Source organism: Amycolatopsis xylanica (assembly GCF_900107045.1).
GTDB lineage: Bacteria > Actinomycetota > Actinomycetes > Mycobacteriales > Pseudonocardiaceae > Amycolatopsis > Amycolatopsis xylanica.
The window spans coordinates 170,511-401,196 of the sequence record NZ_FNON01000007.1 but is presented as its reverse complement, the minus strand read 5'-3'; the positions used below and the strand labels follow the sequence as shown (position 1 = coordinate 401,196).

Annotated in this window: 147 protein-coding genes, 1 tRNA gene, 2 pseudogenes and 1 riboswitch (2 of these 151 only partly in view); of the genes and pseudogenes, 86 read left to right on the top strand and 64 right to left on the bottom strand. The window is 68.9% G+C overall.

What is annotated here, in order from left to right:
- Window positions 1-140, top strand: the 3' portion of a protein-coding gene (locus BLV57_RS30990) for an aminotransferase class V-fold PLP-dependent enzyme (protein WP_091294780.1). The gene continues 1,573 nt to the left of window position 1, outside the view; the window shows 140 of its 1,713 coding nt (coding positions 1,574-1,713); the start codon falls outside the window, past its left edge; it ends in the stop codon at window positions 138-140.
- 69 nt (window positions 141-209) lie between these two features.
- Here the strand turns inward: BLV57_RS30990 and BLV57_RS30985 are convergent, their stop codons facing one another.
- Window positions 210-1,154, bottom strand: a complete 945-nt coding sequence (locus tag BLV57_RS30985) for a hypothetical protein (protein ID WP_245757588.1) — start codon at window positions 1,152-1,154, stop codon at window positions 210-212.
- A gap of 123 nt (window positions 1,155-1,277) precedes the next feature.
- On the opposite strand from BLV57_RS30985, the gene BLV57_RS30980 reads away from it, so the two are divergent.
- The 7 genes and pseudogenes from BLV57_RS30980 to BLV57_RS30950 form a co-directional block, all read left to right on the top strand.
- Window positions 1,278-1,865, top strand: coding sequence for a TetR/AcrR family transcriptional regulator (locus tag BLV57_RS30980; RefSeq protein ID WP_091294778.1), 588 nt, complete (start codon window positions 1,278-1,280; stop codon window positions 1,863-1,865).
- A 238-nt stretch (window positions 1,866-2,103) separates the two neighbouring features.
- Entirely contained in the window at window positions 2,104-3,267 is a 1,164-nt protein-coding gene (locus tag BLV57_RS30975; RefSeq protein ID WP_091294777.1) for a dihydrodipicolinate synthase family protein, read from the top strand.
- A 1-nt stretch (window position 3,268) separates the two neighbouring features.
- On the top strand, window positions 3,269-4,675 hold the full coding sequence (locus BLV57_RS30970; RefSeq protein ID WP_091294775.1) for an FAD-dependent monooxygenase: 1,407 nt from the start codon (window positions 3,269-3,271) through the stop codon (window positions 4,673-4,675).
- A 248-nt stretch (window positions 4,676-4,923) separates the two neighbouring features.
- Entirely contained in the window at window positions 4,924-14,766 is a 9,843-nt protein-coding gene (locus BLV57_RS44060; RefSeq protein WP_245757587.1) for a type I polyketide synthase, read from the top strand.
- Window positions 14,767-14,787: 21 nt separating this feature from the next.
- Window positions 14,788-19,545 (top strand): annotated as a pseudogene (locus tag BLV57_RS30960) (type I polyketide synthase); the annotation flags it as partial.
- A 269-nt stretch (window positions 19,546-19,814) separates the two neighbouring features.
- The gene (locus BLV57_RS44055) at window positions 19,815-35,102 is read left to right on the top strand and encodes a type I polyketide synthase (RefSeq protein ID WP_091294770.1); all 15,288 of its coding nucleotides are present in this window, start codon (window positions 19,815-19,817) and stop codon (window positions 35,100-35,102) included.
- A gap of 45 nt (window positions 35,103-35,147) precedes the next feature.
- Window positions 35,148-41,024, top strand: a pseudogene (locus BLV57_RS30950) (SDR family NAD(P)-dependent oxidoreductase); the annotation flags it as partial.
- Window positions 41,025-41,572: 548 nt separating this feature from the next.
- Here the strand turns inward: BLV57_RS30950 and BLV57_RS30945 are convergent.
- Complete coding sequence (locus BLV57_RS30945) at window positions 41,573-42,469, bottom strand: TIGR03560 family F420-dependent LLM class oxidoreductase (RefSeq protein WP_091294767.1); 897 nt, start codon at window positions 42,467-42,469, stop codon at window positions 41,573-41,575.
- A gap of 271 nt (window positions 42,470-42,740) precedes the next feature.
- Here BLV57_RS30945 and BLV57_RS30940 point away from each other — a divergent pair, with 271 nt between their 5' ends.
- Window positions 42,741-43,640, top strand: a complete 900-nt coding sequence (locus tag BLV57_RS30940) for a proline iminopeptidase-family hydrolase (RefSeq protein ID WP_091294765.1) — start codon at window positions 42,741-42,743, stop codon at window positions 43,638-43,640.
- 164 nt (window positions 43,641-43,804) lie between these two features.
- Window positions 43,805-44,707 (top strand): ACP S-malonyltransferase, encoded by a 903-nt coding sequence (locus tag BLV57_RS30935; RefSeq protein WP_245757586.1) that lies wholly within the window; start codon window positions 43,805-43,807, stop codon window positions 44,705-44,707.
- Between the two features lie 100 nt (window positions 44,708-44,807).
- On the opposite strand, the gene BLV57_RS30930 is transcribed toward BLV57_RS30935, so the two are convergent.
- Window positions 44,808-45,050 carry a phosphopantetheine-binding protein gene (locus BLV57_RS30930; RefSeq protein WP_091294762.1) on the bottom strand — a complete coding sequence of 81 codons (243 nt, stop codon included), beginning with the start codon at window positions 45,048-45,050 and terminating at the stop codon, window positions 44,808-44,810.
- A gap of 192 nt (window positions 45,051-45,242) precedes the next feature.
- Between BLV57_RS30930 and BLV57_RS30925 the strand changes: the two genes are divergently transcribed.
- The 12 genes from BLV57_RS30925 to BLV57_RS30870 all read left to right on the top strand — a co-directional run bounded on the left by BLV57_RS30925 (window position 45,243) and on the right by BLV57_RS30870 (window position 81,572).
- Window positions 45,243-46,790: an AMP-binding protein gene (locus tag BLV57_RS30925; protein ID WP_091294760.1), complete on the top strand. Its 1,548-nt coding sequence runs from the start codon at window positions 45,243-45,245 to the stop codon at window positions 46,788-46,790.
- Between the two features lie 177 nt (window positions 46,791-46,967).
- Complete coding sequence (locus BLV57_RS30920; protein ID WP_245757585.1) at window positions 46,968-48,512, top strand: AMP-binding protein; 1,545 nt, start codon at window positions 46,968-46,970, stop codon at window positions 48,510-48,512.
- Window positions 48,509-49,744 (top strand): type III PLP-dependent enzyme domain-containing protein, encoded by a 1,236-nt coding sequence (locus BLV57_RS30915; RefSeq protein WP_091294758.1) that lies wholly within the window; start codon window positions 48,509-48,511, stop codon window positions 49,742-49,744. The genes BLV57_RS30920 and BLV57_RS30915 overlap by 4 nt, the downstream gene beginning before the upstream one ends.
- 97 nt (window positions 49,745-49,841) lie before the next feature.
- Window positions 49,842-50,372, top strand: a complete 531-nt coding sequence (locus BLV57_RS30910) for a cobalamin B12-binding domain-containing protein (RefSeq protein ID WP_245757584.1) — start codon at window positions 49,842-49,844, stop codon at window positions 50,370-50,372.
- Window positions 50,369-51,703 (top strand): methylaspartate mutase, encoded by a 1,335-nt coding sequence (locus BLV57_RS30905; protein ID WP_091294756.1) that lies wholly within the window; start codon window positions 50,369-50,371, stop codon window positions 51,701-51,703. Before BLV57_RS30910 ends, BLV57_RS30905 begins: the two co-directional genes overlap by 4 nt.
- Before the next feature lie 497 nt (window positions 51,704-52,200).
- Window positions 52,201-69,006, top strand: a complete 16,806-nt coding sequence (locus tag BLV57_RS30900; protein ID WP_091294754.1) for a type I polyketide synthase — start codon at window positions 52,201-52,203, stop codon at window positions 69,004-69,006.
- Between the two features lie 13 nt (window positions 69,007-69,019).
- Window positions 69,020-74,251: a type I polyketide synthase gene (locus BLV57_RS30895; protein WP_218134905.1), complete on the top strand. Its 5,232-nt coding sequence runs from the start codon at window positions 69,020-69,022 to the stop codon at window positions 74,249-74,251.
- Window positions 74,252-74,917: 666 nt separating this feature from the next.
- Window positions 74,918-76,513, top strand: coding sequence for an acyl-CoA carboxylase subunit beta (locus BLV57_RS30890; RefSeq protein WP_091294753.1), 1,596 nt, complete (start codon window positions 74,918-74,920; stop codon window positions 76,511-76,513).
- On the top strand, window positions 76,510-76,743 hold the full coding sequence (locus BLV57_RS30885; RefSeq protein WP_091294751.1) for an acyl-CoA carboxylase epsilon subunit: 234 nt from the start codon (window positions 76,510-76,512) through the stop codon (window positions 76,741-76,743). Before BLV57_RS30890 ends, BLV57_RS30885 begins: the two co-directional genes overlap by 4 nt.
- Before the next feature lie 34 nt (window positions 76,744-76,777).
- The gene (locus BLV57_RS30880) at window positions 76,778-77,521 is read left to right on the top strand and encodes a thioesterase II family protein (protein ID WP_091294749.1); all 744 of its coding nucleotides are present in this window, start codon (window positions 76,778-76,780) and stop codon (window positions 77,519-77,521) included.
- Window positions 77,522-77,959: 438 nt separating this feature from the next.
- Complete coding sequence (locus tag BLV57_RS30875; protein ID WP_091294748.1) at window positions 77,960-78,229, top strand: PqqD family protein; 270 nt, start codon at window positions 77,960-77,962, stop codon at window positions 78,227-78,229.
- Window positions 78,230-78,947: 718 nt separating this feature from the next.
- Window positions 78,948-81,572: an AAA family ATPase gene (locus tag BLV57_RS30870; protein ID WP_176968883.1), complete on the top strand. Its 2,625-nt coding sequence runs from the start codon at window positions 78,948-78,950 to the stop codon at window positions 81,570-81,572.
- A 393-nt stretch (window positions 81,573-81,965) separates the two neighbouring features.
- On the opposite strand, the gene BLV57_RS30865 is transcribed toward BLV57_RS30870, so the two are convergent.
- Window positions 81,966-82,568 (bottom strand): TetR/AcrR family transcriptional regulator, encoded by a 603-nt coding sequence (locus BLV57_RS30865; protein WP_091294744.1) that lies wholly within the window; start codon window positions 82,566-82,568, stop codon window positions 81,966-81,968.
- Between the two features lie 379 nt (window positions 82,569-82,947).
- Between BLV57_RS30865 and BLV57_RS30860 the strand changes: the two genes are divergently transcribed.
- Entirely contained in the window at window positions 82,948-83,376 is a 429-nt protein-coding gene (locus BLV57_RS30860) for a VOC family protein (protein WP_143047184.1), read from the top strand.
- Window positions 83,377-83,454: 78 nt separating this feature from the next.
- Here BLV57_RS30860 and BLV57_RS30855 read toward each other — a convergent pair whose 3' ends face one another.
- The 4 genes from BLV57_RS30855 to BLV57_RS30840 form a co-directional block, all read right to left on the bottom strand.
- Window positions 83,455-83,661 (bottom strand): ferredoxin, encoded by a 207-nt coding sequence (locus BLV57_RS30855; RefSeq protein WP_342741226.1) that lies wholly within the window; start codon window positions 83,659-83,661, stop codon window positions 83,455-83,457.
- On the bottom strand, window positions 83,658-84,893 hold the full coding sequence (locus BLV57_RS30850; RefSeq protein ID WP_176968882.1) for a cytochrome P450: 1,236 nt from the start codon (window positions 84,891-84,893) through the stop codon (window positions 83,658-83,660). The genes BLV57_RS30855 and BLV57_RS30850 overlap by 4 nt, the downstream gene beginning before the upstream one ends.
- Before the next feature lie 152 nt (window positions 84,894-85,045).
- Window positions 85,046-86,212: a macrolide family glycosyltransferase gene (locus tag BLV57_RS30845; RefSeq protein ID WP_091294742.1), complete on the bottom strand. Its 1,167-nt coding sequence runs from the start codon at window positions 86,210-86,212 to the stop codon at window positions 85,046-85,048.
- A gap of 181 nt (window positions 86,213-86,393) precedes the next feature.
- Window positions 86,394-86,936, bottom strand: a complete 543-nt coding sequence (locus BLV57_RS30840; RefSeq protein WP_091294740.1) for an HdeD family acid-resistance protein — start codon at window positions 86,934-86,936, stop codon at window positions 86,394-86,396.
- Window positions 86,937-87,012: 76 nt separating this feature from the next.
- Between BLV57_RS30840 and BLV57_RS30835 the strand changes: the two genes are divergently transcribed.
- Window positions 87,013-87,375: an STAS domain-containing protein gene (locus BLV57_RS30835; protein ID WP_091294738.1), complete on the top strand. Its 363-nt coding sequence runs from the start codon at window positions 87,013-87,015 to the stop codon at window positions 87,373-87,375.
- Here the strand turns inward: BLV57_RS30835 and BLV57_RS30830 are convergent.
- The gene (locus BLV57_RS30830; RefSeq protein WP_176968881.1) at window positions 87,359-88,351 is read right to left on the bottom strand and encodes an AraC family transcriptional regulator; all 993 of its coding nucleotides are present in this window, start codon (window positions 88,349-88,351) and stop codon (window positions 87,359-87,361) included. The genes BLV57_RS30835 and BLV57_RS30830 overlap by 17 nt on opposite strands.
- A 163-nt stretch (window positions 88,352-88,514) precedes the next feature.
- On the opposite strand from BLV57_RS30830, the gene BLV57_RS30825 reads away from it, so the two are divergent.
- The 3 genes from BLV57_RS30825 (at window position 88,515) to BLV57_RS30815 (ending at window position 95,609) form a co-directional block, all read left to right on the top strand.
- On the top strand, window positions 88,515-90,089 hold the full coding sequence (locus BLV57_RS30825; RefSeq protein ID WP_245757582.1) for an alpha/beta hydrolase: 1,575 nt from the start codon (window positions 88,515-88,517) through the stop codon (window positions 90,087-90,089).
- A gap of 786 nt (window positions 90,090-90,875) precedes the next feature.
- Window positions 90,876-93,725: an AAA family ATPase gene (locus tag BLV57_RS30820; protein ID WP_091294736.1), complete on the top strand. Its 2,850-nt coding sequence runs from the start codon at window positions 90,876-90,878 to the stop codon at window positions 93,723-93,725.
- A gap of 1,023 nt (window positions 93,726-94,748) precedes the next feature.
- A complete protein-coding gene (locus tag BLV57_RS30815; protein WP_091294734.1) occupies window positions 94,749-95,609 on the top strand; it encodes a helix-turn-helix domain-containing protein in 861 nt (286 codons plus the stop codon).
- Between the two features lie 4 nt (window positions 95,610-95,613).
- Here BLV57_RS30815 and BLV57_RS30810 read toward each other — a convergent pair whose 3' ends face one another.
- Together BLV57_RS30810 and BLV57_RS30805 are read right to left on the bottom strand one after the other, a co-directional pair.
- Window positions 95,614-95,883 carry a PqqD family peptide modification chaperone gene (locus BLV57_RS30810; RefSeq protein ID WP_091294733.1) on the bottom strand — a complete coding sequence of 90 codons (270 nt, stop codon included), beginning with the start codon at window positions 95,881-95,883 and terminating at the stop codon, window positions 95,614-95,616.
- A 148-nt stretch (window positions 95,884-96,031) separates the two neighbouring features.
- Window positions 96,032-97,615 (bottom strand): MFS transporter, encoded by a 1,584-nt coding sequence (locus BLV57_RS30805; RefSeq protein ID WP_218134904.1) that lies wholly within the window; start codon window positions 97,613-97,615, stop codon window positions 96,032-96,034.
- Window positions 97,616-97,820: 205 nt separating this feature from the next.
- Between BLV57_RS30805 and BLV57_RS30800 the strand changes: the two genes are divergently transcribed.
- From BLV57_RS30800 to BLV57_RS30780, 5 genes are all read left to right on the top strand, one after another.
- Window positions 97,821-98,594: a thioesterase II family protein gene (locus tag BLV57_RS30800; RefSeq protein WP_091294730.1), complete on the top strand. Its 774-nt coding sequence runs from the start codon at window positions 97,821-97,823 to the stop codon at window positions 98,592-98,594.
- Complete coding sequence (locus tag BLV57_RS30795; RefSeq protein WP_091294728.1) at window positions 98,563-99,402, top strand: metallophosphoesterase family protein; 840 nt, start codon at window positions 98,563-98,565, stop codon at window positions 99,400-99,402. The genes BLV57_RS30800 and BLV57_RS30795 overlap by 32 nt, the downstream gene beginning before the upstream one ends.
- A complete protein-coding gene (locus tag BLV57_RS30790) occupies window positions 99,402-100,034 on the top strand; it encodes a 4'-phosphopantetheinyl transferase family protein (RefSeq protein ID WP_091295114.1) in 633 nt (210 codons plus the stop codon). Before BLV57_RS30795 ends, BLV57_RS30790 begins: the two co-directional genes overlap by 1 nt.
- Before the next feature lie 295 nt (window positions 100,035-100,329).
- Window positions 100,330-101,652 carry a DNA polymerase IV gene (locus BLV57_RS30785; RefSeq protein ID WP_091294727.1) on the top strand — a complete coding sequence of 441 codons (1,323 nt, stop codon included), beginning with the start codon at window positions 100,330-100,332 and terminating at the stop codon, window positions 101,650-101,652.
- 10 nt (window positions 101,653-101,662) lie between these two features.
- Entirely contained in the window at window positions 101,663-102,058 is a 396-nt protein-coding gene (locus tag BLV57_RS30780) for a RidA family protein (protein WP_091294726.1), read from the top strand.
- Between the two features lie 236 nt (window positions 102,059-102,294).
- Here BLV57_RS30780 and BLV57_RS30775 read toward each other — a convergent pair whose 3' ends face one another.
- From BLV57_RS30775 to BLV57_RS30750, 6 genes are all read right to left on the bottom strand, one after another.
- Window positions 102,295-102,948 (bottom strand): HAD family hydrolase, encoded by a 654-nt coding sequence (locus tag BLV57_RS30775; protein ID WP_091294724.1) that lies wholly within the window; start codon window positions 102,946-102,948, stop codon window positions 102,295-102,297.
- A gap of 9 nt (window positions 102,949-102,957) precedes the next feature.
- A complete protein-coding gene (locus tag BLV57_RS30770; RefSeq protein ID WP_091294722.1) occupies window positions 102,958-104,070 on the bottom strand; it encodes a glycoside hydrolase family 88 protein in 1,113 nt (370 codons plus the stop codon).
- Window positions 104,071-104,181: 111 nt separating this feature from the next.
- Complete coding sequence (locus BLV57_RS30765) at window positions 104,182-104,901, bottom strand: FadR/GntR family transcriptional regulator (RefSeq protein ID WP_091294721.1); 720 nt, start codon at window positions 104,899-104,901, stop codon at window positions 104,182-104,184.
- Between the two features lie 2 nt (window positions 104,902-104,903).
- Window positions 104,904-105,944, bottom strand: coding sequence for an ABC transporter permease (locus BLV57_RS30760; protein WP_091294719.1), 1,041 nt, complete (start codon window positions 105,942-105,944; stop codon window positions 104,904-104,906).
- Window positions 105,941-107,464 carry a sugar ABC transporter ATP-binding protein gene (locus BLV57_RS30755; protein WP_091294718.1) on the bottom strand — a complete coding sequence of 508 codons (1,524 nt, stop codon included), beginning with the start codon at window positions 107,462-107,464 and terminating at the stop codon, window positions 105,941-105,943. Before BLV57_RS30755 ends, BLV57_RS30760 begins: the two co-directional genes overlap by 4 nt.
- Before the next feature lie 75 nt (window positions 107,465-107,539).
- Window positions 107,540-108,514 carry a substrate-binding domain-containing protein gene (locus BLV57_RS30750; RefSeq protein ID WP_091294716.1) on the bottom strand — a complete coding sequence of 325 codons (975 nt, stop codon included), beginning with the start codon at window positions 108,512-108,514 and terminating at the stop codon, window positions 107,540-107,542.
- 318 nt (window positions 108,515-108,832) lie between these two features.
- Here BLV57_RS30750 and BLV57_RS30745 point away from each other — a divergent pair, with 318 nt between their 5' ends.
- Window positions 108,833-109,711 carry an SMP-30/gluconolactonase/LRE family protein gene (locus BLV57_RS30745; RefSeq protein WP_091294714.1) on the top strand — a complete coding sequence of 293 codons (879 nt, stop codon included), beginning with the start codon at window positions 108,833-108,835 and terminating at the stop codon, window positions 109,709-109,711.
- Window positions 109,712-109,756: 45 nt separating this feature from the next.
- Here the strand turns inward: BLV57_RS30745 and BLV57_RS30740 are convergent.
- Both BLV57_RS30740 and BLV57_RS30735 read right to left on the bottom strand, forming a co-directional pair.
- Window positions 109,757-109,827, bottom strand: a tRNA-Cys gene (locus BLV57_RS30740).
- A 65-nt stretch (window positions 109,828-109,892) separates the two neighbouring features.
- Entirely contained in the window at window positions 109,893-110,888 is a 996-nt protein-coding gene (locus tag BLV57_RS30735; protein WP_091294713.1) for a P1 family peptidase, read from the bottom strand.
- Window positions 110,889-111,001: 113 nt separating this feature from the next.
- Here BLV57_RS30735 and BLV57_RS30730 point away from each other — a divergent pair, with 113 nt between their 5' ends.
- Both BLV57_RS30730 and BLV57_RS30725 read left to right on the top strand, forming a co-directional pair.
- The gene (locus BLV57_RS30730) at window positions 111,002-112,123 is read left to right on the top strand and encodes a CapA family protein (protein ID WP_091294711.1); all 1,122 of its coding nucleotides are present in this window, start codon (window positions 111,002-111,004) and stop codon (window positions 112,121-112,123) included.
- A gap of 634 nt (window positions 112,124-112,757) precedes the next feature.
- The gene (locus tag BLV57_RS30725) at window positions 112,758-113,810 is read left to right on the top strand and encodes a chitinase (protein ID WP_091294710.1); all 1,053 of its coding nucleotides are present in this window, start codon (window positions 112,758-112,760) and stop codon (window positions 113,808-113,810) included.
- Window positions 113,811-113,835: 25 nt separating this feature from the next.
- On the opposite strand, the gene ispH is transcribed toward BLV57_RS30725, so the two are convergent.
- From ispH to BLV57_RS30705, 4 genes are all read right to left on the bottom strand, one after another.
- Window positions 113,836-114,771, bottom strand: coding sequence for a 4-hydroxy-3-methylbut-2-enyl diphosphate reductase (gene ispH, locus BLV57_RS30720; RefSeq protein ID WP_091294708.1), 936 nt, complete (start codon window positions 114,769-114,771; stop codon window positions 113,836-113,838).
- Window positions 114,761-115,789, bottom strand: coding sequence for a family 2 encapsulin nanocompartment cargo protein polyprenyl transferase (locus tag BLV57_RS30715; protein WP_091294707.1), 1,029 nt, complete (start codon window positions 115,787-115,789; stop codon window positions 114,761-114,763). The genes ispH and BLV57_RS30715 overlap by 11 nt, the downstream gene beginning before the upstream one ends.
- 14 nt (window positions 115,790-115,803) lie before the next feature.
- Window positions 115,804-117,186 carry a family 2B encapsulin nanocompartment shell protein gene (locus BLV57_RS30710; protein ID WP_091294705.1) on the bottom strand — a complete coding sequence of 461 codons (1,383 nt, stop codon included), beginning with the start codon at window positions 117,184-117,186 and terminating at the stop codon, window positions 115,804-115,806.
- A 91-nt stretch (window positions 117,187-117,277) separates the two neighbouring features.
- Window positions 117,278-118,690 carry a family 2B encapsulin nanocompartment shell protein gene (locus tag BLV57_RS30705; protein ID WP_091294703.1) on the bottom strand — a complete coding sequence of 471 codons (1,413 nt, stop codon included), beginning with the start codon at window positions 118,688-118,690 and terminating at the stop codon, window positions 117,278-117,280.
- A gap of 465 nt (window positions 118,691-119,155) precedes the next feature.
- Here BLV57_RS30705 and BLV57_RS30700 point away from each other — a divergent pair, with 465 nt between their 5' ends.
- From BLV57_RS30700 to BLV57_RS30690, 3 genes are all read left to right on the top strand, one after another.
- Window positions 119,156-119,917, top strand: coding sequence for a bestrophin-like domain (locus BLV57_RS30700; protein ID WP_091294702.1), 762 nt, complete (start codon window positions 119,156-119,158; stop codon window positions 119,915-119,917).
- 9 nt (window positions 119,918-119,926) lie between these two features.
- Window positions 119,927-121,153 (top strand): DUF6923 family protein, encoded by a 1,227-nt coding sequence (locus BLV57_RS30695; protein ID WP_091294700.1) that lies wholly within the window; start codon window positions 119,927-119,929, stop codon window positions 121,151-121,153.
- Between the two features lie 65 nt (window positions 121,154-121,218).
- The gene (locus BLV57_RS30690) at window positions 121,219-122,496 is read left to right on the top strand and encodes an esterase-like activity of phytase family protein (protein WP_091294698.1); all 1,278 of its coding nucleotides are present in this window, start codon (window positions 121,219-121,221) and stop codon (window positions 122,494-122,496) included.
- Between the two features lie 69 nt (window positions 122,497-122,565).
- Here BLV57_RS30690 and BLV57_RS30685 read toward each other — a convergent pair whose 3' ends face one another.
- Window positions 122,566-123,591: an autoinducer 2 ABC transporter substrate-binding protein gene (locus tag BLV57_RS30685; RefSeq protein WP_091295112.1), complete on the bottom strand. Its 1,026-nt coding sequence runs from the start codon at window positions 123,589-123,591 to the stop codon at window positions 122,566-122,568.
- A gap of 156 nt (window positions 123,592-123,747) precedes the next feature.
- Here BLV57_RS30685 and BLV57_RS30680 point away from each other — a divergent pair, with 156 nt between their 5' ends.
- Window positions 123,748-124,128: a hypothetical protein gene (locus BLV57_RS30680; RefSeq protein WP_143047182.1), complete on the top strand. Its 381-nt coding sequence runs from the start codon at window positions 123,748-123,750 to the stop codon at window positions 124,126-124,128.
- Between the two features lie 66 nt (window positions 124,129-124,194).
- Window positions 124,195-124,656: a DUF305 domain-containing protein gene (locus BLV57_RS30675; RefSeq protein ID WP_091295110.1), complete on the top strand. Its 462-nt coding sequence runs from the start codon at window positions 124,195-124,197 to the stop codon at window positions 124,654-124,656.
- 72 nt (window positions 124,657-124,728) lie between these two features.
- Here the strand turns inward: BLV57_RS30675 and BLV57_RS30670 are convergent, their stop codons facing one another.
- Window positions 124,729-124,935 carry a heavy-metal-associated domain-containing protein gene (locus BLV57_RS30670; protein ID WP_091294648.1) on the bottom strand — a complete coding sequence of 69 codons (207 nt, stop codon included), beginning with the start codon at window positions 124,933-124,935 and terminating at the stop codon, window positions 124,729-124,731.
- 54 nt (window positions 124,936-124,989) lie between these two features.
- Between BLV57_RS30670 and BLV57_RS30665 the strand changes: the two genes are divergently transcribed.
- Window positions 124,990-125,439, top strand: a complete 450-nt coding sequence (locus BLV57_RS30665; RefSeq protein ID WP_091294646.1) for a DUF4396 domain-containing protein — start codon at window positions 124,990-124,992, stop codon at window positions 125,437-125,439.
- On the opposite strand, the gene BLV57_RS30660 is transcribed toward BLV57_RS30665, so the two are convergent.
- The 6 genes from BLV57_RS30660 to BLV57_RS30635 form a co-directional block, all read right to left on the bottom strand.
- Window positions 125,436-125,717, bottom strand: coding sequence for a metal-sensitive transcriptional regulator (locus tag BLV57_RS30660; protein ID WP_091294644.1), 282 nt, complete (start codon window positions 125,715-125,717; stop codon window positions 125,436-125,438). The genes BLV57_RS30665 and BLV57_RS30660 overlap by 4 nt on opposite strands.
- A gap of 270 nt (window positions 125,718-125,987) precedes the next feature.
- Entirely contained in the window at window positions 125,988-127,196 is a 1,209-nt protein-coding gene (locus tag BLV57_RS30655) for a glycoside hydrolase family 88 protein (protein ID WP_091294642.1), read from the bottom strand.
- Window positions 127,197-127,316: 120 nt separating this feature from the next.
- Window positions 127,317-128,714: an FAD-binding oxidoreductase gene (locus tag BLV57_RS30650; protein ID WP_091294641.1), complete on the bottom strand. Its 1,398-nt coding sequence runs from the start codon at window positions 128,712-128,714 to the stop codon at window positions 127,317-127,319.
- A 128-nt stretch (window positions 128,715-128,842) separates the two neighbouring features.
- Window positions 128,843-129,337, bottom strand: coding sequence for an RICIN domain-containing protein (locus BLV57_RS30645; RefSeq protein WP_091294639.1), 495 nt, complete (start codon window positions 129,335-129,337; stop codon window positions 128,843-128,845).
- Window positions 129,328-130,515, bottom strand: a complete 1,188-nt coding sequence (locus BLV57_RS30640) for a hypothetical protein (protein WP_091294637.1) — start codon at window positions 130,513-130,515, stop codon at window positions 129,328-129,330. Before BLV57_RS30640 ends, BLV57_RS30645 begins: the two co-directional genes overlap by 10 nt.
- Before the next feature lie 140 nt (window positions 130,516-130,655).
- The gene (locus tag BLV57_RS30635) at window positions 130,656-133,586 is read right to left on the bottom strand and encodes an AfsR/SARP family transcriptional regulator (protein WP_281244444.1); all 2,931 of its coding nucleotides are present in this window, start codon (window positions 133,584-133,586) and stop codon (window positions 130,656-130,658) included.
- A 176-nt stretch (window positions 133,587-133,762) separates the two neighbouring features.
- Here BLV57_RS30635 and BLV57_RS30630 point away from each other — a divergent pair, with 176 nt between their 5' ends.
- The 4 genes from BLV57_RS30630 to BLV57_RS30615 all read left to right on the top strand — a co-directional run bounded on the left by BLV57_RS30630 (window position 133,763) and on the right by BLV57_RS30615 (window position 138,299).
- The gene (locus tag BLV57_RS30630) at window positions 133,763-134,431 is read left to right on the top strand and encodes a hypothetical protein (protein ID WP_091294634.1); all 669 of its coding nucleotides are present in this window, start codon (window positions 133,763-133,765) and stop codon (window positions 134,429-134,431) included.
- Between the two features lie 44 nt (window positions 134,432-134,475).
- Complete coding sequence (locus BLV57_RS30625; protein ID WP_091294632.1) at window positions 134,476-136,044, top strand: alkaline phosphatase D family protein; 1,569 nt, start codon at window positions 134,476-134,478, stop codon at window positions 136,042-136,044.
- Window positions 136,045-136,088: 44 nt separating this feature from the next.
- On the top strand, window positions 136,089-136,721 hold the full coding sequence (locus tag BLV57_RS30620; protein WP_091294630.1) for a TetR/AcrR family transcriptional regulator: 633 nt from the start codon (window positions 136,089-136,091) through the stop codon (window positions 136,719-136,721).
- Between the two features lie 87 nt (window positions 136,722-136,808).
- Complete coding sequence (locus BLV57_RS30615; protein ID WP_245757580.1) at window positions 136,809-138,299, top strand: glycoside hydrolase family 28 protein; 1,491 nt, start codon at window positions 136,809-136,811, stop codon at window positions 138,297-138,299.
- 500 nt (window positions 138,300-138,799) lie between these two features.
- Here BLV57_RS30615 and BLV57_RS30610 read toward each other — a convergent pair whose 3' ends face one another.
- Window positions 138,800-139,993 carry a glycoside hydrolase family 88/105 protein gene (locus BLV57_RS30610; protein WP_091294629.1) on the bottom strand — a complete coding sequence of 398 codons (1,194 nt, stop codon included), beginning with the start codon at window positions 139,991-139,993 and terminating at the stop codon, window positions 138,800-138,802.
- A gap of 361 nt (window positions 139,994-140,354) precedes the next feature.
- On the opposite strand from BLV57_RS30610, the gene BLV57_RS30605 reads away from it, so the two are divergent.
- From BLV57_RS30605 to BLV57_RS30595, 3 genes are read left to right on the top strand one after another with little or no spacing between them, the layout of a single operon-like run.
- On the top strand, window positions 140,355-142,145 hold the full coding sequence (locus BLV57_RS30605; RefSeq protein WP_091294627.1) for a discoidin domain-containing protein: 1,791 nt from the start codon (window positions 140,355-140,357) through the stop codon (window positions 142,143-142,145).
- Complete coding sequence (locus BLV57_RS30600; RefSeq protein ID WP_091294625.1) at window positions 142,142-143,902, top strand: alpha-L-fucosidase; 1,761 nt, start codon at window positions 142,142-142,144, stop codon at window positions 143,900-143,902. Before BLV57_RS30605 ends, BLV57_RS30600 begins: the two co-directional genes overlap by 4 nt.
- 50 nt (window positions 143,903-143,952) lie before the next feature.
- Window positions 143,953-145,113 carry an ROK family transcriptional regulator gene (locus BLV57_RS30595; protein ID WP_091294623.1) on the top strand — a complete coding sequence of 387 codons (1,161 nt, stop codon included), beginning with the start codon at window positions 143,953-143,955 and terminating at the stop codon, window positions 145,111-145,113.
- 168 nt (window positions 145,114-145,281) lie between these two features.
- On the opposite strand, the gene BLV57_RS30590 is transcribed toward BLV57_RS30595, so the two are convergent.
- A complete protein-coding gene (locus tag BLV57_RS30590; RefSeq protein WP_176968878.1) occupies window positions 145,282-145,818 on the bottom strand; it encodes a GNAT family N-acetyltransferase in 537 nt (178 codons plus the stop codon).
- Between the two features lie 292 nt (window positions 145,819-146,110).
- On the opposite strand from BLV57_RS30590, the gene BLV57_RS30585 reads away from it, so the two are divergent.
- Both BLV57_RS30585 and folP read left to right on the top strand, forming a co-directional pair.
- Window positions 146,111-148,060, top strand: a complete 1,950-nt coding sequence (locus tag BLV57_RS30585; protein ID WP_091294620.1) for a S53 family peptidase — start codon at window positions 146,111-146,113, stop codon at window positions 148,058-148,060.
- Between the two features lie 28 nt (window positions 148,061-148,088).
- On the top strand, window positions 148,089-148,955 hold the full coding sequence (gene folP / locus BLV57_RS30580; protein ID WP_218134902.1) for a dihydropteroate synthase: 867 nt from the start codon (window positions 148,089-148,091) through the stop codon (window positions 148,953-148,955).
- Here the strand turns inward: folP and BLV57_RS30575 are convergent.
- On the bottom strand, window positions 148,952-150,550 hold the full coding sequence (locus BLV57_RS30575) for a sensor histidine kinase (protein ID WP_342741225.1): 1,599 nt from the start codon (window positions 150,548-150,550) through the stop codon (window positions 148,952-148,954). The two genes, folP and BLV57_RS30575, sit on opposite strands and share 4 nt — an antisense overlap.
- A gap of 98 nt (window positions 150,551-150,648) precedes the next feature.
- On the opposite strand from BLV57_RS30575, the gene BLV57_RS30570 reads away from it, so the two are divergent.
- The 6 genes from BLV57_RS30570 to BLV57_RS30545 all read left to right on the top strand — a co-directional run bounded on the left by BLV57_RS30570 (window position 150,649) and on the right by BLV57_RS30545 (window position 156,158).
- A complete protein-coding gene (locus BLV57_RS30570; RefSeq protein ID WP_091294619.1) occupies window positions 150,649-151,311 on the top strand; it encodes an SDR family NAD(P)-dependent oxidoreductase in 663 nt (220 codons plus the stop codon).
- Window positions 151,308-152,291, top strand: a complete 984-nt coding sequence (locus tag BLV57_RS30565; protein WP_091294617.1) for an S-adenosylmethionine:tRNA ribosyltransferase-isomerase — start codon at window positions 151,308-151,310, stop codon at window positions 152,289-152,291. The genes BLV57_RS30570 and BLV57_RS30565 overlap by 4 nt, the downstream gene beginning before the upstream one ends.
- Before the next feature lie 90 nt (window positions 152,292-152,381).
- A complete protein-coding gene (locus tag BLV57_RS30560; RefSeq protein WP_425426055.1) occupies window positions 152,382-153,440 on the top strand; it encodes an ABC transporter substrate-binding protein in 1,059 nt (352 codons plus the stop codon).
- 13 nt (window positions 153,441-153,453) lie between these two features.
- Window positions 153,454-154,236 carry an ABC transporter ATP-binding protein gene (locus BLV57_RS30555; protein ID WP_091294614.1) on the top strand — a complete coding sequence of 261 codons (783 nt, stop codon included), beginning with the start codon at window positions 153,454-153,456 and terminating at the stop codon, window positions 154,234-154,236.
- Complete coding sequence (locus BLV57_RS30550; RefSeq protein WP_091294612.1) at window positions 154,223-155,098, top strand: ABC transporter permease; 876 nt, start codon at window positions 154,223-154,225, stop codon at window positions 155,096-155,098. The genes BLV57_RS30555 and BLV57_RS30550 overlap by 14 nt, the downstream gene beginning before the upstream one ends.
- Window positions 155,099-155,225: 127 nt before the next feature.
- Complete coding sequence (locus BLV57_RS30545) at window positions 155,226-156,158, top strand: acyl-ACP desaturase (RefSeq protein WP_091294610.1); 933 nt, start codon at window positions 155,226-155,228, stop codon at window positions 156,156-156,158.
- A 336-nt stretch (window positions 156,159-156,494) separates the two neighbouring features.
- On the opposite strand, the gene BLV57_RS30540 is transcribed toward BLV57_RS30545, so the two are convergent.
- Both BLV57_RS30540 and BLV57_RS30535 read right to left on the bottom strand, forming a co-directional pair.
- Window positions 156,495-157,688 carry a cytochrome P450 gene (locus tag BLV57_RS30540; RefSeq protein ID WP_143047181.1) on the bottom strand — a complete coding sequence of 398 codons (1,194 nt, stop codon included), beginning with the start codon at window positions 157,686-157,688 and terminating at the stop codon, window positions 156,495-156,497.
- 130 nt (window positions 157,689-157,818) lie between these two features.
- Window positions 157,819-159,402, bottom strand: a complete 1,584-nt coding sequence (locus BLV57_RS30535) for a DEAD/DEAH box helicase (protein ID WP_091294607.1) — start codon at window positions 159,400-159,402, stop codon at window positions 157,819-157,821.
- A 241-nt stretch (window positions 159,403-159,643) separates the two neighbouring features.
- Between BLV57_RS30535 and BLV57_RS30530 the strand changes: the two genes are divergently transcribed.
- Together BLV57_RS30530 and BLV57_RS30525 are read left to right on the top strand one after the other, a co-directional pair.
- Complete coding sequence (locus BLV57_RS30530) at window positions 159,644-161,353, top strand: acyl-CoA dehydrogenase family protein (RefSeq protein ID WP_091294605.1); 1,710 nt, start codon at window positions 159,644-159,646, stop codon at window positions 161,351-161,353.
- Window positions 161,354-161,417: 64 nt separating this feature from the next.
- On the top strand, window positions 161,418-162,188 hold the full coding sequence (locus BLV57_RS30525; protein ID WP_091294603.1) for a 2-keto-4-pentenoate hydratase: 771 nt from the start codon (window positions 161,418-161,420) through the stop codon (window positions 162,186-162,188).
- Window positions 162,189-162,258: 70 nt separating this feature from the next.
- Here BLV57_RS30525 and BLV57_RS30520 read toward each other — a convergent pair whose 3' ends face one another.
- The gene (locus tag BLV57_RS30520; protein ID WP_091294602.1) at window positions 162,259-164,637 is read right to left on the bottom strand and encodes a Tex family protein; all 2,379 of its coding nucleotides are present in this window, start codon (window positions 164,635-164,637) and stop codon (window positions 162,259-162,261) included.
- 142 nt (window positions 164,638-164,779) lie between these two features.
- On the opposite strand from BLV57_RS30520, the gene BLV57_RS30515 reads away from it, so the two are divergent.
- Window positions 164,780-166,276: a chitinase gene (locus tag BLV57_RS30515; protein WP_091295099.1), complete on the top strand. Its 1,497-nt coding sequence runs from the start codon at window positions 164,780-164,782 to the stop codon at window positions 166,274-166,276.
- Window positions 166,277-166,331: 55 nt separating this feature from the next.
- On the opposite strand, the gene BLV57_RS30510 is transcribed toward BLV57_RS30515, so the two are convergent.
- The 3 genes from BLV57_RS30510 to BLV57_RS30500 all read right to left on the bottom strand — a co-directional run bounded on the left by BLV57_RS30510 (window position 166,332) and on the right by BLV57_RS30500 (window position 170,553).
- On the bottom strand, window positions 166,332-167,783 hold the full coding sequence (locus tag BLV57_RS30510; RefSeq protein WP_091294600.1) for a flavin-containing monooxygenase: 1,452 nt from the start codon (window positions 167,781-167,783) through the stop codon (window positions 166,332-166,334).
- Between the two features lie 559 nt (window positions 167,784-168,342).
- On the bottom strand, window positions 168,343-169,431 hold the full coding sequence (locus BLV57_RS30505; protein WP_245757579.1) for a winged helix DNA-binding domain-containing protein: 1,089 nt from the start codon (window positions 169,429-169,431) through the stop codon (window positions 168,343-168,345).
- Window positions 169,432-169,443: 12 nt separating this feature from the next.
- Entirely contained in the window at window positions 169,444-170,553 is a 1,110-nt protein-coding gene (locus BLV57_RS30500) for an epoxide hydrolase family protein (protein ID WP_091295094.1), read from the bottom strand.
- 68 nt (window positions 170,554-170,621) lie between these two features.
- Between BLV57_RS30500 and BLV57_RS30495 the strand changes: the two genes are divergently transcribed.
- Window positions 170,622-171,677, top strand: a complete 1,056-nt coding sequence (locus tag BLV57_RS30495; protein ID WP_091294598.1) for an AraC family transcriptional regulator — start codon at window positions 170,622-170,624, stop codon at window positions 171,675-171,677.
- Here the strand turns inward: BLV57_RS30495 and BLV57_RS30490 are convergent.
- Complete coding sequence (locus BLV57_RS30490) at window positions 171,622-172,263, bottom strand: TetR/AcrR family transcriptional regulator (protein ID WP_091294596.1); 642 nt, start codon at window positions 172,261-172,263, stop codon at window positions 171,622-171,624. The genes BLV57_RS30495 and BLV57_RS30490 overlap by 56 nt on opposite strands.
- 103 nt (window positions 172,264-172,366) lie before the next feature.
- Here BLV57_RS30490 and BLV57_RS30485 point away from each other — a divergent pair, with 103 nt between their 5' ends.
- From BLV57_RS30485 to BLV57_RS30475, 3 genes are all read left to right on the top strand, one after another.
- Complete coding sequence (locus tag BLV57_RS30485; protein WP_091294594.1) at window positions 172,367-173,203, top strand: oxygenase MpaB family protein; 837 nt, start codon at window positions 172,367-172,369, stop codon at window positions 173,201-173,203.
- Complete coding sequence (locus BLV57_RS30480; RefSeq protein WP_218134901.1) at window positions 173,200-173,820, top strand: TetR/AcrR family transcriptional regulator; 621 nt, start codon at window positions 173,200-173,202, stop codon at window positions 173,818-173,820. Before BLV57_RS30485 ends, BLV57_RS30480 begins: the two co-directional genes overlap by 4 nt.
- 86 nt (window positions 173,821-173,906) lie before the next feature.
- On the top strand, window positions 173,907-174,179 hold the full coding sequence (locus BLV57_RS30475; protein WP_091294592.1) for a hypothetical protein: 273 nt from the start codon (window positions 173,907-173,909) through the stop codon (window positions 174,177-174,179).
- Here the strand turns inward: BLV57_RS30475 and BLV57_RS30470 are convergent.
- From BLV57_RS30470 to paaI, 3 genes are read right to left on the bottom strand one after another with little or no spacing between them, the layout of a single operon-like run.
- The gene (locus tag BLV57_RS30470; protein WP_091294590.1) at window positions 174,161-174,784 is read right to left on the bottom strand and encodes a TetR/AcrR family transcriptional regulator; all 624 of its coding nucleotides are present in this window, start codon (window positions 174,782-174,784) and stop codon (window positions 174,161-174,163) included. The two genes, BLV57_RS30475 and BLV57_RS30470, sit on opposite strands and share 19 nt — an antisense overlap.
- On the bottom strand, window positions 174,781-176,064 hold the full coding sequence (gene paaK, locus BLV57_RS30465; protein ID WP_091294588.1) for a phenylacetate--CoA ligase PaaK: 1,284 nt from the start codon (window positions 176,062-176,064) through the stop codon (window positions 174,781-174,783). The genes BLV57_RS30470 and paaK overlap by 4 nt, the downstream gene beginning before the upstream one ends.
- A complete protein-coding gene (gene paaI / locus BLV57_RS30460) occupies window positions 176,061-176,468 on the bottom strand; it encodes a hydroxyphenylacetyl-CoA thioesterase PaaI (protein WP_245757578.1) in 408 nt (135 codons plus the stop codon). Before paaI ends, paaK begins: the two co-directional genes overlap by 4 nt.
- Before the next feature lie 56 nt (window positions 176,469-176,524).
- Between paaI and BLV57_RS30455 the strand changes: the two genes are divergently transcribed.
- The 13 genes from BLV57_RS30455 to BLV57_RS30395 all read left to right on the top strand — a co-directional run bounded on the left by BLV57_RS30455 (window position 176,525) and on the right by BLV57_RS30395 (window position 196,145).
- Window positions 176,525-177,802 carry a cytochrome P450 gene (locus BLV57_RS30455; protein WP_091294586.1) on the top strand — a complete coding sequence of 426 codons (1,278 nt, stop codon included), beginning with the start codon at window positions 176,525-176,527 and terminating at the stop codon, window positions 177,800-177,802.
- A 52-nt stretch (window positions 177,803-177,854) separates the two neighbouring features.
- A complete protein-coding gene (gene paaZ, locus BLV57_RS30450) occupies window positions 177,855-179,885 on the top strand; it encodes a phenylacetic acid degradation bifunctional protein PaaZ (RefSeq protein ID WP_091294584.1) in 2,031 nt (676 codons plus the stop codon).
- On the top strand, window positions 179,882-180,817 hold the full coding sequence (gene paaA, locus BLV57_RS30445) for a 1,2-phenylacetyl-CoA epoxidase subunit PaaA (RefSeq protein ID WP_091294582.1): 936 nt from the start codon (window positions 179,882-179,884) through the stop codon (window positions 180,815-180,817). Before paaZ ends, paaA begins: the two co-directional genes overlap by 4 nt.
- On the top strand, window positions 180,814-181,098 hold the full coding sequence (paaB, locus tag BLV57_RS30440) for a 1,2-phenylacetyl-CoA epoxidase subunit PaaB (RefSeq protein ID WP_091294580.1): 285 nt from the start codon (window positions 180,814-180,816) through the stop codon (window positions 181,096-181,098). The genes paaA and paaB overlap by 4 nt, the downstream gene beginning before the upstream one ends.
- Window positions 181,095-181,952, top strand: coding sequence for a 1,2-phenylacetyl-CoA epoxidase subunit PaaC (paaC, locus tag BLV57_RS30435; RefSeq protein ID WP_091294579.1), 858 nt, complete (start codon window positions 181,095-181,097; stop codon window positions 181,950-181,952). Before paaB ends, paaC begins: the two co-directional genes overlap by 4 nt.
- Window positions 181,949-182,443: a 1,2-phenylacetyl-CoA epoxidase subunit PaaD gene (gene paaD / locus BLV57_RS30430; RefSeq protein WP_281244443.1), complete on the top strand. Its 495-nt coding sequence runs from the start codon at window positions 181,949-181,951 to the stop codon at window positions 182,441-182,443. The genes paaC and paaD overlap by 4 nt, the downstream gene beginning before the upstream one ends.
- Window positions 182,444-183,499: a 1,2-phenylacetyl-CoA epoxidase subunit PaaE gene (gene paaE, locus BLV57_RS30425; protein WP_091294577.1), complete on the top strand. Its 1,056-nt coding sequence runs from the start codon at window positions 182,444-182,446 to the stop codon at window positions 183,497-183,499.
- Window positions 183,500-183,539: 40 nt separating this feature from the next.
- A complete protein-coding gene (locus tag BLV57_RS30420; protein ID WP_143047180.1) occupies window positions 183,540-184,481 on the top strand; it encodes a hypothetical protein in 942 nt (313 codons plus the stop codon).
- A 60-nt stretch (window positions 184,482-184,541) separates the two neighbouring features.
- Window positions 184,542-185,267, top strand: coding sequence for a nucleotidyl cyclase domain-containing protein (locus BLV57_RS30415; protein WP_245757577.1), 726 nt, complete (start codon window positions 184,542-184,544; stop codon window positions 185,265-185,267).
- Between the two features lie 3 nt (window positions 185,268-185,270).
- Window positions 185,271-189,065 carry an nSTAND1 domain-containing NTPase gene (locus BLV57_RS44050; protein WP_091294574.1) on the top strand — a complete coding sequence of 1,265 codons (3,795 nt, stop codon included), beginning with the start codon at window positions 185,271-185,273 and terminating at the stop codon, window positions 189,063-189,065.
- 523 nt (window positions 189,066-189,588) lie between these two features.
- Window positions 189,589-191,841: a hypothetical protein gene (locus tag BLV57_RS30405; protein ID WP_091294572.1), complete on the top strand. Its 2,253-nt coding sequence runs from the start codon at window positions 189,589-189,591 to the stop codon at window positions 191,839-191,841.
- Window positions 191,838-194,630, top strand: coding sequence for a hypothetical protein (locus BLV57_RS30400; protein ID WP_091294571.1), 2,793 nt, complete (start codon window positions 191,838-191,840; stop codon window positions 194,628-194,630). Before BLV57_RS30405 ends, BLV57_RS30400 begins: the two co-directional genes overlap by 4 nt.
- 9 nt (window positions 194,631-194,639) lie before the next feature.
- On the top strand, window positions 194,640-196,145 hold the full coding sequence (locus BLV57_RS30395) for a DUF6345 domain-containing protein (protein ID WP_091294569.1): 1,506 nt from the start codon (window positions 194,640-194,642) through the stop codon (window positions 196,143-196,145).
- Between the two features lie 53 nt (window positions 196,146-196,198).
- On the opposite strand, the gene BLV57_RS30390 is transcribed toward BLV57_RS30395, so the two are convergent.
- From BLV57_RS30390 to BLV57_RS30380, 3 genes are all read right to left on the bottom strand, one after another.
- Complete coding sequence (locus BLV57_RS30390; protein ID WP_091294568.1) at window positions 196,199-197,404, bottom strand: chitinase; 1,206 nt, start codon at window positions 197,402-197,404, stop codon at window positions 196,199-196,201.
- A 107-nt stretch (window positions 197,405-197,511) separates the two neighbouring features.
- Window positions 197,512-201,090: a cobaltochelatase subunit CobN gene (cobN, locus tag BLV57_RS30385; protein WP_091294566.1), complete on the bottom strand. Its 3,579-nt coding sequence runs from the start codon at window positions 201,088-201,090 to the stop codon at window positions 197,512-197,514.
- A 55-nt stretch (window positions 201,091-201,145) separates the two neighbouring features.
- Window positions 201,146-201,215, bottom strand: a riboswitch (cobalamin riboswitch).
- 65 nt (window positions 201,216-201,280) lie between these two features.
- Window positions 201,281-202,114 (bottom strand): hypothetical protein, encoded by an 834-nt coding sequence (locus BLV57_RS30380; protein WP_245757576.1) that lies wholly within the window; start codon window positions 202,112-202,114, stop codon window positions 201,281-201,283.
- A 130-nt stretch (window positions 202,115-202,244) separates the two neighbouring features.
- On the opposite strand from BLV57_RS30380, the gene BLV57_RS30375 reads away from it, so the two are divergent.
- From BLV57_RS30375 to BLV57_RS30365, 3 genes are read left to right on the top strand one after another with little or no spacing between them, the layout of a single operon-like run.
- Complete coding sequence (locus BLV57_RS30375) at window positions 202,245-203,321, top strand: precorrin-3B synthase (protein ID WP_091294564.1); 1,077 nt, start codon at window positions 202,245-202,247, stop codon at window positions 203,319-203,321.
- Window positions 203,318-203,941, top strand: coding sequence for a precorrin-8X methylmutase (locus BLV57_RS30370; RefSeq protein ID WP_091294563.1), 624 nt, complete (start codon window positions 203,318-203,320; stop codon window positions 203,939-203,941). Before BLV57_RS30375 ends, BLV57_RS30370 begins: the two co-directional genes overlap by 4 nt.
- Window positions 203,938-205,464, top strand: coding sequence for a precorrin-2 C(20)-methyltransferase (locus BLV57_RS30365; RefSeq protein WP_091294561.1), 1,527 nt, complete (start codon window positions 203,938-203,940; stop codon window positions 205,462-205,464). The genes BLV57_RS30370 and BLV57_RS30365 overlap by 4 nt, the downstream gene beginning before the upstream one ends.
- A gap of 68 nt (window positions 205,465-205,532) precedes the next feature.
- Here BLV57_RS30365 and BLV57_RS30360 read toward each other — a convergent pair whose 3' ends face one another.
- The 5 genes from BLV57_RS30360 to cbiE are packed head-to-tail and all read right to left on the bottom strand — an operon-like array spanning window position 205,533 to window position 212,303.
- The gene (locus tag BLV57_RS30360; protein ID WP_091294560.1) at window positions 205,533-208,616 is read right to left on the bottom strand and encodes an arabinosyltransferase domain-containing protein; all 3,084 of its coding nucleotides are present in this window, start codon (window positions 208,614-208,616) and stop codon (window positions 205,533-205,535) included.
- 51 nt (window positions 208,617-208,667) lie between these two features.
- Complete coding sequence (locus tag BLV57_RS30355) at window positions 208,668-209,390, bottom strand: cobalt-precorrin-6A reductase (protein WP_091294558.1); 723 nt, start codon at window positions 209,388-209,390, stop codon at window positions 208,668-208,670.
- The gene (locus tag BLV57_RS30350) at window positions 209,387-210,391 is read right to left on the bottom strand and encodes a Gfo/Idh/MocA family protein (RefSeq protein ID WP_091294557.1); all 1,005 of its coding nucleotides are present in this window, start codon (window positions 210,389-210,391) and stop codon (window positions 209,387-209,389) included. Before BLV57_RS30350 ends, BLV57_RS30355 begins: the two co-directional genes overlap by 4 nt.
- Entirely contained in the window at window positions 210,388-211,140 is a 753-nt protein-coding gene (gene cobM / locus BLV57_RS30345) for a precorrin-4 C(11)-methyltransferase (protein WP_091294555.1), read from the bottom strand. The genes BLV57_RS30350 and cobM overlap by 4 nt, the downstream gene beginning before the upstream one ends.
- Window positions 211,137-212,303, bottom strand: a complete 1,167-nt coding sequence (gene cbiE, locus BLV57_RS30340; protein ID WP_091294553.1) for a precorrin-6y C5,15-methyltransferase (decarboxylating) subunit CbiE — start codon at window positions 212,301-212,303, stop codon at window positions 211,137-211,139. The genes cobM and cbiE overlap by 4 nt, the downstream gene beginning before the upstream one ends.
- Before the next feature lie 65 nt (window positions 212,304-212,368).
- Between cbiE and BLV57_RS30335 the strand changes: the two genes are divergently transcribed.
- Genes BLV57_RS30335 through BLV57_RS30320 form a run of 4 tightly spaced genes read left to right on the top strand, consistent with a single transcriptional unit; the run spans window position 212,369 to window position 218,084 of the window.
- Window positions 212,369-214,321 carry a putative cobaltochelatase gene (locus BLV57_RS30335; protein ID WP_091294551.1) on the top strand — a complete coding sequence of 651 codons (1,953 nt, stop codon included), beginning with the start codon at window positions 212,369-212,371 and terminating at the stop codon, window positions 214,319-214,321.
- Window positions 214,321-214,935: a cob(I)yrinic acid a,c-diamide adenosyltransferase gene (cobO, locus tag BLV57_RS30330; protein WP_091294550.1), complete on the top strand. Its 615-nt coding sequence runs from the start codon at window positions 214,321-214,323 to the stop codon at window positions 214,933-214,935. The genes BLV57_RS30335 and cobO overlap by 1 nt, the downstream gene beginning before the upstream one ends.
- Window positions 214,929-215,975 carry an Rv2231c family histidinol phosphate aminotransferase CobC gene (gene cobC, locus BLV57_RS30325; protein ID WP_091294548.1) on the top strand — a complete coding sequence of 349 codons (1,047 nt, stop codon included), beginning with the start codon at window positions 214,929-214,931 and terminating at the stop codon, window positions 215,973-215,975. The genes cobO and cobC overlap by 7 nt, the downstream gene beginning before the upstream one ends.
- 27 nt (window positions 215,976-216,002) lie before the next feature.
- Window positions 216,003-218,084: a glucan 1,4-alpha-glucosidase gene (locus BLV57_RS30320; protein WP_091294546.1), complete on the top strand. Its 2,082-nt coding sequence runs from the start codon at window positions 216,003-216,005 to the stop codon at window positions 218,082-218,084.
- On the opposite strand, the gene BLV57_RS30315 is transcribed toward BLV57_RS30320, so the two are convergent.
- Genes BLV57_RS30315 through BLV57_RS30305 form a run of 3 tightly spaced genes read right to left on the bottom strand, consistent with a single transcriptional unit; the run spans window position 218,085 to window position 220,474 of the window.
- The gene (locus BLV57_RS30315) at window positions 218,085-218,816 is read right to left on the bottom strand and encodes an adenosylcobinamide-GDP ribazoletransferase (protein ID WP_091294545.1); all 732 of its coding nucleotides are present in this window, start codon (window positions 218,814-218,816) and stop codon (window positions 218,085-218,087) included.
- Between the two features lie 21 nt (window positions 218,817-218,837).
- Complete coding sequence (gene cobT, locus BLV57_RS30310) at window positions 218,838-219,860, bottom strand: nicotinate-nucleotide--dimethylbenzimidazole phosphoribosyltransferase (RefSeq protein ID WP_091294543.1); 1,023 nt, start codon at window positions 219,858-219,860, stop codon at window positions 218,838-218,840.
- Between the two features lie 8 nt (window positions 219,861-219,868).
- Window positions 219,869-220,474 carry a bifunctional adenosylcobinamide kinase/adenosylcobinamide-phosphate guanylyltransferase gene (locus BLV57_RS30305; protein WP_091294541.1) on the bottom strand — a complete coding sequence of 202 codons (606 nt, stop codon included), beginning with the start codon at window positions 220,472-220,474 and terminating at the stop codon, window positions 219,869-219,871.
- A 141-nt stretch (window positions 220,475-220,615) separates the two neighbouring features.
- Between BLV57_RS30305 and BLV57_RS30300 the strand changes: the two genes are divergently transcribed.
- The gene (locus BLV57_RS30300; protein WP_091294539.1) at window positions 220,616-222,079 is read left to right on the top strand and encodes a cobyric acid synthase; all 1,464 of its coding nucleotides are present in this window, start codon (window positions 220,616-220,618) and stop codon (window positions 222,077-222,079) included.
- Between the two features lie 281 nt (window positions 222,080-222,360).
- Window positions 222,361-223,623 carry an HNH endonuclease signature motif containing protein gene (locus tag BLV57_RS30295; protein ID WP_091294537.1) on the top strand — a complete coding sequence of 421 codons (1,263 nt, stop codon included), beginning with the start codon at window positions 222,361-222,363 and terminating at the stop codon, window positions 223,621-223,623.
- A 656-nt stretch (window positions 223,624-224,279) separates the two neighbouring features.
- Here BLV57_RS30295 and BLV57_RS30285 read toward each other — a convergent pair.
- From BLV57_RS30285 to BLV57_RS30265, 6 genes are read right to left on the bottom strand one after another with little or no spacing between them, the layout of a single operon-like run.
- Window positions 224,280-224,645 carry an SRPBCC family protein gene (locus BLV57_RS30285; RefSeq protein ID WP_091294534.1) on the bottom strand — a complete coding sequence of 122 codons (366 nt, stop codon included), beginning with the start codon at window positions 224,643-224,645 and terminating at the stop codon, window positions 224,280-224,282.
- The gene (locus BLV57_RS30280; RefSeq protein WP_245757575.1) at window positions 224,642-225,292 is read right to left on the bottom strand and encodes an SRPBCC family protein; all 651 of its coding nucleotides are present in this window, start codon (window positions 225,290-225,292) and stop codon (window positions 224,642-224,644) included. Before BLV57_RS30280 ends, BLV57_RS30285 begins: the two co-directional genes overlap by 4 nt.
- Window positions 225,289-225,651 carry an ArsR/SmtB family transcription factor gene (locus tag BLV57_RS30275; RefSeq protein WP_091294532.1) on the bottom strand — a complete coding sequence of 121 codons (363 nt, stop codon included), beginning with the start codon at window positions 225,649-225,651 and terminating at the stop codon, window positions 225,289-225,291. The genes BLV57_RS30280 and BLV57_RS30275 overlap by 4 nt, the downstream gene beginning before the upstream one ends.
- A 53-nt stretch (window positions 225,652-225,704) precedes the next feature.
- Entirely contained in the window at window positions 225,705-226,397 is a 693-nt protein-coding gene (locus tag BLV57_RS30270; RefSeq protein WP_281244447.1) for a septum formation family protein, read from the bottom strand.
- Window positions 226,394-226,630, bottom strand: a complete 237-nt coding sequence (locus BLV57_RS44045) for a hypothetical protein (RefSeq protein ID WP_245757573.1) — start codon at window positions 226,628-226,630, stop codon at window positions 226,394-226,396. The genes BLV57_RS30270 and BLV57_RS44045 overlap by 4 nt, the downstream gene beginning before the upstream one ends.
- Before the next feature lie 45 nt (window positions 226,631-226,675).
- The gene (locus BLV57_RS30265; protein WP_091294529.1) at window positions 226,676-227,269 is read right to left on the bottom strand and encodes a TetR/AcrR family transcriptional regulator; all 594 of its coding nucleotides are present in this window, start codon (window positions 227,267-227,269) and stop codon (window positions 226,676-226,678) included.
- A gap of 63 nt (window positions 227,270-227,332) precedes the next feature.
- Between BLV57_RS30265 and BLV57_RS30260 the strand changes: the two genes are divergently transcribed.
- A complete protein-coding gene (locus tag BLV57_RS30260) occupies window positions 227,333-228,142 on the top strand; it encodes an SDR family NAD(P)-dependent oxidoreductase (protein ID WP_091294528.1) in 810 nt (269 codons plus the stop codon).
- Here the strand turns inward: BLV57_RS30260 and BLV57_RS30255 are convergent.
- The 3 genes from BLV57_RS30255 to BLV57_RS30245 form a co-directional block, all read right to left on the bottom strand.
- Window positions 228,123-229,547, bottom strand: a complete 1,425-nt coding sequence (locus BLV57_RS30255; RefSeq protein WP_091294526.1) for a Dyp-type peroxidase — start codon at window positions 229,545-229,547, stop codon at window positions 228,123-228,125. The genes BLV57_RS30260 and BLV57_RS30255 overlap by 20 nt on opposite strands.
- Before the next feature lie 138 nt (window positions 229,548-229,685).
- Window positions 229,686-230,459 (bottom strand): CbtA family protein, encoded by a 774-nt coding sequence (locus tag BLV57_RS30250; protein ID WP_091294524.1) that lies wholly within the window; start codon window positions 230,457-230,459, stop codon window positions 229,686-229,688.
- A 23-nt stretch (window positions 230,460-230,482) separates the two neighbouring features.
- Window positions 230,483-230,686, bottom strand: the 3' portion of a protein-coding gene (locus BLV57_RS30245) for a CbtB domain-containing protein (RefSeq protein ID WP_091294523.1). It continues 12 nt past the right edge of the window; 204 of the gene's 216 nt are visible here — the last part of the coding sequence; its start codon lies beyond the right edge, outside the window — the gene reads right to left on this strand; it ends in the stop codon at window positions 230,483-230,485.

The following is a 230,686-nucleotide window of genomic DNA, read 5'->3' as shown; positions in this document are numbered from 1 at the left end:
AGGTGCACAAGGCCGCGGTGGTCCGGGAGCTGGACGAGGCGGGTTTCTTCCTGATCAAAGACTCCGTGGACAGCCTGGCGGCGCATTTGGACGTCACGCGCTACACGATCTACAACTACCTGAACGAGACGCGGGCTTAGTCCTGGGCTGGGCCAGCTTGGGTTGCGCAGGGTTTTCGGCCACTCAATGGCCGAAAACCCTGCACAACATCATGACCCTTGCGTGCGGGTGTTCGGGCAGGGGCGGCGCTCGGCCGCTTCGTAGGCGGCGCGGAGTTGGGCGATGACCTTGTCCGGCTCGGACCTGATCCAGGCGGGGAGGGTTTGCAGCACCACGATTCCCGCCGCCGCGTAGCGGGCGTTGCGGGCGACGGTGTTCGCGAAGTCGTCGTCTTCTGAGTGGTGGTCGCGTGAGTCGATCTCCCAGGCGAAACCGACTTTGCGGCACCAGGCGTCGGGCTTGGCGATGAAGTTGCCGTGCTCGTCGAAGATCTTGACGTTCCATTGGCAGGCCGGGAGCCCTGAGCGCTGCCAAAGTTCCCAGGCATCGGCCTCGGCGACCGAATGAACACCGTCGAGTAGCGGGATGAGTGCCTTCCGTGCCAAGGAGGAGCCCACCTTGGGGCCGTCGGCCAGCTCCTGCGCCAAAGCGGCGACGGTGCAGTCACGCCGTTGGATCGCCTCGGCCATCATGGCTTGAACGGCACGAGGATTCGACAGGCGCCGGGCGGCGTCGATGAGCGCCCGCGGTATCGGCGCGACCGGAACGTCCATCCGGATGCGAGACCGAGGAAGGCGGGTTGTCGCCTCGATGACGACGAAATCCCGGCTGGTCACCGCACCCCTCGGCGCCAGCAGATGGACTCGGTTCGGCGCGGGAGCCTGGCGTAGTCCATAGCGGCGCAGTGCCGAAAGCCCGGTGACAATCGCGTTCTCACCCGCGTAGATCAGGGCGGCGGCAATGCGTTGGTCTTCGGTGGGCACGGCCCGGCTGAGCAGGATCGCCCTGGGCAGGAGCTTCTGCCAGGTGCCACCGGGCTCGCACCTGCGCGTGATCGTGCGGCCCGGCACCCCCAGCTCACGCAGCCACGCAGTGCTCACCACAGCTCGGCTCGCGACGAGGACGGGGTGCTTGGCCCAGTTCCCAATTCGCATCTTTCAACCATGCCCGCGGCCACCGACAGTCTCCGCCGAAGCGAAGCTATACAAGCGTCATGTACATGTGTATAGTACGAGTGGTTAGGACGGACGTGTGAAGCGCTGAGGAAGGTGACCCCGATGGGACACAGGGAAGACTTGCTGGTCGGAGCGAAACGGTGCTTGATCGAGAAGGGGTACGCGCGGACCACCGCTCGGGACATCGTGGCCGCTTCCGGGACGAATCTGGCGTCGATCGGCTACCACTTCGGGTCGAAGGAGGCGCTGCTCAACGAGGCGCTGATGCAGGCGACCGATGAGTGGGGCGCCGAGCTGACCAACGCGATGACCACCGATGAGCAGGAGACCGACACGATCGAGCGGTTTGAGAACATCTGGACGCGGATCGTGGACCTGTTCACCACGCACCGGCAGCTGTGGGCGGCGAACTTCGAGATCCTGGCGCAGATCGAGCACATCCCCGAGGTGCGGCACGTGCTGGCCAGCGCGGGGGAGCAGGCGCGGCCGGGCCTGGCGATGCAGTTCCAGCAGATCGACGCCGATGTGGACGAAAAGTCGGCCAAGGTGGTCGGCAGTTTCCACCAGGCTCTGCTGACCGGAGTGATGGCGCAGTGGCTGATCGACCCCGACAACGCGCCCAGCGGGCATGACCTCGCGCAGGCGCTGCGGATCATCCTGACCGAATCCAAGGAGCACACCGCCGCGTAGGAACCACCGTCCTGACACCCGTGCCCCGTCCGACCCGGACGGGGCACGTCCGCGTTGATAGGGGCTCCATCCACGCCTTTAGGGGGCGGTTTCTCTGGCGGTCGGCGTTCGATCCTGGCTTCAATGAAACGCGGTTCGGCCGCACAGCCCAGCGTCGGCCGAGCCGGTTTCTCTCCCGCGGAGAGACCGGTTTCCCCCTCTCATGCCACGGTAGATCGACGCCCCGGAGCTGACCCTTATGATCAAACTCCCCGACGCGGACGGTGAGTTGACGGCGTACGAGCCGTCGACGACGCCGTCGGTGTTCGTACCCGGTGGACCGGCTGTCACCAGCCGGACCTTCTTCGCTGCCCCCCACGTCATCGTCGACCCCACCGCGGGCAACGAGCCGTACACGCCACCGGTGCTCGACTGGGAAGCGACGCTCAAGTACCGGCACCACATCTGGTCGCACGGCCTCGCCGTGTCCGAGGCGCTCGACACCGCGCACCGGGGCATGGGACTGGGCTGGCTCGAATCCTCCGAGCTGATCAAGCGCTCCGCCGCCGAGGCGCACGCCGTCGGCGGCAAGATCGCCGGCACCGCGTGGACCGATCAGCTGGCGCCCGGCGAGCACACCCTCGAACAGGTCATCCGCGCCTACGAGGAGCAGATCGAGGTCATCGAGGGCGCTGGCGCCCAGGTGATCCTGATGGCCAGCCGGGAACTCGCCGCGGTCGCGCGCGGGCCGGAGGAGTACGCCGACGTCTACAAGAGGCTGCTCAGCCAGCTGAGCCAGCCCGCGATCGTGCACTGGGTGACCGCCGAATGGGACCCGAGCCTCACCGGTTACTGGGGCAGCACGGACATCGACGAAGAGATCAAGACCTTCGTCTCGGTGATCACCGACAACAAGGACAAGGTCGACGGCATCAAGGTCGCGCCGCTGCCCGGCGCGCGCGAGATCGAGCTGCGCCGCGCCGTGCCGGAGGGCATCAAGACCTACACCGGTGACGACACGAACTACCCCGAGGTCATCGCCGGTGACGACCGCGGCCACAGCCACGCGATGATGGGCGTGTTCGACCCGCTCGCGCCGATCGTCGCGGCCGCCGGGCGCAAGCTCGACGCCGGTGACGTGCAGGGCTTCCGCGACCTGATCGAGCCGACCGCCGAGCTCTCGATGCACCTGTTCGAGGGCCCCGGGATGAACATCCGCTTCTACAAGACCGGATTCACGTTCCTGTCCTGGCTTTCCGGGACGCAGGACCACTTCCGGATGGTGTGGGGCGAGCAGGCCGCTCGCTCGGTCTCGCACCTCGCCAAGGCGTACCGGCTCGCGGACGGCCTCGGCCTGTTCCCGGACCCGGAGCTCGCCGCCCACCGCCTGTCCGCGTTCCTGGTCACCAACGGGGTGGAATGACATGAGCAAGGCCGTAGTCATCGGCGGCGGCCTGGCGGGCATGCTCGCTTCCGCCGCACTCGCCAAGCACGTCGACGAGGTCGTCGTGATCGAAAGCGACCAGCTGCCCACCGAGCCGCGGCCCCGGCGCGGCCTGCCCCAGGGTCACCACAGCCACATGCTGATGGGTGGCGGCGCGATCGCGATGGACGCGCTCGCGCCCGGCACCACCGACGCGTTGTTCGCCGCCGGCGCGCACCGCCGCGGCCTGCCGACCGACGCGCTGACGCTGACCTCCACGGGCTGGTACCCGCGGGTGGAGAGCCCGGCGTTCGTGATCACCTGCTCGCGCGACCTGATCGACCATGTCCTGCGCACGCAGGTCTTGAAGGACACCAGGATCAGCGTGTGGGAGTCGACCAAGGCGGTCGGCCTGGTCGGCGATGCCACCAAGGTCACCGGTGTGCGCATCGAGCGTGACGGCGGCGAGGAAGAGGTCGTCTCCGCGGACTTCGTCGTCGACGCCGCCGGGCGCCGGTCGAAGGCGCCGCAGTGGCTGGTCGAACTCGGCCTGCCGCAGGTGGAAGAGGAGCTCGTCGACTCGGGACTCGCTTACGCCGGACGGATTTTCACCGCACCCGAAGGCGCCGGCGACGACATGCCGGTGGTCATCATCCAGCCGCAGCCCGGCACCGGCCAGCCAGGCCGGGGCGCGACGCTGCTGCCGATCGAAGGCGGCCGCTGGATCGTCACGATGACCGGCACCCGTGGCGGCCAGCCGTCCACCGCGGATGACGAGTTCATCAAGTTCGCCAGGTCGATGCGGCACCCGATCGTCGCGAACCTGGTCGAAAAGGCCGTGCCCACCGGGGAAGTCCGGCCGTACCGGGGCACCGGGAACTGGCGCCGGTTCTACGACCGGCTGCCCGTGCCCGAGTGCTTCGTCGCGATCGGCGACTCGGCCGCGGCGCTGAACCCCGTGTACGCGCACGGGATGTCCGTTTCGGCGCAGGGTGCGCTGGCACTGCGTGGCGAGCTCGACCGGATCGGGCTCAAGCCGGGTCTCGCCGAGGCCGCGCAGAACGCCATCGCGCAGTGCGCGGACTGGCCGTGGGCGATGGCCGCCGGTCAGGACCGGGCCTTCCCCGACGTGAAGTCGAACGTCGAGGTCGAGTTCAGCGAAGAGGAAGCCGCGTTCGGCATGGCGCTGGCGCAGCAGTCGATCATCGACCCCGAGGTCTGCAAGACGACGCTCGAGGTCTACACGCTGATGGCGTCACCGGCGAAGATGGCCGAACTGGCCGCGAAGCTGTTCGCTCCGGACCGCCCCACCGGGCCGGTGCTGAGCGAAGACGAAGCCATCGCTCAGTTCCCTGAGCTTCGTGACCTGCATCTGCCCCACTCGGCGGCCTCCCCCTCTGCCGACTAAGGCCGAACCCCGCGTAGGTCACCCCATGAGAGCAGTGGCCGCCAGGCGATGACCTCGCCTGGCGGCCATTGTCAATTGGGGTGTACCTGGGCATCTAGGGGCGGCTGGGGGCCTTGTAGGGGTTGGCGGGGTGTGGGGGCGTAAGTACTTTGGAACTCGCGGGATGACGCTCTGACCTGGCCTTATTCAGTGATTTGTATAGCTGAGCAGATTGGGTTTCTCCACCGATTTCAGTAGGGATGGCCTTGGTGAGCAACGAAGAGAAGCTTCTTGATTACCTCAAGCGAGCGACTGCTGATCTTCGGGAAGCCCGCAAGCGTATTGCCGACAACGAACGGCAGGAGTCCGAACCGATCGCCATCGTCTCGATGGCCTGTCGCTTCCCCGGCGGCGTGCGCACGCCGGAAGACCTGTGGCAGCTGGTGAGTACGGGCACCGACGCGATCTCGGACTTCCCCGTGGACCGGGGCTGGGACACCGAGGGAATTTACGACCCGACGCCCGGTGTGCCCGGCAAAACGTATTCGCGTGAGGGTGGCTTTCTGCACAATGCCGCCGAGTTCGACGCCGACTTCTTCAAAATCAGCCCGAAGGAAGCCGTCGAGACCGATCCCCAGCAGCGCTTATTGCTCGAAGTGGCTTGGGAGGCTCTCGAGCGCGGCGGTATTGACCCGGTTTCGCTCAAGGGGAGTTCGACCGGTGTTTTCGCCGGGGTGATGTATCACGATTACGGTATCGCGGGCAGTTCCGGTTCCATTGTTTCCGGCCGCGTTTCCTACACGCTCGGACTCGAAGGCCCGGCGGTCACCGTCGACACCGCGTGTTCCAGCTCTTTGGTCGCGCTGCACTGGGCCATCCAGTCGCTGCGGCGCGGCGAATGCCAGCTCGCGCTCGCCGGCGGCGTGACCGTGATGGCCACCCCCGAGACCTTCGTCGGCTTCAGCGAGCAACGCGGGCTCGCCGCCGACGGCCGCTGCAAGTCCTTCGCGGCCGCCGCCGACGGCACCGGCTGGGGCGAGGGCGCCGCGATCCTGTTGGTGGAACGGCTTTCCGACGCGCGCGCGAACGGTCACCCGGTGCTCGCGGTGATCAAGGGCAGCGCGGTCAACCAGGACGGCGCGTCCAGCGGGCTCACCGCCCCGAACGGCCCGTCGCAGCAGCGGGTGATCCAGAAGGCGCTGGCCAACGCCAAGCTCACCGCCGCGGACGTCGACGTGGTCGAGGCGCACGGCACCGGCACCAAGCTCGGCGACCCGATCGAGGCGCAGGCGCTGCTCGCCACCTACGGCCAGGACCGCGAGCGCCCGCTGTGGCTCGGCTCGCTGAAGTCCAACATGGGCCACACCCAGGCAGCAGCCGGTGTCGCCGGGATCATGAAGATGGTCCTGTCGATCCAGCACGGCCTGATCCCGCAGACGCTGCACGTCGACGAGCCGAACACCCAGGTCGACTGGGAAGCGGGCAACGTCAAGCTGCTCACCGAGGCGCAGCCGTGGCCGGACCACGGCCAGCCGCGCCGCGCCGGTGTCTCGTCGTTCGGCATCAGCGGGACCAACTCGCACGTCATCGTCGAGCAGGCGCCGGAACCCGAGGAAGAGCCCGAACCAGAACCGGTCACGGTGACTGGGAAGGTCGTTCCGTGGCTGGTGTCCGGCAAAACCGCTGCCGCGCTGCACGATCAGGCCGCGCGTTTGTCCACTGTGGATGCTGACCCGCTGGACGTCGCGTACTCGCTCGCGACCACCCGCACCTTCCTGGAGTTCCGGGCGGCCGCACTCGGCGGTGACCTGCCGAAAGCGACTTTCGGGCAGGTCAAGGGCGGCAAGCTCGCCTTCCTCTTCACCGGTCAGGGTGCCCAGCGCATCGGCATGGGCCGCGAGCTGGCCGAGCTGTTCCCGGTGTTCCGTGACGCGTTCGACGCCGCCGTCACCGAGATCGACAAGCACCTCGGCTGGCCGCTCAAGGACGCGGTCTGGGGCGACGACCAGGCGAAACTCAACCGCACCGGCTACACGCAGCCCGCGCTCTTCGCCGTCGAGGTCGCGCTGTTCCGGCTGCTGGAGTCCTGGGGCGTCAAGCCCGACTTCCTCGCCGGGCACTCGATCGGCGAGCTGGCCGCGGCGCACGTCTCCGGCGTCTTCTCACTCGAAGACGCCGCGAAACTCGTTGTGGCGCGCGGAAAACTGATGAACGCGCTGCCCGAGGGCGGCGCCATGATCGCCATCCAGGCCAGCGAAGAGGAAGTGCTCCCGCACCTGACCGACGAGGTCGGCTTCGGCGGCATCAACGGCCCGCGCTCGGTCGTCGTGTCCGGCTCCGAAGCGGCCGCGACGAAGATCGCCGAGCAGTTCAGCGACCGCAAGACCAAGCGCCTCGCCGTCTCGCACGCGTTCCACTCGCCGCTGATGGAGCCGATGCTCGCCGACTTCCGCAAGGTCGCGGCCACGATCACCTTCGGCAAGCCCAGGATCCCGATCATCTCGACGCTCACCGGCCAGCCCGCGACGGCCGAGGAGCTCAGCTCGCCCGACTACTGGACCAAGCATGTCCGCCAGCCGGTCCGCTTCCTCGACGCCATCCGCACGCTCGAAGGCAAGAACGTCACCAGCTTCCTCGAGCTGGGCCCGGACGCGGCGCTGACCGCGATGGGCCCCGAGTGCCTCGAAGGGGATATAGCAGGCTTTATCCCGACCCTGCGCCGCGAGCGGTCCGAAGAGGCCGAGCTGGTCGGCGCGCTCGGGACCGCGTTCACCCGCGGTGTCACCGTGAACTGGGCGAACTTCTTCGCCGGGCGCGGCGCGAAGCGGGTCGATCTGCCGACGTACGCCTTCCAGCATAAGCACTTCTGGATCGACACCACCGCGGTCACCCAGGACGTGGCCGGGGTCGGGCAGATCGCGGCCGAGCACCCGCTGCTGGGCGCGGTCGTGCCGTCGCCGGAGTCCGGTGGCGTGGTGCTGACCGGCCGGCTGTCCTTCGAGACGCACCCGTGGCTGGCCGATCACGACGTGCTCGGCTCGGTTCTCGTGCCGGGCACCGCGTTCGTCGAACTCGCCGTCCGCGCCGGTGACCAGGTCGGGACCGGCCGGATCGAAGAACTCATCCTCGAGGCGCCGCTGATCCTGCCGCCGCGTGGTGGCGTTTCCTTGCAGGCGGTCGTGGGGGCCGATGACTCCGGCTCCCGCAGCATCGGGATCTACTCCGGTGGCCAGGACGAGCCGTGGACCAGGCACGCGACCGGCACCTTGGTCGAGAGCAGCGACACGGCCGGGTTCGATCTCGCCGAGTGGCCGCCCGCCGGCGCGACCCCGATCGACGTCGAAGGCGTTTACGAGAAGCTGGTCGGCCGTGGTTACGGCTACGGGCGGACGTTCCAGGGCCTCAAGTCGGCTTGGCGGCGCGGCGACGAGCTGTTCGCCGAGGTCGCGCTCCCGGAGGGCTCCGGTGCTGAGCGCTTCGGCCTGCACCCGGCGTTGCTGGACGCGGCCATGCACGTCGAGCTGCTGTCCGACAGCGACGAGACGCTGCTTCCGTTCTCCTGGAACGGGGTTTCGCTCTACGCGGTCGGCGCGTCAGCCGCCCGTGTGCGGCTGTCGAACGGCCGCATCGAACTCGCCGACCTCTCCGGCAACCCGGTGCTGTCGGTCGACAACCTGGCCGCGCGGGCGATCTCCGCCGACCAGCTCGCCACCACGAACGACTCGCTCTTCCAGGTCTCCTGGGTGCCGGTCCGCACCCCGGAGACGGCCCCATCTGTCGACACGTGGCAGGCGGCCAGCAGCGACGATGTCCTCATCGGGATGCGCGAGAACGCCTACGCGCTGCTGGAAAAGCTCCAGGCTTCGGAGGAACCCCTCGTCGTCGTCACCGAGCGCGCGATGGCGGTCGGAGCGGACGACGACGTCGACCTCACCCAGGCGCCGCTTTGGGGCCTCGTCCGCGCCGCGCAGGCCGAGGAGCCCGGCCGGATCGTGCTGGTCGACACCGACGGCTCGCTCGACGTCGCGGTCGCCGCGGCCGCGGGCGAAGCCGAAGTCGCCATCCGCGGCGGAAAGCTCCTGGCCCCGCGTCTCACCAGGGCCGAGAAGTCCGATGTGGACATCGAGTGGGACGAGCACGACACCGTCCTGATCACCGGCGGCACCGGCGGTCTCGGCGCCCTGTTCGCCAAGCACCTCACCACGCGCGGCGTGCGGCACCTGGTGCTGACCAGCCGCCGCGGCATCGACGCGCCGGGTGCGCTGGAGCTTCAGCACGAGCTGGAAGACCTCGGCGCGACCGTCACCATCGCCGCCTGCGACGTCTCCGACCGGAGCGCGCTGGCCACGCTCATCGCCGCGCACCCGCTGACCGGCGTGGTGCACGCGGCGGGCATCCTCGACGACGCCACCCTCGCGTCGCAGAGCGCCGAGCGCTTCGACAAGGTGTTGCGCCCCAAGGCCGACGCCGCCTTCTACCTGCACGAACTCACCGCCGAGGCCGGGCTCAAGGCCTTCGTGCTCTTCTCGTCGGCCGCGGGCACGCTCGGCGGCTCGGGGCAGGCGAACTACGCCACCGCGAACGTTTTCCTCGACTCGCTCGCCCAGCACCGCCGTGCCGCCGGGCTGCCCGCCGTCTCGTTGCCGTGGGGCCCGTGGGCGGAGGTCGGCGGCATGGCCGACCAGCTGTCCGACGCCGACCTCGACCGGCTGGCCCGCGCCGGAACCCCGGCGATCGTCCCGGCCGAAGGCGTCGCGCTGTTCGACGCGGCACTGCGCACGGACGCCGCGCTGGTGCTGCCGATCCGGCTCGACCTCGGCGCGCTGCGCAACCAGGGCAGCCTGATTCCGGCCATCCTCACCGGCCTGGTGCGGGTCCCGAACCGCCAAGCCGCCAAGGCGGGCAGCATCACGGCTGGTGGCCTTGAGACCCGGCTCGCCGGGCTCGACGAGGCGGGCCGCGACCGGCTGCTGCTGGAGCTGGTCACCAAGCACGTCGCAGGCGTCCTCGGGCACTCCTCGGCCGACGCGATCGAGCCGGACAAGGCGTTCTCCGACCTCGGCTTCGACTCGCTCGCCGCCCTCGAACTACGCAACCACCTGCACGCCGACACCGGCCTGCGTCTCCCCGCGACGCTGGTCTTCGACTACCCGAGTTCGCGCGCGGTCGTCGGCTACCTCAAGCAGGCCCTCGGCGGCGCGGCCAAGGCCGTCACGGTCACCACGACGGCCGTCGCCGACGACGAGCCGATCGCGATCGTGTCGATGGCCTGCCGGTTCCCCGAGATCAAGAACCCCGAGGAACTCTGGCAGTTCCTCATGGCGGGCAACGACTCCGTGTCGAGCTTCCCGCTGGACCGCGGCTGGGACATCGAGAACCTGTACGACCCCGAGCCGGGCAAGCCGGGCAAGACGTACAGCAAGTTCGGCGGGTACATGCACGAGGCGGGCGAGTTCGACGCCGCGTTCTTCGACATCTCGCCGCGCGAGGCGATGGAGATGGACCCGCAGCAGCGGATCCTGCTCGAAACCGCCTGGGAGACCTTGGAGCGCGCGGGCATCGACCCGACTTCGCTGCGCGGCAGCTCGACCGGCGTGTTCGCGGGCGTCATGTACCACGACTACCTGGGCTCCAGCCCCGGCAGTGTCGTCTCCGGGCGCGTGTCCTACACGCTGGGTCTCGAGGGCCCGGCGGTCACTGTGGACACTGCCTGCTCGTCGAGCCTGGTCGCTTTGCATTGGGCCACCCAGTCTTTGCGGCGCGGTGAATGCTCGCTGGCACTCGTCGGCGGTGTCACCGTTATGTCCTCTTTGGACACTTCGGTGGAGTTCAGCCGTCAGCGCGGCCTTTCGGTCGACGGCAGGTGCAAGTCCTTCGCGGCCGCCGCCGACGGCACCGGCTGGGGCGAGGGCGCCGGGCTTCTGCTGGTCGAGCGGCTTTCGGACGCACGCAAGAACGGTCACCCGGTGCTGGCGATCGTCAAGTCGACCGCGGTCAACCAGGACGGCGCGTCCAACGGCCTGACCGCGCCGAACGGCCCCTCCCAGCAGCGGGTCATCATGCAGGCGCTGGCCAACGCGGGCCTGAAGACCGCCGATGTCGACGCGGTCGAGGCGCATGGCACCGGCACCATGCTCGGTGACCCGATCGAGGCGCAGGCGCTGCTCGCGACCTACGGCCAGGAGCGCTCGAACCCGTTGTGGCTGGGCTCGATCAAGTCGAACCTGGGGCACACGCAGGCCGCCGCCGGTGTCGCCGGGATCATCAAGATGGTCCTCGCGATGCACAACGGCGTGCTGCCCAAGACGTTGTTCGTCGACGAGCCGTCGCCGAAGGTCGACTGGACCGAGGGCGCGGTCGAGCTGCTGACCGAGCCGGTCGAGTGGCCCGAGACCGGACGGCCGCGCCGCGCGGGCGTGTCGTCGTTCGGCATCAGCGGCACCAACGCGCACGTGATCATCGAGCACGTCGAGCCCGAAGAGGCCGTGGCCAGCGAGGATTCGCTGGTCCCGGTGGTCATCACGGCCAAGGACGAGGTCGCGCTGGCCGAGCAGGCCCAGCGTCTGCTGTCCTCTGTGGACACCAGCCTGACCGACCTGGCCTACTCGCTCGCGACCTCGCGAGCCGCCCTGGAACACCGATCGGTTTTTGTGGTGGGCAACCGGGATGAGCTGCGCGAAGGCCTGACCGCGCTGGTCACCGGGGAGGTCAAGGGCACCACCAAGGTCACCGGCTCGACGGCCTTCCTCTTCACTGGCCAGGGGGCCCAGCGTCTCGGCACGGGGCGGGATTTAGCGGGCTTTATCCCGGTCTTCGCCGAAGCCTTCGATGCCGTGGTCGCGGAGCTGGACAAGCACCTCGACCGGCCGCTGAAGGAGGTCGTCTGGGGCGAGGACGCGGACCTGCTGAGCCAGACCGTCTACACCCAGAGCAGCCTCTTCGCCATCGAGGTCGCGTTGTTCCGGACCGTCGAGGCGTGGGGTGTGACCCCGGACTTCCTGGCCGGGCACTCCATCGGTGAGCTGGCCGCCGCGCACGTCGCCGGGGTGCTCAGCCTCGAGGACGCGGCCAAGCTGGTCGCGGCTCGGGGCCGGCTGATGAACGCGCTGCCGACCGGCGGGGCCATGGTCGCGATCCAGGCGACCGAGGACGAGGTCAGGCCGCTGCTGACCGAGGCCGTGAGCATCGCGGCGATCAACGGGCCGCGCTCGATCGTCGTCTCCGGCGACGAGTCGGCCGCGCTCGCGATTAAGGCGCACTTCGAGGCCGACCGCAAGACGACGCGGCTCAAGGTGTCGCACGCGTTCCACTCGCCGCTGATGGAGCCGATGCTCGCCGAGTTCCGCGAGGTCGCCTCAACCCTGACGTACCACGCGCCGAAGATCCCGATCGTCTCGAACGTCACCGGCGAGCTGGGTGACGTGACCAACGCCGAGTACTGGGTCACGCACGTCCGCGAGGCGGTCCGGTTCGCGGACGCCATCACCTACCTCGAGTCGCGCAACGTCAGCACGTTCATCGAGCTGGGCCCGGACGCCGTGCTCACCGCGATGGGCCAGGAGAGCGCGGATAAAGCGGGCTTCATCCCGGTCCTGCGGCGCAACCGGCCCGAGGAGCGCGAGCTGCTTTCCGCGCTGGGACAGGCTTTCGAGCGCGGGATCAAGGTTGACTGGGAAGCGTTCTTCGGCGGCAAGGCACACCGTGTCGACTTGCCGACTTACGCGTTCACGCACCAGCGCTTCTGGATGAGCAACGCCGCCGGCGCGGGCGACGTCGCCAGCCTCGGCCAGAACCCGGCCGAGCACCCGCTGCTCAGCGCGGCCGTCGAACTGCCGGACAGCCTGGTGCTGACCGGCCGCCTGTCGACGGAGGCACAGCCGTGGCTCGCCGATCACGACGTGCTCGGCTCGGTCGTCTTCCCCGGCGCGGGACTCGCCGAGCTGGCGCTCGCGGCCGGAGCGCACGTCGGCGCCTCCACCCTCGCCGAGCTGACCGCCGAAAAGCCGTTGGTGCTCAACGAAAACCGGGCGCTGAGGGTCGTCGTCGGCGCGCCGGACGAAGAGGGCGGCCGTGAGGTCACCATCCACTCGCGGGGTGACGACGAGGCGTGGACCCGGCACGCGGTCGGCACGCTGATCACCGCCTCGGTGACGTCGTCCGACGACCTCACCCAGTGGCCGCCCGCCGGGGCGACCGCGATCGACGACCTGTACGAGAACCTCCTCGCCCAGGGCTACGCCTACGGACCGGCTTTCCAGGGTCTCAAGGCCGCCTGGCGCAAGGGTGACGATCTTTTCGCCGAGGTCGCCGTCGAAGACGCCGGGACGTTCGGCCTGCACCCCGCGTTGTTCGACGCCGCGTTGCAGGTCAGCAGGCTCGACGGCGGCACGAGACTGCCGTCCGTGTGGACCGGGGTTTCCCTCCACACGGCCGGCGTAGCGGCGCTGCGGGTGCGCGTCTCACCCGCAGCGCCGGGCCAGCTTTCCGTGTTCGCCGCCGACGAGGAGGGCCGCCCGGTCCTCAGCGTCGAGTCGCTGGTCACGGAACCCGTTACGGCGGACCAGTTCGCCACCGGACGGCTCGACGCGCTGCACCGCATCGACTGGATCCCGGTGCGCACGATCCCCGCGGAGATCGAGGCCGAGTACGTCGACAGCTGGCAGTCCGGCTCGGACGTGCTCGCCGCCGCGCAGGCCAACGCGGCGACGGCGCTGGCGAGGATCCAGCAGCCCGGCGAGGCCGTGTTCGTGATCGACGGCAGCCTGGCGCAGGCCCCGGTGCGCGGCCTGGTCCGGGTCGCGCAGGAAGAGCACCCCGGGCGGTTCGTGCTCGTCGAGACCGACGGCTCGGGCGACCTGGCCGCCGCGGTCGCCTCGGGTGAGCCGGAGCTGCGGATCAGCGGTGGCGTCACGCGGGTGCCCAGGCTCGCCAAGGTGTCCACAGTGGACGCACCGGTGACCTGGCCGGGAACCGTGCTGGTCACCGGCGGAACGCACGGCGAGGACATCGCCCGGCATCTGGGCGCCGAGCACCTGGTCTTCTTCGACGGTGACCCCGCCGACGCGGACGCGCTCGCCAAGGTGCTCAACGACATCTCCGAGGAGCACCCGCTCAGCGCGGTGATCCACGCCCCCGCGCCCGCCGCGACGGCGCTGGTCGACTCGCTCACCCCGGAGCAGCTCGCGGAGGCCTTGCGGCACAAGGCGGCCGCCGCCTACAACCTGCACGAACAGACCCGCGATCTCGCGAACTTCGTCGTGCTCGCCTCGGCGACCTCCTGGCTCTACGGAACGGGACAGGCCGCGTCGGCCGCGGGCGACTGCTTCGTCGAAGCCCTCACCCAGCTGCGGCAGGCGGAAGGCCTGCCCGCGACGACGCTCGCCTTCGGCGCCTGGGGCGAGCCCAACGAGACGTTCACCGCGCTCGGACTGCCCGAACTGTCCACAGAGGACGGGCTCGCGGCGTTCGACGCGGCGTTGTCCGCGCCGGAAGCGCTGGTCGTGCCGATCCGGCTGGACCACGCGACCCTGCGTGCCCGGGCCGGTGAGCTGCCCGCACTGCTGTCCGGCCTGGTCAAGGTGCCTGCCAAGCAGGCCGGGGACAGCGGCGCCGAGCTGCGCAAGAAGCTCGCCGGGCTGCCGGACGACGAGGTCGACCGCGTGCTGCTCGACGTGGTCCGCACGCATGTCGCGGCCGTGCTCGGGCATGCCGGGCCGGAGTCGATCGAGCCGGGCCGCGCGTTCAAGGAACTCGGCTTCGACTCGCTCGCGGCGGTCGAGTTGCGCAAGCAGCTGACCGCGGCGACCGGGCTCTCACTGCCCGCGACCCTGGTCTTCGACTACCCGACCTCGCTGGAGGCGGCCGCGTTCCTGCGTGCCGGGATCGCGCCGAACGCTGACCCGACCGCGCCGGTGCTGGAGGAGGTCGAGCGGCTGGAACAGCTGCTGGCCTTGGTCCCGGCCGACGGCACCGCACGCATCACCGCACGCTTGGAAGCGTTGCTGCGTAAGTGGAATGACGCGCAGACCGCTGTCGAAACGACTGAGACCGACTACGAAGACGCCACTGACGACGAACTGTTCAACATGCTTGACAACGAGCTCGGCCTCTAGGCGAACGAGGGATCAATGAGCAGCAGCAACGATGACAAGCTCCGGGACTATCTCAAGCGAGCCATGGCCGACCTGCAGTCGACCAAGAAACGCCTGCGTGAGGTAGAGGCCAAGGACCACGAGCCGATTGCCATCGTTTCGATGAGTTGCCGCTTCCCCGGCGGGATCTCTTCGCCGGAAGCGTTGTGGGACCTCGTGAACGAGGGCCGGGACGGGATCTCGACGTTCCCGGAGAACCGCGGCTGGGACACCGAAGGCCTGTACGACCCCGAGCCGGGCAAGCCGGGTAAGACGTACTCGCGCGAGGGCGGCTTCCTGCACAACGCGGACGAGTTCGACGCGGACTTCTTCAAGATCAGCCCGAAGGAAGCGGTCGAGACCGACGCGCAGCAGCGGCTGCTGCTGGAGACGTCATGGGAGGCGTTCGAACGCGCGGGCATCGACCCGCATTCGCTGAAGGGCACCAAGACCGGGGTCTTCGCCGGGCTCGTTTACCACGACTACGGCCTCGGCGGCGGCATCGGCGTGCTCGGCGCGGTCGCGTCCGGGCGCATCGCCTACTGCCTCGGGCTCGAAGGCCCGGCGGTCACGGTCGACACCGCGTGCTCGTCGAGTTTGGTCGCGCTGCACTGGGCCATCCAGTCGCTGCGGCGCGGGGACTGCTCGCTGGCGCTCGCCGGTGGGGTGACCGTCATGGCCACGCCCGCCGCGTTCGTCGGCTTCAGCGAGCAAGGCGGCCTGGCGCTCAACGGGCGTTGCAAGGCGTTCGCGGCGGCGGCCGACGGCACCGGCTGGGGTGAAGGCGTCGGGCTCCTGCTGCTGGAGCGGCTTTCCGACGCTCGCAAGAACGGTCACCCCGTGCTCGCGCTGGTGCGCGGTTCCGCGGTCAACCAGGACGGCGCGTCCAACGGCATCACCGCGCCGAACGGGCCTTCGCAGCAGCGGGTCATCCGCGACGCGCTGGCCAACGCGCAGATCGCCGTCGAGCAGGTCGAACTGGTCGAGGCGCATGGCACCGGCACCAAGCTCGGCGACCCGATCGAGGCGCAGGCGCTGCTCGCCACCTATGGCCAGCGCCCCGCCGACAAGCCGCTCTACCTGGGCTCGATCAAGTCCAACATCGGCCACGCGCAGGCGGCTGCGGGGGCCTCCGGGATCATCAAGATGGTCCAGGCGATGAAGCACGACAAGATGCCGCAGACGCTGCACGTCGACGCGCCGACCCCGCAGGTCGACTGGTCCGCGGGCAACATCTCGCTGCTCACCGAGCCGCGGCCGTGGCCTGCCGGTGAGGAACCGCGGCGCGCGGGCATCTCGTCGTTCGGGCTGTCCGGCACCAACGCGCACGTGATCATCGAAGAGGCTCCCGCCTTCGAGGAGCCGGAAGCCGAAGCGCCGACGGTGACCAGCAGCGTGCTGCCGCTCGTCGTCTCGGGTAAGGGCGCCGCCGCGCTGACCGCGCAGGCTCAGCGTCTGCTCGACAATCTCGGCGAGACTTCCTTGCTGGACCTGGGTTTCTCGCTCGCCACCACACGGTCCGCTTTGGACAATCGCGCGGTCGTGATCGCCGAGGGCCGCGACGAGTTCGTGCGCGGCCTGACTGCGCTGGCCGCGGGGGAGACCCCGGCCGGAGTCGTCCAGGGCGTCACACGCTCGGACGGGCTGACCGCGTTCTTGTTCACCGGCCAGGGCGCCCAGCGCATTGGCATGGGACGGGATTTAGCAGGCTTTATCCCGTTCTCGGAAGCCTTTGACGCGGCCGTCGCTGAGCTGGACAAGCACCTCGACCGGCCTTTGAAAGACGTCGTCTGGGGTTCCGACGCGGACTTGCTGAGCCAGACCGTCTACACGCAGTCGGGGTTGTTCGCGATCGAGGTCGCGCTGTACCGGCTCATCGAGTCGTGGGGTGGGAAGGCCGACTTCCTGGCCGGGCACTCGATCGGTGAACTCGCCGCCGCGCACGTCGCGGGGGTGCTCTCGCTGGAGGACGCCGCCGCGCTGGTCGCGGCTCGCGGGAAGCTGATGAACGCGCTGCCTTCCGGTGGCGCGATGGTCGCGATCCAGGCGTCCGAGGACGAGGTCACGCCGTTCCTGACCGAGGGCGTCGGCATCGGTGTGATCAACGGGCCGAACGCCGTGGTCGTGTCCGGCGAGGAGGAGGCCGCGCTCGGCGTGGCCGCCGCGTTCGAGGCGCGGGGCCGCAAGACCAAGCGGCTCAAGGTGTCGCACGCGTTCCACTCGCCGCTGATGGAGCCAATGCTCGCCGACTTCCGCAAGGTCGCCGAGGGGCTCACCTTCCACCCGCCGAAGATCGCCATCATCTCGACGCTCACCGGGCAGCTCGCGACCGCCGAGGAACTGACCTCGCCGGACTACTGGGTGCGCCACGTCCGCGAGGCCGTCCGGTTCTCCGACGCGGTCCGCAGCCTGGAAGCCCGCAACGTCACCACGTTCGTCGAACTCGGCCCCGACTCGGCGCTCGCCGCGATGGGCCCGGACTCGCTGGTCACCGACGAGGACATCGCGTTCGTGCCGGTGCTGCGGCGCGACCGGCCCGAGGAGCGGGAGCTGGTCACCGCGCTCGCGCAGGCGTGGGCACGCGGCGTCAAGCTCGACTGGTCGGCGTTCTACGCCGGGCGCGGCGCGCGGCGCGTCGACTTGCCGACGTATGCCTTCCAGCACAAGAACTTCTGGTGGGACACCAGCAAGGCGCATCAGGCGGCCAGCGCCGACCCGGTCGACTCGGCGTTCTGGGACGCGGTCGCGGGCCAGGACTTCGGCGAGCTGGCCGAGCGGCTGAACGTCGAGGCGTCCGCGCTCGGTGAGGTGCTGCCCGCGGTGTCGACCTGGCGCGACAAGTTCCGCGAGCAGTCCCTTGTGGACACTTGGCGGTACAAGATCGCCTGGAAGCCGGTCACTCCGGAGTCCAGCCCGGCCATCGGCAACTGGCTGGTCGCCATCCCGGCAGGGCAGAAGGACCACCCACTGATCACCAAGATCTTGGGCGCGCTCGGTGAGACCACCACCGTGGTGCCGCTCGAAGTGTCCAACGAGGACCGAGAGACCCTCGCCAAGGGGCTGCGGCCGCACGCGCCGGACGGCATCCTTTCCTTGCTGGCGTTGGACGACACGATCGACAGCACGGTCACCTTCATCCAGGCGATCGGCGACGCCGGGCTCGACGCGCCGATCTGGGCGGTCACCTCCGACGCGGTCGCGGTCGACCGGCCCGACGAGGTCCGCAACGCCGTCCAGGCGTCGGCATGGGGCCTCGGCACTGTGCTTTCGCTCGACCTCGGCACATCCTGGGGCGGCATGGTCGACGTCCCGTCCGACGCCGACGACGCGACCATCGCGCGGCTCGCCGGGCTGCTCGGCGGGGTCGAAGACGACGCGCTCGCCGTGCGCGGCACCGGGATCTACGCCCGCCGCATGGTCCGCGCCTCGGTCGGCACGGCAGCCCCGGCGCGGGAGTGGAAGCCGAACGGCACCACGCTGATCACCGGCGGCACCGGCGGGCTCGGCGCGCACCTCGCGCGCTGGCTCGCGGGCAAGGGTGCCGAACACCTCGTCCTCACCAGCCGTCGCGGCCGCGACGCGAATGGCGCTGCCGAACTCGAAGCCGAGCTGACCGTGCTGGGCACCAAGGTCACCATCGCGGCCTGCGACGTCGCCGACCGGGACTCACTCAAGTCGATGCTCGACGGGCTCGACGACCTGCGCTCGGTGGTCCACGCGGCCGGGGTCTCGCAGCGCATCGCGCCGCTGTCCGACCTGCCGCTGGACGAGTTCCTGGAGGTCGGGCACGCCAAGATCGCCGGCGCGGCCAACCTCGACGAGCTGCTGGGCGACCGCGAACTCGACGCGTTCGTGCTGTTCTCGTCCGGCGCGGCGGTCTGGGGCAGCTCGCACCAGAGCGCGTACGCCACCGGCAACGCCTACCTCGACGCACTGGCGCACCAGCGCAAGGCCCGCGGGCTCGCTGCGACCTCGGTCGCGTGGAGTTCGTGGGCGGGCGGCATGGTCGACGAGGAACTCGCCGCCATGATGCGCCGCATCGGCGCGCCCGCGATGGAGCCGCGGCTCGCGCTCGCCGCGTTGCAGCAGGCCTTGGACCACAACGACAGCCACATCGTGGTCGCCGAGATCGACTGGTCGGCGTTCGCGCCGACGTACACGATGGCCCGCCCGAGGCCGTTGCTCGACGCCTTGCCCGAGGTCAAGGCGATCCTCGACGGCGCGGACGAGCCTGCTGACCAAGGCCAGAACGAGCTGATCGCCAAGCTCGGCGGGATGTCCGAAGCCGAGCAGGCGCGGGCGCTGCTGGAGTTGGTCCGCAAGAACGTCGCGGCCGTGCTCGGCTACGACGACCCGTCCGGCGTCGAGCCGACGCGGGCGTTCAAGGACCTCGGGTTCGACTCGGTGTCCGCGGTCGACCTGCGCAACCGGCTCGCGTCGGTGGTCGGCAAGAAGCTGCCGACCACCATGGTGTTCGACCACGCGAACCCCAAGGCGCTGGCCGAGTTCATGCGCGGCGAGGTCGCGCCGAAGGCAGGCGCGTCCGGCGGGATCACCGCCGAGCTGGACAAGCTCGAAGCGACCGTGGCCGCGCTGGGCGCCGACGAACTCGAGCAGGCCAGGGTCACCGCGCGGCTGCAGGCACTGCTCGCGAAGGCGAACGAAGCACTCGGTTCCGGCGAGGACGTCGGCGGAAACCTGGAGGACGCGTCCGCCGACGACGTCTTCGACTTCATCGACAAAGAACTCGGCCTGGCCTGAGAGGCGGACGTCATGCGTACCCAGACGGACGACACCCGTGCACAGCTGGACGACACGCGTGCACAGACGGACGACACGCCCGGCACGCGGGTGACCGCGCGCGCAGTTCGAGGACACAGCGTGCGGGGGCATGGGGAGAAGGGGGAGCCGGTGTGCTGGCTGCCTGCGCAGGGGTGCTGGCCAGGCAGGACGGTGAGCTGGTTGCCCGTCCAGGTGAGCCCGCACGCGTCGATCGACCATTCGTGACTAGATAAGGACTGGGACTGAAGATGGCGAACGACGAAAAGCTCCTCGGCTACCTCAAGAAGGTCACGGCGGATCTGGCGCAGACGCGCCGCCGCCTGCAGGAGGTGGAGACGCAGGAGCAGGACCCGATCGCGATCGTGTCGATCGGGTGCCGGTTCCCCGGCGGGGTCAACTCCGCCGAGGACCTCTGGGACCTCGTCGCGGAGGGCCGTGACGCGATCTCGGAGTTCCCCGAGGACCGCGGCTGGAACGTCGATGAGCTGTACCATCCCGACCCCGACCACCCCGGCACGTCGTACGTGCGCGAGGGTGGTTTCCTCGACGCGGCGGGGGATTTCGACCCGGAGTTCTTCGGGATCTCGCCGCGTGAAGCGCTCGCCATGGACCCGCAACAGCGGATCATGCTGGAACTGGCGTGGGAAGCACTCGAAAAGGCCGGTATCGCACCCGAATCCCAGCGGGGCGCGCCGGTCGGTGTCTTCGTCGGTTCCGGTTTCCGTGACTACGAGGGCCTGCTGATCAACGCGCCCGAGGTCGCCGAGGCCTACATGGGCACCGCGGTCGCCGCGTCCGTCCTTTCCGGACGCATCTCCTACGCGCTCGGGCTCGAAGGCCCGACGATCACCGTCGACACCGCGTGTTCGTCGAGCCTGGTCGCGATGCACCTGGCCGCGCAGGCGCTGCGCAAGAAGGAATGCTCGCTCGCGCTGGCCGGTGGTATCGCCGTCATGGCCACGCCGGACGGGTTTGTCGCGTTCAGCCGCCAGCGCGGCCTGGCGAAGAACGGGCGCTGCAAGCCGTTCTCCGAGTCCGCCGATGGCACCGCCTGGGGTGAAGGCGCCGGGTTCCTCTTGCTGGAGCGGCTTTCCGACGCTCGCAAGAACGGTCACCCGGTGCTCGCCGTGCTGCGCGGCAGCGCGGTCAACTCCGACGGCGCGTCCAACGGCCTCACCGCGCCGAACGGGCCGTCGCAGCAGCGTGTCATCCGGCAGGCGCTGAACGACGCCCGCCTGTCGCCGTCCAATGTGGACGCGGTCGAGGCACACGGCACCGGTACCACGCTCGGTGACCCGATCGAGGCGCAGGCCGTGCTCGCGACCTACGGGCAGGGGCGGGAGCGGCCGCTGTACCTGGGTTCGATCAAGTCGAACATCGCGCACGCGCAGGCCGCGTCCGGTGTCGGTGGCGTGATCAAGATGATCATGGCGATCCAGCACGGGTTGCTGCCGAAGACACTGCACTTCACCGAGCCTTCGTCCCATGTGGACTGGAGCGCGGGCAATGTCGAGCTGCTCGCCGAGGCCACGCCGTGGCCCGAGACCGGCGAACCTCGCCGCGCGGGCGTCTCGTCGTTCGGTGTCAGTGGCACGAACTCGCACGTCATCATCGAGCAGGCCCCCGAAGCGGAAGTCGTCGAGGCCGTCGCGCCGAATTGGCCCGCCGACACTCCGGTCCCGCTGCTGCTGTCGGGTCGCAGCGCGGACGCGCTGAAGGCTCAGGCTCGCAACCTGCTCGACGTGGACCACGACCTGCTCGACACCGCGTTTTCGCTGGCCACCACCCGGTCGCCGCTGACTTACCGCGCGGTCGTGCTCGCCGAGGACACCGACTCCGCGCGCACTGGCTACGACGCCGTCGCCGCTGGTGAGAAGCGCGCAGGCGTGTTCTCCGGCTTCGCCTCCGAGGGGTTGACCGCGTTCCAGTTCACCGGCCAGGGCGCCCAGCGCCTGGGTATGGGGCGGGATTTAGCAGGCTTTATCCCGGTCTTCGCGGAGGCGCTGGACGCCGTGCTCGCGGAGCTGGACAAGCACCTCGACCGGCCGCTCAAAGAGGTCATGTGGGGCGACGACGCCGACCTGCTGAGCCAGACCGTCTACACCCAGACCAGCCTGTTCGCGATCGAGGTCGCGCTGTACCGGCTGGTCGAGTCGTGGGGTGTCAAGCCGGACTTCCTGGCCGGACACTCGATCGGTGAACTGGCCGCCGCGCACGTCGCGGGCGTGCTGAGCCTTGAGGCCGCCGCCAAACTTGTCGCGGCTCGGGGCCGGTTGATGAACGCGCTGCCCACCGGCGGCGCGATGGTCGCGGTACAGGCGACCGAAGACGAGGTCCTGCCGTTGCTGACCGACGCGGTGAGCATCGGCGCGATCAACGGGCCGCAGTCCGTCGTCGTCTCCGGTGACGAGACGGCCGCGCTGGCCATCAAGGCGCACTTCGAGGAGCTGGGCCGCAAGACCACGCGGCTCAAGGTCAGCCACGCGTTCCACTCGCCGCTGATGGAGCCGATGCTCGACGAGTTCCGCAAGGTCGCGCAAAGCCTCGAATACAGCGCCGCGCAGATCCCGGTCGTGTCCAACGTGACCGGCCAGGTCGCCGACGCGCTGGGCGACCCCGAGTACTGGGTGCGCCACGTCCGCGGCGCGGTCCGCTTCGCCGACGGTGTCCGCACGCTGGCTTCCGAAGGCGTGACCAAGTTCTTCGAGCTGGGTCCGGACGGCGTGCTGTCGGGCATGGCGCAGCAGAGCGTGGAGGGCGAGTTCGTCGCCGCGCTGCGCAAGGACCGGCACGAGCCGACCGCGATCCTCACGGCGCTGGGTCAGCTGCACGCCACCGGTGTGCCCGTCGACTGGGCCAAGGTTTTCGAGGGCCGCGGCGCCCAGCGCGTCGAACTGCCCACGTATGCGTTCCAGCGTCAGCGTTTCTGGGTCGAGGCGAAGGCCGCGGCGAGCGACGTCTCGTCGGCGGGGCTGACCTCGACCGACCACCCGCTGCTCGGCGCGGCCGTGCTGCTCGCCGAGTCCGACGGTGTGGTCCTGACCGGACGGTTGTCCGCGAGCACCAACGCCTGGCTGGCCGATCACGTGGTCGGCGGCTCGATCCTGTTCCCGGGCACCGGCTTTGTCGAGTTGTCGACACGAGCCGGTGACCAGGTCGGCTGCGGCCGCATCGAAGAACTCAACCTGCAGGCCCCGCTGGTGCTGCCCGAGAAGGGCGGCGTTCAGGTCCAGGTGGTCGTGGGTGCCCGCGACGCCAACGGATCCCGCTCGATCAGTGTCTACTCGCGACCCGAGGACGCCGGTGACCTGCCGTGGACCCAGCACGCCGACGGTGTGCTCGGCGCGGGCTCGGCCGCCCCGGACTTCGACCTGAAGGCGTGGCCGCCCAAGGCTGAGCCCGTTGACCTGGAAGGCATCTACGAGGGCCTGGCCGAGGCCGGATTGCAGTACGGCCCGGTGTTCCAGGGCCTCAAGGCGGCCTGGAAGTCCGGCGACGAGGTCTACGCCGAGGTCGAGCTGCCCGAGAAGGCACACGGCGACGCCGCGAACTTCGGCCTGCACCCGGCCGCGCTCGACTCCGCGCTGCACGCCGTCGCGCTGACCGGCGTCACCGGCGACCGCGCCGCGCTCCCGTTCTCGTGGTCCACTGTGGACCTTCACGCCACCGGGGCGTCCAGCCTGCGCGTGCGGTTGACGCCGCTGCGCGACGGCGTGGTCAAGGTCCGGCTGGCCGACGCGGGTGGCAACCCGGTCGCCACGGTCGACTCGCTGACCCTGCGCTCGATCACGGCCGAGCAGATCGCCGCGGCCCGGTCGAGCTTCCACGACTCGCTGTTCCACCTTCAGTGGGCGCCGGTCCCGGACGTCGCCAACGTGGCGGCCCAGGAAGCCGAATCTTACGTCGTCGGTCACGGCACGACCGCCGCCGAAGTGCGTGAGGTCACCAATGCCGCGCTCGCCAAGCTGCAGGAATTCCTTGCGGTGGAAGGCGAAACCAAGCTCGTCGTGCTGACCAAGGACGCGATCGGCGGCGAGAACCTCGCCGGTGCGGCCGTCTGGGGCCTGGTCCGGTCGGCCCAGAACGAGAACCCCGAGCGGATCATCCTGGCCGACGGCACCGACGACGTGCAGGCCGTCCTCGCGACCGGCCAATCGCAGGTCATCGTCCGTGAGGGCGTCACCTACGCCGCCAAGCTCGCCCGCGTGCCGAGCGAGGACGCCGAGCCCGCGAGCACCTTCACGGCCGAGGGCACCACGCTGGTCACCGGCGCGTTCGGCACGCTCGGCCGCCTGTTCTCCCGGCACCTGGTCACGAACCACGGCGTCAAGAACCTGCTGCTCGCCAGCCGCCGAGGCGCGGCCGGAGCCGAGGACTTCGTCGCCGAGCTGACCGAGCTGGGCGCGAACGTCGAGGTCGCCGCGGTCGACGCCGCTGACCGTGCAGCTCTCGAAGAAGCATTGCGGGGCAAGGACATCACCGCGGTCGTGCACATCGCGGGTGTCATCGACGACGGCGTCATCGCCTCGCTCACCCCCGAGCGCGTCGACACCGTCTTCCGTCCCAAGGTCGACGCCGCGCTCAACCTGCACGAACTCACCGGCGACCTGACCGCGTTCGTCGTGTTCTCCAGCGCCTCCGGTGTGCTCGGCGCGCCGGGCCAGGGCAACTACGCCGCCGCCAACCACTTCCTCGACGCGCTCGCCGAACACCGGCGCGCCCAGGGCAAGCCCGCGCAGTCACTCGCTTGGGGCCTGTGGGCCGGTGGCATGGGCGGCACGCTCGACGACGCCGACAAGTCCCGCATCTCGCGCGGCGGCATGTTCCCGCTGTCGCCGGAGGACGGCACCGCGATGTTCGACGCGGCACTGTCCACAGGGGAGTCCGCGCTCGTCCCGGTCAAGCTCGACCTCGCGGGCCTGCGTGCCCAGGGCGACGGTCTGCACGAGTTCTTCCGCGGTCTCGTCCCGGCTCAGCGCCGGTCCGCTGCCGGTGTCAAGGCCGACTCCGACTCGCTGCGCCGCCAGCTCGCCGGGCTGCCCGAGGACGAATGGGAAGCGGCGCTGCTGACCATGGTCCGCACGCAGGCCGCCGCCGTGCTCGGCTACTCCGGCCCCGAGGCCATCGGCTCGGACCGGGCGTTCAACGAACTCGGCTTCGACTCGCTCACCGCCGTCGAACTCCGCAACGGCCTCACCGAGGCGACCGGCCTCAAGCTGCCCGCGACCCTGGTCTTCGACTACCCGTCGCCGATCGTGCTCGCGCAGTACCTGCTCGAAGAGGTCTCCGGCAGCGTCGGCGACGTCCCCGCGACGACCGCCGCCGCGATCGCGGACGACGACCCGATCGCCATCGTGTCGATGGCCTGCCGCTACCCCGGCGGCGTCAACTCGCCGGAAGACCTGTGGAAGATGGTCTTCGACGGCCGCGACGTCGTGTCGACGTTCCCCGAGAACCGCGGCTGGGACATCGACAACGTCTACGACCCCGACGAGACCCGCCCCGACACCAGTTATGTCAACGAGGGCGCTTTTCTTTACGAGGCCGACGAATTCGACCCTTCGTTCTTTGGTATCAGCCCCAACGAAGCACTCCTCATGGACCCGCAGCAGCGCCTGCTGCTCGAAGCGTCCTGGGAGACCTTGGAGCGCGCGGGCATCGACCCGGCCACGCTCAAGGGCAGCTCGACCGGTGTCTTCGCCGGGATGATGTACCACGACTACACCTACAACAGCTCCACCGGCGCGATCGCGTCCGGCCGGGTGTCCTATGTGCTCGGTCTGGAAGGTCCGGCGCTGACCATCGACACCGCGTGTTCCAGCTCCCTGGTCGCGCTGCACCTGGCGATCCAGGCACTGCGGTCGGGGGAGTGCTCGCTCGCGCTCGCCGGTGGTGTCGCGATCATGGCGACGCCCGAGATCTTCATCGAGTTCAGCCGCCAGCACGGGCTCGCCAAGAACGGCCGCTGCAAGTCGTTCTCGGCCGACACCGACGGCACCGGCTGGGGTGAAGGCGTCGGCATGCTGCTGGTCGAACGCCTCTCCGACGCACGCAAGAACGGTCACCCGGTGCTGGCGATCGTCAAGGGCACCGCGCTGAACCAGGACGGCGCGTCCAACGGCCTCACCGCGCCGAACGGCCCGTCGCAGCGCCGGGTCATCCGGCAGGCGCTGGCCAACGCGGGCCTGACCACCGCCGACGTCGACATGGTCGACGCGCACGGCACCGGCACCACCCTCGGTGACCCGATCGAGGCGCAGGCGCTGCTCGCCACCTATGGCCAGGGACGGCCGGAGGACCAGCCGCTCTACCTCGGCTCGATCAAGTCGAACATGGGCCACACCCAGGCGGCGGCCGGCGCGGCGAGCATCATCAAGATCGTCCACGCCATCCAGAACGGCATCATGCCGAAGACGCTGCACCTCTCCGAGCCGACGCCGGTGGTGGACTGGGACTCGGGCGCGGTCGAGCTGCTCGCCGAGCGCCGCGCCTGGCCGGAGCACGGCCGCCCGCGCCGCGCGGCGGTGTCGTCGTTCGGCATCAGCGGCACCAACGCGCACGTCATCATCGAAGAGGCGCCGCCCGTCCCGGCCGAGCCGGAGCGCGAGATCGAGCACCGGACCGTCCCGCTGGTGCTCAGCGCCCGCGGCACGGATGCCTTGAAGGCACAGGCTTCCCGCCTCGCGGACCTGCTGCGGGGCGAGGTCGACCCGTACGACGTCGGCTACTCGCTGACCCACACCCGCGCGATCTTCAACCAGCGCGCGGCGGTCATCGGGTCGACCCGTGAAGAGCTGATCGAGGGACTGAACGTCTTCGCGAGCGGCGAGAAGGCCGCGAACGTGGTCAGCGGCTCGACCAGCCAGGAAGCCAAGGTCGTCTTCTGCTTCCCCGGCCAGGGTTCGCACTGGCGCGGCATGGCGATCGAGCTGTACGACGCCGTCCCGGCCTTCGCCGCTAAGCTCGACGAGTGCGCTGCGGCGCTGCGCACGCAGACCGACTGGGATCTTCTTGCCGTGCTGCGGCAGGAAGAAGGCACGCCCGACTTCGAGCGCGTCGACGTCGTCCAGTCCGCGATCTGGGCGATCCTGATCTCGCTGTCCGCCGCGTGGCGGTCCTTCGGTGTCGAGCCGTCGGCGTTCGTCGGCCACTCGCAGGGTGAGCTGGCCGCGGCCTGCGCCGCGGGCGCACTGTCCCTTGAGGACGGTGCCAAGGTGGTCACCGCACGCGGCTTGATCTTGAACGAGGCGCTTTCGGGGCACGGTGGCATGATGTCGGTCGCGCTCAGTCAGGACGTCACGCGCGAGCGGATCGCGCGGTTCGGCGGCCGGGTGCAGATCTCGGTGGTCAACAGCCCGACGTCCACTGTGGTCAGTGGCCCGCCGGAGCTGCTCAAGGCGTTCTACGACGAGGTCAAGGCCGAAGGCGGCCGTGCCAGGATCATCCCGGTCGACTACGCGTCGCACTCCGATTACGTCGAGCCGGTGCGTGAGCAGCTGCTCGAGGCGCTCGCCGGGCTGACCCCGCGCTCGACCGAGATCCCGTTCTACTCCACGGTCGAGGCCGCGCCGATCGACACGGCGACCATGACCGACGAGTACTGGTACGGCAACCTGCGCAACCCGGTCCGCTTCGAGGAGACCACGCGCAAGCTGCTCGACGACGGGTTCACCCTGTTCATCGAGTGCAGCCCGCACCCGGGCCTGCTTGTGGCGGTCAATGAGACCTCCGAGGACGCGGGCGCGCACGCCGGCACGGTCAGCTCGCTGCGCCGGGAAGAAGGCGGGCTCCAGCGCTTCTACACCTCGCTGGCCGAGGCGTTCAACCACGGCGCGAAGGTGGACTGGGGCAAGGTGTTCCTTGGCGGCCGCCGCGTCGATTTGCCGACGTATGCCTTCCAGCGTCAGCGTTTCTGGATCCCGACACCGAACAACGGCGGCGACGTCACCACGGTCGGCCTGTCGGCGACCGAGCACGCGCTGCTGCCCGCGGCCGTGCCGCTGGCCGACTCCGACGGCATGGTGTTCTCCGGCCGCCTCGCGCTCGGCATCCAGACCTGGCTCGGTGACCACGCGGTCGGTGACACGGTTCTGTTGCCGGGCACCGGTTTCGTCGAACTCGCCATCCGCGCGGGTGACCAGGTCGGCTGCGGCAAGCTCGAAGAACTCATGCTTCAGGCGCCGCTCGTGCTTCCCGCCCGCGGTGGCATCCAGCTGCAGGCCGTGGTCGGCGCGCCGGACGCCTCCGGCTCGCGCCCGATCAGCATCTACTCGCGGGACGAGAACGCGGCGGCCGACCTGCCGTGGACCCAGCACGCGGTCGGTGTGCTCGGCCAGAACACGGGCGCGCCGTCGTTCGACCTGACGGCTTGGCCGCCGCAGGACGGCGAGAGCGTCGACCTGACCACGCTGTACGACGACCTCGCCGACGCCGGGCTCAACTACGGCACGATCTTCCAGGGCCTCAAGGCCGCCTGGAAGGTCGGTGAAGACGTCTACGCCGAGGTCTCGCTGCCCGACGGCATCAAGGGCGACGGGTTCGGCCTGCACCCGGCGATCCTCGACTCCTCGCTGCACGCGGTCGGCCTGACCAGCGCGATCGGGCAGGAGGCCTCGCTGCCGTTCCTGTTCTCGCGCGTCGAACTGTTCGCGTCCGGCGCGACCTCGCTGCGGGTGAAGGTCACCCCGATCCGCGAAGGCGAGGTCTCGCTCGAGATCGCCGACCCGGCCGGTCACCCGGTCGCGCTGATCGAATCGCTGGTGCTGCGCGCGATCGCGGTCGACCAGATCAACGCCGCCCGGTCGATCGTGGGCGAGTCGCTGTTCCGTATCGAGTGGCCGGAGATCCCGGCGACCGACGACTCGGTGTCCTATGTGCACTGGGACTCTGTCGGCGACGATGTGCCCGCTGTGGCCATTGTGGACAGTGTCGGCGGCAATGACGCCGAGTCCGTCCGCACGGCGACCCACCGCGTGCTGGCCGCGCTGCAGAAGTTCCTGGGCGACGACAAGTACGACGAGACCAAGCTCGTGATCCTCACCCAGGGCGCGGTTTCCGCGACCGGCGAGGACGTCACCGACCTGGCAGGTGCCGCCGTGTGGGGCCTCTGCCGGTCCGCGCAGTCGGAGAACCCGGAACGCATCATCCTGGCCGACGCTTACGAGTCCGAGCTGCCGCTGGTGCTCTCCAGCGGCGAGGACCAGGTCGCCGTGCGCGACGGCAAGGTCCACGTCGCCCGCCTCGCCCGCGTGGCGGTCGAACCGGCCGAGCACCCGGCGTTCGTGCCCGAGGGAACGGTGCTGGTCACCGGCGCCACCGGCACGCTCGGCGCGCTGGTCGCCCGGCACCTGGTGACCGAACGCGGGGTCCGGCACCTGGTGCTGACCGGCCGCCGCGGCATGTCGGCCGCCGGGATGCCCGAGCTGGTCGAGGAGCTGACCGGGCTCGGCGCCGAGGTCGAGGTCGCCGCGTGCGACGTCTCGAAGCGCTGCGAGGTCGCGGAGCTGCTCGCACTCATCCCGATGGCGCACCCGCTGACCGGCATCGTGCACGCGGCCGGTGTGCTCGACGACGGTGTCATCGCGTCGCTCACCCCCGAGCGCATGGACTTCGTGCTGAAGCCGAAGGTCGACGCCGCGCTCAACCTGCACGAGCTCACCCAGGAACTGGACATCAAGGCGTTCGTGCTCTTCTCGTCGGCCGGCGGTGTGCTCGGCGCGCCGGGTCAGGGCAACTACGCGGCCGCCAACGCCTTCCTGGACGCGCTCGCCGCGCACCGGGTCGCGAACGGGCTGCCCGCGTCCGCGCTGGCCTGGGGTTTCTGGGACCAGGCCTCCGACATGACCGGCGAACTCGGCGAGGCCGACCGGTCGCGCATGTCGCGCGGCGGTGTGCTGCCGCTGTCCTCTGTGGACGGACTGGAGCTGTTCGACGTCGGCAGCGGCCTGGCCGACCCGGCCGTGGTCCCGATCAGGCTCGACTTCAAGGCGATGAGCCTGGGCGAAGGCGTGCCGCCGATCCTGCGCGGACTCATCCGCGTCAGCTCGCGCCGTGCGGTCGAGGCCACGTCGGCCGCTCCGGGCGGGCTCAAGGAGAAGCTGGCCAGGCTGGCTCCGGCTCAGCAGGAGGACTTCCTGCTGGAGCTGGTGCGCACGCAAGCCGCTTCGGTACTCGGGCACTCCAGCGCCGACGCCGTCGAGCCCGAGCGCGCGTTCCGCGACCTCGGCTTCGACTCGCTGGCCGCCGTCGAGTTCCGCAACCGGTTCACCGAGGTCACCGGGCTCAAGCTGCCCGCGACGCTGGTCTTCGACTACCCGACCCCGGTCGTGCTCGCCCGCTACCTCGCCGGTGAGCTGGCCGGTTCGGGCGAGGAAGCAGCGGCCATAGCGGTCACCAAGGTCAACGACTCGGACCCGATCGCCATCGTCGGCATGAGCTGCCGCTTCCCCGGCGGCATCAACTCGCCCGCCGACCTCTGGAAGGTGCTCGAAGAGGGCCGCGACGTCGTCGGCGACTTCCCGGCCAACCGTGGCTGGGACATGGCCAAGCTGTACGACCCCGAGTCGACCCGCGAGGGCACGAGCTACGTCGACCAGGGTGGTTTCCTCTACGACGCGGCCGACTTCGACGCCTCGTTCTTCGGGATCAGCCCGAACGAGGCGCTGATCATGGACCCGCAGCAGCGGCTCCTGCTCGAATCCTCCTGGGAGGCCTTGGAAAGCGCGGGCATCGACCCCGGTTCGCTGGCGGGCAGCCCGACCGGTGTGTTCGCGGGCATGATGTTCCACGACTACGCCTACAACAACGCGACCGGCTCGATCGCGTCCGGCCGGATCTCGTACTCGCTCGGCCTCGAAGGCCCGGCGGTGACGGTCGACACCGCGTGTTCTTCGAGCTTGGTGGCCCTGCATTGGGCGATCCAGGCGCTGCGGTCCGGTGAGTGCAACCTCGCGCTGGCCGGCGGTGTCGCGGTGATGGCGACCCCGGCGATGTTCGTCGAGTTCAGCCGCCAGCGCGGGCTCGCGAAGAACGGCCGCTGCAAGTCGTTCTCGGCCGACACCGACGGCACCGGCTGGGCCGAGGGCGTCGGCATGCTGCTGGTCGAGCGGCTCTCCGACGCGCGCCGCAACGGGCACCCGGTGCTGGCGATCGTCAAGGGCAGCGCGGTCAACCAGGACGGCGCGTCCAACGGCCTCACCGCCCCGAACGGCCCCGCGCAGCGGCGGGTCATCCGCCAGGCGCTGGCCAGCGCCGGTCTCAAGGTGTCCGATGTGGACGCCGTCGAGGCACACGGCACGGGCACCACGCTCGGCGACCCGATCGAGGCGCAGGCGCTGCTCGCGACCTACGGCCAGGACCGCGAAGAGCCGCTGTGGCTGGGCTCGATGAAGTCGAACATGGGCCACGCGCAGGCGGCGGCCGGTGTCGGCGCGGTCATCAAGATGGTCGAGGCGCTGCGGCACGGCGTACTGCCGAAGACGCTGCACGTCACCGAGCCGACCCCGGTGGTCGACTGGGCGTCGGGCAAGATCGAGCTGATCACCGAGACCCGGCCGTGGCCGGAGACCGGGCGGCCGCGCCGCGCGGGCATCTCGTCGTTCGGCATCAGCGGCACCAACACGCACGTGATCCTCGAGCAGGCGCCAGCGGTCAAGGAACAACCGCGCCCGCAGGGTGTCGAACTGCCCGCGCTGCCGTTCGTGGTCTCCGGCAAGACACCGGAAGCACTGCGCTCGCAGGCCGCCAACCTCGTGTCCTTTGAGGACGGTGAGCTGACCGACGTCGCGTTCTCGCTCGCGACCCAGCGTGCCGCGTTCGAGCACCGGGCCGTGATCACCGCCGAAAGCCGGGAAGAGCTGGTCCGCGGGCTGAGCGCGCTGGCCAACGGCGAGGCTTCGGCCGGGCTGAGCGTCGGGCAGGCGCGCACGGGCAAGCTCGCGGCGCTGTTCACCGGGCAGGGTTCGCAGCGGATCGGGATGGGCAAGGAGCTGTACGACGCCTTCCCGGTGTTCCGCGGGTCGGTCGACGCGGCCGTCGCCGAGCTGGACAAGCACCTCGACCGGCCGTTGCTCGAGGTCATGTGGGGCGACGACCAGGAGCTGCTGAACCAGACCGTCTACACGCAGGCGGCGCTGTTCACCTTCGAGATGTCGATGTTCCGGCTGATGGAGTCGTTCGGCATCCGGCCGGACTTCCTCGCCGGGCACTCGATCGGCGAGCTGGTCGCGGCCCGCGCGGCCGGGGTCTTCTCGGTCGCCGACATCGCGAAGCTGGTCGCGGCGCGTGGTCGTCTCATGCAGGCTCTCCCGACCGGTGGCGCGATGGTTGCCGTGCAGGCGACCGAAGAAGAAGTCCTGCCGCACCTCAGCACTTCCGTGAGCATCGCGGCGATCAACTCGCCTTCGTCCGTGGTGGTCTCCGGCGACGCCGACGCTGTCTTGGCGATCAAGGCGCACTTCGAAGAGCTGGGCCGCAAGACCACACAGCTGCAGGTCTCGCACGCGTTCCACTCGCCGCTGATGGAGCCGATGCTCGCCGAGTTCCGCGAGATCGCGGCCTCGCTGAGCTACAGCGCGCCGGAGATCCCTGTCGTCTCGAACGTCACCGGTCAGCTGGCGACCGCCGAAGAACTCGGTGACCCCGAGTACTGGGTGCGCCACGTCCGCGACGCCGTCCGCTTCGCCGATGGGGTCAAGACGCTCGAAGCCCAAGGCGTCACGCGATTCCTGGAGGTCGGCCCCGACGGCGTGCTCTCCGGGATGGCACAGCAGACCGTCGAAGGCGACTTCACCGCGGCCGTGCGCAAGAACCGGCCCGAGGTGCCGACGCTGGTCGCGGCACTCGGTCAGCTGTTCGTGAGCGGGGTTTCCGTCGACTGGGCGGCCTTGTTCGCCGGTCGCGGCGCACGCCGCGTCGATCTGCCGACCTATGCGTTCCAGCGGCAGACGTTCTGGCTGGCCGAAGAGGTCGGCAAGGGCGGCGACGCGGCCTCGTTCGGCCTCGGCAGCGCGGATCACCCGCTGCTCGGCGCGGCTGTGCAGCTCGCGGACACCGACGGGGTGCTGTTCACCGGGCGGCTTTCGACGCAGACGCAGCCGTGGCTGGCCGATCACGCGGTCGGCGGGGTCGTGCTGTTCCCCGGCACCGGGTTCGTGGAACTCGCGGTCCGCGCCGGTGACCAGGTCGGCTTCGGTGTCCTGGAAGACCTGACGCTGGAAGCGCCGCTGGTGCTGCCGGACGCCGGGGTCGCGATTCAGGTCAGCGTCGGCGCGCCCGACGAGTCCGGGGTGCGGCCGGTGTCGATCCACTCGCATCAGGACGACGAATGGGTCCGGCACGCGACCGGTGGCCTGTCCGACAACGAGATCGAGTCCTTTGACCTGTACTCGTGGCCGCCCGCCGGCGCCGAGCCGATCGATCTCGACGGTCTTTACGACGGTCTCGCCGAAGCGGGGTTGGTGTACGGCCCGGCGTTCAGTGGCCTGCGGGCGGCTTGGCGTTCCGGCGAGGACGTCTACGCCGAGGTCTCGCTGCCGGAGGAGGTCGAAGGCGCCAGCTACGGCATTCACCCGGCGCTGCTCGACGCTTCGCTGCACGCGGTCTCGCTGACTTCCGCCGCCGGTGACGAGCCCGCACTGCCGTTCGCCTGGTCACGTGTGGCACTGCACGCGGCGGGCGCTTCTTCGCTGCGCGTGAAGGTCAGCTCGGCCAAGCAGGGCGAGGCGACACTGCAGGTCGCGGACGCGGCGGGCAACCCCGTGGTTTCCGTGGGCGCCTTGACGTTGCGTGCTTTCTCGGCCGACGCGATCGCCTCGAAGCCGTTCCACGAGTCGCTGTTCCAGCTCGACTGGCCGGTGGTTCCGGCTTCCGTCAACGGGCACGTGCCGGATGTTGTTGTCCTGCGGACGTCGCCGGGTACGGGCGTCGAGTCCGTGCACGCGGCGGCTCACCAGGCGCTGGCCGAGATCCAGGCCTTCCTGGCCTCGGACTCGACGGCCAAGCTGGTGGTTTTGACGCAGGGCGCGGTCGCGCTGCCGGGTGAGGACGTCACGGACCTCGCGGGTGCGGCGGTCTGGGGCCTGACCCGGTCGGCGCAGGCCGAGAACCCGGACCGGATCGTCCTCGCGGACGCCACGTCCGACGACATCGCGCTGATCATGGCCTCGGGCGAGCCGCAGGTGGTCGTGCGCGGCGGGATCGTGCACGCGGCCAGGCTGGCGCGAGTGGCTCGCTCTGCTGAGGTGGTCGAGCCGGTCACGTCGTTCCCGGCCGATGGCACGGTCCTGGTCACCGGCGCGACCGGCACGCTCGGCAAGCTGTTCGCCAAGCACCTGGTCACCGAGCGCGGGGTCGGCAAGGTGATCTTGACCAGCCGTCGCGGAGCCGCGGCCGCCGGTGTTCCGGAGCTGGTCAGCGAGCTGCGGACGTTGGGTGCGCAGGTGGAGGTCGCCGCATGCGACGCCGCCGACCGCGCGGCGGTTTCCTCGCTGCTGCAAAGCATTCCGGACCTCACGGGCGTGGTGCACGTCGCCGGTGTGCTCGACGACGGCGTGGTCACCTCGCTGACGCCGGAGCGGATCTCGAACGTCTTCCGCCCCAAGGTCGACGCGGCGCTGAACCTGCACGAACTCACGCGCGAGCTGAAACTGTCGGCCTTCGTGGTGTTCTCCTCGGCGGCCGGTGTGGTCGGCAACGCCGGGCAGGGCAACTACGCGGCGGCCAACGTCTTCCTCGACGCGCTCGCCACGCACCGCCGCGCGCAGGGCCTGCCTGGCCAGTCGCTCGCGTGGGGCATGTGGGCGTCGGAAGGCATGGCGGACACGCTGACCGAGGCCGAGCGCGAGCGCCTGATGACTGAGGGACTGTCCAATGAGGAGGGTCTCGCGCTCTTCGACACGGCGGGTGCTTTGGACCGGCCAGCGGTGGCGGTCATGCACCTGGACGTCAAGGCGCTGGCCAAGACCGAAGGCCTGCCCGAGCTGTTCCGCGGGCTGGTGCGCGCCGCGCCGAAACGTGCGGCGGCGTCTTCGGCCGGGCTCAAGCAGAAACTGGCCGGGCTCGACGCGGCCGAGCGCGGGGTCGTGCTGCTGGACCTGGTGCGCTCGCAGGCCGCGGCGATCCTCGGCCACGCCGGGCCGGAGGCGGTCGAGCCGGACCGGGCGTTCAACGAACTCGGGTTCGACTCGCTGACCGCGGTCGAGTTCCGCAACCAGGTCAACGCTTCCACGGGCCTGCGGCTGCCGCCGACCCTGGTCTTCGACTACCCGAACGCCCAGTCGCTCGCCGAGTACCTCGACGAGGAGCTGGCGCCTTCAGAGGAGGCCTCCAGCGAGGAACGGATCCGCCGCATCCTCACCTCGATCCCGTTCGCCCAGCTCCAGGCGTCGGGCTTGATGGACACCCTGCTCGAACTGGCAGGCGAGAAGCCCGCCCCAGCCGTCACCGAGGACGACGAGGGCGCCGACATCGACGACATGGACACCGACGCACTGATCAACATGGCCCTCTCCGACCTAGACCTCGAAACCTCCGACTGAGATCCCAGCACCTCGATATGACCCAGGAAGCGTGAGATGGCGAACTCTGACCAGAAACTTGTCGACGCGCTCCGGGCCTCGCTGAAGGAGACCGAACGTCTCCGCGCGCAGAACCGGAAGCTGTCGGCGACCTTGCGGGAGCCGATCGCGATCGTGTCGATGAGCTGCCGGTATCCGGGTGGCATCTCGTCGCCCGAGGACCTGTGGCGGGTGGTTTCCGACGGGGTCGACGCGGTGTCCGCCTTCCCCGAGGACCGCGGCTGGGATGTCGAGCGGATCTTCGACCCGGAGATGATCCGGCCGAACACCACCTACACCAACCAGGGTGGCTTCCTGCACGACGCGGCGCTGTTCGACCCCGCGTTCTTCGGGATCTCACCGCGGGAGGCGCTGGTCATCGACCCGCAGCAGCGGCTGCTGCTGGAGGCCTCGTGGGAGGCGCTGGAGCGCGCGGGCATCGACCCCGCGACGCTCAAGGGCAGCTCGACGGGCGTGTTCGCCGGGATGATGTATCACGACTACGCGGCCAACGCGAACACCGGATCCATTGCGTCGGGCCGGGTTTCGTACACGCTGGGCCTCGAAGGCCCGTCCGTCACCGTCGACACCGCGTGCTCCAGCTCTTTGGTCGCGCTGCACTGGGCGATCCAGGCGCTGCGGACGGGCGAGTGCGGGCTCGCGCTCGTCGGCGGCGTCGCGGTGATGGGCACGCCGGAGACGTTCGTCGAGTTCAGCAAGCAGCGCGGGCTGGCGAAGGACGGGCGCTGCAAGTCGTTCGCGGGCGCCACCGACGGCACCGGCTGGGGTGAAGGCGTCGGCATGCTGGTCATCGAGCGGCTGTCCGACGCGCGCGCCAACGGGCACCCGGTGCTCGCCGTGGTCAAGGGATCCGCGATCAACCAGGACGGCGCGTCCAACGGCCTGACCGCGCCGAACGGGCCGTCGCAGCGCCGCGTGATCAAGGCGGCGCTGGCCAACGCGCAGCTCACGCCCGAGCAGGTCGACCTCGTCGAGGCGCACGGCACCGGCACGACCTTGGGTGACCCGATCGAGGCGCAGGCGCTGCTCGCGACGTACGGCCAGGGGCGGGAAAAGCCGCTGTGGCTGGGCTCGATCAAGTCGAACATGGGCCACACACAGGCGGCCGCCGGGGTCAGCGGGATCATCAAGATGGTCATGGCGTTGCAGCACGAGACCATGCCGATGACCCTGCACGTCGACGAGCCGACGCCGAAGGTGGACTGGTCGGCTGGCAACGTCAAGCTGCTGACGGAATCGCGGGCGTGGCCTTCGACCGGGCAGCCGCGCCGGGCCGGGGTTTCGTCGTTCGGCATCAGCGGGACCAACGCGCACATCATCATCGAAGAGGCGCCCACTGCCGAAGCTGTCGAAGAAGAGGTCAAGCCACTTCCGGCGGTGCCTTTGGTGCTCTCGGCCAAGAGCCCGGAAGCTCTGCCCGCACAGGCCGCGCGCCTGCGTGAGTACCTGGTCGCGAATCCCTCAGTGTCCCTTTTGGACGTCGCGTCTTCGCTGGTGACCACTCGCGCCACCTGGGCACACCGCGCGGTCGTCGTCGGCGCCGACCGTGACGAACTCCTGCGCGGCCTCGCCGAGGTCGGCCCCGCGACCAAGATCAGCGGCTCGACCGCGTTCCTGTTCACCGGCCAGGGCGCCCAGCGCCTGGGGATGGGGCGGGATTTAGCGGGCTTTATCCCGGTCTTCGCGGAGGCGCTGGACGCCGTGCTCGCGGAGCTGGACAAGCACCTCGACCGGCCGTTGCGTGACGTCATCTGGGGTTCCGACGAGGACTTGCTCGCCCAGACCGTCTACACGCAGACGGGCCTGTTCGCGATCGAGGTCGCGCTGTACCGGCTCGTCGAGTCGCTCGGGCTCAAGCCGGACTACCTCGCCGGGCACTCGATCGGCGAGCTGGCCGCGGCGCATGTCGCCGGGGTCTTGTCCTTGGAGGATGCCGCGAAGCTCGTCGCGGCGCGTGGCCGTCTCATGCAGGCGCTGCCGACCGGCGGCGCGATGATCGCCATCCAGGCCACCGAAGAAGAGATCAAGCCGCTGCTGAACGAGGCCGTGAGCATCGCGGCGATCAACGGCCCGCGCTCGGTCGTCGTGTCCGGCGACGAGAAGGCCGCCATCGAGATCCAGGACGACTTCGCCGGGCGCAAGAGCACGCGGCTCAAGGTGTCGCACGCGTTCCACTCGCCGCTGATGGAGCCGATACTCGACGAGTTCCGCAAGATCGCTTCCAGTCTGACGTACCACGCGCCCAAGATCCCCGTGGTGTCCAATGTGACCGGTGAGGTGGCGCAGTTCTCCGCTGACTACTGGGTCCGCCATGTCCGCGACGCCGTGCGCTTCGCCGACGGGATCAAGTTCCTGTCCGGCAAGGGGGTCACGCGGTTCTTCGAACTCGGCCCGGACGGGGTGCTCACCGGCATGGCCCAGCAGTCGGTCGACGACGCCGTGCTCGTACCCGCGCTGCGCAAGAACCGCGACGAGGTCGCGACCCTCCTCAATGGACTCGGTCAGCTCCATGTGTCGGGTCTTTCGCCGCAGTGGAAGACGCTGTTCGATGGCCGCGGCGCCAAACGCGTCGACCTGCCGACTTATGCGTTCCAAAGGCAGCGTTTCTGGCTGGACTACAAGGACTACCTTGGCGACTCGTGGATCAGCACTGGGGGAGGGGACGTCTCGTCCGCCGGGCTCGACTCGGCCGGGCACCCGCTGCTCGGCGCGGTCGTGCCGTCGCCGGATTCCGAGGCCGTGGTGTTCACCGGGCGGCTGTCGGTGCAGACGCATCCGTGGCTGGCCGATCACGTCGTTGGCGGCTCGATCTTCTTGCCGGGCACCGGTTTCGTCGAACTCGCCATCGCGGCGGGTGACCAGGTCGGCTGCTCGGTGCTCGCGGACCTCACGTTGCAGGCGCCGTTGATCCTGCCCGAGAGGGGCGGCGTCTCGCTGCAGGTCGTCGTCGGCGCGCCCGGCGATGACGGCGCGCGGTCCGTCGATATCTACTCGCGCGGCGACGACCCCGACCTCCCCTGGACCGCGCACGGCACCGGCACGCTCTCGCCGGATGCCGCCGCGCCTGGGTTCGACTTGACCTCGTGGCCGCCCGCAGGCGCCGAGATCGAGGTCGAGGAGCTTTACGACGGCCTGGCCGACGCCGGTCTCGTCTACGGCCCGGTCTTCCAGGGACTGCGTGCCGCTTGGAAGTCCGGCGACGAGATCTTCGCCGAAGTGCAGCTGCCCGAGGACGTCGACACGTCCGGGTTCGGCCTGCACCCGGCGGTGCTCGATGCCTGCCTGCACGCCGTCGCGCTCGCCGGAGTCACCGGCGACCAGGCGGCGCTCCCGTTCTCGTGGACCCGTGTGGCCTTGCACGCTGCCGGGGCGTCAAGCCTGCGGGTCCACGTCAAACCCAGTGGTGACAGCGCGGTCACGCTGACCGTCGCGGACGCCACCGGCGCACCGGTGGCCTCGGTGGATTCCCTGGTGCTGCGGGCGATCCCCGCGGGCGCCGGGCCCGCCGGGTTCCACGACTCGCTGTTCGGCGTCGCCTGGACGCCGTTCACCGGGCTCGGTGAGCAGCCGGACGTCCACGTCCTGCGCACCGAGCGCGGCACCACGGCCGAGTCCGTGCACGCCGCCGCGCACCACGCGCTCGAAGCGGTGCGGTTCTGGCTGGCCGATCCCGGGTCCGCGCAGAGCACGCTGCTGGTGGTCACCCAGGGCGCGGTCGCGCTGCCCGGCGAAAACCTCTGCGACTTGGCGGGCGCGGCGGTGTGGGGCCTGGTGAAGGCGGCCCAGTCCGAGAACCCGGACCGGATCGTGCTCGCCGACGTCGAGGCGACCGTGACCGAGACCGACCTCGTGGCCATCGCGGGCTCCGGCGAGCCGCAGGTGGTGCTGCGCGGCGGGATCATGCACGCGGCCCGCCTGGTCAAGGTGCCGGTGGCCGAGGACGCCACGCCGGCGACGGTGTTCGGCGGGACGACGCTCATCACGGGTGCGGCGGGCACCCTCGGGCGGCTGGTCGCCAAGCACCTCGTCACCGAGCATGGCGTCAAGCACCTGGTGCTCACCAGCCGTCGCGGCGCGGCGGCTTCGGGTATCCCGGAGCTGGTTTCGGAGCTTACGGAATTGGGCGCCCAGGTGGACGTCGCCGCCTGCGACGCTGCCGACCGTGACGCGGTTTCCGCGCTGTTGCAAGGTATTCCGGACCTCAAGGGCGTGGTGCACGTCGCGGGCGTGCTCGACGACGGTGTGCTGTCGTCGCTGACGCCCGAGCGCGTCTCGAAGGTGTTCCGGCCGAAGGTCGACGCGGCGCTGACGTTGCACGAGCTGACCCGCGACCTCGACCTGTCGGCGTTCGTGCTGTTCTCGTCGGCCGCCGGCGTGTTCGGCAACGCGGGCCAGGGCAACTACGCGGCGGCGAACAGCTTCCTCGACGCGCTCGCCGAGCACCGGCGCGCGCAGGGCCTGGCCGCGCAGTCGCTCGCGTGGGGCCTGTGGGCCGAGGAAGACGCGAGCGGCATGGCGAGCGAGCTGAGCGAAGCCGACGTCGCGCGCATCACGCGCACGGGCGCCTCCGGCATCACGCCGGCGGAAGGCCTCGCGCTGCTGGACACCGCGTCCACTGTGGACCTCGGGGTGATCGTCCCGATGAAGCTGGACGTCAAGGCGCTGCAGGGCGTCGACGTCCCGCATCTCCTGCGCGGGCTCGTGCGCGCGCCGTCCCGTCGCGCGGCCAAGACGGACTCGGGCGCCGTTCGCCGTCGTCTGGCCTCTTTGGACAGTGGTGAGCAGGAGAGTGCCGTGCGCGAGCTGGTCCTCACGCACGCCGCGGCCGTGCTCGGCCACACCGACGCGGCGGCGGTCGACCCGGAACGCGACTTCCTCGAGTCCGGCTTCGACTCGCTCACCGCGATGGAGTTGCGCAACAGCCTCAACTCCGCGATCGGCCTGTCGCTGCCGGCGATGGTCGTGTTCGACAACAAGAACCCGGCCGAACTGGCCCGCTACGTGATCGCCCAATTAGGACAGTCGGAAACTCCGGCGGCCGAGGAATCCACCGAGACGCTGGGCGACCTGTTCCGCCAGGCGACGTTGACCGGAGCGATGCAGAAGGGTCTCACCCTGATGCGCGCGGCGGCCGACATCCGCCCGTCGTTCGCCTCCGCCGCGGATCTCGAAGCCCTGCCGTCACCGGTGCGGCTCGCAGAAGGACCTGCTCGTCCTCGCCTGATCTGCCTGGCGACGCCGATGGTCACCGGCGGCACGCACCAGCACTCCAGGCTCGTCCAGAACTTCAACGGCGAGCTGCACGTGAGCGCGCTGCCGACCCCCGGCTTCGCCAAGGGCGACCCGTTGCCGTCCACCTGCGACGCCGTCGGCGAGGTGCTCGCGAAGAGCGTCCTCGCGGCAGCCGAGGGTGACCCGTTCGTCCTGCTGGGCTACTCCTCGGGCGGCCTGCTGGCCTCGATCACGGCCTCGTACCTGGAAAAGCTGGGCACCCCGGCCGCGGGCGTCGTGCTGATCGACACCTACACGGTCAGCGAGGAGGGCGGCGGCGAACAGTCCGGCTTCTTCGAGCAGCTCGCGATCGGCCTGCTGGACAAGGAATCCTCGTTCGGCCAGTTCGACGCGGCCCGGTTGACGGGAATGAGCCGCTACATGGACCTCATCCCGAACTTCCACCTCGGCAAGCTCGAGTCCCCGGCCCTGTTCGTCCGCGCCCGCGACTCGTTCCTCCCCGACCCGGACTCCGACGAGTGGCGCGCCATGCCCTGGGACCCCTCGCACACCGACGTCACCACGGCGGGCACCCACTTCACCATCGTCGAGGACGACGCCGCCACCACGGCCGCCGTCATCCGCGACTGGTGGACCGCCACCTTCGACTGACGCCCTGGGCCTCGTGAGTGTTCCGGCCGGTTAGAACCGGCCGCAACACTCACGACCCCGACCTCTCGGGGCAGTGGCCATGGGCGAGGGGTTCCCCTGCTGCACCCAACGCAGCAGGGGAACCCCTCGCCCACGGCACGAAAGGCCAGCGCGAGTGGTAACTCTGCTCCGTTAGATGCAGCAGAGTTACCACTCGCACGCGCACCACCACCCAAGTCTGATCGCGCAGCGAGGGTGCCCCCGAGTGCTTACTACGCACCCAACGGCCCCCTCACTTCACCGCGAACGCGCACACCAGCCAGCCCAGAACACGCTATGGCTGGCTTGCCCCAGTTCGCGTTGATGAGGGGAGCCTTCATCCAGCTATGCGGGATGAAGGCTCCCCTCATCAACCCGCCCCTGTATGAAGGCTCCCCTCATACAGGGGCGAGTGCCCTTTGCGCCGCCCAACGCAGCAAAGGGCGCTCACCGCTCCGAACGACCGGGGTCGTGAGTGTTGCGGCCGGTTAGAACCGGCCGTACCACTCACGATACGGTCGGCGCCCGCGTCAGAGGCGGGCGGCTTGGGGGATGACGTCTGTGCCGAAGCGGGCGAGGATGGCGGGGTCGGGGAGGCCAGGGACGGCGCCGATGACGGCGTCGACGCCGAGGCCCGCCAGGCGCTCCAGTTCGGCGAGCAGGAGGTCGGTCTTCGCGCCGTTGTCGCCTATGTCCAGTATGTGATAGACGGTCTTGGTGATCTCGCCGTAGTCGCGGCCGAGGTCGTCGCAGTGCGCCCGGAGCACGGTCAGCTTGCGCTCCAGCTCGGGCGTGTTGAACAAATTGCACGCCTGGCCGTATTTCGCCACGAGGCGTAATGTCTTCCGCTCGCCGCTGCCGCCGACCATGATCGCCGGATGCGGGCGGCTCAGCACCTGCGGCGCGTTGAACAAGCGGTCCGCGGTGACGTGTTTTCCGGTGAATCCACCATTGTCGTCGGACCACATTTGCAAGACGAAGCGCAGGACCTCCTCGAGTAGTTCGAACCTTTCCGCTTGGGACGGGAAGGTGAATCCGAGCCCGCTGGCTTCCTCTTCGTTCCAGCCGGTGCCGATGCCGAGTACCGCGCGCCCTCCGGAAAGCACGTCGAGGGTCGTCACGATCTTCGCCAGCAGGCCGGGTGGGCGGTAGAGCGCGCCGGTCATCATGGCCATCAGCTTGGCGCGTTTCGTATGCGCGGCAAGGAAACCGAGCGTGGTGTACGACTCGAGCATGTCGTCGGCGCCCGGCGGGACGACCGGGTTGCGGTGGTAGGAGTCTTCCGGGATCTGGAAGAAATGATCCATCACCGCGATGTATTCGAAGTGCGCGTCATCCGCCGCGGCGACCACGGCGGCGAGGTCCGCGCCCAGTGCGGTGGGTCCGTTCGGCCAGGTGTACCAGGGAATTTGCAGCCCAAGTTCCATGTCTTGACCATAAACGAGCGTTTACTCACCCTCCGAACAGCGGAAAGAAGACTTCGTCAGAATCTTTCAAAAAGTGCAATCAATGCGCGATTCGTTGACATTTTCAGGAATCGGCTCCCGCTGAACGGGGCCCGCACGGGCTGTGACGACGGGAAAACGGACGTGTGATCGGACTGTCCGGGATAGGGGCGCATAGGGGGTTTCACGCGACGCTGTTTCCATTAGCGTCGGACCCAGCGGCGAAGGTCAGTACGCGTGAGGTGGGTGGCAGATGACTCTGGCTCCGAGTGTCAAGGGGACCGTGCCCTTCGGTGAGTACGAGACCTGGTACCGGGTCACCGGGGACCTGGGTTCCGGCAAGCCCGCGCTCGTCTTCGTGCACGGCGGGCCCGGCAGCACGCACGACTATCTCCTCAACGCCACGGAGCTTTCCGAACTCGGCAACCCGGTCGTGCACTACGACCAGCTCGGCAACGGCGGGTCGACCCACCTGCCGGACAAGGGCGCCGACTTCTGGACCGTCGACCTGTTCGCCCAGGAGCTCGACAACCTCCTGCGCCAGCTGGGCATCCAGGACAACTACGTGCTGTACGGCCAATCCTGGGGCGGACTGCTCGTGGCCGACCACGCCGCGAAGCAGCCGCAGGGGCTCAAAGGCCTCGTGATCGCGAACGCGCCGGCGTCGTACCCGTTGTGGCTGCAGGAGATGAAGGTGCTGCGCGACCAGCTTCCGCCCGGCAACAACGAGATCCTGCTCAAGCACGAGGCCGAAGGCACCACCACGAGTGACGCCTACTTCGAGGCGATGCAGCCCTTCTACGAGAAGCACGTCTGCCGTCTCAAGCCGTGGCCCCGCGACTTCATGGCGTCGTTCTACGAGATGTACAACGACCCCACCGTTTACTACTCGATGAACGGCCCGAGCGAGTTCCATGTCGTCGGCACGTTGAAGGATTGGGGCGTGATCGAAGGCCTGGCCGCCATCGAGGTTCCGACCCTGCTGATCTCTGGCCGCCACGACGAAGCCACCCCGGTGACCGTGCAGCCGTACGCCGACCTGATCCCGGATGTCAGCTGGGAGATCTTCGAGGAGTCGAGCCACATGCCACACCTTGAGGAACCCGAGCTGTTCATCCAGGTCATGAGCACTTACCTGAAGAGCCTCGGCTGATTCGCCGGCACCCCAGAGGTGTCGGCTAGGGGTTCTCGCGGGCAGGGCTCGGACCGCAGACTGAACCTGTTTTTCCAGCAGGGGAACCGAGCGCCACTCGCGAAGGGGTTAGCAGGACTATGGGAACCGAGGTCGGTACCGGCAGCGCGATAGTTTTCCCGGGCATGGGCCCGTCGCGTTTCGAGGACGTCGCCAAGTTCATGGTGATCAACCCCTTCGCGCGGAAACTCGTCGCGCTGGCCGATGAGCGGCTCGGCTACTCACTGGTCGATCGGTACCGCGAAACGGAAGGCGACTACTCGGAGTACGCCCAGGTCGCGTTTTTGGTCAACTGCCTGGCTTTGGCGCAGTGGTCGGAGGCGACGCTGGGCCTGAAACCCGACGTCTGCGTCGGCCCGAGCTTCGGCGGCAAGGCCGCGGCGGTGTACTCCGGCGCGCTTTCGTTCACCGACGGCGTCTGGATGACCCAGCAGATCGCCCGGTGCCTCGACGACTTCTTCGCCAAGGAACTCACCGACATCGTCACGCTGTCCTTCGCTCGCACGCCCGAGGACAAGCTCAAGGAAGTCTTGGCGGAGCTGGAAAGCCGGGGCTACTGGCACGAGATCTCGTGCACGGTCGACCACGACTTCCAGATGCTGTGCATCAGCGAGCACAAGATCGACGAGCTCAAGGATCTCATCCGGGCCGCGGGCGGCATGCCGATGTATCTGATGCGCCCGCCCATGCACTCCACCGCTTTCGGCGCGCTGCGCGAAAAAGCGGAGGCCGAGATCATCTCGAAGCTCGAGTTCGGTGAGCTCGTCGTCCCGGTGATCGCCGACCAGGACGGCACGCTGCTCACCAGTGGCGAGCAGGTCAAGAAGATGCTGCTCGACGGCTTCGACACCCCGGTCAACTGGCTGGACGTGGTCTCCGCGCTGCAGGCGCGTGACATCAAGAAGCTGTACGTGTCCGGCCAGGACGGGTTGTTCGGCCGGGTCGCGGTCACCACCAAGAACTTCGACGTCGTCGCGGTCAATCCGCGGCTGGCCATGCAGCCCCGCCGCCGGGGCACGGCCGCGTAGCCATCGTGGCCGCTCCCGCTCGCCTAGCCACGGCTGGCCCCAACGCAAAACGGCCCTTCCGGATCTCCGCGATCCGGAAGGGCGAGTTGGATTATGGGCGTTACGCCGGCTGCATCTTCTTCACGGTGCTCCAGAGCACCGAGGGCGAAGTGAAGGTCTCCATGCTCAGCGCGTCGTCGACGAACCGGACGTCGTACAGCGCCTCCAGCTGTGCGAGCAGTTCGACGGTGCCGAGCGAGTCGAGGCCGAAGTCACGCAGGGCGAGGTCGGCGTCGAGTGCTTCCTCTGGCGGGAGAAACGGCAGGTATCGGCGAAGAAGCTCTTCGAACTGCTCGTCCCACATGGCTGCTCCAGTCTTTCAGATCCGCGGGTTTTCACTGCTTAGGATGGCGACGCTATTGCACCCGCGCAGGTGAGAACAACCCGTACCAACCCCTGTTCGTCACGCCGACGGCGCTGAGAATGTATCTCTCCGACGCCCCGTTGTTCCTCTTCTGAAGGGGGCTCGCGGGTGTTGCCCGAGTAGGAGGAAAAAATGACACAGGCCCTCTACGAAAGGTTCCTGCGCGGGCTCGCGGTGTCACCCGACGCGCCCGCGCTGCGCCTCGCGACGGAGACGGTCACGTACGCGCGCGCACACGAGACCGCCTTGCTGTGGGCGGGATCCCTGCTCGCCGCCGACCAGACGCCGCGCGTGATCGGTGTGCTGGCAGGAAAAGGCTTCGAGTCGTACGTCGGGATTCTCGCCGGGCTGTACACCGGCGCGACCGTCGTCCCGCTGCACCCCGACTTCCCGGTGGTGCGCACGCGCCGCATGTTAGACCTGTCCGGCGTCGCCGCGATCATCGTCGACGCCAAGGGTTTGGCGTCGCTGCCCGACATCTACGGCGACGAACTCGACATCCCGGTCTTCGCGCCGGGCGCCGACATCGATGGCAGGTTCACGGCCATCGAGGCGAACCCGGCGCACGCGCTGACCGAGCCGAAGCCGGTTCAGCCGAGCGACACCGCGTACATGCTTTTCACCTCCGGTTCCACCGGGCGGCCGAAAGGCGTGCCGATCAGTCACGGCAGCACGCATCACTATTTCGAACTTCTCGACCGGCGGTACGACTTCGCCGCGTCCGACGTATTCTCGCAGACTTTCGATTTGAACTTCGACTGCGCGATGTTCGATCTTTTCTGCGCGTGGGGCGCCGGCGCGAGCGTGCAGTACATCCCGCCTGCCGCCTACCGGGACATCCCGGCCTTCCTCGCGGAACACGACGTCACCGTGTGGTTCTCGACGCCCAGCGCCATAGGCCTTATCCGAAAGATGGGCGGACTTGACAAAGATTCCATGCCAGGACTGCGCTGGAGCTTCTTCGCGGGTGAAGCCTTGCGGATGACCGACACGGCGGACTGGCAGCAGGCGGCCAGCGCGTCGACGGTCGAGAACCTGTACGGGCCAACGGAACTGACCGTCACCGTCACCGGCCACCGCTGGGACCCCGCGACCTCGCCGTCGCAGGGCATCAACGGGCTGGTGCCGATCGGGGAGATCCACGAAGGCCACGAATACGTCCTCGTCACACCCGACGACGGTTTCTCCGACGTGGAAGGAGAACTCTGCATCACCGGCCCGCAGATGACCGCGGGCTACCTCGACCCGGAGGACAACAAGGGGCGCTTTCTCGAACATGACGGAAAAACCTGGTACCGCACGGGTGACCGGGTTAGGAAGCTCGACGGCGGGGTACTGGTCTACCTGGGCAGGCTGGACGCCCAGGTGCAAGTACAAGGCTGGCGAGTGGAATTGGCCGAAATCGAGCACGCGCTCCGTGAATGCGCCGGAGTCGAGGACGCCGTCACGGTGACACGTTCCGCTGACGGCACGACCGAATTGGTCGTCTTCTACACGGGTGAGGTGACCTCTCCGGTGGTACTGGCGAAGCAGCTGCGGACCATTCTTCCGGTCGGCATGCTGCCGAGGCAGTACCAGCACGTCGGGGAGTTCCCGCTCAACTCGAATCGCAAAGTGGACCGCCCAACCCTCGCGACCAGGGCAAACGACATGCTCGCCGTCGCGGGTAGCAAGGGGTGACGCACAGCGCGTGACAATTCACGCGCTGAGCGGCGCCCTCGGGGGGACCCCTGTTAGGGGAGCCTAGGGGTATGACGAACGTATGTATCTAGGTAGCCTCTTTTCAGGGCCGAGAACCCGGTAGCTGTTTCACAACACCGATGGCCTGGATTTCTTCCTCGAACATGGAGAGCGGCTGTGGATACGTACGCTAACGACATCAACGGTCTTTCCGAGCTGCTGCCGAACGGTGGCGAGCTCATTCACAACCTGTTGGACGAGGCCGTAGCCGAGTACCCGACCTCGAGCGCCGTCCGTGACGCGAAAGGCGTCTGGACCTACACCGAACTGGACGAGGTCAGCAAGGCGTTCTCCGCCTGGTTGCAGGAGCGTGGCGTCAAGCCCGGCGACCGCGTCATGGCGCAGCTGCCGAGCGAGCGCGAACTGGCCGCCTACTTCATCGGCGCCTCCCGCGCCGGCGCCATCTTCGTGCCGCTGCACCCGAACATGAAGACCTACCACATCAAGTCGGTGCTGCAGAACTCCGAGCCGGTGCTGGCGATCACCGTCGGCGCGCAGGTCGGCAAGATCGCCGAGCTGACCTCGATCCCGGTGCTCGACATCACCGAGGTCTTCCCCGAGGTGCTCGACCTGGTCGGCAAGCCGGAGATGACCCCGGAGCGGGAGATCAGCCCCGAAGACGTCGCCGTGCTCATCTACACCTCGGGTTCGACCGCGGCTCCGAAGGCGGTAATCCTTCCGCACCGCCAGGTTTGCTTCGCCTCGCGCTCGCTGCAGGCCGACCTGGGCTACAGCCACGACGATGTCGTCTTCTGCCGCTTCCCGCTCTCGTGGGACTACGGCCTGTACAAGGTGCTGCTGGCGATCCTCGGCCGCTCCGAGATCGTGCTGGCGGGCGAAGAGTCGGATCTGGTGCTGCTGAAGAGAATGCGCGAAGTCGGTGCGACCATCGTGCCGATCGTGCCCTCGCTGGCCACCATGATCGCCACGCTCGCCCAGCGCGACCACGAGAACCTGCCGCCGATCCGCATCTTCTCCAACACCGGCGCCGCGCTGCCCGCGCCGACGATCGCCGCGCTGCGCGAGGCGTTCCCCGGTGTCAAGGTGGTCCGCCAGTTCGGCCAGACCGAGTGCAAGCGCATCTCGATCATGCCGCCGAGCGAGGACGGCCAGCGCCTCGATTCGGTCGGGCGTCCGTTGCGGGGCACCAAGGTCTTCATCATGGACGAGGACGGCAACAAGCTTCCGGTCGGCGAGGTCGGCGAGATCGTCGCCGAGGGGCCGCACGTCATGCCCGGCTACTGGAACAACCCGGAGCAGACCGCGCGCGCCTTCCGCACCGACCCCGACGGCGTCACCCGGCTGCACACCGGCGACTACGGCAGCATGGACGCCGACGGCTACCTCTACTTCGAGGGCCGCCGCGACGACATGTTCAAGCGCAAGGGCGTCCGGATGTCGACCATCGAGATCGAGGCCGCCGCGATGGACATCCCCGGTGTCCGCGTCGCCGCCGCGATCCCGCCCGCGGCAGGCCGCGACCTGACCATCTTCGTGGAGAGCGAGCTCGGCTCGCACGTCGTGCTCCGCGAGCTGGCCCAGCGTCTCGAGCCGGCCAAGGTCCCCGCCGTCTGCAAGGTCGTCGCGGACTTCCCGCTGACGCTGCACGGCAAGAACTCGCGCCAGACACTGGTCGAGCTGCTGGAAGGGACCGCGAAGTGACCCGATTCCATGAGCTGGCCGAGAAGTTCGGCACGCCGACCTACGTCTACGACCTCAACGAGGTCCAAGCCGCACGCGACGAACTGCTCGCCGCGCTGCCTGAAGAGTTCAAACTGTTCTACGCGTTGAAGGCGAACCCGCACCCGGAACTCGTCCGGGCGCTGCGGGAGGGCTCGGGGGGCAGGCTCCACCCCGAGATCAGCTCAACCGGTGAACTGGCCGCCGGTCTCGCCGCCGGATACTCCGGAGAGGACTTCCTCTACACCGGACCGGCGAAGACCTACGGTGAGCTTCACGAAGCCATCAGCAAGGGTGTCCGCAAGTTCTCGACCGACTCGGTCACCGACGTCCAGCGCGTCGCGGCCGTCGCGAAGGAACTGGGCGCTGTCGCCGAGATCCTGTTGCGGGTCAACAGTTCCACGGCGAGCGCGTCGACGGGCATCCGCATGACCGGCACCCCCTCGCAGTTCGGTTTCGACGCCGAGGTGCTGCCGGAGGTCATGCCTGAGCTGCGGGCGATCGAGGACGTCGAGCTCACGGGGTTCCACTTCTTCCCGCTGAGCAACGCGAAGGACGAGGAAAGCCTGATCGCCGAGTTCCAGGGCACCATCGCTCTGGCGGCGCAGTTGCAGGCGGACCTCGGTCTGGAGCTCAAGTTCCTCGACATCGGGGGCGGCTTCACCAGCCCCTACGGCGTTCCGGGCGTGCGGGGGCATTACCCCAAGCTCCGGGACGAACTGGCCAACGCGCTCGACACGCATTTCCCGAACTGGCGGACGAACGGTCCCCAGCTCGCCTGTGAGTCGGGCCGGTTCCTGATCGGCGCCAGCGGCACGCTGCTGGCGAGCGTCAGCAACGTCAAGGTCAGCCGCGGCCGCAAGTTCGTCATTCTCGACACCGGGATCAACGCCTTCGGTGGCATGTCGGGGCTCGGCAGGTTGCTGCCGGTCGCGGTCGCCGTCGAAACCGGAGAGAAGACCGAACGCGCGAGCCTGGCCGGACCGCTGTGCACCCCGGGCGACCTGCTCGGCCGAGAGATCGAGGTCCCGATCTACGAGCCGGGCGACACGGTCGTCATCCCGAACGTCGGTGCCTACGGTCCCACCGCCAGCCTGTTGATGTTCCTCGGACGGCCCGCCCCGACCGAGGTCATCGTCCGCGGAGACGAAGTGGTTTCCGTATCCCGTATTGAGCACGAACGTTCGTACCAGGTGGGTTCCGCGGCGCAATAACCATTTATGGATATTGCGCCAGGAAATTCACAGCCTGGGTGAATCGTGCCGTGTAGTCGAGCTTATCCCGCCTGAGTGAGAGTATTCGGAGCACACCATGACCAGCATGCTGAACAAGAACTCGACGGTGACCTACCTGCCGGGCTGCAGCCCATTCGACGCCCCGCAGGTCGCAGAGAAGGAAACCGTCGTGGTGACCAGTGTCGCGTCGGATTCGCACACCTGGAACCTGGTTTACCTGCAGTTGCTGATCGAGGAGCTCGGCTATGAGGTCGTGAACCTGGGTCCGTGCGTGCCGGACGAGCTGATGGTTTCGGAATGCCGCGACATCGACCCGGCGATGGTCGTCATCTCCAGTGTCAACGGCCACGGCTACCAGGACGGCATGCGCGTGGTCGGCCAGCTCCGCGAGGCGCTGGGCGACACCCCGATGGTCATCGGTGGCAAGCTGGGCATCGCCGCGGGCGGTGACACGAGCTTCCTCGACGAGCTGCTCGAAGCCGGCTTCGACGACGTGTTCGAAGACGGTGTCCGCGGTGTCGAGGAGTTCAAGGCGTTCGTCGCGTCGATCCCGGCACGCACGGCTCGCCGCACCGCCACCGTCACCCCGCTGCGGAGGGTTGCATGATCACGGTCGTCCCGGACGAGGGCTCCGAACTGGCGGAGACGCCGGTCGATTTCGGAGCCTTCGTCCGCAAGATGGGCGGGGCCGCCTCCGGCGGCCTCGTCGTCCAGCCGCGCATGGGCATCAGCGCCCCGGAAGAGATGCGCGCCGGACTCATGGCCACCAAGGCGGCCAACGCCACCACGGTGGGCACCATCACGCTCGACAGCTACACCCGGGTCGGCAACCTCAAGGCCGCCGACACGGCGCTCCGTGAAGGGATCGGGCTCAACGGCTACCCGATCGTCAACCATCCCCGCAAGGTCACGCGGCACGTGCTCGCCGGCACGTGGGGCCAGGATTTCCCGGTGCAGATCCGGCACGGATCGGCGACCCCGCGCGACATCTTCTCGGCGATGATGGCGCTGCGCTTGAACGCGACCGAGGGCGGTCCGGTGTCGTACTGCCTGCCGTACGGGCGCACCCCGCTGGCCGACTCGATGCGCAACTGGGAGGAGTGCAGCGACCTGTTCGCGCAGCTACGCGAGATCGGCGTGGAGCCGCATCTGGAGTCGTTCGGCGGCTGCATGATGGGCCAGCTGTGCCCACCGAGCCAGCTCATCGCGATGGCCGTGCTCGAGGCGATGTTCTTTTATCAGCATGGTCTGCGGTCCATTTCCGTGAGCTACGCGCAGCAGACCAACATGGTGCAGGACATCGAAGGTGTTTTCGCCTTGCGCCGGCTTTGCCACGAGCTGGTCCCCACCGAAAATGTCCATGTGGTGATTTATGCCTACATGGGAGTATATCCGACAACGGAGGACGGTGCCTACCGTCTATTGGGACAAGCAGCTGAACTCGGGGTAACGTGCGGCGCCGAGCGCATCATCGTGAAAACGAAAGCCGAGTCGAAGCGCATTCCCGTGGTCGCCGAAAACGTCGAGGCACTCGAATACGCGAGCGGCGTCGCCGCCCGCACCAAATCACCCGCGGTCGGCTATTACGGCGAGGACACCGAGACCTACCTCGAGGCCAAGGCCATCGTCGACGCGGTGCTGAACTTGGACGCCGACGTCGGCCACGCGCTGCTCCTCGCGTTCAAGTACGGCTACATGGACATCCCGTACTGCGTGCACCCGGACAACATGGGCCGCACCCGCAGCTACATCGACGAGCGCGGCTGGCTCCGGTGGTCGGAGATCGGCTCGCTGCCACTCGGGAAGCTGGTGTCACGCCGGATCTCCAAGAAGGCCACCTCCACCGACCTCCTGCGCGACCTGCAGTACGTGCGCGGCGAATTCGACTGCGCCTCGTGGGCGCCCGGGGAGCTCTGGGCGGACCGCGTGGGCGGCTAGCCCGGATTTCGGTTTCGCGCCGGGCTGCTCGGGGTGGCCCGGCTGGGTTTTGTCTTGGCTGCTTTGTCTTGGCTGACTTTGGCTTCGTCAACGCTGGAGATCACGGAAAGGAGGCGGGACGTCCCGCTGACCGGCTTCGCCCGGTCTGGCTTCTCCAGGCGGTAGTCCATGGGGTCGTGCGCGTTGCGGGCGGTTAGAACCGCCCGCAACGCGCACGACCCCGCTTGGCTTGCGCATCCGGGGTCGTGAGTGGCACGGCCGGTTAGAACCGGCCGCGGCACTCACGACCCCCGTAAGCCCCAGAGTCGCTAGACGTTTGTACGTACAGGAAGCATGATCCGGCGCCCGCTGTTCGCCCCGCTGGTCCGCCCTGGTTTTTGGGTGGTCGCTTAGGGGGCGGTAGGGGTGTGGCTGGGTTCTTTTTCGGCCGTACGGTGCCGTTACTGGCGAAGGCTGATTCCTGTCCGCAAGAACGGTTTCTAGCGTGGAGTGCGTAGATGAGCGAGCCCGGCAACGTGGTTTCTGACACCGTAGAACAGCCGGACAAGCAGGCGTTGGTACGCCGTTTGGAGGCGCTGCCGACCTCGGAGCAGCTCCGGTTGCTGACCGAGCTGGTGGTCAAGCAGGCCACCGATGCCCTGCGGAAGATCCGGCCGGACAGCAAGACCATCGTCGACGCCGAGCGCGCGTTCCGGGACATCGGGCTGGACTCGCTCGCGCTGGTCGACCTGCACCAGCGGCTCAACACCGCCACCGGGCTGGCGTTGCCGCCGACCGTCGTCTTCGACTACACGACCGCGGCCGCGCTCGCCGCCTACGTGCGGACCGAGGTGCTGGGGCTCGCGCCAGAGGATGCCGTCGCCACGCAGCAGATCGCCTCGTACGCGGACGACGAGCCGATCGCCATTGTCGGCATCTCGTGCAAGTTCCCCGGCGGGGTGCTCAACGCCGACGACCTGTGGCGGCTGGTCGACGAGGGCCGCGAGGTGCTGGGCGAGTTCCCGGACAACCGCGGCTGGGCGCTCGACACGATGTTCGACGAGAACCCGGAGGAACCGGGCAAGAGCTATGTCACCAAGGGTGGCTTCCTGCCCGACGCTCCCGACTTCGACGCGGACTTCTTCGGCATCAGCCCGAAGGAAGCCGTCGCCATGGACCCCCAGCAGCGCGTGACGCTCGAAGCTGCTTGGGAAGCCTTGGAACACGCCGGCATCGACCCGACGACTCTCAAGGGCACTCAGGCCTCCGTCTACGTCGGCGCCGAAGTCCACGAGTACGGGGTAAGGGTTCACGAAGCCCCTGAGGGCCTTGACGCGTACCTGATGACCGGTACCGCCCCCAGCGTCACCTCCGGCCGCGTCGCGTACGTCTTCGGCTTCGAGGGCCCCGCGGTCACCGTCGACACCGCGTGCTCCGGCGCGATCGTGAGTCTCCACCTCGCGAGCCAGGCGCTGCGCCGTGGCGAGACGCAGCTCGCGCTCGTCGGTGGCGTCTGCGTCATGGGCAGCCCCGGCATCTTCACCAGCTTCAGCCGTCAGCGCGGCCTAGCGCCCGACGGGCATGTCAAGGCCTTCGCGGCCGCGGCCGATGGCACCGGGTTCTCCGAGGGCATCGGCCTTCTCGTTGTCGAGCGGCTCTCGGACGCCGTCGCCAACGGGCACAACGTGCTCGCCATCGTGCGCTCCACCGCGGTCAACCAGGACGGCGCGTCCAACGGTCTCACCGCGCCCAGTGGCACCTCGCAGCAGCGCCTGATCCGCCAGGCGCTCGCGGTCGCCGGGTACACCTCCGACGACGTCGACGTGGTCGACGCGCACGGCACCGGCACCAAGCTCGGTGACCCGATCGAGGCGCAGGCCATCCTCGCCACCTACGGCAAGGGCCGCTCCGAGGGACACCCCCTCTGGCTCGGTTCGAGCAAGCCCAACCTCGGCCACACCCAGGCCGCGGGCGGTGTCGCCAGCATGATCAAGATGATCATGGCGATGAAGCACGGCCGGATGCCGAAGTCGCTGAACATCGACGCGCCGACGCCGAACGTCGACTGGTCGGCCGGTGACGTCAAGCTGCTCACCGAGCCGGTCGCCTGGGAGCCCAACGGCCGTCCGCGTCGCGCGGGCATCTCGTCGTTCGGCATCAGCGGCACCAACGCGCACGCGATCCTCGAAGAGCCGCCCGCGGTCGAAGAGGCCGAGCACACCGAGGCGCCCGCGGTGCTCACCCCGCTGGTCGTCTCCGGCAAGACCGAGCAGGCGCTGCGCGCGCAGGCCGAACGTCTCGTGTCCTTTGTGGACGAAAACCCGCGCGCCACTATCGCCGACTACGCGTACTCGCTCACGCACACCCGTGCGACGCTGACCAACCGCGCGGTCATCCTCGCCGAGTCCACAGAGGACTTTGTCAAGGGCCTGCGTGCCGTCGCCGATGGCCAGAAGAAGGCGCCCGGCGTGCACGTCGGCGCCGCGATCGGCGGGCGCACCGCGTTCTTGTTCACCGGCCAGGGCTCGCAGCGTCTGGCGATGGGCAAGGAGCTCATCGACAAGTACCCGGTCTTCGCCAAGGCCTTCGAGAACGCCGTCGGCTACCTCGACCTCCAGCTCGAAGTTTCCCTGTGGGACGTCGTCTTCGCCGAAGAGGACCTGCCAGAGGGCGAGCTGATCAACCAGACCATGTACGCGCAGTCGGCGCTGTTCGCGATCGAGGTCGCGCTCTACCGCCTGCTCGAATCCTGGGGCGTCAAGCCGGACTACCTCGCCGGGCACTCGATCGGCGAGCTGGCCGCCGCGCACGTCGCGGGTGTGCTCAGCCTCGACGACGCCGCGACGCTGGTCGCCGCGCGCGGACGGCTCATGCAGGAACTGCCGACCGGCGGTGCGATGGTCGCGCTGCAGGCGTCGGAGGAAGAGGTCCTCCCGTGGCTCAACGGCCACGAGGACAAGGTCAGCATCGCCGCGATCAACGGCCCGAACTCGGTTGTCATCTCCGGTGACCACCACACGGTCATGGAGATCACCGGCCGCTTCCAGGCGGACGGCCGCAAGACCAAGCAGCTGCGGGTCAGCCACGCGTTCCACTCGCCGCTGATGGAGCCGATGCTCGCCGAGTTCCACAAGGTCGCGCGGATCCTCAAGTACAACGCCCCGAAGATCCCGGTCGTGTCCAATGTGACCGGACGCCTCGCCACCGCCGAAGAGCTCTGCTCGCCGGATTACTGGGTCCAGCACGTGCGCGGCGCCGTCCGCTTCCGCGACGGCATCGCCTGGCTCGAAGAACAGGGCACCACCACGTTCGTCGAGCTCGGCCCGGACGCCGTGCTCGCCGCGATGGGCCAGGAATGCGTCAGCGACAGCGCCATCAAGTTCGTCGCGACCCTGCGCCGCAACCGCGAGGAGAACCCCGAACTCCTCGGTGCGCTCGCCCAGGTCCACGCCAACGGCGTCAAGGTCGACTGGGCCGCGTTCCTCAAGAACCACGGCGGCCGCAAGATAACGCTGCCCACCTATGCTTTCCAGCGCAAGCGTTTCTGGCTGGAGAAGCCGGAATCCGGCGGCGACGCGTCGAGCCTGGGCCTGCTGGCCGCGCAGCACCCGCTGCTCGGCGCGGTCGTCGGGCTCGCGGGCAACGACGGCGTCGTGCTCACCGGCCGCGTCTCGCTGCGCGCCCAGCCGTGGCTCGGCGACCACGTCATCTCCGGCGTCCCGCTGCTGCCGGGCACCGCGTACGTCGAACTCGCCGTCCGCGCCGGTGACCACGTCGGCTGCGACCTCCTCGAGGAGCTGACCCTCGAAGCCCCGATGGTCCTGCCGGACAACGGGGGACTGGCACTGCAGGTCGTCGTCGGGGACGCCGACTCGACCAACCGCCGCAGCGTCGACTTCTACTCGCGCGGCGAGGACGCCCCGCTCGACGCGCCTTGGGTGCGTCACGCCAGCGGTGTGCTCACCAGTGGCGCCCCCGCGCCGACGTTCGGTCTCGCCGAGTGGCCGCCCGCCGGCGGCGAAAAGATCGACATCTCGACTCTCTACGCCGACATCACCAACCAGGGCTACGGCTACGGCGCGACCTTCCAGGGTCTCAAGGCCGCATGGAAGGCCGACGGCGTCGTCTACGCCGAGGTCGCGCTGCCAGAGTCGGTCAAGAACGACGCGGCCAACTTCGGCCTGCACCCGGCACTGCTCGACGCGGTGCTGCACGCGACCGATTTCGCTTCCCCCGAGCCGGTTTCCGACGAGACCCGGCTCCCGTTCGCGTGGAACGGCGTCGCGTTGCACTCGGTCGGCGCGGCCTCGCTGCGTGTCCGTATCGAGCACACCGGCAAGGACGCGGTGTCGCTGCACATCGCCGACGCCACAGGCGCGCCCGTCGCGACGATCGAGCGCTTCCTGCTCCGCGAGGTCTCGGCCGAGCAGCTCGCCGCCGCCCAGGCCGGGAACAAGGACTCGCTCTACCAGGTCCAGTGGACCCCGCTCGCCCTCGGCGAGCCGACCGAGGAGCCGACCCCGTTCGAGGCACTCGGTGACGACGTCCCCGAGTACGTCCTCGCCAAGGTCGAGCCCGCCGAGGGCGACACCCCGGCAGCGGTCCGCACGGTTGTCAACAAGGTCGTCGGCCTTCTCCAGACCTGGCTGTCCGATGACCGCTTCGCCAACTCGAAGCTCGTCGTCGCCACCGACGGCGGTGTGTCGACAGATGGCACGCCCGCCGAGCTGACCCAGGCTCCCGTGTGGGGCCTCGTCCGCGCCGCGCAGGCCGAGAACCCGGACCGCTTCGTGCTGGTCGACGGCCCCGGCCCGTACAGCGCCGCACTCGCCACCGGTGAGCCGGAATTGGCGCTGCGTAACGGAGAACTGTTCGTCCCGCGCCTGACGGCCATCCCCACCCCGGATGCCGGTCAGCCGTGGGCGGGTGCCGGTACCGTGCTCGTCACGGGCGGCACCGGCGGGCTCGGCGCGCTGCTGGCCCGTCATCTCGTCACCGAGCACGGGGTCACCCACCTCCTGCTCACCAGTCGCCGCGGCGCCGATGCACCCGGTGCCACGGAGTTGAAGGCCGAGCTCGGCGAGCTGGGCGCCGAGGTCACGATCGCCGCGTGCGACGTGGCCGACCGCGCCGCGCTCACCGGGCTGCTGGCCTCGGTCCCGGCCGACCACCCGCTCACCGGCGTGGTCCACACCGCGGGCACGCTGGCCGACTGCCTGGTCGGCTCGCTGACCGAAGAACGCGTCGACCACGTGCTGCGGCCCAAGGTCGACGCCGCCTGGCACCTGCACGAACTCACCAAGGACCGGGCGCTGGAGGTCTTCGCGCTCTACTCCTCGACCGCCGGCATCCTCGACGGAGCCGGACAGGGCAACTACGCGGCGGCCAACGTCTTCATGGACGCGCTCGTGCGGCACCGCCGTGCGGCGGGACTGCCGGGCACCGCGCTCGCGTGGGGTCTGTGGGCCGGTGACGCCGGAATGGGCGCGGACCTCGACGAGGCCGCGATCGGGCGCATCCGCCGTCTCGGGCTCGACCCGCTGTACCCGGCCGAAAGCCTGGCACTCTTCGACCGCGCGCTGACCGGCGAAGAGGCCAACGTGGTGCCGGTGCGCGTCGACGCGAAGGCGTTGGCCGCGCGCAAGGACTTGCCCGCACTGCTCCGCGGGCTCGTCAGGACACCGGTCCGCCGTGCCGCAGCCTCCGCGGGCAGCGGACCGGTGTCTGTCGAGGTTTCGTTGGCCGCGCAGCTTTCCGGACTGTCCGATGCGGACCGCGAGGGCGCGATCCTCGAGCTGGTCACCGCGCAGGTCGCCGGGACGCTCGGCCACGACAGCGCCGACGCGATCGACGCCAACCGCGCGTTCACCGACATCGGCTTCGACTCGCTCGCCGCCGTCGAACTGCGCAACCGCCTCAACTCGGCGACCGGTCTCCGGCTCACCGCCACCCTGATCTTCGACTACCCGACCCCGCGCGCCTTGGCCAAGCACATCGGCTCCAAGGTGTCCACAGTGGAATCGGCGCCCAAGTCCAAGAAGCCGAAGGTCGCCGTCGTCACCGACGAACCCATCGCGATCGTCGGCATGGCCTGCCGCTACCCGGGTGACATCACCTCGCCCGAGCAGCTGTGGGACCTGGTCGCGGCGGGCGCCGACGGCGTCAACCTGTTCCCGAACGACCGTGGCTGGGACGTCGAGTCCCTGTACGACCCCGAGCCGGGCAAGGGCGGCAAGTCCAGCACCCGCGAGGGCGGTTTCCTGTACGACGCCGCGGAATTCGACCCTGAGTTCTGGGGCATCAGCCCGCGTGAGGCCCAGGCGATGGACCCGCAGCAGCGCCTGCTGCTGGAAACCTCGTGGGAGGCCTTCGAGCGGGCCGGTATCGACCCGCAGTCGATGCGCGGCAGCAACACCGGTGTCTTCGCCGGTGTCATGTACCACGACTGGGGCACCCGCCTCGGCGAGGTCTCCGAGGAGATCGCGGGCTATCTCGGCAACGGCTCGCTCGCCAGCGTGGTGTCCGGCCGAGTGTCCTATGTGCTCGGGCTGGAAGGTCCGGCGGTCACCGTCGACACCGCCTGCTCGTCGAGTCTCGTCGCGCTGCACTGGGCGATTCAGGCGCTGCGGCAAGGAGAATGCGGTCTGGCACTCGCCGGTGGTGTCACCGTTATGTCCACTCCGGACACCTTCATCGACATGAACCGCCAGGGTGGCCTCGCCTCGGACGGCCGCTGCAAGTCGTTCGCCGCGGCCGCCGACGGCACCGGCTGGGGTGAGGGTTCCGGCATGCTCGTGCTGGAGCGTCTCTCCGACGCGAAGAAGAACGGCCGCAAGATCCTCGCGGTGGTGCGGGGTTCGGCGGTCAACCAGGACGGCGCGTCCAACGGCCTCACCGCCCCGAACGGCCCGTCGCAGCAGCGCGTCATCGAGAAGGCCCTGGCCAGCGCGGGACTTTCGGCCGCCGACATCGACACGGTCGAGGCGCACGGCACCGGCACCACGCTCGGCGACCCGATCGAGGCGCAGGCCCTGATCAACACCTACGGTCAGGAACGCCCGGCCAGCGGAACCCCGCTGCTGCTGGGCTCGATCAAGTCGAACCTCGGCCACACCCAGGCCGCCGCCGGTGTCGCGGGCATCATCAAGATGGTCAAGGCCATGGAACACGGCGTGCTGCCGAAGACGCTGCACGTCGACGCCCCTTCGCCCAATGTGGACTGGGAAGCGGGCGCGGTCGAGCTGCTCACCGAGGCGGTCGACTGGCCGGACAACGGGCACGCGCGCCGCGCGGGTGTCTCCTCGTTCGGCATCAGCGGGACCAACGCGCACGTGATCATCGAACAGGCCCCGGACGCTCCGGCTCCGGCGAACCCCGAGCCGAACGCGGGCTTGGTGCCGTGGGTGATCTCGGGTAAGACCGCCCAGGCCTTGCAGGGCCAGGCTTCCCGGCTGAAGTCTTTTGTGGAGGATTCTGGCGACGTCACCGCCATCGGCCGCTCGCTGGCCACCACACGTGCGTCGCTCGACCACCGCGCGGTCGTCGTCGGCGCGGACCGCGACGAGCTTCTTCGCGGTCTCGAAGCCATCGCCGACGGCACGGGCGGCATCGTCGACTCGGTCCGCGACGGCAAGCTCGCGTTCCTCTTCACCGGCCAGGGTGCCCAGCGCCTCGGCATGGGCCGGGATTTAGCAGGCTTTACTCCGCGGGATAAAGCGGGCTTTATCCCGTTCTCGGAGGCCTTGGATGCTGTTGTCGCGGAGCTGGACAAGCACCTGGACCGGCCGCTCAAGGAGGTCATGTGGGGTGAGGACGCGGATCTGCTGAGCCAGACCGCGTACACGCAGACCAGCCTGTTCGCGATCGAGGTCGCGCTTTACCGCCTCGTCGAGTCGTGGGGCGTCAAGCCCGACTTCGTCGCCGGGCACTCGATCGGTGAGCTGGCCGCCGCGCATGTCGCGGGTGTTCTGTCCCTTGAGGACGCGGCCAAGCTGGTCGCGGCCCGCGGCCGTCTCATGGGCGCGCTGCCGACCGGCGGTGCGATGGTCGCCTTGCAGGCCACCGAAGACGAGGTCACGCCGTTCCTCACCGACGCGATCGGCATCGCGGCCATCAACGGCCCGCGCTCGGTCGTCATCTCCGGTGACGAGGGCGTCGCGCTCGAGCTGAAGGCCCGCTTCGAGGCCGACGGTCGCAAGACCACGCGCCTCAAGGTCAGCCACGCGTTCCACTCGGCGCTGATGGACCCGATGCTCGACGAGTTCCGCGAGATCGCGTCCAGCCTGACCTACAACGCTCCCAAGATTCCGGTCGTCTCCAACGTCACCGGCGAACTCGGCGATGTCACCAATGCCGAGTACTGGGTCACCCACGTCCGGAACGCGGTCCGCTTCGCCGACGGCGTCAAGTACCTGGCGGGCCGCAACGTCACCACGTTCGTCGAACTCGGCCCCGACGCGGTCCTCACCGCGATGGGCCAGGACAGCGCCGAGAACGCGGGCTTCATCCCGGTACTGCGCCGCGACCGCGACGAGGACCGCGAACTCCTGTCCGCGCTGGGCAAGGCCTACGCCCGGGGCATCGAGGTCGACTGGACCAAGTTCTTCGGCGCTGGCAACGGTTTCGTCGAGCTGCCCACCTACGCCTTCCAGCGCAGGCGCTACTGGCTCGACGCCGCCGCGGGTTCGGGCGACGTCACTTCGGCCGGTCTCGAGACCGTCGACCACCCGCTGCTGTCGGCGGCGGTCGTCTCGCCCGAGGACGGGGGAGTCGTGCTCACCGGGCGCGTCTCCATCGGCACCCAGGCCTGGATCGCCGACCACGACGTCCTCGGCAATCTTCTGCTCCCGGGCACCGGTTTCGTCGAACTCGCCATCCGCGCGGCCGACCAGGTCGGCTGCGGCAAGGTCGACGAGATCGCCCTCGAAGCCCCGCTGATCCTGCCTCCTGGCACGGCCTTGGCCCTGCAGGTCGTCGTGGGTGCGGCCGACGCGTCCGGCACCCGCCCGATCGCGTTCTACACCCGCGCCGAGAACAGCGAGGGTTCCTGGACCAGGCATGCCACGGGTTCGGTTTCCCCGAACGCGGACGCGCCCGGCTTCGACCTCACCGAATGGCCGCCGCGTGGCGCCACTCCGGTCCTGCTCGAAGACCCGTACGCACGCTTGGTCGGCCGCGGTTACGGCTACGGCCCGGTCTTCCAGAACCTGAAGGCGGCCTGGCGTCGCGGCGAGGACGTCTTCGCCGAGGTCGTCCTGCCCGAGGGCTCCTGGGCCGAGGCCGCCCGCTTCGGCCTGCACCCGGCGCTGCTCGACTCCGCGATGCACGCCGACCTCTTCGACGCGCAGGGCGGCCTCACCTCCGAGGAGACACTGCTTCCCTTCGTGTGGAACGGAATCTCGCTCCACGCGGCGGGCGCGTCCAGCCTGCGTGTCCACTTGCGACGCGTGCGCGGCGACGAGGTGTCGAGCATCTTCGTGGCCGACTCGTCCGGCCAGCCGGTCGCGACGGTCGAGTCGCTCGTGTCCCGCCCGGTCTCGGCCGAGCAGCTGGACACGGCTCGCAGTGGTGACCAGTCGCTCTACCGGATCGTCTGGAACCCGGTCGCCAAGCCCGCGTCCAGCGGCTTCCCTGACCTGGTCTCGCTCAACGAGGTAGTCGACGCGTCGGCCGAAGTGCCCGCGCTGGTGCTGTTCTCGACGGCTTCGGCGGCGGGCGATCTGCCCACCGGCGCCCGCTCGGTGACCCGCAGCGTCCTCGACGTCGTGCAGAAGTGGCTGGCCGACGACCGGTTCGCCAACTCGAAGCTCGTCATCGTCACGCACGGCGCGGTCGCCGTCGACGGCACCGCGTCCGACCTCAGCCAGGCTCCGGTGTGGGGCCTGGTGCGGGCCGCGCAGGCGGAGAACCCGGACCGCTTCGTGCTGGTCGACGCCGACGACTCGGCCGCGTCCCACCAGGCTCTCGCTGCTGCCGCCACCAGTGGCGAGCCCGAACTCGCCTTGCGTGACGGCGAGATGCTGGTGCCACGCCTGACCAAGGTCTCCCCATCCACTGTGGACGAGGAGCCGTGGAGCAGTGAAGGCACGGTCCTGATCACCGGTGGCACCAGCGGTCTCGGCGCGATCGTCGCCAGGCACCTGGTCACCACCCAGGGCGTCCAGAACCTCGTGCTCACCAGCCGTCGCGGCCTCGAAGCCCCAGCGGCTCAGGGCCTCAAGGACGAGCTGACCGAACTCGGCGCCAGCGTCGACGTCGTAGCCGCGGACGTCACCGACAAGGCCGCGCTTTCGACCGTCCTCAGTGGAATCGAAGACCTGCGCGGCGTCGTGCACGCGGCCGGGGTCGCGGACAACGGCCTGATCGGCACGCTCACCCCCGAGCGCGTCGACAGCGTCCTGCTCCCGAAGGTCGACGCCGCTTGGTACCTGCACGAGCTGACCAAGGACCTGCCGCTCACCGCGTTCGTGTTGTTCTCCTCCGCCGGCGGCCTGGTGCTGCCGTCCGGCCAGGCCAACTACGCCGCGGCGAACGTCTTCCTCGACGCGCTGGCCGCGAACCGCCAGGCCGCCGGGCTTCCGGCGTCGGCGCTCGCGTTCGGCATGTGGGCGGTCAACACCGGCCTCGGCGACATCCAGGCGTCCGATTTGGACCGCATGAACCGCCTCGGCCTGCCCGCGCTGACCGTCGACGAAGGCCTCGCGCTCTTCGACGCGGCGCTCGCTGCCGACGAGGCCTGCCTCGTCCCCATCCGTGTCGACGGCGCGGCGCTCAAGGCCCGCACCGACGAGATCCCGGCCCTGCTGCGCGGACTCGTGCGCGGTGGGACCACTCGCCGCGCGGCCGCGCAGGCCGGATCCGGTAATACCAACGCACTCGCGCAGCGCCTCGCCGGGCTGTCCGAAGCGGAGGCCGACAAGGTGCTGCTCGACCTGGTCCGCACGCACGTCTCCGCGGTGCTCGGGCACTCCGGCGCCGAGGCCGTCGCGCCGGACAAGGCGTTCAAGGAACTCGGCTTCGACTCGCTCGCGGCCGTCGAACTCCGCAACGCCCTCAACGGCGCGACCGGGCTCAAGCTCCCGGCCACGCTCGTCTTCGACTACCCGACGTCCAAGATCGTCGCCGAGTTCGTCAAGGAAAAGCTCGGCGGCGCCCAGGCTTCGATCCCGAAGACCATCACGACCGCGGCGGTCTCCGACGACGAGCCGATCGCGATCGTCGGCATCAGCTGCCGGTTCCCCGGCGGCGTCCAGTCGGCCGAGGACCTCTGGAACCTGGTCGCCGAGGGCCGCGACGCGGTCACCCCGTTCCCGGCCGGTCGTGGCTGGGACGCGCAGGCGATCTACGACCCCGAGCCCGGCACACCGGGCAAGACCTACGCCATCGAAGGCTGCTTCCTGCACGACGCCACGGAATTCGACCCCGAGTTCTTCGGCATCATGCCGCGTGAGGCGCTCGCCATGGACCCGCAGCAGCGCCTGCTGCTGCAGTCCGCGTGGGAGGCGTTCGAGCGCGCGGGCATCGACCCGACGACCATGCGGGGCAGCCAGACCGGCGTCTACGCGGGCGTCATGTACCACGACTACGGCAGCCGTCCCGGCCAGGTCCCCGAGGATCTGCAGGCCTACCTCGGCAACGGCAGCGCGGGCAGCATCGCGTCCGGCCGCGTCGCGTACAGCCTCGGCCTCGAAGGCCCGGCGGTCACTGTGGACACTGCGTGCTCGAGTTCCCTGGTGGCACTGCACATGGCGGTCCAGGCGCTGCGGTCCGGCGAGGTCGGAATGGCGCTCGCCGGTGGTGTGACGGTCATGCCGACCCCGGAGATCTTCGTCGACTTCTCGCAGCAGCGCGGCCTCGCCGCCGACGGCCGCTGTAAGGCGTTCGCCGGCGCCGCCGACGGCACCGGCTGGTCCGAAGGTGTCGGCCTGCTGCTCATCGAGCGGCTGTCCGACGCGCAGGCCAACGGGCATCCGGTGCTCGCGGTGATCCGCTCGTCCGCGATCAACCAGGACGGCGCGTCCAACGGGCTCACCGCCCCGAACGGGCCCTCGCAGCAGCGGGTCATCCAGCGGGCGCTCGCCCAGGCCGGACTGTCCTATGCGGACGTCGACATGGTCGAAGGCCACGGCACCGGCACCCGGCTCGGCGACCCGATCGAGGCGCAGGCTCTCCTTGCCACGTATGGACAAGGCCGCCCCGAGGACCGTCCACTGTGGCTCGGTTCGATCAAGTCGAACATCGGCCACGCGCAGGCCGCGGCCGGTGTCTCGGGCGTGATCAAGATGATCATGGCCATCCGTCACGGGATGATGCCGAAGACACTGCACGTCGACCAGCCGTCGCCGAACGTCGACTGGACCGCCGGCGCGGTCAAGCTGCTCACGGAAGCCCGTGAGTGGAAGGAGAACGGCCACCCGCGTCGCGGCGCGGTGTCGTCGTTCGGCCTCTCCGGCACGAACGCGCACATCATCCTGGAGCAGGCTCCGGCGTTCAGCGAGCCGGAGCGGCCCGAGGTGGTCGCCCCGACGCCGATCGTCCCGCTGGTGGTCTCGGCCAAGACGGCCAAGCAGCTGCCGGAGCAGGCCACGGCGCTCAGGGCGTTCATCGAGAGCACCGAAGCCGACCTCACCGATGTCGCCTTCTCACTGGCCACGTCCCGCGCAGCGCTGGAACACCGCGCGGTTGTGCTGGCCGGGGACAGGGAAGCCGCGCTGAGCGGCCTCGACGCGCTCGCGATCCGAGGCGCGGCCGACAGCGCGGGCCTCACCGCCTTCCTCTTCACCGGACAGGGCGCGCAGCGTCTCGGCATGGGGCGGGATTTAGCAGGCTTTATCCCGGTCTTCGCGGAAGCGCTGGACGCGGTGGTCGCGGAGCTGGACAAGCACCTCGACCGACCGCTGAAGGAGGTCATGTGGGGCGACGACGCGGACCTGCTGAGCCAGACCGCGTACACCCAGACCAGCCTCTTCGCGATCGAGGTCGCGCTGTTCCGGACCCTGGAGTCCTGGGGCATCCGGCCGGACGTCCTGGTCGGCCACTCCATCGGTGAACTCGCCGCCGCGCACGTGGCGGGTGTGCTGAACCTGGCGGACGCCGCCAAGCTGGTCGCCGCGCGTGGCCGTCTGATGCAGGCCCTGCCCACGGGTGGCGCGATGGTCGCCATCCAGGCGACGGAAGACCAGGTCACCCCGCACCTCATCGACGGCGTCAGCATCGCCGCCATCAACGGCCCGACCTCGGTGGTCGTGTCCGGTGACGAGGCCGCGGCGGTCGCGATCGGCGAGCACTTCAAGGCCGAAGGCCGCAAGGTCACCCGGCTCAAGGTGTCGCACGCCTTCCACTCGCCGCTGATGGAGCCGATGCTCGCCGAGTTCCGTACGGTCGCGGAGAGCCTCACCTACGGCACCCCGAAGATCAGCATCGTCTCCAACGTGACCGGCGCCGCGGCCAAGGACGAGCACCTGGCGTCCGCGGACTACTGGGTCGGTCACGTGCGCGAAGCGGTCCGCTTCGCCGAGGGCATCGCCACCCTGGAAGCCCAGGGCGTCACCCGGTTCGTCGAGCTGGGTCCCGACGGCGTGCTCACCGCGATGGCCCAGGGTGCGCTGGAGACCAGCGAGCTGCTCTCTGTGCCGACCCTGCGCAAGGGCCGCGATGAAGTCGAGACGCTGCTGACCGCGGTGGCGAAGCTGCACGCGGCCGGGATCACCCCCGACTGGCAGCAGTTCTTCAAGGGCAGCAACGCCCGCCGCATCGAACTGCCGACGTACGTCTTCGAGAAGCGCACCTTCTGGCTGGACATCCAGCCGGAGGCCGGCGGCGACATCGGCAGCCTCGGCCTGCAGTCCGCGCAGCACCCGCTGCTGTCGGCGGTCGTGGCTTCGCCGGAGGGCGACAGCGTGACCTTGACGGGCCGGTTGTCGATCGAGACGCACTCCTGGATCGCCGACCACGACGTGCTCGGCACGGTCCTCCTGCCGGGTACGGGTTACGTCGAGCTGGCCCTGCGTGCCGCCGAAGAGGTCGGCTGCGAGGTCGTCGAAGAGCTGATCATCGAGGCTCTCATGCCGTTGCCGCAGGTCGGCGGCGTGCAGATCCAGGTCACCGTTGGCCCGCTCGACGAGACGGACCGCCGCGAGATCGCCATCTACTCGCGGTTCGAGGACGCGCCCTCGCACGTCCAGTGGACTCGCCACGTGTCCGGCAACCTGCTGCGCACCGGCAAGCCCGCGGTCGCCAACCTCGGCGAATGGCCGCCCGCAGGCTCCGAGGTCGTCGACATCAGCGACGTCTACGAGTACCTGACCAGCCAGGGCTACCACTACGGCCCGATGTTCCGCGGCCTGCGCGCGATCTGGGCCAAGGGCAAAGAGATCTACGCCGAAGTCGCGCTGCCGGACGACGCCCGCGACCATGCCGCGCAGTTCCGCGTGCACCCGTCGATGCTGGACGCCGCCCTGTCGGCGACCGACTTCCTCGGTGGCCGCAAGCCGCAGGACATCGGCGCCTCGCAGCTGCCGTTCTCCTGGTCCGGCGTCGGGCTCTACGACGGTGGCAAGGCGAAGCTGCGCTGCCGCATCAACTGGGTCAGCTCCGACTCCAATGTGGGCTCCGACGCAGTGAAGATGGAACTGTTCGACACCAGCGGAAACCCGGTCCTGCAGGTCGAATCGCTGGTCGTCCGCGCGGTCACGCCCGACCGGGTCGCGGCGGCAGCGGCGGCCTCGACCGGCAGCCGCGAGCGCGAGTCGATGTACCGCGTGGGCTGGAGCCAGCTCCCGCTCGGCGGCGCGCTGATGCAGACCAGCTCCGACGGCTGGGCGGTCATCGGTGACGTGCCCGCCGGGCTCGGTGACGGCGCGGTGTCCTATGTGGACTTCGCGGCGCTCGTCAAGGCCGATGCAGTTCCGCCGGTGGTCGTCTACCCAGTTCCTCAAGCAGGAGGCGATGTTCCGGCCGCGGTGCGGTCCAATGTGCTCGGCACGCTGAAGCTGATCCAGGACTTCCTGGCCGAGCCGAAGCTGTCCGACTCCAGGCTGATCGTGCTCACCGAGGGCGCCGTCTCGATCGACGGGTCCGATGTGGACATCGCGCAGTCCCCGGTCTGGGGCCTGGTGCGGGCCGCGCAGGCGGAGAACCCCGACCGGTTCCTGCTGGTCGACTACGACGCCGCCGAAAGCTCGGCCCGTTCGCTGCCCGCGGTGGCGGCGCAGGACGAGCCGGAGTCGGCCGTGCGGATCGTGGTCTCGGCCAAGGGTTCCGAGATGAAGATCCCGCGTCTGGGCAACGTGTCCGCGACCGAGGCCGAGTCCGGCCCGCCATGGACCGCCAACGGCACGATCCTCATCACCGGCGGCACCAGCGGCCTCGGCGCGCTGCTCGCCAAGCACCTGGTGACCGTGCACGGCGCGCGGAAGCTCCTGCTCACCAGCCGTCGCGGGCTCGACGCGCCCGGCGCGAAGGAGCTTCGTGACGAACTCGCCGCGCTCGGCGTGGACGTGACGGTGGCCGCGGCGGACGTGGCCGACCGCGACCAGGTGGCCAAGCTGGTCGCCGAACACCCGATCGACGCCGTGATCCACGCGGCAGGTGTGCTCGACGACTCGGTGATCTCCAAGATGACCCCCGAACAGGTCGAGAAGGTGTTGCGCCCCAAGGTGGACGCGGCGTGGAACCTGCACGAGCTGACCAAGGACCTCAAGGCGTTCGTGCTGTTCTCCTCGACGGCCGGGCTCACGGACAGCGCCGGCCAGGGCAACTACGCGGCGGCCAACGCGTTCCTCGACGGCCTCGCCCAGCACCGCAAGGCGGCCGGGCTCCCGGCCAGCTCGCTGGTCTGGAACCTGTGGTCGTCGGCGGGCGGCATGGTCGACAAGCTCACCCCGGCGGTGCTGGCCCGCTTGGCCCGCAACGGTGTCCCAGCGCTCTCGTCGGCCGAGGGCCTGGTGCTCTTCGACGAGGCGGTCAGCCTCGCCGACGCGGTGCTGGTCCCGATCCGGCTCGACACCGCGGCGCTCGCCGAGGTCGTCGACGAGGTGTCCGCGTTGTTCCGCACCGTCGCGAAGTCGACGGTCAAGCGGGTCTCCACGGCCGCCCCGCAGCAGGCGGCGGCTCCGGCCGCGGCCCCGGCGGGCTCGCTCGAACAGCGGCTCGCGGCGCTCGGCGACGAGGAACGCGAACGCGCCATCGTCGACCTGGTCCGCACGCACGTCGCGGCCGTCCGGCACGACGAACCAGACAACATCGACACCTCGAAGGGCTTCACCGAGCTGGGTCTCGACTCACTGGCCGCCATCGAGCTGCGCAACCGGCTCCAGACGGCCACGGGTCTCCGGCTCCCGGCGACGCTGATGTTCGACTACCCGAAGCCGGTCAGCCTGGCCAAGTTCCTCCTGGAGGAGCTGACCCCGGGCATCGCGGCGAGCACTCCGGTGCCCGTGGCGGCGGCCCCGGCTCCGGCTGTCACGCTCCCGGCAGGTGGGTCGCTGGTCCAGCGGCTCGCCGGGCTCAGCGAGGACGAACGGGAACGCGCGGTCGTGGACCTGGTTCGCACGCACGTCGCGGCGGTCCGCCACGACGAGCCCGAGAACATCGACACGTCCAAGGGCTTCACGGAACTCGGCCTGGACTCGCTGGCCGCTATCGAACTCCGTAACAAGCTTCAGGCGGCGACGAAGCTGCGGCTTCCGGCGACGTTGATGTTCGACTACCCGAAGCCGGTCAGCCTGGCGAAGTTCCTGCTCGAGGAGCTGAGCCCGGGGATCGCCGCCAGCGCGCCGATCCCGGTCACCGCGGCTCCGGCCCCGGTCGCCGCACCGGTCGTCATCCCGGCCGGTGGGACCTTGGTCCAGCGCCTCGCGGTGCTGGCGGCCGCCGAGCGGGAACGGGCCGTGCTCGACCTGGTCCGCACGCATGTCGCGGCGGTCCGGCACGACGAGCCGGAGAACATCGACACGTCGAAGGGCTTCACGGAGCTGGGTCTCGACTCGCTGGCCGCGATCGAGCTGCGTAACAAGCTTCAGACGGCGACGAAGCTGCGGCTTCCGGCGACGTTGATGTTCGACTACCCGAAGCCCGCGGTCCTGGCGAAGTTCCTCCTGGAGGAGCTGACCCCCGGCATCTCCGCGGTGCCGGTGCAGGCCGCGCCCGACCCCGAGGAGGCGAGCATCCGCCAGACGCTCGCCGCCATCCCGGTGGCCAAGCTCAAGGAATCCGGCCTGCTCGAATCCTTGATGGAACTCGCCAACGGCAAGCAAGACCCGGGCGCCGCGATCGCGGACATGGGCATCGACGACCTCGTGAAGGCCGCCCTCGCGGGCGAGTGAGAAGGGTTAGAACGTGGCAGACGTCGAGCAGATCGTCGCAGCGCTCCGCAAGACCATGGCCGAGAACGAGCGGCTCAAAGAGGCGAACAAACAGCTCGCCGAAGCCGGTCCGGCGGATCACGAGCCGATCGCGATCGTCGGTATGGGCTGCAGGTTCCCCGGCGGCATCACCAGCGCCGAGCAGCTGTGGGAGATGATCGCGGCAGGCCGGGACGGGATCACCCAGTTCCCGGTCGACCGCGGCTGGGACACCCAGGGCCTCTACGACCCGGAGCCGGGCAAAGAGGGCAAGACGATCTCGATCGACGGCGCGTTCCTGCACGAGGCGGGGGAGTTCGACCCCGACCTGTTCGGCATCTCGCCCCGCGAGGCCGCGGAAATGGACCCGCAGCAACGCATTCTGCTGGAAACGGCATGGGAGACCTTTGAGGACGCGGGGATCGATCCGCGTTCGCTGGAGGGTGAGCGCGTCGGTGTCTTCGCCGGCGTGATGTATCACGACTACGAAGGAGCCGCGGCGGGCGGCTCCCTCGTGACCGGGCGGGTGTCGTTCACGCTGGGCCTGGAAGGGCCGTCGGTCAGCGTCGACACCGCGTGCTCGTCCTCCCTGATCGCGCTGCACTGGGCGATCCAGGCGATTCGTGCCGGCGAGGTGCCGATGGCGCTCGTCGGGGGCGTCACTGTCATGTGCACGCCGGACACGTTCCTGTATTTCTCCAAGCAGCGCGGGCTGTCCGTCGACGGCCGCTGCAAGTCCTTCGCGGCCGCGGCGGACGGCACCGGCTGGGGCGAGGGCTCCGGCCTGCTGCTGATCGAAAAGCTCTCCGACGCGCGTGCCAAGGGGCACAACGTCCTAGCGATCGTACGTGCCTCGGCGATCAACCAGGACGGCGCGTCGTCCGGCATCACCACGCCGAACGGTCCTTCGCAGCAGCGCGTCATCAAAGCCGCCTTGAAAGAGGGCGGCCTGCAACCGTCCGATGTGGACGCCATCGAAGCGCACGGCACGGGCACCCGGCTCGGCGATCCGATCGAGGCGCAGGCGCTGTTGGCCACCTACGGCCGTAATCGCCCGGACGACGAGCCGTTGTGGCTCGGCTCGGTCAAGTCGAACCTGGGCCACACCCAGGCGGCGGCCGGTGTTTCCGGCATCATCAAGATGGTCGAGGCCATGCGGCGGGGGATCCTGCCGAAGACCCTGCACGTCGACGAGCCGACCCCGCAGGTCGACTGGTCGGCGGGCAACGTCAAGCTGCTGACCGAGGCCATACCCTGGCCGGATCGTGGCCGCCCGAAGCGGGCCGGCATCTCGTCGTTCGGCATCAGCGGGACCAACGCACACGTCATCATCGAAGAAGCCCCGGCCTACGAGGAACCGCCGCGTCCCTCGCCCACGGTCAAGTCGGACGTGGTGCCGTGGGTGCTCTCGGCCAAGAGTCCCGAAGCCCTGCGTGGCCAGGCCGCGAAGCTGGCCGCTTCCGTCGGCGATCTTTCGTTGGTGGACATCGGTTTCTCGCTGGCCACCACTCGGTCCTCTTTGGAGCGTCGCGCCACGGTCGTCGGCTCCACGCGCGAAGAACTGCTTGCCGGAGTGCGCTCGCTGGCTGCCGGTGATGGCACTGGCATTCCGCAAGGTGTCGCCAAGGGCGGGCTGACCGCGTTCCTGTTCACCGGCCAGGGCGCCCAGCGCCTCGGCATGGGCCGCGAGCTGCACGCGGCGTTCCCGGTGTTCGCCGCCGCCTTCGACGAGGCGATCGCCGAACTCGACAAGCACCTCGAGCAGCCGTTGCGCCCGGTCATCTGGGGCGACGACGCCGATCTGCTCGCGCAGACGCAGTTCACCCAGAGCGGCCTGTTCGCGATCGAGGTCGCGTTGTTCCGCCTGCTGGAGTCGTGGGGCGTCCGGCCGGAGTACCTGGCAGGACACTCGATCGGCGAGCTGTCCGCCGCGCACGTCTCCGGCGTGCTCTCGCTGCCGGACGCGGCCAAGCTGGTCGCCTACCGGGGCCGCTTGATGCAGTCGCTGCCCGCCGGTGGGGCGATGGTGGCGATCCAGGCGTCCGAGGAAGAGGTCAAGCCGCACCTGACCGAGACGGTGAGCATCGCCGCGGTCAACGCGCCGAACTCCGTCGTCGTGTCCGGCGAGGAGAAGTTCGCGCTGGCCATCGCCGACCACTTCAAGGCCGAAGGCCGCAAGACCAAGCAGCTCAAGGTGTCGCACGCGTTCCACTCGCCGCTGATGGAGCCGATGCTCGCCGGGTTCCGCGCGATCGCGTCGAGCCTCACCTACGGCTCACCGAAGATCCCGATCATCTCGACGGTCACCGGCGACGTCGCCAAGGACCTCGGCTCGCCCGAATACTGGGTCACCCACGTCCGCGAGGCGGTCCGGTTCTCCGACGCCGTCCGCAAGCTGGAGTCCAAGCGGGTCACCACGTTCCTGGAGCTCGGCCCCGACGCGGCGCTGACCGCGATCGGCGAGGAGTCGGTGACCGGCGACGCCGCGTTCGCCGCCGTGCTGCGCCGCGACCGCGGCGAGGAGCAGGAGCTGATCTCCGCGCTCGGCCTCGCGCACGCCCGCGGCACCCGCATCGACTGGGTCAAGTTCTTCGACGGCCGCGCGGCCCGCCGCGTCAAGCTGCCGACCTACGCCTTCCAGCACCAGAAGTACTGGGCTGGCGCGCCCGCCTCGTCGGGTGACGCTTCGAGCATCGGCCTGCTCCCGGCCGAGCACCCGCTGCTGAGCGCGGTCGTCGCTTCGCCGGACTCCGACGGCGTGGTGCTCACCGGCCGACTCGGCGTCGACAAGCAGCCGTGGCTCGCGGACCACTCGGTGATGGGCTCGATCCTGGTGCCCGGCACGGCTTTCGTGGAACTCGCGGTCCGCGCGGGGGAGCAGGCGGGTACTCCGTTCATCGACGAGCTGACCCTTGAGGCGCCCTTGGTCCTGCCGGAAGACGGCGGCCTCGCGGTGCAGGTCGTGGTCGGCTCGGCCGGTTCCGACGGCGAGCGTTCGGTCGCGGTGTACTCCAGCGACGGGGACACGTGGACCCGGCACGCGGAAGGCCAGCTCAAGCCCGGTGGCGCCGCGCCGTCCTTCGACCTCAGCGAGTGGCCGCCCGCGGGCGCGACCCCGTTGCCGGTCGAGGGCGCTTACGAGCGCCTGATCACCCGAGGCTACGAATACGGACCGGTTTTCCAGGGCCTGCAAGCGGCCTGGAAGCACGGCGAGGACGTCTACGCCGAGGTCGCGCTGCCGGACGGCACGTCCGCCGACGGTTTCGGCCTGCACCCGGCCCTGCTCGACGCCTCGATGCACGCTGACCTGCTGGCCGAGGGCGACGGCGACACGCTGCTGCCGTTCGCCTGGCGTGGTGTCTCGCTGCACGCCTCGGGGGCTTCGGGCCTGCGCGTCCGGATGTCACCGTCCGGAAAGGACAGTGTGTCCTTCGCGGTGGCCGACGCTTCCGGCGCGCCGGTGCTGAGTGTGGAGTCGCTCGTGTCCCGCGCGGTCTCGCCCGAGCAGCTCTCGCGCGGCGGCCGCACGGAGTCGCTCTACCGTCTGGAATGGACACCACTGGCCGCTGTGGCGGGCTCGGCTCCCGAGCATGTCGTGTTCACGGTGGAGTCCGGTTCGGACGTTCTGGAGTTCTTGCACGCCAACACGAACACGATCTTGGCCAAGGTGCAGGACTGGATCGCCGAAGACCAGGCCGCCCAGCTGGTCTTCGTCACCCAGGGCGCCGTCCCCGTCGGCGACACCGAGATCGACCTGACCCAGGCCCCGGTCTGGGGCCTGGTCCGCGCGGCACAGGAAGAGAACCCGGGCCGGTTCGTGCTCGTCGACACCGACGATCCGTCCACTGTGGAGCAGGCGCTCGCCACGGGCGAGCCCGAGATCGCGGTGCGCGGGGGAGCGTTCTACGTCCCGCGCCTGGCCAAGGTCGCCGACTCCGAGGTGACCGGCGAGTCGCCCTGGACCGGGACGGTCCTGGTCACCGGTGGCACCGGCGGTCTCGGCGCGCTGGTAGCCCGCCACCTCGCTTCGAGCGGCGTGACCTCGTTGCTGCTCACCAGCCGTCGCGGCGCGGACGCCCCCGGCGCGGCCGAGTTGAAGGCCTCGCTGGAGGAACTCGGCGCCACGGTCACGATCGCGGCCTGCGACGTCTCCGACCGCGACTCGGTGTCCGGGCTGCTGGAGGCGCACCCGGTCAACGGGATCGTGCACACGGCAGGCGTGCTCGACGACGGCATCGTCACCTCGCTCAACCCGGACCGCCTGTCGAAGGTCATCCGGCCCAAGGCCGACGCCGCCTGGCACCTGCACGAACTCGCGGGTGACCTGTCGGCCTTCGTCCTGTTCTCCTCGGTCTCGGGTGTCACCGGCACCGCGGGCCAGGCGAACTACGGCGCCGCCAACACCTTCGTCGACGCGCTCGCTGTCCACCGCCGCTCCCGCGGCCTCCCGGCGCACTCGCTCGCCTGGGGCCTGTGGCAGCAGAAGAGCGAGATGACCGACCACCTGGCCGAAGCCGACGTCGCCCGCTCGGGCGTCGCGGGCCTCCCGTCCGACGAAGGCCTCGCGCTCCTCGACACCGCACTCGGCATCGACAGCCCCGTGCTGGTCCCGGTCAAGCTCGACCTCAAGGCCCTGCGCGCACTCGACCCGATCCCGACCGCCTTCCGCGGCCTCGTCAAAGCCCCACCCCGCGCGGCGGCCGCCACGGCTTCCGGCGGCTCGGCCTTGAAGCAGAAACTGGCCGGTCTCACCGGCGAAGAACGCGACCAGGCGATCCTCGACGTCCTGCGCGGCCACATCGCCGCGGTGCTCGGCCACGACAACCCCGACGCCATCGAAACCGACCGCGGCTTCCTCGACATGGGCTTCGACTCCCTCACGGCCCTCGAGCTCCGCAACCGGCTCGGCACGGTGACCGGCAAGCGCATCCCGGCCACCCTGATCTTCGACTACCCCGACGCCGCCTCGGTCGCCTCCTACCTCGCCACCCAGCTCATCGACGACACCGCCTCCACCCCCCTCGAGTCCGACCTCGCCAAACTCGAATCGGCCCTCGCCTCGACCACCCCCACCTCCGAAGAACACCACGCCCAAATCACGGCCCGCCTCAAAGCCCTGGCCGCCAAGTGGGCCGAGTCCCTCCCCACCCCCCAAGAACCCGCGGCCGACATAACCGAAGCCAGCGCCGACGACCTCTTCGCCATCCTCGACTCCGAACTCGCCTAACCCACCATGTCCCACCCCGAAGGCCACGCCCCGCGCCCACCCCGCGCAGGCGTGGCCTTCGCCCACTCCCCACCCCCCGCATGCCCCACCCCCCACCCGCGCAACACGCGGTGCCCGAGCGCGCAACACGCGCTACCCGGGCGTGGAACACGGCCCACCCGAGTGTGGAACACGTGGTGCCCGGCTGCGCAACACGAGGTGCCCGAGTGTGGGACACGCGGTACCCGGGTGTGGGACACGCCCCACCCGCCGTGTCCCACACTCCGGCACCTCGTGTCCCGCGCTCGGGTACGTCGTGTCGAACACTCGGGTATCCCGTGTCCCGCACTCGCGCTCACCCACCCCCGTACCCAGACGGACGACACGCGTGCACAGCCGGACGACACGCGTGCACAGCCGGACGACACGCGTGCACAGACGGACGACACGATCACGGGTCAGGTTTGGCGCCCCGGGCGTGTCGTCCATCCAGGTACGCGTGTCGTCCGTTCATGGACGCGTGTCGTCCGTCTGTGCACGGGTGTCGTCCAGCTGCGTACGCCTCCCGGGCTGGTCAGGGCGGTGGGGTGGGAAGGCAGGGGGCGGGTAGGGGTTCCGGAAAGGAAGATTTAGACAGACGATCGTTTTAGACAGGGCTGGAGCCGAGGACGTGAGTGGGAGAGCGAGATGTCCGTTGTTGAGGAGTTCGGCGTCGAGGTGAAGACTCCCCGGCCGGATCTGCGGTCACGCGTGGTCGAGCTCGAGCTGACCCGCGAGGCGGCGCAGGCCGGTCCGTCGAACAAGGCGACGGAAGCCCAGCACGCCAAGGGAAAGCTCACCGTCCGCGAACGCCTCGACCTGCTCTTCGACAAGAACACCTTCCGCGAGATCGAGGGCTTCCGCAGGCATCGGGCCACCGGGTTCGGCCTGGAGGACAAGAAGCCGCACGGCGACGGCGTCGTCACCGGCTGGGGATTGGTCAACGGCCGCACCGTCTTCGTCTACGCACACGACTTCCGCGTCTTCGGCGGCTCGCTGGGTGAGGCGCACGCCGAGAAGATCCACAAGGTCATGGACCTCGCCGAATCGGCGGGCGCGCCCATCGTCTCGCTCAGCGACGGCGCGGGCGCCCGCATCCAAGAGGGCGTCACCGCGCTCGCCGGCTACGGCGGCATCTTCCGGCGCAACGTCCGGTGTTCCGGCGTGATCCCGCAGATCTCCGTCATGCTCGGCCCGTGCGCGGGCGGCGCGACGTACTCGCCCGCGTTGACCGACTTCGTGTTCATGGTCCGCGGCTCCGCGCAGATGTACATCACCGGCCCGGACGTGGTCCGCAGCGTCACCGGCGAGGAGATCACCCACGAGCAACTCGGCGGCGCGGAGGTCCACGCGGGTGTCTCCGGCGCCGCCGGGTTCATGTACGACTCCGAGGAAGAGTGCCTCGAAGAGGTCAGGCACCTGCTTTCCCTGCTGCCCCAGAACAACCGCGAACTCCCGCCCGCGGTCCAGCCCGACGACCCGGCCTACCGGCGCAGCGAGTCGCTGCTGGACATCGTCCCGGCCGATCCCAACCAGGCCTACGACATGCGCGCGGTCATCGAGGAGATCATCGACGACGGCGACCTGTTCGAGGTCCACGCCTCCTGGGCCACCAACATCATCTGCGGCCTCGCCCGGCTCGACGGCCACGTCGTCGGCATCGTCGCCAACCAGCCCGCCTCGTACGCGGGCGTGTTGGACATACACGCCTCTGAGAAGGCCGCTCGCTTCGTTTCGCTGTGCGACTCGTTCAGCATCCCGCTGATCACCATGGTCGACGTACCGGGCTTCCTGCCGGGCAAAGACCAGGAACACGGCGGCATCATCCGCCACGGCGCCAAGCTGCTCTACGCCTACTGCAACGCCACCGTCCCGCGCATCCAGCTCATCGTGCGCAAGGCCTACGGCGGCGCGTACATCGTCATGGACTCCCGCTCGATCGGCGCGGACCTCTCCTTCGCCTGGCCCACCAACGAAATCGCCGTCATGGGCGCCGAGGGCGCGGCCAACGTCGTCTTCCGCCGCGAGATCGCCGCCGCGGAAGACCCCGAGGCCGCACGCAAGGACCGGATCCAGGAGTACCAGGACGAGCTGATGCACCCGTTCTACGCCGCCGAGCGCGGACTGGTCGACGACGTGATCGACCCGTCGGTCACCCGCCAGACCCTGGTCGACGCGCTCGCCATGCTCCGCACGAAGCACTCGCGGCTCCCGTCGCGCAAGCACGGGAACCCGCCGGCATGAGCGCGCCGCTGCTGGTCGTCACCAAGGGAAACCCGGACGACCACGAGATCGCCGCCGCCACGGTCGCCGTGCTCGCGCTGCTCCAGTCCACCCGGGATAAAGCCCGCTTTACTCCGCGGGATAAAGCGGGCTTTATCCCGGGCCGCACCACGCCCGAGCCGGGCCGCGCGCCCGGCTGGGTGCGCGACCCCGGCTACACCCCGCCCGGGTTCTGGGCCACCAGCCGTTGACGAACCAAACGCAGCAACCGAGAAAGGGACCCTCATGACCGGCAGTGCCTGGATCCGCAACTTCCACCCGGCGCCGGACGCCGCCACGCGTCTGGTCTGCTTCCCCCACGCGGGTGGTTCCGCGCCGTTCTACTTCCCGGTGTCGCGCACCCTCTCGCCGGAGATCGACGTGCTCGCCATCCAGTACCCCGGCAGGCAGGACCGCCGCACCGAGCCGCTGATCGACGACGTCCGCCTGCTCGCGGACGCGATCGTCGCGGAGCTCGAGAACGGCTGGCTGGACAAGCCCGTGACGTTGTTCGGGCACAGCCTGGGCGCCAACATCGCCTTCGAGGTCGCGCTGCGCCTCGAAGCTCGCGGCATCGTGCCGCTCGGGCTGTTCGCCTCCGGCCGCCGCGCGCCGTCGATGCACCGTGAGAACGAGGTCGTGCACAAGTCCAGCGACGACGGGCTCATCAACACGCTCAAGAAGATGAGCGGCACGGACGCGGCGATCCTCGGCGACGAGGAGGTGCTCCGGATGAGCATCCCGGCGATCCGCAGCGACTACAAGGCGGCCGAGACCTACCGCTACGCCGAAGGGCCCAAGCTCAAGACCCCGATCCTGGTGCTCACCGGCAACACCGACCCGGAGGTCACCCTCGACGAGGCGCGCGGCTGGGCCAACCACACGCGCGGCGAGTTCAGTTTGCAGGTCTTCACCGGCGGGCACTTCTACCTCAACGAGCACGCGCCGGCGGTGATGGCGGAGATCTCGAAGCACGTCCAGGAGGCATGACCCAGCACGTGTCACCGGCCGGCGGGCACCCATGGTCTTGACGACCGCGGGTGCCCGCCGTCTTTCGTCCGGCCAAGTCAAAAGTGTCTGCAAATGAATACAAGAGAACCGTTTGACGATCCGTTCGCAGATATTCGCCAAATCTGTACTCGGTACTAGATTCACCTCTCACTGGATGCGAAAGTCCTGGTCAGACCGGGTGGAAAAGCACTTGAAATGTCGAAAACCGACACGTTCGGGCGACTGCGCGCCGAACTTCACCGACTAGGGGTACTGGTGTACGGAGAGCGTGAACACCAATACTGACGGCCAGTCCCAAGCTGGCCGGACAAGTGCGCCCAAATTCCCATACGGTCGTACTAGTTCCAAGTGTAAGACGTATGTATGATCAGAGCTGAACGGACCGCCTGAGGTCCCCGCGCCCCGAGAGGGGGGAAGATGCCAGTGCGACCCGAGCCGGGCCTGATGGCCACCGTCATGGCGGACGGACAGCTGGAGCTCTTCTCCGAGCAGAGTGGTGCCCGGTTCCGCTGCAGCCGGGTGGGCACCGCGATGTGGATCGCGCTGCGGCAGCACGACGGCAATCTCGACGCCGCCGCGCGCATGCTCGCGACCCTGTGGGATCGCCATCCTGATCATATGAAGGCCGACATGGACCTCTGGGTCGGCGAGCTGCGTGACGCCGGTCTCATGCGCAACGAGGTCTGACCCCTACTGTCCCGCGAATCACGAAGCGCACGGCGAACCCGCCGTGCGCTTCGTCGCGTCCGGGGTGCGTTCTCCTTGACCCGTAAGGGTTTGTTCCGCTCGCCGGTGCGTCCCCCATTCTTCCCTTAGCGCGAATGGGTGGCCGATGACCGCCGCCTGGCCGTGGTGTGTTCACTGGTGACGATCATGGCCTGCCGCGGATGTGGGCCCTGACCTGCGGTTCGCTCGGCGTCCCCGCCGCGGCCCGCGCGATCGCCTGACCGAAATCCATTATTGATAAATCTGTATAAGGTTAGCGCGCGCCTATTTAAAGAATTGCCAGAGCGCATGTTTAGACGCTTGTCATAAGCGTTTGTGATCCGTTGCGCACGGTTTGCGAGACATGACATAGACCGACGTCTTAGACGGTCATCTAGTCTGATATGTCTACTATGTCTGGTTATGGTGACCCCTGGTAGGGGGTGGTTTTGATCTGACCGCGCCGTTGATCTGGGCTTCAAGCTGCGAATTCGGCGCGAAGTCGGCGTCGGAGACGGTGTCCTGTGCGGCTGTCGGACAGCGCGGACCGTCACGGGCGTCCTCACGATTTGTGGTCGCGCACAACGCAACGTGTTTTCTGTGTAAGACGCTTGTATATTGGTTTCGGATGGCGTTTAATGGTTCCAGAACGGCAGCCCGGAGCGCAGGTTTTCCAGGGCGCAAGCGGAGGAGACTTGAGATGCGACTGGCAGAACGCGGCAGTGAGTGGGAGACCCTGAACTCCGCCTACGGTCAGGCCGCGCGGCGTCAGGGCCGGGTCGTCGCGGTCGGCGGCCCGGGCGGCACCGGCAAGTCCGCGCTGCTGCGTGCCTTCGCCGCCCACGCCGCCGCCGAGGGCGCCGTCGTGTTCAGCGCCGCCGGGTCCGCCTCGGACCACCGCCTGCCGCTGGGCCTGGCGATGGAGCTCTTCCGCTCCGCCGCGCTGCCCGCCGGCCTCGCGAGCCGCGTCGAGGCCGCGCTCAAGCCCGAGTCCTTCACCGAGCACGCCGCCGAGCTGTGCGCCGCCATCCTCGAGCTGGCGCAGCACACCACGGTCGTGCTGACGGTCGACGACCTGCAGTACGCCGACGTCGAGAGCCTGCGCGTGCTGCTGTACCTGCAGCGCCGCATCGCCTCCGCCCGCGTCCTGATCGTGCTGAGCGAGTGGCAGCAGCCGCGCTCGGTGCACTCCATGGTCTACGCCGAGCTCATGCGCTCCCGCGAGATCATCCGCGTCACGGTCGCCCCGCTGTCGCTCAAGGCGGTCACCGAGGTGCTCAAGAGCGAGCTGGACCAGCTGACGGTCGCCCGGCTGGCGACCTCGTTCCACGCCGTCTGCGGCGGCAACCCGTTCCTGCTGCGCGCGCTGATCGAGGACCACCTGGCCCGCGCCGAGGCGGGCCCGCACCTGATCGTCGGCCGCCACGCCACGCACGCGCTGCTCACCTGCCTGACCCGCTGGGAGCCGCGCCTGCTGGAGGTCGCCCGCGGTGTCGCCGTGCTGGGCGAGTACTCCTCGGCAGCCGCGCTGGCGCAGCTGCTGGAGATCGAGCCCGCCGCGGTGGCGCAGGCGCTGACCGCGCTGAACGCGACCGGCATGCTCGACGACTGCCGCTTCCGTCACCCCGAGTTCCGCGCGGCCGTGCTGGCCGAGATGGATGACGAGGGCGAGTCCGCGCTGTTCGTCCGCGCCGCCACCGTGCTCTACCACGAGGGCGCCACCGCCTCGCACATCGCCGACCACCTGCTCTCGGCCGGTCCGGTCGAGCAGGACTGGGTCGTCGAGGTGCTGCAGGAGGCCGCCACCCACGCCATCGCCGAGGACGACGTGCTGCGCGCCGTCGACTGCCTCGAGCTCGCCCAGCAGGTCTGCGACGACGAGCGCCGCCGCGCCGGCCTCACCGCCATGCTCGCCAGGGTCCAGGGCCTGACCAACCCGGCGGCCAACGTCCGGCTGCTCGCGCCGCTGCGCTCGCCCGCCGCCCAGGCCGAGGTCCGCCGCCGCCTGCTGGGCGACGGCGAGTCCGCCGAGGACACCGCCCGCGTCGCGGCCGAGCTGGAGCTGACCGCCAAGTGGGTCCGCTTCGCGCACCCGCCGGTGCTGACCGTCCTGGAAGGCGGCGCCACCGGCGAGCACCACGAGCCCGTCCCCGCGACCGAGCTGGACGCCGACAACCTCACCACCTTCATCGGACCGGACGCCGTCGTCTCGGCCGAGCAGGTACTGCAGAGCGCCCGCGTCGGCGACACCACGCTCGAAGCGGTCCTTTCGGCCCTATTCACCCTGATCTACACCGGCTCGGCCGCGAAGGCGGGCCAGTGGTGCGAGACGCTCGGCGCGCAGGCACGGGCCCAGCGCGCCAAGGCGTGGACCGCGGCGCTGGCCGACGTCCGTTCGCACATCGCGCTGCGCGACGGCGATGTCGCCGCCGCCGAGCGCCACGCCGCGCAGGCGCTCACCGAGATGTCTGCCAAGAGCTGGGGTGTCGCCGTCGGCTCACCGCTGGCGCACCGCCTGTACGCGCTGACCGCGATGAACAAGCTCGAAGCCGCCGAAGAGCTGCTCGAGTTCCCGCTCCCGGACGGCATCACCGAGACCCGCTACTGGCCGCTGTTCCTCCACGCCCGCGGCCGCTTCCACCTGGCGACCGGCAGGCTGCACGCCGCGCTGGCCGATTTCCGCACCTGCGGCGCGCTGCTGGAGGACTGGGGCCTCGACTTCCCGGCCTTCCTCCCGTGGCGCGGCGACCTCGCCCGCGTGTACGTCCGCCTCGGCCGCACCCAGACCGCCCGCGACCTGATCACCGCCCAGCTCCGCCTCCCGACCGGCGACGTCACCCGCGTCCGCGGCACCTCGCTGCGCGCGCTGGCCGCCGCCAGCGAACCCCACGAGCGCGTCGAGATCCTCACCGAGGCGGTCCCAGCGCTGCAGGAGTGCGGCGACCTCGTCGAGCTCGCCCACGCGCTCGGCGAACTCGGCCGCACCCACCACCTCCTCGGCGACTACGGCAAGGCCCGCCTCCTGGTCCGCCGCGCCTCGGAGATCGCGGCAGGCTGCCAGGTCGAGCTGACCGCCGACGAGACGCTCGACTCGCTCCCGTCCGTCGTCCACAACGAAACCCTGTCCCTGCTGAGCGAAGCCGAGCGCCGGGTCGCTTCGCTCGCCGCGCAGGGCCACACGAACCGGGAGATCAGCCGTCAGCTGTTCATCACCATGAGCACGGTCGAGCAGCATCTGACCCGGATCTACCGCAAGCTCAACGTCACCACCCGTTCCGCACTCGCCGCCGAACTGCCGATGGCACTCGCCACGACGGCGTCCTAGAGCCCGCTCCCCGGGAAACACGGAAGCCCCCTTTGGAATCCCGGCGATTCCGAAGGGGGCTTCCGTACGAGGGTCGTGAGCGTTGCGGGCGGTTAGAACCGCCCGCAACGCTCACGACCCACCTGCGTGGTCAGGCCGAGGGCTTCCCCGCCGACCCGATTTCAAACACTGTTTTCGCGATCCCCGTTACGTTCGCACCGAAAAGCGGGGACGATTTTGTCCACGCAACAACGACACTTGTGCCCGGAGAGACATCAAGTGTGCCTAAAGGGTCACCCGGTGAACCGAGTGGGCTTTATCTGTCGCGTTGATGAACGGTGAAAGAAAAAAGGCCCGCCCGGCGGTGCGGGCGAGCCTGTGAACGGACCGCGGAAAAGGGCGGGTTTGTCAGGTTTAGGGGGTCGCCGCCGACTTCGGCTCGAGCGAGGTGCCCGCCATGATCGTGCGCATGGCCTCGGCCAGGTCGTGCCCGGTCGGCGCCGTCTCGGGGTCGACCAGCCACTGGGCCATCACGCCGGTCAGCAGCGCCTGGTGGAAGCAGCCGAGCACCCAGGCGCCCTTGGGGTCCTCGTCCTCGTCGATGCCCTGGAACATGGCGGCCAGGCCGGGACGGGCCTGCTTGTTCGCCTCGGTCAGCGCGGTGCGGACCTCGGGCACGTGCTCGATCTGCGCCAGGATCTCGAAGTTGGCGGACCAGAGCTGCCGGTGCGTGCCGAACAGCTCGACCACCTGCACCCAGATGGCCTCGAACCGCTCCAGCGGGGTCGCGTCGGGGTGGGTGTCGACGGCCATCGCGCGGCCGAGCTCCATGCCCCATTCCTCGGTGGCCTGCATGAGGGCCTCGTTCAGCAGTGCTTCCTTGGATCCGAAGTGGTAGCCGATCGAAGCGAGGTTGGTGCCGGAAGCCGCCACGATGTCCCTGGCGGTGGTTCGCGCGTACCCCTTCTCGATCAGGCAGCGCTTGGCTCCTACGAGCAGATCCTCACGATGTCCCATCCGCTTACCCTACCTCAAGTACCACACACACGTCCGAACGAACTTGACCGGCGCGACCGCCCGGGACGCCGGCTTTACGAATAGGCCATTCGGTTCAACCGGAAATCGTTGTCCGACCTCATTTTAAAGAGTTGGTAAAGGGATTCGCCGGTCAGTGTGAGCGGAGTGGAAAAAGCGCCGCGAAGACGTGCATGGCTAGGGGATATTAGGGGTGTGGCCAGCGAGTTCGCCCGGTTAGCCTTGGCGCACAGTTGACACATTCCGGGAACTCATCGATTTGACCGAATAGTGAAAGCGGTCCGTCGGAACGTAACCAACTAAGTATTCTATCCGGTATCGAGATCACCGGTTACCCGGCTGAAGTCTTGAAGGAGTGTGGATGACCACGCGACCCCCCAACCTGGTGGACACAGTGCACGTCCGGCTGCTCGTCGACAACTTCGCGGCCTGCTTCCGGTTCTACAACGCGGTTCTGCCGAAGCTGGCCGGATCGACACTCGCGAAGGGCGTGGAGGACGGCCCGTACGCACGCTGGGACATCAACACGGCCACCCCGCAGCTGGCGCTGCTCGACCGCGGCATCATGGCGGCCATGCTCGGGCAGGAGAACGCCGGCACGGTCGGCGACCCGTCGCTGCTGTGCCTGCGGACCGCCGACGTCGACGGCGCGCAGCGCCTGTGCGAGGAGCACGGCGCGACCGTCCTCAGCCCAGCCCGTGACCGGCCGGAATGGGCGCCGGACACCCGGATCGCCTACCTGCGCGACCCCGGCGGGAACCTGCTGGAACTGCAGTGCTCGCCTGACTGATCGCAAGCTTTCGGGTCGTGGCTCGGCTGGGGCGAACGGCGAACGGCCGGTGCGCGGGAAACCGCGCACCGGCCGTTTTCAGTCCTTGGCCAGTTCTATGGCAGCGACCGGGCAGACCGCGATCGCGTCCAGCACGCCCTGGCGATAGTCCTCATCGGGGTTCTCGTCGAGGACGACGAGCCTGCCGTCGTCCTCGTCCTGGTCGAAGACGGCGGGCTCGGCGAAGACGCACGAGCCCGTGCCGACACAGCGTTCACGGTCATAGAGGATGCGCAAGACACTCACCACGTCACCGGTAGTTCGTACATGCCGAAAATCAAGGCGTCATGCTTGTACGCGGAGTCCGGCACCTCGCCGTGCAGGCGCAGGCCGGGGATCCGCGAGAACAGCGCGTTGAAGATGATCTCCAGCTCCACCTTGACCAGGCTGGCGCCGGGACACTGGTGGATGCCGTGCCCGAACGACGCGTGCCCCTTGGTGTCGCGGCAGACGTCGAGCATGTCCGGGTTCTCCCAACGCTCCTCGTCGCGGTTCGCGGAGCCGTTGAGCGCGATGATCCCGTCGCCCGCCGGGATGGTCACGCCGGAGACGGTGATGTCGTGCGGCAGCACGCGCGCGGTGGCGTGGTCGGAGATGCTGGCGAAGCGCAGCAGCTCGCCGACCGCGTTCGCGGTGAGCGTCGGGTCGTCCTTGAGTTTCTGCAGCTGGTCGGGGTTCTGCAGCAGCGCGACCGTGCCGAGCGACACGACGTTGGCGATCGTGTCGAACCCGCCGAACAGCAGCACCCGCGCGAGCGCGACGACGTCGGAGTGTGCGAGGTTGCCCTCTTCGTTGTTGCGGGCGACGAGCCTGGTCAGCAGATCGTCCTTGGGGTTGACGCCGCGGTCGGTGACCAGCTTGTCGAGGTAGGCCTCCATCTCCTGCTGCGCCATACCGATCTCCATCGGCGTGACCTCGCGGTTGGTGGTCAGCTCGGCGTAGTTGCGGAAGAAGGCGGTCTCGCTGGCCGGCACACCCAGCAGCTCGCAGAAGACCAGTGAGGGCACCGGAACGGCCAGCTCCTCGACGAGGTCGACCGGGCCGCCCTTGGCGAGCATCGCGTCGATGTGCTCGTGCACGATCTTCTCGATCTTCGGCCGCAGCGCCTGCATCCGCTTGGCGGTGAACTCGGGGATCAGCATCCGGCGGCGCACGGTGTGCTGGGGCGGGTCCATCGCGACCAGCGGCAGCTCCATCGCCTGCAGGATGTCGTCGGGCACGGCGACCGGCAGCGGGTAGCCGGGTTCCTTCCAGTTGGAGCTCAGCGTCGAGTCGGTGAGCACCTTCCTGACGTCGTCGGCCTTGGTGATGATCCACACCTGTTTGCCGGACACCCGCAACGTCACCTTGGAAACCGGCTCCTCCGCGCGCAGGCGCGCGTACTCCTCCGGCATCTTGAACGGGCAGGGGCGCTTCATCGGGAAGAGCGGAGGCTGCTCGGTCCCGGTGGCTTCGGACTGGGTGACGACCTCGGTCATGGGACGAAGACCTTCCCGGATCAGGGCAAGAAAGGTGGTTACGCTGTGACGCTAAGGCCACCGGCAGGGGGTGGCACACCCCTAGCCGCCCCTAACCTCGCCCGGCCGGACCCGGCCGACGGCCCTGGGCAAGCCGCCGACCGGGTGAGCACTCACCGCAGGTGCGCTTCCACGGCGTCCGCGGCCCTGGTCACCCCGCCGTTCGCCCGCACCTCGCGGCGCAGTCCGGCAAGCCGTTGCGCCACAGCGGGATCATCCGCGACCTGGTCCACAGAGGACCGCAACGCCGCCGCGGTCACCTGGTCGGCCCGCAGCTGGACGCCGGCGCCCAGCTCCTCGAGCCTGGCCGCGTTCCCGAACCCATCGGTCGCGAACGGGATGGCCACCGTCGGCACACCGAACCACAACGACTCGGTGCTGCCACCCATCCCGGCATGCGTGACGAACGCCGACGCCGCCTCGAGCACCGCCAGCTGCGGCACACTCCGGTGCACCTCGAAGTTCGCCGGGACGTCCCCGAGCTCGGCGAGGTCGATCTTGTTCCCGACGCTCATCACGACATGCCAGTCCGAGTCACGGAACCCCTCTATACAGGCACGGTAGATGTCGAGCTGATCGGTCACCGCGGTCCCGAACGACACCAGCAGCACCTTGGCCCCCTCGGGCGCGGACCAGCTTCGATCGGCGAGCCTGCCCGGATCCAGGCACGGCCCGACGAACTCGACGTGCGGCCCGACCCGCTCCGCGTTCGGCTGCATCGCACGCGGGATCAGCGAAAGGACGCTCGCCGGATGCGAGAGCCAGGCGAACGGCTCGGCGTCGATCCCGTTCTCCTCGAGCCATTCGCCGTACACCTTGAAGTAGGCGGCGCCGGACTCCGACGCCCGCAGCCCGGCGATGAACTCCGCGAACTCCTCCTCGTAGCCGTCCCAGGCGACATAGGTGGGGGAGAGCTGCACCGCGGGCACGCCATAGCGGTGGCCGAGCACCGGCGCGGCCAGCCCGCCGATGTCATAGAGAAAGAGGTCGGGCCGGTCGTCGTCGTAGGTTTCGGTGAGATGCGGCAGCACGGCGATGTTCTCGTCGAGGAAGATCCGCATCGCCGCACCCGCGTCCTCCGGCCAGTCGGCCTCGCCGTCGGGCAGCAGCGACGGATGCGTGACCGGCTCGGCGCCGGTCGGCGTGATCAGGCCGGCGAGCCGCTCACCCACCGCGTACGTGACCCGGTGTCCCCGGTCGACGAGCTCACGGATGAGCGCGAGCGACGGATAGATGTGTGACGGCGCGGTGCAGCCGATCATGGAAATATGGTGGCGCATAAGGGTTTGACGTCCTGTCGGAGCAGTAGGTGTCCGACGGCGCGCAGAAGTGCGGGGGCCTGCCCTCACAGCGGGCGGCCCGAAGAGTCACGCCGTCTCAGGCAGTGCGCAAGCGGCTGAAAGCGATCATGAACCCCACCCTACCGACACCCGCAACCCGTTTAACCGGGCTGGCGCGAAGTCAGACGGCGGCGCCCGCCGACTTCGTGAGCTTGTGCACGCGGTACCCGAGCAGCAGCAACGCGATCCCGTACAGCAGCGCGAACACGCCCAGCACCGTCGCGATCCCGATCACGCCCGCGATCGGCTGCAGCAGGATCACCAGGCCGGCGATCACCGAAAGCCCGCCCGCGAGCCCCAGCCACACCTCGCCCTGGATCTGCTTGCGCAGCCGCACGGCCGTGACGATCTCGCCGACGCCGGTCACCACCGCCCACGCGCCAGCCATGATCGCCAGCGCCAGCACGGTGATGCCCGGCCACACCACGGTCACCACCGCCAGCACCACGCCGACCGCGCCCGCCAGCCCCGTCGCCGGGGACACCTGCTTGCGGAAGGCCGCGACCAGCAGGCCGACCCCGTCGATGAGGGCGTAGACGGCGAACAGCACCGCCAGCCCGAACACCGTCGCGATCGGCCAGATCAGCGCGAGCAGGCCGAACAGCACGGCGAGCACGCCGCGCGCGATGAGCATTCCGGTCGTTTCCCTGGCCAGCACCAGCATCCGAACCTCCTACGGGAACGCGCACGATGGATAGAAACTAGCGCCGGGCGGATAGTGCCGCCCGGCGGAACGGCTCATGCTCAGCCTGGTGGGTGATCTGAGCGTGACCGTGGAGCGCAGGTGTGACGGCGTCTGGGTGCTGACCCTGCGCGGGGACCTGGGCCGCCATGGCGCCCGCACGCTCGACCGGACCCTGCTCGACATGCTCGACCGCAGGCCGCGGCTGCTGATCTTCGATCTCTCGCAGGTGACGTCGGTGCGGCCGGACGGCCTGCCGGTGCTGCTGCGGCTCGCGTGCACGGCGGGGGAGCTCGGTGTCGGGTGCTGCCTGGTCGGCGCCGACCGCGCCGAGGTGACCGATCGGCTCGAGACGGCAGGCTGGCTCGATCTGTTCGAGGTGCATCCCACGGTCGGCGACGCGGTCACCTCCCTCGGCTGAGCCGCAGCGTCTTCGACGGCAGCTCGCCGTACTTGGCGCGATAGGTCTCGGCGAACCGTCCCATGTGGACGAAACCCCAGCGCCCCGCTGCCCCGGTCACCGTGGTGCCCGGCGCGGCCGCGCTCAGCTCCGCGTTGACACGGGCGAGCCGGATCTCGCGCAGGTAGTTCATCGGGGAAAACCCCGTGCAGCGCTGAAAACCATCGTGCAGCGCCCGCACGCTGAGCGCGACCGCCGAGGCGAGCAGCGCCGGGGTCCACGGCTGCTCCGGCTGGTCCTCCAGCAGTGCGACCGCTTGGGCGATCGCCCGGTTCGGCGCGGGGCGCCGCGGCGCGAGCAGCTCGGCCGAGTAGGTGTTGGGCTGGCCGAGCAGCAGTCCGTCGAGCAGCAGGTACTTCACGGTCTCCACCGCCAGCGGATGGGAGAGCAGCCCGTCCGGCCGCCGGGAGTCGGCCTCCGCCAGCCGCAGCGTCCGCAGCCAGGCCTGGCCCGCCGTGGTGGTCAGGTCCAGCGCGGGCTGGAACACGACCGGTTTCGCCGCCGGACGGCCGAGCAGCCGTTCCAGTTCGGAGTGGACGGTGTGCGGCGGGAACTTCAGGCAGACCTGCCCGCAGCCGCCACCCCAGCGGATCGCGGCGGCCACCCCCGGCCGGAACACCGCGCCCATCGCCACGGTGCCGGACACCGGCTCCATCCCGTCCGCGGTCGACTCCGCGTGCCCCGACAACGGGAAATTGATGTGGTAGTCGGTGGTTTCGGGACTGGAGAGCCGGACATCCCGGTCGAACGCGATGAACCCGGCGGTCGAGGCGCCCAGCCGCAGCACGTTGAGCCGCATGCCGAGCGGGCCGGGGCGGCCCAGATACCGCGCCTCGACCGGCAGATACGTCGCCGTCAACGCTTCGCGTGCCTCGTCGAGGTCATCCGTGCGAAGCATCGCATGCGTCGTGAACGCTTCCTCGGTCCCAGTCGTCATGACCGTCCCAGAATATCCCTTTCGGGCAAGGCGTCTGTACCGATGCAGGGCGCGAGGTCTTTTTTCACGCCTATATATAAGGGCGGCGCGCGACGATCGTATGGTCGCCGCCCGGCTAGGGTTCATCCCGCTTCCAAGCACACACCAGGTGGGGAGAAACCTCGTGAAACGTCTTGTTTTCGCCGTGGTGGCCGCCGCGACGCTGGCCTCAGGGCTCGTCGCGACGCCTGCCGTCGCGGCACCGGCCGCCATCGCCTGGGGGCCGTGTGACAACGCGGACCTCGTCAAAGCGGGCGCCGAATGCGGCTACCTCGAAGTGCCGCTCGACTACCGCAAGCCCGCGGGGGAGAAGATCCAGCTCGCGGTCAGCCGCGTCAAGCACAAGGTGCCTGACGCGCAGTACCAGGGCGTCATGCTCACGAACCCGGGCGGCCCCGGCGGATCCGGGCTGCTGCTGGCGACGCGGGGCGCGCGCGTCCCGAAGAACGCGGGCGACGCCTACGACTGGATCGGCTTCGACCCGCGCGGCGTCGGCTCCAGCAAGCCGGCGATCTCGTGCGACCCGAACTACATGGACTACAACCGGCCGAACTACTTGCCGATCACGCCGCAGCTGGAGAAGACCTGGCTCGCCAGGTCCAAGGGCTACGCGGACGCCTGCGCAGCCAAGAACAGCAAGGCCTTGCTGGAGAACATGAAGACGACCGACACGGTCAAGGACATGGACTCCATCCGCCAGGCGCTCGGCGCGGAGCAGGTCAACTTCTACGGCTTCTCGTACGGCACCTACCTCGGCCAGGTCTACGGCACCACGTACCCGAAGAACGTGCGCCGGATGATCCTCGACTCGACGGTCGACCCGCGCAACGTGTGGTACCAGGCCAACCTGAACCAGGACGTCGCCTTCGACGTGAACCTGAACATCTGGTTCGGCTGGGTCGCCTCGCACGACGACGCCTACCACCTCGGCAAGACCAAGGAGGCGGTCAAGCGGGTGTTCGACGAGCAGCTGCTGAAGCTGTCGTTCAACGCCGCGGGCGGTGTCGTCGGGCCGGACGAGTGGCTCGACGTCTTCCAGCAGGCCGCGTACTACCAGCTCCGCTGGCCGGTGCTGGGTGACGCGTTCGCCCGGTTCGTGAACAAGGGCGACTGGCAGAACATGAAGACGCTGTTCGAGAACTTCGGCGGCCGCGGCGACGACAACGGCTTCGCGGTGTACCTCGCCGTGCAGTGCACGGACGTGCAGTGGCCCGCGTCCTGGCACCAGTGGAAGGTCGACAACTGGAAGACCTTCGCGAAGGCGCCGTACTACACCTGGCAGAACGCCTGGTTCAACGCGCCGTGCCTCTACTGGCCCGCGAAGGCGGGCAAGCCGGTCCACGTCGACGGACGCGGCGTCGCGAGCGTGCTCATGATCGACGAGACGCTCGACGCGCCAACGCCGTTCGAGGGCAGCCTCGAAGTCCGCAGCCGGTTCCCCGGCGCTTCGCTGATCGCGGAGCCCGGTGGCACCAGCCACGCCATCACCCCGCGCAAGAACGCCTGCGTGGACGACAAGATCGCGGACTACCTCCTCACCGGCGCGCTGCCGGCCCGCAAGCCGGGCCGCACGGCGGACGTCGAGTGCGCGCCGCTGCCGTTGCCGGTCCCGCTGCCGCCCGCGCCGGCGGCCGCGGCCCGGTCCTCGGTGTCCGATCAGGCGTCTCCGGACGCCGTCATGGGCCAGCGAGTGGGTTAGCGGTAGCGAACACTGAGTATTCGGCGCGGGCGTTACGAAATCCAATTCGTAACGCCCGCGCCGAGTCGTTTTCGGGCGCTTGACAGGTATGTGGGTTTACTGCTTTAGGCCCTTGCCCAGGGCGTCGGCGACTGCTCGTCCGTTCGGCCTATCGGCGTCTTGAGTAGTTTTCGCGTTTTCGTGTTGACCGGTGGACTATTACGGTGTTTCGATTCACGTAACAACCCGGAACGTGAACAAGACGTATCGCTGTGTTCCTATCGATTCAGTGAAAGAAGTGTGAACCCCGGTTTGCCTAATGTCGGTTTCGGTGATCTTTCGTGAGAACTGACAGCAAAACGTCATCAGTTCCCCTGTCGGGTCCTTTCTGGACGCATGTGTATCTTGGTCTGGACCAGAGGTCCGGTACCCGGCGCGCGACGCGAACCTGTCGTGCTGCCGGACAGATTCACGCCCTGGAGGGGTGAGCGGTCGCCCACCCCCTCGCCGCAGGTGGCGCCAGCTTTGCCGGGGTTGTGTGACGACGTTTTATTAACCCGCGTCCCAGCGAGCGGGGCGCTGTTGATATTCACCCACTTGGCATAGTCGGCGGGTAACTGTCCAACCACACCAGGTATTACTGGTGTGCACATCCACCCGAACCACGAAAAATCGATCACCAATCGCCCTCGGTCGGTAACATAAACCTTCACGGCCTCACTCTTATGGGGCTAAACTCGGCTATGGCTGGACAGGGCCGGGTCAGGCGAAGGTCGACATCGGCGTAGGTAATCACCAGTGCGCATAATGGGCCTTTTGGGGGTTGACCGCATGGCGTTCGCCGAACACCGCGACGCAATGGACGTATTGACGCGTCTACTCACCGAGGCTGCCGACGGGAACGGCCAACTCGTGTTGGTCGGCGGTGGCCTCGCCACCGGCAAGACCGAGCTATTGCATGAGTTTTCACGCTACGCAATCGATTCCGGAGCGTTGTTACTCACCGCTACCGGATCGCGGGCCGAACGGGCCCTGCAGACCGGCGTGATCGACCAGCTCTTCCACAGCTCGGGTCTCCCGACCGAAGTCGCGGACCGTGTCCTCAAGCTCATCACCGCCGATTCACTCGCCGAGGGGGACGCGAACACCGACGTCTCCACCATCCAGCACACCGGCGTCAAGGTCGTCCACGAGATCTGCACGGCGTTGCTGGAACTCTCGCGCGAGCGGCCGGTGGTGATCGGCATCGACGACGTCCAGTTCGTGGACAGCTCGTCGCTGCAGCTGCTGCTGTACCTGCGGCGGCGGATGAACTCATCGCGGGTGCTGATGATTCTCAACGAGTGGGAGCGCCCGCAGCCCACCCTCCCGCTGTTCCGCGCGGAGGTGACCCGCCGGGAGCACCACCTCATCCGGCTGGAGCCGCTGACCGAGCAGGGCGTGGCCGACCGCGTCGCCGCGGTCGCCGACGCGGACAAGGCCGCGGCGGTCGCGAAGTTCTACCACGAGGTCAGTGGTGGCAACCCGATGCTCGTCAACGCCCTCATCGAGGACTACCGCGCGAGCACGCCGTCCGCCGAGGGCGAGCCCGCGGTCGGGGTCGCGTTCGGCCGTTCCGTCCTCGCCTGCCTGCACCGCTGGGAGCCGCGGCTCCTCGATGTCGCGCGCGGTCTCGCCGTGCTCGGCGCCGAGGGCACGCCCGCGATGATCGGGCGGCTGATGGGCATCAAGTCCGAAGCGGTCATGCAGGTGATCGACATCCTCACCGCGGCGGGACTGCTCGGCGACGGCAAGTTCCGGCACACGGTGGCCGAAGCCGCGGTGCTGGACAGCCTCTCGCCGGACGAGCGCTCGCGCATGCACATCAGCGCGGCCGGGCTCCTCTATCAGAAGGGCGCGGCCTCGTCCGAGGTCGCGCGCCACTTCATCGCCGCGGACAAGGTCGTCGGCAGCTGGTCGATCGCGGTCATGCGCGACGCGGCCGAGCAGGCGGTCGTCGCCGACGACGTGAGCCTCGCCGTCCGCTGCCTCGAGCTCGCGCTCGACGCCAGCACCGACGAGCGCGAGCGCGTCGAAGTCACCAAGGCGCTCGCCAGGGTGGTCTGGCGGATCAACCCGTCGGTCGCCTCCCACTACCTCGAGCCGCTGCGCGTCGCCGCCCGCGAGGGCAAGCTGACCCGCCGCGACGCCGTCACGGTGATCCGCAATTCCCTGTGGCAGGGCGACAAGGAGACCGTCCTCAAAGGAATGGAGGTGCTCGACACCTCCACCGGCGTCGCGGACCTCCAGCTGGCGGCCGAGCTCCGCGTCGCCTACCAATGGTTCTACGGGCTCCCGTGCGCCCACTTCCGCAACGTCGACGACGACCCGTCGCCGCCCCAGCCCGTCCCGGAGGGCATGTGGTCCGGCGCGGCCAACACGCTCGGGATGAGCAACTCCAACACCCAGCGCGCCCGCGAGGCCGCGACGGCCAGCGCCGAGCACATCCTGCAGAGCTGCCGTCTCGGCGACACCTCGCTGGAAGTATTGGCGACAGCCGTCTTGGCACTCGTCTACGTGAACAAGGCGGGCAAGGCCGCGTCGTGGGTCGACGCCCTGATGGACGAGGCCGTCCGCAGGCGCGCCACCACCTGGCAGGCCATGCTCGGCAGCATCAGGGCGGACATCGCGCTGCGCCGGGGGCAGCTCGCCACCGCCGTCCTGCACGCCGAAACCGCGCGCAACCTGCTGCAGGCCCAGAGCTGGGGCGTCCTCATCGGCTACCCGCTCACCACGCTGTTGCTCGCGAACACCGCGATGGGCAGGCTCGACGCGGCCGCCGAGGTCCTCAAGCAGATCGTCCCGGACGCGATGTTCTCCACCCTGTTCGGCCTCCGCTACCTGCGTGCCCGCGGGCACTATTACTTGGCGGCCGACCGGGTGCTGGCGGCGATCAGCGACTTCCAGACCTGCGGCAAGCTGATGCGCGAACGCGACCTCGACGTACCGGGCCTCGCCCCCTGGCGCAGCGACCTCGCCGAAGCCAACCTCCAGCTGGGCCGCAAAGCCGTCGCCCGCGAACTGGTCGCCGAGCAACTCGAGCGCTCGGGCCCGGTCGACTCCCGCACCCGCGGCATCTCGCTGCGCGTGCTGGCGGCCTCGAGCGACCTCCCGCAGCGCCCCGCGTTGCTGCGCCAGGCCATCGAATGCCTCCAGATCTCCGGCGACCGCCTCGAGCTTTCCCGCGCACTGGCCGACCTGAGCCAGGTCCACCAGGAAATGGGCGAGTTCGACCGAGCCCGCATGATGGCCCGGCGCGCGGCCCAGGAGACCAAGGCCTGCCAGTCCGGAGCCCTGCCCCCGCAGCAGCTTCCCCGCGAGCGTTCGGCGGGCGAGGTCGTCAAGGAAGCCGACACCCAAGCGGAAATCTCAGGCGCGCCGATTCTCTCGGACGCCGAGCGCCGCGTGGCCTTGCTCGCGGCACTGGGTCACACCAACCGCGAGATCGGGCGGCGGCTGTACATCACGGTGAGCACGGTGGAGCAGCACCTGACTCGTGTGTACCGCAAGCTGAGCGTGCACAGCCGCGCGGACCTGCCCGCCGGCTTGGCCCTCCACGGCGTCTCGGAGATGGTCGACGCCGACGGCACGGCCGTGGACATGAGCAACACCTACTGATCAGGTTCGTTTTCGCGCCGGGGTCTGGACTCGCGTCCAGGCCCCGGCTTTCGTTCGCGCTGGGGGTCGTGAGTGTTCCGGCCGGTTCTAACCGGCCGGAACACTCACGACCCCCAGCGCGCTAGGCGGGCCCGGCGTGGCGTGGGCGGTCGCGGGCTTGCGGTTGAAGCGAGGGGCGCCCTCGGTGCGTACCAAGCACCCAGAGTGCCCCTCGCTCAGATTGCGTTGGGGTACAAGGGCTCGTGCGCGTTGCGGGCGGTTCTAACCGCCCGCAACGCGCACAACCCCAGCACGCGGTCGCGCTGATCTGCCCGGAGTAGGTCCCGCTAGGAACCCCTTCGCTGGTATCAGCGGGAAACAAGGGCGGCCCTTGTCACGCTAGAGGTGACAAGGGCCACCCTTGTAACGTCCTGCCCCGCTCAGCGCGCCCGATCCTCGCCGCGCAGGGTTACGGGTGGGCCGTTTGTCACCGTGAGCGTAACGAAAGTGGCGTATGTGCGGACCCGGGCGGGCGCAACCCCGGCCCTGCGAACGCGAAACCCCGGCTGTACGCACGCGAAACCCGAGTTTTGGCCATTCAATGGCCAAAACTCGGGTTTCGCGAGCGCTGCGGGGGTCGTGAGTGTTGCGGCCGGTTCTAACCGGCCGCAACACTCACGACTCGGGGATTGGTTGGTGCGAGGGGAAGTTCTGCTGCATCTAACGGAGCAAACCTTCCCCTCGCTCGGATCGCCCGGCCCGTTCCTCGCCGCACAAGGTTACGAACGGGGCGTTTGTCACTGCGAGCGTAACGAAAGTGGCGTATGTGCGAACCCGGGCGGGCGCAACCCCTGAGTTTGGCCCACGCCTGGGTTTCGCTTGTATACAAGCCAATCTTCCCTTCAGGCCTAACTGTCCTTTGTGGACGTCCTTTCCGGACTCTCAACTTGCCTCGGGGCGGCTTTGCTATTCTGCACTCAATATATAGTGGCCTAGGCCAGTTGGCGAGGTCGCGATCGGGTGAATCAGAGGAGGGAGGCCGACATGATGCGAAGGCCTATCGGGCGGCGTCAGCTCGGGTCGGAGCTGCGGCGGCTGCGTATCGAGGCGAAGCGGCAGCAGCGGGAGATGGCGGAGGTCATCGAATGCGACGCGAGTCAGATCAGCAAGGTCGAGCGGGGCGAGCGGACGCTCAAAGCCTTGGAGCTCAACGCCTTGCTGGACTTTCTCAAGGTGCGCGGTGACAAGCGTGACGAGATGCTCGCGCTCGGGGAGGAGGCGAGGAAACGGCAGCCGAGGAAGACCTACTCGGACATCCTGTCCGGCACGTTCCGGAGGCTCGGGGATCTGGAAGAGGACGCGAGCGAGATCTACTGCTTCGCGGATCAGCTGATCCCGGGGCTGCTGCAGATCCCGGACTACATCCGGGCGCTGGTGACGGACTCCATCTACCGGACCAACGCGCCGGTGGAGGCGGAGATGGAGGCCCGGATCACGTTCCGGCTGGATCGGCAGCGGGTGCTGGAGCTGGAGAACCGGATCAGTTTCCTGATCGGGGAATCCGCGCTGCTGCGGCCGGTCGGCGGGCCTGCCGTGCTGCGGCGGCAACTGCTGCACGTGCTGGGGGTGATCGACGGGAAGCCGTGGATCACCGTGCGGGTCGTGCCGCTGACGCTGGGGGTGCATCCGCTGCTGGGCGGGGCGCTGTCGGTGTTCCGGTTCTGCCCCGGGGTGGACGATGTGGTCCACCAGTCGACCGTCTTCGGCGGCGGGGTTTACCTCGATGAGGTGAACGAGACCCGGGAATGCCTGCGTGCCTTCAAGAACTGCCGTGAGCGGGCACTGGGTCCGGCGGAGACCCGGCGGCTGCTGCTGCGGCGGGTGCGGGAGCTGGCACCCGGATAAGCGGTCACGACTCGGTGTGCAGCAGACCGGCGTCGGTGAGCTCGTCGACCCACATCTCGATGTCCGCCAGCGTGTTGTCGGGATCGGTTCGCCACAGGTCGGCGAGCATGGTGGCGGCGGCGCCGGTCTTGCCGTCGTGCTGCCGCAAGGCGATCCAGATCGCGGTGCCGACCCCGTTGCATTCGAAGCGCTTCTCGGTCAGCGTCGAGAAGAGCTGCAGTCTGCCGTTCTGTGAGACCGTGACCTTCACTCCTGGAACCGGTCGGACTGGCATCGTGATTCTCCTTTGAGGGGAAGGAAAACGTGGTGTGAACGAACTTCGGCCACCGCAGGGTGTTCCCGCGGTGGCCGAAGCTCCGGGTGGGTCGTACGGGGCGGGCCTGGGGGTCGACTGCTAGGTCACCCGCCCCGTACGGCCCGGCTTACGCGGTGACCAAGTCCTTGGTCTCCGTGGTGTTCTCCACCGAGTAGGCGTCTTCGGCGCTGACCTCGGGGGTGTTCTTGATGTGGCGCAGGAAGATCAGCGCGGCGACGGCGGCGGAGAGCACGACCACCGCTGCGGTGATGGCGGCCGGGTGCATCGCCGTGACGAAGGCTTCCTGAGCGACGCGGAACAGGTTGTCGCCCTGTGCCTGCGGCAGCTTCAGCGCGACGTCGTGGGCACCACCGAGGGTCTGGCGAGCCGCCTCCAGCGTGCCTTCCGGCAGGCCGGCGGGGATCGTCTTGTCCATGGCGGGGCCGAAGAAGCCGGCGCCGATCGAGCCGAGCACCGCGATGCCCAGCGCGCCACCGAGTTCCTGTGCGGTCTGCAGCAGCGCCGAGACGCCACCGGCACGCTCGGCCGGAGCGGTCGCCACGACCATGTCGGTCACGATCGAGAGGACCACCGCGATGCCGACACCGCTGAGCACGATCGCGGTGATGACGAGCGGGATGTTGTGCTCGGTCGTCACCTGGGTGATGAGCAGGAAACCGCTGGCGGCGACGGTGAAACCGGCGGCGATGATGTAGGCGGGACGGGTCTTCTGTGCCACGATCGCGGCGATCGGGGCGACGAAGCTGACGATCACCGGGGCGGCGAGCGTCCACAACGCGGCCTCCAGCGGCTTCATCCGCAGTACCTCCATCAGGTACTGGGTGGAGAAGATGCCGAAGCCGATCATGCCGAAGAAGCAGACCAGGTTGCAGGTGATGGACGGGCCGAAGCCGCGGTTGCGGAACAGGGTCAGGTCGATCATCGGGTCGGAGTGGGTGGCCTGGCGGCGGATGAAGAAGGTGCCGAGGATCAGGCCGGCGGCGATGACGGCGCCGGGGACGGCGTAGGTGTGGTGGACGGCGATTTCCTTGAGGCCCCAGATGATGGACAGCACGGCGGTCAGCGACAGCGCGCCACCCAGCAGGTCGAACTTGCCCAGGTTGGGGGAGCGGTACTCGGGGATCAGGACCGGGGCGAGCACCAGCAGCAGGACCATGATCGGGATGTTGACGAGGAAGATCGAACCCCAGTGGAAGCTGGACAGCATCAGGCCGGACACGACGGGACCGAGACCGGCGCCGGCGGACAGGCCGACCGACCAGACCGCGACGGCCTTACGGCGCTGCTTGGGGTCGTGGAACATGTTGCGGATCAGGCCCAGGGTGGAGGGCATGAGGGTGGCGCCGCCGATGCCCTGCAGCGCACGCGAGGCGATCAGCATTTCGGGGCTCGTGGAGAAGGCGCAGGCGACGGAGGCGGCTCCGAAGAGCACCGTGCCGATGATGAGGAGCCTGCGGCGGCCGATCCGGTCTCCCAGGCCGCCCATCGTGATGAGCAGGCCTGCCAGCACGAAGCCGTAGACGTCCATCATCCACAGCTGCTGGGTGCCGCTCGGCTTGAGGTCGGCGGAGATCGAGGGGACGGCGAAGTAGAGAACGGTGATGTCCATGGCGACCAGGAGCACAGGCAGGATCAGCACGGCGAGCCCGATCCACTCCTTGCGTCCGGCCTTGGCTTCTGTAGTAGTCATGCCAAGAACCATACAACTGTGTAGAACTGTTGTCTATGACAGCTGTGTAATACACACGTATTGAGGGGTAGGCCGGGCCGGGTAGGGGTCGAAGCGCGGGTGCGGGCGCTCCTTTAGGGGTCTGATCCTCTGGCGGTACCTGGCGGGCCGTCGCTTGAATGAAAAGGGTCTTCCTTCTCCCCATCTCCTGGCTGGAGTGCGCCGCATGAGCAGCGAAAACAGCGCCTGGATCCGGAACTTCCACAGCGCGCCCGATCCGCACACCCGGCTGGTCTGCTTCCCGCACGCGGGCGGGGCGGCCACCTATTACTACGGGCTGTCGGCGGCGCTGACCCCGTCCGTCGAGGTGCTGGGCGTCCAGTACCCCGGCAGGCAGGACCGCCGCACGGAGCCGTGCCTCGACGATGTCGGCGACCTCGCGGACGCCATCACGCCCGAGTTGCTGGAGCGCACCGACCGGCCGATCGCGCTGTTCGGGCACAGCCTGGGCGCGACGATCGCGTTCGAGGTGGCGATCCGGCTGGAGAAGGCGGGCGTCACGCCGGTCGTGCTGTTCGCGTCGGGGCGCCGCGCGCCGTCGACGTTCCGCGACGAGAACGTGTGGCAGGCCGACGACGACGCCATCATCGCCAGCCTGAAGGCGATGAGCGGCGCGACCGCGGCGATGCTCGACGACGAGATCCTGCGGATGATCCTGCCCGCGGTCCGCGCCGACTACAAAGCGGCCGAGACGTACCGCTATCAGGCGGGCCCGCGGCTGCACTGCCCGATCGTCGCGATGACCGGGGACGACGACCCGCAGGTCACCCTGGACGAGGCGGGGGTGTGGGGCGAGCACACCGAGTCGGAGTTCGAGCTGAAGGTGTTCTACGGCGGGCACTTCTACCTCGACTTCCACACCGAGGCCGTGCTGGACACCATCACCACGACCCTATGGGAGGTGACCGATGGTGCGGCGGAACCTGCTGGCCATCAGTGATCTGCACGTCGCGTACGAGGACAACCGCGCGATCGTCGAACGGATCCGGCCCAAGACCGACGAGGACTGGCTGATCGTCGCCGGCGACGTCGGCGAGATCGTCGAAGAGATCACCTGGGCTCTGGAGACGCTGAGCCGCAACTTCGCGCGGGTCATCTGGGTGCCGGGCAACCACGAGCTGTGGACACCGAAACAGGACGCGGTCCAGTTGCGTGGCGAGGAGCGTTATCGGCACCTCGTGGACATCTGCAAGAACCTGGGCGTGCTGACGCCGGAAGACCCTTATCAAACGTGGGAAGGCCCTGGCGGCCCGCTGCTCATCGCGCCGCTGTTCCTTCTCTATGACTACAGCTGGCGCACGCCGACGGCGCGGACCAAGGCGCAGGCACTCGCGCAGGCCGAGGAGAAGGGCGTCGTCTGCACGGACGAGTTCTTCCTGCACCCCGATCCGTACCCGACGCGCGAGGCCTGGTGTCACGCGCGGCTCGAGGAGACCGAAGCGCGGCTCGCCGCCTGCGATCCGGAGCTGGGCACGATCCTCGTCAACCACTACCCGCTGCTGCGCGACCCGACGGACATCCTGCACTTCCCGGAATTCGCCCAATGGTGTGGAACTTCCCGCACCGCCGACTGGCACAAGCGGTTCCGCTGCCAGATCGCGGTCTACGGGCACCTGCACATCCCGCGCACGAGCTGGCACGACGGCGTCCGGTTCGAGGAGGTCTCGGTCGGCTATCCGCGTGAGTGGCGCCGGTCGTGGCACCCCGGCACGGATCCGCGGGTGATTCTTCCGGAGGTGCGCGCGTGATGCTCGGCAAGCTGCTCCCGTCCCCGGTGGTCTGGTGCGAGTCCTTCGACGACCCGGCCGACGTCGAACTCTTCCCGGAGGAGGCTGAGCTGATCGAGAAGTCGGTCGACAAGCGCCGCCGCGAGTTCACGACCGCTCGCTGGTGCGCCCGCCAGGCCTTCGCCGAACTCGGCGTCCCCGCGGCCCCGGTGCTCCCCGGCTTGCACGGCGCGCCGCGCTGGCCCGCCTCGATCGTCGGCAGCATCACGCACTGCGCCGGCTACCGCGCGGTGGCGCTGGCGCGGACCGCCGAGGTGGCCGCTCTCGGGCTGGACGCCGAACCCAACGGCCCGCTCCCGGACGGCGTGCTGGAGACCATCGCGCTGCCGGAAGAACGGGCCTGGATCCGGCGTTCGCTGCTGACGGACCCCTTGGTCCGCTGGGACCGGCTGCTGTTCAGCATGAAGGAGTCGGTCTACAAGACCTGGTATCCGCTGACCGGCACCCGCCTGGAGTTCGAAGACGCCCTGATCACCGCGGACCGCTCGGGCGAGTTCGCCGCTCACCTGCTGATCCCGTCCTCCCCGGTCCTGCGCGGAAACTGGCTGGCCGCCGACGGCCTCCTGGTCACCGCCATCACCCTGGCGGCCTGAACACCCCAAGCTCGCCGAACCCCGAAAGCCACTTTCGGCAGGTGCCATCTGACGAAAGTGGCTTTCGGGGTTTCGTTCCGGCCTGAACGGCCATGTCGGGGAAGTCGATCTTCGCGAAACCCGAGTTTGGGCCAGTGGATGGCCCAAACTCGGGTTTCGCGTGGCCGGGCCTGAGCACCCCAAAGCCACTTTCGGGGCCTGGGGCTCGTGGAACCCCGAAAGCCACTTTCGGCAGGTGCCATCTGACGAAAGTGGCTTTCGGGGTTTTGTCGGACCCCTGTGTCACGATGGGCCGGTGAGCCGATGGGTCGTGCACCTGGACCTCGACGCCTTTTTCGCGGCGGCCGAGCAGCTGACCAGGCCGACGCTGGCGACCAGGGCGGTGGTGGTCGGGGGCACCGGGCCGCGCGGGGTGGTCGCCGGGGCCAGCTATCAGGCGAGGCCGCATGGCATCCATTCGGCCATGCCGATGTCGCAGGCGCGCAGGCTGCTGCCGGCGGGCGGGGTCATCCTGCCGCCGCGGTTCAAGCTGTACGAGCAGCTCAGCCGGGAGGTGTTCGGCATCGTCGGCGAGTACGCGCCGGTGCTGGAACGGATCTCGCTCGACGAGGCGTTCGCCGAGCCACCCGAGCTGATCAATGCCTCCGCCGAAGAGGTCCACAAGTTCGTGGAACGCCTGCGGGCCAGGATCCGCACCGAGACCGGGCTGACCGCGTCGGTCGGCGCGGGCGCGGGCAAGCAGGTCGCCAAGATCGGGTCCGACCGGGCGAAGCCGGACGGGCTGGTCGTCGTCCCGCACGGCACCGAGCGCGAGTTCCTCGCCGACCTGCCGGTGCGCGCCATGTGGGGGATCGGGCCGGTCGCCGAGGCGAAGCTCAAGCGGATGGACATCCTCACCCTCGGCCAGCTCGCCGCGCTGACCGAGAAGGAGGCCAAGGCATTGTTCGGCAGCGTCGGCCGGGATCTGCGGCTGCTCGCGTCGGGCGTCGACGACCGGCCGGTCGCCGAGCGCGGGGAGGCCAAGCAGGTCAGCGCCGAGACGACGTTCGACGTCGACATCATCGACCTGCCCAGGCTGCGTGCTGAGATCCGGCGGATCGCCCAGGGCGCGCACGCGCGGCTCGTCCGGTCCGGCCGGGTCGCGCGCACGGTCGTGATCAAGCTGCGGCACACCGACATGAGCACGGTGACCCGCTCGGAGACGACGACCTTCCCGACCGACGACGCCGATCAGCTGACCGCGATGGCCGAGCGGCTGCTCATCGACCCGGCCGAGTTCGGCGGGGTGCGGCTCGCCGGTGTCGGCTTCAGCGGGCTTTCCGAGCCACACCAGGATCCGCTGTTCACGGTCGCCGTGCCCGCGCCACCGGTCGTGGAAACACCCAAAGCCACTCCCGTCCAAGCAGCACGTTCGGAGTGGCGCGCGGGCGACGACGTCGTCCACGCGGAGTTGGGCACCGGCTGGGTGCAGGGCGCCGGTCAGGGCCGGGTGACCGTCCGGTTCGAGACCCGGCATTCCGGGCCGGGCCCGGCTCGCACGTTTCTTGCCGAAGATCCCGAACTTCGGCGAGGTGAGGCCACCGACTGTCTTAAAGTCCGAGGGTCCCCAACGGAGTGAGGAGATCGTCGTGCCCATCACCGACCGTTTGACCGAAGTCCCCGAGGTCAAGGCGACCCCCGGCCTCGCGCACGCGGTGACGACCACCGGGCGGCTCGCGTTCGTCACCGGGCAGATCGGCGTCGACGCCGAGGGCAAGGCCGCCGAAGGGTTCGACGCTCAGGTCCGGCTCGCGCTGGAGAACCTCGGGCGCGTGATCACCGAACTCGGCGCGACCTGGTCCGACGTCGTCAAGTTCGGCTGGTACCTCACCGACGCGAGCAAACTCCCGCGCATGCGCGAAATCCGCGCCGAAGTGCTGGGCGAGCGAGCGCGCCCGGCGGCCGCCACGCTGATCGAGGTCTCCGGGTTCGCCTACCCGTCGATCGTGTTCGAGGTCGACGCCGTCGTCGCCCTGCCGTCGTGAGTGGCGCGGCCGGTTCTAACCGGCCGCAACACTCACGACCCCCGAGGTGCAGGCCAATGGGCGAAGGTTGGCAGGGAACAAGGGGGGCCTTTGTCACGCTAGAGGTGACAAGGGCCGCCCTTGTCACGTCCAGCCCAGTTGACGCGCCCGATCCCTTGTCGTGCGGGTCCCGCGGCGAGCACAGCGCCGCGTAGGGGGTCGTGAGTGTTCCGGCCGGTTCTAACCGGCGAAAACGCTCACGACCCCAGGGTTTGCAGGACCTCGCCGAGCGACTTGTCCGTGAACGACGGCAGCACGAGATCGGCGTGGTCGAAGCTGAGCGACGCGGTGATCGGGTTCGGGACGGCGACACAGAGCAGGTCCGCGGCCTTCGCGGCGGTCACGCCGTTCGGCGAGTCCTCGAACGCGACCGCGTCGGCGGCGTCCGCACGCACCGCCGCCAGCGCCGCGAGGTAGAGGTCTGGCCGGGGCTTGGCGGGAAACCGGTCACCGGTGACCACCGTGTCGAACCGCTCACGCAGGCCGAGCCTGGCGAGATGGCCCTCGACCCATTCGGCCGACGAACTCGAGGCGACGCCGAGCCGGAGCCCGAGCGTCGCCGCGTCGTCGAGGTAGGCCGAGACCCCTGGCCGGGTGCCCTCCGATTCCAGCATGGCGAGCACCCGGGCCCGGGACCTGGCGCGGTACGCGAGCCGGTCGAGCGGGCCCGCGTGGTCTTCCAGCAGGTCGAACATGACCTGCGCGGTCCGGTGCGTGCCGATGACCGTGTGCCACACGTCCATCGGCAGCTCGAGACCGAATTCGGCGAAGGTCTCCCGCCAGCTGGCCAGCACCGCGGTCTCGGTGTCGACCAGCAGGCCATCGAAGTCGAAGATCAGCGCCTGGATCACGCCCTCACCTTACGCAGGCGGCGCGCACCCCGGCGTCAGCTTCGCGACCTGCTGGCCCGCGAGGAGGAACGCGCCGACGCCGTACGCCGCGGTGCCGTCCGGCTTGGCCGGGCCCGGCTTGGAGCCGACCGGCTGGACGTAGCCGAGCTTGCCATTGGCCTGCAGTGCCTTGGTGCTCAACGCGGTCCAGCCCTTGTCGACGACCGGCTTGTAGGTCGCCGCGTCGAGGATCCCGGCGTTGATGCCGTACGCGATGCCGTAGGTGAAGAACGCCGTGCCGCTGCTCTCCGGGCCGCCGTACTGGTACGGGTTGAGCAGGCTCGAGTTCCAGAACCCGTCCGAGCGCTGCACCGCCTTGAGCGTGGCCGCCATCTTCTTGAACACCCGCAGGTACTCCGGGCGGCGTGGGTCGTTCGCGGGCAGCACCTGCAGCACCTTGGACAGTGCCGAGATCGCCCAGCCGTTGCCACGCGACCAGAAGGTGTTGGAGCCGATGTAGCCGCCGTCGCGCCACCACAGGCCGGTCGCCTCGCTGAACAGGCCGCGGCCGTTGACGCCCTTTTCCGTGTAGTGGAACAGGGTCTGCATCGCGTCGAGGGTGGCGGGGCTGTTGTCCAGCACGCCGAGCCTGGCGAACGACGGCATCGCCATGTTCAGCCCGTCGACGTAGTTCCAGTACTTGGTGTGCCCCTGCTGCACGCTCGCGACCTCGTCCGCGACCCGCTTGCGCAGGTCGGCGATGATCGGCGCGTCCGGGTGGAAGTAGGTGAACAGGTCGAGGTACGCCTCGCCCGCCGCTTCGAAGTCGGGGAAGAACGGCTTCTTCGCGTCGGTCTGCAGCAGGTAGTTGTTGGCCTTCGCCCACGGCAGCGTCTTGTGGTTGGAGACCCCGGTGGTGCGCACGAGCGCGAGGTTGCCGACATGGAAGGTGGCGTTCTCCCAGCCGTTCGACGCCAGGTTCGTCCCGTTGTTCACCCAGTAGTCGCCGGCCGAGACCATTTTCTGTGCGACGTCGCACAGGTCGGCGGGCACCGGGTCGGCTTGCGCCGGGGCAGAGGTGGCCAGGCCACCGGTCAACGCGGCCGCGAGAGCTAACGCGAGCGCGCGGATACGAACGGACATTTCCGTCTCCTGTGCGTTTCCATGGCGGCGGTCGAAAGCCGACTATGGTCTGAACCACCTACCGTGTCAATGGACCGCTGAGCGGTGAGTTTGATGCCCGAAACCGATATGTCAAGCCAGATCCGGCGTCGGGGCCATCGACTCGAGCAGTCGCCGGGAAGCGGTTTCAGCGCCGTCGGCGTTCTTCGCGAGCACCATGGTCAGCACGCGTGAATGCAGCACCAGCGTGGAAACCGACAGGTCGCCAGGCGCGTCGAGCAGCTCACCGCGCGCGTTCAGCGCGGCGACCACCGGGACCTGCAATTGCGCGATGAGCGCGTTGCCGGAAGCGCGGATGAGCGCCGCGTGGAACTCGCAATCGGCCGTTTTGAACGATTCGTGGTCCTCCCGGTCCACCGCGTCGGCCATTCGCTCGTACGCCGCGGCCATTTTGGACAGTTCGTCCGGACGCCGGTGCTGGGCGGCCAGTCGTGCCGCCTGCGGTTCGATCGTGAGCCGCAGTTCGAGCAATTCGCGTAATTGATGACCGCCGTTCGGCCCATGCATGCGCCAGGCGATCACGTCGGGATCGATGGCGTCCCAGTCATCTGGGGGCAGCGTCCAGGTGCCGACCCGGGGCCGCGCGGTGACCATGCCCTTGGATTCCAGCACCCGCAGCGCTTCCCGGACCACCGTCCGGGAAGCGCCGAACCGGCGCCCGATGTCCTCGGGCACCAGTGGCTGATCGTCGCCGAGTGTCCCGGTGACGATCAGCCTGCCCAGCTCGTCGACGATGCGGGCGTGCAGGTTGCGGCCACCGGCCCTGCTCTCGCCGCCTGAGGGCGCGGGCATGCTCACGCAGGCAGGCCGACGCGGCGTTCCCCGCTGCGCAGCTGCTGCAGCACCACCGCGGCGACCAGCAGCAGGCCGTGCGCGACGTTCTGCCAGAACTGGTTGATGCCGAGGCCGGACATGCCGTTGTCGAGCACGCCGACGATGAACACCGCGAGCACGGTGCTGACGATGGAACCCTTGCCGCCCTTGAGCATCGTGCCGCCGAGCGCGGCCGCGGTGACGGCCTGCAGTTCGAGGCCTTCCGAGCCCGAGGTCGGCTGGCCGGACCCGGTCCGCGCGGTGATCAGCAGGCCCGCGATCGCCGCGACCATGCCGACGAGCGCGTAGACGCCGATGATGTAGCGGTTGATGTTGATGCCGGCCAGCCGCGCGGCGGTGTCGTTGCCGCCGATGGCGAAGATGTTGCGGCCGATGTCGGTGTAGCGCAGCAGGAAGTGCAGGATCGCCGCGACGATGAAGAACACCCACACCAGCGTCGGCAGGCCGAGCACCGAGCCCTTGGCGAGGAAGATGAACAGGTCGTCCGCGCCGGTGTAGCCCTGCGCCTTGCCGTCCGAGACGACCTGCGCGATGCCCTTGTAGGTGGCGAGCGTGCCGAGCGTGGCGACCACCGGGTTGACCCGGCCGAAGATGATGATCATGCCGTTGACCAGGCCGCACAACAGGCCGATGACGACCGCGGCGAGTATCCCCGCGCCGGAGCTGCCGGTCGAGGTGTAGACCATCGCCGAGACGACCGACGCGAGCCCGGCCATCGAGCCGACCGAGATGTCCAGCGCGCCGAGGATGATCACCAGCGTCTGCACCAGCGAGAGCAGGCCCATGATGGTGATCGCGCTGCCGATGAGCAGCAGGTTGTTGGTGCGCAGGAAGTTCTCGTTGAGGAAGCTCAGCAGCACGACCAGCGCGATGAGGGTGAGGATCAGGCTGCTGTTCTGCACGCCCATGCCGGTGAGCACGCGGCGGATCGGCGAGATCCTGGCCGTGGCTTCGGCGGGTTCGGCGGACATGGGGTTCTCCTGGCGGGTGGGCGCGGTCATGGGGTCACCTCTGCTTCGGTGGCCGGGATGGCGAGGGTGAGTACGGCTTCTTCGGTGGCTTCGGACCTGGCGATCTCGCCCGCGACGCGGCCGCCGCGCATCACCACGATGCGGTCGGCGAGCCCGAGCACCTCGGGCAGGTCGGAGGAGATGACCAGCAGCGCCATGCCGTCGCGGGCGAGCCCGTCGATGATCCGGTAGATCTCGGCCTTGGCGCCGACGTCGACGCCGCGCGTCGGCTCGTCGAGGATGAGCAGCTTCGGGTGCCGCGCGAGCCAGCGCGCGAGCACGGTCTTCTGCTGGTTGCCGCCGGAGAGCTTGCGGACCTCCTGCTCCATCGACGGCGTCCGCACACGCAGCTCGCGCACGTATTCGTCCACCAGCGCCCGTTCTTTGGCCCGTTTCACCACCCGGAAGCGGCGGATCCGGTCCAGCACGGCGATGCTCACGTTGTCGCGGACGGACCGTTGCATCAGCAGCGCGTCGGCCTTGCGCTCCTCGGGCGCGAACCCGATGCCCGCCTTGACCGCGTCGCCGGGATTCTTGGCACGCAACGGTTTCCCGTCGAGTTCGACGGTGCCGGAGCGGACCGGGTAGTCGCCGACGATCGCCTTCGCGAGCTCGGACCGGCCCGCGCCGACCAGCCCGGCCAGGCAGACGACCTCGCCGGTGCGCACCTCGAACGAGATGTCCTGGACGTCGTCGGTGGACACATTGGACAGTTTGAGCATCACGTCGCCGGTGTCGGAGCCCGAGCGGCGCACGAGTTCCGAGAGGTCACGGCCGATCATCATGCGGATCAGCTCGTTCTCGTCGGTCGCGGACGCCTCGCGCGCGCCGATTAGCCTGCCGTCGCGCAGCACCGCGATCCGGTCGGCGAGCTGGAAGATCTCGTTCATCCGGTGCGACACGTAGACCACCGCGACGCCGTCGTCGCGCAGCCTGCGGATCAGCCGGAACAGCGCTTCGACCTCGTGCTCGGACAGCGACGAGGTCGGTTCGTCGAAGGCGATGACCTTCGGCGGCGTGACGGCGACGAGCACACGCAGGATTTCGACCAGCTGGCGCTGCGCGGGCGAGAGCTTGCTGCCGAGCGTCGCCGGGTCGAGCACGCCGGCGAAACCGTAGCGCTCCAACGCTTCCTCGGTAGCCTGCGTGAGCGCGCGGCGGTTGAACACCCGCCCGCGCGCGGGCAGTTCGCCGACGAAGACGTTCTCCGCCACCGAAACGTGCGGGATGATCTCGGGCTCCTGGTAGATCACCCGGACACCGGCGGCCATCGCGGCGCGCGGGGTGTCGAAGGCGACGCGCTCGCCGTTGATCTCGAGGTGGCCTTCGGTGGGGGCGTGGTCGCCGGAGAGCACACGCAGCAGCGTCGACTTGCCCGCGCCGTTCTCGCCCATCAGCGCGAGCACCTCGCCGGGCCGGAAGTCGAGGCTGACGTCACTGAGCGCCGCCACCGCGGCGAAGCGTTTGCTGATGCCCTCCGCGCGCAGCGCGACAGGCGGTGGTGCGGACATGCTTGTCTTCCTTGGGGTCGTTCACGGCGGACAAGAAGCCCGGCGCCGTCGCGGGAACGGCGCCGGGCGGGTCGATCAGGTGCAGTTGACGCCCGCGGTCTTGAAGTTGTCCTTGTTGACGATCTGGGTCTTGGCGATCGTCTCCGCCGGGAGCTCCTTCGAGTTCTTGATCTTGTCGAAGAGCACCTGGACCGCGGTCTTGCCGACCTCGGCGCCGGAGATGAACAGCGCGGCCTTGTTGCCGGTGTCCTTGCCAGCCGCCCAGTCCTTGCAGGTCAGGTACGCGCCGAGGCCGACGCCGATGGTGTCGGCCGCCTTGACGCCCGCGTTCGCCAGCGCGGTGACCGCGCCGGTCTCGTTCTCGTCGTTGCAGCCCCAGACGACCCAGTGCTTGACGTTCGGGTTGGATCCGATCACCGCGCCGGTGCGGTTCTGCGCGTCGACCGGGGTGTTGTCCGTGCCGACCTCGACGACCGAAACGTCGGCGCCCGCGTCCTTGGCGAAGGCCTCCTTGGCGGCCTTGACGCGGTCGGTGCAGACGGTCAGGTCCTGCTTGTAGGCACTGATGATCTTGGTGTCGGCCGCCGCCCAGCCCGCCGCCTTGAACAGCTTCGCGGCCTCCTTGCCCACCTCGGTGCCCATCGCGGAGCCGTTGAAGCCGACGAACGGGGCCTTCGCGCCCGCGTTGTCCTTGATCACGTCGTCGGAGGCGACCAGCGGGATGCCCTTGGCCTTGGCCGCGTCGATCACCTGCGGGCCGATGGCCTGGTCCGGCACCACGATCGCGATGCCGTTGGCGCCCTGCGCGACCGCGGCGTCGAGTTCGTTGATCGCCTTGTTGGCGTCCTGGCCGAGGTTGACCACGTTCAGTACGACGCCCAGTTCCTTGGCCTTGGCCTTGGCACCCTCCGCCTGCTCGACGAAGTACTGCTGGTCACCCTGCTTCTGCAGGTAGAACAGCGTGATCTTGCCGTCCTTCGGCGCGTTCTGCGCGGGGGCCGCGGTCTCCTTGCCGGAGGAACAACCAGCGAGAACCGCACCGGCAATCAAACAACAACCAACAGCGCTCCAGGCACGCAGCCTGTGCGGGTATGTGGACATCAAGTGCTCCCATGGGACCGGGGATGAGTGTTGCGGGCGGGTGAACGCCGTGTGTCTCGTATTACAAAACAGTCTTCGCGGCGGAGTCAAGAGCCTGCTGCCAGCCGGTTAACTGATCGACATGCACTTTTCGTCACTGATCGTCACCGTGCGCGTTGACAATTGTCGTATTTATGGACAGGCATAGGCATTGTGCTGGGCGTTTGCTGACGTGGGTGTTCTTGTTGACTTGAGTTCGGTTGTCGACAAGACCACTAGGGTGAGCGCATGCGAGAGCTGACAGCGGAGTTACTGGGCGGACCGGCGTGCGCACTGGGTGAGGGCCCCGGCTGGGACGCCGGGCGCGGGGAGTTGTCCTGGATCGACATCCCGGCGGGCGAACTGCATCTGGGCACCTTCGAAGCGGGCACGCTGACGCACACCACGACGATCGGAGTCGGCGGCTCGGTCGGCGCGGTCGTGCCGCGCGCGGGCGGCGGCTGGCTGGCCGCGGCCGGGCCGGGATTCACCGCCATCGACCGCGACGGCACGGTGACCGCGCTGGCCGAGGTCGGCTCGGCGGTGCCCGGCACGCGGATGAACGACGCGAAATGTGACCCGGCAGGCCGGTTCTGGGCGGGCAGCACGCACGAGCGTGAGGCGGCGGCAGGCAGCCTGTACCGGGTCGACCTGGACGGGAAGGTGACCTCGTTCCGCAGCGGCATCGGCGTCTCGAACGGCATCGGCTGGAGCCCCGACGGGACGCTGATGTACTACGTCGACAGCCCGATCTGCTCCTTCGAGGTCTACGACTACGACGTCGCGACCGGCACCCCGACGAACCCGCGGCAGGTGACCAAGCTGGATGGCCCGCCGCCGGTGCCGGATGGCCTGACGGTCGACGATGAAGGCTGTGTCTGGGTGGCTTTCTGGGATGGAAGCCAGGTGCGCCGCTACACGCCGTCGGGTGAGGTCGACATGGTCGTGAACGTGCCTGTCGCGCGCACGACCTGCTGCACGTTCGGCGGGCCGGGCGGCGGGACGTTGTTCATCACCACCGCGCGGACGCATGGTCTCGACGAGCCGTACGCGGGTCAGGTTTTCGCTTGCGAGCCCGGGGTTTCCGGTCCGCCGACGGTCGCTTTCGCGGGCGAACTCCCACGCTGACAACGGATGAAGGCCTCGTCTGCCGACGAGGCCTTCATACTGTCGAGGTAGAGACGGGATTCGAACCCGTGTGAAAGGTTTTGCAGACCTTCGCCTCGCCTCTCGGCCACTCCACCGTGCTTGGTACTCCTCCAGGTAACCGTGGATCACGCGTCGCCGCAAAGGATTCCACAGAATGGGATCAGAGATAAAGCTCGCGGTAGGACGCGATGTGGCCCCAGCCCGTGGTAACGGAGTCGGCCGCCAATACCGCGTGGACGATCGCGCGGGCGACGACCACGCTCGCCGCTTCGAGCAGCATGCCGACGTCCGCTGTCGTCTTCCCGGTCGCGGTGGCGAACATCGTGTCGCCGTCGCCGAGGCAGTGCGAGGGCTGGATCCCCAGCGCCAGGCCGTCTTGCGCGCGGCGGGCGAGCTGATGGCACTCGACGGGGGTGAGGAGCGCGTCGGTCGCGACGACTCCGATGACGGTGTTCATCGGTTTGCGCGTCGTGCGTGCGCGAACGGTCTTCGCGAGTAGTTCGTGTGCCGTGTGGACGGTGTCGGTGTCCGGTGTGGACAGGACGAATTCCTGCCAGTCGACGATCTTCCCGTCGCGCACGCGGCTCGTTTCGCCGAACCTCAGTGCGTAGGGCAGGCCGTCCGGGCCGATCGTCGAGCCGACGGCGTTCATCGCGAGCAGCGCGGCGATGACCGTGCCGTCCGGCAGCACGGTGCTGGCCGAGCCGAGCCCGCCCTTCATCTCGGCGGTGAGCGCGCCGGTGCCCGCGCCGGCGTTGCCCTCCGACACCGCGTAGCCGTCGGCCGCGCGCAGGGCCGCGACGCCGGTCGCCGCGTCGGGGCGCGCGTGGAAGTCGCCGCCGCGGCCGAGATCGAACAACGCGGCGGCGGGCACCAGCCCGCCCAGCACGTCGCAGACGCCGTGCGCGGCGGACAGCCCGTACGAGCTCCCGCCGGTGAGCACGAACGCGGAGGGGGAGTGCGCGCCGTTGCGCGGGTCGAGCGCGGCCGTCTCGCGGGTGCTCGGCGCGCCGCCGCGGATGTCGACGCCCGCGACCGAGCCGGGTGGCGGCACGATCACCGTGGTGCCGGTCAACGCCCCGTCCCCGATCCGGGTGACGTTCCCGACCTGGATTCCGGGCACGTCGGTGAGGGAATTCAGGCGTCCCGCGGTCATGGCTTGATCGTAGTGCCGTGTACGCAAAGCGACCATTTGGACACAGGTGGCCTAGTGGCGTTCACGGACGGGCTAAGTGTGTGCCAACGCTGCGTAAGGCACTATGGGCCTCGATGTCGAATTTCGCGAAGCCTCTGACCGTGCTCGCCGCGCTGACGCTCGTGGGCGCGTGTTCCGCGACCACCACTCCGCCGGCGCCTCCGCCCTCGGCGCCGCAGCCGGTCGCGAAGGCGCCCGAAGGCACGTTTTCCGTGGTGGCGACCGGTGACGTGCTCATCCACCCGGCTCTCACCGACCAGGCCCGCGAGGACGCGAAGGACGGCGAGTTCGACTATCGCCCGTTGTTCGCCGGTGTGAAGCCGGTGGTCGAAAAAGCGGACCTGGCGATCTGCCACCTCGAAACCCCGCTCGCCGAAAAGGGTGGCCCGTACAGCGGTTACCCGTCCTTCAGCGCGCCGCCGGAGGTCGCCGACGCGCTCAAGGACACCGGCTACGACACCTGCTCGACGGCGTCGAATCACACCCTCGACCAGGGCGCCGACGGCATCAAGCGCACCCTCGACAAGCTCGACGAGTCCGGCATCAAGCACACCGGCTCCGCGCGGTCCGCGACCGAGGCTGCCAAGCCGCTGATCATGGACGTGCACGGCGTCAAGGTCGCCCAGATCTCCTACGCCTTCGGCTTCAACGGCATCAAGATCCCCGAAGGCAAACCCTGGCTCGCCAACCAGATCGACGCGGCCCGCATCATCGCCGCGGCCAAGGCCGCCCGCGCGGCCGGGGCGGAAGTGGTGCTGGTCAGCCTGCACTGGGGCGTCGAGTACCAGCACGAAGTCACCGACGAGCAGCGCCAGCTGGCCAAGAAACTGCTGGCCGAGGACTCGATCTCGCTGATCATCGGCCACCACGCCCACGTCGTCCAGCCCATCGAGCAGGTCGGCGGCAAGTGGGTCGCCTACGGCCTCGGCAACCACGTCGCCCGCCACTCCGAACCACGCGGCTCGACCGAGGAAGGCGTGGCCGCGCGCTTCACCTTCCGCAAGGCCGCGGACGGCTGGACCGTCGACAAGGCCGAGTACATCCCGACGCTCCTGCGCCTGGGTCCGCCCCTGCGCCTCACCGACCTGACTTCAGGCAAGCCCGACGACCGGGCCAAGCAGGCCCTGAAGGACACCGACGAGGTCGTCCTCTCCCGAGGCGGCGCCAAAGCAGGCCTCACCCGCCCCGGCGCCTAGGGGTCAAGGGCTCGTGCGCGTTGCGGGCGGTTCTAACCGCCCGCAACGCGCACGACCCCTTGGCCTCTGGGTACGCGGGTGGGGTTGGCCAGCGGGATAAAGCCCGCTTTATCCCGGCCCAGGCGCGTCGGGGGTCGTGAGTGGTACGGCCGGTTCTAACCGGCCTAAACACTCACGACCCCCGAGGGACCCGCCTCGCAGTCGGTGGGCTTGGGTCAGGGCCTCCCTCACCCGAACCCACCGAGTCAGGGCCTCCCTCACCCGAAATATCGGGTGAGGGAGGCCCTGACCACCTGCAACCGGGTGAGGAAGGCCCTCACCCAGCCGCATCGGGCACGCCACATTTGCCCTTCCCCTCAATAACCGCCCGCAACGCGCACGACCCCTTGGCCTCTGGGTACGCGGGTGGGGTTGGCCAGCGGGATAAAGCCCGCTTTATCCCGGGCCAGGCGCGTCGGGGTCGTGAGTGGTACGGCCGGTTCTAACCGGCCCGTACCACTCACGACCCAGGTCATGGGCGGGGTATTGGTCTAGACGAGTGCTTGGTCTAGACCATCCGAACGTCGGTTGTTCCTGGACTGGGCCGCGCCTACCTTGGGCGAAACGACGCCTTTGTTCCAGGATCGGAGCAGGTATGTTCAGTCGGAAATCACGCTTACTCGGTATCGCGCTGGCGGCCGTGCTCGCCGTCCCGCTGAGCGGGCACCCGGCGACCGCGTCAGTCCAGGCGGATGTCTGCGCGGTCAAGTCGAGGCCGTCGGGCAAGGTGCTGCAAGGGTATTGGGAGAACTGGGACGGCGCGTCCAACGGCGTGCACCCGCCGCTCGGCTGGATTCCCATCACCGACAGCCGGATCGCCGCGCACGGGTACAACGTCATCAACGCGGCGTTCCCGGTCATCCGCTCGGACGGGACCGTGCTGTGGGAAGACGGGATGGACGCGACCGTCAAGGTCGCCACGCCCACCGAGATGTGCGCGGCGAAGGACGCGGGCGCGACGATCCTGATGTCCATCGGCGGCGCCGCGGCCGGGATCGACCTGAGTTCCACGGCCGTGGCGGACAAGTTCGTCGCGACGATCGTGCCGATCCTCAAGAAGTACAACTTCGACGGGATCGACATCGACATCGAGACCGGCCTCGTCGGTACCGGCAACATCAACTCGCTTTCGCCGTCGCAGTCGAACCTCATCCGCATCATCGACGGCGTGCTGTCGAAGATGCCGTCGAACTTCGGCCTCACCATGGCGCCCGAGACGGCGTACGTCACCGGCGGCAGCGTGGTCTACGGCTCGATCTGGGGCGCGTACCTGCCGATCGTGAAGAAGTACGCCGACAACGGCAGGCTGTGGTGGCTGAACATGCAGTACTACAACGGCAGCATGTACGGCTGCTCCGGCGATTCCTACCAGGCCGGGACCGTGCAGGGCTTCGTCGCGCAGACGAACTGTCTCAACAAGGGCCTCGTCATCCAGGGCACGACGATCAAGGTTCCGTTCGACAAGCAGGTTCCCGGCCTGCCCGCGCAGCCCGGCGCCGGCGGCGGGTACATGTCGACCTCGCTGGTGTCGCAGGCATGGAAGAGCTTCGGTACCAGCCTGAAGGGCCTGATGGACTGGTCGATCAACTGGGACGGTTCGAAGAACTGGACGTTCGGCAACAACGTGAAGTCGTTGCAGGGCCGCTAGAGGTGAGCCCGGGATAAAGCCCGCTTTATCCCGGGCCACGCACCGCCAGGGGGAGCGTGAACTGGATGGTTTCCCGCGCCACCACACGTTCTTCCACCGAAACCGGCGCCAGAGCCGCGACCACCTCGTCGACCAGATGCGGGGGAGCGGAGGCACCCGCCGTGAGGCCGACGACCCGAACACCCTCGAGCCACTCGGGCCGGATCAGCGAAGCGTCCTCGATCAAGTAAGCAGGAACCCCGCACTTCGAAGCGATTTCCACCAGCCGCACGGAGTTCGACGAGTTCGCCGAGCCGACCACCAGCAGCAGGTCCGACTCGGCCGCGACCGCTTTCACCGCTTCCTGCCGATTCGTGGTGGCGTAACAGATGTCGTCCGAACCGGGCCCGCGCAGCGCGGGAAAACGCTTCTCCAGCACGGAAACCACCTCGGACGCCTCGTCGGCCGAGAGTGTCGTCTGCATCAGGTACGAGACCCGCTCGGGGTCCGGCACCTCGACCGTGGCCGCCGCGGCGGCGTCCTCGACCAGGATCATCGACGACGGCGCTTCGCCGAGCGTGCCGTCGACCTCCTCGTGACCCGCGTGCCCGATGAACAGCACGGTGTCACCGCGCGCCGCGAACCGGCGGGCCTCGGCGTGCACCTTGGTCACCAGCGGGCAGGTCGCGTCGATCACGGACAGACCGCGGAGAGTGGCCTCCTCCCGCACGGCGGGTGAAACGCCGTGCGCGGAGAAGACCACCGTCGCGCCGTCCGGCACCTCGTCGAGTTCGTCGACGAAGACCGCGCCGCGCGTTTCGAGCTCCGCCACAACATGGGTGTTGTGGACGATCTGTTTGCGGACATGGATCGGGCCGCCGCGCTGGGCGAGCGCGCGGTCGACGATGTCGATCGCGCGCTCCACCCCCGCACAGAACGACCGCGGGCCCGCCAGCAGCACCCGCAACCCGTCAGTGGTCACGTCTTGTCACCATGTTCGCCAATACGGTCAGTTCCGCCGACGGCCGGGGCGCGGGCCGTGCCGAAGCGAGCCTGGACAGCGCCCGCTCCAGCAGTTCGGCCGCCTGCGCCTGGCTCCACGCGCGGCCGCCCGCGCGCTCGACCAGCTCCGCGGCCCGCTCCAGCTCCTCGGGCGAGAGCGGCTTTTCGCGGTGGTACAACGCACCGAGCTCGTCCGACGCGCCGAGCGCGGCCACCACCGGCAGCGACTTCTTGCGGTTCTGCAGATCCGAGTAGACCGGCTTCCCGGTGACCGCCGGGTCGCCCCAGATGCCGAGCAGGTCGTCGATGTGCTGGAACGCCAGCCCCAGATCCCGCCCGAAGCCGCCCAGGTGGTCGATCTGCTCGTCGCTGCCGCCGCCGACCAGCGCGCCCAGCGCGCACGCCGCGCCGAGCAACGCCCCGGTCTTGCCTTCGGCCATCGTCACGCATTCGCTCACCGCGACGTCCGCCCGATCCTCGAACGCGAGGTCGGAGGCCTGCCCTTCCAGCAGCTGCAGCACCGCCGTGCTCAGCATCCGCGTGGTCCTGGCTGCCGTCGGATGCCCGCCTGCCGCGATCACGTCGAAGGCCTGGACCATCATCGCGTCGCCCGCCAGTATCGCGGGCCCGGTGCCGAACACGCTCCACGCCGTCGGACGGTGGCGCCGGGTCAGGTCGCCGTCCATCACGTCGTCGTGCAGCAGCGAGAAGTTGTGCACCAGCTCCACCGCGACCGCCGTCGGCACGGCCGCGGCCGGGTCGCCGCCGATCGCCTCCGCCGCCAGCAGCACCAGCGACGGCCGGATGGCCTTGCCGCTGTCGCCGCGATCGGCCTTGCCTGCCGAATCCCACCAGCCGAAGTGGTAGCCGGAGATGTGCCGCATCGACTCCGGCAGCCGGTCGACGGCTTCGCGCAGCGCCGGTTCCACCAGGCTCCGCGCCCAGGCGAGCACCTGGGGTGCCGACCTGGACTGCGTGCGCACGTCAATCGTGGTCATCGCGGTTTTCCCCTCTAGCGCGCGATCTCGACGTTTTCCAGCACGCCGAGCGCGTCCGGCACCAGCACCGCTGCCGAGTAGTAGGTGCTGACCAGGTAGGTCGCGATCGCCTGCTCGGTGATGCCCTGGAACCGCACGTTCAGCCCAGGCTGGTACTCGTCGGGCAGGCCCGTCTGGTGCAGCCCGATCACGCCGTTGTCGTCGACCCCGGTACGCATCGCGATGATCGACGAGGTGCCGGTCTCCGAGATCGGGATCTTGTCGGACGGCAGGATCGGGCAGCCACGCCACGCGTTGACGGCCTTGCCGTCGACGACCGTGCCTTCCGGGTACAGCCCGCGCTTGGTGCACTCCCGGCCGAACGCGGCGATCGTGCGCGGGTGGGCGAGGAAGAACTTCGTCTTGCGGCGCCTGCTGAACAGCTCGTCGAGGTCGTCGGGGGTCGGCGGGCCGCTGCGGGTGTGGATGCGCGAGCTCAGGTCGGCGTTGTGCAGCATGCCGAAGTCGCGGTTGTTGATCAGGTCGTATTCCTGACGCTCCCGCAACGCCTCGATGGTCAGCCGCAGCTGTTCGTCCAGCTGGTTCATCGGGCCGTTGTAGAGGTCGGTGATCCTGGTGTGCACTCGCAGCACGGTCTGCGCGACCGTCAGCTCGTACTCGCGCGGCGCGAGTTCGTAGTCGGCGAACGTGCCGGGCAGCCACGGCTCGCCGTCGTGACCGGACGACAGGTCGATCGACGCCTCACCACGCGCGTTCTGCGGCTTTTCCCCGCTGGCCAGCGCGTTCTGGACGTGCTGGCTGAGCAGCTCGGAGCGCCCGTTGAGATCCTGGAACGCCGCCGAGCGCAGCTTCAGCACGATCACCGGGGTCAGCGCCTTGGCCGTGAACAGCCAGTTCCGCTCGACCCCGCTGAGCACCTCCTCGCCGAAGTGGTCACCGTCGGCGAGACTGCCGAGGTCGACCTCGTCGCCGTACTCGCCGGGGCCGACCTTGCCGACCTTGCCGTGCGCGATCAGCACGACCTCGTCGGCGGGCGTGCCGCGCTCGACGATCACGTCACCGGGCTGATACTCGTGCTGCACGAACCGGTCGGCGAGCGCGACCAGCGTGTCCTCGTCGTCGAAACCACGCAGCAGAGCCAATTCCGACAGTTCCTGCGGCACCACCCTGATGTCGGCGCCGACGTTGGTGAAGCTCACCCGGCCGTCGCCGACGGTGTACGTCAGCCGCCGGTTGACCCGGTACGCGCCACCTTTGGCCTCTTCCCAAGGCAGCATCTTCAGCAGCCAGCGCGGCGTGATGCCCTGCATCTGTGGCGCGGTCTTGGTGGTCGTCGCCAGCTTGCGCGCCGCGGCCGTGCCTAGGCTCAGCCGCTGCTCCGGCTCCGTTGTGGTCATTACAGAATCCGCCTATCTGGGTTTCGGGGTGCTGGCAGGACCCGGCGCGTCCACTGTGGACGCGCCGGGACAGAGGCTGGAGCGGTGCGGGTCAGCCGACCTGCGCGCCCTCCAGCACCGCGATGGCGTCCGGCACCAGCACGGCGGCGGAGTAGTAGGTGCTGACCAGGTAGGAGATGATGGCCTGCTCGGAAATGCCCATGAACCGGACGTTCAGGCCTGGTTCGTACTCGTCGGGCAGCCCGATCTGGCGCAGGCCGACGACGCCCTGGTTCTGCTCGCCGGTGCGCATCAGCAGCACGTTGCTCGTCCTGGTGCCGCTGACCTCGAGCTTGTTGCAGGGGAAGATCGGCACGCCGCGCCACGCGGGCACCTTGTGGCCGCCGACGTCGACGCCGGTCGGGTAGATGCCTGCCTTCGAGCACTCGCGGGCGAAGGCGGCGATGGCCTTCGGGTGCGCCAGGAAGAAGCCGGGCTCCTTCCACACCAGCGAAAGCAGCTCGTCGAAGTCGTCGGGGGTCGGCGGGCCGGTGCGGGTCGGCACCCGCTGCGCGAAGTCCGCGTTGTGCAGCAGGCCGAACTCCTTGTTGTTGATCATTTCGTACTCTTGGCGCTCACGCAGCGCCTCGATGGTCAAGCGCAACTGCTGCTCGATCTGGTCCATCGGGTTGTTGTAGAGATCGGCGACGCGGCTGTGCACCCGCAGCACGGTCTGCGCGACACTCAGCTCGTACTCACGCGGCTTGGTCTCGTAGTCGACGAAGGTGCCGGGCAGCAACGGTTCCCCGTCGTGGCCGGACGAGATGTCGATCTCGGCCTCGCCGAAGTTGTTGGCCTTGCCGCTCTCCGAGGTCGCCTCGGAGATCTGCGCCTGCAGCGATTCGGACTGTTCGAGCACCTGCTCGAACGCCTGGCGGCTCAGCGTGAGCACGGTGACCGTGGTGACCGCCTTCGCGGTGAACTCCCAGATCCCGTCGGCCGAGGTGAGCACCTGCGCGCCGAAGTAGTCGCCGCCCTTCAGCACCCCGAGCGCGGTCTCGTCGCCGTACTCGCCGGTGCCGGTCTTGCTGATCTTGCCGTGCGCGATCAGGTACACGGTGTCGGCAGGGCTGCCGAATTCGACGAGCACCTGACCGGGTTCGTACTCGTGCTGGGTGAACCGGCGCGCCAGCTCCGGCAGCACCTCTTCGTCCTCGTACCCCTTGAGCGGCGGCAGTTCCCCGAGTTCCGCCGGGATGACCTTGACGTCGGTGCCGGTCTTCTCGAAGGTGACCCTGCCGTCGCCGACCGCGTAGCTCAGCCGCCGGTTGACCCGGTAGGCACCACCGTTGACCTGCGTCCACTGAAGCATCTTGAGCAGCCACCGCGACGAGATGCCCTGCATCTGCGGCACGGATTTGGTCGTCGTGGCCAGGTTGCGTGCGGCGGCCCGGCCCAGGCTCAACTGCGAATGTTCGGCACCCTGTGAGCCTGCGGCAGAAGTGTCCGATTCGGTCACGGTCACAGCAAGATCCACCCATCGATAGTCGTGCGGAAATGTAGTTTTTAAAAATGCGGTAAACAGGGTTTTTGGTGATTAATTCCCCGGTAGCCCGCCCCGTGGATTCAACATAGCAACCCGCGAACGGCAGACAAGCACACGAATGGGTTAGAGCCGATATTCACCTGAACGCCAGTCGTCCTACGATTGGCCCCTGGTCAACTATCCTTGTGTCCCTGGTCCGTTCGGGTCAAGTGTTGCGAAGATCATCCTGCTGTGACAAGAGGTCACGCCCCTGTTCACGATTGGAGTAGCGGCCGAACGGACGAGTCAACGGAAATGCCCCGTTTGCCGGGACGGGTATGCCGAATTGCGCCAACTCAGTGACACCGGCGTCTTTACATAGAACCACTCGAATGAATTGACGGGGGTGGTCTTGAAGCCGTGATCAACGCTGGCTAACTTGAACCGTCACCGGGAGGAAGAAAAATGAACATCTACGTGTCCGGCATCCTGTGGGTGGCCGGAGCGGCCGTCGTCGCCGCCGTCATCGGATACCTGGTCAGGCGATTCGGGTGGGACGAGGGGCGGGCGGAGAACAACGACGCGGCCGGTCAGGTGTTCACCATCGTCGCCGGCTTGCAGGCGGTGCTCGTCGCGTTCGTCCTGATCGCGCAGTTCGACACGGTCAAGGCCACCCAGGACGGTGCCACCCTCGAAGCCGACAGCCTGGTCGCGGCCACCTGGGCGGCCGACGCGCTCGGCGACACCACGAAGGACAAGGTGCGCACCCTCGCCGCCGCGTACTCGAAGACGGTGGCGGAGAAGGAATGGCCGCGCATGCGGGACGGCGGCAAGGTGCCCGACACCGCGTGGGGCCAGCTCGAGGAGATGCGCAAGGCCGTCGCCGAGGCGCCAGCCGAGGAAGACTGGGTGAAGGACCGCAAGATCGAGGCGACGAACCAGCTCTGGCAGGTCTACCAGGCGCGAGAGGCGCGGATCGCCGCGGCGAAGGACGCCGGGGTCGGCGCGGTCGTCTGGTTCGCGCTGATTCTCGGCACGATCGTCACGGTGCTGCTGCCGAACCTGTTCGGTGGCACCAAACTGGCCGCGCACGTCATCATCGTGTCCACTTTGGCCGGCACGATCACGTTGCTGCTGTTCGCCATCTATCAGCTGCAAAACCCGTTCACCGGGGGAGCCAAGATCGGCCCCGACGCGTTCTCGTCCGCGCTCGACCGGCTGAGCTGACGAGCTGACGTGCGCAAACTCTTCGCGCTGGCAGGCGTCGTCACGATGACCGCACTTCCGGTGCTGGTCACCTCGTCGGCCGCCGCCCAGCAGGCGGCAGGCTGCCGGGTCATGCACGCGCTGAACGTCTCCGAAGGCCCGACGTCGAAGATCTCGCTGCTCGATCTGCCCGAAGCGGCGGAACAACCGTTGCCTGCCATCGGGTATTGGGTCAACGCGCTCGGCTACTCGGCCACCCAGGACCTGGTCTACAGCATCGCCGACGGCGACAAGAAAGGCCGGTTCCATGACGGCGGGCACGTGCTCACCATCGACCGGACCGGGAAGACGGCCGATCTCGGGCCGGTGCGCAAGGTCGGCGGCAAGACCGGCCCGTGGAGCGTCGTGACCGGCGCCACCGCCGGTTCCATCGTCGGAAACCTTTGGTACATCAGAAAAGAGGGCAACCTTTACACAGTGGACGTCGATCCGGCCAGCCCGAATTATCTGGCCGTGCTGAAACGGACCTCGCTGCGGCCGATCACGCTCGCCATCGGCGTCGACGATTTCGACTTCAACCCGGCTGACGGGTTGCTCTACGGCATTTCCACCTCGTTCCGCGCGAAGGGCGCGGTCGTGACGATCGACCCGGCCACCGGGATCACCAAGACCGTGCCGGGCTTCCCCCGGGTGCCGGAGGGCACTGCGTACGGCGCGCTCGTGCTCGGCCCCGACGGCACGCTCTACACGACGGCGAACCGGATCGGCACCCGCAGCGTGCTGTTCCGCGTCGGCCGCGACGGCTCGGTGACCGAGCTGGCCTCCGGTCCGCCGCTGATCAGCTCCGACGCCGCCGGCTGTTTCTCCGTGCCGGTCCCGCCACCGCCACCACCCCCGACGCCGACTCCTGAGCCGCCTCCGCCTTCGGAGACCCCGGAGCCGCCACCACCGTCCACATCGGAGCCCGCACCGCCGGAGCCACAACCCGAGCCACCGTCGGCACCGCCTCCGGTGGAGCGGCCGCCGGTCGTTCCACCGCCGGTGCCGACCCCGTTGCCGCAGCCTCCGCCGCCACCCCCACCTCCGCCGCCACCCCCGCCCCCGGTGGTCAAGAAGCCGTATGTGGCGCCGAAAACGTCGATGCAGGCCGTCAAAAAGGACCAGCGCACCCAGCAGAAGCGCCGAGTGGCGATGACCACACTGGTGCTGATACTGGGCGGTGCGGCCGCCGGGCACGCCATCAGGCGCGCTCGTTAACCTGCTCGACGCTTCCGAGACATCTGTGCCGCAGAGAATCCCGCGGACTGTCTAGGAGGCCATGGATGAAGTTCAGAAGTGTCGCGGCGGCGATCCTCGTGCTGCCGCTGCTGACCGCGGGCACCGCGGCGGCCGACTGCCGCCCGGTGCAGGTGTACAAGACGAAGATCCCGCCGCTCGCCACGATCGGCGGAGTGGAGATCAAGGGCAGCTCGTTCGGCTCGGCGCTCGCGCCGGTCCCGGGGTCGCGGACGGAGTTCTACGGGCTCACCGACCGCGGCCCCAACGTCGACGGCCCCAACGGCGAGAAGGTCGAGCCGATCCCGGCGTTCACCCCGTCGATCGGCCGCTTCCGCCTGCGCGACGGCAAGGCCGAGCTACTCCGCGTGATCCCGCTGCGCGCGAAGGACGGCACACCGTACTCCGGACGGCGCAGCACGCAGGCCGACACCGGCGAGACGATCGTCGACCTCGACGGCAAGCCGCTCGCCCCCGACGTCAACGGCTACGACCCCGAGGGCCTGGTCGCACTGCACGACGGCACGTTCTGGGTCTCCGACGAGTACGGCCCGTTCATCACGCACTTCGGCCGCGACGGCCGCGCGATCGAGCGCCTCTCGCCCTTCGACGGCTCGCTGCCCACCGAGCTGAAGTACCGCGTGCCGAACAAGGGCATGGAAGGCCTGACCGTTTCGCCGGACGGAAAGACACTGGTCGGCATCATGCAGTCGGCGCTGCGGCAACCCGACCTGACCCAGAAGCCGGGCAACGTCGCGGTGATCCGCATCGTGACGGTCGACCTGCGTACCCGCTCGACGCACCAGTACGTCTACCTACTCGACGACCCGAAGACCCACAGCGGCGCGATCAGTGAGATCACCGCGCTGGGCGGCTCGAGGTTCCTGGTCGACGAGCGCGACGGCAAGACGGCGCCGGGGGCTTACAAGAAGCTGTTCGGCATCGACCTCGCGGGCGCGACCGACGTGACGGGCCGGACGATCGACGGCAAGTCGCTTGAAGCGTTCGCGGGCACCGACGACACCGCGACCGTGTCGGCCCGCCTGCTCGCGGCCGGCGTCCGCCCGGTTTCGAAGAAGCTGACGCTCGACCTCGGCGCGCTGGTCACGAAGATCGACCCGGCCGGCGGGTTCTTCGGGCACGACAAGGTCGAGGGGATCGCCACGAACGACGGTGGCCGGACGCTGGTCATCAGCAACGACAGCGACTTCGGCATCGACGGCGTCACCACGGCGGCGCCCCCGTACGGCCTGCGCCGCAAGACCCTGCCCGACGGCTCGCAGGACGACGGCGAGTTCCTGGTCATCGACACCCGCCGCCTCTAGCCCGGGTGGTGACCCGGGATAAAGCGGGCTTTACTCCAGCCCGGGATAAAGCCCGCTTTATCCCGGGTCTCAGTACTTGAACTGGTCCACGTTCTCCGTGGTGATGCGCAGCGGGTCGCCGAGCAGGAGCATCTTCTGCTCGGCGTTGTACTTGACGGCGGGCAGCTCACCGCTGACCTTGTTGGTCTCGAGCAGCGGCTTGCCGTCGGCCACCTGCTTCGCGGCCCACGCGGTCAGGTAGCCGAGCTGCTCGACGTTCCACAGCACCGACATCGAGCACGAGCCGTCGGCGAGATAAGGCTTGATGGCCTGCGGGGTGCCGACGCCGACCGTGAAGACCTGGCTGATCTTCTGCTCCTCGCGCACGGCCTTCGCGACGCCGGGCGCCGAGGTGGTGCACTCGCCGACCAGCCCGGTGAGGTCGGGGTGGTCGCGCATGAGCTCCTTGGCGAGCACGGTCGCGGCTTCCTCGTCCTCGCTGGCGTAGACGATGTCGACGATCTGGGCCTTCGGGTACTTCCGGGCGGTGTAGGCCTTCTGCGCGGCGATCCAGGCGTTGAGGTTCTGCGCGGCCGGGCCGCAGGAGACGATGGCGTACTTGCCCTGGCCGCCCATCTTCGACATGAGCGCCTCGGTGAGCGCGGCCCCGATGCCATCGACGTCGGCCTGGTTGACGAACAGCTCGCGCTGCGAGCGCGGCGCGTCGGTGTCGGACGTCATCACGTGGACGCCCTTGCGTCTCGCGTCGGCGATGGCTGGCGCGAGCGTGTCGGGGTCGTTGGGGGCGACCACGATCACGTCGACCTTCTGCTCGACGAGCTGACGCATGATGTCGACCTGGGCGCTCGCGTCCGCGGTCACCGGTCCCGTGAAGATCCACTGCACGCCGAGCTGTTTGGCGGCTTCCTGCCCGCCGGTGTTCATCGCTTCGAAATAGGGGATGCCCTTGACTTTCGGGATGAACGCGATCTTCGTCTGTTTCGCGTTGGGATCGGCAAGGGAACCGGCGTTCTGATCCTGACAGCCGGTCAGCCCGAGCGTTCCGCAGAGCGTGAGCAAGACGGTTACGACGAGTTTCTTCGTCGGCCTTCGCATCTCCACCCTTTCGAGGTGATTCCGTTGTGGTAAATCTGCGCGTGCGGCGGAGATCCCCGCAAAGGTAGGGGATTGCGCCATCTGGGTCAACGTATAGTCGAAAACGTTTGCGCAGCCGTGCTCATGCGCGAACATGCATGCATTACCATGATCACGATGTCCCGTTCCGGCAGTCACCCGATCGTGCGGTGGACGCTGCTCTGCGCCCTGCTGCTCGGCGTGGTCGCGATGCACCACGTCGTCGCCGCGCATGGGCCCGGACATGGGGTTTCGCAGGTCATGGCCGCGGCGCCGGAAGCCCTTACCGAGCCGGTCGCCGACGAGCCGGGTGTCCCGGCGGACGGGATGCTGCACCTCTGCCTGGCGATCCTGATCGCTTTCGCGGCCGCCGCTTTGACGTTGCTGGCGCTTCGGAGCCGTTTCCGCTCAGGTGTGCGCATGGCGGGCCCCGCGTATTCCCGCGCATTCGCACGGGCGCCGCCGGCGGCGGTGAGTGGACGGGTAATCCTGCACCTCGCTTGTGTGCTGCGGATCTGATCGGCGGGATTTCACGCCGACCCAGTCCGTACCACCTCGAGCGAGGAAAGAATTATGAAGATAGTGATGTCTGGTTTCGTGCTGTTCGCGGCACTCGCGTTGACCGGATGTTCGCCGGAAGCGGACCATAACCAGGCCGATGTGACATTCGCTCAGCGGATGATCCCACATCACCGCCAGGCGCTCACCATGTCCGAAAAACTGCCCGCCGACGCCGGCGAACCGGTCGCGGCGCTGGCCCGGCAGATCCAGGCGGCCCAGGCTCCCGAGATCGACCGGCTGACCGGCTGGCTGAAGGAGTGGGGCGCGTCCGCGTCCGGCCATGAGGGCATGGACCACGGTGCCCCGATGGTCACGGCCACGCGAGCCGACTGGCTCAAGGCGATGATCGAGCATCACCGCGGCGCGGTCACCATGGCCCGCGACGAGCTCCGCGACGGCGCGCACACCGGCGCGCGGCAGCTCGCCCAGCAGGTCATCGACGGCCAGGAGGCCGAAATCGCGACCATGACCGGGCTGCTCGGGTAGAGGACGGGATAAAGCGGGCTTTATCCCGGGGAAAGCACCCGGGATAAAGCCCGCTTTATCCCACGCGGCCGGTCAGGCGGTGAGCTGGTAGCCGGCCTCGTCGACGGCGGCGCGGACGTCGGCCGGGTCGAGGTCGCCGGTGCTGGTGATCGTCAGCGCGCCGGAGGCCAGGTCGACCTGGACGGCGGTGACGCCGTCGAGCGCCGACACCTCTTCGGTCACCGACTTGACGCAGTGCTGGCAGGTCATCCCCTCGACGGCGAAGGTCGTCTCGGTCACTTCGGGCTCCTTTGCGGGTCGCGGACTATACCCATGGGGGGTAGGGTACACGCCATGAACGACAAGGCGTCCTGGTCCACCGCGATCTCCGCGACACTGCACTGCCTGACCGGCTGTGCCATCGGCGAGGTGCTCGGCATGGTGCTCGGCACCGCGTTCGGCCTGCGCAACGCGGCGACCGTGGTGCTCTCGATCGCGCTCGCCTTCGTGTTCGGCTACGGGCTGACCATGCGCGGGGTGCTGCGCTCGGGGATGGGCTTCGGCCAGGCGTTCAAGGTCGCGCTGGCGGCCGACACCGTGTCCATCGCCGTGATGGAGCTGGTCGACAACACGGTCATCGTCGCGGTGCCCGGCGCGATGGACGCGGGGCTCGGCAACTGGCTGTTCTGGGCGTCACTGGTGTTTTCGCTGGTGATCGCCTTCGTGGTGACCGTGCCGGTCAACAAGTGGATGATCGGGCGCGGCCTCGGCCACGCCAAGGTGCACGCCCACCATCACCACTAGGAGCGGACGAGCCGCGCGATCGCGTCGGAGGCTTCCTTCACCTTGACCTCGGCCTCCTTGCCACCGGCCGCGGCCGCGTCGACCACGCAGGTGGACAGGTGCTCCTCGAGCAGCTCGAGCGAGAAGGACTGCAGTGCCTTGGTGGCCGCCGAGACCTGGGTGAGGATGTCGATGCAGTACTTGTCCTGCTCGACCATCCGCTGCAGCCCCCGGATCTGCCCCTCGACGCGGCGAAGCCGCTTGAGGTAGGCCTCCTTGTCGGTGCTGTAGCTCGCCATCGCAACCCTCTCCCAACGCACTCGTCCCGGTCCATCATACCCCGTATTGGTATGCGGACCGGGACGAATGTGGTGTGGCCGGTTCTAGCGGACCGGTCGCTCGGGCTCGTCCACCCTGGGCACGTGACAAGGGTCGCCCTTGCAACGCTCTGGGTGACAAGGGCCGCCCTCGTCACTCAGACCGGGGCCCGGCGTGTGGGAAACGAAGCGTCAAAACACTCACGAACTTCCGCCCAATAGAACCGGCCGTACCACTCGCGACAGGTGAGGTCAGAGGCCGATGGCCTGCGAGACCTCCGCAGGCCGCAGCACGCGCAGGATCGCTTCGAGCAGGTAGTAGTCGGCGTACGGCAGCGAGACCTCGACGCCGTCCTCCGCGGGCCGGTTCCGGGTGCACCGGGCGACCGCCGCCTCCGCGCGCTTCGACTCGCGGGTCAGGCAGGTCTTCGAGGTCGCGGTGAGGATCCGCAGCGCCGCGTCACGGTATGCCGGGCGCTTGGCCGCCACCGCGAGGTCCTGCAGGCCGCACGCCATGATCAGACCGGCCGAGGCGTCCTTGACGTCGTAGGGCGCCTGCGGGGCGAGGTAGTCCCACACCGGCACGTTGTCCGGGGTCAGCTTGCTCAGCGCGTAGTCGGCCAGCTTGCGCGCGGTGGCGAGGAACTGCGGGTCGCCGGTGCGCCGGTACATGGTGGTGAACCCGTAGATGCCCCACGCCTGCCCTCGGGACCAGCACGACGCCGGGCCGTAGCCCTGCACGCTGTTCGGGCCGATGGCCGCGCCCGTCGCCGGGTCGAAGTCGAACACGTGCGGGGTGGACCCGTCCGGGCGCGGGAACGCCTTCTGGGTGGTCTTCGCGTGCTCGGTGGCGATGGTGAGGTATTTCGGGTCGCCCGTCTCCTTGCTCGCGAACGCCAGCAGGTCCAGGTTCATCATCGTGTCCATGATGACCCGGCCCGCGTTGCCCGGCGTGCCGAGCGCGCCCCAGGCACGGATGAAGTGGCCCTTGTCGTTGTAGCGCTGGATGAGCGAGGACGCCGCCTGGATCGCGCCGTCACGCCACTTGGCCTCGCCGGTCAGCCGGTACGCGGTCACCCACGACGGGTAGAACAGGAAGCCGAGGTCGTGCGTGCCGGTGTCGTTCTGCCTCGGCGCGAGCTTGTCGGCCCACTGCGTGGCGAGCGTCTTGAATTGCTCGTCCTTTGTGTACAGATACGACATCCACAGCGTGCCTGGCCAGAATCCGCCGACCCAGTCGCCATTCTGGGAATACGACCATTTCTCGGCCTTGGTGATCACCGGGAAACCGGTGAGCGTCGGCGCGACGGCCTTCGCCTTCGCCGCCGTGTACTCGGCGGCGGAGCGCAACGTCGCCAAGGTGCCGCTTTCCTCTGCCAGCGCAGGGGAAAGCGGCATCGCGGCCGTTGCCACGGCGGCGGTCGCCGCACTGGTCAGCAGGGTCCTACGACTGAGATTCACTGTTCGCCATCCTCGGGGGGAAGAATGCAACCGGGGGCCCCGAGGCAGTTTTACACAACGGCAATGTGCTTGTACACCCACGAACGCCGGTGTTCATGGTTGTGAATTCATCAGCTCAGTTCATATCTGCGCCGGCTTGATGTTCGCGTTGTGGTGGAACACGTTCTCCGGGTCGTAAACCGCCTTGATCCGGGACAGCCGCTCGTACTTCGCCGGGCCGTACGACGCGCGCACGCGGTCGTTTTCGAACTCCGACATGAAGTTCACGTAGCCACCGTAGTTGCTGGAGTGCGGCACGAGCGCCTCCCAGAACGCGCGCACCCAGGCGCGGTCGGCCTCGAACAACTCCCGGTTCGGCGCGCCCGCGGCCATCCCGAGCGTGAAACCGGGCCGCCGGGTACCGCCGAATGCCGTCGCTTCCTCCGGCACCGCCGAATATGCACCGTTCATCGGGAAAATGGGCATCAGTGACATCGGCGACGATTTCCGCGGCAGATACCGGGTGATCACGTCGATCAGCTCGTCGGTCAGTTCTTCGACATAGACCGACTTCTCGTAGGACAGCGAATGCGGCGGGATCGCGGCGTCGAGCATCTTCTGCAGCTCGGCGTACGGAATCGGGCTGACCATCTCGAACTGGGCTGGCAGCCCCTCGCGGATCTTCGCGGCGACACCGTCGAGCTTGTCGCCGTCGAAGTCCACAATGGTCAGCGCGTACCCGGGCTTCAGGTGGTACTCCTCTGGCACGAACGGCGCCGGCGGCGCGTTGAACCCGACCATCATCGCGCCCATCCCGCCGGGCAGCCCGGCGAGCACGTCCCGCGCGAAGCGCAGCGCCTCGGTGCCGTGCTCGACGCTCCAGAAGAACATCCCGAGCTGGACCAGCGGGCCGACCGGGTGCAGCCGGAACCGGAACTCGGTGACCACGCCGAAGTTGCCGCCGCCACCCCTGATCGCCCAGAACAGCTCGGAGTGGTCGTCCTCGGACACGTCGAGCACCTGGCCGGAGGCGAGCACGATCTCGGCTGAGAGCAGGTTGTCGATCGACAGCCCGTGCCGCGGCGTCAGCCAGCCGAACCCGCCGCCGAGGGTGAGCCCGCCGATACCGGTGTCGCTCACCGTGCCGCCCGGCGTCGCGAGCCCGTGCGCCTGCGCGGCCGCGTCCAGCTCCGCCCAGGTGGCGCCGCCGCCGACCCGTGCGGTCCGCGCGCCGGGGTTGATGTCGATGGCGCGCAGCCCGCTCAGGTCGATCATCAGCGCGCCGTCCTGCACAGCTGCCCCGCTCAGGTTGTGCCCGCCGCCGCGCACGGTGACGTCCAGTCCCCGTTCCCGCGCGAACGCCAGGCTCGCGGCGACGTCCTCGGCGCTCGCGCAGCGGGCGATGACGGCGGGGTGGCGGTCGATCTCGCCGTTCCAGACGCGCCGGGCCTCGTCGTAGCCCTCGTCGCCCGCCACGATGGCGACCCCGGTCAGTGCGGCGCGCAGCGAGTCAACGCTCTGGATGTCGAGTGAAGTCATGCCGTCCAGTCTCGCTGCCGGTGGCCGGTACTTGATATCCGCCGGTGCGGTCAAGCGGGCGGACCGGTCTGCCCGAAAGTGCGAAAACCCCGGCGGATCGGGCGATCCGCCGGGGTTTCACCGGTGAACTACTGCGACCACTTCTGCTCGTGGCCGCCGTTGTAGGCCCAGAGGATCGCCGGGGTGCCGTTGGTGATGGCGCCATTGTTGGCCAGCGAGAGCACCCGGCCGCTCTTGACGTTCTCCAGCGCGTACCAGGAGCCGTTCGGCGGGGACTTCTCCCACTTCTGCTCCGGACCGCCACCGCAGGTGGCCTGGATCAGCTTGGTGCCGTTGGCCGTCGCCCCGCCCGCCGTCGAGAGGCACTTGCCGCTCTTGGCGTTCTTGTACTGGTAGGCGGAGGTGTAGGTCCAGTTCTGGGCCGATTCCAGGCTGCACGACCAGAGAACGACCTTCGCGCCTTCGGCGACGCTGTTGTTCTCCACCGCGAGGCAGTACGCCATGCCCTGGTCCGAGGCCTTCAGGTTGGTCAGCGGTTGGGCGGCTTCGGTCGACGCTCCGGCCACAGTGGACAGTGTGGCCATGGCGACCCCGGTCGCCGCCAGCAGCAGGCTCACGCGCATTTCGGCGCCACCGGGAGGTCCGAGCCGGTCTTGAGGTAGGTGTCGGAGACGTAGTGCCCCGGACCGATGCGGTCCCAGATGTTGCTGGTGCCGAAGTGCCCGGTGACGGTCTCGCCCTCGACGTAGCACTCGATGTTCACCTTGGCGTAGTTCGCCGCGAAACCCTTGACCGCGCCGGAGGTGCTCGCGCTGCCGCGGACGTTCATCGGGTCGCCGGCGGTGGTGACGACGCCGGTCGGGCCGGAGCCGGTCCACAGGTAGGTGACGTTGACGTAGCCGTTGTCGGACATCTTCAGCCCGTCCCAGAACACGCCGTCGGCCAGGTCGATGCCAGCCGGGTTGGGCACGCGGCGGCCGCGGTCGTCCTTGCCGCCGTTGTAGCCTTCCTTGTTCGCGGCGTACGCCTCGGGCTTGCCCTGCGGCAGGTCCTTCCACATCGAGCGCACCGACGACGGGTTCCAGTAGTCGTCACGCTCGTTCCACGGGCCGACGTCCCACACCGGCGCGTACTCGCAGCGGCTGTTGTCGGTCAGGCAGACGCGCACGCTGTAGTTGCCGGTTCCCTTGGGGGACAAGGGCTTCCCGGACGGCAGCGCGACGAAGTGGTCGCGGCTGGTGATCACGTGGCCGTTGGCGGTGGTGCCGCCGGTCAGGCCTTCGCGGGTCGCGTAGATCTTGTAGGTCAGGCCGGGCGAAGCCGCGGCGGCCGCCATCGAGCTGACCTGCGGCGCCTGGTCGGCGCTCAGCTTCACGTCGCGCACCTTCGCGTCGGCGCCGCGCAGCGAGACGCGCACCTCGACCGAGGAAACGGTCTGCGGCAGCGTGGTGCCCGCCGGGGTCCACTCGGTCCAGTCCTCGGCGCCGAGCTTGCCGCGCACGTCGACCTCGGCGTTCGCGCCCGCGACCTGCGCGGTGACCCGGTTCGCGGGCTTGGCCAGCTGGTGCTCGCCGATGAACAGGTAACCCTGCGCGCCCTCGCCGGGCTTTCTCTCGCTCTTCGTGTCCTGAATGGACAGTGCGCCGCCGGCGTAGGCGACGTTGACGTCATTACCGTCCACGGTGGACAGATCGGCGCTCCACGCGTTGTTCGCGGCCTGCGCCGGGGTGGCGGCCAGTGAGGTCACGGCCCCCACAGCCAAAAGCGCCGCCCACACGCGACGCTGCTTGATCCGGACCATCGCCGGGTCTCCCTTCGGAACACTTCAGGTTGTGGCTGAAGTGTTGCGAGGGCGCGTACACGATCGATACAAGAAGCCCCACCCGGGATAAAGCGGGCTTTATCCCGGTCCGGGATAAAGCCCGCTTTATCGCACGACCATCAGGCGGTGGCGACGACTCCGTAGGTGGACTCGGCCGCCTCCTGCAGGCGTACGGCCAGCGCCGACTCCTGTGGGCGGGCGGACAGCTCGCGCCAGATCTCCAACGCGCGCTCGGCGTAGCTGCGAGCCCGTTCCGGCTGGCTCAACGCCTGGTGCAGCTCGCCGAGCAGCTCCGAGACCTCGGCCTCCGAGCGGCGGTCGCCATTGCGCCGGTGCACGCTCAGCGAGTTCACCAGCAGCAGCTGCGCGTGCGCCAGATCGCCGCTGGCCAGGCACAGCTCGCCGAGGCTCTGGTTGGCGTAGCCGACGCAGTGGTCGTCGTCGAGCTCGTCGAAGATCGCGATCGCCCGCTGCATCAGCTCACGCGCCGCGGCGAGGTTGCCTCGGTGCTGGTGCAGCATCGCGACGCGCTTCAACGCGTGCGCCTCGCGGTGCCGGTCGCCGATCTCGGCCGACAGCTCGAGCGCGTCGTCGAACCAGCGGCCCGCCGTGGCGTAGCAGCCCTTCTTCAGCCAGATCATCCCGATCGAGATGCGGATGACCGCCTCACCGTGCTTGTCGCCCACGGCCAGAAAACGTGCCAGCGCCGCCTGCGAAAGCGCCAGCGCCGACTCGTCGCCGCGAATGCGCATCACCGTGCCGACGCCCGCCTGCGCGATCGCCGCCCCGAGTTCGAAGCCCGCCTCGTCGAACAGCCGCAGCGACTCCTCGAACGACTTCAGCGAGTCGGCGTAGGCGTCCAGGTACAGGTCCAGCTGGCCGAGATTGCGCAGCACGATCGCCTGCCCGGTCACCGAGCCAGCCCGCCGCGCCGCCGCCAGCGCGACCGTGTGCGTGTGCCGCCAGTCGTCTTGGTGCCCGCGCAGGTCGAAATACGGGGTGAACGCGACCGCCAGGCGCCACGCCAGGTCGTCGAACCCGTGCTCGGCCGCGAGCGCGATGGCCGCGACGCCGGTGTGCCGCTCGCCTTCGAGCCACGCGGTCGGGTCGGAGAGCAGGTAGTCGGCGTCGCGCGGCAGCGGACCCGGGGCGTGGTCGTCCGTGCGGAAGACGCCGAAGAAATGGATCGGCATCCGCTGCGCGGCTTCGACGGCCATGCCCAGATACGCCCGCAGCACTCGCCGCACCGCCGGCCGGTTCTCCTCCTCGGAACCTTGGTCGACGGCGTAGCAGCGCAACAGGTCGTGCATCCGGTACCGCGGCTGGCCCGTGCCGTCGGAACCGACCAGCGCGACCAGATGCGCGTCGACGAGCGTGTCGAGCACGTCGTCGGCCTCGTCATGGCCCAGCAGCGCGGCGACCACCCAGCCGGGGAACGTGACCGGGCCCAGCGCGCCGAGCCCGCGGAACGCCCGCGCGGCGTCCGGGGGCAGCAGGTCGTAGCTCAAGGTGACACTCGCGCGGACGGCGAGATCGCCGACGCGCAGTTCGTCGAGCCGCCGCCGCTCGTCGCGCAGGCGGCTCGCCAGCATCCGGAGCGTCCAGCCGGTGCGATGCGTGAGCTTCGCGCCGACCACCCGGATCGCCAGCGGCAGATACCCGCAGTGCCGCAGGATGTCGGCCGCGCTGTCCGGCTCGGCGGCCATCCGGTGCTCGCCGATGATCCCGGCGAGCAGTTTCGCGGCCTCCTCGTGCGGCAGCAGGTCAACGTCGACGGCGGTCGCGACGGCCAGATCCGGCATCCGCACCCTGCTGGTCACCAGCACCGAGCACGCGCCGGTGCCCGGCAGCAGCGGGCGCACCTGGGCCGCGCTGCCCGCGTCGTCGAGGATGACGCACATCCGCGCGCTCGCGAGCCTCGACCGCAGCAGTGCCGACCGTTCGCGTTCCTCGCGGGGCATCCCGGCGTCGGTCACGCCGAGCGCGTGCAGCAGTTCCTCCAGCACGCCCATCGGCGCGCGCGGCGTCGAGGAGGTGCCCGCCAGGTTGATGTGCAGCTGCCCGTCGGGGAACTCGTCGCGGACCGTGTGGGCCACCCGCACCGCGATGGTCGACTTCCCGACCCCCGGCGCCCCGGAAAGGACGGTGACGGACGGGGTTCCGCTTTCCCGCCTGGCACGCAGCAGCCCGACCATCTTGTCGACCACGGCGTCGCGGCCGGTGAAGTCGGGCAGGTCCAGCGGCAGCTGGCAGATCGGTGCCCGCTGAACGGGACGCTGCGCCACCGGTTTCGCGGTCACCGCGGCCATCAGCTTGGCGCGCATCTCACGCAGCCGGGGACCCGGCGGCGCGTTGAGTTCCTGGCGCAGCACCCGTTCGGCCTGGTGATAGGCCTCCAGCGCCTCGGCTTTGCGGCCGATGGCGTGCAGCGCGATGATCAGCTGCTGCCACAGTTCCTCGCGCAGCGGGTGTTCCGCGACCAGCCCGCGCAGTTCGACGATCGCCTCGGCACAGCGGCCGAGCTGGATCCGGACCTTCAGCCGCCGCTCCTGCACGGCGAGCCGCAACGCGTCGAGCCGCGCGACGACCGGGTCCCAGGTGTGGTCGTGCGCCAGCCCTTCGAGCACGTCGCCGCGCCACAACGCGTCGGCGCGGTCGAGATGGGCGAGCGCGTTCTCGGGTTCCTTGCGTTCCAGCGCCTGCTGGGCCGCGGTGGCCAGGTTGTCGAACTGGACGTGGTCGAGCTCGTCGGGCGACGCGGTCAGGATGTAGCCCGACGCGCGGCTCTGGATCCGTTCGGCGAGGTCGGCGTCGCACTCGGCGAGCCGCCTGCGCAGTGAATGCACATAGGTGCGGATGTTCGCGGCCGCCGAACGTGGCGCGGCTTCCGGCCAGAGAACGTCGACCAGCAGATCGGTCGAGACCACGACTCCCGGTTGAAGCAGGAGCGCGGCCAGCAACATACGAGGTTTGGGGCCGCCGAGCGGGATGGCCTGCCCGCCGACTGCCACTTCCAGTGGTCCCAGAATACGAAAAGAAATCTGTTTCACGCAAACCGCCCCAGCGATCCGTTAGGGCAAGCCCCAGCTCGTCCTATAACTGCGGATAGTAGGGCTGTTTCTGTCAGGTCCGCTAGATCCATTTGGCGGCTGTGCTGGCTCTTGCCCAGTGAACGACGTCACCTCTTTGTATGGAACGTGTACGCGACCTGGCCATTCTCTGCGCTATGACAACTTCAGCTTCTCAGCGGCTTCGCGGAATCGCCGCGGTGACCGTGAGCGTTTTGGCGCTGCTGGTCTCTGGTGTCGTCTCCGCGGACGCCGCCGTCACGGCCGCCACCGGGACGGTCAAGACGGCGGGCGACCCGCTCAACGTCCGCCGCGCGCCGAGCACGAACGCCTCCGCCGTGCGCACGGTCGCGAACGGCGCCACGGTGTCCATTGACTGCCAGACCATCGGATCCTCAGTGGAAGGACCGCTCGGCAAGACGACGCTGTGGGACTACGTGCCCGCGCTCGGCGGCTACATCTCCGATGGGTACGTCTACACCGGATCCGACGAACGCATCGCGCCGGACTGCGGTGTCGGTTCGGGCTCAGCCGAATGCTCGTCCGGGACCTGCGCCGCAGAGGGTGTTTTCAAATCCGCCGGTGCCAAATTCGTCGTCTATGACAACGACGGTGACGGTAAATCCGGCGTTGTCGCGTACTGGCTGAAAGGCGGAGCGGGCCCGTTCTACGCGTGGAACTCGGGCGGCACGGGAACGAGCAAGGAAACCGCGATAAACGTGCCCAAGGGTGGCTGGGTCTACTACAAGGTCTGCGTCGCGAACTACTCCGCTACGAATCCCGTGCTCGAAGCCTGCAGCGGCGGCATCACCGACTACGTCGCCTGAGTTTTCTTTGAATTTTCATACTCTTCTTTGAAAGGAAATCGGCCATGCGTCAGGTCAACCGGCGGTCCGTGCTGCTCGGCGGCGCGGCCGCGGTCAGCGCGGCAGGGCTCACCGCCACCCTGCCCTCGTGGGCCAGTGCCCGCACGACCGCGGCGGCTCCGGCCATCCACGACCCGTTCCAGCTGGGCGTGGCGTCGGGTGACCCGCTGCCGGACAGCGTCGTGCTGTGGACGCGGCTCGCGCCTGCCCCGCTGAACCCGGACGGCCTCGGCGGCATGCCGAACGCCTCGTACACGGTCGAATGGGAGATGGCGAACGACGCCGCGTTCAGCTCGATCGCGCAGAAGGGCACGGTGACGGCGGTCCAGGCGTCGGCGCACAGCGTCCACGTGGAGCCGGTGGGCTTGGAGCCGGGGCGGGAGTACTTCTACCGCTTCAAGACCGCGGGCTACATCTCGCCGGTGGGCCGCACGCGCACCGCGCCCGCCGCCGGCGCCGCGGTCAACCAGCTGAAGTACGCGTTCTCGTCCTGCCAGCACTGGGAGGAGGGCTGGTTCCACGCGTACAAGGGCATGGTCGCCGACAACCCCGAGCTGGTGCTGTTCCTCGGCGACTACATCTACGAGAAGAAGTCGGGACGCAAGCTCTCCGCGCTCAACCCGCGCTCGCTGGCCGTTCCCGACGACGCCACCACGCTCGCGCTCTACCGCGCGCGCCACGGTCAGCACAAGACCGACGCCGACCTGCAGGCCGCGCACGCGATGGCGCCGTGGATGGTCGTGTTCGACGACCACGAGGTGATGAACAACTGGAACGGCACCACCTCGCCCGCGTCGGCCGACCGCAAGGCGGCGGGCTTCCAGGCGTTCTACGAGCACATGCCGATCCGGTCGACCGCCAAGCCGAGCGGCTCGACCATCAAGCTGTACCGCCAGTTCGTCTGGGGCAACCTCGCCCGGTTCCACCTGCTCGACACGCGCCAGTACCGCAACGCGCAGGTGCCCGACCCCGCTGACGGCAACCCGAACTGCACGACCATGCGCGACCCGGCCAGGTCGATCCTCGGCACCGCGCAGGAGGCGTGGCTGCTCAAGCAGTTCGAGACGCACCCGGCGACCTGGGACATCCTCGGCCAGCAGGTGTTCTTCGCGACGCGGGACGACGACGGCAGCAAGACGACCTGCCAGAGCCCCGACTCGTGGCAGGGCTACGAGGCGTCGCGTGACCGAATCGCCAAGGGCTGGGTCGACCGCAAGGTGCCCAACCCGATCGTGCTGACCGGCGACGTGCACCGGCACTGGGCGGCCGACCTGCGGCGCGACTACTTCAACCACAGCGACCCGATCATCGGCTCCGAGTTCGTCACCACCTCGGTCACCAGCAACTCCGACGACGCCAAGGACCCGTCGGCGGCGTGGTACGCGAACAACCCGCACGTCAAGTACTGCCGGGGCAAGCGCGGTTACGTCCGGATGACCGCCACCCAGGAGCAGCTGCGCGGCGACTTCGTGACCGTGTCCGACACGACCGAGCCCGCGATCGGCAAGGTGACCATCGCGACCGACCGCAGCTATGTGGTCCAGGCGGGCAAGCCCGGTCTGCAACAGGTGTAGATGTGCACCGGGTATAAAACGCAATTTGCAGATACGCTATCCCGGTGAGTGATCGACCAGGACTGCGTGAACGGAAGAAGCAGCGGACGCGCGAGGCCATCTCCGCCGCGGCGATCTCGATGTTCCTCGACGCCGGTTTCGACCAGGTGTCGGTGGCACAGGTCGCCGACGCGGCGGAGGTGTCCAAGCGCACGCTGTTCGCCTACTTCCCGACCAAAGAGGACCTGGTGCTGCACCGGTTCGCCGACCACGAAACGGAAAGCGGCCGGGTGATCCGGTTGCGCGCGGCGCGGCAGTCACCGCTGACCGCGCTGCGCGACCACTTCGTCGACGGCCTGAACCGCCGTGACCCGATCACCGGGCTCAACGACGAACCGCAGGTACTGGCGCTGTACAAAATGGTGCTCGAGACGCCAGCGCTGGCCGCGCGGCTCCTGCAGTTCAACGCCCGCTCGTTCGAGGCGGTCGCCGCCGCGCTCGCCGACACGACCGCCGTCACCGGCACTGCCGCCCGCCTCGCTGCCGCGCAGATCGTGGGCGTCATCTGGACGCTGGCGACCGACAACGCGACCGCGCTCGCGGGCGGAATGACCGCCGACGCCCGTTTGCCCGAAGCGTCCGCCGCCGCCGATCTCGGTTTCGCCATGCTGCGCGGCGGGGTGAAACTCGGGCCCTGAAATCCTTGTGGGGGCTGGTTTTCGTGTGCTTGACTGGGCTGACCGCCGTCCAGTCCTGAACGTTTTCTTCAGACAAGGCGGTCTGCAGTGAAACCCTCGCGATGTCGATTCGCACTCGTCGCACTGGCCGTGCTCGGCCTGGTGGGCATGGGGACGGAAGTGGCGTCCGCCGCTCCCGGCGCGGTGTACAAGGTCACGGATTACGGCGCCAAGGCAGGAGATTCGACCAACGACGCCCCCGCCGCCGACAAGGCGATCGCGGCGGCCAACAGGGCAGGCGGCGGCATCGTCGAATTCCCGGTCGGCACGTACGTCATGGCGGGCACGGTCCACCTCAAGAGCGACGTGGTCATCAACGTCCCGTCCGGCACGACGATCACCGGCAGCGCGAGCGGCTACGACGCGCCGGAGTCCAACCCGTACGACAAGTACCAGGACTACGGGCACAGCCACTTCCACAACGCGATGTTCTACGGCGACAACCTCAAGAACATCGGCTTCACCGGCGGCGGCACCATCGACGGCGGCGGTCACCTGATCACCGGCAACCCGAGCTCCGGCCAGGCCGACAAGATCCTCTCGATCACCCGCTGCGACGGCCTCACGCTGAGCGGGATCACGCTCAAGCGCGGCGGCCACTTCGCGGCGCTCATCAACGGCTGCACCAACGTCGTGTCGGACAAGCTGACGATCGCCACTTCCGGTGACCGGGACGGCTGGAACATCATCAGCACCACGAACGTCAAGATCACCAACGCCAAGATCGCGGCCAACGACGACGCGCTGGTCTTCAAGAGCGACTACGCGCTCGGCAAGAAACTGCCCAACGGCAACGTGACGGTCAACAACGCCGACCTGTCGGCGGTGTGCTGCAACGCGTTGATGTTCGGCTCGGAGACCTGTGGCGACTTCACCGGCTACAACTTCACGGACATCACGCTGAAGGGCGCGCACAAGTCCGGCATCGGCATCGTCTCGATGGACGGCTCGAAGATCTCCGACGTGCACTACAAGAACATCACCATCGCGGGCTCGTACTCGCCGATCACGATGAAGGTCGGCACGCGCAAGCGATGCGGCAACAACCCGGGTATCGGCTCGATCAGCAACATCACCTTCGACAACATCACGAGCACGCACACCGGCACCAACTTCAGCCCGACGATTTGGGGTAACAGCGCTTCGAACCGGGTCAGCGATGTCACGTTCACCAACGTCAACCTGACGGTCCCCGGCGGCAACGGCACCATGTCCACCGGCGTGCCGAGCAACAGCCCGACCGACTACAACCCGAAGAGCATCGGGACCCGCCCGGCCTACGGCTGGTACGTGCACTTCGCGGACAACATCAAGTTCGTCAACAGCTCGGTCAAGTTCGCCAAGAACGACGGCAGGCCCGCGGTGATCGTGAACAACAGCTCCAACGTCTCGTTCGACCACTTCACGGCCCAGCGCGGCTCGAACAGCCCGTCCGACCTGGACTTCCAGACGGCGTCCGGGTACTGCGTCAAGGACAGCGCCAACACGACCGGTGGAGCCCTCCGCATCAAGACGGCCGACTCCTCCACCACCTGCTAAAGGCTCGTGCGGCTCGGGATAAAGCCCGCTTTATCCCGAGCCCGGCGTCGAAGGGCTCGTGAGCGTTGCGGGCGGTTAGAACCGCCCGCAACGCGCACGACCCCCAAGCGACCCCACGCCTTGGCCCGACCGGTGCGGGCCTGCTTAGGCGGCACTCGGGGGTCGTGAGTGTTCCGGCCGGTTAGAACCGGCAATACCACTCACGACCCCCGGCTTGCTTGGCGCTCCCTCGCTCCAGCCGGACGGGCTTGCGCGAGTGGTACCTCTGCTCCGTTAGATGCAGCGGAGTTACCACTCGCGTGGACAGACGACTCTGATCTGAGCTTGGTCGCGCAGCGAGGGGACCCCCGAGTGCTTAGTACGCACTGAAGGGCACCCTCGCTTCACTGCGCAACCACCTCGAACTCGGCCGAGGAAACCCCTTGGTACGCAAAGGGCCCCGGTCGCGCGGAGGCGCGGCCGGGGCCCGGAGCGAGTCAAAAGCCTAGCGAGCCAAAACCCTAGGCGGTCTTCATGAACTGCTCGTTCATCACGAGGAAGGCGCCGAGGCCGTGGAAGTCGTTGGTGTTGCGGGCGCGGCCGTAGTAGTAGGCCGTGTCGCCGACGTTGGTGCCTTCGCAGATGTCGGTGATGTTGGTGAGCCCGTCCGAGCCGACCTTCACCTTCTGCAGCACGCCGGCGTATCCCTTGTCCGACACCGTCTTGTACGACGGGTCCAGGTAGCCACGCTCGACACCGCGCGAGATCATGAACGTGTACATCGACGAGGCCGAGGTCTCGAGCCAGTTCTTCGAGTCGCTGCCGCGGTCGACGATCTGGTACCAGCGGCCGGTCGCCGGGTCCTGGTACTTCTTGAAGCCGTCGGCGAGGAACTTCACGACCTCGATCAGGCCGGCGCGGCGCGGGTGGCTCGCGGGCAGGATCTCGAGCAGGTCGATGGCGGTCATCGCGGTCCAGCCGATGGCGCGGGCCCAGTGGTACTTCGAGTGGTGACCGCCGCCCGACGCCCATGACTCGGAGCCGTCTTCGTCGTAAGCGTGGTACAGCAAGCCCTTCGCGGGCTCCTTGAGGTGCGTGAAGTAGACGATGACGTTCTTCGCCGACTCTTCGTAGCAGTAGGTCTGGTCGTTGAACGTCTTGCCGTACAACGCGAGGAACGGCTGTGCCATGTAGACACCGTCGGCCCACAGCTGGCCGACCTTGCTGCTGGCGTGCCACATGCCGCCGTCGCTGGTGCGCTTGTAGCCGGGGAACTTCTTGCGCAGCTGGTCGGCCGCGGTCTTGTACTTCTGCTTGCCGGTCTCGGTGTAGAGCAGCGGCAGCATCTGGCAGGACCGCATCGAGTCCAGGTTGGTGAAGCTGTTGGAGATGCCGCTGTCGGTGATGAACCGGTCGTACCAGGCGATGATGTAGTCGAGGTACTTCTTCTCACCTGTCCGCTTGTAGAACAGGTACTGACCATAAAGGTACAGACCACGCGTGTAGCCCCAGCCGCCCATGTTCGCGGGGGTGTAGCGCTTCATCGTGGAGTCGATCACCGCGCGTGACCAGTCGGTCGGCGCCGCGTCCGTCCCGATGGGCGAGAGCACGTCGTCCGCCCAGGCCGCGGTCCCCGGAACCGCGAGCACGCCAAGGGCGCCCATCGTTCCGGTGAGCATCGACCGGCGCGAGAGGCGTGGTTGATCTTCGGACATTCGTTGTCCTCCTGCTGCAAGGATGGGCCGGGTGACGCGGCGCAGAATTTTCAAGGGTGGCCGGGATGCCGATCCGCCGTCCGTCGGCATCCCGACCAGTCCTTGGGGGCGAGCTGTGTCGCCCTGGTGCGAGTGACTCAGCTCGTGTGCGTCACTTGCATGAGATACGTCTACTCGGGTGAACGGCCGATCGTCAAGAAGAGATCAGATGTCTTGGGTCATATATCAGATATTTAACCCGTACGGCCGCATACTTTGGTACACCTGTGACAAGGTCGGCGGCCAGTGGTCCGACCTAAGTATTGACCGCCGGGCGCGCGTCGGGTACACCACCGGGTGATCAGACCAGTGGAGGTCGCCCATGTCAGGCAGACGTTCCATCCTGCGCAGGGCGACCGTCGCCCTGGCCGCGATGGTGACCGCGTTCGGGCTCGTCGGAGTGGCTCCGGCGGCCGCCGAGCTGCAGAATCCGCGCCAGCAATGGCTCCGTGACGGGCAGGCCGGGCTCTTCCTCCACTGGGGAATGCGCACGTCGCCGGGCTACACCAGTTGCGGCGCCTGGGAGAAAGCGGTTACCGACGGTGGCTGGTCACCTGCTTATTGGGTCACCGAAGCCAAGAAGTTGCATGCGCAGTACATCGTTTTGGCCTCGTTCCACAGCAAACTCGGCTACTCGAAGGCTTGGCCGTCGAGCGTTCCCGGCAGTTGTGCCACTAAGCGGGACTTCCTCGGTGAGCTCATCGCCGCGGCCAAGCCGCAGGGCCTCAAGGTCATCAACTACATGACCGACGACCCGCAGTGGCACGCCGAGGGTGGCCACGAGTGGCTCGACTCGGCCGCGTATTCGAAGTACAAGGGCAAAAACGTCGATTTGACCACAAGGGACGGTTTCGGTCAGTACAGCTACGACAGCTTCCTCGAGGTCATGCAGCGCTACCCGGACCTCGGCGGTTTCTGGATCGACAACGACAACGCGTACTGGGAGTCGCACGGGCTGTACGAGAAGATCCGCGCGGACCGGCCGAACTACCTGCTCAGCAACAACAACGAAGACACGCCGATCATGGACACGATCAGCAACGAGCAGAAGACCGGCATGACGCCGTCCTACGACTATCCACAAGCGACCTACACGGCCCAGCCGCGGCTCACCGAGGCCTGTTTCAAGCTTCCGAGCGGGGGCGCCTGGTGGTACAGCGGCACGGACTCCACAGTGGACTACAGGCTCACGCTCGGCCGATACATCACGAACTCGGGCTCCTCGATCAAGTCGCTGATGGCCGAGACCGCCATGGTGAACGGCAAGTTCCCCGCCAAGCAGGAGGCCTTCAACAATTTCGCCAACGGCTACCTCCGCGACATCTGGGAGTCGATCGGCGGTACCGAAGGCGGCGGCTATCTCAACGGTGGCCTCAAGCCCGGCTTCTGGAACGACGGCGCGCACGGCGTCACCACGATCAGCAGGTCCAATAAGGACAATCAGTACATCCACGTGCTGACCAAGCCGTCGACCAGCACGCTCAAGGTGCGCGACAACGGATACCGCGTCAAAAAGGTCACCAACCTGCGCACAGGCGCCACCATCGCGTTCACGCAGAGTGGCGGCAGCCTGAACTTGACCGGACTGTCCACGTGGGACCAGTACGACACCGTCTTCAAGGTCGAGACCGCGGGTCGCACGGGCATCTACGACCCGGCGACGGTCACCGAGAAGGCCAGCGCCTCGGCGAGCGGGCACGCCGCGTCGGCCATCGGCGACGGCAGCTATCTGTCCTATTGGGACAACAACAGGACATTGCCGGTCAATGTGGACTTCGACCTCGGCTCGGCGAAGAAGGTCCAGTACGTCGGGCTCAACCAGCGCGAGGACTCGGTCAGCTACGCGAAGTCCGACACCGAGCAGTCCGCGAGGATCAAGGACTACAAGGTCTACGTGTCCAGCGACGGCCAGAACTGGGGGAGCGCGGTCAAGACCGGCCAGCTCGCCAGCCACCGCGGCGTCGCGTTCATCGACCTGTCCACCGTCACCAGCCGGTACGTGCGCGTCCAGGTGACGAGCACGTGGTCGGCGTCGACCGACACCAAGCACTACAAGAAACTGGGGATCGACGAAGCCTGGATCGGCTCGTCCTACGCGACGGCGGCATCATGAAACTCGTACGGAGACTGGCCGTCCTCGCGGCGGCCATGACGACGCTGCTCGGCGTCGTCACCACCACCCAGCAGGCCTCGGCCGAGCTGTTCAATCCGCGCCAGGACTGGCTGCGTGACGCCTCGGGCGGGCTCTTCCTGCACTGGGGCATGCGCACCGCGCCAGGCTTCCGCGATGGCGCGTCGTGGGAGAAGGCCATCACCGACGGTGGCTGGAAGGCCGACTACTGGGTCGACGAGGCGCAGAAGCTCAACGCCAAGTACCTCGTGCTCGCCTCGTTCCACAGCAGGCTCGGCTACGGTCGCGCGTGGCCGTCGAAGATCCCCGGCAGCGCGCACACCGAGCGTGACTTCCTGCGCGAGACGATCGACGCGGCCAAGGCCAAGGGCCTGCACGTCATCCTCTACATGACCGACGACCCGCAGTGGCACGCCGAAGGCGGCTGGGAGCAGCTCGACTCGGCCGCGTACTCGGCGTACAAGGGCAAGAACGTCGACCTGACCACGCGCGATGGCTTCGGCGAGTACAGCTACGACAACATCGTCGAGGTCATGCAGAACTACCCGGATCTGTCCGGGTTCTGGATCGACAACGACAACGCCTACTGGGAGCGCAACAAGCTCTACGAGCGCATCCGCGCCGAGCGGCCGAACTTCCTGCTCAGCAACAACAACGAAGACACGCCGATCATGGACACGATCAGCAACGAGCAGAAGGTCGGCATGACGCCGGCGTACGACTACCCCCAAGCGACCTACACCCCGGCGCCGCGCCTGACCGAGGCCTGCTTCAAGCTGCCGGACAAGGGCTCCTGGTGGTACACCGGGTCGGACCAGGACGTCAGCGCCCAGCTCAACCTCGGCCGCTACGTCACCAACACCGGCTCGTCGATCAAGTCGCTGATGGCCGAAACCGCCATGATCAACGGCAAGTTCCCGCCCAAGCAGGAGGCCTACAACACCTGGTTCGCCCAGACGATCGCGCCGATCAAGGAGTCGATCGACGGCACCGAGGGCGGCGGCTACCTCTACGGCGGGCTGCAGCCGGGCTTCTGGAACGACGGCGCGCACGGCGTGACCACGATCAAGAAGGACCAGCCGAGCCAGCAGTACGTCCACGTGCTGACCGCACCGTCCACCGGGAACACGCTTAAGGTCCGCGACAACGGCTATCTGGTCGGCCGGGTGAGCGACCTGCGCACCGGCAAGCCGCTGCGGTTCAGCCAGCGCGACGGCACGCTCACCGTCGAAGGCATCACCTGGGACGCCAACGACACCGTGCTCAAGGTCCAGACGCTCGGCGGCCAGCTGTTCCAGTGGCCGCGCCAGCTGGTGACCGCGACGGCCAGCGCCGAGACGGCCACCGCGCCCGCGGTCAACCTGGTCGACGGGAACTTCCAGAACTTCTGGGACAACGGCGGCAAGCTGCCCGTTTCGCTGGACTTCAAGCTCCCGGTGAAGCTGCCGGTGTCCTCGGTCGCCATCAACCAGCGCGAATGGTCGGTCAGCTACGCGCGTTCGGCGACCGAACAGTCCGCTCGCATCAAGGACTACACGGTTTCGGTCTCGGATGACGGTGTCACGTGGACGGCGCTCAAGACCGCGCAGCTGCCGAGCGCCCGCGGTGTCCACTTCGTCGACTTCCCGCGGACCTGGACGAAGTTCGTCCGGGTCGAGGTGGCCAGCACCTGGGCGGCCGCGACCGCGCCGAAGTTCTTCCAGCAGCTCAAGATCGACGAGGTTCGTCTGAGCTTCTAAAAGGTCGTGAGTGTTGCCGACGGTTAGAACCGTCGGCAACACTCACGAGTATGACGACCACCAGCGCCGGGGAGCTGTTGCACCTGGTCAGGACCGGTCAAGCGACCACGCGCAAGGCCTTGCAGGCCAGGACCGGGCTGTCCCGCTCGACACTCACCGGCAGGCTGGACGCGTTGCAGGCCGCCGGGTGGCTCGCCGAATCGGGTCAGGAGGACTCCACGGGCGGCCGTCCGGCCCGTCAGCTGCGCTTCGACGACCAGCACGCCGTCGTACTGGCCGCCAGCGTCGACACCATGCACGCCGAGGCCGCGCTCACCGACCTCTCCGGCCGCCGCCTGGCCCGCCGGGCTGGCGCGCTGCGGGTCGCCGACGGTCCGGTCGCCGTGCTCGACAAGATCGTCCAGTGGTTTCGGGGCCTGCTCGCCGAGAGCGGCCGCAACGCGCGCGAAGCCTGCGGCATCGGCCTGTCGGTGCCGGGTCCGGTCGACTTCGCGAGCGGCCGCACGATCCAGCCGCCGATCATGCCGGGCTGGGACGCGTTCGACATCCCCGCGTACCTGACCGAGCGCTTCGGCGTGCCGGTGTTCGTCGACAACGACGCGAACCTGATGGCCTTGGGCACCCAGCGCACGCACTACGCGGGCTGCGCGGCCTTCGCGCTCGTCAAGGTGTCGACCGGCATCGGCGCTGGCCTGATCTTCGACGGGCAGGTCTACCGCGGCATCGACGGCGGCGCGGGCGACATCGGCCATGTCCGGGTGCCGGGGGACGCCGAGTCGCGCTGCATGTGCGGGTCGATCGGCTGTCTCGCCGCGGTGGCCAGCGGCGGCGCGCTGGCCGCCAAGCTGACCGAGGCAGGCTTCCCGACCGCGTCCGGCTCGTCGGTGCGCGAGCGGGTCAACGCGGGCGAGCCCGTCGCCGTCCGGCTGACCCGGATCGCCGGGCGGCAGGTGGGGGAGGTGCTGTCCACTGTGGTCTGCGTGCTCAATCCCGGTGTGCTGGTGCTGGCGGGCGACCTCGCCGAGCCGCACTTCGCGACCGGGGTCAGGGAGGTGCTGCTCCAGCGCGCGCTTCCCCGTGCGACGCAACGACTCCGGATCGACCTCGGGCGCCGCGGCGACGGCGCCGCGGTGACCGGGGCCTGCTCGATGGTCGTCGAAAACGTCTTCTCGGCCGAGGCCGTCGACGCGCGGCTCGCGGCGATGCGGTGATCATCGAATTGCCAGGGAATGGGCGAAGATCACCCGGGGAAACGGGCCTGACGAAGCCGGGAAAAGCCGTTGAACACCGTATTAGCGGGCTTGAATAAGATCAACTTCCAGCTGGCGGCGGCCGGGATGGAGTGATCTAAACCACACTTCGAGGGTGAGGTCGGGGCCTCAGTTCTCCCAGGACTCGGGGCTGAGCAGCAGGCCCATGTAGTACTCGTCGACGGCGATGCCGCCGTGGTCGATGGAGGCCGCGCGCAGGCCCTCCACCTGGAAACCGGACGCGAGATAGAGGCCGATGGCCGAATGGTTGTACGTCATGACGGTCAGTTCGAGTCTTCGCAGGCCCAGGCCCGCCCCGTATTGGGTGGCTTCGGCGAGCAAAGCCTTTCCGATGCCCTTGCCCTGCGCGTCGGACGCGACGCCCATCACCACGTATCCGGTGCGCCTGCTGCGGGCGTACGGCAGTACGGCCACGTCGATATAGCCGACGAGTCCACCTTCGTATTCGGCCAAAAGGACGAATGAGTAGTCGACACCGTCCGCGATCGCCTGCAGGCGGGCCCGCACCTCGGCGGGGTCGTCGGCCCGCTCGCCTCTGTCCAGCAACATGAACTCGCTCTCCTCGTCGAGAGCGAGCTGAAGCTTGAGCAGCGTGGCGGCGTCCCGCGGCTGCGCGGGACGGATCGTCAGCGAGGGAGGGCCCATCGAAAGTAGGTTAGCCGCACTGAGTGACATCCGTGGCCCTGGATCGCGTCAACAGTTGTGGACGCCGGTCGAACCGGACGTTCCAGGCGTCCGAGCGCATTTCGCCACGATTGCCCGGCAGGCAAATCGGATTTAGCGCCCGCTTTCGGTTTTTTACACTGAAGTGGCGAATTCAGGCGGCCTAGATAACGTTTTAAATGTGGTCATTTTTTCGCTTCCTCGGACCGGTGATCGGATTTAGGGTCTCGGCGTTGTCCGCGCGATCGTGGACGGTTCATGAAAGGGAGTCCCTGTGCGAAGAACCCTTACGATGTTGCTCGCGTTCGCGGTGGTGGGAGGGTTCGCCGCCGCGGCTCCGTCAGCCGCTTCCGCCCAAGGACGGTCTGACATCCCCGAGTCGCACCCGGCCTGGGCGACGCCCCAGGCCAAGGTCGCCGACGCCGCGCCCAGCGCGAAGCTGACGTTCCGGGTCTACCTCAACCTGCGTGACCAGGCCGCCGCCGAGGCCGCGGCGCGGTCCGTCTCGGAGCCCGGCAGCCCGTCGTACCGCAAGTACCTCAGCGCCGCGCAGGTCCGTGACAAGTTCGCGGCGAGCGACGTCACGGTCGGCGCCGTCAAGACCTGGCTCTCCGGCGCCGGGTTCGCGATCGGCTCGGTGCCGTCGAACCGGGCGTACGTCGAGGCGACCGGCACCGCCGACCAGGTGCAGCAGGCGTTCGACATCAAGCTCGGCAAGTACGCGGTCAAGGGCCAGACGCTGCGTGCGGCCGACAAGAACCTGTCGGTGCCCGCCGCGCTCGCCAAGGACGTGCTCGGCGTGATCGGTGTCGACCAGGCGACCAACCTGTTCAAGCCGAACCACACCGACGGCCGCGACAAGCCGCAGGACGTCCCGCCGGGCCCCGGCTTCCGCAACGCGGCGCCGTGCAGCAGCTACTACGGCGAGAAGACCGACACCACCGACCCGGCCTACAACGGCAAGCAGCTGCCGTACGCGCCCTGCGGGTACACCCCGGCACAGCTGCGCTCGGCCTACGGGCTCGACACTGCCGCGAAGCTCGGCGCGGACGGCCGCGGCACCACGATCGCGATCATCGACGCGTTCGCCTCGCCGACCATCTACGCCGACGCCAGCGAGTACGCCCGCCGCAACGACCCGGCGCACCCGCTGAAGGCCTCGCAGTTCTCGCAGAAGGTCTTCCCGGTCAACCCCGACCTCGAAGGACCGGACGGCTGCGACGCGGCGGGCTGGTACGGCGAGGAGACCCTCGACGTCGAGGCGGCGCACGGGCTCGCGCCCGGCGCGGACATCCTCTACGTCGGCGGTTCCGACTGCCAGGACCTTTCGCTCGACATCGCGCTGAACTGGGTGGTCGCCGGGCAGAAGGCCGACATCATCTCGAACTCCTACGGCGACACCGGCGAGGACATCCCCGCCGACGAGGTGAAGGCGTTCAACCAGATCTCGCTGCAGGCCGTGCTCCAGGGCATCGGCGTGTACTTCTCCTCCGGTGACAACGGCGACGAGGTCGCCCGCCTCGGCACCCCGTCGCCCGACTTCTCCGCGTCGGCGCCGTGGATCACCGCGGTCGGCGGCACCAGCCTCGCGGTCGGCAAGGACGGCAAGCGCATCTTCGAGACCGGCTGGGAGACCGGCAAGAGCACGCTGACCAACGGCGCGTACACGCCCGCGTTCCCCGGCGCGTACACGAGTGGCTCGGGCGGTGGCACCAGCCGCCTGTTCGAGCAGCCGTTCTACCAGCAGGGTGTCGTGCCCGACGCGCTGTCCACGCAGAACCAGCACGGCAACAAGAAGGGCCGGGTCGTCCCGGACATCTCCGCGGTCGGTGACCCGAACACCGGGTTCCTGGTCGGCCAGACGCAGACCTTCCCCGAAGGCGCGCACTACGACCAGTACCGCATCGGCGGCACCAGCCTCGCGTCGCCGGTGTTCGCGGGCGTGATGGCGGTGGCGGACAGCCTGACGCACTTCCACCACGGGTTCATCAACCCGGTGATCTACAAGGTCACCTCGCGGACCTCCGCGATCGCCGACACCCAGCACGTCGACGGCGCGGTCGCCCGCGTCGACTACGTCAACGGCGTCGACGCCTCCGGCGGCCTCGTGCGGTCGGCGCGGCTGTTCGACTATCCCAACCTGACGATCCACACGACCGCAGGCTACGACAACGTGACCGGTCTCGGCACGCCTAACGGCCTGCTGTTCTTGTTCCTCGTCTGACTCGCCGCGGCCCCGGTAAGGTCGGCTCGTGATCGAGCTGACCTTCCGGGGCCGCCGTGTGGCCGCCGACCGCGCGCTGGTCATGGCGATCGTCAACCGCACCCCGGACTCCTTCTACGACAAGGGCGCCACCTTCTCCGACGAGACCGCGCTCGCCGCGGTCGGCCGCGCCGTCGACGAGGGCGCCGACATCATCGACATCGGCGGAGTGAAGGCCGGACCCGGCGCGAACGTCGACGTCGACGAGGAACTCCGCCGCGTCGTCCCGTTCGTCGCGGAGATCCGCTCGCGGTATCCCGGCGTGGTGATCAGCGTCGACACCTGGCGCCACGAGGTCGGCAGGCGGGCCTGCGAGGTGGGCGCCGACCTGATCAACGACACCTGGGCGGGCGCCGACCCGAAGCTCGCCGAGGTCGCGGCCGAGTTCGGCGCGGGGTACGTCTGCTCACACACCGGCCACGCGGTGCCGCGTACCCGCCCGTTCCGCGTGCATTACGACGACATCGTCGCCGACGTCGTCGAAGAGACCACCCGCCATGCCGAGCTGCTGGTCGGACTCGGGGTGCCCCGCGAGGGGATCCTCATCGACCCGACGCACGACTTCGGCAAGAACACCTGGCACAGCCTGGCTTTGCTGCGGCACGCCAAGGAGCTGGTCGCCACCGGCTGGCCGGTGCTGATGGCACTGTCCAACAAGGACTTCGTCGGCGAGACGCTCGGCGTCGAACTGGCCGAGCGGGTCGACGGCACGCTCGCCTCCACCGCGCTCGCCGCGGCCGACGGCTGCGCGGTCTTCCGCGTGCACGAGGTGCGCCGCACGCGCCAAGTCCTGGAAATGGTCGCCGCCATCCAGGGTGACCGCCCGCCCGCGCGAGCCGTCCGCGGTCTCGCCTAAGGAGTCGCCAGCGGGATGACCGCGAGCACGCTGGTTCCGGCTTTCTCCGCGCTGTGCACGATCAGCTCGCCGTCGAGCGCGCGCACGCGGTCGCGCAGGTTGCTCAGGCCCGTCCCGTCGGCGTTGAGTTCCGCGCACCCGATGCCGTCGTCGGTGATCTCGAGCCGCAGCACCCCGTTGTCGATGACCACCTCGATCGACACCCGCGACGCCCGCGCGTGCTTCAGCGTGTTGGTCAGCGATTCCGAGACGACGAAGTAGGCGGTCAGCTCGACCGGGTCCGGCAGCCGGGGGATCTCGCCGAGATGCAGCTGGATGATCAGCGGGACCCGCTCGACCAGAGACCGGATGGCGGGCAGCAGGCCGTCCTCGGTCAGGATGCGCGGCCGGATGCCCCTGGCGAGCTCACGTAGTTCGGTGATCGCGTTCTGCAGCTCGTGCGCGGTCGCGGTGAGCACCTCGTCGAGTTCAGGCGTGAGCGAACCGTCGAACCGCTGGCGGGCCATCCGCACGCTGAGCAGCACGCTCACCAGCCGCTGCTGGGCGCCGTCGTGCAGGTCGCGTTCGACCCGGCGGCGCTCGTTGTCACTGGCCGACACGATCCTGGCCCGCGATTCGCGGACCTCGGCGAGTTGCTTCTCCAACTCGGCGGCCAGCCGCTGGTTGTCGCGCACCAGCCCGGCCGCCGCGGTCAGCGCGTTGTAGGAATGGCTGTCCTGCCAGACGGCGTCGTCTTTGACGAGAGCGGTCAGCCGTCCCTCGTCGCGGTCGGCGAGCAGCCTGGCCAGCTCGGCCGACCCGATCCGCGCACGCAGGACGCCGAGCAGGAACGCGAGCGGCCACAGGCAGAAGACGAGGTTGTAGACGGTCCGGATGACCGGCCCGCCGGGGCCTTCGCCGCCGTTCGCCCCGGCGAGATTGCCCACCACCGACAGGCACGCGCCGGTCACCGCGACCGCGAGCACCGGCGTCAGAAGCCGCCGCTGTGGCACTTTTCCGGTCACCCAGCGATAGACGAGCACGGTGACCACACCCACCGCGATCAGCGCCCCGACGCCCTCCAGACAGCGGTCGAACAGCTCGGCGAGCCGGTCGTTCGACGTGATCAGCAGCAGGTTCGGCTCTCGATGCGGGGTGAGTCCCCGCGAGTCGTTGAACAGCATGATCGCCAGCGCCAGCCCGAACGACACCGTGTAGGTGCCGATCACCAGCAGCCGTTCCCAGCGCGACTTGAGTTCACCGTCCGGGAACGCCAGCACCAGGTGGACGACGCCCGGCCCGGACGCGGTGGAGAACAGCAGGCCCAGCGTGAAGATCACCGGGTTGGTGGCGAGCTTGAGATCCTCGGTGAAGAACAGGAGTCCGACCCAGGCCATCAGCAGCCCGACCCGGTTCGTCGGCCGCCGCGCGTGCGCCGTCGCGCCCGCGCCGAGGTAGAGGAAGCCGGTGGTGGTGGACAACGCCGTGTCGAAGGCCGTGTGGTTGGGATCGCTGCCCTTGACGGTCATCGCGACGAGCCCGAGCACCACCCCGGCCGCGAGGCAGATCGCGACCAGCACGCCGTGCGATCGCTCCCCACCCCCGTTGCCCCGCACGGCCGGAGTTTAGCCCGCACCTGGAAGTGCGCCACTTGACCTCCAGCAATATGGAGGTTTCAGCATGGATGGTGACCCCACTTCCGGGAGGACACCTAATGCCTGTCGCACTCATCACCGGCGCTTCGGCCGGGCTGGGGCTCGCGCTCACCCGCGCGCTCTCCGGCCAGGGCTGGACGCTCGTCATCGACGCGCGCGGCGAGGACGCGCTGCGCCGGGTCGCCGAGGAGACCGGGGCGCGCGCGATCGCCGGCGACATCGCCGATCCCGCGCACCGGGCCGAGCTGGCCACGGCCGCCGGGCCGGAACTCGACCTGCTCGTCAACAACGCCAGCACGCTCGGGCCGAGTCCGCTGCCGAAGCTCGGCGGCTACCCGCTCGACGAACTCGCCGCCGTCTACCGGGTGGACGTTTTCGCGCCACTCGCGCTGAGCCAGCTCGTGCTGCCCGCGCTCATCGCCGCCAAGGGCACGATCATCAACGTAAGTTCCGACGCCGCTGTCGAAGCTTATGAAGGCTGGGGTGGCTACGGTTCGGCCAAGGCGGCGCTCGACCAGCTCACCGCTGTGCTCGGCGTCGAGAATCCGGAACTCGCCGTCTACGCGTTCGATCCCGGTGACATGCGCACCGCGATGCACCAGCGCGCGTTCCCCGGCGAGGACATTTCGGACCGGCCAGAGCCGGAAACGGTCGTGCCCGCTTTCCTGCGCCTGCTGGGCGGACGCGCGCCGAGCGGCCGGTACCAGGCGAGCAAGCTATGACCATTCGCTTCGAGCTGCCGTCCGAATTGAACGCCAGCGCGCCGCCCGAGGCCCGCGGTCTCGCCCGCGACGAGGTCCGCCTGCTCGTCGCGGACACCCAGGGCGTCGAGCACACCACGTTCACCGACCTGGACCGGTTCCTGAAGGCGGGCGATCTGCTGGTCGTCAACACTTCGGCGACGTTGCCCGCCGCCGTCGACACGACCACGCCGGGGATCGTCGCGCATTTCTCGACCGAACTCGACGAGCGCACTTGGGTGGTCGAATTGAGGACACCCGACGGTCCATATCTGAAAGCGCACCAAGGCGACCGGTTCGGTCTACCGGCGGGCGCCGAGCTGGTGCTCACCGAACGGCACGGCCGCCTTTGGCACGCCGAGTTCGCCGTCGAAGGCCGGGTGACCGCCTTCCTCGCCCGGGTCGGCAGGCCGATCAGCTATGGCTATGTGCCCCGGCGCTGGCCGATCGAGAACTACCAGACCGTGTTCGGCCGCGACCCCGGCAGCGCGGAGATGCCCAGCGCCGGGCGGCCGTTCACGGCCGAACTGGTCACGAAGCTCGTCAGCCGGGGAGTGCTGTTCGCGCCGATCCTGCTGCACACCGGCGTCTCGTCGCTGGAGTCGCATGAGCCACCACAGGACGAATGGTTCCGGGTGCCCGCGACCACCGCGCGGCTGGCCGACTGGGTGCGCGGCGAAGGCGGCCGGGTCATCGCCGTCGGCACCACCGTGGTCAGGGCGCTCGAGTCGGCGGCGCCCGGCGGTTCCGAAGGGTGGACGGGTCTTGTGCTCGGGCCGGACCGGCCCGCGACGGTGGTCGATGGCCTGGTGACCGGCCTGCACGCGCCGAACGCGTCCCACCTGCTGTTACTCGAAGCGGTCGCCGGCGCTTCAGTGGTTGAGAAGGCCTACCGGGAAGCGTTGGAACATCGCTATCTTTGGCACGAGTTCGGCGATGTCTCACTATTGCTGAATCAGTGAGCCCTGCCCTTGTCAAGAGAACTCGACGATTTTCTCGCGATGCGGATGACCGTGCATTCCACTGCATGACCGTGCGACTCTCGCGCCGTGCTGACGAACCGATTCCGACTGCTGCCCACCACACTCGCCGCATTGGCGCTGGCGGCAGGCCTAAGCGCGTGTTCGCGTGCGGACAGCAACCCCGCTCCCGCCGCGCCCGCCCAGAACACCGCGGCCGCCGAGGTCCGCGTCGGGTATTTCCCGAACGTGACCCACGCGCCCGCGCTGATCGGGGTCAAGAAGGACTTCTTCAAGAAGGAACTCGGCAGCACCAAATTGACCACCCAGACCTTCAACGCGGGTCCTGACGAGGTCAACGCGCTGCTCGGCAATTCGCTCGACGTCGCGTTCATCGGCTCGGGCCCGGCGATCAACGCCTTCACCAAGTCGAAGGGCACCATCCAGCTCGTCTCCGGCGCGGTGTCCGGCGGCGCGCAGCTGGTCGTCAAGCCCGAGATCACCTCGGCCGACCAGCTCAAGGGCAAGACCGTGGCGACGCCGCAGCTCGGCAACACCCAGGACGTCGCGGTCAAGAAGTGGCTGTCGGAGAACAAGCTGACCGACCAGGTCAAGATCACCAACCTCGACAACCCGAAGACGCTCGACGCGTTCAAGAAGGGCGAGGTCGACGGCGGCTGGCTGCCCGAGCCGTGGGCCTCGCGCCTGGTGCAGGACGCGGGCGCCAAGGTGCTCGTCGACGAGAAGACGCTGTGGCCGGGTGGCCGTTTCCCGTCCACCGTCGTCATCGTGCGCAGTGAGTTCCTGCAGCAGCACCCGGACACGGTCCGCGCCATCATCAAGGGCGAGTCGGCCGCGATCGACTGGGCCACCGCCAACCAGGCCGAGGCCAAGACCACGGTCAACGACGCGCTCAAGGAACTCGCGGGCAGCTCGCTCAGCGCGGCCGTGCTCGACCGCGCGTTCGGCAACATCGAGCTCACCCTCGACCCGATCTCCGCTGAATTCGGCCAGCTCGCCAAGGACTCGGTGACCGCGGGTGTCGTCAAGACGCCTGCCGACCTCAAGGGCTTCGCCGACTTCGGTCCGCTCAACGAAGTGCTCAAGGCCGCCGGAAAACCCGCCGTGGAAGCCGCCGGACTCACCAAGTAGGGGAGAACCACCGATGAGCGCGACACTCGCCAGCCCGCCCAAGACCGCTTCCGGGACCGCGGTCGAACTCACCGGTGTGCGCAAGATCTTCGGCCGGTCCGGCCGCGCGGTCACCGCGCTCGACGGACTGGACCTGAAGGTCGCGCCCGGCGAGTTCGTCTGCCTGCTCGGCGCGTCCGGCTGCGGCAAGAGCACCCTGCTGAACCTGGTCGCCGGCCTCGACAAGCCGACCGAAGGCGCCATCGAGCTGAACACCTCCCGGCCGGCGGTGATGTTCCAGGAGGCCGCGCTGATGCCGTGGCTGACGGCCGCCCGCAACGTCGAGCTGCCGTTGCGGCTGGCCGGGTTCGGCCGCGCCGAGCGCAAGGAGAAGGCCGCCGAGCTGCTCGAGCTCGTCCGGCTGGGCGGCGTCGGCTCGAAGCGCCCGCACGAGCTGTCCGGTGGCATGCGGCAGCGTGTCGCGCTCGCCAGGGCGCTGGCCGCGACGCTGCGGGTCGACGGGCAGCCCGAGCAGGCGCTGCTGCTGATGGACGAGCCGTTCGCCGCGCTCGACGCGATCACCCGCGACGTCATGCAGGGTGAGCTGCTGCGCGTCTACCGCAGCACCGGCACCGCCGTGCTGTTCGTGACCCACGACGTCCGCGAGGCCGTCCGGCTGGGGCAGCGGGTGGTGCTGCTTTCGTCGCGGCCCGGCCGCGTCGTGCAGGAGTGGGACACTCGCGTCGACGACGACAGCCTCACCGACGAAATCACCATCAGGCTCCGAGAGGTGATCAGTACCCATGCCGCAGCTTGACCGGTCCGCCGATCTTTCGGCGGTCGAGGCAGGCCTGGACGCGCTGGACACCCCGACCACCCAGCGCGGCGAGCGCGCCCTGGTGCGGTTCGCGCGCTCGGTGCTGCCGCCGCTGGTGGCGCTCGGGTTGTTCATCGCCGTGTGGCAGGCGCTGTGGGCCGCGGCGATCTGGCCGGAGTTCCAGCTGCCCGCGCCCATCGACGTGTGGGACGAGTTCTGGGGCGGGGTGGCCGACGCCAAGGTCTTCGGCTACGTCTGGACCTCGGTGCACCGCGCGGTGCTCGGGTTCGCCGTCGCCGTGGTGATCGGCACGCCACTCGGGCTGCTGGTGGCCAAGGTCCGCCTGGTCCGCGCGGCGATCGGCCCGCTGCTCTCGGGGCTGCAGAGCCTGCCGTCGGTGGCCTGGGTGCCCGCCGCGATCCTGTGGTTCGGGATCAACGACGCCGCGATCTACTTCGTTGTCCTGCTCGGCTCGGTGCCGTCCATCGCGAACGGCCTGGTCAGCGGCATCGACCAGATCCCGCCGATCCTGCCGAGGGTGGGCCAGGTGATGGGCGCGGGCAGGCTGGCTTCGGCGCGGCACATCCTGCTGCCCGCCGCGCTGCCCGGCTTCCTGGCCGGGCTCAAGCAGGGCTGGGCGTTCTCCTGGCGTTCGCTGATGGCCGCGGAACTCATCGCGCTCTCGCCGCAGCTGGGGATCGGGCTCGGCGCGTACCTGAACCAGGGCTCGGCGTTCAACGACATGCCGACCGTGATGGCCGCGATCTTCCTGATCCTGCTGGTCGGCGTCGGCATCGAGCTGCTCGTCTTCCGGCCTGTCGAGAAGGCGGTGTTGCGGTCGCGCGGACTTGGCGGATTCTGATCACATTCTTTATGGACGCTGTCGGGCCCGTAACCGGGGGGACTTGGCGGATTCTGATCACACTTACGGTCCCGTAACTTACGGTGCCGTAAGTTGGGTCCTGTCCCCAGCCGAGGAAGGACCCTCCATGGCCCTTGAGCCGACCACCCGCCTGATGTTCGACCTCGAATCGACGGTCGAGGAGAACCTCAACCGTCACCTGGTCGCCGCCAAGGAATGGATGCCGCACGAGTACGTCCCGTGGAGCGAGGGGCGCAACTTCGCCGACCTCGGCGGCGAGGCCTGGGACCCGGAGCAGTCGAAGGTCTCGCCGATCGCGCGCACGTCGCTCGAGGTCAACCTGCTGACCGAGGACAACCTGCCCAGCTACCACCGCGAGATCGAGCGCGCTTTCGGCCGCGACGGCGCGTGGGGCACCTGGGTGCACCGCTGGACCGCCGAGGAAGGCCGTCACGGCATCGCCATCCGCGACTACCTGCTGGTGACCAGGGCCGTCGACCCGGTCGAGCTGGAGCGCGCCCGCATGCAGGTCATGCAGACCGGCTACGACAGCGGCGACAAGCCGTTGCTGCACGTCATGGCGTACGTGTCGTTCCAGGAACTCGCCACGCGCCTTTCGCACCGCAACACCGGCCGGTACACCGAGGACCCGTTCTGCGAGAAGCTGCTCGCCCGCGTCGCGACGGACGAGAACCTGCACATGGTCTTCTACCGCAACCTGGTGACGGCGTCGCTGCAGCTGCAGCCCGACGAGATGATGCGCGCGATCACCGACGAGGTGGTCGGCTTCGCGATGCCGGGGCACATCATCCCGAGCTTCGTGCGCAAGGCCGCGTTGATCGCCAAGGCCGGCATCTACGACCTGCGCATCCACCACGACGACGTGATCTGGCCGCTGTTGCGCCACTGGAAGGTCTTCGAGCTCGAAGGACTCGGCGAGGTCGGCGAGACCGCGCGCGACGAGCTCGCCAAGTTCCTCGAGAACCTCGACGCCCAGGCCACGCGCTTCGAAGACCGCCGCGCCACGATGCTGGAGCGCGAAGCCGCCCGCAGGTCGTGATTTTCGAGGCTCCTGGAAGAAATGAACGGGGCTTTTGTGTCGCTCAGCGTTGTGAAAGTGGCGTTCATGCGGATCAGCGGCCCCGCCAGAGCGGCTTGCCTAGAGGCCGTGAGTGTTTCGGCCGGGTCTAATTTTCTTGGCTGAGTTCGGATGTGGTTACGGCCTTGGGCGCGCGCTGTGCAGCGAGGGTGCCCTTCAGCGCGTAGTAAGCACTCGGGGTCCCCTCACTGCGCGATCAAGCTCGGATCAGGGCACTGTGCCCGCGCGAGTGGTACCTCTGCTGCATCTAACGGAGCAGAGGTACCACTCGCTCACGCCCCCGGCCGGCCTGAACACTCAGCCGAAGGTGACGGGGACCGTGGTCACCGCGCTGACGAAGGGGCCGCGCCGTTCCCGGGTGGGGCCGTCCGGGTGTGGCGTGATTTCGTCCACCCGGTCGAAGAGCGAGGTGAAGCAGATCTCGGTCTCCAGCCGGGCGAGGGTGGCGCCGAGGCAGTAGCGCAGGCCCTGCCCGAACGACAGGTGCCGGTTGCCGGTGCGGGTGATGTCGAACCGGGCCGGGTCCTCGAACTGCTCCGGGTCGCGGTTGGCGGCGGCGAGCACGAGGTAGATGTGCTGGTCCGCCGGGATCTCCTGGCCGTGGATCACGACCGGCTCCTTCGAGAACCTCGTGGTGAGCGAGGCGGGGCCGTCGACGCGCAGCATCTCCTCGATGGCGCTCGGCAGCAACGTCATGTCCGCGCGAAGCGCCTTCATCTGCTCGGGGTGCTGCAGCAGGAGGTTCAGGCCCGCGCTGATCAGGCCGCCGGTGGTCTCGTGTCCGGCGAACAGCAGGAGCACGCAGTTGGCCAGGATCTCGTCTTCGCTGACGATGTCGCCCTTGTCGTGCGCGGCGACCAGCAGGCTGATGAGGTCTTCGCGGGGCTGGCGCCGCCGGTCGGCGACGACCTCGCGGAGGTACTCGGACATCTCGATGATGCTCTGCTGGCTTTCGAGCAGCTTGGGCACGTCGATCGGGCTGAACACCGCGGTGATGTCCCGCGACCAGCGTGGCAGCAGGTCGCGGTCCTTCGCGGGGATGCCGAGCATCTCGGCCATCACACGGGCGGGCAGCGGATAGGCCAGGTCGCCGACGACCTCGCAGCCGCCGCGCGGGATCAGCTCGTCGAGCAGTTCGTCGGTGATCTCCTGCACGCGCGGGCGCAGTGCCTCCATCAGCTCGCGGGACATGAAGTACCGCTTGATCACCCGTTGCATCCGCTTGTGGGCGGCCGGATCGGTGCCACCCATCCACAGGTTGATCGAGTCACGCAGTGGCCGCAGCCTGGCGCGGTCGGCCTCCGGGAGCCGGTCGATCAGCTCGGTCATGCTTCCCGAGCCCAGCCGGGGGTCGCGGAGCGCGGCGGAGATGTCGGCGTACCGGGTGATGACCCACGAGTTCAGCTCTGGGCTCCAGTGGACGGGTTCCTCGGTGCGCAGCCGGTCGAGTGCGGGGTACATATCGGTGGCGGTGAAGTCCAGAAGAGGCACGAATTCCACACTCGCAGCCCGCGGATCCCCAGTACAAGGGCCATTCGGCCAGATATCCGGACGGGATAAAGCGGGCTTTATCCCGGGAAAAGCGCCCGGGATAAAGCCCGCTTTATCCCCGACCTCTCAGTCAGCGACCTGAGCGACGGGAGCCCGCGCGGGTGCCCGAGGAGAAGGCCGCCGCGCCGCCACGGCGGGCGGGTGTGCCGCCGCCGGACTGGCCGCGGCCCTTCGCCTGGCCCTGGCCGGACCCTGCCGCGGTGCCGCGACGCGAAGCCTGGCCCGCCGAGGAACCGCGAGCGGCCTGGCCCGCCGAAGCGCCACGCGAAGACTGACCGGCCGAACCGCCGCGCCGGGACTCGCCCTGCGCGCCGGAGCCGCCACGCCGGGACTGTCCGCCGCGACGCGGCTGGTCCTGCGCTTGGCCGCCACGGCCACGGCCGGGCGCGCCGCCGCGGCGTGGCTTCTTTTCGTCCTTCTCGGGCAGGGCCTTGCCGCTGGCCGAGACCTGCTTCGGCATGGAGCGGTTGGTCGCCTGCTTGACCGTGGCGAACTTGCGCTCGCCGGGCGCCAGCTCCGCGAGCAGCGGGTGGCCGGGGCCGAGCTGGGTGGTGGTCGGTTTGATGCCAGCCTTGCGCGCGAGGTCGCGGACGTCGGCGACCTGCTCGTCGGTCATCAGCGTGATGACCGTGCCGCTGGCGCCGGCGCGGGCGGTGCGGCCGGAGCGGTGCAGGTACGCCTTGTGCTCGACCGGCGGGTCGTGGTGGATGACCAGCGTGACGTCGTCGACGTGGATGCCGCGCGCCGCGATGTCGGTGGCGACCAGCGTCTTGGCCGTGCCGTCGGTGAACGCGGCGAGGTTGCGGGTGCGGGCGTTCTGGCCGAGGTTGCCGTGCAGCTCGACGGCCGAGACCCCGCTCGCGTTGAGCTTGCGGGTGAGCGCCTTCGCGCGGTGCTTGGTGCGGGTGAAGACCAGCGTGCGGCCGGGCGCGGCCGTGAGGTCGACGAGCACCGGAAACCGATGGGTTTCCTCGACGTGCAGCACGTGGTGGGTCATCGCGTCGACCGGCGACTGGGCCGAGTCGACGCTGTGCGTGACCGGGTCGTTCATGAAGCGCTTGACCAGCACGTCGACGCCGGCGTCGAGCGTCGCGGAGAACAGCAGGCGCTGGCCGCGCGGCGGCGTCTGGTCGAGCAGGCGGCGCACGGCGGGCAGGAAGCCGAGGTCGGCCATGTGGTCGGCCTCGTCGAGCACGGTGATGTCGATGTTGTCGAGCTTCGCGTTGCCGCTCTGCATGTGGTCGAGCAGCCTGCCGGGGCAGGCGACGACGATGTCGACGCCGTCGCGCAGCGCGGTGATCTGCGGGTTCGGGCTGACCCCGCCGAAGATGGTGGTGACCTTGAGCTGCAGCGCCTTCGCCAGCGGGGCGATCGAGGCCTCGATCTGGGTGACCAGCTCACGGGTCGGCGCCAGGATCAGCGCGCGCGGGCGGAACGGCTTGCGCCGCGTCGGGCCCTGGGACAGGCGGGCGAGCACGGGCAGCACGAAGGCGTACGTCTTGCCGGAGCCGGTGCGGCCGCGGCCGAGCACGTCGCGGCCTTCGAGCGAGTGCGGCAGCGTGGCCGCCTGGATCGGGAACGGGGTGTCGATGCCCTGTGCGGACAGCGCGGTGACCAGCGTCGTGGGCAGGCCGAGTTCAGCGAATGCGTTCATAGGGTTTTCGGGCGCTCTCGCGCCCTGGTGTCTCCATAAGTCGAGAAGGGTTGTCCTGCCCGGCGCAGACCGTCGGTGGATCTCGTCGGCCGCGGCGCGTGGTAGTCGACAACGAAACGCGGCCCGAGGCAGAACGGAGCGGACCGCGTGATCAGTATAAAGCATCCGATCGTGACAGGCGTGTGACCTTGCTTGCCGTGCTAAGTTACTGCTCAGTAATCGAGCGTGGGAGTTTAATGCGATGTTGCTGAACCCGAATGGCTACGACCCGCAGCGGTTCGACCCGGAAACGCGGCGCCTGCTGCGCGCGACCATCGACTGGTTCGAGTCGCGCGGCAAGCGCAAGCTCGTCGCGGACTACCACGACAAGACCTTCTACGCGGACTTCCTGGAGTTCGCGGGCAAGGAAGGCCTGTTCTCGACCTTCTTCACGCCCGCGGCCAACGCCGACGGCAACCCCGACAAGCGCTGGGACACCAGCCGCGTCGCGGAGCTTTCGGAGATCCTCGGCTTCTACGGCTTGAACTACTGGTACCCCATGCAGGTGACCGTGCTCGGCCTCGGCCCGGTGTGGCAGAGCGGCAACGAGGTCGCCCGCAAGCGCGCGGCGGAAGCGTTGCAGGCAGGGGGAGTGGCGGCGTTCGGACTGTCCGAAAAGGAGCACGGCGCCGACATCTACTCGTCGGACCTGGTGCTCACGCCGGACGGTGACGGCGGCTACCGCGCGAACGGCTCGAAGTACTACATCGGCAACGGCAACTGCGCCGGCACCGTTTCGGTGTTCGGCCGCATCGACGGGGTCGAGGGCCAGGACCAGTACGTCTTCTTCTACGCCGACTCGAATCACCCGAACTACCATGTGGTCAAGAACGTGGTGCCGTCCCAGATGTACGTCGCGGAGTTCCGCCTCGAGGACTACCCGGTGCACGCCGAGGACATCCTGCACACCGGCGCCGACGCGTTCAGCGCGGCGCTGAACACGGTCAATATCGGCAAGTTCAACCTGTGCTTCGGCGGCATCGGCATGGCGACGCACTCGCTGTACGAGGCGATCACGCACGCGCACAACCGTGTGCTGTACGGCAAGCCGGTCACCGCTTTCCCGCATGTGCGCCGGGAATTCGTCGACGCGTACGCGCGGCTGACCGCGATGAAGCTGTTCTCCGACCGCGCGGTCGACTACTTCCGCACCGCGAGCCCGGACGACCGCCGGTACCTGCTGTTCAACCCGATCACCAAGATGAAGGTGACCACCGAGGCGCAGAAGGTCATCGGCCTGGTCGCGGATGTGGTGGCGGCCAAGGGTTTCGAGGCAGACACCTACCTCGCGATGGCCAAGAACGACATCGACGGCCTGCCCAAGCTGGAAGGCACGGTCGCGGTGAACCTGGCGCTGATCGCCAAGTTCATGCCCGCGTACCTGTTCGCACCGGAGTCCTACGAACCCGTCCCGACGCGGTCGGACGCCGCGGACGACGAGTTCCTGTTCCGCCAGGGCCCGGCGCGTGGGCTGTCGAAGGTCCGGTTCCACGACTGGCGCGAGGCCTACACCAAGGCGTCGGCCATCCCGAACGTCGCCAGGTTCGCCGAGCAGGCCGAGGCGCTGGTCGCCATTCTCACCCAGGCGACGCCGGACGAGGCGCAGCAGGCCGACCTCGACTTCGGGCTGGCGCTGACCGAGCTGTTCACGCTGGTCGTGTACGGCCAGCTGATCCTGGAGCAGGCCGAGCTGGTGGGTCTCGACGCCGCCGTGGTCGACCAGATCTTCGCGACGTTCGTGCAGGACTTCAGCGCGGCGGCCGTCGAGCTGCACGGCAAGTCCAGCTCGACGGACAAGCAGCAGGAGCTCGCGCTCGCCGCGATCCGCAAGCCGGTCGTCGACGCCGAGCGCTTCGAGTCGGTCTGGGCTCGCGTCCGCGACCTGTCCGGCGCCTACGAGATGAACGCCTAGAAAGAGGTCGTGAGTGTTGCCGACGGTTAGAACCGTCGGCAACACTCACGAGTACTTTCGTGGGATGAACTCCGAAGATCGCGCGGCGGCGTTGCTGTGGGAAGCCTGGCAGTCCGGGCAACGGATCAAGGCGCTGCCGGAGGACGTGCGGCCGTCCGGCGCGGCGCAGGCCATGGCCGTGCAGGACAGGCTGGCCGCGCTGGTCGGCCCGCACTACGGCTGGAAGATCGCGGCGACGACCCCGCTGGGGCAGGCGCACATCGGCGTCGACGGTCCGTTTCCCGGCCGGTTGTTCACCCGCTTCCGTCATGACGAGGGCGAGCCGGTGCCCGCTGACAGTCTCACCATGGCCGTCGCGGAGGCCGAGTTCGCGTTCCGCATGCGCGAAGATTTGTTGCCAGGTAAGGAATACAGTCTCGGCGAGGTGCTCGACGCCGTCGACTCGATGTTCCTCGCGCTGGAGATGCCCGACTCGCGCTACTTCGACTACGTGACCGCCGGTTTCGAGCAGCTGCTCGCCGACGCCGCGTGCAGTTCGCGGTTCGTCGTCGGGCGGGATGTGCCGGGCTGGCGGGACATCGACCTGCCGTCACAGGAGGTCGTGTTGCGTTTGGACGGTGCCGAGTTCGCGCGCGGCACGGGCGCGCAGGTGCTCGGTGACCCGCGCGTCGCGTTGCACTGGCTGGTCGGCGACCTGCATGGCTACGGCCACCCGCTGCGTGCGGGCGACGTCGTCACGACGGGCACCGCGACCAAGCCCTGCCCGACCGCGCCGGGCGCCCACGTCGTCGCCGACTTCGGGGACCTGGGCTCGGTCGAGGCGCGCTTCGTCTAGGAACGGGATAAAGCGGGCTTTATGCCGGGAAAAAAAGCACCCGGCATAAAGCCCGCTTTATCCCGTTTGGTTACTTGCCGTAGCCCGCCTTGCGGAGGGCGTCCGCGAGCGCGCCGCCCTGGGGCGCGCGGTCGCGTCCGCCGCCGCCACGCCCTTGCTGCTGGCCGCCGCGACGCTGCTGGCCACCGCCTTGACGCTGACCGCCACCACCGCCACCACGGCGGTCCTGGGGCTGCGACTGGCCGGGCTCGTCGTCGAGACGGAGCGTCAGCGAGATGCGCTTGCGCGGGATGTCGACTTCCAGGACCTTGACCTTCACGATGTCGCCGGGCTTGACGACCTCGCGCGGGTCCTTCACGAAGTTCTTGGACAGCGCCGAGACGTGCGCGAGGCCGTCCTGGTGCACGCCGACGTCGATGAACGCGCCGAACGCGGCCACGTTCGTGACCACGCCTTCCAGGCGCATGCCCGGCTTCAGGTCCGAGATCTTCTCGACGCCGTCGGCGAAGACCGCGGTCTTGAACGCCGGGCGCGGGTCGCGGCCCGGCTTGTCGAGCTCGGCCAGGATGTCGGTGACCGTCGGGAGCCCGAACGTCTCGTCGACGAAGTCCTGCGGCTTCAGCGCCTGCAGCTCACGCGTGTTGCCGATCAGCCCGCGGATGTCCTTGCCGGTGGTGGTCAGGATCCGGCGGACGACCGGGTAGGCCTCGGGGTGCACCGACGACGAGTCGAGCGGGTCGTCGCCGTCCGGGATGCGCAGGAAGCCGGCGCACTGCTCGAACGCCTTCGGGCCGAGCCGCGCGACCTCCTTCAGCGCCAGCCGCGAGCGGAACGGGCCGTGCTGGTCGCGGTGGCTGACGATGTTCTCCGCCAGGCCGGTCGTGATGCCCGAAACCCGGGTGAGCAGCGGCGCGGACGCGGTGTTGACGTCGACGCCGACCGCGTTCACACAGTCTTCGACGACCGCGTCGAGCGAGCGCGAGAGCGAGACCTCGGACAGGTCGTGCTGGTACTGGCCGACACCGATCGACTTCGGGTCGATCTTCACCAGCTCGGCCAGCGGGTCCTGCAGGCGCCGCGCGATCGAGACCGCGCCACGCAGCGAGACGTCCATGCCGGGCAGCTCCTGAGCGGCGAACGCCGACGCCGAGTACACCGACGCGCCGGCTTCGGACACGACCGCCTTGGTCAGCTTGAGGTCGGGGAACTTCTTGATCAGCTCACCGGCCAGCTTGTCGGTCTCGCGCGAGGCGGTGCCGTTGCCGATGGCGATCAGGTCGACCTTGTGCGTCGCGCAGAGCTTCGCGAGCGTGGCGAGCGACTCGTTCCACTTGTTCGCCGGGACGTGGGGGTAGATGACCGCGGTGTCGACCACCTTGCCGGTGTCGTCGACGACCGCGACCTTCACGCCGGTGCGGAAGCCGGGGTCGAGGCCCAGCGTCGCGCGGGTGCCCGCGGGCGCGGCGAGCAGCAGGTCGCGCAGGTTGGCGGCGAACACGCGCACGGCCTCGTCCTCGGCGGACTGGCGCAGCTTCATCCGCAGGTCGATGCCCAGGTGCACGAGGATCTTGGTGCGCCACGCCCAGCGGACGGTGTCGGTCAGCCACTTGTCGCCGGGGCGGCCCTTGGCGGCGATGCCGAACTTCTGCGCGATGCGCGTCTCGTAGTCGCTCGGGCCGACGCGCGGCTCGTCCGACGGCTCCTCTGGCTCGACGGTCAGGTCGAGGATCTCTTCCTTCTCGCCGCGGAACATCGCGAGGATCCGGTGCGACGGCATCTTCGTGAACGGCTCGTCGAACTCGAAGTAGTCGGAGAACTTGGCGCCCTCTTCGGCCTTGCCCTCGCGGACCTTCGACGCGAGACGGCCCTGCGCCCACATCTTCTCGCGCAGCTCACCGATCAGGTCGGCGTCCTCGGCGAAGCGCTCGACCAGGATCGCGCGGGCGCCGTCCAGCGCGGCCTGCGCGTCCGCGACGCCCTTGTCGGCGTCGACGAACACCGCGGCGGCGGCCTGGGGGTCGGTGTCGGGGTTGGCGAGCAGGCCGTCGGCCAGCGGCTCCAGGCCTGCCTCGCGGGCGATCATCGCCTTGGTGCGGCGCTTCGGCTTGTACGGCAGGTAGATGTCTTCCAGGCGCGACTTCGTGTCCGCGGCCATGATCTGCGCTTCGAGCGCCTCGTCCAGCTTGCCCTGGCTCCGGATCGACTCGAGCACCGCGACGCGGCGTTCGCCGAGTTCCCGCAGGTAGCGGAGCCTTTCCTCCAGCGTGCGGAGCTGGGTGTCGTCCAGCATGCCGGTGGCTTCCTTGCGGTACCGCGCGATGAACGGCACGGTCGATCCGCCGTCGAGGAGGTCGACGGCCGCTTTGACCTGCCCCTCGCGTACGCCGAGTTCCTCGGCGATCTTCTGCTCGACCGTCTGCAAAGCCACTGCCACGCTCCTGATCCGCATCGGTGTTCCGGCTCGCCATTCTGCCGTTGTCGGGTTCCCGACATTCGGATGGCCCCTCTCCGACACCTCCTTGACCGATCAGATTGGTCTAGTCCATTTTGAGTGCACCACCCCGTCGCTGTGGAGGTCCGCTGTGCTCAAGATGAAACACGCGCTCGTAGCCTTGTTCTCCTCGCTAGCGCTCTGCCTGGGGTTGACGCTGGCACTGACCGGCAACGCCTCGGCGGCCAACCTGCTGACCAACCCCGGCTTCGAGGTCGGCTCGCTGAGCGGCTGGTCCTGCACCGGCGGCGCGAGCCTGGTGAGCAGCCCCGTGCACAGTGGCTCGGGCGCGCTCACCGCGGCGCCCGCGGGCCAGGACAAGGCCCAGTGCTCGCAGACGGTCTCGGTCAAGGCGAGCACGGAGTACACGCTCAGCGCCTGGGTGCAGGGCTCGTACACCTACCTCGGCGTCACCGGCACCGGCACGACCGACACCAGCACCTGGACGCCCACCAGCGGCTCGTGGACGCAGCTGTCGCTGAAGTTCAAGACCGGCGCGTCGACCAGCGGCGTCACCATCTACCTGCACGGCTGGTACGGCCAGCCCGCGTACTTCGCGGACGACGTGAGCCTCGACGGTCCCGGCGGCACCCCGACCACCACGCCGACCACGCCCACCACGTCGTCGCCCACGACGTCGTCGCCGACCACCTCGACGAGCAACCCGCCGACCACCACCACGACCAGCAACCCGCCGGGTGACGGCACGCTCCCGAAGCACGTGCTCACCGGGTACTGGCACAACTTCGACAACGGCGCCAAGGCGTTGAAGATCGCCGACGTCCCGAAGTCCTACAACATCATCGCCGTGTCCTTCGCGGACGCGACCACGACGCCGGGCGCGGTCAGCTTCACCCTCGACCCCGGCCTGGCGAGCAAGCTCGGCGGGTACACGGACGCCCAGTTCAAGGCCGACATCAAGACCGTGCAGGCACGCGGGCAGAAAGTCATCATCTCGGTCGGCGGCCAGAACGGCACGATCAGCGTCAGCGACTCGAACTCGGCGAACAACTTCGCGAACAGCATCAAGTCGCTGATCTCGGCCTACGGGTTCGACGGCGTCGACATCGACCTCGAGAACGGCGTCAACAGCACCTACATGGGCCAGGCGCTGCGCAGCATCTACAGCGGCGGCGGCAAGATCATCACGATGGCGCCGCAGACCATCGACATGCAGTCGACGGGCGCCGAGTACTTCAAGCTGGCGCTGAACATCAAGGACATCCTGACGATCGTCAACATGCAGTACTACAACAGCGGCTCGATGCTCGGCTGTGACCAGAAGGTCTACTCGCAGGGTTCGATCGACTTCCTGACGGCGCTGGCCTGCATCCAGCTCCAGGGCGGCCTGCGCGCCGACCAGGTCGGGCTGGGCCTGCCCGCTTCGGGTTCGGCCGCCGGCGGTGGCTACCAGTCGCCCTCGAACGTCAACGCGGCGCTGAACTGCCTGGCCAAGGGCACCGGCTGCGGCGGCTTCAAGCCGTCGACGACGTACCCGGCGATCAGGGGCGCGATGACCTGGTCGATCAACTGGGACGCGTCGAACGGCTACGCGTTCGCCAACTCGGTGAGCGCGAACCTGGCCACGCTGCCTTAGTTTCTCCGGTCCTTGGGCCGGACGCTGCCTGCGAGGGTCGGCGTCCGGCCCGGTTTCACGCGACGGTGTGGTACTCGCGCAGGTCGAGTTTCCGGGTCCGGCGGTCGTATTCGGAGACCAGGCCCGGCCAGTTCGTCGTTACCCGGCCGTCGTCCTGGCGGTACCAGCTGGCGCATTTGGTCCAGACGCTGCGCGCCAGTCGCTGCTGGACTTCGGTGTCGTAGCGCTCTTCGACGTCGGCTTTGACGTCCACATAGGACACATCTGGCCTGGCGAGGTGCTCGACCGCCTGGCGGATGTAGCGGGCCTGGCGTTCGATCATGTAGATGATGGAGCCCGCGCCGAGGTTCGTGTTCGGCCCGTACACACAGAACAGGTTCGGGAACCCGGGCACGGTCATCCCCAGGTATGCCCGCGCCCCGCCGGCCCAGCTGTCCGAGAGCGAGCGGCCGCCGAGGCCGTGCACCTTGAGCTTGCCGAGGAAGTCGGTCGCGGCGAACCCGGTGCCGTAGATGATCACGTCGGCCTCGTGCTCGACGCCGTCTTCGGTCCGGATGCCGCGTTCGGTGATTTCGGTGATCTTCGCGGTCTCGACGTGCACGTTGGGCCGCGCGATCGCGGGCAGGTAGTCGTTGGTGAAGAGGATCCGCTTGCAGCCCATGTCGTAGTGCGGCTTGAGCTTGGCGCGCAGCACCGGGTCCTTGATGTGGCGGCGGCGCAGCTGTTCGGTGCGCAGCTCGAAACCCTTGGCCAGTAAGGGATTTTTGGTCATCGCGTAGGTGGCGTACTCGGCGAGCAGCCAGATCCGCAGCCTGCCGATCAGCTGGGTGGCGGGCAGCGCGCGGAACAGGCGCTGCTGCCAGCGGCGGTAGCGGGTGTCGGTCTTGTTCATGATGTACGGCGCGGTGCGCTGGAACAGGGTCAGCGTGTGGGCGAGCGGCTGGATCTCCGGCACGAACTGGATCGCGCTGGCTCCCGTCCCGATGACGGCGACCTTCTTGCCGGTGAGGTCGCAGTCGTGATCCCACAGCGCGGAGTGGAAACTGGTGCCCTTGAACGACTCCCGCCCGGGGATGTCCGGCCAGACCGGCCGCGAGAGCTGCCCGACGGCGGGCACGAAGACGTTCGCCTCGTGCGTCTCGCCGGTGCTGGTCTCGATCCGCCAGCGCCGGGTGTCCTCGTCGAAGGTGGCGCTGGTGACCTCGGTCCCGAACCGGATGTGCTTCGCGAGCCCGTATTTCTCGACGACACGCTTGAGGTACGCGTGGATGTCCGGCTGCAGCGAGTACCGCTTGGGCCAGTCCGGGTTCGGCTCGTACGAGAACGAGTACAGCGGCGAAGGGATGTCACACCCGGCGCCGGGGTAGGTGTTCTCGCGCCAGACGCCCCCGACCTCCGCGGCCTTCTCGAGGATCGTGAAGTCCGTGAACCCGGCGCGCTGAAGCTCGATCGCGGTGCCGATACCGCCGAAGCCGGACCCGACGATCAGGATCGATGGAGAAGCCATCCCCCGAAGCTACCCACCGCTCGCCTCTGCCGGAAGTGGACCCGAGGCCACCGAATCGACATTTCCGGCCACCCCCGCGTTGGGCGTCGTGAGTGTTTTGGCCGGTTAGAACCGGCCATACCACTCACGACCCCTAGGTCTTGGTCGCGGGATAAAGCCTGCTTTATCCCGGGCCGCGGGTGAGCGGGGCGGGGGTTGTGCGCGTTGCGGGCGGTTAGAACCGCCCGCAACGCTCACGACCCCCGGCCCCGGAGTGCCGCCGCGTGGACGCCCGCCGCATGTGTGGGACACGGCTTGCCTGAGCGCTCGACACGAGGTGCTCGAGTGTGCGACACGAGGTGCGCGAGTGCGGGTCGCGAGGTGCTCGAGTGTGCGACACGGGGTGCGCGAGTGTGGGACACGCGGGGTGCGCGAGGGGCGTCGCGCGTAGGGATGCCGCGTTGCGGGGCGGGGTCGTGAGTGTTTTGGCCGGTTAGAACCGGTCATGCCACTCACGACCCCTAGGTCTTGGTCGCGGGATAAAGCCTGCTTTATCCCGGGTTCGCGGGTGAGCGAGGCCTTAGTCGGGGGTGACTTGGACGGTGTGGGTTTCGGCGTGGGGTTCGGCCCAGCGGATGAGGCGGTCGGCGGCGCTTTCGAGGGCGGCGAGGTCTCGCTTGGGGAGCTTTTCGAAGGGGGTGAGGGTGATCGTGGACTTCTTGGTCTCCCACCAGCCCTTGACTTGGCCGCCCGCCAGGAGCGCGCCTTTGACGAGGCCGTTCTGGGTGATCATGCGCTTGCGGTACGGGTCGCTGATGACGCGGGTGCGGTCGGCGTAGGAGAGCAGGGTCTGGTCGAAGGGGCCGAGCAGGCGCGGGGGCGCCGGGGTGTCGGGGTCGGGGACCGTGGCGTGCGGGAGGTCGAGGAGTTCGCGGCCGTCCTCGTCGCGGTACTTGCGCAGGTCGAGGGTCGCGGCGATCTCGCCGAGGCGGGTGATGCCCGCCCAGGCCTGGACGTCCTGGACCGTCGCGGGGCCGAAGGCGGCGAGGTAGCGCAGGATCAGCTGGGCGGGCTCGGCCTTGGTGTCGAGGGGGCGGCCGAGCCAGTGTTCGGCGGTGACGTACGTGGTCTGGCCGGACTTGCCCCAGATGCCGCGGGGCGGGACCTGGATCAGCGGCAGCAGGCCGCGGGCGCCGTGGGTCAGCGAGGCCGTGGGGCGGTCCGGCCAGTGGGTGGCCAGCGCGGTGCCGAGTTCGGTGGTCGAGTGGGGGCGCTCGGCCAGCAGGTCACGGGCCGTTTTGGCGAGCTGGTCGTGGTCGAGGTCCTTCAGGTGCCGGGCGTGCTGGGTGTTGGCTTCGAGGTCGCGGTCGTAGATGCGCTGGAGCAGCGGGCGCCACGCGAGCGCGTCGGCCGCCGTGACGAGGTGGACCGTGCCGCGCATCAACGCGATCCGGACCACCTCGCGGTCGAGCAGCAGCCGCGAGAGCTCCTCCTGCTTGAAGCCCTGCAATCGCGTCCACAGCGCGTAGTAGGGCGGGAAGGGTGCCTGGGCCTGCAGGCCGCCGAGGTGCTCGATGGCTTCGAGCGCGCTCATCTTGGCGCGGCGCAGCAGCAGCTGCCGCTCCAGCGTCGCCCGGTTGAGCGCGCGGCGGCTGAGTCGGTCGGTCACCCTTTTCCTCCCTCAGGTCAGCTGGCTGAAGAACTTACGCACGTCTTCGACGAGCGCGGCGGGCTGCTCCATCGCCGCGAAGTGGCCGCCGCGCTCGAACTCCGACCAGTGCACGATGTTGTGGGTCTGCTCGGCCATCCGCCGGACCGGGTGCGCGATGTCGTGCTCGAAGGTGGCGACCCCGACCGGCACCTTCACCTCGATCGGCCGCCCGTAGGTCGGCACGGCCTCCTTGTAGATGCGCGACGAGGACGCGGCCGTGTTGGTCAGCCAGTAGAGCATCACGTTGGTGAGCATGCGGTCGCGGTCGACGGCGTCCTCCGGGCGATCCCGGGAGTCCGTCCACTCCTTGAACCGCTCGACGATCCACGCGAGCTGCCCGACCGGCGAATCCGCCAGCCCGAAGCCGAGCGTCTGCGGGCGCGTGGACTGCAGGTGCATGTAGCCGGCGAGCTCGCGGGTGTAGCGCTCGTTCTTCGCCAGCACCGCCTTTTCCTCGTCGGACTCGGGCTCGCCGAAGCTGAAGAGCATGTTGATGTGCACGCCGATGACGTTCTCGGGCGCGAGCGCGCCGAGCGCGCGCGAGATGCCGGAGCCCCAGTCGCCACCCTGCGCCGCGTACCGCTCGTAGCCGAGACGGCGCATCAGCTCCGCCCACGCCCGCGCGATGCGGGGGACGTCCCACCCGGGTTCGGTGGTGGGGCCCGAGAAGCCGAAGCCGGGGATCGACGGGATCACCAGGTGGAACGCCTGCCCGGACTCCGGCTCGGTCAGCGGCTCGATGATGTCCAGGAACTCGACGACCGAACCGGGCCAGCCGTGCGTGAGCACCAGCGGCATGGCGTTCTCGTGCGACGACTTGACGTGCAGGAAGTGCACGTTCTGCCCGTCGATGGTCGTGGTGAACTGGGGATGGCGGTTGAGCAGCTCCTCGGCGGCACGCCAGTCGTAGGACGTGCGCCAGTACTCGGCGAGCTCCTTGAGGTAGCCCGCCGGGATGCCATAGCTCCAGCCGACGCCGGGCAGCTCGTCCGGCCAGCGGGTCCTGGCCAGCCGATCGCGCAGGTCGTCGAGCGCGGACTGGGGGATGTCGACGCGGAACGGGTGGATGGCTTCGCTCATGATCTCCACACTACGGACGGGGTACGACAGTTTTCGGTGAATGGGCGAGACAGGCGATAATCCCGGCCATGGGTGAACTCGCCGTGCCCGCGGTCCGCGACTGGGACTTTCCCCGGAGCGCGGCGAGCATTCTGCTGATCAGCCAGTTCGCCGATGAGCGGGGGATGGGGCCGGACGAGGTGCTGCGGGGGACCGGGCTCACGCCGGTGCAGCTGCTCGATCCGGCGGTGCAGGTCGACGCGCGGCAGGAGCTGGCCGTCATCCGGAACGTCGCGGGGCGGCTCGGTGCCGAGGACGCGGTCGCGCTCGCGCTGGGGCGGCGGTATCACGTGACCACGTTCGGGATCTTCGGGTTCGCGTGCATCAGCAGTCCGACGCTGCGGGACGCGATGGCGTTCGCGCTGCGGTATCTCGACCTCAGTTTCACCTTCTGTATCCCGCATATCGCCGTCGATGGCGAGAAGATCTCGTTGACGCTCAACGACGAACGCGTGCCGGCCGACGTCGCGCGGTTCCTCGCGCTGCGGGATCTTTCAGCCATCCATACCGTCATGCGGGATCTGCTGCCGAGTGTGAAGCTGCGAACCCTAGGCTGGCGTCACGGAAAACCGGAAAGCGTAGAGTCCTATGTGGACGTTTTCGGGGTCGAGCCGAGGTTCGGGGCGGACGAGAATGTGGCCACTTTGGACCTCTCGTACCTCGATCATCCGCTGCCGCAGGCGAATGAGCACACGGTCGCGATCTGTGAGGCGCAGTGCCGCGAACTCGTCGCGCGCAAGCGGGAGCGGTCCGGGATCTCGCAGGATGTGCGGGAGCGGCTGATCAAGGTCGGGGGCGCCGACGCGGGCATGGACACGGTCGCGCGCGAGCTGAACCTGAGCGCCCGAACGCTCAGGCGCAGGCTGACCGAGGCCGGGACCAGCTATCGGGCGCTGGTCGACGAGGTGCGGCAGGCGCTGGCCGAGGAGATGCTCGGGACCGGTGCGCTCAGCGTCGAAGACGTGGCGATCCGGCTCGGGTACGCGGAAGCGTCGAGCTTCATTTACGCGTTCAAGCGCTGGAAAGGCGTCACTCCGGCCGCGTTCGTGCGGCGGTCCGCCGTGCGAGGACGTCCGGGTAGGTGACCTTGAGCAGGTGCATGATCGAGCTGAGCAGGAACGTCCTGAGCGTCTCGCGGTCCAGTGTCCCGCGGATCAGCCATTCGCGTGAGGCCGCGCGGAGCATGCTGCCGTAGGAGCGGATCATCGCGCGGAGCTGCTCGCGGCCTTCGGTGATCTCGTGCATGAGCGCGGCTTCGAGCACGTGGTCGGCGGCGATCTCGTCCGCCTCCAGCATGATCCGCTCGATGTCGGGATCGTGGCCGATCGCCTCCGGGCCGATCGCGGTCAGCCAGGTGCGCTTGTTGCGCTCGACCACGTCGAGCCAGCGGTCGATGCTGATCTCCAGCCGGTGCTCCATGGTGGTCTTCGGCAGGCTCTCGGTGACCGGCGCCGGCACCACCATGATCTGCCGGAGCACCTCCAGGTACAGCTCGCGCTTCCCGCCGAAGTAGTGGTTGATCAGCGGGCGCGCCACGCCCGCCGCCTTCGCGATGTCCGAAGTGGACACCGACGCGTAGCTGCCTGCGTCGAACAGCTTGCGGGCGGCGGCGAGAATCTCGGCCCGCCGTGCTTCCGGCTCCAGCCTGCGCCGCCTCGTCACCGTGGTCATGGTTCCAGCGTCGTGATCCGTCGGCGGTCTGTCAACAAGCTATTGACCGAATGTCAAAAGTGGTGATAGAAAAATACTCTCTTTCTCTCACGGGAGGCACGGTATGGACGTCACCTGCAGGCCACTCGGTCCCGGTTCGGTCGCCTGGCGCCTCGGTGGCGAGCGCCGTGCGCTGCTCGCCGGCGGCTACGGACTGCTTCTGCAGGTCGGGCACCCGGTCGTCGGCGCCGGGGTGCTCGAGCACTCGAACTTCCAGGCTGAGCCGTGGGAGCGTCTCGACCGCACCATGACGTCGCTGCTCACCACCATCTACGGCGGCCAGGCCGCGCTCGACGAAGCCGCCAGGTTGCGAGAACTCCACAAGTCGATCAAGGGTGTGGACAACCGGGGCAGGCGCTATCACGCGCTCTCGCAGGAGGCGTACTGGTGGGTCCACGCCACCCTGTTCCAGGGGTTCGTCGAGCTGGAACGCCACTTCGGCGTGCCGCTCGGCGACGCCGACGTGCGCACGCTCTATCGCGAATGGCGGCAGCTCGGCGAAGTGCTGGGCATCAAGGCGGACCGCATGCCGGAGACGGTCGAAGGCTTCCGCGAGTACTTCGACGACGTGGTCGAAAACCGCTTGGAGGACAACCAAAGCGTGCGCGATGTGCTCCACGCGATCTCGATGACCGACGTCGGGCCGCCGCACCGGCTGGTCCCGTCGCCGGTGTGGAACCTGGTCCGGCCACTGGGCGGCACCGTGCAGCGGACCTGCACGATCGGCCTGCTGCCGGTGACCTTGCGGGAACGCTGGGGCCTGAGCTGGACGGTGACGGACCAGAAGCGCTTCGACCGCCTGGCCAGTGCGGTGCGCGTGGTCGGGCCGCGGGTGCCGGCCCGGATCGGGGAGTACCGCATCGCCTACGACGCCAAACGCCGTGCGAGGCTGACCGGGTGACCTTGCTCCAGCGGATACTGCGCGCGGTTCCGGAAGACGCCGACCAGGGCCCGATCCTCGACGGCGCGCTGGCCGCGTTCCTCGACTTCGGCATCCGGCGCACCAGCATGAACGAGGTCGCCAAGCGGTCGGGCCTGAGCCCGGCCACGCTCTACCGCCGCTTCGCACAGAAGAGCCAGCTCGTCGAAGCGGTGGCCATCCGCGAGGCGCGGCGGTTCGTCGAGGCGGTCGACCGCAGCGTCGACCACGACGCGAGCGCGGTCGAGCAGGTCGTCGAAGGCTTCGTCGCGTTCGCGGAGGGGTTGACACGCAACCGGCTCCTCACGCGGCTGCTGACCACCGAGCCCGAGGTGACGTTGCCGCTGCTGACGACCCAGGCGGGCCCGTTTCTCGCGCTCGGGCGTGATTACCTGGCCGAAACGATCGGCAGGCTGCAAAAGCAGGGCAAGGTGTCCGCGTTCGACCCCGAGCCGCCTGCCGAAATCCTCGCCAGGCTCGCGTTGTCGCTGGCACTGACGCCGCAAGGGATCATCCCTGTCAACGAACCGGCCGCGGCGCGGGATTTCGCCCGCGAGTTCATCACTCCGCTGCTCAGGCTGGATCCCGGGGCGTTATAGAACCGGTACAACTCGTGGGTAACCCGAAGACTCCTCCGCGCGACGACACGTTCGGGTTATCTTGGCGCGCCGTGGGGTAGGAACACATGAAAGATTCCGGTGGCGAGGCCGGGCAAGGACGCGAGCGCTGGGTATCGGTCACCTTGCAGCATCGCAAGGTGTGCCTCGACGGGACCGGCGACGAACTCACCTACGCCGGGGTGCTCATCACGAACTACGACCATGGCGTGAAAGTCTGCGAAACCTGGCTGCCACTGGGCATCGACCCCTCCGAGGCCGACGACGAGGAACTCATCCACCGGCTTCGCGAAGCACTGCTCTGGCAAGCGGAACGGCCGCCTCAGGCCGACGCGGGCTGAGGCGGCAGGCGTAGGCCGTCGAAGGCGATCTTGCTGACCGCTTCGGCGAGTTCGGCCGGCGACGAGCCACGGCGCGGCCGGTACCACTCGGTGAGTGAGTTGACCATGCCGAACAGCAGCCTGCTGGTGACCGCCGGGTCGATGTCCGGGCGCACGTCGCCCTCGGTTTCGGCCTGCTTGACCAATTCGGTGACGATCCGGTCGAACTCACGCCGCCTGGCGAGCGCGGCCCGCTCGACCTTGGTGTTGCCGCGCACGCGCAAGAGCAGCGTCACGAACGGCAGCTGCTCGACGAGCACCAGCACACTGCCGCGGACCAGATGCTCCAGCCGGTCGATCGCCCGGCCCTCGATGCCTTCGGTCTCCGCCGCGACGGCGAAGAGCCCGCCGAGCGCGCGGTCCACCGCGAGCCGCAGCAGCTCCTGCTTGCTCGGGACATGGTGGTAGATGGCGGATTTCGTGATGCCGAGCTTGCGCGAGAGGTCTTCCATGCTGGTGCCGTCGTACCCGCGCTCGTTGAACAGCCTGACGGCCACCTGGAGCAGTGATTCGAGGTCGTAGCCGGGTCTGCCGCGCCGGGCCGGGGATCCGGGGGTGGTCGTCATCTGCCTTCCCGCTGGTCCAGCACGCGGCGCATCTTGCCGAGCGAACGTTCGAGCGTGTCGGGGTCGAAGACCTCGACGTCCACCGTGACGCCGACGCCGTCCTTGACGCCCGCGATCAGTTCCGCCGCCGCGGCGGCGCGCCGCTCGGCCGGGGTGTCCGAGCGGGCCTCGACGTGGACGGTCAGGTGATCCATCCGGCCGCGGGTGGTGCGGATCAGCTGGAAATGCGGGGCCAGGCCCTCGGTGCGCAGCACGATCTCCTCGATCTGCGTCGGGAAGACGTTGACACCACGCAGGATGATCATGTCGTCGGTGCGGCCGGTGACCTTTTCCATCCGGCGGAACGACGGGCGCGCCGTGCCGGGCAGCAGCCGGGTCAGGTCGCGGGTGCGGTAGCGGATGATCGGCAGCGCTTCCTTGGTCAGCGAGGTGAACAGCAGCTCGCCGCTTTCGCCGTTCGCCTGCACCCGCTCGGTGAACGGGTCGATCACCTCGGGATAGAAGTGGTCCTCCCAGATGTGCAGCCCGTCCTTGGTCTCGACGCATTCCTGCGCGACACCCGGGCCCATCACCTCGGACAGCCCGTAGATGTCGACCGCGTCGATGCCCGCCCGCTCCTCGATCTCGGCCCGCATCTGCTCGGTCCACGGCTCCGCGCCGAAGATGCCGACCTTGAGCGAGCTCGTGCGCGGGTCGATGCCCTGGCGCTCGAACTCGTCGAGCAGCGTGAGCATGTACGTCGGGGTGACCATGATGATCTCGGGCGCGAAGTCCGTGATGATCTGCACCTGGCGGCTGGTCATCCCGCCGGACGCGGGGATCACCGTGCAGCCGAGCTTCTCCGCGCCGTAGTGCGCGCCGAGCCCGCCGGTGAACAGGCCGTACCCGTATGCCACGTGCACCTTGTGCCCCGGCCGCCCGCCGGCGGCGCGGATCGACCTGGCGACGACCGTGGCCCAGGTGTCGATGTCGGCCTCGGTGTAGCAGACGACCGTCGGCTTGCCGGTCGTGCCGCTGGACGCGTGGATGCGCCGGATCCGGTCCTGGGGCACGGCGAACATGCCGAAGGGGTAATTGTCACGCAGGTCGTGCTTCGTGGTGAACGGGAACTTCGCCAGGTCTTCGAGCGTGCGGCAGTCCTCGGGACGGACGCCGGCTTCGTCGAACTTCTTGGTGTAGAAGGGAACATTCGTGTAAGCGTGTTCCAAAGTCCACTGTAGACGCGTGAGCTGGAGCGCGCGCAGTTCGTCCAGGTCGAGTTTTTCGGCGGTGTCGGTCATTTTTCGTCCTCTGTGCGGCCGATGGCGCGGCTGCGGCCGCGGAATTCCGCGATCACGGTGTCACCGCGGCGCACCGTGACATCGTAGATGCCGTTGCGGCCGAAGACCGTGCGCTCCTCGGCCGTGGCGACCAAGGTGTCACCGGCCTTGGCGGCGGCCACGAAGGAGATCTCGGCGCCGGCCGCGACGGTCACCGGGCCCCGGCTGTTGCACGCGTAGGCGAACGCGGTGTCGGCCAGCAGGAAGACGTACCCGCCGTGCGCGATGGCGTGTCCGTTGACCATCGGGTCGGTCACGCGCATGCTGGCGACGGCGCGGCCGTCCCCGAATTCGAGGAGTTCGATGCCGAGCGATCGGGTCGCGGCGTCGTCGCCGAACATCGTTTCGGCGGCGTTGCTGGACATGGGCGCTCCACTGCCTTCGCGCTTGAACTGACTGACCGAATGGACGGTTGATAAAGGTGTCGCTCAGTAAAGGCAGTGACCAGGCCGGTGTCAAGACGGTCGACGTCTTCGATCCCCGGGTGTTTTCCCTCGGCGTGCCGCATGAGGCATTCCGCCTGCTCCGCGACCACGCGCCGGTGGCCTGGCAGGCCGAGCACGAGGTGGACGACTGGCCTGCCGGGCCCGGTTTCTGGGCGGTCACCAGGCATGCCGACGTGAAGCACGTCCTGCGCAGCCCGGAGCTGTTCTCGTCCTCGCTCGGCGCGACCCAGATCCGCGATCCCGAGCCGGACGACCTCGCGTTCATCCGCCGGATGATCCTCAACATGGACCCGCCCGAGCACAATCGTTTGCGCAAACTGGTGTCGGCGGTGTTCACCCGGCGTCGGTTGGAACGCTCGGCCGAGCAGATCGCCGAACGGGCCCGTGCGCTGATCGGCGCCGTCGCCGACCGTGGCTCGTGCGACCTCCCCACCGAGGTGACCGACGACTTCCCGCTGCTGAATCTGGCCGATTTGCTGGGTGTGCCCGCCGAGGACCGCGCGTTGCTGCTGAAGTGGACCAACCGGGTCATCGGCTATCAAGACCCCGAGCACGCCGAGATTCTCCGCGACGCCGATGGCAAGCCGGTCAACCCGCGCTCGCCCGCCGCGTTGCGGGACATGTTCGCCTACGCCCAGGAACTCGCGGCGGCCAAACGGGTGAAGCCCGCGGACGACCTGATGACCGCGCTCGTCCAGGCCGAGGTCGACGGCCGCGCGCTCGACGACGCCGAGCTGGAGATGTTCTTCTTTCTGGTGGTGATCGCGGGCAATGACACTGTGCGGAGCGCATTGCCCGGCGGCGTGCTCGCGCTGGTCGAAAATCCTGGCGAATATCGGCGGCTGCGCGAGGATTCTTCTTTGCTTTCGAGTGCTGTGGAAGAAATGTTGCGCTGGCATCCGCCGGTGCTGAGCTTCCGGCGCACGGCGGCGAAGGACGTCGAACTGGGCGGGCAGCGGATCGCGGCGGGGGACAAGGTGGTCGTGTACCACGTGTCCGCGCATTTCGACGAGCGCGTGTTCGCCGATCCGTTCCGGTTCGACGTGGGCAGGTCGCCGAACGAGCACCTGGCGTTCGGGCAGGGGCCGCATCTGTGCCTCGGCGCGCACTTCGGGCGGCTGCAGCTGCGGATCTTCTTCGCGGAGTTCCTGCGGATGCTGCCGCAGGTCGAGCTGGCGGGCGCACCACGGCGCCTGACGTCGAACTTCATCAACGGCGTCACGCACCTACCACTTCGCTGGACCGCGCGCTAAGATGCGAATTACTGAACGAACGGTTGGTTAATCCAGGAGAGGGCGAACCCCGATGGCCTTGCTGCGCAGTTACGTGTCCGGCGAGTGGCACACCTCGGCTGAGGAGGGTGTCCCGCTGCACGACGCCACGACGGGCGAAGAGGTCGCCCGGGTCTCGTCGGCGGGCGTGGACATGGCCGCGACGCTGGACTACGGGCGCCGCGTCGGCGGGCCCGCGCTGCGGGAGCTGACCTTCCACCAGCGTGCCGCGCTGCTGAAGGCGCTCGCCTCGCACCTGCGTGAGCACCGGGACGAGCTGTACGCGTTGTCCGCCAAGACCGGCGCGACGCTGGGTGACTCGAAGTTCGACATCGACGGCGGCATCGGCGTGCTGTTCACCTACGGCAGCAAGGGCAAGCGCGAGCTGCCGAACTCGACGGTCTACGTCGACGGCGCGGTCGAGCCGCTGAGCAAGGGCGGCACCTTCGCCGGCCAGCACATCGCGACCCCGCTGCGGGGTGTGGCGATCCAGATCAACGCGTTCAACTTCCCCGTCTGGGGACCGCTGGAGAAGTTCGCGCCCGCGTTCCTCGCCGGGGTGCCGAGCCTGGTCAAGCCGGCCAGCCAGACCGCGTACCTCACCGCGCGGCTGGTCGAGCTGATCATCGAGTCCGGCATCCTGCCCGAGGGCTCGCTGCAGTTCATCGCGGGCAGCGTCGGCGACCTGCTCGACCACGTCACCGCGCAGGACCTGGTGAGCTTCACCGGCTCCGCGTCGACCGCGCAGAAGCTGCGCGCGCACCCGGCGATCATCCGCAACGCGGTCCGGTTCAACGCCGAGGCCGACTCGCTGAACCTCTCGATCCTGGGGCCGGACGCCAAGCCGGGCACCGTCGAGTTCGACCTGTTCGTCAAGCAGCTGACCAGCGAGATGACCGTCAAGGCCGGTCAGAAGTGCACCGCGATCCGGCGCGCGTTCGTGCCCGCCGAGCTGCTCGACGCCGTCGCCGAGGCCGCCAGCGCGCGGCTCGCCAAGGTGACCGTCGGCAACCCGACCGCCGAGGGTGTCCGGATGGGCGCGCTCGCCAGCCTGGAGCAGCGCGAAGAGGTGCGCCGCTCGCTCAAGGCGCTGCTCGACGCGGGCAGCATCGTCTTCGGTGACCCCGAGAAGGTCGACGTCGTCGACGCCGACGCCGAGCGCGGTGCGTTCATCTCGCCGGTGCTGCTCAAGGCCGACCCCGAGCGCGCCGAGCCGCACGAGGTCGAGGCGTTCGGCCCGGTGTCGACGCTGCTGCCGTACACCTCGACCGAGCAGCTCATCGACTACGCCGCGCGCGGCGAGGGCAGCCTGGCTGGCTCGATCGTCACCGCCGACACCGATTTCGCCCGCGAGATCGTGCTCGGTGTCGCGCCGTGGCACGGCCGCCTGCTGGTGCTCGACGCCGACGACGCGAAGGAGTCCACCGGGCACGGTTCGCCGATGCCGCAGCTCGTCCACGGCGGCCCCGGCCGCGCCGGTGGCGGCGAGGAGATGGGCGGCATCCGCGGCGTCATGCACCACCTGCAGCGCACCGCCGTGCAGGGCACGCCGAAGCTGCTCAGCGCCGTCACCGGCCAGTGGGTCGCTGGCGCGCCGCGCACGATCTCGGACGAGCACCCGTTCCGGAAGTCGTTGGCGGAGCTGAAGGTCGGCGACGCGGTCGTCGCCGGGCCGCGTCAGGTGACCCAGGCCGACATCGACCACTTCACCGAGTTCACCGGCGACAGCTTCTACGCGCACACCGACCCCGAGGCGGCCGCCGCGAACCCGCTCTTCGGCGGCATCGTCGCGCACGGCTACCTGGTCGTTTCCTTCGCGGCGGGCCTGTTCGTCTCGCCGGAGCCCGGCCCGGTGCTCGCGAACTACGGCCTGGAGAACCTGCGCTTCCTGACCCCGGTCAAGGTGGACGACACGCTCACCGTCACCCTGACGGCCAAGCAGATCACGCCACGCGTCGACCAGGAGTACGGCGAGGTCCGCTGGGACGCCGACGTGACCAACCAGAACGACGAGTCGGTCGCGAAGTACGACGTGCTCACCCTGGTGGCAAAGGAAAAGGCATGACAGCCGAACTCGAGGCTCTCTTCGAGCAGACGATCGAGCGCGACCAGCGCATCGAGCCGCGTGACTGGGTGCCCGAGGGGTACCGCAAGACGATGATCCGGCAGATCGCGCAGCACGCGCACTCCGAGATCATCGGCATGCAACCGGAAGGCAACTGGATCACCCGCGCGCCTTCGTTGCGGCGCAAGGCGATCCTGCTCGCGAAGGTGCAGGACGAGGCCGGGCACGGGCTGTACCTGTACTCGGCGGCGGCCACGCTCGGCGCCGACCGCGCCGACCTGACCGACAAGCTGATCAGCGGCAGGCAGAAGTACTCGTCGATCTTCAACTACCCGACGCTGACCTTCGCCGACGTCGGCGTGATCGGCTGGCTGGTCGACGGGGCCGCCATCTGCAACCAGGTCCCGCTGTGCCGCAGCTCGTACGGGCCGTACGCGCGGGCGATGATCCGGATCTGCAAGGAGGAGTCGTTCCACCAGCGGCAGGGTTTCGAGCTGCTGATGACGATGATGCGGGGCACGCAGGGCCAGCGCGAGATGGTCCAGGAGGCCGTCGACCGCTGGTGGTGGCCGTCGCTGATGATGTTCGGCCCGCCCGACGCGGACTCGCCGAACACCGCGCAGTCCATGGCGTGGAAGGTCAAGCGGCACACCAACGACGAGCTGCGCCAGCGCTTCGTCGACATGTCGGTGCCGCAGGCCGAGGCGCTCGGCGTCACCCTGCCGGACCCGGACCTGAAGTGGAACGCCGAGCGCGGGCACCACGACTTCGGGGCCGTCGACTGGGACGAGTTCAAGAACATCCTCAAGGGCAACGGCCCGTGCAACGCCCAGCGCATCGCACACCGCCGCAAGGCCCAGGACGAGGGCGCTTGGGTGCGGGAAGCCGCCGTCGCCCACGCGGAGAAGAAGAAAGCCGAGGCAGCAGCGTGAAGCATGATTGGCCGCTCTACGAGGTCTTCGTCCGTGGCAAGCGCGGGCTGAACCACGTCCACGTCGGCTCGCTGCACGCGGCGGACGACGAGATGGCGCTGCACCACGCGCGTGACCTCTACACCCGCCGCAACGAGGGGGTGTCCATCTGGGTCGTCAAGGCCGAGGACATCACCGCGTCGAGCCCGGACGAGAAGGACCCGTTCTTCGCGCCCAGCGGCGACAAGGTGTACCGGCACCCGACCTTCTACGACATTCCCGAGAATGTGCCGCACATATGAGTTTCGACAACGCTTACGAAGCGATCACCGAGGAGAACGACTCCCGCTGGGCTTTCGGCACCGGGTTCGACGACCCGCTGTCCGGGGTGGACACCTCGGTTCCGTCCGGTGTGGACGGTCAGGCGCTCGCCGCGTACTGCCTGATGCTCGGTGACGACGCGCTGATCTTCTCGCACCGGCTGCAGGAGTGGTGCACCAACGCGCCCGAGCTGGAAGACGAGGTCGCCATCGCGAACATCGGCCTCGACCTGCTCGGCCAGGCGCGGCTGCTGCTCGCCAGGGTCGGCAAGGCCGACGGCAGTGAGCGCACCGAAGACGGGCTGGCGTTCTTCCGGTCGGACCGGGAGTTCCGCAACGTCCGGCTCGCCGAGCTGGGTGGCGGGCACTTCGGGCACCTGATCGCGCGGCTGTTCGTGTTCTCGACGTGGCGGCTCGCTTTGCTGCAGCGACTGGTGTCGTCGGAAGACCCGGTGCTGGCGGCGATCGCGGCCAAGGGAATCAAGGAACTGGCCTATCACCGCGACTACGCCGCGCAGTGGATGGTCCGGCTCGGCGACGGCACCGCGCTCTCACACGAGCGGATGCAGGAGGGGCTCGACGCGGTCTGGCCGTATGTCGGCGAGCTTTTCCTGACGCACCCGATCGAACTGGTCGACGCCGCGTCGCTGCGCGAGGAGTTCGACGACGTGCTCGCGCAGGTGCTCGCGGCTTCGACGCTCACCAAGCCCGAAGCCGGTGCGCTGGCGGGAGTATCGGGCAAGACCGGGCGCGACGGCGTGCACACCGAGCAGCTGGGCTTCCTGCTGGCGGAGATGCAGAGCGTGGCACGGGCACATCCGGACGCGACGTGGTGAGCACAGTGACGGCCGCCGCCGTCGCGGCCACGGTCACCGATCCCGAGCTGCCGATGCTCACGCTCGCCGACCTCGGTGTGCTGCGTGAGGTCGACGAGACCGGCGGCCGCGTGGTCGTCTCGATCACGCCGACGTACACCGGCTGCCCGGCCATGGACACCATGCGCGACGACCTCGAGCACGCGCTGCTCGGCGCCGGCTTCGCCGAGGTCGAGGTGCGGACGGTGCTGGAGCCCGCCTGGTCGACCGACTGGATCAGCGAGAACGGCAAGCGCAAGCTCGCCGAGGCAGGCATCGCGCCGCCGGGGCGGGCGCCGCGGCGGTCCGGCCCGATCCCGCTCACGCTGAGCGCGCCGGTGTCGCGCGTCCGGTGCCCGCGCTGCGACTCGGCGGACACCGAGGAGCTGTCCCGGTTCAGCGCGACCGCGTGCAAGGCGCTGCGCCGGTGCCGCGCCTGTCTTGAGCCTTTCGAACACGTCAAGGAGATCTGAGTGGCCGCGTTCCGCACTCTCACCGTGGCAGGCGTCGAGCGGTTGTGCGACGACGCCGTCGCCGTGACCTTCGACGTGCCGCCGGACTTCGACGCCGAGTACCGCTTCCTGCCGGGGCAGTCGCTGACGCTGCGCCGGGTCGTCGACGGCCGCGACGAACGGCGCTCGTACTCGATCTGCGCGCCCGCCGGCGCGCGCCCGCGCGTCGGCGTGCGCGAGGTGCCGGGCGGGCTGTTCTCGTCGTGGCTGGTCAACGAGGTCAAGCCGGGCGACGAGATCGAGGTCGCCGCGCCGACCGGGAAGTTCACCCCGGATCTGGCCACGGCCGCGCACCACGTGCTGATCGCGGCGGGCTCGGGGATCACGCCCGTGCTGTCGATCGCGGCTTCGCTGCTCGAGAACCCGGACATCACCGTCACCGTGCTGTACGGGAACCGCCGGACCGACACGGTCATGTTCGCCGACGAGCTCGCGGACCTGAAGGATCGGTATCCGTCAAGGCTGGAACTCGTGCATGTGCTTTCGCGCGAACCGCGCGAGGCGGAATTGTTCACCGGCAGGCTGGACGTCGATAAATTACGAAAATTGTTCGACGTGCTGGTGCCGGTCGAAGAGGTCGCGCACTGGTGGCTGTGCGGTCCATTCGAAATGGTGACCGGCGCGCAAGGCCTGCTCACGGAGCTGGGCGTGCCCGGAGAACGGGTCCACCAGGAATTGTTCTATGTGGACGAGCTGCCGCCGGAACCCGTGCACCACGCGGACCCCGCTGTCACCGGAGCGGCCAGTGAAGTGACGCTCGTGCTCGACGGCCGGGCGACCACAATGACATTGTCTCGTGACACTTCGGTGCTGGACGGGGCACAGCGGTTCCGCCCCGATCTGCCCTTCGCGTGCAAAGGCGGGGTATGCGGCACGTGCCGCGCGAAGGTGACCGCCGGGAAAGTGGACATGCGGCGCAATTTCGCGTTGGAAAAGGCCGAGGTTGAAGCAGGATTCGTCCTCACATGTCAATCTCTGCCCGTTTCGGACACCCTGACGGTCGACTTCGATTCTTAGGTTTAAGCTGTCCCCTTTCCTTGTCTAGGGGGATAGCCGGATGAGAAGTCGTGCCGCCGGGCTCGCCGCTGTGCTGGTGCTGTTCGCCGGCGCCTGCGCGGAGGAAGTCCCGGCGGCCGCGGCCGACTACCTCGAACTCAGCGCCAGGCCGCTGCAGCCGCCCGCGAGCGCGACCCGGCTGGACGCGGCCGTCGGCGCGTTCGTCGGCCCGCATTTCAGCCTGGGGTTCAGCGCGGTCGAGGTCCGCTCGGACCTGCCGCCGGAACTCGGCGGCAAACACGCGGCCGACGGCTACGAATTCGTCATCGCCTACGGCACCAGGGAACCCGCGTTCGAGCCGGTACCGGTACCGGGTGCGCCGATGCCGGTGATCGCCGCGGTCCGCGTGGGCGAGCAGCGGAAAGTGCTGGCACGCCAGCCGAACAGCGGTGACTCCCTGCTTGTCAGTGTCCGAAAAGGACAGTCGGCGTTGCTCGAGGTGCTCGACGCCGGGCGTCCCCTGAGCTACAACCTGCGCACCGGGATCCGCGGTCCGGAGAACCCGGTCGGCTTCTACCGCCCCCGCGTCGTGGAACTGGGCGACGCGCGCACCGCGGGCAAGGGCACGGTCGCCACCGGCGAGGTCGAGGTCGGCATCGACTTCGGCAAGCGGAGCTGTTACCTGCAACCGTGGACGGCCGCCGCGGGCTGGGCCGGTGATCACCGGATCTTCCTGGAGTGCACGGACTTGCGCCTCACGGTCGACGGGCCGGGCAGGCCCGGCAGCTTCCGGCAGCCGGAGGCCTTCACGCTCGACCTGCCCGGCGGGGCCAAGGCGTACGCCAAGCCCAGCGCGGACCGGGTCATGCTGTTCGAGCTGCCCGACGACTTCGCGGGCGCCGAGCTGACCGTGGATCCGGCGGGTGTGCTGCTCGACGACAACGCCGGTCCGTGGATCACGCCGCCGCCCTCGAAGAAGGTCGTCCTGTTCCTCCGGGGATGACCCGCGCGCTATGCGTCAGATGACGCATACGCCGCGTCGCTTTGCTGCCAGCATCGCGGAGTGTCCGAGATCAGAACGCCACTCGCCGTGCACCGGACCATTCTCGCCGTCGACGTGCGGGGCTTCGGGGATCACCGCAGAACGACCCCGCACCAGGTGGCCGTGCGCGACGGGATGTACCGCGCGGTCAAGCGAGCGTTCCGGGCGGCGGGCCTGTCGTGGGACGACTGCCATCGCGAGGATCGCGGCGACGGCGTGTTCCTGCTCGCGCCCGCGGAGACGCCGAAGGGGCCGTTCGTCGAGACCTTGCCGCTCGCGGTGGTCGCGGAGTTGCGTGCGCACAACGCGAACCATCCGCCCGAGGAGCGGATCCGGCTGCGGATGGCGCTGCACGCCGGCGAGGTCACCTTCGACGACCACGGTGTCACGGCGGGCTCGGTCAATTTGACGTTCCGGCTGCTGGACGCGCCCGCGGTGAAGAAGGCGCTGGCCGAATCGCCCGGTGTGCTGGCGCTGATCGCCTCGGGGTGGTTCTACGACGAGGTCGTGCGCAACAGCGCGGTCCTCGACGCGGCGACGTTCCGGCCGGTACGGGTGGCGGTCAAGGAGACCACCACGATCGCGTGGGTCTCCTTGCCCGATCATCCTTACCTTGAGGGCACGGCTCTTGAGGGCACGGCCGAAGCTGAGCCGCCGCCCGGCGCGGCGATCACGATGACCGCGACCGCCTCGGACAGCGGCCGCGTCTACCAAGCGGCACGGGATCAGCACATCACCGAGAGGTGACCGATGGAGCCCAGCGACCCGCCGACCACGCCGCTGCGCGGGATCCACCTCGAGGCACACGCTTCCGGCGACGCGCGGATCCAGCTCGCGGCCCGGGATCAGCACATCTACTACCGCGATGGCGTGCGTGCCCGGCGCCGGACGGTCGCGGGCGGTCCCGTGCCGGAGTGCCCGTATCCGGGACTGGCCGCGTTCGGGCCGGAGCAGGCCGACTGGTTCTTCGGGCGGGACGGGCTCGTCGCGGAGCTGATCGACCGCCTCGACCGGCGGCTGGACAGCGGCGGTGTCCAGGTGGTGCTGGCACCGTCGGGAGCGGGGAAGTCGTCGCTGCTGAGGGCCGGGCTGCTGCCCGCACTCGACCGCGCCGCGTTGCCGGGCTCGGACCGGTGGCCGAAGCTGGTGCTGACGCCGACCACCGACCCGTTGTGGGTGCTGGCCGCCAATCTCGCCGCGCTGACCGGCGGCGACGTGGTCGCGACCGTCGAGGAACTCACCACCGATCCGCGCCGGTGCGTGCCGATGCTGGCACGGGCGTCGCGCGGACCCAGCGGCGGCCCGGACACCCGGGTCGTGGTGGTGGTCGACCAGTTCGAGGAACTGTTCACGCTGTGCGCCGACGACCGGCAGCGGCGGGTGTTCATCGACCTGCTCGTCCACCTGGCGGAGTCCGACGCCGGGCTGGTCGTGATCGGCGTGCGCGCGGACTTCTACCCGGCGTGCGCCGACCGGCCCCGGCTGCGTGCCGCGTTGCAGGACGCCCCGCTGGTGGTCGGGCCGATGTCCGAGCCGGAACTGCGCGAGGCGATCCTCTACCCGGCCGAGGCCGCCGGACTGCAGATCGAGCCCGGCCTGGTCGAACTGCTGCTGCGCGACCTCGGCGCCACGGCGAACGCGGGCGCCGACCGCGAGGCAGGCTACGAGGCGGGCCGGTTGCCGTTGCTGGCGCACGCTTTGCGCGTCTGCTGGCAGCAGCGCAACGGCTCGACCCTGACGGTACGGGGCTATCAGGACGCGGGCGGCATCCAGCACGCCATCGCCACCACGGCCGACCGCGTGCACGACGGCCTCGACGCCGCCGGACGGCTGGTGGCCCGCGCGCTGTTCCTCCGGCTGATCCGGATCGGCGAAGGCACCGAAGACGTTCGCCGCAGCGTTTCGCGTGCCGGTCTGCTGGCCGCGAGCGCGGATCCCGCGGCCACTTTGGCTGTACTGGCCGTATTCACCCAGGCGCGGCTGCTCACCCAGCGAGAGGACACGGTCGAAGTCACCCACGAGGCGTTGCTGACCAGCTGGCCACGCCTGCGGGAGTGGATCGGCGCCGACCGCGACTGGCTGCGCGCGCATCAGCAGATCGCCGATGACACCGAGTCGTGGCGGCGCGGCGGTCGCGATGTTTCGTTGCTGTACCGGGGAACCCGGCTCGCGGTCGCGCGACAATGGCTGCCCGCGCACGGTGGTGATTTGAACGAGGCCGAGCGCGACTACCTCGACAGGTCCTATGCGCAACAGCGCACCCAGACTCGCAGGCGACTGGCGCTGCGTTCCGGGCTGGCGCTGGTCGTCGTGGTCGCGCTCGTGTTGGGCGCGCTTTATTGGTACACGAATCGGCAACGTGATCAGGCGCAGGTGCTCGCCGACTCGCGGGCGCTGGCGCAGGCGTCGCAGGACGTCGCGACCTCCGACCCGGCGTTGTCGGTGATGACCGCTCTCGCCGCATACCGGACGGCACCGACGCAGGAGGCGCGCAATCAGCTTTTGCGTGAGTACCTCAAGCATTCCCAGTCCACGAAGGTCCTTTCCGGACTATCGGGCAAGCTCAAGGTGTCGCACACGAGCCGGGACGGCGAAGTGGTGTTCGCCAGCACGGACATGGGCCGCTCGACGCTGTTCGTCCACGCCGCCACCGGGACGGTGCGTGCCGAGCCGCTGGCAGCCGGGTACGTGGTCTACAGCATGGTCGCCCCGGACGGGAAACGCGCCGCGTTCATCGACGAGACGGGGACACCTGGCTGGTTCGATGTCGGCGTGGACGGGACCACCGGCCCGGTGCGGCGGCTGCCGAAGGTGGCGGGCTTCACGGTGTTCTACAACGCGCCGCAGGACGCGGCGGCGCTCTCGGCGGACGGCAGGATGATCGCGGTCGGCATGAAGGACCGCCTCGTGTGGTGGGACCTGGAAACAGGGGTCAAGACCGAACTCGCCGCACCGCCCGGCACCGTCAACGGGCTCTGGATCGGCGCGGACGACCGGACGCTGCTGGTGAAGACCGTGGGCGAGCAGCGTGACTACGGCCTCGTCGCCGTCGACCTGAGCACCGGTCTGTCGCGGGCCGTGCTGGACCGGGCCCAGGACCGGCAATTCCTGATGTCCGGCGACCGGACGGCCGTCGCGACCTGCCTGCCACAGGGCGATGACCAGTCCGTATACCAGCTTGTACGGGTTGCTGATGGCGCCGCGCTGGGCAGCCCTTATCCGACCAAGTCGGTCCATTGCGGACTGGTCGGCTTGGACGCGGATGGACGGCGGGTACTGGTGAAGGACGAAGATGGAAGTCTTCTGGATTTGGTGCGGGGAGCCAAGCTCAGTTCCGGCATCCAGCTGCCCGGCCTCGCCACTCCGATCACGGATCTGATCGCGTCAGGTGACAAGCTTCTGGTGGCCTACATGGATACCGCGCAGCTCACCTATACCGAACTGCCACCCGGCACGAGGACGCTGTCCGTCGTCACCCAGGTGCTGACTCGCGATGGCGCGAAGACGATCAGCCTGCTGAAGGACGGCTCGCTCCAGCTGCGCCCGGCTGACGATGACGACGACCGGCTGCTGGCCAGGGCGCCCGCGCCGCAGCCCGCCTGGGATCCGGACGGCAACACGCTCGGGCTCAGTGGCGACGGCACGCTGCTCGTCAACCGCGAGGGCTCGAACGTGGTGGTGGTCAGGGAAACCGAGAGCCTGCGCGAGGTCTCCCGCATCACCACCGCGCGCCCGACCAGCCCGCCACCGACCACGGTCGGCGACTACCTCGCGACCGGGCACAAGCAGCCGGACAACAACTTCGGCTACTACTTCGACCACAGCGGGAACCTGCTGACCGTCGCCGACACCCAGGTGCAGTCCTGGGACCCGAGAACCGGGGACCAGATCGCACATTGGGACGCGCGCGCCGTGCTGCCGCCCGGGGGTGAGATCAATTCGGTCGGCCCCTATCCGGCGGCCAACCAGGTCGCGGTGGTCATCTCCGGCGACCCCGTCGTCCGGATCGTCGACCTGATCACCGGCCGCACGACGACGACCGTGGAGACCACGCCCGACCTGATCAGCATCCAGTTCGACGCCGGCGGCCGCTATTTCGCTCTGCTGCGGCAGGCGTCGGTCGTCGAACTCTGGCGCCGAGATCCGTCACGCAGGGAGCTCGGGCCTTTCCACAGCTTGACCGGCATCAACTCGACGCCGTGGGTGGCGCGATTCCTTGGCGGCGACGGCCGTTTCGTGATCGCCGCCAACAACTCGATCCGCATCCATCAGATCGGGTCGCAGGCGCCGGTCGACAGCTACGAGTTCGGGCATCCCAACGGCAGTGGGCAGGGAAGTCCGTACTACTTCATCGACCTCTCAAGTGACGGCAAGACCGTGCTCTACGCGGACGACAAAGGCATCGGCGGCACGCTCTCACTCGACCCTGCCAGCTGGATGCCCAAGCTGTGCGGCGCCATCGGCTACCGCGACTTCACCCCGGACGAACGCGCCGCCCTGCCCGCCTCCGCCCCGCCCGGCCACCTCTGCCAGCCCACGGGCTAAGCAGTCGTGAGTGGTACGGCCGGTTCTATTGAGGGGAAGGGCAAATGTGGCGTGCCCGATGCGGCTGGGTGAGGGCCTTCCTTACCCGGTTGCAGGTGGTCAGGGCCTCCCTCACCCGATATTTCGGGTGAGGGAGGCCCTGACTCGGTGGGTTCGGGTGAGGGAGGCCCTGACCCAAGCCCGCCGACTGCGAGGCGGGTCCCTCGGGGGTCGTGAGTGTTTAGGCCGGTTAGAACCGGCGGTACCACTCACGACCCCCGAGCCCAAGCCGACAGTCACGCCACCTTTGCGTTCCCCCTCAATAAGCGGTCGGAACACTCACGACCCCCCGGGCAGAAGGCGCACTCCGGTGTCCAAGGGGGACTGTCCTTTGTGTTGCCCCATGGGACGGTCGTTCCGTTCGCACCTCTTCGTGCACTTTGGACGGTTCAGTGTCCAAGCCCGGCCGGGCATTCTCGAGGCCGGGCGCAGCAAGGGGCTGTTCCGCCTGGGGGTTTCACATCATCAGTAGTGGGGAATTTCAATGGCTGATCCGGTAGGTCCGCTGTACGCCGCTGGCATCTCACCGATCACGAAGAGCGGCTACACCATCAACTTCCTGCCTGACGCGCACAACTACGAGCTGCAGGCCGAGGGCAAGGCGCCGGTTTACTACTACCTGCCGAACGAGGTGCGCCTCGCCAGGCGCAACGGGGACACCGGCGACTACATCTTCTCGATGATCCACTTCGTCGGGGTGCGCGGCGACAGCACGCATGTCGGGGTGCCGGGCAAGGAAGAGGTGACGGGTGGCCTGCTCGGGTTCTCGACCACGTCGGCGCCTCCGGGCAACCTCATGAAGGAGGCCCAGCAGCAGATCATCGACATGTACCGCGGGAACTCCAACCGCTGGTGGGGGTGGCGCAACAACGTCCAGCCCGTGTTCCGGCCGGTGCCCGTGGTCAGCAACACCACCACCGTGACCAACCTTTCGCCGAACCCGGACGGCTCCGTTCCCGTCGTCACCCCGCCGGGTGCGCCTGCCGCGAGCCGGGGGTTGCCGCCCGCCATCCAGTCGGCGTCCGGGGTCGTGTCTCGGAAGGCGCCGCGGTCCGTGCCGCGGGACGGGGAACTGCGGGCCAGCAACCTCGACCCGTGGTACGTCCACATGCAGGGGCAGGGCCCCGGCTCGGTCACCCCGGAGGCGCACAACGCCTACTCCGGCCTGATGGGCAGCCTGCCCGCCGCGCTCGTGTGGACCTCGTTCCACGGTGGCACCGGCGGCTTCAGTGTCTGGCAGAACCTCAAGCTGCGCGTGGTCAGCCCGGTGATCACCCTCGACATCGTGGGTGACTGGGACCGCATCCAGGATCACTTCTCCGCGGCCGCGCACGGTGGCGGCTGGTTCTGGTCGGCCGACATCAAGGCGGCCTTCAACAATATGCGCCAGGACGGCACGATCACCGTCAACTGCTTCGTCGACACCACGCTGCCCGACGCCGCGAAACTGACCGAGCAGATCGAGAAGCGCAGTGACCTGGTGTTCCAGAAGTTCATGGAGCAGGCGCAGAAGGTCATCTTCGACCCGCCCGCATTCAACGAGGAGCCAGCCAAGGCCAGCGGCGGCTTCCTCGGGCTCGGCGGCGGCGCCGCGTTCAAGCTGCGCCGCGACAAGACGCACCTGCACCTCGAGTACCACGAGAAGCGCGAGATCGCGTACTTCCAGGACTTCCCGATCAGCGGCCAGCTGCAGGGTCTCTACGACGAGATCAAGGCGGACCCGGCCAACGAGAAGAAGTACTTCACCACGCTGTACCTGTCCGACTGGGAGCGCAAGGTCTCGCGCACGGTCGTGCCGATCGTGAACTGGCCGGACGCCGCCCGCAAGTGGGTCGGCCAGCCGTGCGCGATGCTGTCGGCGCAGATCGGGTACCCGAACACCGCGGGCGTCGTGCAGTGGGACGGCCACCTGTTCCAGCGCACCGACGACCCGGCCAAGGCCAACTGGTCGACCGCGGTCGAGATGAAGAGCGCGGCGGACGTGCAGAACGCGCCGGCCGGCTGGACGCCGGACAAGACCTTCGTCAAGCGCAAGGTCCACTTCACCGAGCCGCCGAGCCCGCTGGAGAACCCGAACGTCCGGGTCGACATCGAGAAGAACGTCGTCGACCTCGACCCCGGTGAGCTGGGCACGCTGACCAACGAGATCAACCTCGAGGTCCGCGTCGACGAGGTGGGCGGGCTCGCCGTCGGGCCGATCGGGCTCAACGTCGACCTGGAGACCCCGAAGCAGTTCGTCGAGGTCACCTTCCAGGCGCAGGGCAAGAAGGCGGACGGCACCGAGCGCGCGCCGGTCAAGTTCAGCTGGGCCTACGGCGACCAGTACGAACCCCGCTTCTGGATGCTCTTCACCGGGCAGCCCGACTTCATGCCGAGGTTCAAGTACCAGGTCAAGGTGATCGTCAAGGGCAGCATCTTCACCAAGGGCATGGAGTGGACCGGCCCGTGGCAGGACTCCGCGGCCAGCGGCCCGCTGATGGTGACCGTGCCGACGCCGGAGGACGAGGGCGTCACCACCAAGAGCCTGGTCGCGCGCAGCGAGATGCCGGCGCTGCCCGTCGCCGCGAACCGGCCTTCGCTGCCCGCCAACCCGGAGTTGCCGGTCAGCGAGGCCAACGGCGTCGAGGCCGACGGCAACGGCTGGCACTCGCCTTCCGCGGCCCCTTCGGCCGACGCTCCCGTGGCCGCCGAGGCCGAGGAGTCGGTGTTCGAGTCGTACTCCCCGGCGGGGGCGTGAGCACCACCGCCATCGGCAGTGCACCCCGGGTTCGCCGGGACGGCGACGGCAGGCCGGTCTTCGGCCTGACCGTCGCGCTGTCCCGGCGGCCCCGGCCGGACGAGACCTCCGTCCGGCACCTGGTCGAGCACGGCCAGTGCGGGTTCGAGCTGTCGGTGGCTGACGCGGCCACCTCCTTCCGCACGGTCGACGCCGTGCTCGCCGACGGGGACACCGAGCTGGCCAAGGCGTCCGGCGCGGGCGGCGACCCCGTGCTCGCCCTGAGCATGATCCTCGACGTGCCAAGGACTTTGGCGGTCCTCGACGCGCTCGACGGCAAGCCGGGCAGCCTCGCGATCACCGTGCGCGGCACGTACGGCACCGCGGGCGCGAAACGTTCGGTCCGCCTGCGCGGCAAGTGGCTCGACGTGCACCGCAGGCTGGCGAACATGGCCGACGCCGACGGCAAACTCCGCCACGCCCAGGTGTACGCGGTCCTCACCTATCTGCTCGGCGACGGCACCGTGCTGGTGTCCATCGACGGCACCGACTTCCCCGGTGGTGTGCCGGAGGAGGCGAAGGACGCGGTCGCCGCCGCTTGGCTGCGCGCGATGTCCTTTTTGGTCAAACGCGAGACTCCGGACCTCCCGGCCACCGACCCGGCGAACCGGTACTCGCTGAAGGCGGCGCCGAGCGCCGGGTTCCCGATGGACGTCACGGTCACCACCACGGTGCCGGGCAGTGCCGAAACCGCTTGGCGCACCCCGCTTTCCGACGTGCTCGGCGGGCTGCTCACCGGGACCGGCGACGACCGCTACGTCCGCTACGTGGTGCTGGGGGAGGACGAGCCTGCCCCGGGTGCCCGCGCGACGCGGCGCCCGCCCGGCCCGCCACCCCCACCGCCCGCGCCCCAGCTGCCGCTGGCGTGGGACGGGCTGTACCCCCGCGACGCGGCACGGGCCAACGTCCGCTGGTATCAGCCGCAGTTCCGGCTGCTGCCGACCGCCGCGGACAGCCCGCGTGACGGCGCCGGGTTCCTGTTCACGTTCGCGCAGCGCGCCGGTGGCGGGCTGACCGGCAAGGTCACCTTCCGGCTGAGCCAGTCCACCGCCGAAGAGGCGGCGGCCGCCAGCGGGGCCCCGCTGGCGAACATGCGGTCGCTGCTCACCGGCTCGCCGTCGATGACGCTGTACGTCCCCTTCAAGGACGCGGCCACCGGGCAGACCCGCACTCAGCCGTTCGGCGCCAGGATCAGCCTGACGGGCACCGTCTGGACCGCGGAGGTGGACCTGCTCGACGACTGGGTACGGCTGGCGTACGGCGCGCTTTCCGCACCGGGCTTCCAAAGCAGGCCCGCGGAGTTCGTCGTCTCGTACTCCTACGAATCGACGTACAAGGGCGACGCGGCATTCCGCGCGGCGGAACCGGGCAGCCGGGCGGTCGAAGCGGTGGACGGGCACGGGCCGAGCATCGCGCTGCAGGACGGCGGCGACCCGCCGCCGATCCAGGCCGATCCCCGGCAGCAATGGCACGTGACCACCGAAGAGGTCGGGCAGCACAGCACCACGCTGTTCCCGTGCAGTACCTACAAAGGCCGCTATCGGCAGCAGTTCGCCGACGGGGAGCGGATCATCGGCTGCCAGGACGCGCTGCGCCTCGGCGAGGTGAACCTGCAGCAGTACGCCGAGATCACCGATCTCGCCACCGACTTCGGCACGCACTGCAAGGTCTTCCGGTCGCTGCAGCAGCCGAGCCAGTTCCTCGTGGTGCCCGCCCGCTACCGGATCACCCGGTTCCCGGCCGACGACCCGAACGGCAGGGCGTTCCGGCCCGACGTGGTCGTCTACGCGGTGCTCGGCACCAAGCCGGAGGACAGCCGGTATCACCTCACGGCCGCGTTGCAGCCGGACCTCGCGCCGGACGTGCGGCGTGATCTCGAGTACCGGCTGATTTCCTATGCCGTGCCAGGGGTCCCGCCGCGCCTGGTGTTCCCGACGGACACCACGGTCAACGCGGGCGCGAGTTACCGCTGGGCCGACACCGGGCATGCGGAGCGGCCCGAGGTCCAGCCGCAGGCGTGGGACAACCTGCGGGTCGAACTGGCCAGCGGGGTCGAGAACACCTTGCTGGTGCTCGAAATGATCGGCAAGAACGGCTACTCGGGCACGGTCACGTTCACCTTGCCGGACGGCATGACCGTGGCGTCGCAGCTGCTGCTCGACTCGTACGTGGCCGGTCCGCCCGCCACCGGGCCGGTGCCGTCGACCGTCACCGGCACGACCGTGACGCTCACCAACCGGATCGAGCGGGCGGTCACCGTGCCGGAGCTGCTGACCTTCACCGTGGCGGGAGCCCGTGGCACGGTCGCGTCGGGACAGACCATCGCGCCGGGCGCGGCACTGCAGGTCACCGTGCCCGCCGGGGTCGCACAGGCCTGGCCGCGGTGCGTGCCGGCCGGTGGCCCGCTGAAGGTCGAAGAGCTGCGCGTGTTCGTCCGTGACGTGCAGACCGACCTCGTGGTGGTCGACCTGACCGACCACGCGGCGCGGGGCATCAAGCGGCTGCACGTCGGCGCGCGGGTGCACGCGGCCGACCCGGTCGAGGTCGGCGGTGACTTCCCGGACACCCGGGAGGTCCGGCTGCGGCTGACCCTGCCGGTCACCGACTACCTGCGTGCCAACAGCGTCGAGCTGCGCTTCACCAGGGAGATGGCCGACGGCAGCACGGTGACCGGCCCGTGGCTGCCGTGGGACACCGCGCGCGCGGGCAACGTGGTCTCGGCCGGCTGGGACCTGATTTCCAAGACATAGGAGAAAACCATGGCACTACTGGACTCGCTGGAGGCGGCGAATCCGTTGCGCGCCACGGCGGCGGCCGCGGCCGACATGTACGGCTTCTGTTCGATCGAGACCTTCGCCAGCACGAGCGGCCTGCGCTACACCCACGAGGACGCGCAGGGCTTCCACGACTACGTCGCCCAGTTCACCACGCCGAACTTCTGGTTCAAGGACCAGAACGTCACGCCGTGGGTGTGGGACAAGAACTACGACAACTACCAGGACCAGTTCGGTTTCGACGCGTCCTGTGTCTCCTACCATTCCGGCCACGGGGACATGGACAGGAACACCGGCGTCTACCGGGCGCCGATGGGCGCGGCGTGGAACGGCGCCGACTGGATCTACTCCGACGCGATGCGCCTCGGCGACAACAACGCCCGCTACCTGTTCTTCTCCACCTGCCTCTCGCTGCGGGTGCACGACGGCATGACGCCGGTGAAGACCTGGCACGGCGCGAACGGCGGCTTCCGCATGCTGTTCGGGTTCGAGACCGAAAGCATCGACGATCCCAACTACGGCAAGTACTTCTGGGAGGAGTGGAACAAGAACAAGGCGTTCTCGAAGGCCTGGATGGACGCGAGCTGGCGCATCGACCGCCACCAGGCGCCGTCGGTGATGGCGTGCGGCGCGACCGACGTCGAGGCGCGTAACCGGCTCGACAACGAGCGGCAGTTCGACCGGACCGCCGCGACGCCGTCGTTCTACACCTGGCGCTGGTTCGATCCGGAACCGCGTGGCGCGCGCCGGTCGCCGAACGCCGAGCTGCCCGACCGGCTGGCGGTCGCGCGGCTGCACGCGCCCGCCCCGGTCGAGCGCGGCGCGCTGGGGGAGCGGTTCGGTCTCTCGACGCGGTCGGCTTCGCTGGACGCGCACGTGTCCGTCGGCGAGGACGGCTTCTGGGAGGCGCGGCTCGCGCACCCGGCCGAGCCGGGCGCCGACCCCGGCGTGCGCACCGTGCGGCTGGCCGCCGAGCGCGCGGTCGAGCGCTACGGTCTCGCCGACGCGGTCGACCTCGTTTTCGACGAGGTGCGCTACGAGCACGTGGCCTCGGCGGGCACCGACGGCTCCGGCACCGAGGCCCAGGTGCGCGAGGCGGTGGTCACCTTCCGCCAGGTGGTCAACGGGATCCCGGTGACCTCACCCGGCTACGGCGAGGTCCGCGTCCGCGTCGACTCCGGCGGCACGGTCACCTCGGTCAGCGACACGTCGCGGCCGGTCGCCGAGCTGATCGAGCGGTCACGCGCCGACGCGGGCCCCGACCTGGAGTCCGCCGACGGCGTCGAGAACGCGGTCGACGCGGCGGTCCGCCGCCGTGTCCGCTCGGTGACCGGCGAGGCCAACGACGCCGAGACGGTCGCGGGGTCCGCCGAGGTCGGCTACGACCTGAGCGGCTCGTACGCCGACGTCGTCGCGTCGCGCACGGTCCGCGTCGACTGCGGCGAAGGCCTGGTCAAGCGCTACCGCGTCCAGGTTCCCGTTACGGCATAAGGGAGTCGTGAGTGTTCCGGCCGGTTCTAACCGGCCGGAACACTCACGACCTGCTAGCAGGGGCCGCTGTCCGTCCAGACGCCCCATTGCCCGGTGGTGCCGGGTTCCTCGCCTTGCGTCCACCACTTGGCCGTCCACTTGTGGCCGTTGTGCGCGACCACGTTGCCCTGCGTGTAGACGCTCGTCTTCTGCCACTCCGCCGCGGTGCAGCTGCCCGGCGGGTTCGACGTGGTCGGCGTCGTGGGCGGGGTGCTGGTCGGCGGGGTCGCGCCGGCGAAGCGGGTGCTGAACTTCGTGAAGTCCCAGTCGTTCTGCGGGACGTTGCTGCACACACCGTTGTCGGTGGTGCCGACGCACTGGCGGTCCCGGTTGACCGACCAGAACGTGAAGCGGCCGAGCTTGTGGCCGACCGCGTAGTCGTAGACGGTCTGGAAGTCGGCGACGTAGAACATCTCCGACACGTCGGATTTCCCGTTCATACCTGAGAAACCCGCGTGCGCGTACGCGGTCGCGCTGTCCCAGCCCATGTGGTTCATCAGCAGGCCGTGAAAGGCCTCCAGCGCGGACACCTGCGACGAGCCGCCGTTGAAGCCGCCGTCGAACGGCATGATCGAGAAGTTGTCCGGGGTGAACCCGATCGACTTGGCCTTGTCGATGAGCAGGGTGCCGAACCAGCCGGTGCCCGCGGCGGTGCCGGGCATGGTCACCGAGACGAACAGGCCGGGATTGGTGGCCTGCAACGTTTTCGCCGCGCCCAGCTCGTTCGCGATGGCGGCGTCGTTCTCGTACTCCGGCTCCTCGAGGTCGAAGTCGATCGCCTTCAGGCCGTACTTGGTGATCACCTGCTGGTACGCGGCCGCGGTCGCGGACACACTGCCGCAGGTCTGGCCGAGTTTCGTCCCGCCGTACCCGCCGACGGACACCGACACGTCACCGCCAGCGCCCCGGATCCGGCTGATCACCCCGGCGACCGCGGTGTCGGACGAAACGGCCGAGACGCCGTCCCAGGTCGGCGAGCAGCCGCCGCCGTTCGGCGCGAGGATGAACGCGAGCTGGAACGCCTTCTGGCCGGTGGCGGCCATGACGGCGACCGGGTCGGGCGGGTTGTTGCTGACGGGCATCAGATACGGGGCCGAGGCGTACCAATTGCTGCCCAACGCCTCGGTGTCGGCTTGGGCGTTGGTGGTGACGGCGAGCGTCGCGGCGGTTCCGGCGAGGACGGCGGCGAGCCCGACGGCGGCCAGTCTGCTTCGTTGCATCTGTCCTCCTGCTGTCGAGTACTCGACAGCATTGGACTAGACCAATGCGAAAGTCAAGAAAAGTGCCCGGTATGACGGGATAAAGCCCGCTTTATCCCGTCATACCGTCAGCCTTCGAGGTCGCCTTCGAGCTTCAGGTAGACCTCGCGCATCTGGTCGAGCAGGCCGGCGTCGGGCTCGGCCCAGAGGCCGCGGTCCGCCGCCTCGGTGAGCCGCTCGATGATCCCGCGCAGCGCCCACGGGTTCGCCTTGCGCATGAACTCCTGGTTCTCGGCGTCGAGCACATAGGACTCGGTGAGCTTTTCGTACATCCAGTCGCCGACCACGCCCGCGGTCGCGTCGAAGCCAAACAGGTAGTCGACCGTGGCGGCGAGTTCGAACGCGCCCTTGTAGCCGTGCTTGCGCATCGCGGCGAGCCAGCGCGGGTTGACCACGCGGGCGCGGAACACGCGCGCGGTCTCTTCGCCGAGCGTGCGCGTGCGGACCGCGTCCGGGGTGGTGCTGTCGCCGACGTAGGACACGGGCGCGGTGCCGGTGAGCGCCTGCACGGTCGCGATCATGCCGCCGTGGTACTGGAAGTAGTCGTCGGAGTCGGCGATGTCGTGCTCGCGGGTGTCGGTGTTCTTGGCCGCGACCACGATCCGCTTGTACGAGTTCTCCATGTCCTCGCGCGCCGGCCTGCCGTCGAGGCCGCGGCCGTAGGCGAAGCCGCCCCAGACCGCGTAGACCTCGGCGAGGTCGGCGTTGCCGCGCCAGTTCCCCGAGTCCATCAACGGCAGCAGCCCGGCGCCGTAGGCACCCGGCTTCGAGCCGAAGATCCGGGTGGTGGCGCGGCGCGCGTCGCCGTGCGCGGCCAGGTCGGCGCGGGTGTGCGCGCGGACGTAGTTGTCCTCGTCGGACTCGTCGAGACCGGCGACCAGCTGGACCGCGTCGTCGAGCAGGGTGATGACGTGCGGGAACGCGTCGCGGAAGAAGCCGCTGATGCGCACGGTCACGTCGACGCGCGGCCTGCCGAGTTCGGCCAGTGGGATGGCTTCGATGCCGGTGACCCGGCGCGACGCCTCGTCCCAGATCGGCTGGACACCCAGCAGCGCCAGCACTTCCGCCGCGTCGTCGCCGGAGGTGCGCATCGCCGACGTGCCCCAGACGGACAGGCCGACCGAACGCGGCCAGTCGCCGTTGTCCTCGCGGTAGCGGGTCAGCAGCGAGTCCGCGAGCGCCTGCCCGGTCTCCCACGCCAGCCTGCTCGGGATGGCCTTCGGGTCGACCGTGTAGAAGTTGCGGCCCGTCGGGAGCACGTTGATCAGCCCGCGCAGCGGCGAACCGCTGGGCCCGGCCGCGATGTAACCGCCGTCGAGCGCGTGCAGCACGGCGTCGATCTCGCCCTCGGTCCCCGCCAGCCGGGGCACGATCTCGGTGGCCGCGAACCGCAGCACCTTCTCGACCTGCTCGTCGGGGTGATCGAGCACCTCGGCGGCCGCTTCGGGCGCCCAGCCGCGCTCTTCCATCGCGACGACCAGCGCGCGCGCCTTTTGCTCGATCGCGTCCACTTCGGACAGCGGGGCGTCGGAGTTCTCCTTCAACCCCAACGCGGAGCGCAAACCTGGGACGGCGCCCTGCTGACCGCCCCACATCTGCTGTGCGCGCAGCATGGCGAGCACGAGGTTGACACGGGCCTCACCGGTCGGCGCCTCGCCGAGGATGTGCAGGCCGTCGCGGATCTGCGCGTCCTTGACCTCGCAGAGCCAGCCGTCGATGTGCAGCAGGAAGTCGTCGAACTCCGCGTCGTGCGGCCGCTGCTCGACGCCGAGGTCGTGGTCGAGCTTGGCGGCCTGGATGAGCGTCCAGATCTGGGCGCGGACCGCGGGCAGCTTCGCCGGGTCCATCGCGGCGATGTTGGCGTGCTCGTCGAGCAGCTGCTCCAGCCGCGCCATGTCGCCGTAGCTCTCGGCGCGGGCCATCGGCGGGATGAGGTGATCGACGATCGTGGCGTGCGCGCGGCGCTTGGCCTGCGCGCCCTCGCCGGGATCGTTGATCAGGAACGGGTAGATCAGCGGCAGGTTGCCGAGCACGGCGTCCGGCGCGCACGAGGCCGAGAGCCCGGCCGTCTTGCCGGGCAGCCACTCCAGCGAACCGTGCTTGCCCAGGTGGACCACGGCGTGCGCGCCGAACTCCTCCTCGAGCCAGCGATACGCGGCGAGGTAGTGATGGCTCGGTGGCAGATCCGGATTGTGGTAGATCGCCACCGGGTTCTCGCCGAACCCGCGTGGCGGCTGGATCATCAGGATCACGTTGCCGGACTGCAGCGACGCCAGCACGATATCGCCGTTGTCGACGTAGAGCTCACCGGGCGCGGGACCCCAGTGCTCTTCCATGCCCTCGCGCAGATCCGCGGGCAGCTTGTCGAACCACTCCTGGTACCGCGCGGCGGGCACGCGGATCGGGTTGCCAGCCAGCTGTTCTTCGGTGAGCCACTCGGGATCCTGGCCGCCGGCCTCGATCAGCGCGTGGATCAGCGCGTCGCCGTCCGGCTGGTCCGTGCCGGTCGGCTCGACACCAGGGAACGGCTGGTCGCCCAGGTCGTAGCCGAGGTCGCGCATCCGGCGCAGCAGTTTGATGGCGGACGCGGGCGTGTCGAGGCCGACGGCGTTGCCCACTCGCGAGTGCTTGGTCGGATAGGCCGACAGCATGAGCGCGATCTTGCGCTCGGCGTGCGGGGTGTGGCGCAGCCGGGCGTGCGCGAGCGCGATGTTCGCGACGCGGGACGCGCGCTCGGCGTCCGGGACGTAGCGGGGCAGGCCGTCCTCGTCGATCTCCTTGAACGAGAACGGGACCGTGATCAGCCTGCCGTCGAATTCCGGCACGGCCATCTGGTTGCCCGCGTCGAGCGGGGAGAGGCCGTCGTCGCTGGCCTCCCAGGTCTCGTGGTCGCTGGTCAGGCACAACGCCTGCAGGATCGGGATGTCGAGCGCCGCCATCTCGGCGACGTCCCAGGCTTCGTCGTCGCCACCGGCGCCGACCTCGGACGGCCGGGTGCCGCCCGCGGCGAGCACGGTGACCAGCAGCGCGTCGGCCTTGGCCAGCTCGGCCATCATCTCCGGCTCGCGGCTGCGCAGCGACGCGCAGTGGATCGGCAGCGCGCGCCCGCCCGCGTCCTCGATCGCGTCGGCGAGGCTGTGCACGAAGGCGGTGTTCCCGGACAGGTGGTGCGCCCGGTAGTAGAGGATCGCGATGACCGGGCCGGTCGCGTCGCCCGGTTCCGGCCGGTCGAGCACACCCCAGAGCGGCTGCTGGGCGGGCGGTTCGAAGCCGTCGCCGGTGAGCAGGAGCGTGTCCGAGAGGAACCGGTGCAGCTGCGTGAGGTTCTCGGGGCCGCCCTGCGCGAGGTACGCGTGCGCCTCGGCCGCGATACCGGCCGGGACCGTCGACAGCTTCATGAGCTGGGCGTCCGGGGTCTGCTCGCCGCCGAGCACGACGACATGCGCACCGCTCGCGCGGACGGTGTCGAGACCCTCCTGCCACTCCCGCTCGGAGCCGAGGATGCGGACGACCACGATCTTCACGCCGTCGAGCAGCGCGGGCAGGCCGGCCAGGTCGAGCCGGGCCGGGTTGGCGAGGCGCCACTCGGCTTCGCCGGATCGGGCGCTGAGCAGGTCGGTGTCCGATGTGGACAGCAGCAGGATCACAGCGTGGAGCTCCTCTCGGGGTGTCCTCGCCCCGGGTAGTCGTACGCGCCTGCCGGAGTTCCTGGCTCCCGGAGAGGTCTCCGGTCACAGTGGCGGGACCGCCCCGGGTTCACACCGGGTTCCTCCACCTGCCGACGCGAGGGTGCGCCGCTCACTCTCCGGGCCGCGCACCCCCCACGTCAAGGTGACGTCAGCTGACCCGTGCCGCCACGATCGGCCGCTGCGCGACGGTGTACGTCCGAGTGGACGAAGAGTTGACACTCCACCGGTAGCGGGTGAACCGGCCGGTGGCGTTCGAGGCGTAGAACATCATGTGGCCGTAGCCCGCGCCCTGCCTGGCCGTCGCCGCGTCGACCAGCCGGACGTCGGGGAAGGCGGCGTAGTTCCCGATGCCGAACTCGCCGTGCGGGTCGGAGGTGCAGTCGACGATCTCGACCGCGTACTGGGTCTCGCCGTCGAAGTTGAGCGTGCTGCTCGGCGCGACGTAGACGCCCTTGATCTCGCGGACCATGACGATGTGGCCGGTGTTGCCCGCCTGGTCGTTGACGTAGTCGATCGCGATCAGGTCGCCGGGCCGCAGCGCGGCGACGTTCGGCACCGGCTCGAAGTGCGGGATCGAGGTGTTCGCGAGCTTGTCGCGGTAGACGCGGGCGGTCGGGCTCTGCGAGCCGAAGTACGTCCCGAAGAACGCGTCGGTCGCCCAGTCCGGGTAGGTGTGGCGCAGCACGTGCGTCTGGAACGAGGCGCACTGGCTCTTGTTGACCCAGGTCGGCGGCTGCCCCGGCGTGCCCCAGGTGACGGTGTTGGCCTCGTCGGCCAGCTTGTAGACGTTGTTGGCCGCTGGCGCCAGCGTCAGGTAGTCGACGAGCTGCTCGGCCTCGATCAGGTGCGGGATCTTCGACGGGTACGGGTCGGCCGGATAGGTGGGGTCGGCGACGGCCCGCGTGCTCCCGGCGGCGACGGCGGCGACCGCTCCGGTCGCGCCTCCCAGCATCGCGCGGCGGGTGAACACGGCACTGCCCATAGGTCTTCTCCTCCATCGGGTAACTGCCAGTGTTCTTACTCTCGTTGACTTCCCCTAGATATCCGTTTACCCACCCCTATGCGCTGGCTCGCTTCTTGTCCGGGGGCGGGCAATCCGTACAGTCACCATCATGGACACCCCTGCCCGTGCGCGCGCCGACGTGTGTCCTGGTGTTTTCGCACCCCACGACGCCGCCGACGGCGCGCTGGCCAGGGTCCGGCTACCCGGTGGAGTCGTGACGAGTGACCAGCTTCACGTCCTCGCGGAGTGTGCCGACGCGTTCGCGGACGGCGAGCTCCACCTGACTTCGCGGGGCAATCTCCAGCTGCGCGGGCTCGACCGGTCCGACACCCGTTTGGCCCAGCGGCTGGCCGAGGCGGGCCTGCTGCCGTCGCCTTCCCATGAGCGGGTCCGGAACATCCTCGCGTCGCCGCGCGGTGAGGCCGCGCGAGCGCTGGCCGCCGACTTGGATGTCGCGCTGTGCGCCCGTCCGGAACTCGCCGCGCTGCCGGGACGGTTCCTGTTCGCTTTCGACGACGGCCGTGGTGACGTCGCCGGTGAAGGCGCGGACGTCTGCTGGCGTGACGGCGCGATACTGCTGGCTGGAACCGACACCGGCAAGCGCGTGCCCGCGGATCGGGCTGTCGAAGCGCTTCTTCAGGTCGCTTCGATGTTTCTCAAGGTGCGCGAAGGCGAGTGGCGGATCTCCGAGCTGCCCGATGCTTCGGTCTTGGCGGATGCGTTGCCAGGACCGACAGTGACCCCGGTCGACCTGCCGGTGCACGCCGGGATACCGATCGGTTTACTCGACGACGGCGCCGCGGTCGCCCCCGAGTTCGGGGTGCTGACGTCGGCGCGGCTGCGGCTGTTCGCGGAGCTGGCGCCGTTCGCGGTCGTCACGCCGTGGCGTTCGGTCTTCCTGCCCGGCGTGCGCGACGCCGAGGCCTTGAGGGGAATGCTGACCGAACGCGGTGTCACCGCGTGCATCGGCAGCCCTGGGTGCGCGAAGTCGCGAGCCGATGTGCGGGCCGACGCTCGCCGTGTGAGCGGCGTGCGCGCCCATTTCGCCGGTTGTGAGCGCCGGTGCGGAAAACCTGCCGCCGGGCACATCGACGTGCTCGCGGAAGAGGACGGCTATCGCGTCGACGGCACCTGGGTGCCGGTCGGCGAGCTGACGGATTTCCTGCTGGGACAAGGAGCGCAGTGATCGACTACATCCGCGACGGCGCGGAGATCTACCGGCATTCGTTCGCCACCATCCGCGAGGAGGCCGACCTCGCGATCCTGCCCGACGACGTGGCCGTGGTGGCGGTCCGGATGATCCACGCGTGCGGCATGGTCGATCTCGTCGACGACCTCAAGTACTCGCTCGACATCGTCGAATCCGGCCGCGCGGCGTTGCGCGCCGGCGCCCCGGTGCTGTGTGACGCGCAGATGATCGCCAGTGGCATCACCAGGAAACGCCTGCCAGCGGACAACGAGGTCCTCTGCACCCTGTCCGACCCGGCCGTGCCGTCGCTCGCCGAACGGATGGGCACCACGCGGTCCGCCGCCGCACTCGAACTCTGGCGCGACAAGCTGCCCGGCTCGGTCGTCGCCATAGGGAACGCGCCGACGGCGTTGTTCCGGCTGCTGGAACTGCTCGAGGAAGGCGTGGGCGCGCCCGCGGCCGTCATCGGCGTTCCGGTCGGGTTCATCGGCGCCGCTGAGTCCAAAGTGGAGCTGGTGAAGCGCGCGCCCGCGCCGTATCTGGTGGTGCACGGGCGGCGCGGTGGCAGTGCGATGGCGGTGGCTGCGGTCAATGCGTTGGCGACGGAGGAAGAATGAGCGGCGATTCGGGGAAACTGTGGGGTGTCGGGCTCGGACCGGGTGACCCGGAGCTGGTGACCGTCAAGTCCGCCAGGCTGATAGGCGAGGCCGACGTCATCGCCTATCACAGCGCCAGGCACGGCCGGAGCATCGCGCGTTCGGTCGCCGAGCCGTATCTGCGCGAGGGACAGATCGAAGAGGCGCTGGTCTATCCGGTGACCACCGAGACGACCGATCACCCCGGCGGCTACGAGGGCGCGATCGCCGACTTCTACGCCGAGAGCGCGGAGCGGCTGGCCGTGCACCTCGACGCCGGGCGGAACGTCGTCGTGCTGTGCGAGGGCGACCCGTTCTTCTACGGCTCGTACATGTACATGCACGAGCGGCTCGCCGACCGGTACGAGGCGGAGGCGGTGCCCGGCGTGACCTCGGTGAGCGCGGCGTCCGCGGTGCTCGGGCGGCCGCTCGTGCAGCGCGACGAGGTGCTGACCGTGCTGCCGGGAACGCTGTCCCAGCCCGAACTGGCGCGACGGCTGGCGGACACGGATTCGGCCGCGGTGCTCAAACTCGGCCGGACGTTCGGTGCGGTGCGCCAGGCGCTCGGCGAGGCGGGCAAGCTCGACCAGGCGCTGTACATCGAGCGCGCGACCTGGGGCAAGCAACGCATCGAGCCCCTTGCCAGCGTCGATCCCGACTCGGTGCCGTACTTCTCGCTCGCTTTGCTGCCGAGCCCGGCTTACTCGGCGCGCGTCGCGGGCGTCGAAGCTGCCCCGGCCGAGCCGGTTCCGGCGCCCGAGGGCGGTGAAGTCGTGGTCGTCGGGCTCGGTCCCGCCGGTCCGCAATGGCTGACGCCGGAGGCCGAGGTCGAACTCGCCGCCGGGACGCACTTGGTGGGCTATGGCCCTTATCTAGCCAGGGTTCCGGTGAAGGCGGGCCAGCAACGGCTCGCGTCGGGCAACCGGGTCGAGGCCGAACGGGCCGTCGAAGCGCTGGAGCTGGCGGCGGCGGGGAACCGGGTCGTGGTCGTGTCGTCGGGTGACCCCGGCGTGTTCGCGATGGCGTCGGCCGTGCTGGAGCAGGTCGAAGATCCGCGCTGGAAGGACGTTTCGGTCCGGGTGGTGCCGGGCGTGACCGCAGCGCAGGCGGCGGCTTCGCGCGTCGGCGCGCCGCTCGGGCACGACTATTGCGTGCTCTCGCTCTCGGATCGGCTCAAGCCTTGGGAGGTCATCGAGCGTCGTCTCGAGGCCGCCGGTGTCTCGGATCTGGTGCTGGCGCTGTACAACCCGGCCTCGTTCAGCCGCACGACCCAGCTCTCGCGTGCGCAGGAAGTGCTGCTGCGGCACCGTGGTCCGGAAACTCCCGTGGTCATCGCCCGCGATGTCGGCGGGGACTCGGAGTCGGTCCGCGTGGTCACCTTGGGCGAGCTGGACACGGCTTTCGTGGACATGCGCTGCCTGGTGATCGTCGGGTCTTCGCGCACCCGGGTCGCCCCGAGGCCCGACGGGACCTCCATGGTCTGGACGCCCCGCCGCTACCACTAGACCGGGATAAAGCGGGCTTTATCCCGGGAAAAGCACCCGGGATAAAGCCCGCTTTATCCCCACGAGCCTCAGCGGGTGGGGTTGGTGCCGTTGGGCTGCTGGGGGCCGGGTCCGGGGGACCACCACCCGGGCACGGTCTTCTTGCCTCTGACGATCGTGGGCGGCGCCCCTTCGCTGAACGGCTCGACCTGCAGGAGCTTGCCCCACGACTGGAACGGCTGGCCGACCAGGTAACTCGGCACCTCGGGCTGGTCGGCGAGTTCTTCGAGCCAGCCGATCGGGCCGCCGGTCGCGCTGCTCGCCCACTTGGCCTCGTCGGCGACCGTGCCCGCGGTGATCCGGTACGCGGGCACCTGCGAGATGCCGTCGTGCGAGAACGCGGGCTGCGCGCACGGGTAGACGAACGACGCGGGCCAGTCCATGTACACCGGCTTCTTGCCGATCTTGTCCGTCAGCGTCGTGAACGACGGGACACGCGGCGCGGTCGCGGCGACCCAGCCGTCCTCGGTGAGGTCGTTGTCGATGGCGGTCACGCGGACCGCGGCCGTCTCCGGCGGCAGGTCGCGCATGTTGACGCGGACGTCATTCCATTGGCCGTTGCCGACGCCGGCGGGCAGCAGTGTCTGGCCCTTGAGGACCTTGAAACCGTCCGGTGTCCGCGCCCCGTACTCGAGGCTGACCGTGGCCGCCTTGCCCGGTGCGCCCGCGACGGCGACCACGACCTGGCCGGATGGTGGCTTTTCGGGCAGCTCGTACCAGTCGGAGCGCAGACGGCCAGCCCGCGTTTCCTTCTCCTGATAGCTGCTCCACATCGACACCTTGTCCTCGGTGAAGCCGTGGGGCGGCTCGGAGAGCGGGTCCTTGTCGTCGACCGTGTGGGTGTGGAAACCGGTCTGTGTACGCCCGATTTCCTGATCCGGCGGCGGAAGTGGGTTCTCCGTCGACTGCGGAGTGGGTGAGACGGTCTTCTGCTGGGCCTCCGGCAGCGGCGCGAGCATGCTGGCGATGGCGTCGCGCTCGACCATCACGTGATCGGACAGGCCGCAGCTCTGGCCGAGCAGGTGCCCGACGTTCGCCGAGCCGAGGCTGTAACTGCCCGCCTGCGCGTGCATGGCCATGGTCATCGAGATGACCTCGCTGGCCACCACCGCGCCGCACACTGCCACCAGCGAGATCGAGCCGAGTTTCAGCGCGCGGCCCCGGCGTTCCGGGCTCTCGGTCTCATGACCCGGCCGGTGCGCGCGGACGTTCTCGACGAACGCGATGATCGCCGAGACCGCCGCGCCCGCCAGGAAGATGGTCGACAGCGAGACCGGTCCCCATTTCGGTGCCGTCGCGAACCACGGCACGCCGAGCTTGGACACGAACCAGAACGCGTTCGGCCCGGTCGCCGCCCAGGCCGCGATGATCAGCAGCCCGGCGAGGAACGCGGCCCGGTTGCGTTTCGACCGCAGCACGCCGGAACTCGTCGCGAGCGCGGTCAGCGCCGCCATCGACGCGCCGACGGCCGCGAACGCGCCGAAGTGGTGCGTCCACTTGGTCGGTGTCAGCGCGAGCAGCAGGAAGAACAGCGCCGTCGTGCCGATGAGGCGGCGGCTCGGCCCCAGCGCCGCGCCCGGAATCCGGCCGCGGCGCAACAGCACGACCAGGCAGGTCCCGGTGCACAAAAGGACCAGCAGCACGGGGAACCGGCGGGTCGCCGAGCCGTCCGGCAGGTTCTCGAACAGCAGCTGGTAGCGCGAAAACTCTTGGAACCACGAGAGATTCGGCCCGACCTGCGTCCGGATCCGGGTGGCCTCCTGGATGGTCGCGAACGTCTGGTCGGCGAAGACGACCGTCAGCACCAGCAGCCCGGCGCCGAGGATCGGCGCGAGCACGGGCAGCCAGCCGTCGGCCGCGCGCTGCTTCAGGATCTTGAACAGGGGACGCGCGGCGACCAGGAACGGCGCCACCGCGATCAGCCCGGTCGGGGTTGCCGCCAGCGTCAACGCGGCCGCCAGCAGGCCGAGACAGATCGGCAGGAGACGGCGCGTGACCAGCGCGCGTTCGACCGCGCAGATCGCCAACAGCGAGCCGACCGCCGCGACCGGCTCCGGCCGGACACCGTTGTTGAACGGCATCCACCAGACCAGGAACACCGCGGCGGCCGCCCAGCCCGCCGCCCGGCTCACCCGGACCTGCGGGCCGAGTCTCGGCATCACCTCGCGGCTGATCAGCAGCCAGCTGAGCAGGCCGAGCAAAAACGACGGCAGCCGGATCCACGGCGGCACCGTGCTGACGTGCGCCATCAGCTCGTACACGTGGTAGAACCAGCCGAACGGCGCCTCGGCCACCCCGAACCAGCGGTGATAGTTCGGCAGATAGCCGGTCTGCTCGGTGACCCTGGCCATGGTCAAGATGTAGCCATCGTCCGAGGTGACCGGGCCGATGAAGACCCACGCCCCGAGCACCGCGAACACGGTGACGTCACGCGCGGTCAGCCGCCACCAGCCGACGGGCGCCCAGCGTGGCGCGCGGCGCGCGAAGCCGGAGTCGAGTTTCCCGACCGCGATCAGGCAGCCGATGAGCGAAAGGACCGCCAGTACTCCGACGCCGACCTTCCAGCCCGTCGGCGACGACTGGTACCGGGTGTCGGTGACGATCGAGACCCGCAGCCCGTCGATCGGATCCTTGGCGCTGGTGATCGACGAGTAGATGCCGATCACGCGCGGCCGGTCGTCGCCGCTGAACTCGAAGATCGGCGTGTTCGCGACGCTCAGCGTGGTGTGGTTGCCGTCGGAGCGGAACCGGACATCGCAGTTCTCCGGTGGCAGCGGCTGCCTCGCGACCTGCTGCCCGCGCAGCGACGCCAGCAGCAGGCCGCCGTCGATGCGCAGCTGCATGCCGGCGCCGTTCTCGGTCCTGGCCTCCGGCACGGTCGAGAAGAGCAGCGCGGGGCCGTCCGCGCGCGCGTCGACCGACCGGATCGTCGAACACGGAAGGGTGACGTTGAGGTCCTGCGCCCAGTAGCCCGTCAACGGCGAGTTGACCTGGCGGGTGTCGTTGCCGGTCGGCCAGGTGATCTCCGCCGTGTCCTGCACGACAGGCAGGAACGGGAAGGCGAACGCGCAGACCGCGGACAGCAACCCGAGCGTGACGGCGAACAGACGCATCGGGGCCACGCTAACGGGTCGCGTCCGAACGGGTGACGCAGGGGCGGAAGGTCATGATCGGGCGAGCACCCACTCGACGGCTTGGCCGGGGTCGCCGACCGTGGGGACGTCAGGGCGGGGTGGCCGCCGGACGACCACCACGGGCAGGCGGAGGTTCCTGGCGGCGGTGAGCTTGGCCGCGGTCATCGAGCCGCCGCTGTCCTTGGTGACCAGCACGTCGATCCGGTGCTCGGTGAGCAGCCGGGTTTCGCCGTCGACGGTGTACGGGCCGCGGTCGAGGAGGACTTCGATCCGCCGGGGCAGTGGCGGCTCAGGCGGGTCGACGCAGCGGGCCAGGAACCACTGGTCGTTGCCCGCGAAGGCGGAGAGTCCTTGGCGTCCGCTGGTGAGGAACACGCGGTCGCCCGGCAGGTCAGCGGCCGCTTCTTCGAGCGAGCCGACCCAGCGCCAGTCGTCGCCAGGGCTCTCCGTCCAGCCTGGTCGTTGCAGCCTGAGCAGGCGGACCCCCGCGGCTTTCGCGGCCTCGAACGCCGACGCTCCGATGCGTTCGGCGAACGGATGGGTCGCGTCGACCACGGCGTCGATCCGGTTTTCACGAAGCCAGGCGGCGAGACCCACCGGGCCGCCGAAGCCACCGATCCGCACTTCGCCGACGGGCAGCTTCGGGTTCGTCACGCGGCCGGCGAGTGACGAGATCACCGGGACGCCCCGGTCGGTCAGTGCTTGGGCGAGCGCGCGGCCTTCGCCGGTCCCGCCCAGTACGAGGACCTTCACGGGGTCCGCACCGCCGCGCCCCAGCGTTCGAGCGTGCGGATGTTGGCCAGCGTGTCCTCCCAGGTCACGATCGGTGACTGGCGGGCGGTCAGGTGCTCCGCGACGTGGTCGGCTTCGCGGGCGAAGAGGCCCTTGGTGGCCTCGACCTCGATCGCCTCCGGCTTGCCACCGGACGGGGTGAGCACGATCGTCGAAGTCCTCGGCCGCCGCATGCCGAAGGTCCACGACGGCTTTTCGATGTACAGCTGGCCGCGCGTGCCGTAGACGCGGATGTGGTCGTCCTGCTGGAGCCGGAAACCGCACGAGATCTGGGCGATGATGTCGCCGGGTAGCCGCAGCAGGCCCATGGCGATCTCGTCGACGCCCTTGTCGTCCAGCTTCGCCATGCCGATCACGTCGGTGGGCTCGACCGCTTCGATGCCTGTCGCGGCTTGCGAAACCAGCCGGGCGACCGAGACGCAGTAACAGCCGACGTCGAGGATTCCGCCACCGCCGAGCGCGGGGTCGGCGATGCGCTCACGCTCGGACCCGGTCGTGTCGTAGCTGAAGGTCACGTCGACCGCGCGGACCTCACCGATCGCGCCTGCGGTGATCAGCTCGGTCAGTTTCCTGGTCTGCGGGTGCAGCCGGTACATGAACGCCTCCATCAGGAAGACGTCGTTGCGCCGCGCCGCCTCGATGACCCGCTCGGCCTCCTTGGCGGACACGGTCAGCGGCTTTTCGCACAGGACGTGCTTACCCGCGTCGGCGGCCTTGATCGCCCATTCGGCGTGCATCGGATGCGGCGTCGACACGTACACGGCGTCCACGTCGGGATCGGCGAGCAGCGCTTCGTAGCCGCCATAGCTGCGCGGGATCTCGTGGCGGGCGGCGAATTCGGCGGCCCGGTCGGCCGAACGGGCGGCGACGGCCGCCAGCGTGCCGTGCTCGCTTTCGCGGATGGCCGCGGCGAACTCTTCGGCGATCGAACCGGCGGCCAGCAGGCCCCAGCGCAGTGTCATAACGACTCCGGTTGGCTCTTGCGATCACGGGTGGTCGAGTACAGGAAGCTGTCGGGGAACCCTTCGGCGGCCAGCACCTTCCCGACGAAGATCATCGCCGCCCTGGTGACCCCGGCCGCGCGGACCTGCTCGGCGATCCCGCTCAGCGTGCCGCGCAGGATGACCTCGCCCGGCTGGCTGGCCAGCGCGACGACCGCGACCGGACAGTCCGGACCGTAGTGCGGGACCAGTTCTTCGACCAGGTGGTCCAACCGGTTGATCGCCAGGTGCAGCGCGAGTGTGGTGCCGGTGCTGGCGAAAGCGGCCAATTCCTCGCCGGCGGGCATCGCGGTCGAGCGGGCCTGCGCGCGGGTGATGACCAGGCTCTGGCCGACTTCGGGCACGGTCAGCTCGCGTTTGAGCACCGCCGCGGCCGCCGCGAACGCCGGAACACCCGGGATGACCTCGTAGGGCACGCCCGCCGCGTCGAGGCGCCGCATCTGCTCGGCGACCGCGCTGTAGAGCGAGGGATCGCCGGAACACAGCCGCGCCACGTCGGTCTCGGCGTCGATGAGGATCTCGACGATCTGGTCGAGGTTCAGACCGGCCGTGTCGATTTTTTCGGCGCTTTCGGAGCAGTACCCGAGCAGTTCGGTCGGCGTCATGCTGCCGGGGTAGAGGACGAGTTCGCACGCGGCGAGCCGGTCACGGCCCCGGACGGTGATCAGGTCGGCGGCGCCGGGCCCGGCGCCGATGAAGTACACGGTCACCGGTTCACACTCCACTGCGTGACGGTCCGGCTGGGCGACCAGCCGGTGAAGCCGCCGAGCGCGGCGGCCTGCTCGACGGCGATCCTGGTCAGTTCGCCGCCATGGTCTTGATAAGCCTTCGCCAAGGCCTGCTCGGATTCGAGGGTCACGCCGTGCGCGACCAGCCTGCAGTCCTGCGCGAGGCAGGCGTCGAGGACCCCGGGCACGGTGAGTCCGCCGCCGATGAAGATCGCGTCGGGTTTCGGCAGGTCACGCAGTGCTTCGGGGGCCGGGCCGACGACGACCTGGAGTTCGGGCACACCGAGGGTGGCCGAATTTCGGCCGATCCGCTCTGCCCGGGTTCGGTCGCGCTCGACGGCGATCGCCCGGTTCAGCGGGTGCGTGCGCGACCACTCGATCGCGACGCTGCCCGCGCCGGCGCCGATGTCCCACAGCAGCTCGCCGGGCACCGGCGCCAGGCGGGCGAGCGCGCTGGCGCGGAGGTCGCGTTTGGTGAGTTGGCCGTCGTGCTCGAACGCCTCGTCGGGCAGCCCGCCGACGAGGGACAGGCCGGTGCCGCGGCAGTCGATCGCGACAACGGTCAGCGGACCGGTGCGTTCGGTCCACCCGTCGACGATCCGCTCGGCCGGGCCGCCGAGCTCTTCGAGCGCGATCAGGTCGCTCTCGCCGAAGCCGCGGGCGCGGAGGAGTTCGCCGACCTCGGCCGGGTCGGCGCCGAGCACGAGCACCTTGCGGCCGGGCGCGAGCACACGGTTGAGGCGGTGGAGGCTCCGGCCGACCACGGTGACCACCTCGGTCTCCTCGGCAGGCCAGCACAGTCGGGCGCGGGCCAGCGTCACCGAAGAGAGCGCGGGCAGGATTTCGACCTTCCCGAACCGGGCGGCCAAGGTCGTGCCGATGCCGGACAGCAGCGGGTCGCCACTGGCCAGCACGCAGACGCGGCGGCCTTCGTGCGCGGCGAACAGCGCGTCGAGGCCTGCCATGAGGGGGCTGGGCAGCGGCACTTTCTCGATGCTGTCGGGCAGGTAGGCGAGATGGCGCGGTCCGCCGATGACGACGTCGGCGCTGGTGACCGCCGCGCGGGCGGATTCACTCAGCCCGGAGAGGCCGTCGGCCCCGATGCCGACGACGGTCAGTGGTGATTTTTCGCGCACTCGCGGCACGCTAGCTCACGCTTTTCCTGTGCGATGATCGGCCGGGCCACCGCCGCCGAACCGGGAGTCAGAGCTTGAAGCCTTACCCGTTCACCGCCGTTGTCGGGATGCAGGAGCTACGGCTGGCGCTGGTGCTTTCGGCGATTTCGCCCGCGATCGGCGGGGTGCTGGTGCGTGGCGAGAAGGGCACCGCGAAGTCGACCATGGTGCGTGCGCTGGCCGGTTTACTGCCGAGCGTGGACGTCGTCGAGGATTGCCGGTTTTCGTGTGATCCGGCGAGCCCGGACCCCGGCTGCCCCGACGGCCCGCATGGCGGCGCGTCGAAGCGGCGGCCCGCGCGGCTGGTCGAACTTCCGGTCGGCGCGGCCGAGGACCGCGTGATCGGCTCACTCAACCTGGAACGCGCGCTCGGCGAAGGCGTCACCGACTATCAGCCAGGGCTTTTGGCCGCCGCGCACCGCGGGCTGCTCTACGTCGACGAAGTGAACCTGCTGCACGACCATCTCGTCGACACGCTGCTCGACGCCGCCGCCATGGGCCGCGCGACGGTCGAGCGCGAGGGTGTTTCGGTGTCGCACGCGGCGCGGTTCGTGCTGATCGGCACCATGAACCCCGAGGAGGGTGAGCTGCGCCCGCAGCTGCTCGACCGGTTCGGGCTGACCGTCGAGGTCGCGTCCAGCCGTGATCCCGAGCAGCGGGTGCAGGTGGTCCGGCGGCGGCTGGCTTACGAAGCCGACCCGGACGGTTTCGCCGACCAGTACGCCGAAGACGACGCCAAGCTGGCGTCGGAGATCGAGGCGGCCCAGGCATTGCTGCCGAGTGTGCGGCTCGGCGACGACGCGCTCCGGCAGATCGCCGAGGTCTGCGCTTCGTTCGAGGTCGACGGAATGCGTGCGGACATCGTCACGGCGCGAACGGCCGTCGCGCACGCCGCGTGGTCCGGTCGCGAAGACGTGACCACCGACGACATCCGCGTGGCCGCCCGGCTCGCGCTGCCGCACCGGCGCAGGCGAAACCCGTTCGACGCGCCGGGAATCGAGGAAGAGCAGCTCGAACAGGCACTGCGTGACGCCGAACCGCCGCAGGGCCCGGACGACGACGGCCCTGGCTCCGGCTCCGAGCCGCCCGCCGAGCAGGAGCCCCCACCGGCCGGAAGCTCTGACGACCAGCCTGGTGACGGGCAGGGGACGCAAAGTGGCCAGCAGACGGTCGGCTCGGGGAAACCGTTCAAGGCCAGGCTGTTCACCCTCGACGGCACGGGGGAGGGCGCGCACGGCCGCCGGTCGCGGGCGATCACCGACACCGGGCGGACGATCGGCGTGAAGCCGTCGAGTGTGCGCGAAGGGCATCCGCACCTGCTCGCCACGATCCGGGCGGCGGCGCCGCATCAGCGTGCCCGCGGGCGTGACGGCGCCGGGCTTGAACTGCGCGGCCAGGATCTGCGGTTCGCGTTGCGGGAAGGGCGTGAGGGGAACCTCGTGCTGTTCTGTGTGGACGCTTCGGGCTCGATGGGCGCCAAGACACGCATGCGTGAGGTCAAATCGGCCGTGCTGTCGCTGCTTTTGGACGCTTACCAGCGCCGGGACAAGGTCGGCCTCGTGACGTTCCGCGCCGCCGAGGCCGAACTCGCGTTGCCGCCGACGATCAGTGTCGACGCCGCCGCGTCGCGCCTGGAAGGCTTGCCGACCGGCGGGCGCACGCCGCTCGCGGAAGGACTTTTGAAGGCCGCCAACGTGTTGCGGCTCGAAGCGATCCGCGACCCGAGGCGTCGGCCACTGCTGGTCGTGGTGACCGACGGCCGCGCGACCAGTGGCGCCGACGCCGTCGCGCGCTCACGTCAGGCGGCCGATCTGCTGGCGGGCACCGGTGTCGCGGCCATCGTGATGGACTGCGAGAGCGGGAAGATGCGCCTCGGGCTCGCCGCGGAACTGGCGGCCCGGCTCGGCGCCGAGCACGTGCCGCTGGCCGAAGTCGCCGCCGAATCGCTCGCGGGCGCGGTGCGCGCCAGGACCGGGAGGGCCGCGTAATGCCCCAGGGCAAACCGGAAGTCGTGCCCCAGGACGGGCTCACCACGCGTCAGCGACGCAACCGTCCGCTGCTCGCCGTGCACACCGGCGCGATGAAGGGCAAGTCGACCGCGGCGTTCGGGATGGCGCTGCGCGCGTGGAACCAGGGCTGGTCGATCGGCGTGTTCCAGTTCGTCAAGTCGGCGAAGTGGAAGGTCGGCGAGGAGACCGCGTTCCGCGCGCTCGGCCAGGTGCACGACGACACCGGCCAGGGCGGGCCCGTCGAGTGGCACAAGATGGGCGAGGGCTGGAGCTGGGCGCGCAAGTCCGGCACCGACGAGGACCACGCCGCCAACGCCCGCGACTGCTGGGCCGAGATCAAGCGCAGGCTGCTGGCCGAGCAGCACGACTTCTACGTGCTCGACGAGTTCAGCTACCTGCTGCACTGGGGCTGGATCGACGTCGACGACGTGGTCGAAGCGCTCACCTCGCGCCCAGGGCACCAGCATGTCGTGATCACCGGCCGCAACGCGCCCGCGAAGCTCATCGAGGCCGCCGACCTGGTCGTCGAGATGACCAAGATCAAGCACCCGATGGACGCGGGCCAAAAGGGCCAGCGGGGCATCGAATGGTAGCGCGGCCGACCGTGCACGACCTCCACCACCACGGCGACCGTGAGGTCGGCGCTGGCCTGGTGGATCTCGCGGTCAACGTCCGCCTGCCCGCTCCGCCGGACTGGCTGCGCGCCGAACTCGCCGCCGCACTCGGCGATCTCGCCGCTTATCCTGACGTCACCGCGGCCACGGAAGCCTTGGCGGCAAGGCACTCTCGCCCTGCGTATGAAGTTTTGCCGACGGCCGGAGCCGCCGAAGCGTTCACCTTGATAGCCACCTCCTTCAGTCCGCGTAAAGCTGTCGTGGTGCATCCGCAGTTCACCGAGCCGGAAGCCGCTCTCCGAGCCGCCGGTCACGCGGTGCACCGCGTTCTTCTCTCTCCTGACAACGGATTCCGGCTCGGCTCAGTTCCCGGTGACACAGTTCCCGAGGACGCCGATCTCGTGTTCGTGGGCAATCCGACCAACCCGACTTCAGTTCTACACCCGGCCACCGACATTTTGGCGCTCGGCAAACCGGGACGGCTGGTCGTCGTAGACGAAGCCTTCCTCGACGCGGTCCCTGGCGAGACGGAAAGCCTTGCCTCACAATCACTTCCGGGCTTCGCGGTGCTCCGCAGCCTCACCAAGACGTGGGGTATCGCCGGACTCCGCGCGGGCTACGTGCTCGCCGAAAGATCCATTGTGGACAGACTGCGCGCCGTGCAGCCGCCCTGGTCGGTGTCGTCACTGGCCGCCGTCGCGATGATCGCGTGCAGCCGCCCGTCCGCTTTGGAGGAAGCCGAAAAGCTCGCCATCGCCGCGGAACACGACCGTGATTACCTCATCTCGGGCTTGCAGGAACTCGGCATACCAGTGCTGGGCGAGCCGAGGGGACCGTTCGTGCTGGTCCGTTTGCCGCATGCAGACCGAATTCGCTTGACCTTGCGCGAAGCCGGTTTCGCTGTTAGGCGCGGCGACACTTTTCCCGGGCTGAGCACGGAATACCTGCGCATCGCCGTGCGTGACCGTGAAACGACCGATGCCTTCCTCCGTGCCCTGCTTTCGGCGGGTATTCGCTGACCGGGAGCGCGGTTAGGGTGTTCTCCCATGCGTCGCTGCCTGCTGCTCGCCGTCCTGTTGATCGCCAGTTTCGCCACTCCCGCGTACGCCGCGCCCGCGCCGGGCGCGCCCGGCATCGCGTCGGCGTGGACCAGCGGCGCCAAGGAAGGACTCGGCACGTCGGCGACCACGACGTCCAAGCTCTGGTACACCCTCGGCCAGGGCATCGTGAACGAGATCTACTACCCGCAGGCCGACACCCCTGACGTGCAGGACCTGCAGTACATGGTCAGCGACGGCACGAGTTTCACCGACGAGGAGAAGGTCGCCACCACCCACCAGGTGAGCCTCGCCGACCCGGATTCCCTGACGTACCAGCAGGTCAACACCGCGAAGAACGGCCGGTACCGGATCACCAAGACCTACGTGACCGACCCGGCGCGCGCGACGCTGCTCATCCGCACCCGGTTCCAGGTCCTGACCGGCGGTGCGCTCAAGCTCTTCACGCTCTACAACCCCTCGCTCGGCAACTCCGGCATGGGCGACACCGGCGCGACCGCGAACGGCCAGCTCCAGGCCAGTGACGGCAACGTCGCGAGCGCGCTCGCCAGCTCGACCGGCTTCACCGCCTTGAGCAGCGGCTACTCCGGCACGTCGAGCGACGGCTGGCAGGACCTGACCCAGCACCGCGCGCTGACGAACCAGTACACCAGCGCCGACGCGCCGGGAAACCTCGTGCAGACCGCGCAAATCCCGGTCGGCACGGACACGACGTTCACGCTCGCACTCGGCTTCGGCACGAGCCGAGCGGAAGCGTCGAGCACCGCGACGGCCTCACTGAACAGCGGCTGGTCGGCGGTTTCGGCGAGCTACCAAACTGGCTGGCACACCTACCTCAACTCGGTCGCCGCGCCGCCGTCGAGCACCACCGGGATCACCCAGCAGTACAAGACCGCGGTGATGACCATCAAGGCACACGAGGACAAGACCTATCGCGGCGCCTTCGTCGCGTCGCTGAGCATCCCTTGGGGTGACGCACAGAACGCCGATTCCTGTTGTGCCGCCGGGTATCACGCAGTTTGGGCCCGCGACCTCTACCAGATGGCGACAGCCGAAATCGCCGTCGGCGACTCGGCGGCGGCCAACCGCGCGCTCGACTACCTGTTCAACGTCCAGCTCCGGCCCGACGGGTCGTATCCGCAGAACACCCGCCTCGACGGCACCCCCGTCTTCGGGAGCCTGCAGATGGACGAGGTGTCGTTCCCGATCATCCTCGCCTGGCAACTCGGCCGCCGCGACGCCGCGACCTACGCGAAGATCAAGCCCTCAGCCGAATTCGTCTCGCACCGCGGCCCGTCGACCCCGCAGGAACGCTGGGAGGAGGCTGGCGGCTTCTCGCCGTCCACGCTCGCCGCGGAGATCGCCGCGCTCGTCTGCGCCGCCGACCTGGCGACCGCGAACAACGATCCCGGAGCCGCGTCCTACTACCTCCAGGTCGCCGACTCCTGGCGCGCGCAGGTCGACAACTGGACCTACACGACCACGGGATCGCTCGCGTCGCACGGGTATTACGAGCGCATCGACGACAACGGCAACCCCAACGACGGCCACACCCTCGGCATCGCCAACGGCGGCGGGAACTGGGACGAGCGCACGGTCGTCGACATGGGCTTCCTCGACCTGGTCCGGCTCGGTGTCAAGCGCGCCGACGACCCGCACATCACCGACTCGCTCAAGGTCGTCGACGCCAAGATCCGCGTCACCACGCCAGCGGGCGACATCTGGTACCGCTACAACCACGACGGCTACGGCGAAACCGCCGACGGCAGGCCGTACACCGGCGTCGGCATCGGCCGCCTCTGGCCGGTGCTCACCGGCGAACGCGGCGAATACGCGCTCGCGACCGGCGCGCTCGGCACCGGCTACCTGCGCACGATGGCCGCGACGGCCAACGCGGGCGGCCAGATCCCCGAGCAGGTCTGGGACCGAGGCACCACGATCGGCACCGGCACCGGTTCCGCGACGCCGTTGGCTTGGGCGCAGGCACAATTCGTGCGGCTCGCCGTGTCGCTGAGCACGGGCAAGAACGTCGAGACGCCTTCGGTCGTAGCGAAGCGCTATCAGGGGTAGTCAGGCCGCCAGAAATGCGAGCGTGGCGGCCACCGTGGCCTCGACGCAGGCGCCGAGCACGTCGCCGGTGACGCCACCGAGCCGTTGGCGGCAGCGGGCGAGCAGCAGCGCCGCGACCACGTACCCGGCCACGATCGCGAGCGGCCCGCTCCACCAGCGCAGGCCGGGGGAGAGGCTCGCCAAGCCCGCCGCCGCGAGCAGCACGCCCGCGGCCGCGCACCGGGGAACCGACTCGGCGACGGTCGCGCCGAGGCCCGATGGCCGGGCGGACGGGATACCGCGCACGCAGCAGAGCGAGAGCACGCACCGGCCTGCGAGCACCGCGATGACGACCGCGACGATCCCGTGTCCACGCAGGATCGTCCCGGTCAACGCTCCACATTGGACAAGCAGCACCAGCACCAGCGTGAGCACCCCGGTCGGCCCGGAATCACCGCGCCGCATGACGTCCAGCGCCCGCTCGCGGTCATACGACGCGCCGAGCCCGTCCGCCGTGTCGGCCAAGCCGTCCCAATGCAACCCCCGACTGCCGAGCGCGACCGCGCCCAGCGCCAGCGCCGCCGTCGCGAGCGGGAACAGGCCCACCGCGTCGCCGCCCCAGACGATCAGGGCGGCCACGGCGGCGAGCGGGGTCGACGCCGGCGCGGCGAGCAGCATCGCGCCGCGCGCGACGCGCTGGTCGATGACCGTGGGCGCGGGCACCGGGATGGTGGTGAGCGTGCCCACGGCCATGCGCAGGGAGTTCAGCAAGGCTTACGAGCCCAAGTCGGCGAGCAGGCCCATGTCGGCCAGGATCGCGCGCGCTGCGCGCAGCGTCGGCACGGCTTGGACAGCGCCGCTGCCCTCACCGAGACGCAGGCCGAAATCGAGGATCGGCTCCAAGCCCAGCGCCTTCAGCGCGAACGCCTGAGACGGCTCGGTCGACCGGTGCCCGGCAAGCCACCAGCGCTCCGCGCCCGGCGCGATCTCACGCGCGACCACGGCCGCCGCCCCGGAGAACACGCCGTCGAGCAGCACGGGAACGCCACGGACGGCGCCCTGCACGAGGAACCCGGCCGTCGCCGCGGCGCAAGCACTGCCCAGCGCGGTCAGCAGCGCGAACGGCTCCTGGACCGCCCCGGCGCGAGCCAGCGCGGCCGAAACCACCGCGACCTTGCGCTGCCTGCCCGCTTCGTCGATGCCCGTCCCGGTGCCGACCACCTCGTCGGCAGGCAGTCCGAGCCGCGCCGCGACCAGCGCCGCCGCGACCGCGGTGTTCCCGATGCCCATGTCGCCGGGGATCAGCAGGTCCGCGCCCGCGTCGATCTCCTCGTCCGCGATCGCCCGCCCGGCCTCGAAGGCACGCAACGCCTCGCCGGGCGCCAGCGCGTCCTCGACGTCGATGGACCCGGAGCCACGCCGGATCTTGTGCGCCAGGACCTCGGCGGGCACGCCCTCGAGGTCATCGTCGACCGCGATGTCCAGCACCCGGACCTGCGCTCCGACGAGCCCGGCGAGCACGCTGACCCCGCTCTTCCCGGCCAGGAACACGCGCACCATGGCCGCGGTGACCTCGCGCGGGTACGCCGAGCAGCCGCTGACCCCGTGGTCACCGGCGAAGACGACCACGCGCACGTCGGTCAGCTCGCGCGGCGGCACGCTGCCGTGCGCGGCGCTGAGCCAGGCGGCCAGGTCTTCCAGCCTGCCGAGCGCGCCGAGCGGTTTGACCAGCCCGTCGAGCCTGGTGCGGGCGGCCGCGTAGGCCGTTTCGTCGGGAAGCGGGATTGTGAAAGTCACGTCGGCTCCTAGTGCAGGTCGAGCGCACGCCCCGCGACGACCAGCCGGACCCGGTCGGATTCGGCGGCCACGCGGCTGTTCAGGGTGCCCAGCACATCACGGAAAAGCCTGCCGGAGAACGTCGCGGGCACCACACCGCTGCCGACCTCGTTGCTGACCGCGACGATCGGCACGTCGGCGCTCGCCCAGGCGGCGAGGAAGTCCTCGAGCCGGTCGTCGAGACGGCGCTCCCAGCCCTTGCGCTGGTCCCAGGCGCCGACGTCGTCGAGCACGCGGCTGAGCCAGGTGCCGAGGCAGTCGATCAGCAGCGGGCTGCGGGCGCTGCGCAACACCGACGTCAGGTCGCTGGTCTCGACCGTCCGCCAGCTCGACGGCCTGCGCGCGCGGTGCGCGGCGACCCGCGCGGCCCATTCGGGGTCGTCGTCGGTCGGCGGCAGCCCGGCGGCCACGTACACGACGTCGCCATGCCGGGCCATCAGGTCCTCGGCGTGCCGGGACTTGCCCGATCTGACCCCGCCGAGTACCAGCACCTTGCCGTCTTCGCGCCCGTAGGAGCGCAGGGTGCGCGCCGCGGTCTCCAAAAGCGCCGCGAGCCGGAGCGTCAGCTTGGTCATAACCCCGCATTCTGGTGTAAACGCTACTGTTCGCCACGTGCCACGCTGTAGATCTTCCCAAGCGGCCGGGCTTGTCGCAGGGTACGCGGCCGACGCCGGTTTCGGTGAGTCCCGCACGCCCCATCCTGCCGCGGTCGCGCGATGAGGGGCCTGCTCGTCGCCGGCACCACGTCCGACGCGGGAAAGAGCCTGGTCACCGCCGGAATCTGCCGCTGGCTCGCCCGCCAGGGCCTGCGTGTCGCGCCGTTCAAGGCGCAGAACATGTCGAACAACTCGATGGTCTGCGCGGACGGCGCCGAGATCGGCCGCGCCCAATGGGTCCAGGCGCGCGCGGCGATGGTCGAGCCCGAGGCCGCGATGAACCCGGTACTCCTGAAGCCGGGCAGCGACCGCCGCAGCCACGTCATCGCGCTCGGCAAACCGTTCGGCACGCTGGAGGCGGGCGAGTACGCGACCGGCAGGGCAGGCCTCGCCGAGATCGCCTTCGACACGTTCGCCTCGCTACGCACCCGCTTCGACGTCGTCATCTGCGAGGGCGCGGGCAGCCCGGCCGAGATCAACCTCCGCGCGGGCGACTACGTGAACATGGGCCTCGCCCGCCGCTTCGGCCTGCCGGTGGTGGTCGTCGGCGACATCGACCGGGGCGGGGTGATGGCCTCGATGTTCGGGACGCTCGCCTTGCTCAGCGCGGAGGACCAGGCCCTGATCTCAGGCTGGATCGTCAACAAGTTCCGCGGCGACGTCGGCTTGCTCCGCCCGGGCCTGGACACCCTGGACCGGCTCACCGGTCGTCCAGTGCTCGGCGTGATCCCCTGGCTCCACGACGTGTGGATCGACTCCGAAGACGCGCTCGCCGCCGCGGGCTGGGGTTCCTCGGGCGGCACGCTGCGGGTCGCGGTCGTCCGGTTCCCCCGCGCCTCGAACGCGACCGACGTGGACGCGCTGGCCGCGGAGCCGGGCGTCTCGGTCACCCTGACGGCCGACCCGGACACGGTCGCCTCCGCGGACATCGTGGTACTGCCGGGGTCCCGCGCGACCGTCGACGACCTGCGCTGGTTGCGGGAGCGCGGCCTCGCCGACGCGGTGCTGCGGCGGTCCGGGCCGGTGCTGGGGATCTGCGGCGGGTACCAGATGCTGGGGTCGGAGATCGACGACGACCTCGAGTCCGGCGCCGGGCTTGTGAAGGGCCTCGGGCTGTTGCCGACGCGGGTGGCTTTCGCGGAGTCGAAGGTGCTCGCGCGGCCTGAGGGTTCTTGGCGCGGGCATCGGGTGGAGGCTTACGAGATCCACCACGGCGTGGCCGCGCGAACCGGTGAGGCGGAGGCTTTTCTCGACGGGTTCCGGTCGGGGAACGTCTGGGGGACCATGTGGCACGGCGCCTTCGAGAACGACGGCTTCCGGCGTGCTTGGCTCACCGAAGCCGCCGCCTCCGCGGGCCTCACCTGGACGCCCGCGGAAGGCGCGCCGGGCTTCGGTGCGCTGCGTGAGTCCATGCTCGACCGGCTCGCCGATGCGGTCGCGGAAAACCTCGACACTGGCGCGCTTTTGCGCCTCGCTGAGCGCGGGGCGCCTGCAGGCCTGCCGTTTGTTCCGCCTGGGGTGTAAGGACTTGCGGGCGGTCTTCGCTTTGTGACACGGCTGGCTTTTGGTCTGGGTCTGTTTGGGTCGGATCTAAAGACATCCCGTATGGACATTTCCGCTCCGGGGTCGGGTGGTGTTTGGGGTCGCCGCGGAAATATCCATACGGACCGAGGGCACGGTGGTCGGTTTTCGTTGTGGCTCACCAGAAACCCCGGCCGGTACTCGCTGCCCGCCTGAGCGCTGGGTCGGCCAGCTCGACGTGTGTCTAGTGGCATATGACTCTGGACGCTGGTAGTGTGGATTGCATGATCAGCACCGAAAGTCCTGACACCGCAGTACCACCGGAGTGGTGGCGCTGCGACAAAGACACGCTGCTGCTGGCCTACGTTGCCCGCGAACGAGAAAAACGGCGTTTGGAGGCCGAGCAGGGACAAATCCTGGCGGAGATCGAATCCCGCGGAGTGAAGGAGGTAACCGGCTACGCGACCTTGCCGGGGATGCTGGTGGACTGGGTGCAGATCAAGCACTCCGAAGCGAAAGCCCGCGTCGACCGTGCCCGCGCACTCAACCCACGCCAAGACGGCGGCACTCGGATCCCAGCGCTCGCACCACATGCCGCCGCAGCAGCACTGGCCGGTGATCTGGGAGCGGCGCAGTTGGATCCGATCATCGCCGCCCTCGGCGCACTCCCACCCACAGTCTCAGCAGAAGACCGCGACACCGGTGAGCAGATTCTGGTGAATCTCGCCCGCACCGCAGGGCCTCGGCAGATCAGCCACGCGGCGAAAAACCTGCGGGATCGGCTTGATCCGGACGGGCGCGAGCCGAAAGACCCCGATCCAGCTGAGCCGCGCCATGAACTCGGGTTCGTGACCCACCGCGACGGCACCCACGGCATAAAAATCAAAACCGACGCCGAAACCATCGCCCGGTTGAAAGCAACCCTGGATCCACTCGTGAAACCTCGCCCGGCATCCGAGGAAGAAGGGCGGGACACCCGCTCGCAGTGGGAACGGTTGGGGGATGCGTTCGCCGCCTTTGTTCGTATCGGCATGGGCAACCCGAAGATCCCGAGCCAGGCTGGGGACAGTGTGCATGTCGTGGTCACCGTGGGCCTGGACGAACTCAAGACCGGGATCGGGCGGGCCTGCCTCGATTTGGTCGGGGATATCAGCGCCACCGACGCACGCCTGCTCGCCTGTGACTGCAAAGTCATCCCGGTCACCCTCGGCTCCCACGGCGAACCGCTCGATGTCGGCAGGGCGCAACGCCTCGCCACCCCGGCCCAGCGTCGGGCGCTGGCGATCCGCGACGGTGGCTGCGCCTTCCCCGGCTGCGACGCGCCCCCACAGCAATGCACCGCCCATCACATCGTTTTTTGGGCTCATCACGGGGAAACCCGAATCGACAATCTCGTGCTGGTATGCGGCAAGCATCACCGGCTGATCCACAACAGTGACTGGGAGGTACGGATCGCCAGCGACGGGTATCCCGAGTTCATTCCACCGGCGTTCATCGACCCCGCGCGGGCACCCCGCCGCAACACCATGCACACCACCCGAACCTGACCCGCCAGCATCAAACGAAAAGTCACATTCGGGCTCCGTGAGGCCCAGCAGTCGATCGCCACCATAGTTCCAGACCCCACCTAGGCGTACAGCAAGCAAGTATCAGCCAGGGTTTCTGGTGGCTATATCGGCTTCTGCTGACGCCGTTTGTCGGTCTCGTTCGGCACCGATCGCGACTGAGGACCTGGAATAGCACCTCGGCTCTGCGGCGATCGAGCTGCATGTAGTCGAGTTCGTCGATGCAGAGCAGATCGGCCTATGACGGGGCGCTCCAAGAATCGGGCCATCGCCGGGGTCACGTCGGCGATGGACAGTTTGATGACGGGCGCAGCCGCTGAGTGAGCAGGCTCGTGGGGCGCTCGCGTCGATGAGGGAAATGCCGCCGGTCTCGTCGCCGTCGTCGATGTAGGTGCAGAGCACCGGGTGGAACGAGCAGTCCTCGTAAATGTCACCAGGGTGAATCTCGCCCGCGCTCGGCGAGCATCGCCCGGAGTCTTCCGTGTCGTCGCGTGCCGGTCGCCAGTCAAGCATCGACGGCCGGCAGCCACGTTACGACGAGAGCTACCTTGTGGTGGCCGTGTCCCTAGCTTCTGGTCAGGAGCCACGAAAAAGGTAACGGGGGATTCTCGTCGCTGACCGCGACAGATCAGGACAGATCAGTTCGTTCCTTGGCGGACGTCCGTCCCTTGTTCGGCGAAAGCCTTGAAGTCCTGCATGTGCTGCCGCGACTGCTTTCGGAAGACACCGGGCAGCAGACGCCCCATCAGTCGCATCGGCAACCCGTCGAACCGGAACTCGCTTTCGCTCTCCCATAGCGTCGTGTCCGGGCCGGCGTCGATGATCCGGTCGCGCTGGGCCTGCCACATGCCCTCGGCCAGGATCTCACGGTCGTAGTGCACGACGACCGAACTGGGGAGGGCGTGCAGGCTGCCCAGCCATTTCGGCAGGTGCGCCGGGTCGGCGATCAGCCGGATCACTTTCTCGCGTGGCAGGCCGATCTCGATCGAGGTGGTGTACTTCATCGGGCGTTCGTTCCGGGGACGTAGAACGCGGTAGTGGCTTCGACCGCGGACGCCACCTGGTCCGGATCGCCGCCGGCGGCCAGGTGGGCTTCGCCCCATGCCGCTGCGCTGCGCCGAGTGAACTCGCGCCCCTCGGGCAAGGTCCGGAACTCCTCGTGGTCGAGGGGCTCGCCGTCGGCCAGGAACCGGGACAGGGCAAGGAGATGCAGGTCCCAGCCCACGCCGCCGGCGCCGGGGCCGTAGGTCGGGAACATGGGCTCCCCGACGGCCGCCGCATGGACCAGTTCGAGCTCCGTGTCTCCGGCAGGGCCTGGGGACAGGCGCACCTCGACCTCGCTCGTACCCGGCCACTCGTCGGCGTCCGGGCCGAAGAGCCAGGACACCCGCAGCAGCCGCGGCGGATCGCACTGGAGGATCTCGCCGTGCTCACCGCCGTCCAGCTCGAACGACCCGCCGAGCCGCAGGTCTCCGGTGACCGGCTTCAACCAGCGGCCTAGCCGCTCGGGGTCGGTGATGGCGTTCCACACGTCGTCGACCGGCGCGTCGTAGCGACGCCGCAACTCGATCGTGTACGCGTCGCCAGCGGGCAGGGTTGCCGCGCCCATCTTCCGGCGGGCGGCGGCCAGCTCGTCCAGTATGTCTTTCACGTCGTGTTCCTTCCGCTGGTGGCGGCACCTGAGGTCCGGGATGCGCGTCTGCCGCGGGCCAGCTCCGTTCCCAGGGCGTCGAGGCGCTGGTTCCAGAGCCCGCGAAACCGGTCCAACCACGCGTCGACCTCGCTCAGCGGCGAGGGTTCGACGGCGTAAAACCGGCGGGCCCCCTCAGCCCGGACCGACGCGAATCCGCTCTCGCGCAAAACGCGCAGATGCTGGGAGACAGCAGGCTGGGACAGTGCGAACTCGGCCCGGATCACCTCCGTGATCGCGCCCGAGGTCTGCTCACCGTCGGCGAGCAGCTCGAGAATGCGACGGCGCACCGGGTCACCGAGGATGTCGAAGGCGTGCACGGCCAGGATCGTATCAGGAATGGCTTATATAAGCCTAGGCTGGTATCCCGTCTTTAGTTGCGGGTGAAGCGCAGGGCGTCCCGGACCTTCTTTTCCTCGGCGAGCCCGTTGTCCTGCGCCTGGTTCGCCAAGGCTTCCTCGAGCTGCTTCGCGTCGCCCGCGGCGGCGGCCTCCGTCCAGTCGACCAGTTCGGCGCGTTTCTTGGCGACCCAGTCGTTGATCAGCGGCTGCATCTCGGGTGACCAGGGCGCGCTTGTCAGTTCCAGCACCTCCCACCAGACGATCTGCTGCATGGCGCCGGCTTTCTCGCTGCGTTCGGTCCACTGGCCGCGCAAGGCCTGGAATTTCGGGAACTCGCGGTTGTACGACTGGACGGTGACCGCGTACCGCTTCTGCTCGACCGTGTAGGGCGTGCCGTTCTGCAGGACCGGTTTGCGGATGACGCCTGCCGGACTCATGTAGATGCAGGTGATCCAGCGGACGTGTCCTTGCCAGCCGCTGTCCTTGGGAAAGAGGAAATGGATGTCCAGCGGGGGATAGTTCGAGTCGTGGTCGAGGAACTCCTCGGACGCCGCGGCGCACTCCTCCGAGCCCATGCGATCGAGTTCGTTCTGGCCGGGAAAGTTGTTCTCGGACAACAGGATTCGCGCGTAGACCTCGCCGTCGTGGAGGTCGTCGCAGCGCACGAGTGAGACGGCGACCGTGATGTCCGCCGTGGTCTTCGTGAAGCAGTCGTGTTCCTTCAGGCTGGTCGCGGCGACCGTGTGGCCGTCGGGAAGCCGGACGTCGTCGTCTCCGAAATGATCGCCGCCGCCCCTGAGCTGGACGATGGCCGGCCGAGCACGCCGCCGATCAGGCCGAACACCAGCGCGGCGACCGCGAACCCGTCGGTTCCGCCGGCCGGGCGGTATTCGGGAGGCGGCGCGTCTTCGTAGCTCGGGCCGCGCGGTGGCAGGACAGGGCGTGGTTCGTCGGACATGGTTCCCCCTCGCGAGTGCCCCGACCCGAGCAAGATCCTAGGCGATCATGGGCGCAGTGCGCGCAGCAATAACGCGACCACCGAGTCGCAGTACTCGGTGCTCAGCGGGCCCGTGCGCAGCAGCCAGCGGTAGTAGAACGAGCCGTAGAACAGGTCGACCGCCGCGTCCAGGTCGGCGTCGGCGATCTCGCCCGCGCGGACGGCCACCCGCAGGCGTTCCTTGGTGGCTTCCAGCCACGGTCCGAGCAGGCGCTCATTCAGTTGCCGCGCAAGCTTTTCGTCGTTTTGGATCGCCGTGAGCAGTGAGCGGTAGAAGCGGGCGAACGAGGCGTCCGCCAGCTGGCCGACGGTCGAGGTGAGGACCAGGCGCAGGTCGGCCTCGAGGTCGTCGGTGGTCGGGAAGGTCAGGCCCGCGTCGGCGTTCGTCAAAGCCAGATAAGCGTCGAGGACGACAGCGCCTTTGTCAGGCCACCAGCGGTAGATCGTCTGCTTGCCGACGCCGGCGCGTGAGGCGACGCCTTCGATGGTCAGCTTCTGGTAGCCGACTTCGCTGACCAGTTCCGTGGCGGCGGTGAGGATCGCCTGGCGGGACCGCTCGCTGCGGCGGGCTGGGTCGGGGGTCTTGACGTGCTCCGGCATGGGTGTCATCGTAGCACCAACGAGACGAGACGGATCGTCTCGTCAACTCGAAGGAGAAAGATCATGAACGACCGCGTCTGGTTCATCACCGGGATCAGCAGGGGCTTCGGCCGCCTCATCGCCGAGCACGCGCTCGCCGCGGGGGACCGGGTGATCGGCACCGCGCGCCAGCCGCTCGACGAGCTGGTCGCCGAGCATGACGGCAGACTCGTCGTGCTGCCGCTGGACGTCACCGATCGCGCGGCCGTCTTCGCGACCGTCGAGAAGGCGGTCGAGGCATTCGGGCGGATCGACGTCGTCGTCAACAACGCGGGGCACGGGCTCGCGGGCACCGTCGAGGAGGTCAGCGAGGCGGACGCGCGTGCCTTGCTGGACACCAACTTCTTCGGCGCGCTGTGGGTGACCCAGGCCGTGCTGCCGCGGCTGCGGGCACAGGGATCCGGGCACATCATCCAGATGTCGAGCGTGTCCGGACTGATGGGCGTGCCGACGCTGGGGCTCTACTCGGCGAGCAAGTTCGCGCTGGAAGGCCTGAGCGACTCGCTCGCGCAGGAGCTCGCGCCGTTCGGGATCCACGTGACTCTGGTCGAACCGCGCGTCTACGCCACGGATTTCCTGGGGCACAGCATGAAGTTGTCCACCTTCATGCCCGAGTACCAGCCCGTCCGCGAGGCGCTGATGACCCGGTACGAGGGCGCCGCTCCCGGCGACCCGGCGAGGGTCGCCGAGGCCATGATGAAGCTGGCCGCGAGCGACACCCCGCCGCGCCGCCTGCTGCTCGGGGACGGCGATTTCGACGTCATCCTCGACGTCCACCGGCAGCGGATCAGCGAATGGAGCGAGTGGGAAACGGTCAGCCGGGCTGCGGGCTGAGACCGCGCAGGAAGGCGAGCGACGGCATGAAGAAGTACTCACCACCCTTCAACGTGACGGCCTGCGGGGACGGCGCCGCGGTCTTGGTGACGTCCGAACCCCATTCGGTGGCGTAGGTCGGGTCGTCCTCGCGTGGCCCTTGCCCGATCACCAGATCCCGCCCGGGGTTCGACGCGCCATCGGGCACCCGGGGGAAACCCGCCCCGTTGGCCCAGTTCGTCTGCACGAAGTCGAACTGCTGGCCGATGTTGGAGTTGAACGCCATGAACAGCAGCCCGACGCCACCGGACGGGCGGGCCGACGGCGGAAGATCGGCGTTCGGGTCGTCGAGACGTTCGCCGTAGGTCTGGCCTCGGCGGGCCATGATGTGCAGGCGTTCGGCCTCGACCGGCTCGAAACCGCCGGAACCACGCGGATTGCTCTTGCGGATGTGCGCGTGGAACGGGCACTTGTGGCCCTCGCCGTCACTGTCGTAGCTGAAGTCGTTCGGCACCGGGCCGTGCGCGCCTGCCTCACGATGATCGGTGACGGGAGTGCCGTCCTCGAACCGGCCGACGATCAGCGCGCCCGCCCGTTCCCGGTCTTCGCCCTCGAAACCGAGTTCGTCCGCGAGATCCTGTTCAGCCTGCTTGAACCGGCGCACGTTCTGTTCCAGCTTGCGGAAGACGAAATAACTGCCGAAATGCAGCCCCGGGTCCGGCGCCGCCGGGTCCGCGACGACCACCCTGTCGAGCCCGAAGCGGGGATCCCATTCGTCGACGCCATCGGTGCCGTCACGCTCGTCTTCGTAATCCTCGAGCAGGAATAACGGCTGGCTGCGCCCGTCGACATACCCGAAATGCTCGATCGGGTCACCCTGGGCGTTGAACTGGGTGAACCCGGTCTCCTCGCCGAGAATGATCACCGAATCCGGCATCAGATCCTCGACCTGGCCCCGGCGCGCGGCCATGCCCGCGTCGGTGGCGTCGCCGATCAGCACCACCGCGTCGATGTCCTCGCGGAAGGCCGGATCCCAGCCGGACCTGGGCGGATCGTTGAGCTTGCGCCGGGTCTCGGTCGACTTCATCCCGGTGGTGAACGACCGGTCCGCCGGCCGGTTCTCCTCGGGAATGTCCAGTTTCGCGTAGCCGCTCGCGGTGAGCCCGACACCGACATAAGGCGAGCTCTTGGCACCTTCGTTCTTGAAGGCTTCGATTTCCAGCAAATGATCTTTCGCCGACTTCATCAAACCGGCGAGCCCGGTCAGGAAGGCCGCCGCCTCGGCGGTGTCCTCGAACGCCAGGAACAGCATGGAAAGGTGATCACGAACATGTGCCTTGACTATGTTCGGCTGCAGTTCGTCGAGAATCCGAACCGTTTCGTCCGCTGATTTCCAGCGCAGCGGTTTGGACAGATCGATACTCATCTTGAGTCCCCCTCAAGAGTCGGGTGACACCGGCCCTCCGAATCCCCCTAAGACCCGCAGTGCCACCTTCTGACCCGTCAACGAACAAGGGCTCGTGTGTGTTCCCAACGGTCGGGAACACACACGAGCCCTTACGTATCAAGCCGCGGCGGCGACCGCCTTCTTCGCGAGCACCCGCTCGGCGAGCGCGCCGAACGTCAGCCCGAGCGCGGTCCACAGCACTAGCTGCGTGCCGATCGACGAGACGCGGAAGGTCCACAGCGTCGACGCCGGGAAGTCGCCGACCTCGTCGATGACCGGCATCAGCCACGAGCAGAGCGCCAGCACGACGACATACCCGGCCACACCGAGCAGACCGGCCGTCCAGCCGCCGAGCCTGGCCGCCAGCTTGCGGCTGAGCACCAGCGCCAGCACGGCGACGACCAGCGACAGCGCCACGAACCCGAAGTACAGCCCGGTGCGCTCACCGATCGTCTCCGGCTTGCCGACCGCGGGTGGATTGCCCGGATACTTCAGGAACGGCACCAGGAACACGACCGCGAACGCGAACGCGCCCAGCGCCGCCGCGGTCAGTCTCGGCCGGAGCCTGCCCACCCGCCCGTAGACGAACGCGAAGGCGAGCGAGAACAGCCCGCCGATCGCGGTGCCGTAGACGCCGACGGCGACCAGCAGGCCGAGCGTGCTCTGCACGTCCCGGCTCACCAGTTCCTCTTCGGGCTCCGCCGCCGCGCCGTGGTCGTGGCCCGGCGCTGCCGCGGGGTCGTGCGTGTGGGAATGCGCGGCGCTACCGGCTTCTTCGATGCCGATGGCCGCGTTGATCGACGGCTCGCCGAAGAAGTACGCGAACAAGGTCGCGAGCACACCGGCGATCAGGCCCGCGAGCATGCCGCGGACCAGGAGGGTCCTCATCATGTGCTGTTGTTCCCCGCCCGCGCTCAGTGGCAGGGGAAGGCCAGCAGGTGCCGGCCGTCATGAGCGAACTCGTGGATGTACATGTTGTCGAACAGCGCGAACGCGCCCTGCTCGGCGCCGACGAAGTACACCGCGATCAGGCCGAGCAGCACGGTGAACACCGCCCACGGCAGGATCTCGCGCACCGGGATCCTGATCGGTACCGCGGGGAACGCGGGAGCTACGGC

Coding starts and splice junctions, on each gene's coding strand:
- BLV57_RS30360 (WP_091294560.1), bottom strand. CDS start 208,616: ATGCGTCTGTTCGCCGTCACGCTCGGGTTGCTGTCCGCGGTCTGCGCG.
- BLV57_RS30550 (WP_091294612.1), top strand. CDS start 154,223: ATGCCGCAGCTTGACCGGTCCGCCGATCTTTCGGCGGTCGAGGCAGGC.
- BLV57_RS30800 (WP_091294730.1), top strand. CDS start 97,821: ATGAGCAGCGAAAACAGCGCCTGGATCCGGAACTTCCACAGCGCGCCC.
- BLV57_RS30910 (WP_245757584.1), top strand. CDS start 49,842: ATGACCAGCATGCTGAACAAGAACTCGACGGTGACCTACCTGCCGGGC.
- BLV57_RS30805 (WP_218134904.1), bottom strand. CDS start 97,615: ATGACTACTACAGAAGCCAAGGCCGGACGCAAGGAGTGGATCGGGCTC.
- paaA (WP_091294582.1), top strand. CDS start 179,882: ATGACAGCCGAACTCGAGGCTCTCTTCGAGCAGACGATCGAGCGCGAC.
- BLV57_RS30520 (WP_091294602.1), bottom strand. CDS start 164,637: ATGCGGATCAGGAGCGTGGCAGTGGCTTTGCAGACGGTCGAGCAGAAG.
- BLV57_RS30975 (WP_091294777.1), top strand. CDS start 2,104: ATGATCAAACTCCCCGACGCGGACGGTGAGTTGACGGCGTACGAGCCG.
- BLV57_RS30350 (WP_091294557.1), bottom strand. CDS start 210,391: ATGACACTGCGCTGGGGCCTGCTGGCCGCCGGTTCGATCGCCGAAGAG.
- BLV57_RS30250 (WP_091294524.1), bottom strand. CDS start 230,459: ATGATGAGGACCCTCCTGGTCCGCGGCATGCTCGCGGGCCTGATCGCC.
- BLV57_RS30295 (WP_091294537.1), top strand. CDS start 222,361: ATGATCAGCACCGAAAGTCCTGACACCGCAGTACCACCGGAGTGGTGG.
- paaI (WP_245757578.1), bottom strand. CDS start 176,468: ATGTCCAGCAACGCCGCCGAAACGATGTTCGGCGACGACGCCGCGACC.
- BLV57_RS30315 (WP_091294545.1), bottom strand. CDS start 218,816: ATGGCCGTGGGCACGCTCACCACCATCCCGGTGCCCGCGCCCACGGTC.
- BLV57_RS30660 (WP_091294644.1), bottom strand. CDS start 125,717: ATGGCGAGCTACAGCACCGACAAGGAGGCCTACCTCAAGCGGCTTCGC.
- BLV57_RS30980 (WP_091294778.1), top strand. CDS start 1,278: ATGGGACACAGGGAAGACTTGCTGGTCGGAGCGAAACGGTGCTTGATC.
- BLV57_RS30285 (WP_091294534.1), bottom strand. CDS start 224,645: ATGAAGTACACCACCTCGATCGAGATCGGCCTGCCACGCGAGAAAGTG.
- BLV57_RS30830 (WP_176968881.1), bottom strand. CDS start 88,351: ATGACGACTGGGACCGAGGAAGCGTTCACGACGCATGCGATGCTTCGC.
- BLV57_RS30875 (WP_091294748.1), top strand. CDS start 77,960: ATGCCAGTGCGACCCGAGCCGGGCCTGATGGCCACCGTCATGGCGGAC.
- BLV57_RS30940 (WP_091294765.1), top strand. CDS start 42,741: ATGACTCTGGCTCCGAGTGTCAAGGGGACCGTGCCCTTCGGTGAGTAC.
- BLV57_RS30300 (WP_091294539.1), top strand. CDS start 220,616: ATGAGGGGCCTGCTCGTCGCCGGCACCACGTCCGACGCGGGAAAGAGC.
- BLV57_RS30870 (WP_176968883.1), top strand. CDS start 78,948: ATGCGACTGGCAGAACGCGGCAGTGAGTGGGAGACCCTGAACTCCGCC.
- BLV57_RS30645 (WP_091294639.1), bottom strand. CDS start 129,337: ATGCGCGTGAGCCTGCTGCTGGCGGCGACCGGGGTCGCCATGGCCACA.
- BLV57_RS30305 (WP_091294541.1), bottom strand. CDS start 220,474: ATGACCAAGCTGACGCTCCGGCTCGCGGCGCTTTTGGAGACCGCGGCG.
- BLV57_RS30755 (WP_091294718.1), bottom strand. CDS start 107,464: ATGTCCGCACCACCGCCTGTCGCGCTGCGCGCGGAGGGCATCAGCAAA.
- BLV57_RS30925 (WP_091294760.1), top strand. CDS start 45,243: ATGACACAGGCCCTCTACGAAAGGTTCCTGCGCGGGCTCGCGGTGTCA.
- BLV57_RS30320 (WP_091294546.1), top strand. CDS start 216,003: ATGCGTCGCTGCCTGCTGCTCGCCGTCCTGTTGATCGCCAGTTTCGCC.
- paaZ (WP_091294584.1), top strand. CDS start 177,855: ATGGCCTTGCTGCGCAGTTACGTGTCCGGCGAGTGGCACACCTCGGCT.
- BLV57_RS30970 (WP_091294775.1), top strand. CDS start 3,269: ATGAGCAAGGCCGTAGTCATCGGCGGCGGCCTGGCGGGCATGCTCGCT.
- BLV57_RS30365 (WP_091294561.1), top strand. CDS start 203,938: ATGAGCGGCGATTCGGGGAAACTGTGGGGTGTCGGGCTCGGACCGGGT.
- BLV57_RS30795 (WP_091294728.1), top strand. CDS start 98,563: ATGGTGCGGCGGAACCTGCTGGCCATCAGTGATCTGCACGTCGCGTAC.
- BLV57_RS30885 (WP_091294751.1), top strand. CDS start 76,510: ATGAGCGCGCCGCTGCTGGTCGTCACCAAGGGAAACCCGGACGACCAC.
- BLV57_RS30260 (WP_091294528.1), top strand. CDS start 227,333: ATGAACGACCGCGTCTGGTTCATCACCGGGATCAGCAGGGGCTTCGGC.
- BLV57_RS30820 (WP_091294736.1), top strand. CDS start 90,876: ATGGGCCTTTTGGGGGTTGACCGCATGGCGTTCGCCGAACACCGCGAC.
- BLV57_RS30535 (WP_091294607.1), bottom strand. CDS start 159,402: ATGAACGCATTCGCTGAACTCGGCCTGCCCACGACGCTGGTCACCGCG.
- BLV57_RS30665 (WP_091294646.1), top strand. CDS start 124,990: ATGAACGACAAGGCGTCCTGGTCCACCGCGATCTCCGCGACACTGCAC.
- cobO (WP_091294550.1), top strand. CDS start 214,321: ATGCCCCAGGGCAAACCGGAAGTCGTGCCCCAGGACGGGCTCACCACG.
- BLV57_RS30880 (WP_091294749.1), top strand. CDS start 76,778: ATGACCGGCAGTGCCTGGATCCGCAACTTCCACCCGGCGCCGGACGCC.
- BLV57_RS30700 (WP_091294702.1), top strand. CDS start 119,156: ATGAACATCTACGTGTCCGGCATCCTGTGGGTGGCCGGAGCGGCCGTC.
- BLV57_RS44055 (WP_091294770.1), top strand. CDS start 19,815: ATGGCGAACGACGAAAAGCTCCTCGGCTACCTCAAGAAGGTCACGGCG.
- BLV57_RS30890 (WP_091294753.1), top strand. CDS start 74,918: ATGTCCGTTGTTGAGGAGTTCGGCGTCGAGGTGAAGACTCCCCGGCCG.
- BLV57_RS30840 (WP_091294740.1), bottom strand. CDS start 86,936: ATGCTGGTGCTGGCCAGGGAAACGACCGGAATGCTCATCGCGCGCGGC.
- BLV57_RS30900 (WP_091294754.1), top strand. CDS start 52,201: ATGAGCGAGCCCGGCAACGTGGTTTCTGACACCGTAGAACAGCCGGAC.
- BLV57_RS30685 (WP_091295112.1), bottom strand. CDS start 123,591: ATGCGAAGGCCGACGAAGAAACTCGTCGTAACCGTCTTGCTCACGCTC.
- paaK (WP_091294588.1), bottom strand. CDS start 176,064: ATGACCGACACCGCCGAAAAACTCGACCTGGACGAACTGCGCGCGCTC.
- BLV57_RS30680 (WP_143047182.1), top strand. CDS start 123,748: ATGTCCCGTTCCGGCAGTCACCCGATCGTGCGGTGGACGCTGCTCTGC.
- BLV57_RS30530 (WP_091294605.1), top strand. CDS start 159,644: ATGTTGCTGAACCCGAATGGCTACGACCCGCAGCGGTTCGACCCGGAA.
- BLV57_RS30935 (WP_245757586.1), top strand. CDS start 43,805: ATGGGCCCGTCGCGTTTCGAGGACGTCGCCAAGTTCATGGTGATCAAC.
- BLV57_RS30650 (WP_091294641.1), bottom strand. CDS start 128,714: ATGACTTCACTCGACATCCAGAGCGTTGACTCGCTGCGCGCCGCACTG.
- BLV57_RS30860 (WP_143047184.1), top strand. CDS start 82,948: ATGACCACGCGACCCCCCAACCTGGTGGACACAGTGCACGTCCGGCTG.
- BLV57_RS30810 (WP_091294733.1), bottom strand. CDS start 95,883: ATGCCAGTCCGACCGGTTCCAGGAGTGAAGGTCACGGTCTCACAGAAC.
- BLV57_RS30485 (WP_091294594.1), top strand. CDS start 172,367: ATGGACGTCACCTGCAGGCCACTCGGTCCCGGTTCGGTCGCCTGGCGC.
- BLV57_RS30525 (WP_091294603.1), top strand. CDS start 161,418: ATGAACTCCGAAGATCGCGCGGCGGCGTTGCTGTGGGAAGCCTGGCAG.
- BLV57_RS30390 (WP_091294568.1), bottom strand. CDS start 197,404: ATGCAACGAAGCAGACTGGCCGCCGTCGGGCTCGCCGCCGTCCTCGCC.
- BLV57_RS30475 (WP_091294592.1), top strand. CDS start 173,907: ATGAAAGATTCCGGTGGCGAGGCCGGGCAAGGACGCGAGCGCTGGGTA.
- BLV57_RS30845 (WP_091294742.1), bottom strand. CDS start 86,212: ATGCGCCACCATATTTCCATGATCGGCTGCACCGCGCCGTCACACATC.
- BLV57_RS30790 (WP_091295114.1), top strand. CDS start 99,402: ATGCTCGGCAAGCTGCTCCCGTCCCCGGTGGTCTGGTGCGAGTCCTTC.
- BLV57_RS30380 (WP_245757576.1), bottom strand. CDS start 202,114: ATGGGCAGTGCCGTGTTCACCCGCCGCGCGATGCTGGGAGGCGCGACC.
- BLV57_RS30500 (WP_091295094.1), bottom strand. CDS start 170,553: ATGAGCGAAGCCATCCACCCGTTCCGCGTCGACATCCCCCAGTCCGCG.
- BLV57_RS30590 (WP_176968878.1), bottom strand. CDS start 145,818: ATGGGCCCTCCCTCGCTGACGATCCGTCCCGCGCAGCCGCGGGACGCC.
- BLV57_RS30745 (WP_091294714.1), top strand. CDS start 108,833: ATGCGAGAGCTGACAGCGGAGTTACTGGGCGGACCGGCGTGCGCACTG.
- cobC (WP_091294548.1), top strand. CDS start 214,929: ATGGTAGCGCGGCCGACCGTGCACGACCTCCACCACCACGGCGACCGT.
- BLV57_RS30255 (WP_091294526.1), bottom strand. CDS start 229,547: ATGAGTATCGATCTGTCCAAACCGCTGCGCTGGAAATCAGCGGACGAA.
- BLV57_RS30510 (WP_091294600.1), bottom strand. CDS start 167,783: ATGGCTTCTCCATCGATCCTGATCGTCGGGTCCGGCTTCGGCGGTATC.
- BLV57_RS44050 (WP_091294574.1), top strand. CDS start 185,271: ATGGAGCCCAGCGACCCGCCGACCACGCCGCTGCGCGGGATCCACCTC.
- BLV57_RS30640 (WP_091294637.1), bottom strand. CDS start 130,515: ATGGTCCGGATCAAGCAGCGTCGCGTGTGGGCGGCGCTTTTGGCTGTG.
- BLV57_RS30945 (WP_091294767.1), bottom strand. CDS start 42,469: ATGGAACTTGGGCTGCAAATTCCCTGGTACACCTGGCCGAACGGACCC.
- BLV57_RS30600 (WP_091294625.1), top strand. CDS start 142,142: ATGAAACTCGTACGGAGACTGGCCGTCCTCGCGGCGGCCATGACGACG.
- BLV57_RS30375 (WP_091294564.1), top strand. CDS start 202,245: ATGGACACCCCTGCCCGTGCGCGCGCCGACGTGTGTCCTGGTGTTTTC.
- BLV57_RS30265 (WP_091294529.1), bottom strand. CDS start 227,269: ATGCCGGAGCACGTCAAGACCCCCGACCCAGCCCGCCGCAGCGAGCGG.
- BLV57_RS30850 (WP_176968882.1), bottom strand. CDS start 84,893: ATGACCGAGGTCGTCACCCAGTCCGAAGCCACCGGGACCGAGCAGCCT.
- BLV57_RS30725 (WP_091294710.1), top strand. CDS start 112,758: ATGTTCAGTCGGAAATCACGCTTACTCGGTATCGCGCTGGCGGCCGTG.
- BLV57_RS30985 (WP_245757588.1), bottom strand. CDS start 1,154: ATGCGAATTGGGAACTGGGCCAAGCACCCCGTCCTCGTCGCGAGCCGA.
- BLV57_RS44045 (WP_245757573.1), bottom strand. CDS start 226,630: ATGTCCGACGAACCACGCCCTGTCCTGCCACCGCGCGGCCCGAGCTAC.
- BLV57_RS30715 (WP_091294707.1), bottom strand. CDS start 115,789: ATGACCACGATTGACGTGCGCACGCAGTCCAGGTCGGCACCCCAGGTG.
- BLV57_RS30395 (WP_091294569.1), top strand. CDS start 194,640: ATGGCACTACTGGACTCGCTGGAGGCGGCGAATCCGTTGCGCGCCACG.
- BLV57_RS30765 (WP_091294721.1), bottom strand. CDS start 104,901: ATGCCCGCGCCCTCAGGCGGCGAGAGCAGGGCCGGTGGCCGCAACCTG.
- BLV57_RS30865 (WP_091294744.1), bottom strand. CDS start 82,568: ATGGGACATCGTGAGGATCTGCTCGTAGGAGCCAAGCGCTGCCTGATC.
- BLV57_RS30730 (WP_091294711.1), top strand. CDS start 111,002: ATGTCGAATTTCGCGAAGCCTCTGACCGTGCTCGCCGCGCTGACGCTC.
- BLV57_RS30735 (WP_091294713.1), bottom strand. CDS start 110,888: ATGACCGCGGGACGCCTGAATTCCCTCACCGACGTGCCCGGAATCCAG.
- BLV57_RS30610 (WP_091294629.1), bottom strand. CDS start 139,993: ATGTCCGAAGATCAACCACGCCTCTCGCGCCGGTCGATGCTCACCGGA.
- BLV57_RS30495 (WP_091294598.1), top strand. CDS start 170,622: ATGGGTGAACTCGCCGTGCCCGCGGTCCGCGACTGGGACTTTCCCCGG.
- BLV57_RS30405 (WP_091294572.1), top strand. CDS start 189,589: ATGGCTGATCCGGTAGGTCCGCTGTACGCCGCTGGCATCTCACCGATC.
- BLV57_RS30555 (WP_091294614.1), top strand. CDS start 153,454: ATGAGCGCGACACTCGCCAGCCCGCCCAAGACCGCTTCCGGGACCGCG.
- BLV57_RS30770 (WP_091294722.1), bottom strand. CDS start 104,070: ATGTCCGTTCGTATCCGCGCGCTCGCGTTAGCTCTCGCGGCCGCGTTG.
- BLV57_RS30470 (WP_091294590.1), bottom strand. CDS start 174,784: ATGACGACCACCCCCGGATCCCCGGCCCGGCGCGGCAGACCCGGCTAC.
- BLV57_RS30565 (WP_091294617.1), top strand. CDS start 151,308: ATGACCATTCGCTTCGAGCTGCCGTCCGAATTGAACGCCAGCGCGCCG.
- BLV57_RS30420 (WP_143047180.1), top strand. CDS start 183,540: ATGAGAAGTCGTGCCGCCGGGCTCGCCGCTGTGCTGGTGCTGTTCGCC.
- BLV57_RS30815 (WP_091294734.1), top strand. CDS start 94,749: ATGATGCGAAGGCCTATCGGGCGGCGTCAGCTCGGGTCGGAGCTGCGG.
- BLV57_RS30675 (WP_091295110.1), top strand. CDS start 124,195: ATGTCTGGTTTCGTGCTGTTCGCGGCACTCGCGTTGACCGGATGTTCG.
- BLV57_RS30545 (WP_091294610.1), top strand. CDS start 155,226: ATGGCCCTTGAGCCGACCACCCGCCTGATGTTCGACCTCGAATCGACG.
- BLV57_RS30710 (WP_091294705.1), bottom strand. CDS start 117,186: ATGACCACAACGGAGCCGGAGCAGCGGCTGAGCCTAGGCACGGCCGCG.
- BLV57_RS30930 (WP_091294762.1), bottom strand. CDS start 45,050: ATGTGGGACGAGCAGTTCGAAGAGCTTCTTCGCCGATACCTGCCGTTT.
- BLV57_RS30490 (WP_091294596.1), bottom strand. CDS start 172,263: ATGACCACGGTGACGAGGCGGCGCAGGCTGGAGCCGGAAGCACGGCGG.
- BLV57_RS30625 (WP_091294632.1), top strand. CDS start 134,476: ATGCGTCAGGTCAACCGGCGGTCCGTGCTGCTCGGCGGCGCGGCCGCG.
- BLV57_RS30570 (WP_091294619.1), top strand. CDS start 150,649: ATGCCTGTCGCACTCATCACCGGCGCTTCGGCCGGGCTGGGGCTCGCG.
- BLV57_RS30760 (WP_091294719.1), bottom strand. CDS start 105,944: ATGACCGCGCCCACCCGCCAGGAGAACCCCATGTCCGCCGAACCCGCC.
- BLV57_RS30905 (WP_091294756.1), top strand. CDS start 50,369: ATGATCACGGTCGTCCCGGACGAGGGCTCCGAACTGGCGGAGACGCCG.
- BLV57_RS30595 (WP_091294623.1), top strand. CDS start 143,953: ATGACGACCACCAGCGCCGGGGAGCTGTTGCACCTGGTCAGGACCGGT.
- BLV57_RS30835 (WP_091294738.1), top strand. CDS start 87,013: ATGCTCAGCCTGGTGGGTGATCTGAGCGTGACCGTGGAGCGCAGGTGT.
- BLV57_RS30605 (WP_091294627.1), top strand. CDS start 140,355: ATGTCAGGCAGACGTTCCATCCTGCGCAGGGCGACCGTCGCCCTGGCC.
- paaC (WP_091294579.1), top strand. CDS start 181,095: ATGAGTTTCGACAACGCTTACGAAGCGATCACCGAGGAGAACGACTCC.
- BLV57_RS30690 (WP_091294698.1), top strand. CDS start 121,219: ATGAAGTTCAGAAGTGTCGCGGCGGCGATCCTCGTGCTGCCGCTGCTG.
- BLV57_RS30515 (WP_091295099.1), top strand. CDS start 164,780: ATGAAACACGCGCTCGTAGCCTTGTTCTCCTCGCTAGCGCTCTGCCTG.
- BLV57_RS30630 (WP_091294634.1), top strand. CDS start 133,763: ATGACAACTTCAGCTTCTCAGCGGCTTCGCGGAATCGCCGCGGTGACC.